190 protein-coding genes, 3 tRNA genes and 6 pseudogenes (2 of these 199 running past the window's edge) are annotated in these 230,686 nt (G+C 65.3%); 101 read left to right on the top strand and 98 right to left on the bottom strand.

Features of this window, described 5'->3' with window-relative positions:
- Positions 1-1,191, bottom strand: the 5' portion of a protein-coding gene (locus AC1RB9_RS12490; protein WP_003451552.1) for a methyl-accepting chemotaxis protein. It extends 417 nt beyond the left edge of the window; only the first 1,191 of its 1,608 coding nucleotides appear in the window; the start codon lies at positions 1,189-1,191; the stop codon falls past the left edge of the window.
- 112 nt (positions 1,192-1,303) lie between these two features.
- Positions 1,304-2,452 carry an alkane 1-monooxygenase AlkB1 gene (alkB1, locus tag AC1RB9_RS12485; protein ID WP_003102475.1) on the bottom strand — a complete coding sequence of 383 codons (1,149 nt, stop codon included), beginning with the start codon at positions 2,450-2,452 and terminating at the stop codon, positions 1,304-1,306.
- Positions 2,453-2,798: 346 nt separating this feature from the next.
- Here alkB1 and AC1RB9_RS12480 point away from each other — a divergent pair, with 346 nt between their 5' ends.
- Positions 2,799-3,401: a nitroreductase family protein gene (locus tag AC1RB9_RS12480; RefSeq protein WP_003113348.1), complete on the top strand. Its 603-nt coding sequence runs from the start codon at positions 2,799-2,801 to the stop codon at positions 3,399-3,401.
- Positions 3,402-3,463: 62 nt separating this feature from the next.
- Here AC1RB9_RS12480 and AC1RB9_RS12475 read toward each other — a convergent pair whose 3' ends face one another.
- Positions 3,464-4,363 (bottom strand): DMT family transporter, encoded by a 900-nt coding sequence (locus tag AC1RB9_RS12475; protein ID WP_003451553.1) that lies wholly within the window; start codon positions 4,361-4,363, stop codon positions 3,464-3,466.
- 132 nt (positions 4,364-4,495) lie between these two features.
- On the opposite strand from AC1RB9_RS12475, the gene AC1RB9_RS12470 reads away from it, so the two are divergent.
- Both AC1RB9_RS12470 and AC1RB9_RS12465 read left to right on the top strand, forming a co-directional pair.
- On the top strand, positions 4,496-4,933 hold the full coding sequence (locus AC1RB9_RS12470) for an Lrp/AsnC family transcriptional regulator (protein WP_003102469.1): 438 nt from the start codon (positions 4,496-4,498) through the stop codon (positions 4,931-4,933).
- A 14-nt stretch (positions 4,934-4,947) separates the two neighbouring features.
- Entirely contained in the window at positions 4,948-5,508 is a 561-nt protein-coding gene (locus AC1RB9_RS12465) for a GNAT family N-acetyltransferase (protein ID WP_003122624.1), read from the top strand.
- A gap of 31 nt (positions 5,509-5,539) precedes the next feature.
- On the opposite strand, the gene kynA is transcribed toward AC1RB9_RS12465, so the two are convergent.
- Together kynA and mdaB are read right to left on the bottom strand one after the other, a co-directional pair.
- Positions 5,540-6,406 (bottom strand): tryptophan 2,3-dioxygenase, encoded by an 867-nt coding sequence (kynA, locus tag AC1RB9_RS12460; RefSeq protein WP_003451554.1) that lies wholly within the window; start codon positions 6,404-6,406, stop codon positions 5,540-5,542.
- A gap of 324 nt (positions 6,407-6,730) precedes the next feature.
- Entirely contained in the window at positions 6,731-7,321 is a 591-nt protein-coding gene (gene mdaB / locus AC1RB9_RS12455; protein WP_003102463.1) for an NADPH:quinone oxidoreductase MdaB, read from the bottom strand.
- Between the two features lie 423 nt (positions 7,322-7,744).
- Between mdaB and AC1RB9_RS12450 the strand changes: the two genes are divergently transcribed.
- Entirely contained in the window at positions 7,745-8,785 is a 1,041-nt protein-coding gene (locus AC1RB9_RS12450) for a hypothetical protein (protein WP_003102461.1), read from the top strand.
- Positions 8,786-9,176: 391 nt separating this feature from the next.
- Here the strand turns inward: AC1RB9_RS12450 and AC1RB9_RS12445 are convergent.
- The 8 genes from AC1RB9_RS12445 to pqsH form a co-directional block, all read right to left on the bottom strand.
- A tRNA-Cys gene (locus AC1RB9_RS12445) sits at positions 9,177-9,250 on the bottom strand.
- A 289-nt stretch (positions 9,251-9,539) separates the two neighbouring features.
- The gene (locus AC1RB9_RS12440) at positions 9,540-10,073 is read right to left on the bottom strand and encodes a ProQ/FINO family protein (protein WP_003099002.1); all 534 of its coding nucleotides are present in this window, start codon (positions 10,071-10,073) and stop codon (positions 9,540-9,542) included.
- Positions 10,074-10,163: 90 nt separating this feature from the next.
- Positions 10,164-13,142 carry a response regulator gene (locus tag AC1RB9_RS12435; protein WP_033873518.1) on the bottom strand — a complete coding sequence of 993 codons (2,979 nt, stop codon included), beginning with the start codon at positions 13,140-13,142 and terminating at the stop codon, positions 10,164-10,166.
- A gap of 639 nt (positions 13,143-13,781) precedes the next feature.
- Positions 13,782-13,857: transfer RNA gene (locus AC1RB9_RS12430), tRNA-Gly, on the bottom strand.
- 68 nt (positions 13,858-13,925) lie between these two features.
- Positions 13,926-14,486, bottom strand: coding sequence for a CDP-diacylglycerol--glycerol-3-phosphate 3-phosphatidyltransferase (gene pgsA, locus AC1RB9_RS12425; protein ID WP_003090349.1), 561 nt, complete (start codon positions 14,484-14,486; stop codon positions 13,926-13,928).
- A 33-nt stretch (positions 14,487-14,519) separates the two neighbouring features.
- Positions 14,520-16,346 (bottom strand): excinuclease ABC subunit UvrC, encoded by a 1,827-nt coding sequence (gene uvrC, locus AC1RB9_RS12420; protein ID WP_003097551.1) that lies wholly within the window; start codon positions 16,344-16,346, stop codon positions 14,520-14,522.
- Positions 16,347-16,991 (bottom strand): response regulator transcription factor GacA, encoded by a 645-nt coding sequence (gene gacA / locus AC1RB9_RS12415; RefSeq protein WP_003090351.1) that lies wholly within the window; start codon positions 16,989-16,991, stop codon positions 16,347-16,349.
- 341 nt (positions 16,992-17,332) lie between these two features.
- Positions 17,333-18,481 carry a 2-heptyl-3-hydroxy-4(1H)-quinolone synthase gene (pqsH, locus tag AC1RB9_RS12410; protein WP_003090354.1) on the bottom strand — a complete coding sequence of 383 codons (1,149 nt, stop codon included), beginning with the start codon at positions 18,479-18,481 and terminating at the stop codon, positions 17,333-17,335.
- 617 nt (positions 18,482-19,098) lie between these two features.
- On the opposite strand from pqsH, the gene AC1RB9_RS12405 reads away from it, so the two are divergent.
- Positions 19,099-20,127, top strand: a complete 1,029-nt coding sequence (locus tag AC1RB9_RS12405) for an AraC family transcriptional regulator (RefSeq protein WP_003451560.1) — start codon at positions 19,099-19,101, stop codon at positions 20,125-20,127.
- Between the two features lie 15 nt (positions 20,128-20,142).
- Here the strand turns inward: AC1RB9_RS12405 and AC1RB9_RS12400 are convergent, their stop codons facing one another.
- The 3 genes from AC1RB9_RS12400 to vqsR form a co-directional block, all read right to left on the bottom strand.
- Entirely contained in the window at positions 20,143-21,357 is a 1,215-nt protein-coding gene (locus AC1RB9_RS12400) for an MFS transporter (protein ID WP_003113355.1), read from the bottom strand.
- A 10-nt stretch (positions 21,358-21,367) separates the two neighbouring features.
- On the bottom strand, positions 21,368-24,022 hold the full coding sequence (locus AC1RB9_RS12395) for a TonB-dependent receptor (RefSeq protein WP_003162157.1): 2,655 nt from the start codon (positions 24,020-24,022) through the stop codon (positions 21,368-21,370).
- Positions 24,023-24,141: 119 nt separating this feature from the next.
- Positions 24,142-24,948: a transcriptional regulator VqsR gene (gene vqsR / locus AC1RB9_RS12390; RefSeq protein WP_003097562.1), complete on the bottom strand. Its 807-nt coding sequence runs from the start codon at positions 24,946-24,948 to the stop codon at positions 24,142-24,144.
- 152 nt (positions 24,949-25,100) lie between these two features.
- Here vqsR and AC1RB9_RS12385 point away from each other — a divergent pair, with 152 nt between their 5' ends.
- Together AC1RB9_RS12385 and qteE are read left to right on the top strand one after the other, a co-directional pair.
- Positions 25,101-26,204 carry a polyamine ABC transporter substrate-binding protein gene (locus AC1RB9_RS12385; protein WP_003451562.1) on the top strand — a complete coding sequence of 368 codons (1,104 nt, stop codon included), beginning with the start codon at positions 25,101-25,103 and terminating at the stop codon, positions 26,202-26,204.
- A gap of 206 nt (positions 26,205-26,410) precedes the next feature.
- Positions 26,411-26,983, top strand: a complete 573-nt coding sequence (gene qteE, locus AC1RB9_RS12380; protein ID WP_003090369.1) for a quorum threshold expression protein QteE — start codon at positions 26,411-26,413, stop codon at positions 26,981-26,983.
- A 29-nt stretch (positions 26,984-27,012) separates the two neighbouring features.
- Here the strand turns inward: qteE and AC1RB9_RS12375 are convergent, their stop codons facing one another.
- The 6 genes from AC1RB9_RS12375 to AC1RB9_RS12350 form a co-directional block, all read right to left on the bottom strand.
- A complete protein-coding gene (locus AC1RB9_RS12375; RefSeq protein ID WP_003097564.1) occupies positions 27,013-27,618 on the bottom strand; it encodes a LysE family translocator in 606 nt (201 codons plus the stop codon).
- Between the two features lie 67 nt (positions 27,619-27,685).
- Positions 27,686-29,194 (bottom strand): efflux transporter outer membrane subunit, encoded by a 1,509-nt coding sequence (locus AC1RB9_RS12370; protein WP_023088271.1) that lies wholly within the window; start codon positions 29,192-29,194, stop codon positions 27,686-27,688.
- On the bottom strand, positions 29,194-30,312 hold the full coding sequence (locus tag AC1RB9_RS12365) for an ABC transporter permease (RefSeq protein ID WP_003122617.1): 1,119 nt from the start codon (positions 30,310-30,312) through the stop codon (positions 29,194-29,196). The genes AC1RB9_RS12370 and AC1RB9_RS12365 overlap by 1 nt, the downstream gene beginning before the upstream one ends.
- Positions 30,313-30,316: 4 nt before the next feature.
- Entirely contained in the window at positions 30,317-31,450 is a 1,134-nt protein-coding gene (locus AC1RB9_RS12360) for an ABC transporter permease (RefSeq protein WP_003097570.1), read from the bottom strand.
- 12 nt (positions 31,451-31,462) lie between these two features.
- Complete coding sequence (locus tag AC1RB9_RS12355) at positions 31,463-33,232, bottom strand: ATP-binding cassette domain-containing protein (RefSeq protein WP_003097571.1); 1,770 nt, start codon at positions 33,230-33,232, stop codon at positions 31,463-31,465.
- Positions 33,232-34,242 carry an HlyD family secretion protein gene (locus AC1RB9_RS12350; protein ID WP_003097573.1) on the bottom strand — a complete coding sequence of 337 codons (1,011 nt, stop codon included), beginning with the start codon at positions 34,240-34,242 and terminating at the stop codon, positions 33,232-33,234. The genes AC1RB9_RS12355 and AC1RB9_RS12350 overlap by 1 nt, the downstream gene beginning before the upstream one ends.
- A 110-nt stretch (positions 34,243-34,352) precedes the next feature.
- On the opposite strand from AC1RB9_RS12350, the gene AC1RB9_RS12345 reads away from it, so the two are divergent.
- Positions 34,353-35,003 (top strand): TetR/AcrR family transcriptional regulator, encoded by a 651-nt coding sequence (locus AC1RB9_RS12345; RefSeq protein WP_003097575.1) that lies wholly within the window; start codon positions 34,353-34,355, stop codon positions 35,001-35,003.
- Positions 35,004-35,009: 6 nt separating this feature from the next.
- On the opposite strand, the gene AC1RB9_RS12340 is transcribed toward AC1RB9_RS12345, so the two are convergent.
- The 8 genes from AC1RB9_RS12340 to AC1RB9_RS12305 all read right to left on the bottom strand — a co-directional run bounded on the left by AC1RB9_RS12340 (position 35,010) and on the right by AC1RB9_RS12305 (position 54,318).
- Positions 35,010-35,738 carry a thioesterase II family protein gene (locus AC1RB9_RS12340; protein WP_223818294.1) on the bottom strand — a complete coding sequence of 243 codons (729 nt, stop codon included), beginning with the start codon at positions 35,736-35,738 and terminating at the stop codon, positions 35,010-35,012.
- Positions 35,739-35,807: 69 nt separating this feature from the next.
- Positions 35,808-37,301 carry an amino acid adenylation domain-containing protein gene (locus tag AC1RB9_RS12335; RefSeq protein WP_003122615.1) on the bottom strand — a complete coding sequence of 498 codons (1,494 nt, stop codon included), beginning with the start codon at positions 37,299-37,301 and terminating at the stop codon, positions 35,808-35,810.
- On the bottom strand, positions 37,298-38,431 hold the full coding sequence (locus AC1RB9_RS12330) for an acyl-CoA dehydrogenase family protein (RefSeq protein WP_003097582.1): 1,134 nt from the start codon (positions 38,429-38,431) through the stop codon (positions 37,298-37,300). The genes AC1RB9_RS12335 and AC1RB9_RS12330 overlap by 4 nt, the downstream gene beginning before the upstream one ends.
- 1 nt (position 38,432) lies before the next feature.
- Positions 38,433-40,070, bottom strand: coding sequence for an NAD(P)/FAD-dependent oxidoreductase (locus AC1RB9_RS12325; protein WP_023103070.1), 1,638 nt, complete (start codon positions 40,068-40,070; stop codon positions 38,433-38,435).
- Positions 40,071-40,125: 55 nt separating this feature from the next.
- Positions 40,126-45,345 carry a type I polyketide synthase gene (locus AC1RB9_RS12320; protein ID WP_033873521.1) on the bottom strand — a complete coding sequence of 1,740 codons (5,220 nt, stop codon included), beginning with the start codon at positions 45,343-45,345 and terminating at the stop codon, positions 40,126-40,128.
- 43 nt (positions 45,346-45,388) lie between these two features.
- Positions 45,389-52,654 (bottom strand): type I polyketide synthase, encoded by a 7,266-nt coding sequence (locus AC1RB9_RS12315; RefSeq protein WP_003451581.1) that lies wholly within the window; start codon positions 52,652-52,654, stop codon positions 45,389-45,391.
- 31 nt (positions 52,655-52,685) lie between these two features.
- Entirely contained in the window at positions 52,686-54,035 is a 1,350-nt protein-coding gene (locus AC1RB9_RS12310; protein ID WP_003097588.1) for an NAD(P)/FAD-dependent oxidoreductase, read from the bottom strand.
- A 16-nt stretch (positions 54,036-54,051) separates the two neighbouring features.
- A complete protein-coding gene (locus tag AC1RB9_RS12305; protein ID WP_003097589.1) occupies positions 54,052-54,318 on the bottom strand; it encodes an acyl carrier protein in 267 nt (88 codons plus the stop codon).
- A 652-nt stretch (positions 54,319-54,970) separates the two neighbouring features.
- Here AC1RB9_RS12305 and AC1RB9_RS12300 point away from each other — a divergent pair.
- Positions 54,971-55,939, top strand: coding sequence for a LysR family transcriptional regulator (locus tag AC1RB9_RS12300; protein ID WP_003122611.1), 969 nt, complete (start codon positions 54,971-54,973; stop codon positions 55,937-55,939).
- Between the two features lie 58 nt (positions 55,940-55,997).
- Positions 55,998-57,512 (top strand): NAD(P)/FAD-dependent oxidoreductase, encoded by a 1,515-nt coding sequence (locus AC1RB9_RS12295; RefSeq protein WP_003097592.1) that lies wholly within the window; start codon positions 55,998-56,000, stop codon positions 57,510-57,512.
- Between the two features lie 63 nt (positions 57,513-57,575).
- Here AC1RB9_RS12295 and AC1RB9_RS12290 read toward each other — a convergent pair whose 3' ends face one another.
- From AC1RB9_RS12290 to AC1RB9_RS12250, 9 genes are all read right to left on the bottom strand, one after another.
- On the bottom strand, positions 57,576-58,625 hold the full coding sequence (locus tag AC1RB9_RS12290; RefSeq protein ID WP_003097595.1) for a type III polyketide synthase: 1,050 nt from the start codon (positions 58,623-58,625) through the stop codon (positions 57,576-57,578).
- 171 nt (positions 58,626-58,796) lie between these two features.
- Positions 58,797-59,756: an aliphatic sulfonate ABC transporter substrate-binding protein gene (locus AC1RB9_RS12285; protein ID WP_003097598.1), complete on the bottom strand. Its 960-nt coding sequence runs from the start codon at positions 59,754-59,756 to the stop codon at positions 58,797-58,799.
- Positions 59,757-59,891: 135 nt separating this feature from the next.
- Positions 59,892-60,848, bottom strand: a complete 957-nt coding sequence (locus AC1RB9_RS12280) for an ABC transporter substrate-binding protein (RefSeq protein ID WP_003097601.1) — start codon at positions 60,846-60,848, stop codon at positions 59,892-59,894.
- 11 nt (positions 60,849-60,859) lie between these two features.
- Positions 60,860-61,846, bottom strand: a complete 987-nt coding sequence (locus AC1RB9_RS12275) for an aliphatic sulfonate ABC transporter substrate-binding protein (RefSeq protein ID WP_003113358.1) — start codon at positions 61,844-61,846, stop codon at positions 60,860-60,862.
- 107 nt (positions 61,847-61,953) lie between these two features.
- Positions 61,954-63,105: an acyl-CoA dehydrogenase family protein gene (locus AC1RB9_RS12270; RefSeq protein WP_003451590.1), complete on the bottom strand. Its 1,152-nt coding sequence runs from the start codon at positions 63,103-63,105 to the stop codon at positions 61,954-61,956.
- A gap of 4 nt (positions 63,106-63,109) precedes the next feature.
- Complete coding sequence (locus AC1RB9_RS12265; protein WP_003097607.1) at positions 63,110-64,192, bottom strand: LLM class flavin-dependent oxidoreductase; 1,083 nt, start codon at positions 64,190-64,192, stop codon at positions 63,110-63,112.
- Between the two features lie 9 nt (positions 64,193-64,201).
- Positions 64,202-65,146 carry an ABC transporter substrate-binding protein gene (locus AC1RB9_RS12260; protein ID WP_003097609.1) on the bottom strand — a complete coding sequence of 315 codons (945 nt, stop codon included), beginning with the start codon at positions 65,144-65,146 and terminating at the stop codon, positions 64,202-64,204.
- Between the two features lie 9 nt (positions 65,147-65,155).
- Positions 65,156-66,223: an LLM class flavin-dependent oxidoreductase gene (locus tag AC1RB9_RS12255; protein ID WP_003451593.1), complete on the bottom strand. Its 1,068-nt coding sequence runs from the start codon at positions 66,221-66,223 to the stop codon at positions 65,156-65,158.
- Between the two features lie 339 nt (positions 66,224-66,562).
- Positions 66,563-67,459: a LysR family transcriptional regulator gene (locus tag AC1RB9_RS12250; protein WP_003451596.1), complete on the bottom strand. Its 897-nt coding sequence runs from the start codon at positions 67,457-67,459 to the stop codon at positions 66,563-66,565.
- Positions 67,460-67,571: 112 nt separating this feature from the next.
- Between AC1RB9_RS12250 and AC1RB9_RS12245 the strand changes: the two genes are divergently transcribed.
- Together AC1RB9_RS12245 and AC1RB9_RS12240 are read left to right on the top strand one after the other, a co-directional pair.
- The gene (locus tag AC1RB9_RS12245) at positions 67,572-68,177 is read left to right on the top strand and encodes a 3-mercaptopropionate dioxygenase (RefSeq protein WP_003097613.1); all 606 of its coding nucleotides are present in this window, start codon (positions 67,572-67,574) and stop codon (positions 68,175-68,177) included.
- Complete coding sequence (locus AC1RB9_RS12240; protein ID WP_003451599.1) at positions 68,174-69,757, top strand: rhodanese-related sulfurtransferase; 1,584 nt, start codon at positions 68,174-68,176, stop codon at positions 69,755-69,757. Before AC1RB9_RS12245 ends, AC1RB9_RS12240 begins: the two co-directional genes overlap by 4 nt.
- 134 nt (positions 69,758-69,891) lie before the next feature.
- Here the strand turns inward: AC1RB9_RS12240 and AC1RB9_RS12235 are convergent.
- Positions 69,892-69,981 (bottom strand) — tRNA-Ser (locus tag AC1RB9_RS12235).
- A 129-nt stretch (positions 69,982-70,110) separates the two neighbouring features.
- Between AC1RB9_RS12235 and AC1RB9_RS12230 the strand changes: the two genes are divergently transcribed.
- From AC1RB9_RS12230 to AC1RB9_RS12200, 7 genes are all read left to right on the top strand, one after another.
- Positions 70,111-70,779 carry a Bax inhibitor-1/YccA family protein gene (locus tag AC1RB9_RS12230; RefSeq protein WP_003090386.1) on the top strand — a complete coding sequence of 223 codons (669 nt, stop codon included), beginning with the start codon at positions 70,111-70,113 and terminating at the stop codon, positions 70,777-70,779.
- A 110-nt stretch (positions 70,780-70,889) separates the two neighbouring features.
- On the top strand, positions 70,890-71,285 hold the full coding sequence (tusD, locus tag AC1RB9_RS12225) for a sulfurtransferase complex subunit TusD (protein ID WP_003090387.1): 396 nt from the start codon (positions 70,890-70,892) through the stop codon (positions 71,283-71,285).
- Positions 71,282-71,641 carry a sulfurtransferase complex subunit TusC gene (gene tusC, locus AC1RB9_RS12220; RefSeq protein WP_003090389.1) on the top strand — a complete coding sequence of 120 codons (360 nt, stop codon included), beginning with the start codon at positions 71,282-71,284 and terminating at the stop codon, positions 71,639-71,641. Before tusD ends, tusC begins: the two co-directional genes overlap by 4 nt.
- Positions 71,641-71,946 (top strand): sulfurtransferase complex subunit TusB, encoded by a 306-nt coding sequence (tusB, locus tag AC1RB9_RS12215; protein ID WP_003090391.1) that lies wholly within the window; start codon positions 71,641-71,643, stop codon positions 71,944-71,946. Before tusC ends, tusB begins: the two co-directional genes overlap by 1 nt.
- Positions 71,943-72,278 (top strand): TusE/DsrC/DsvC family sulfur relay protein, encoded by a 336-nt coding sequence (locus AC1RB9_RS12210; RefSeq protein ID WP_003090393.1) that lies wholly within the window; start codon positions 71,943-71,945, stop codon positions 72,276-72,278. The genes tusB and AC1RB9_RS12210 overlap by 4 nt, the downstream gene beginning before the upstream one ends.
- Complete coding sequence (locus AC1RB9_RS12205) at positions 72,275-73,258, top strand: glycosyl transferase family protein (RefSeq protein WP_003108776.1); 984 nt, start codon at positions 72,275-72,277, stop codon at positions 73,256-73,258. Before AC1RB9_RS12210 ends, AC1RB9_RS12205 begins: the two co-directional genes overlap by 4 nt.
- Before the next feature lie 87 nt (positions 73,259-73,345).
- Positions 73,346-74,320: a glutathione S-transferase family protein gene (locus AC1RB9_RS12200; RefSeq protein WP_003097628.1), complete on the top strand. Its 975-nt coding sequence runs from the start codon at positions 73,346-73,348 to the stop codon at positions 74,318-74,320.
- Positions 74,321-74,324: 4 nt separating this feature from the next.
- Here the strand turns inward: AC1RB9_RS12200 and cysG are convergent, their stop codons facing one another.
- The 5 genes from cysG to ftsK form a co-directional block, all read right to left on the bottom strand.
- The gene (gene cysG, locus AC1RB9_RS12195; protein WP_003113366.1) at positions 74,325-75,722 is read right to left on the bottom strand and encodes a siroheme synthase CysG; all 1,398 of its coding nucleotides are present in this window, start codon (positions 75,720-75,722) and stop codon (positions 74,325-74,327) included.
- 1 nt (position 75,723) lies between these two features.
- Entirely contained in the window at positions 75,724-77,004 is a 1,281-nt protein-coding gene (gene serS, locus AC1RB9_RS12190) for a serine--tRNA ligase (protein ID WP_003097631.1), read from the bottom strand.
- 121 nt (positions 77,005-77,125) lie between these two features.
- Positions 77,126-78,451, bottom strand: a complete 1,326-nt coding sequence (locus AC1RB9_RS12185; protein WP_003097632.1) for a replication-associated recombination protein A — start codon at positions 78,449-78,451, stop codon at positions 77,126-77,128.
- A 9-nt stretch (positions 78,452-78,460) separates the two neighbouring features.
- Entirely contained in the window at positions 78,461-79,087 is a 627-nt protein-coding gene (lolA, locus tag AC1RB9_RS12180; protein WP_003090414.1) for an outer membrane lipoprotein periplasmic chaperone LolA, read from the bottom strand.
- A gap of 25 nt (positions 79,088-79,112) precedes the next feature.
- Positions 79,113-81,548 carry a DNA translocase FtsK gene (ftsK, locus tag AC1RB9_RS12175; protein ID WP_003119977.1) on the bottom strand — a complete coding sequence of 812 codons (2,436 nt, stop codon included), beginning with the start codon at positions 81,546-81,548 and terminating at the stop codon, positions 79,113-79,115.
- Positions 81,549-81,775: 227 nt separating this feature from the next.
- Between ftsK and trxB the strand changes: the two genes are divergently transcribed.
- The 4 genes from trxB to infA all read left to right on the top strand — a co-directional run bounded on the left by trxB (position 81,776) and on the right by infA (position 84,529).
- Positions 81,776-82,726: a thioredoxin-disulfide reductase gene (gene trxB / locus AC1RB9_RS12170; protein ID WP_003451777.1), complete on the top strand. Its 951-nt coding sequence runs from the start codon at positions 81,776-81,778 to the stop codon at positions 82,724-82,726.
- A gap of 37 nt (positions 82,727-82,763) precedes the next feature.
- Positions 82,764-83,444 carry a leucyl/phenylalanyl-tRNA--protein transferase gene (gene aat / locus AC1RB9_RS12165; protein ID WP_003108768.1) on the top strand — a complete coding sequence of 227 codons (681 nt, stop codon included), beginning with the start codon at positions 82,764-82,766 and terminating at the stop codon, positions 83,442-83,444.
- 54 nt (positions 83,445-83,498) lie between these two features.
- Positions 83,499-84,206, top strand: a complete 708-nt coding sequence (locus AC1RB9_RS12160; RefSeq protein WP_003119974.1) for an arginyltransferase — start codon at positions 83,499-83,501, stop codon at positions 84,204-84,206.
- 104 nt (positions 84,207-84,310) lie between these two features.
- On the top strand, positions 84,311-84,529 hold the full coding sequence (gene infA / locus AC1RB9_RS12155) for a translation initiation factor IF-1 (RefSeq protein ID WP_002553999.1): 219 nt from the start codon (positions 84,311-84,313) through the stop codon (positions 84,527-84,529).
- Positions 84,530-84,610: 81 nt separating this feature from the next.
- On the opposite strand, the gene clpA is transcribed toward infA, so the two are convergent.
- Both clpA and clpS read right to left on the bottom strand, forming a co-directional pair.
- On the bottom strand, positions 84,611-86,887 hold the full coding sequence (gene clpA / locus AC1RB9_RS12150; protein ID WP_003090432.1) for an ATP-dependent Clp protease ATP-binding subunit ClpA: 2,277 nt from the start codon (positions 86,885-86,887) through the stop codon (positions 84,611-84,613).
- A 27-nt stretch (positions 86,888-86,914) separates the two neighbouring features.
- Positions 86,915-87,283: an ATP-dependent Clp protease adapter ClpS gene (gene clpS / locus AC1RB9_RS12145; protein ID WP_003097649.1), complete on the bottom strand. Its 369-nt coding sequence runs from the start codon at positions 87,281-87,283 to the stop codon at positions 86,915-86,917.
- Between the two features lie 225 nt (positions 87,284-87,508).
- On the opposite strand from clpS, the gene cspD reads away from it, so the two are divergent.
- Complete coding sequence (gene cspD / locus AC1RB9_RS12140; RefSeq protein WP_003451780.1) at positions 87,509-87,781, top strand: cold shock domain-containing protein CspD; 273 nt, start codon at positions 87,509-87,511, stop codon at positions 87,779-87,781.
- 72 nt (positions 87,782-87,853) lie between these two features.
- Here cspD and icd read toward each other — a convergent pair whose 3' ends face one another.
- The gene (gene icd / locus AC1RB9_RS12135; protein ID WP_003090436.1) at positions 87,854-89,110 is read right to left on the bottom strand and encodes an NADP-dependent isocitrate dehydrogenase; all 1,257 of its coding nucleotides are present in this window, start codon (positions 89,108-89,110) and stop codon (positions 87,854-87,856) included.
- 358 nt (positions 89,111-89,468) lie between these two features.
- Here icd and AC1RB9_RS12130 point away from each other — a divergent pair, with 358 nt between their 5' ends.
- From AC1RB9_RS12130 to AC1RB9_RS12000, 27 genes are all read left to right on the top strand, one after another.
- Positions 89,469-91,694, top strand: coding sequence for an NADP-dependent isocitrate dehydrogenase (locus AC1RB9_RS12130; RefSeq protein WP_003122606.1), 2,226 nt, complete (start codon positions 89,469-89,471; stop codon positions 91,692-91,694).
- Positions 91,695-91,780: 86 nt separating this feature from the next.
- Positions 91,781-92,251 (top strand): NUDIX hydrolase, encoded by a 471-nt coding sequence (locus AC1RB9_RS12125; RefSeq protein WP_003097654.1) that lies wholly within the window; start codon positions 91,781-91,783, stop codon positions 92,249-92,251.
- Positions 92,252-92,294: 43 nt separating this feature from the next.
- Entirely contained in the window at positions 92,295-93,422 is a 1,128-nt protein-coding gene (gene mnmA, locus AC1RB9_RS12120; RefSeq protein ID WP_003143820.1) for a tRNA 2-thiouridine(34) synthase MnmA, read from the top strand.
- Positions 93,419-94,039: a high frequency lysogenization protein HflD gene (gene hflD / locus AC1RB9_RS12115; protein WP_003090440.1), complete on the top strand. Its 621-nt coding sequence runs from the start codon at positions 93,419-93,421 to the stop codon at positions 94,037-94,039. Before mnmA ends, hflD begins: the two co-directional genes overlap by 4 nt.
- 2 nt (positions 94,040-94,041) lie before the next feature.
- Positions 94,042-94,926 (top strand): DMT family transporter, encoded by an 885-nt coding sequence (locus AC1RB9_RS12110; protein ID WP_003090441.1) that lies wholly within the window; start codon positions 94,042-94,044, stop codon positions 94,924-94,926.
- Positions 94,927-95,001: 75 nt separating this feature from the next.
- Positions 95,002-96,372, top strand: a complete 1,371-nt coding sequence (gene purB / locus AC1RB9_RS12105) for an adenylosuccinate lyase (RefSeq protein WP_003451786.1) — start codon at positions 95,002-95,004, stop codon at positions 96,370-96,372.
- Positions 96,373-96,431: 59 nt separating this feature from the next.
- Positions 96,432-97,601: a ribosomal protein uL16 3-hydroxylase gene (locus AC1RB9_RS12100; protein WP_003097663.1), complete on the top strand. Its 1,170-nt coding sequence runs from the start codon at positions 96,432-96,434 to the stop codon at positions 97,599-97,601.
- Positions 97,594-98,019: a GNAT family N-acetyltransferase gene (locus AC1RB9_RS12095; RefSeq protein ID WP_003090444.1), complete on the top strand. Its 426-nt coding sequence runs from the start codon at positions 97,594-97,596 to the stop codon at positions 98,017-98,019. The genes AC1RB9_RS12100 and AC1RB9_RS12095 overlap by 8 nt, the downstream gene beginning before the upstream one ends.
- 6 nt (positions 98,020-98,025) lie before the next feature.
- A complete protein-coding gene (locus AC1RB9_RS12090) occupies positions 98,026-98,646 on the top strand; it encodes a DUF7931 domain-containing protein (RefSeq protein WP_003097664.1) in 621 nt (206 codons plus the stop codon).
- Positions 98,643-99,464: a secretin N-terminal domain-containing protein gene (locus tag AC1RB9_RS12085; protein WP_003097665.1), complete on the top strand. Its 822-nt coding sequence runs from the start codon at positions 98,643-98,645 to the stop codon at positions 99,462-99,464. Before AC1RB9_RS12090 ends, AC1RB9_RS12085 begins: the two co-directional genes overlap by 4 nt.
- A 594-nt stretch (positions 99,465-100,058) precedes the next feature.
- Positions 100,059-101,654 (top strand): isocitrate lyase, encoded by a 1,596-nt coding sequence (locus AC1RB9_RS12080; protein ID WP_003451788.1) that lies wholly within the window; start codon positions 100,059-100,061, stop codon positions 101,652-101,654.
- Positions 101,655-101,832: 178 nt separating this feature from the next.
- Positions 101,833-103,851 carry a PhoX family protein gene (locus AC1RB9_RS12075; protein WP_003097668.1) on the top strand — a complete coding sequence of 673 codons (2,019 nt, stop codon included), beginning with the start codon at positions 101,833-101,835 and terminating at the stop codon, positions 103,849-103,851.
- A gap of 78 nt (positions 103,852-103,929) precedes the next feature.
- Complete coding sequence (locus tag AC1RB9_RS12070; RefSeq protein WP_016852736.1) at positions 103,930-104,484, top strand: DUF4442 domain-containing protein; 555 nt, start codon at positions 103,930-103,932, stop codon at positions 104,482-104,484.
- Between the two features lie 599 nt (positions 104,485-105,083).
- Positions 105,084-105,497 (top strand): NADH-quinone oxidoreductase subunit A, encoded by a 414-nt coding sequence (locus AC1RB9_RS12065; protein ID WP_003090452.1) that lies wholly within the window; start codon positions 105,084-105,086, stop codon positions 105,495-105,497.
- A gap of 10 nt (positions 105,498-105,507) precedes the next feature.
- Positions 105,508-106,185 (top strand): NuoB/complex I 20 kDa subunit family protein, encoded by a 678-nt coding sequence (locus AC1RB9_RS12060; RefSeq protein WP_003090455.1) that lies wholly within the window; start codon positions 105,508-105,510, stop codon positions 106,183-106,185.
- A gap of 80 nt (positions 106,186-106,265) precedes the next feature.
- On the top strand, positions 106,266-108,047 hold the full coding sequence (gene nuoC / locus AC1RB9_RS12055; RefSeq protein ID WP_003090458.1) for an NADH-quinone oxidoreductase subunit C/D: 1,782 nt from the start codon (positions 106,266-106,268) through the stop codon (positions 108,045-108,047).
- Between the two features lies 1 nt (position 108,048).
- Positions 108,049-108,549, top strand: a complete 501-nt coding sequence (nuoE, locus tag AC1RB9_RS12050; protein ID WP_003090460.1) for an NADH-quinone oxidoreductase subunit NuoE — start codon at positions 108,049-108,051, stop codon at positions 108,547-108,549.
- The gene (gene nuoF / locus AC1RB9_RS12045) at positions 108,546-109,892 is read left to right on the top strand and encodes an NADH-quinone oxidoreductase subunit NuoF (RefSeq protein ID WP_003097674.1); all 1,347 of its coding nucleotides are present in this window, start codon (positions 108,546-108,548) and stop codon (positions 109,890-109,892) included. The genes nuoE and nuoF overlap by 4 nt, the downstream gene beginning before the upstream one ends.
- Positions 109,893-110,023: 131 nt before the next feature.
- Positions 110,024-112,741, top strand: coding sequence for an NADH-quinone oxidoreductase subunit NuoG (gene nuoG, locus AC1RB9_RS12040; RefSeq protein WP_003122603.1), 2,718 nt, complete (start codon positions 110,024-110,026; stop codon positions 112,739-112,741).
- Complete coding sequence (gene nuoH, locus AC1RB9_RS12035) at positions 112,738-113,733, top strand: NADH-quinone oxidoreductase subunit NuoH (RefSeq protein WP_003090465.1); 996 nt, start codon at positions 112,738-112,740, stop codon at positions 113,731-113,733. Before nuoG ends, nuoH begins: the two co-directional genes overlap by 4 nt.
- Positions 113,734-113,744: 11 nt before the next feature.
- Positions 113,745-114,293, top strand: coding sequence for an NADH-quinone oxidoreductase subunit NuoI (nuoI, locus tag AC1RB9_RS12030; RefSeq protein ID WP_003090467.1), 549 nt, complete (start codon positions 113,745-113,747; stop codon positions 114,291-114,293).
- A gap of 11 nt (positions 114,294-114,304) precedes the next feature.
- A complete protein-coding gene (gene nuoJ / locus AC1RB9_RS12025; protein ID WP_003090473.1) occupies positions 114,305-114,805 on the top strand; it encodes an NADH-quinone oxidoreductase subunit J in 501 nt (166 codons plus the stop codon).
- A gap of 45 nt (positions 114,806-114,850) precedes the next feature.
- Positions 114,851-115,159, top strand: a complete 309-nt coding sequence (gene nuoK, locus AC1RB9_RS12020) for an NADH-quinone oxidoreductase subunit NuoK (RefSeq protein ID WP_003090475.1) — start codon at positions 114,851-114,853, stop codon at positions 115,157-115,159.
- Positions 115,156-117,003 (top strand): NADH-quinone oxidoreductase subunit L, encoded by a 1,848-nt coding sequence (gene nuoL, locus AC1RB9_RS12015; protein ID WP_003097681.1) that lies wholly within the window; start codon positions 115,156-115,158, stop codon positions 117,001-117,003. The genes nuoK and nuoL overlap by 4 nt, the downstream gene beginning before the upstream one ends.
- A 27-nt stretch (positions 117,004-117,030) precedes the next feature.
- On the top strand, positions 117,031-118,560 hold the full coding sequence (gene nuoM / locus AC1RB9_RS12010) for an NADH-quinone oxidoreductase subunit M (RefSeq protein WP_003097684.1): 1,530 nt from the start codon (positions 117,031-117,033) through the stop codon (positions 118,558-118,560).
- Between the two features lie 7 nt (positions 118,561-118,567).
- Complete coding sequence (gene nuoN, locus AC1RB9_RS12005) at positions 118,568-120,028, top strand: NADH-quinone oxidoreductase subunit NuoN (protein ID WP_003090482.1); 1,461 nt, start codon at positions 118,568-118,570, stop codon at positions 120,026-120,028.
- Between the two features lie 114 nt (positions 120,029-120,142).
- Positions 120,143-120,952 carry a class I SAM-dependent methyltransferase gene (locus AC1RB9_RS12000; RefSeq protein WP_003122601.1) on the top strand — a complete coding sequence of 270 codons (810 nt, stop codon included), beginning with the start codon at positions 120,143-120,145 and terminating at the stop codon, positions 120,950-120,952.
- A 206-nt stretch (positions 120,953-121,158) separates the two neighbouring features.
- On the opposite strand, the gene AC1RB9_RS11995 is transcribed toward AC1RB9_RS12000, so the two are convergent.
- From AC1RB9_RS11995 to AC1RB9_RS11985, 3 genes are all read right to left on the bottom strand, one after another.
- Complete coding sequence (locus AC1RB9_RS11995) at positions 121,159-122,217, bottom strand: AI-2E family transporter (RefSeq protein ID WP_003113380.1); 1,059 nt, start codon at positions 122,215-122,217, stop codon at positions 121,159-121,161.
- Positions 122,218-122,376: 159 nt separating this feature from the next.
- A complete protein-coding gene (locus AC1RB9_RS11990; RefSeq protein WP_009876647.1) occupies positions 122,377-124,062 on the bottom strand; it encodes a methyl-accepting chemotaxis protein in 1,686 nt (561 codons plus the stop codon).
- Positions 124,063-124,175: 113 nt separating this feature from the next.
- Positions 124,176-125,501 (bottom strand): Na+/H+ antiporter family protein, encoded by a 1,326-nt coding sequence (locus AC1RB9_RS11985; protein WP_003113382.1) that lies wholly within the window; start codon positions 125,499-125,501, stop codon positions 124,176-124,178.
- Positions 125,502-125,759: 258 nt separating this feature from the next.
- Here AC1RB9_RS11985 and AC1RB9_RS11980 point away from each other — a divergent pair.
- Both AC1RB9_RS11980 and AC1RB9_RS11975 read left to right on the top strand, forming a co-directional pair.
- Positions 125,760-127,046: pseudogene (locus AC1RB9_RS11980) on the top strand (methyl-accepting chemotaxis protein); the annotation flags it as partial.
- 321 nt (positions 127,047-127,367) lie between these two features.
- Positions 127,368-127,904, top strand: a pseudogene (locus tag AC1RB9_RS11975) (methyl-accepting chemotaxis protein); the annotation flags it as partial.
- Between the two features lie 4 nt (positions 127,905-127,908).
- Here AC1RB9_RS11975 and AC1RB9_RS11970 read toward each other — a convergent pair.
- From AC1RB9_RS11970 to AC1RB9_RS11950, 5 genes are all read right to left on the bottom strand, one after another.
- On the bottom strand, positions 127,909-128,217 hold the full coding sequence (locus tag AC1RB9_RS11970; RefSeq protein WP_003097699.1) for a hypothetical protein: 309 nt from the start codon (positions 128,215-128,217) through the stop codon (positions 127,909-127,911).
- Positions 128,218-128,307: 90 nt separating this feature from the next.
- Positions 128,308-129,645, bottom strand: coding sequence for a two-component system sensor histidine kinase CarS (gene carS / locus AC1RB9_RS11965; protein ID WP_003090493.1), 1,338 nt, complete (start codon positions 129,643-129,645; stop codon positions 128,308-128,310).
- Positions 129,642-130,313 (bottom strand): two-component system response regulator CarR, encoded by a 672-nt coding sequence (gene carR, locus AC1RB9_RS11960; RefSeq protein ID WP_003090494.1) that lies wholly within the window; start codon positions 130,311-130,313, stop codon positions 129,642-129,644. The genes carS and carR overlap by 4 nt, the downstream gene beginning before the upstream one ends.
- Positions 130,313-130,627 carry a PepSY domain-containing protein gene (locus tag AC1RB9_RS11955; protein ID WP_003097704.1) on the bottom strand — a complete coding sequence of 105 codons (315 nt, stop codon included), beginning with the start codon at positions 130,625-130,627 and terminating at the stop codon, positions 130,313-130,315. Before AC1RB9_RS11955 ends, carR begins: the two co-directional genes overlap by 1 nt.
- Positions 130,627-130,935: a PepSY domain-containing protein gene (locus AC1RB9_RS11950; protein ID WP_003090497.1), complete on the bottom strand. Its 309-nt coding sequence runs from the start codon at positions 130,933-130,935 to the stop codon at positions 130,627-130,629. The genes AC1RB9_RS11955 and AC1RB9_RS11950 overlap by 1 nt, the downstream gene beginning before the upstream one ends.
- Before the next feature lie 214 nt (positions 130,936-131,149).
- Between AC1RB9_RS11950 and AC1RB9_RS11945 the strand changes: the two genes are divergently transcribed.
- Genes AC1RB9_RS11945 through AC1RB9_RS11935 form a run of 3 tightly spaced genes read left to right on the top strand, consistent with a single transcriptional unit; the run spans position 131,150 to position 133,402 of the window.
- Positions 131,150-132,232 (top strand): patatin-like phospholipase domain-containing protein, encoded by a 1,083-nt coding sequence (locus AC1RB9_RS11945; RefSeq protein WP_003143813.1) that lies wholly within the window; start codon positions 131,150-131,152, stop codon positions 132,230-132,232.
- A gap of 26 nt (positions 132,233-132,258) precedes the next feature.
- Entirely contained in the window at positions 132,259-133,152 is an 894-nt protein-coding gene (locus AC1RB9_RS11940; RefSeq protein ID WP_003143812.1) for a hypothetical protein, read from the top strand.
- Positions 133,136-133,402: a YfeK family protein gene (locus tag AC1RB9_RS11935; RefSeq protein WP_003090500.1), complete on the top strand. Its 267-nt coding sequence runs from the start codon at positions 133,136-133,138 to the stop codon at positions 133,400-133,402. Before AC1RB9_RS11940 ends, AC1RB9_RS11935 begins: the two co-directional genes overlap by 17 nt.
- Here AC1RB9_RS11935 and AC1RB9_RS11930 read toward each other — a convergent pair whose 3' ends face one another.
- From AC1RB9_RS11930 to hmpA, 3 genes are read right to left on the bottom strand one after another with little or no spacing between them, the layout of a single operon-like run.
- On the bottom strand, positions 133,403-134,596 hold the full coding sequence (locus tag AC1RB9_RS11930) for an NnrS family protein (protein WP_003122598.1): 1,194 nt from the start codon (positions 134,594-134,596) through the stop codon (positions 133,403-133,405).
- A complete protein-coding gene (gene ppyR / locus AC1RB9_RS11925) occupies positions 134,583-134,840 on the bottom strand; it encodes a psl/pyoverdine operon transcriptional regulator PpyR (RefSeq protein WP_003090502.1) in 258 nt (85 codons plus the stop codon). Before ppyR ends, AC1RB9_RS11930 begins: the two co-directional genes overlap by 14 nt.
- A gap of 54 nt (positions 134,841-134,894) precedes the next feature.
- Positions 134,895-136,076 (bottom strand): NO-inducible flavohemoprotein, encoded by a 1,182-nt coding sequence (gene hmpA, locus AC1RB9_RS11920; RefSeq protein WP_003097711.1) that lies wholly within the window; start codon positions 136,074-136,076, stop codon positions 134,895-134,897.
- Between the two features lie 154 nt (positions 136,077-136,230).
- Between hmpA and norR the strand changes: the two genes are divergently transcribed.
- From norR to mvaU, 3 genes are all read left to right on the top strand, one after another.
- Complete coding sequence (gene norR, locus AC1RB9_RS11915; RefSeq protein ID WP_003090504.1) at positions 136,231-137,784, top strand: nitric oxide reductase transcriptional regulator NorR; 1,554 nt, start codon at positions 136,231-136,233, stop codon at positions 137,782-137,784.
- 100 nt (positions 137,785-137,884) lie between these two features.
- The gene (queD, locus tag AC1RB9_RS11910; protein WP_003090505.1) at positions 137,885-138,241 is read left to right on the top strand and encodes a 6-carboxytetrahydropterin synthase QueD; all 357 of its coding nucleotides are present in this window, start codon (positions 137,885-137,887) and stop codon (positions 138,239-138,241) included.
- A gap of 307 nt (positions 138,242-138,548) precedes the next feature.
- Entirely contained in the window at positions 138,549-138,902 is a 354-nt protein-coding gene (gene mvaU, locus AC1RB9_RS11905) for a histone-like nucleoid-structuring protein MvaU (protein ID WP_003451798.1), read from the top strand.
- A 75-nt stretch (positions 138,903-138,977) separates the two neighbouring features.
- Here the strand turns inward: mvaU and AC1RB9_RS11900 are convergent, their stop codons facing one another.
- The 12 genes from AC1RB9_RS11900 to AC1RB9_RS11845 all read right to left on the bottom strand — a co-directional run bounded on the left by AC1RB9_RS11900 (position 138,978) and on the right by AC1RB9_RS11845 (position 149,154).
- Positions 138,978-139,274, bottom strand: a complete 297-nt coding sequence (locus AC1RB9_RS11900) for a VF_A0006 family four-cysteine protein (RefSeq protein WP_003097713.1) — start codon at positions 139,272-139,274, stop codon at positions 138,978-138,980.
- Between the two features lie 263 nt (positions 139,275-139,537).
- Positions 139,538-140,122, bottom strand: a complete 585-nt coding sequence (locus tag AC1RB9_RS11895; RefSeq protein WP_003097715.1) for a GspMb/PilO family protein — start codon at positions 140,120-140,122, stop codon at positions 139,538-139,540.
- The gene (locus tag AC1RB9_RS11890) at positions 140,122-140,505 is read right to left on the bottom strand and encodes a hypothetical protein (protein ID WP_003162130.1); all 384 of its coding nucleotides are present in this window, start codon (positions 140,503-140,505) and stop codon (positions 140,122-140,124) included. Before AC1RB9_RS11890 ends, AC1RB9_RS11895 begins: the two co-directional genes overlap by 1 nt.
- A gap of 646 nt (positions 140,506-141,151) precedes the next feature.
- Positions 141,152-142,231 carry a type II secretion system minor pseudopilin gene (locus AC1RB9_RS11885; RefSeq protein ID WP_003097718.1) on the bottom strand — a complete coding sequence of 360 codons (1,080 nt, stop codon included), beginning with the start codon at positions 142,229-142,231 and terminating at the stop codon, positions 141,152-141,154.
- Entirely contained in the window at positions 142,221-142,811 is a 591-nt protein-coding gene (locus tag AC1RB9_RS11880; protein WP_003119954.1) for a PulJ/GspJ family protein, read from the bottom strand. The genes AC1RB9_RS11885 and AC1RB9_RS11880 overlap by 11 nt, the downstream gene beginning before the upstream one ends.
- Entirely contained in the window at positions 142,808-143,233 is a 426-nt protein-coding gene (locus tag AC1RB9_RS11875) for a PulJ/GspJ family protein (protein WP_003116709.1), read from the bottom strand. Before AC1RB9_RS11875 ends, AC1RB9_RS11880 begins: the two co-directional genes overlap by 4 nt.
- Positions 143,233-143,643 (bottom strand): prepilin-type N-terminal cleavage/methylation domain-containing protein, encoded by a 411-nt coding sequence (locus AC1RB9_RS11870; protein ID WP_003097723.1) that lies wholly within the window; start codon positions 143,641-143,643, stop codon positions 143,233-143,235. Before AC1RB9_RS11870 ends, AC1RB9_RS11875 begins: the two co-directional genes overlap by 1 nt.
- Positions 143,612-144,046, bottom strand: coding sequence for a type II secretion system major pseudopilin GspG (gene gspG, locus AC1RB9_RS11865; protein WP_003110089.1), 435 nt, complete (start codon positions 144,044-144,046; stop codon positions 143,612-143,614). Before gspG ends, AC1RB9_RS11870 begins: the two co-directional genes overlap by 32 nt.
- 53 nt (positions 144,047-144,099) lie before the next feature.
- Complete coding sequence (locus tag AC1RB9_RS11860) at positions 144,100-145,287, bottom strand: type II secretion system F family protein (protein ID WP_003097729.1); 1,188 nt, start codon at positions 145,285-145,287, stop codon at positions 144,100-144,102.
- 4 nt (positions 145,288-145,291) lie between these two features.
- Positions 145,292-147,019 carry a GspE/PulE family protein gene (locus tag AC1RB9_RS11855; protein WP_003122595.1) on the bottom strand — a complete coding sequence of 576 codons (1,728 nt, stop codon included), beginning with the start codon at positions 147,017-147,019 and terminating at the stop codon, positions 145,292-145,294.
- The gene (locus AC1RB9_RS11850; protein WP_003097732.1) at positions 147,009-147,812 is read right to left on the bottom strand and encodes an ABC transporter permease; all 804 of its coding nucleotides are present in this window, start codon (positions 147,810-147,812) and stop codon (positions 147,009-147,011) included. Before AC1RB9_RS11850 ends, AC1RB9_RS11855 begins: the two co-directional genes overlap by 11 nt.
- A gap of 589 nt (positions 147,813-148,401) precedes the next feature.
- On the bottom strand, positions 148,402-149,154 hold the full coding sequence (locus tag AC1RB9_RS11845; protein ID WP_003451802.1) for a class I SAM-dependent methyltransferase: 753 nt from the start codon (positions 149,152-149,154) through the stop codon (positions 148,402-148,404).
- A gap of 225 nt (positions 149,155-149,379) precedes the next feature.
- Between AC1RB9_RS11845 and AC1RB9_RS11840 the strand changes: the two genes are divergently transcribed.
- From AC1RB9_RS11840 to AC1RB9_RS11830, 3 genes are all read left to right on the top strand, one after another.
- The gene (locus AC1RB9_RS11840; protein WP_003097735.1) at positions 149,380-150,354 is read left to right on the top strand and encodes a quinone oxidoreductase family protein; all 975 of its coding nucleotides are present in this window, start codon (positions 149,380-149,382) and stop codon (positions 150,352-150,354) included.
- Between the two features lie 22 nt (positions 150,355-150,376).
- On the top strand, positions 150,377-151,306 hold the full coding sequence (locus AC1RB9_RS11835) for a LysR family transcriptional regulator (protein ID WP_003116706.1): 930 nt from the start codon (positions 150,377-150,379) through the stop codon (positions 151,304-151,306).
- A gap of 181 nt (positions 151,307-151,487) precedes the next feature.
- A complete protein-coding gene (locus AC1RB9_RS11830; protein ID WP_003451803.1) occupies positions 151,488-152,729 on the top strand; it encodes a dienelactone hydrolase family protein in 1,242 nt (413 codons plus the stop codon).
- Between the two features lie 7 nt (positions 152,730-152,736).
- Here the strand turns inward: AC1RB9_RS11830 and AC1RB9_RS11825 are convergent, their stop codons facing one another.
- From AC1RB9_RS11825 to AC1RB9_RS11810, 4 genes are all read right to left on the bottom strand, one after another.
- Positions 152,737-153,699 carry a threo-3-hydroxy-L-aspartate ammonia-lyase gene (locus tag AC1RB9_RS11825; RefSeq protein WP_003451804.1) on the bottom strand — a complete coding sequence of 321 codons (963 nt, stop codon included), beginning with the start codon at positions 153,697-153,699 and terminating at the stop codon, positions 152,737-152,739.
- 162 nt (positions 153,700-153,861) lie between these two features.
- The gene (locus tag AC1RB9_RS11820; RefSeq protein ID WP_003090543.1) at positions 153,862-154,053 is read right to left on the bottom strand and encodes a hypothetical protein; all 192 of its coding nucleotides are present in this window, start codon (positions 154,051-154,053) and stop codon (positions 153,862-153,864) included.
- Entirely contained in the window at positions 154,050-158,003 is a 3,954-nt protein-coding gene (gene tse5, locus AC1RB9_RS11815) for a type VI secretion system effector Tse5 (protein ID WP_003451806.1), read from the bottom strand. The genes AC1RB9_RS11820 and tse5 overlap by 4 nt, the downstream gene beginning before the upstream one ends.
- 49 nt (positions 158,004-158,052) lie before the next feature.
- A complete protein-coding gene (locus tag AC1RB9_RS11810; RefSeq protein WP_034060837.1) occupies positions 158,053-160,122 on the bottom strand; it encodes a type VI secretion system tip protein TssI/VgrG in 2,070 nt (689 codons plus the stop codon).
- A 265-nt stretch (positions 160,123-160,387) separates the two neighbouring features.
- Here AC1RB9_RS11810 and AC1RB9_RS11805 point away from each other — a divergent pair, with 265 nt between their 5' ends.
- From AC1RB9_RS11805 to pfeE, 4 genes are all read left to right on the top strand, one after another.
- Entirely contained in the window at positions 160,388-161,104 is a 717-nt protein-coding gene (locus AC1RB9_RS11805; protein ID WP_003101494.1) for a response regulator transcription factor, read from the top strand.
- Entirely contained in the window at positions 161,104-162,444 is a 1,341-nt protein-coding gene (pfeS, locus tag AC1RB9_RS11800) for a two-component system sensor histidine kinase PfeS (RefSeq protein ID WP_003162120.1), read from the top strand. The genes AC1RB9_RS11805 and pfeS overlap by 1 nt, the downstream gene beginning before the upstream one ends.
- Positions 162,445-162,542: 98 nt before the next feature.
- Positions 162,543-164,783 (top strand): siderophore enterobactin receptor PfeA, encoded by a 2,241-nt coding sequence (gene pfeA / locus AC1RB9_RS11795; RefSeq protein WP_003451810.1) that lies wholly within the window; start codon positions 162,543-162,545, stop codon positions 164,781-164,783.
- Positions 164,784-164,802: 19 nt separating this feature from the next.
- Positions 164,803-165,717: a ferric enterobactin esterase PfeE gene (pfeE, locus tag AC1RB9_RS11790; RefSeq protein ID WP_003090549.1), complete on the top strand. Its 915-nt coding sequence runs from the start codon at positions 164,803-164,805 to the stop codon at positions 165,715-165,717.
- A gap of 158 nt (positions 165,718-165,875) precedes the next feature.
- Here pfeE and AC1RB9_RS11785 read toward each other — a convergent pair whose 3' ends face one another.
- Complete coding sequence (locus tag AC1RB9_RS11785; protein ID WP_003160471.1) at positions 165,876-167,081, bottom strand: NAD(P)/FAD-dependent oxidoreductase; 1,206 nt, start codon at positions 167,079-167,081, stop codon at positions 165,876-165,878.
- A gap of 268 nt (positions 167,082-167,349) precedes the next feature.
- Between AC1RB9_RS11785 and AC1RB9_RS11780 the strand changes: the two genes are divergently transcribed.
- Positions 167,350-167,874, top strand: coding sequence for an RrF2 family transcriptional regulator (locus AC1RB9_RS11780; protein WP_003090553.1), 525 nt, complete (start codon positions 167,350-167,352; stop codon positions 167,872-167,874).
- A gap of 170 nt (positions 167,875-168,044) precedes the next feature.
- Positions 168,045-168,545, top strand: a complete 501-nt coding sequence (locus tag AC1RB9_RS11775; RefSeq protein ID WP_003090555.1) for an acyl-CoA thioesterase — start codon at positions 168,045-168,047, stop codon at positions 168,543-168,545.
- A gap of 27 nt (positions 168,546-168,572) precedes the next feature.
- Here the strand turns inward: AC1RB9_RS11775 and AC1RB9_RS11770 are convergent, their stop codons facing one another.
- From AC1RB9_RS11770 to AC1RB9_RS11750, 5 genes are all read right to left on the bottom strand, one after another.
- Positions 168,573-168,899 (bottom strand): thioredoxin family protein, encoded by a 327-nt coding sequence (locus AC1RB9_RS11770; protein ID WP_003101499.1) that lies wholly within the window; start codon positions 168,897-168,899, stop codon positions 168,573-168,575.
- 80 nt (positions 168,900-168,979) lie between these two features.
- On the bottom strand, positions 168,980-170,083 hold the full coding sequence (locus tag AC1RB9_RS11765; protein WP_003122578.1) for a DUF1615 domain-containing protein: 1,104 nt from the start codon (positions 170,081-170,083) through the stop codon (positions 168,980-168,982).
- Between the two features lie 113 nt (positions 170,084-170,196).
- Positions 170,197-171,090: a helix-turn-helix domain-containing protein gene (locus AC1RB9_RS11760; RefSeq protein ID WP_003119473.1), complete on the bottom strand. Its 894-nt coding sequence runs from the start codon at positions 171,088-171,090 to the stop codon at positions 170,197-170,199.
- A 169-nt stretch (positions 171,091-171,259) separates the two neighbouring features.
- Positions 171,260-171,541 (bottom strand): XapX domain-containing protein, encoded by a 282-nt coding sequence (locus tag AC1RB9_RS11755; protein ID WP_003101509.1) that lies wholly within the window; start codon positions 171,539-171,541, stop codon positions 171,260-171,262.
- A gap of 56 nt (positions 171,542-171,597) precedes the next feature.
- A complete protein-coding gene (locus AC1RB9_RS11750; RefSeq protein ID WP_003090561.1) occupies positions 171,598-172,278 on the bottom strand; it encodes a hydrolase in 681 nt (226 codons plus the stop codon).
- Positions 172,279-172,885: 607 nt separating this feature from the next.
- On the opposite strand from AC1RB9_RS11750, the gene AC1RB9_RS11745 reads away from it, so the two are divergent.
- The 6 genes and pseudogenes from AC1RB9_RS11745 to AC1RB9_RS11720 form a co-directional block, all read left to right on the top strand.
- Positions 172,886-174,724 (top strand): amidohydrolase, encoded by a 1,839-nt coding sequence (locus tag AC1RB9_RS11745; protein ID WP_003101513.1) that lies wholly within the window; start codon positions 172,886-172,888, stop codon positions 174,722-174,724.
- A gap of 48 nt (positions 174,725-174,772) precedes the next feature.
- Positions 174,773-176,080: an OprD family porin gene (locus AC1RB9_RS11740; protein WP_003451812.1), complete on the top strand. Its 1,308-nt coding sequence runs from the start codon at positions 174,773-174,775 to the stop codon at positions 176,078-176,080.
- Positions 176,081-176,082: 2 nt separating this feature from the next.
- Entirely contained in the window at positions 176,083-177,672 is a 1,590-nt protein-coding gene (locus tag AC1RB9_RS11735; protein ID WP_003101515.1) for an MFS transporter, read from the top strand.
- Between the two features lie 146 nt (positions 177,673-177,818).
- The gene (gene tse2 / locus AC1RB9_RS11730; protein ID WP_003451813.1) at positions 177,819-178,295 is read left to right on the top strand and encodes a type VI secretion system effector Tse2; all 477 of its coding nucleotides are present in this window, start codon (positions 177,819-177,821) and stop codon (positions 178,293-178,295) included.
- 9 nt (positions 178,296-178,304) lie between these two features.
- Positions 178,305-178,538: a type IV secretion system immunity protein Tsi2 gene (tsi2, locus tag AC1RB9_RS11725; protein ID WP_003114383.1), complete on the top strand. Its 234-nt coding sequence runs from the start codon at positions 178,305-178,307 to the stop codon at positions 178,536-178,538.
- A 131-nt stretch (positions 178,539-178,669) separates the two neighbouring features.
- Positions 178,670-178,822, top strand: a pseudogene (locus AC1RB9_RS11720) (DUF6434 domain-containing protein); the annotation flags it as partial.
- Between the two features lie 8 nt (positions 178,823-178,830).
- Here AC1RB9_RS11720 and AC1RB9_RS11715 read toward each other — a convergent pair.
- From AC1RB9_RS11715 to AC1RB9_RS11695, 5 genes are all read right to left on the bottom strand, one after another.
- The gene (locus tag AC1RB9_RS11715; protein ID WP_003101519.1) at positions 178,831-179,850 is read right to left on the bottom strand and encodes an AraC family transcriptional regulator; all 1,020 of its coding nucleotides are present in this window, start codon (positions 179,848-179,850) and stop codon (positions 178,831-178,833) included.
- Positions 179,851-179,963: 113 nt separating this feature from the next.
- Positions 179,964-181,145, bottom strand: a complete 1,182-nt coding sequence (locus AC1RB9_RS11710) for a vWA domain-containing protein (RefSeq protein ID WP_003101527.1) — start codon at positions 181,143-181,145, stop codon at positions 179,964-179,966.
- Between the two features lie 48 nt (positions 181,146-181,193).
- Entirely contained in the window at positions 181,194-181,589 is a 396-nt protein-coding gene (locus AC1RB9_RS11705; RefSeq protein WP_003101529.1) for a GFA family protein, read from the bottom strand.
- 64 nt (positions 181,590-181,653) lie between these two features.
- Positions 181,654-182,499, bottom strand: a complete 846-nt coding sequence (locus AC1RB9_RS11700) for an AAA family ATPase (protein WP_003090571.1) — start codon at positions 182,497-182,499, stop codon at positions 181,654-181,656.
- A gap of 162 nt (positions 182,500-182,661) precedes the next feature.
- On the bottom strand, positions 182,662-183,747 hold the full coding sequence (locus AC1RB9_RS11695; RefSeq protein ID WP_003451818.1) for a DUF748 domain-containing protein: 1,086 nt from the start codon (positions 183,745-183,747) through the stop codon (positions 182,662-182,664).
- A 120-nt stretch (positions 183,748-183,867) separates the two neighbouring features.
- Between AC1RB9_RS11695 and cysK the strand changes: the two genes are divergently transcribed.
- The 4 genes from cysK (at position 183,868) to AC1RB9_RS11675 (ending at position 188,088) form a co-directional block, all read left to right on the top strand.
- Entirely contained in the window at positions 183,868-184,842 is a 975-nt protein-coding gene (cysK, locus tag AC1RB9_RS11690) for a cysteine synthase A (protein WP_003090573.1), read from the top strand.
- A 58-nt stretch (positions 184,843-184,900) separates the two neighbouring features.
- A complete protein-coding gene (locus tag AC1RB9_RS11685; RefSeq protein WP_003143795.1) occupies positions 184,901-185,515 on the top strand; it encodes a LysE family translocator in 615 nt (204 codons plus the stop codon).
- Positions 185,516-185,713: 198 nt separating this feature from the next.
- Positions 185,714-186,805, top strand: a complete 1,092-nt coding sequence (locus AC1RB9_RS11680; protein WP_003090575.1) for a polyamine ABC transporter substrate-binding protein — start codon at positions 185,714-185,716, stop codon at positions 186,803-186,805.
- A 419-nt stretch (positions 186,806-187,224) separates the two neighbouring features.
- Positions 187,225-188,088 (top strand): DMT family transporter, encoded by an 864-nt coding sequence (locus AC1RB9_RS11675; RefSeq protein WP_003090576.1) that lies wholly within the window; start codon positions 187,225-187,227, stop codon positions 188,086-188,088.
- Between the two features lie 47 nt (positions 188,089-188,135).
- Here the strand turns inward: AC1RB9_RS11675 and AC1RB9_RS11670 are convergent, their stop codons facing one another.
- A complete protein-coding gene (locus AC1RB9_RS11670) occupies positions 188,136-188,615 on the bottom strand; it encodes a winged helix-turn-helix transcriptional regulator (protein WP_003090577.1) in 480 nt (159 codons plus the stop codon).
- 353 nt (positions 188,616-188,968) lie between these two features.
- Here AC1RB9_RS11670 and AC1RB9_RS11665 point away from each other — a divergent pair, with 353 nt between their 5' ends.
- Positions 188,969-191,278, top strand: coding sequence for a molybdopterin oxidoreductase family protein (locus AC1RB9_RS11665; RefSeq protein ID WP_003116694.1), 2,310 nt, complete (start codon positions 188,969-188,971; stop codon positions 191,276-191,278).
- A 16-nt stretch (positions 191,279-191,294) separates the two neighbouring features.
- Complete coding sequence (gene fdxA / locus AC1RB9_RS11660; RefSeq protein ID WP_003090580.1) at positions 191,295-191,633, top strand: ferredoxin FdxA; 339 nt, start codon at positions 191,295-191,297, stop codon at positions 191,631-191,633.
- Positions 191,634-191,647: 14 nt separating this feature from the next.
- Here the strand turns inward: fdxA and AC1RB9_RS11655 are convergent, their stop codons facing one another.
- Both AC1RB9_RS11655 and AC1RB9_RS11650 read right to left on the bottom strand, forming a co-directional pair.
- Entirely contained in the window at positions 191,648-192,883 is a 1,236-nt protein-coding gene (locus AC1RB9_RS11655) for an NADH:flavin oxidoreductase/NADH oxidase family protein (protein ID WP_003122573.1), read from the bottom strand.
- 126 nt (positions 192,884-193,009) lie between these two features.
- Positions 193,010-193,840: an alpha/beta fold hydrolase gene (locus tag AC1RB9_RS11650; protein ID WP_003116692.1), complete on the bottom strand. Its 831-nt coding sequence runs from the start codon at positions 193,838-193,840 to the stop codon at positions 193,010-193,012.
- 232 nt (positions 193,841-194,072) lie between these two features.
- Between AC1RB9_RS11650 and AC1RB9_RS11645 the strand changes: the two genes are divergently transcribed.
- Entirely contained in the window at positions 194,073-194,561 is a 489-nt protein-coding gene (locus AC1RB9_RS11645) for a MerR family transcriptional regulator (protein ID WP_003090587.1), read from the top strand.
- A gap of 99 nt (positions 194,562-194,660) precedes the next feature.
- On the top strand, positions 194,661-195,347 hold the full coding sequence (locus tag AC1RB9_RS11640) for a type 1 glutamine amidotransferase domain-containing protein (RefSeq protein WP_003451826.1): 687 nt from the start codon (positions 194,661-194,663) through the stop codon (positions 195,345-195,347).
- 212 nt (positions 195,348-195,559) lie between these two features.
- Here the strand turns inward: AC1RB9_RS11640 and AC1RB9_RS11635 are convergent, their stop codons facing one another.
- The 3 genes from AC1RB9_RS11635 to AC1RB9_RS11625 all read right to left on the bottom strand — a co-directional run bounded on the left by AC1RB9_RS11635 (position 195,560) and on the right by AC1RB9_RS11625 (position 198,104).
- A complete protein-coding gene (locus AC1RB9_RS11635; RefSeq protein WP_003451829.1) occupies positions 195,560-196,198 on the bottom strand; it encodes a DUF6348 family protein in 639 nt (212 codons plus the stop codon).
- A gap of 428 nt (positions 196,199-196,626) precedes the next feature.
- Complete coding sequence (locus tag AC1RB9_RS11630) at positions 196,627-197,562, bottom strand: FecR domain-containing protein (RefSeq protein WP_003451832.1); 936 nt, start codon at positions 197,560-197,562, stop codon at positions 196,627-196,629.
- Between the two features lie 2 nt (positions 197,563-197,564).
- Positions 197,565-198,104 (bottom strand): sigma factor-like helix-turn-helix DNA-binding protein, encoded by a 540-nt coding sequence (locus AC1RB9_RS11625; RefSeq protein ID WP_003451835.1) that lies wholly within the window; start codon positions 198,102-198,104, stop codon positions 197,565-197,567.
- Positions 198,105-198,272: 168 nt separating this feature from the next.
- Here AC1RB9_RS11625 and AC1RB9_RS11620 point away from each other — a divergent pair, with 168 nt between their 5' ends.
- The 12 genes from AC1RB9_RS11620 (at position 198,273) to AC1RB9_RS11565 (ending at position 214,549) form a co-directional block, all read left to right on the top strand.
- The gene (locus AC1RB9_RS11620; RefSeq protein WP_003131038.1) at positions 198,273-198,752 is read left to right on the top strand and encodes a VOC family protein; all 480 of its coding nucleotides are present in this window, start codon (positions 198,273-198,275) and stop codon (positions 198,750-198,752) included.
- 31 nt (positions 198,753-198,783) lie between these two features.
- On the top strand, positions 198,784-199,176 hold the full coding sequence (locus AC1RB9_RS11615; protein ID WP_003090602.1) for a GFA family protein: 393 nt from the start codon (positions 198,784-198,786) through the stop codon (positions 199,174-199,176).
- A 29-nt stretch (positions 199,177-199,205) separates the two neighbouring features.
- Positions 199,206-199,484 (top strand): hypothetical protein, encoded by a 279-nt coding sequence (locus AC1RB9_RS11610; protein ID WP_003090604.1) that lies wholly within the window; start codon positions 199,206-199,208, stop codon positions 199,482-199,484.
- A gap of 74 nt (positions 199,485-199,558) precedes the next feature.
- A complete protein-coding gene (locus tag AC1RB9_RS11605; protein ID WP_003090607.1) occupies positions 199,559-200,101 on the top strand; it encodes a hypothetical protein in 543 nt (180 codons plus the stop codon).
- An 88-nt stretch (positions 200,102-200,189) separates the two neighbouring features.
- Positions 200,190-201,137, top strand: a complete 948-nt coding sequence (locus tag AC1RB9_RS11600; protein ID WP_003451839.1) for a Dyp-type peroxidase — start codon at positions 200,190-200,192, stop codon at positions 201,135-201,137.
- A 176-nt stretch (positions 201,138-201,313) separates the two neighbouring features.
- The gene (locus tag AC1RB9_RS11595; RefSeq protein WP_079275393.1) at positions 201,314-203,206 is read left to right on the top strand and encodes an AAA family ATPase; all 1,893 of its coding nucleotides are present in this window, start codon (positions 201,314-201,316) and stop codon (positions 203,204-203,206) included.
- A 1-nt stretch (position 203,207) separates the two neighbouring features.
- The gene (locus tag AC1RB9_RS11590; protein ID WP_003451845.1) at positions 203,208-203,846 is read left to right on the top strand and encodes a 4Fe-4S single cluster domain-containing protein; all 639 of its coding nucleotides are present in this window, start codon (positions 203,208-203,210) and stop codon (positions 203,844-203,846) included.
- Between the two features lie 14 nt (positions 203,847-203,860).
- Positions 203,861-210,157 (top strand): AAA domain-containing protein, encoded by a 6,297-nt coding sequence (locus AC1RB9_RS11585; RefSeq protein WP_003451847.1) that lies wholly within the window; start codon positions 203,861-203,863, stop codon positions 210,155-210,157.
- Positions 210,154-211,503 carry a coiled-coil domain-containing protein gene (locus tag AC1RB9_RS11580; protein WP_003451850.1) on the top strand — a complete coding sequence of 450 codons (1,350 nt, stop codon included), beginning with the start codon at positions 210,154-210,156 and terminating at the stop codon, positions 211,501-211,503. Before AC1RB9_RS11585 ends, AC1RB9_RS11580 begins: the two co-directional genes overlap by 4 nt.
- A gap of 164 nt (positions 211,504-211,667) precedes the next feature.
- A complete protein-coding gene (locus tag AC1RB9_RS11575; protein WP_003451853.1) occupies positions 211,668-211,889 on the top strand; it encodes a SymE family type I addiction module toxin in 222 nt (73 codons plus the stop codon).
- Positions 211,890-212,284: 395 nt separating this feature from the next.
- Entirely contained in the window at positions 212,285-212,665 is a 381-nt protein-coding gene (locus AC1RB9_RS11570; RefSeq protein WP_003155927.1) for a nucleotide pyrophosphohydrolase, read from the top strand.
- Between the two features lie 27 nt (positions 212,666-212,692).
- Complete coding sequence (locus AC1RB9_RS11565; RefSeq protein ID WP_003451856.1) at positions 212,693-214,549, top strand: DUF2075 domain-containing protein; 1,857 nt, start codon at positions 212,693-212,695, stop codon at positions 214,547-214,549.
- A 225-nt stretch (positions 214,550-214,774) separates the two neighbouring features.
- Here AC1RB9_RS11565 and AC1RB9_RS11560 read toward each other — a convergent pair.
- Together AC1RB9_RS11560 and AC1RB9_RS11555 are read right to left on the bottom strand one after the other, a co-directional pair.
- Positions 214,775-215,155 (bottom strand): annotated as a pseudogene (locus AC1RB9_RS11560) (integrase core domain-containing protein); the annotation flags it as partial.
- Positions 215,156-215,195: 40 nt separating this feature from the next.
- A pseudogene (locus AC1RB9_RS11555) lies at positions 215,196-215,243 on the bottom strand (hypothetical protein); the annotation flags it as partial.
- 357 nt (positions 215,244-215,600) lie between these two features.
- Here AC1RB9_RS11555 and AC1RB9_RS11550 point away from each other — a divergent pair.
- Positions 215,601-216,593, top strand: coding sequence for a hypothetical protein (locus AC1RB9_RS11550; protein ID WP_223818289.1), 993 nt, complete (start codon positions 215,601-215,603; stop codon positions 216,591-216,593).
- On the opposite strand, the gene AC1RB9_RS11545 is transcribed toward AC1RB9_RS11550, so the two are convergent.
- On the bottom strand, positions 216,578-217,027 hold the full coding sequence (locus AC1RB9_RS11545; protein WP_003451864.1) for a very short patch repair endonuclease: 450 nt from the start codon (positions 217,025-217,027) through the stop codon (positions 216,578-216,580). The two genes, AC1RB9_RS11550 and AC1RB9_RS11545, sit on opposite strands and share 16 nt — an antisense overlap.
- 29 nt (positions 217,028-217,056) lie before the next feature.
- On the opposite strand from AC1RB9_RS11545, the gene AC1RB9_RS11540 reads away from it, so the two are divergent.
- The 6 genes and pseudogenes from AC1RB9_RS11540 to AC1RB9_RS11515 all read left to right on the top strand — a co-directional run.
- Positions 217,057-218,655: a DNA cytosine methyltransferase gene (locus tag AC1RB9_RS11540; RefSeq protein ID WP_031628281.1), complete on the top strand. Its 1,599-nt coding sequence runs from the start codon at positions 217,057-217,059 to the stop codon at positions 218,653-218,655.
- Between the two features lie 76 nt (positions 218,656-218,731).
- Positions 218,732-220,174, top strand: coding sequence for an ATP-binding protein (locus AC1RB9_RS11535; protein WP_079275394.1), 1,443 nt, complete (start codon positions 218,732-218,734; stop codon positions 220,172-220,174).
- Between the two features lie 13 nt (positions 220,175-220,187).
- Positions 220,188-223,031, top strand: coding sequence for a Z1 domain-containing protein (locus AC1RB9_RS11530; RefSeq protein ID WP_003451872.1), 2,844 nt, complete (start codon positions 220,188-220,190; stop codon positions 223,029-223,031).
- Entirely contained in the window at positions 223,015-224,031 is a 1,017-nt protein-coding gene (locus AC1RB9_RS11525; RefSeq protein WP_010793101.1) for a PD-(D/E)XK motif protein, read from the top strand. Before AC1RB9_RS11530 ends, AC1RB9_RS11525 begins: the two co-directional genes overlap by 17 nt.
- Positions 224,031-225,839: an AIPR family protein gene (locus tag AC1RB9_RS11520; protein ID WP_003451876.1), complete on the top strand. Its 1,809-nt coding sequence runs from the start codon at positions 224,031-224,033 to the stop codon at positions 225,837-225,839. The genes AC1RB9_RS11525 and AC1RB9_RS11520 overlap by 1 nt, the downstream gene beginning before the upstream one ends.
- Positions 225,840-225,938: 99 nt before the next feature.
- Positions 225,939-227,088 (top strand): annotated as a pseudogene (locus AC1RB9_RS11515) (IS3-like element IS222 family transposase); the annotation flags it as partial.
- A gap of 43 nt (positions 227,089-227,131) precedes the next feature.
- Here AC1RB9_RS11515 and AC1RB9_RS11510 read toward each other — a convergent pair.
- The 3 genes in view from AC1RB9_RS11510 to AC1RB9_RS11500 are tightly spaced (each overlapping or abutting the next) and all read right to left on the bottom strand, a layout consistent with a single transcriptional unit that may run on beyond the window.
- A complete protein-coding gene (locus AC1RB9_RS11510; protein ID WP_003451881.1) occupies positions 227,132-228,820 on the bottom strand; it encodes a nuclease-related domain-containing DEAD/DEAH box helicase in 1,689 nt (562 codons plus the stop codon).
- On the bottom strand, positions 228,820-230,679 hold the full coding sequence (gene drmB / locus AC1RB9_RS11505; RefSeq protein ID WP_023124488.1) for a DUF1998 domain-containing protein: 1,860 nt from the start codon (positions 230,677-230,679) through the stop codon (positions 228,820-228,822). Before drmB ends, AC1RB9_RS11510 begins: the two co-directional genes overlap by 1 nt.
- Positions 230,669-230,686, bottom strand: the end of a protein-coding gene (locus tag AC1RB9_RS11500; protein WP_003451884.1) for a helicase-related protein. Its footprint extends 3,174 nt past the window's final position; only the last 18 of its 3,192 coding nucleotides appear in the window; its start codon lies beyond the right edge, outside the window — the gene reads right to left on this strand; its stop codon occupies positions 230,669-230,671. The genes drmB and AC1RB9_RS11500 overlap by 11 nt, the downstream gene beginning before the upstream one ends.

Raw genomic sequence — 230,686 nt, 5'->3', positions numbered from 1 at the left:
CCCGGCCTCTCCGGCCCGCGCCGCCTCGATGGCGGCGTTCAACGCCAGCAGGTTGGTCTGCTCGGCGATCCCCTTGATCACCTGGATGATCGAATGGATCTCGTCCGACGACTGGCCGAGAGCGGTGATGCTGGTGGAGGACTGGTTGACCACGTCGGCGATGCGGCTCATCCCTTCCACCACGTTGAGGATCACCTGCCCGCCACTGCTGGCCAGCTCCTCGGACTTAGCCGAGATCACCCTGGCGTTGTCGGCGTGATCGGAAATCTGCGAGATATTGGTGATCATCTCTTCCATGCTCGCGGCCATGCTGGTGGCGCTGTCGGCCTGTTGGCTGGCACCGTCGACGATCGACTGCGAGGTCTGGCCGATGGATTGGGAGGTGTCGTGGAGCTCTTCGCTTTCCTGGCGGATGATGGTGATCATCTGCCGCAGGTTCTCCTGCATCTCGCCCAACGCCCGCTGCAACTGGCCGGCCTCGTCATTGCTGTCGACGCCGATCGGCTCCTGCAGGTTGCCCTGGGCGATCACCCGGGCCGATGAGACCAGTTTGCGCAGCGGCTGCAGGACGGCGCGCAGCAACTGGCGACAGAGCTGTCCAAGGACCAGGCAGGCGATCAGGATGCCGCCCGCGAGCATCCAGGCGGAATAGCGCATGCTGTCTTCGCGCGCCCGGTTGGTCTGCTCGACGTGTTTCTCGATCAGGCTGCTGAGCGCTTCGTTGCGCCCTTCCAGCTCCTTGAAGGCCTGGACGAACTGCGGCAGCTCGGCCCGCGCCGCCACGGGATCGAGCAACGCCTTGCCGACGATGCTCTCGGCGGCGCCGATGTAGGCTTCCAGGTCGGGCCGCAACTCGACCAGCGCCTGGTGGATGGCGTCGTTGAGAGGCAGCCCCTGGTTCTGCTCGACCACCTTGCGAAACCACTGGCTGTGCTCCTGCAGGTCCTCGCGGACCTGCTCGGCCGCCGCGCCGTCGCCGGGCTGGACCACGAACGCCGCGAGGACGTCGGCGCGCAAGGCGTCGTGCATCATGTCGCCTTCCATGTGGTTGCGCAGCGCATTGACGCTCAGCTCGTTCTCCGACAGTGCCTTGCCCAACCGCAATTGCCCCCAGAAGCCGACCCCGCCGAGCAGCACCACAGCAACGATGCCGATGGCGCCCGAAGCGAGGATCCTCTGCCGAATGTTCATCCCTGGGCTCCTTTCCGTGCCGAGATATCGCTAAGGATAGTCAACCCCAGACAAGGCGGGACTGCCCGAACGAAGAGCTATTCGGGCACGGAGCGGGAGACGCCGGCCATTCTCAGGAAGCTGCCGGCCGCTCGCTCTGTTCGGCCGTCAACTGGAACTCTTCGCCCGCATAGTAGGCCCGCACCTTGGGGTCCATGACCGCCCGCCACAGCGGCGGGATCAGCGCCAGCACCACCATCCCGGCGTAACCGCTGGGCATCTGCGGGCTATCGTCATAATGACGGAGGACCTGATAGGGGCGTTTGGCGAAGGCATGATGGTCGGAATGCCGTTGCAGATGGAACAGGACCAGGTTGGTGAAGACGAAGTTGCTGTTCCAGGAGTGGGTATGGTTGGTCCGCTCGTAGCGCCCGTCCTCGCCCTTTCGCCGATGCAGGCCGTAGTGCTCGACGTAGTTGATGATCTCCAGCAGGGTCACCGCGACGAACGCTTGGCCAAGGAAGAAAACCATCCCCAGCCAGCCGAACGCCCAACCGAAACCGACCAGCAACGCCAGGCTCAGCAGGTACCACCAGATCAGTTCGTTCTGCCAGCCGAACACCGGCAGGCCCTTCTTGCGCAGCCGCACCGCTTCAAGGCGCCAGGCGTTGAGGAAGTTGTACTTGTAGGCATGCGGCAGGAACTGGTAGACCGACTGGCCGAAACGCGCCGACGAAGCGTCCTCCGGCGTAGACACATGCACATGGTGGCCGCGCACATGCTCGACCTTGAACCCCGCGTAGCACACGGCGGCCAGCAGAATGCCGCCGGCAGCCTGCTCCAGCGCCGAGTCCTTGTGGATCAGCTCATGGGCGACGACGATCCCCACCGCTCCCATCACCGTGCCCATCGAGAGGATCCAGCCCAACCGGCCGAGCCAGCCCCACTCCTGGAAAGCGACGAACACGCCAGCGGCCCACACCAGCGTACCGATGAGCACCGGCACCGTGGCCAGGGTCAGCAATACGTAATAGCCCTGGCCGAGCAACTGCGGCGTCTGCGTTTCCTCGTCGGGGTTGGCCGGGTCGCGGCCGAACAGCATGTCCAGCAGCGGCCCGATGCCGAATACCGCAATCACCAGGGAAAATGCCCAGAAGGCCGGATGTGCGCTGTCCTGGGCCATCCAGTAGTTGAACGGCATGGACAACGCCAGCAGCAGCCAGAGCCAATAGGCGTACTTCTTGATGGCCAGCATGGTGCTGGGAGAGAAATTTTCAAACATCGTGCGCTCCAGTTTTTGTCCGACAATCCTACAATCGAACCATCACCGAGCCGGGCTGCCAGGTCACCATCACTAAAGGTTGGCCGCCTCCCCGGCCTTCACCCTGCTTGACCTGAATCAAAGGCCAAGTCCTCGCGGTTTTATGCCCATCGACTTTCTCGATATTCCATTTTCATCCGTACTGGCCGTCTCTCGCTGCCGGCCGCGCTGGACCGTGGATACCCGGCTTTCCTGGGGAAGCCGGGTATCCATCGCATCAGCCGATAGGAATCACCGGTTATTTCCCATTGATCTCATCGAGGCCGTCGCTAATATCGAATCCAATTTCCAAACAAGGAGCCTCACGATGTCTGACGCATTCCTCTCCTCCATCAAGAACCGCCGCACCATCTACGCCCTGGACAAGCAACTGCCCGTCTCCCAGGAGAAAATCGTCGAACTGGTCAAGGAGGCCGTCTCGCACAGCCCTTCCGCGTTCAACTCGCAGAGCTCGCGGGTGGTCGTCCTGTTCGGCGCCGAGCACGAGCAGTTCTGGAACATCGCCAAGGACGAGTTGAAGAAGATCGTTCCCGCTGACGCTTTCGCCGCCACCGAAACCAAGCTCAATTCCTTCGCCGCCGGTGCCGGCACCGTACTGTTCTTCGAAGACCAGACGGTAGTGCGCCAGCTTCAGGAGCAGTTCGCCCTCTACGCCGACAACTTCCCGGTGTGGTCGGAGCAGGCCAGCGGCATGGCCCAGTTCGCGGTCTGGACCGCCCTCGCCGAGCACAAGGTCGGCGCCAGCCTGCAGCACTACAACCCGCTGGTAGATGCGCAGACCCACAAGACCTGGAACCTGCCGGAAAGCTGGAAGCTGCGCGCACAGATGCCTTTCGGCGCCATCGCCGCTCCGGCGGGCGAGAAAGCCTTCATCGCCGAAAGCGAACGCTTCAAGGTCTTCGGCAACTGATCGGCCGAGATCGCCGTAGAAAAGCCCCGCCTCGTCGCGGGGCTTTTTCTTTCCCCCGCGCCTCAGCCGCGACGCACCGCCGGCCTCGGCAGGCGCACGCTCCAACCCTGCTGCATGCCCGCCGCGGCGAGCAGGATGGCAGCCACGCCAAGCCACTGGGCCAGGCTCAGGCGATGTTCGAAGACCAGCCAGTCCACCAGGATCGCCGCGACCGGATAGATGAAGGACAAGGCACCGGTCAGCGCCGTCGGCAATTTCTGAATGGCGCCGTAGAGCAGTACGTACATCAGCCCGGTATGGACGATTCCCAGGGTCACCAGGCTGGCCCAGGGAGCAACGTCCCGGGGCAGTTCGGCAAGGTTCGCCAGCGGTGCGAGCATCAGCACGCCGGTGCCCACCTGGATCAAGGCGATAAGATGCGGCGGCGTGCCTTGCAGGCGCTTCACGATCAGCGCGGCAAAGGCATACAGCAGCGCGGCAGCGAGCGCCAGGAGGATACCGAACAGGTAGTCCCCGCGCGGGGCGTCGCTGTCGCCGTGGGCGCTGACGATCGCCAGCATGCCGGCGAACGAAAGCCCCAGCCAGCCCAGCTTGCGCGCCGTGACCTTCTCGCCGAGAAACGCCGCGCCTAGCCCCACCAGCATGAACGGCTGGACGTTGTAGACCGCGGTACCGATGGCGATCGAAGCCCGTGAGTAGGATGCGAACAGCAACACCCAGTTGCCGACGATGAACACCCCGCTGAGGAGCGCCAGCAGGAACGCCTTGCGCCCCAGGCTGCCGCGGCGCAGGAAGCCCAGCGCGGCACAGGCGACCAGCAGCGTGGCGAAACCGAATACGCAGCGCCAGAACACCACGTCCAGCACGGGCTGCCCGGAGAGCAGCACCAGCCAGCCAATGGTGCCGCAGATCAGCATGGCCGAAGTCATTTCCAGCGTACCGCGACGGATCGGATCGTTCATGGGCGCTCTCCCGCAAGACAGGCCTATGATTATCCAAAGTCGTCTTCCAGCCCTCCATCGCATTACTCAGGCAAAAACCCGTGACGACCTTTTTTATCAGGGCTATTTTGAAAAAAAACTTTCGAGGCCGACATGACCGACGACATCGACCAACGCCTGATCAACGCCCTCATGGCTGACTCGCGACTGTCCCTCAAGGCTCTCGCCCAGGTCAGCGGGCTATCGGCCCCGAGCGTCGCCGAACGCCTGCGCAAGCTGGAAGAACGCGGCGTGATCCGCGGCTACACCCTGGATGTCGACCCCCGCTGTTTCGGCTACCAGTTCCAGGCGATCGTGCGCATCCGCCCCCTGCCCGGCAGGCTGCACGAGGTCGAGCGACAGATCCAGGACATCGCCGAGTTCACCGAGTGCGACAAGGTCACCGGTGACGACTGCTTCATCGCCCGCCTCCAGGTTCGTTCGATGGAACAGCTCGACACGCTGCTGGACAGGATCAACGGCTACGCGGAAACCAACACCGCCATCGTCAAGAAGTCCCCGGTTAAACGCCGGCTCCCCCCGATGACCTGAGCGAGGCACTCCGCATGCCCACACCCGGCACGGGTTCCGTCCCGGAATTGCAACTCGTCCCGTTCCAGCTGGAACACTTCCCAATCCTGCAACGCTGGTTCGCCACGGAAAAGGAGCTGGTGCAATGGGCCGGCCCCGCCCTGCGGCATCCGCTGAGCCTCGAGCAGATGCATGAAGACCTCGCGGAAAGCCGCCGGCGACCGCCGCTGCGCCTGCTCTGGAGCGCTTGCCGGGATGACCAGGTCATCGGCCATTGCCAGTTGCTGTTCGACCGCCGCAACGGCGTCGTCCGCCTGGCTCGCATAGCCCTGGCGCCAAGCGCGCGCGGCCAGGGCCTGGGGCTGCCGATGCTGGAGGCGCTGCTCGCCGAGGCCTTCGCCGACGCCGACATCGAGCGCGTTGAATTGAACGTGTACGACTGGAACGCTGCCGCCAGTCATCTCTATCGACGCGCGGGGTTCCGCGAAGAAGGCTTGCGCCGCTCCGCCACCCGGGTCGGCCGGGAACGCTGGAATGTCGTTCTCATGGGGCTTTTGCGGCAAGAGTGGGCGGCGGGAGGCGCCGGCAACGACTGAGGCGCAGGCGGATGCTGCGCCTCATCCGGTACTACAGGTTGGAACGGAGCCGCCACAGTTCGGGGAAGAGGATGGTATCGAGCATGCTGCGCAGATACCCCACTCCCTCGGTTCCGCCCGTGCCGGGTTTGAAACCGATGATGCGCTCCACCGTGGTCACGTGACGGAAGCGCCACTGGCGGAACGAGTCCTCCAGGTCGATCAGTTTCTCCGCCAGCTGATACAGGTCCCAGTAGCGTTCCGGCGCCTGGTAGACCTGTCGCCACGCCGCCTCCACCGAGGCCTCGTAACAGGTGCCGGCCGCCGCGTCCCGGGCGAGCCGCTCCTGGCTTACCGGCAACCCCTGGGCGGCCATCAGGCGGATCGCTTCGTCGTATAGCGACGGCGTATGCAGGGCCTGCTCCAGGGCCGCCAGCAGCTCGGCACGGTGAGCATGGGGCTTGAGCAGGGTGGCGTTCTTGTTGCCGAGGATGAATTCGATCTCGCGGTACTGGTAGGACTGGAAACCGGAAGACTGGCCCAGGTACGGGCGGATGGTGTTGTACTCGGTCGGCGTCATGGTCGCCAGCACCGCCCAGGCGTGTACCAGCTGGTCGAAGATCCGCGAGACCCTGGCGAGCATTTTCAGCGCCGGACCGAGCTTGCCTGACTTGACGTGCTCCCGGGCGGCTCGCAGTTCGTGGAGCATCAGCTTCATCCATAGCTCCGAGGTCTGGTGCTGGATGATGAACAGCATTTCGTTGTGGTCGGGCGAAAGCGGGAACTGGGCGTCCAGGACCTTCTCCAGCTTCAGGTAATCGCCGTAGCTCATCGCATGGGTGAAGTCCAGGGCGGCGTTATGCCACTCAGCCTCTCCGTCCGTTTCTCCCGGGGTCTGGGAGTGAGGGCAAGGACACATGTGAATCTCCTGAATTCGGCGGCAGGCGTCGGAAGTCGATGAGCGACCTGCCGGCAACGTTGTCGGGGGTGGCTTCGACACGGTCGAAGCGCGCTCATTTTACGATGCGCCCATTCGAATATTCGTGCAAAGCATCCTTTCCTGCCCGTCCCCGATGAAATCTAATTCGACGGATCGATGGAAAAATCGAATTTCGGATCACTCGCGGGTCGTGGCCGAGAAAAGCCCGGATAGCGGATCCGTGACCATTAGGCCTCGTCCCGAGAGCCTGGATTTCGACCCGCCACTCCATCCAGCGAAGCGACACGAGGCCCGCCGTCGAACTCAGCCGGCGCGCCCGAACACCCTGTCCAGGTGCGCCTGGTAGGCAGCGACGGTAGCCGGGACGTCCGGGCGCTTCATCACATCCACCGCGAGGAACGTCGGCAGGCCGGACATGCCGAGGAACTGGTTGGCCTTGTGGAAGGGGAAATACACCACATCCACGCCTTTTCCTTCGAAGAAGTCGCTCGGATCGTCGAACGCCTGCCGTGGTGCATTCCAGGTCGCCGAGATCATGTAGCGCTTGCCCTGCACCAGACCGCCGCTGCCATATTTCTGCGTGCTGTCGGAGCGGGTACGACCGTCGTTGGCATAGAGGCTGCCGTGTCCGGCCGTGAAGACTTCGTCGATGTAGCGCTTCACTGTCCATGGCGCGCCCATCCACCAGCCGGGCATCTGGTAGATCACCACGTCGGCCCAGAGGAACTTGTCCACCTCCGTCGGGATGTCATAGCCACCGTCGATGAAGGTCTGGCGCAGGTCGAAGCCACGGCGGTCCAGATGGGCCAGGGCGGTTTCGTGCAGGGTCTGGTTGAGGCGACCGTCGGAATGGGCGAAACGCTTTCCGCCGTTGAGCAGGAGAATGTTTTTCATGGTGTTCCGTACATGCTGGAACCGCAGCGGAGATGCCTGCCGATCCCGGGTTGAAGAGAGCGGCAGGTTAGATAGGCGCAGGGAACGGAAAAAGTCGTTCGGCGGTAAAACAGATTTGATCCGCACTCACGAATCGCCAGAAGAGCTGGGATGCGCGTCTTCATTGCGCCCCCACGCAGCCAGCCCTCGATGACCGGCACGAACTCTACCCGCAGCGAGCCATCACCAACGCAGTACGCACTGGCTCGCCAGCATTCGAACGCATGTGAGTACCCAGGATTGCAGCAACAGGCTGTGACGCGCTCGACTCAAACGCTCCTTCCTACGCGCGGGACGAACGCTCCTTGGGAATCCGCAAGGAGTAGATTAGGATTCTTCCCGCACTCGCCTTAAGTCATTGGCCCGTATAGATAAGGATATCTCATGAAAACCATCGCTCGGCGTCTGAGCCCCTTCGCGATCCTGCTCCCGGCAAGCCTGTTGTCAGCCTGCGCCTCCCTAGGCAACGCCGGACTCGGCGGCTCCCAGCAGAACCCCACCAACCAGCTCCTGAACATGATCGATGAGGCTACCCGCGAAGGTATGTCCGTGGTGCTGGTACCGGCACTCATGCCCAACAAGAGCGTGACGGACCTCTCCAGCTACTCGCATCGGGTCATATTCAAGAACAAGGACGTGCCCGGGATCGCCTACATGCAGGCCTTTGCCAACAACGACCTGGAGAAGATCAAGGAAGCCGTCTATCTGTGGGACTTCCTCGAGGTCAACATCGTCCCGCCGGGAACCTACCTGCTGTCCGGAGGGATCGACTACAAGATCGACAGCACCCTTGCCCAGATCAAGGCGCCAAAGGGGCAGCCGGCTGCCAGCCCACTTGGTTCGGTGAACCTGTCCGCCGTGCTGTATCGCCGGTTCGTGAAGGAGAACTACTGGCGCGACGCCTCCTATGCAGACAAAACCTACACACAGAATGTCTGCAGCGCCGTGCACATGGCCTCCGGCCAATGCGTGGGCTGGACCGAGCAGCAATACAGCCAGCGGGAAATGGTCTCGGATGCCGGTTGGGCCGAAGGCACGAAGATCGAGGACGTTCCCTCCATCAAGCTGCAAGCGCAGATACCCGACGCCTATGCCCCGCTGTCCTTCACCATTCAGCCTGGGCAGATCCTGCTCAGCGATCGGTTCCACTTGAAGACCCCGGCCGTGAGCTATGACAGGAAGACCTGCAAGGCCGTGGACACGCAAAACATCAAGTGCGCCTTGCAGGATATCCAGGTCTTCATGAGGCCAGCGCCCATGGAGCTGACGAAAAGGTTCATCGATCGCGAGCAGCCAAGGCTGGATGAAACGGGCCGCCAGGTGCTCGCGCGGATCCAGCCGATGAAAACCGAGATACTCGGCGAAGCAGGCATGGAAGACCTGACCTGGGGCCTGCCGGTTTCCTTGAAACGCAAGGCAAGATGAAACGGGCCCTCCGCCGAGCGCCTTCCGCTCGCGGTCGCCACAACGGTTGATCGATAGAGGCCCGGAAGGCAGGCGGCAGGACAGACCGGCTCGGCTGGTCATGTTCGATGACGACCAGCCGATGACCGACCCAGACCGGATCTTGCGTCCAGATGAAAGCCGCGCACGGGGCTGGATTGCAGGCAACGGCCGAAAACGTGACAGGTGCTGGGGTACTCCTCGGACACTCCGGGAAAGTAGCAATTACGGAGCGGTTATCGGGAAAGGGAGGCGGTTGCGAGACCGTAAAAGTATGAAAGCGTTATGGGGGCACCCCAAGGAACTTGCTTCAGCAATACCGGACAGGAAAGAAAAAAGCCCCGTAACTCACTGAGCTACGGGGCTTTCCTGTTGGAGGCTGAGGTCGGAATCGAACCGGCGTTCACGGATTTGCAATCCGGTGCATAACCACTCTGCTACTCAGCCTTTGAGCGAAGCGACATGCGTTTGGCATATCGCTGAAATTTCTTTCCTGGCGCGATTTTGAACTTATAACCCTTTGATTTCAAAAGATTTTTAGCTCACCCATCGCTGGAATGGACGCAATTATGGACGGATTCGCCGAGCTTGGCAAGCGCTCTACGAAAAAAACTTTGCAGATCAGGCTATTGCGTAGCACAAGCCGGGAGAAACGGGCCCAGACGTCCGCGAAATGGGCCCGCAGCGACCGGCAACCGAGGAGCGCGCCAGGATCCGACGCGCCCTGCCCCGGCGATCAGTTCGCCTCGGGGCTCGCTTCGGTTGCGGGCGCTTCAGGCGTCGGCGCCTCCGTGGCGGCCGGCGCTTCGCCACCCGCCTGTGCACGCTTGGCGCGCTTCTCGCGCATCTGCTCGCGCTGCCGGCGAGACGCCTGCCGCCGCGCATACACCGCCTGCTCGGCGGTTACCTTGCCGGCAACCTGGCCTTGCAGATCCAGTCGCGGCGCATCTTCCACCATGCAACTCCAGTAGCGGCTGCCCTGGCACCAGGTGGCGATGGCCTGTTTCAGTTGTTCGGCGGTGATTCCCAGTAGCTCGAGATGCTGCTGCGCATCCTGGAGGATGCCCTGCTTGAGCGGAACCTTGGCCGCGGGGCTTTTCGGAAACGCCAGCGGAAAATGCCGTTGCAGCCTCCAGATAGCCTCGACTCCCGGCTCGACGGCTTCACGTTTCTTCGCGCGTCCCGCGGAGCTTTTGGTTTGAGCCGGTTTCGCCTGCGCCGCCTGTGCGCGCAGACGGTCTCTCAGCTCGGCAAGTTGTTCAAAACCCATCGTTCGCTTCACTAGTGCTGGTTCATTTCTGCGAGAGATTACCCGATACATCCGCTCGCGGCACGCAAAACGGCAACCAGTCGGGCACTTTCATTGCGAATCGACGCTCGTAGGCATGAGCGGCTCTCCCCCGTTCAGCGCCCGAGCGAGCTCATCGAGCGTAGTCGGCTTGAACAGGACCCGGTCCATGCCGGCAGCCAGGCAACGCTCCAGCGCATCCTTCTCGGCGCTGGCGGTAAGCGCTATCACCAAGCAGCGACGCCGACCGCCAAGGGCCTCTTGCGACCGGATACGTCGCGCCAGCTCGTAGCCATCCATCCGCGGCATCATGCCGTCGGTAATCACGACATCGAAGTCTTCGCCCTGCCAACGTTCGAATGCTTCCTCGCCATCTTCCGTGGAGGTCACCCGGTGCCCAAGGCTTTCCAATTGCATGGTCAGGGTCAGCCGATTGAACGGATGGTCTTCCGCAAGCAAGATCGAGAGCGCCCTTGCCTCTTTCTGCTCCTCGACCTCGGCAACTCCGGAACGCGCTTCGCTGGACTCGCTGGGCGGAGGCTCGGTCAGCGGAAGATCGAACTCGACCGAGAAGCAGGAGCCGTTGCCCAGTTCGCTGCGCAGGCTGATCTGGCCGCCCATCAGGTGCACCAGGCGTCGGCTGATGTACAACCCCAGGCCGCTGCCGGACGCCTGGCCAAGCGCAGGCGAGCCGACCTGCGAGAATGGCCGGAACAGCCTGGCCTGGTCCTCCTCCGAAATACCGAGGCCGGTGTCGCTTACCTCGAGCAGCAAATGAAGCCTCTCCGCCTCGCGCCGCCCCACTGCCCGCACCGTTACCCCTCCGCGCTCGGTGAACTTGATGGCATTGCCCAGCAGGTTGAACAACACCTGCTTGAAATGCAGGGGATCCACCAGCACCCAGTGCTCGAGATCCCCGTCGAGTTCCAGTGCCAGGGAAAGATTCTTCTGCCGCGTCAGCCCACCAACCAACGGCAGGATTCCTCTGATCAACTCGCCAGGAAGCACTGGTTCGGGAGCTGAATCGAACCGACCGGATTCGATCCGCGACAAATCGAGAATATTGCCCAGCAGAAGCAGCAACCCCTGGGCGGCCTCCTGGGCAATGCTCAGCGAGTCCAGGTCCAACACGCCCTTCTCGCCCTTTTTCAGCACCAGTTCCTGCAGGCCGATGACCGCATTCAATGGCGTGCGGATCTCGTGACTCATCGTCGAAAGAAACACGCTCTTGGCACGGTTGGCAGCGTCGGCTTGCTCTTCTGCCTGGCGGGTCTTGCGCACCTGGCGCATCAGGTAGAAACCCCAGATGAGGGAGATGGAAATCAGTACGCCGAACAATCCGCCGATCTGCAGAATCTTGCTCCGGTGATCGCGCCAGAAGTCCGCCCCTCCCTTGGCGAAGCGAGGCTCCCAGCGGTGGAGGATTTCCGCCACTTCTTCCGGAGCGATCGCCAGCTGCGCCTTCTCCAGGATGCCCTGCAGCTCCGGCTGGTTCCTCGCCACGCCGATGCTGATCGGGATGGAGAGGTCATCGAGGATACCGACGACCTGGATCCGGTTGTCGAAATGCTGGGCGGACAGATAGCGACCGGTATAGTCGCTGCTGATGGCGGCCTCGCTCTGGCCGGCGTCTACGCTGCGCATGGCGGCGAGGAAGGTCGGATAGACCTGGAGCTTGATCTCCGGGTGCTCGCGTCGAATGAAGTCGTTGAGAAAGTAGCCAATCGTCGTCGCCAATCGCTTGCCCGCCAGGTCCGCGAGGCCATGGACACGCCCCACCCTTTCATCCCGGCCACCCTGGCGGGCGCCCATCAGCACCGTGGTGCTGCGTAGATAGGGCGTCAGCACTTCGAGGCCGGAATCGAAGCGCTCCGACGAAGGCATGGTCGGCGTAACCAATGCCTCCCCCGCATCCAGTCGGCTTTTCGTCTCGACGAAGTTGCGTGCTCCAGTGAAGGAAAACTGCAGGCCACTGCGCTTGCCGATCAGGTCCAGATAGTCACGCCCGATACCACTCAGCCTCCCCTCGTTATCCAGTTGCCCGAGCGCGCCAAGGGAATGGTTGATCACCACCGGCACGACCGGGTGCGCGGAGAGCCAACGCTGCTCCGCCGGCGACAGCGTCACCCGGGGCTCGTCGAAGCGCAGGCGCCGCCCGGCGCTCCAGCTGCGCAACAGTTCGTCGCCGTAGCGCCCGCTAATATGCGGCAGGGCGCGATCGATGAGCGCGAGCAGAGGTTCGTCACCTGGCCGGAGCAGGAAACGGAAACCCTGGCTGTCGATGGGTGCGAAGTTCTCGATGCGCAAGTTCAGCAGGTAATGGGTCTGGATGAGGTAGTGCGTGGAAACTGCGTCCCCCAGCACGCCATCGACATCCCCCATGCTCAGCGCTTCCAGGGCAAGCTGCGGAGAGTCGAACCAGATGATCCTGCTGTGCGGATAGGCAGCCTTGATACGTTCGGCGGGAAGATAGCCCTTGACCGTGGCCAGCCAGGACTCCGCCTGCGAATCGAACGGGGCACCGCTGGAAGACACCAGTACCGGCCGGTCGGAAAGATACGCAGCGGATGCCAGCAAGCCGTGTTGTCGGGCCTCGACCTCGCTACCGACGCCAAGCAGGTCGATCTCCCCTTGCGACAACGCGTCGATTGCCGCCTGCCGCGACGGAAAGTCCCTGACGCGCAACGGCCGCTCGAACACCAGGGCCAGGTAATCGGCCGTGAAGCCCTTGTAGGAGCCTGCGTAGAAGATGGACAACGGCGGATAGTCGGGGGAAACCACGCCTACCGTCAGCGGCTCCCGTGCATCCAGCCACTGCCTGGCTCGTTTATCGAGCCAGGGACGCATCGTTGTCGTCGTACGCCCATCCGGCAGGATGGATTCGGCTTCGACGGGCAGCGGCTGCAGAGCGATCAGCAACAGGCAAAAGACCGCGGACAGCAACGACCTTGTCAGCATGTCGAGTCTACGATGGCAAAGTTCTCCGGCCGGACAGAAAGCAGCGCATCCGCGACCCGGAGCCTGCGGATACATCGGCAACGATGCCGCCATGTTAGCAGGTAGATGGATACTTTTCCCAGGAACCCACGCCTGTCGACACTCGCTCTGGCAGCCGCCTTATGCCCGGCTCGCGAAAACCCTCGACTCTTTCGCGTCGCCGGCTAGATCGATGAAGCCGCTTGCGATGACGTGCGCCCTGGCCGTGGCATGCCTGCACTCGAAAGCCCAGTTCGAGCCGCACATCGCCGAGGGCAACCTGGTAGCGTGCTGGAAGGCTGGTGCGATCCATTCCCGGGCTATTACCTCCATCACCCAAGTCAGAGGCAACCTTCGCCGACCTTCTCAGTGGTCGTCGAAGCGCTGGCCTTGGGACGGCTCGGTCGAACGTGGCAGCCAAAGCAACAGGCGCACGAAGGCGGTCCAAGGTGCAATGAATCGAGCCCCCCTGGAGTGCGACAGCCACACTTCTGATGTGCCGAGGCAGCATCTTGCGGCAAGCCGCCTCGCTGGCGAGACGAAGGGCTTCGCGAAACGTACGGCCCCGGTCGCCGGGAAAGCGGCAAGGAGAACCGCCCCTCGGCGCGGACGTTCCACGAACGGGTACGGGACTTGGAGGCGGAACGAAAAAAGGGCCCGAAGGCCCTTTCTCAATGATCTACAGACTTCATTGGAACTCTATAGATCTATATTTGGAGCGGGAAACGAGACTCGAACTCGCGACCCCGACCTTGGCAAGGTCGTGCTCTACCAACTGAGCTATTCCCGCATCGTCTTGGTGACGGGCGCCATTGTATAGCATCGCGGCGCCGTGTCAACTCCTTGATTCAAAAAAGTTTATTTCTCTTTCGGGGTGGTCGACAGATGCGGCCACGCGGCCAGCAGGTAGTGCACCATGGACCACAGGGTCAGCGCCGCGGAGATGATCAGCAGCACGTAGCCGAGAATCACCCAGAAGGTCATCAGCGGCGGATTCGCCAGGAGAATGACCAGCGCCAGCATCTGCGCCGCGGTCTTCCACTTGCCCAGGTTGGACACCGCGACCTGCGCCCTCGCCCCCAGTTCGGCCATCCACTCACGCAAGGCGGAAACCACGATCTCGCGGCCGATGATGATCACCGCCGGCAGGGTCAGCCACAGGTTGGCGTGCTCTTCCACCAGCAAGACCAGCGCAACCGCCACCATCAGCTTGTCCGCGACCGGGTCGAGGAAGGCGCCGAACGGCGTGCTCTGGCCGAGGCGCCGGGCGAGGTAGCCGTCCAGCCAGTCGGTGGCGGCGGCCAGGGCGAACACGGCACTGGCGGTCAGGTAGCTCCAGGACGTCGGCAGATAGAACAGCAGAATGAAGATCGGAATGAGCAGGACGCGCAGTAACGTGAGCAGATTGGGGATATTCATCGGACCATCTAGGCTGCGAGGTGAGCCGGCATTCTACTCGCTGTGCAGGACGGCATAAATCTGCTCGGCAAGCTTTTTACTGATACCGGGGGCTTTGGCCAGTTCATCGATACTCGCCCGCGACAATTCCTGCAACCCGCCGAAATGCTTGAGCAAGTCGCGCCGACGTTTCGGGCCGACGCCAGGGACGTCCTCCAGCGTCGACGTCCGCCGTGCCTTGCCGCGCCGCGCACGGTGGCCGGTGATGGCGAAACGGTGCGCTTCGTCACGTATCTGCTGGATCAGGTGCAGCGCCGGCGAATCGGCCGGCAGGGTGAACTCGTGGGAGGCATCGTTCAGGTAGAGGGTTTCCAGCCCCGGCTTGCGGGTCACGCCCTTGGCCACGCCGAGCAGGATCAGACCGGCGACCGCCAGTTCCTGGAGCACCTCCTGGGCCATGGCCAATTGCCCCTTGCCGCCATCCACCAGGAGAATGTCGGGCATCTTCCCCTCGCCGTCCTTCAGGCGACTGAAGCGGCGGGTCAGCGCCTGGTGCATCGCCGCGTAGTCGTCGCCGGCCGTGACGCCTTCGATGTTGTAGCGGCGATAGTCCGACTTCAGCGGCCCTTCCGGGCCGAACACCACGCAGGAAGCCACGGTGGCCTCGCCGCTGGAGTGACTGATATCGAAGCACTCCAGGCGTTGCGGCGGCTCCGCCAGGTCGAGCGCCTCGGCAAGGGCTTCGAAGCGTGCCGCCACATGCTGGCGGTTGGCCAGGCGTGCGCCCAGGGCCTGTTCGGCGTTGGTCACCGCCAGTTGCTGCCAGCGGGCGCGGGTACCACGCACCCGGTAGCTGATCTCCAGTTCGCGGCCTCGCGCTTCGGCGATCGCCGAAACCAGCACCGGGAAATCCTCGTGCGTCACGTTGACGATCAACTCCGCCGGCAGGTCGCGCTCCTGGTGGCTGAGATAGTACTGGCCAAGGAACGCCAGCAGCACTTCGCCCACCTCCTCCTCGATCGCGACCTGCGGGAAGAAGTTCTTGCTGCCCAGCACCCGCCCGCCGCGTACGCTGATCAGGTGTACGCAAGCGCCGCCAGGGGTGACGATGGCGGCGACGATGTCGACGTCGCCGTTGCCACCTTCCATGCTCTGCTGGTCCTGGACCCGCCGCAGGATCGCCACCTGGTCGCGCAACTCCGCCGCCTTCTCGAAGTCCAGGCGCATCGCCGCCTGCTCCATGCCGACGTTCAGCTCGTCGGCCAGCGCGTTGCTCCTTCCTTCGAGGAACATCACCGAGTGGCGCACGTCCTCGGCGTACTCCTCAGGACTGACCAGCCCCACGCAGGGCCCCTTGCAGCGCTTGATCTGGTATTGCAGGCAGGGCCGCGTACGGTTGCGGAAATAGCTGTCCTCGCACTGGCGGACGAGAAACGCCTTCTGCAGCAGGTTGAGGCTCTCGCGGATCGCTCCCGCGCTCGGATAGGGACCGAAGTAACGCCCCTTGCGCTTCTTCGCGCCACGGTGCAGGGACAGCCGCGGATACTCGTCCTCGCTGGAGAGGAACACGAAGGGATAGGACTTGTCGTCCCGCAGCAGGATGTTGTAGGGCGGCCGCCACTCCTTGATCAGCGTCTGCTCCAGCAGCAACGCCTCGGTTTCATTGGCGGTGATGGTGGTTTCCACCTGGGCGATCCGCGCCACCAGCGCAGCGGTCTTCGGCGCCAGGCCGGACTTGCGGAAATAGCTGGCCAGGCGCTTCTTCAGGCTCTTCGCCTTGCCCACGTAGAGAAGCTTGGCGTCCGCATCGAACATGCGGTAGACGCCCGGACGATTGCTGCAGGTAGCGAGGAAAGCGCTTGCGTCGAAAACGGCGCTCATCTAGCTGGCGGCATCGACCATGCCGTGGCGGACGGCGAGCAGCGCCAGCTCCACGTCGCTGGTGATCGAGAGCTTCTCGAAGATGCGGTAGCGATAGGTATTCACGGTCTTCGGCGACAGGCACAGCTTGTCGGAGATGCTCTGCACCTTGTGGCAGTTGGCGATCATCAGGGCGATCTGGATCTCGCGCTCGGACAGCGAATCGAAGGGGGAATCGTGCTGCTGCGGCTGGAAGGACTTCAGCGCCAGTTGCTGGGCGATCTGCGGGCTGATATAGCGCTGGCCGGCGAAGACCTGGCGAATCGCCTGGACCATTTCCTCCAGCCCCGCGCCCTTGGTCATGTAGCCGGCGGCGCCGGCCTGCATGAGGCGGGTGGGGAACGGATCCTCTTCGCAGACGGTGACTACCACGACCTTGATGTCGGGCTGGCTGCGCAGCAGCTTGCGGGTTGCCTCCAGGCCGCCGATACCGGGCATCTTCACGTCCATCAGGACGACATCCGGCTTCAGTTCGCGGGCCAGTTTCAGACAGTCTTCACCGCAGTCGGCCTGGCCGACCACTTGCAAGCCTTCGATGTCGGCCAGCATGCGGGTAATACCGGTGCGTACCAGATCGTGGTCGTCGACCACCAGCACCTTAATCACGCTGCACCTCGTCGCGCATTAGCAGACAACCGCCCACACGGGCCCCCAGGAGATTTCGGCAACCTTAACAGAAAGCCATCCCATGACCTAGCTTGGCGCAAAGGCGTCATAAATCAAGCGTCATGGAAACATCATTCGACGGCATCGAACGGGCGCTGCGAAGTATACCGCCAGCCCCCGGCGAGCGGCAGACCGGATCGCAGCAAAAACCGGCGAATCTGTGGAGAGCCCAGCGACGCCGGGCCTGGTAAAGCGCAAGCGCCCTGGTTGCCCGGGACTCCTCCATAGCGACCATCGCCGAAGTCGAAAACAGGCGACCAAGACGCCACTGGCACCGGCGGCTACTGCGCGGCCATCTCACCGACACCGGTGAAAAGACGCTGGTGGAGGCGCCTGCGACTGGCATTCGGCACCAGGCGAACGAGGGTATTCCTCAGCCAGACGCTCCAGGGCGATTCCCACTGACCAAGGCGGCCGACGATCCAGGATTGCTTCCTGATGAACTCGATCCGCGCCTCGCGTTGCTGCTGGAACAGGATCAGCGTCTCGGCGCGCGGCGCCAGGCACCACAGGCGCGCCAGCAGGAAGGCGTCCTCCAGGGCCATGGCCGCGCCCTGCCCCAGGTTCGGCGTCATGGCGTGTGCGGCGTCACCGATCAGCACTACCCGTCCGCGGCACCAGGAGGCGCCGGCCAACTCCTCGAGGTCGTTGTGCACCAGCGTGGTGGCGCTCGGTATGAGCCGGGCGATGCTCGCGCCGATGCCGTCGAAGTCCGCGTAGTGGGCGGCCAGCCGTTGCGGGGTGACGAAGCCCTCCTCGTCCTCGGGCTCCTCCCGGCGCACCTTCAGGGTCGCGTAGACATACATCTCGCGCGGGCTGATCTGGATGAAGCCGAGGCGCTTGCCGTGCCCCCAGACCTCTCCCGCCAGCTCGGCGTCCTCCAGCCGATGGGGAACGACCAGGCGCCAGCAGGTTTCGCCGGAATGACGCAAGGTCGCCTCCGGCCAGACATAACGTCGCACGCTCGAACGAATGCCATCCGCACCGACCACCAGCGAACAGTCGTGGACAGTGCCGTCGCTCAGGGTCACGCGTTCGTGGTCGAGTCCGTCGAGGATCTGCACGATGGAGACCCCGACCCGAATGCGCGACTCATCCAGCCCCTCCAGCAGCGCCGCATGCAGTTCGTGGCGCTGCAACGCCAGGCCGCCGCGGGAATTCCCACCCAGACTGGAAGGCATCGACATCAGCATCGAACCGTCGTGGGCGTATACGTTGATGCCGGCCAACGGCATGCCACGGCGGAACAGCCGGTCGAGATCCAGGGTGCTGGACAACGCCGTCAACGCATTGCTCGCCAGGGTGATGCCGGTACCGATGGGCCTGATCTCGCTGGCCCGCTCGACCAGCAGCCAGTCGATGCCTGCCTTGGTGAATTCGCGCGCCAGCGCCAGGCCGGCGATCCCGGCCCCCTGGATAAGAACGGTCATCCGTTGCTCCTTAGCAGCGGCATCCGTCGCGACTTCGTGCGGTCGCGACAGGCCTGCCCGAGACGATGAAAATGTCCATCCTAGCCGCCCCGGACAGCCCACCGACCCTATCAGAAGATCGAGTTGACCCTGCTCGCCGACACCTCGCCGCTCGCTTTTCCTGTCCTCCAGGCCACCGGGAGTCCGGCGCGCCGGGAAGGCAAGCGTGGCCCGGGCACGGCACGCGTGGCCGGAAATCCCCGCTAGCCGCCGCCCGCCGCGGCGCTACGGTTTTCCTTGGCCAGCGGCCTCCCGAGCGCCGGCAAGCGGCGATGGCGCCTGAAGCTCAGGGCGACCGGCCCGCGCCACCACCGCCCACGACGATCATCCAGGCGCAGCCACCCCGGCGAGAGTGGCCGGGACGGCAGTGCTCAGCCGGGCCACGGCAAGCATGCACGACCGATCGGCACGGCGTCGCGGAGGCGCGGCTATACGCAGACCCCGCTCCTGTCAACCCCTTACGCAAGGTAGTGATTGCCGGAAGCCCAGCGTACGAAAATCAACCGAAACGACATCCGCATGGAATAACGAAGCCCTGACGCCTTCAGGGCGATAGCATCGCGTGCAAGAGGTAACCGATGAGCCCGTCCGAAAACATCCAGTACGATTTCGAGTGGCGACCACTCAACAACTACCTCGCCGTGCAACGCATCACGCCTCCGGACATACGTCAGGGTTCGGCTGCCGAGCCGCGCCTGCCCAGCGAAGCGCTCTACGAGTGGATCGTGCTGAACGGACGCTCCCCCCTGGAAGGCCTGAGCCTGGGGGAGCACTACCGCCTTTCCGACTACGGCGTCGCCGGGCTGGCATTGCAGAGTGCCGGCACCGTGGGCGAAGCCTTGCAACTGATCAAGACCAACATGCTGCTGTTCCGCAAGGATATCCGCGGGATCGCGGTGCGACGTTCCAGTTGCGACACCGTGGATGTGGATATCGACCTGCAGGACAAGCCGGACTGGCCGCAGTCGGCCCGGCTGTATCACGCCAACGTCCTGGCGTCGGCCGCCTACGCGGTGTTCCGCGACCTGCTGCTGGGCGAGCTGGAACTGGTCCGCCTGCGCCTCCCGGAAAGGAACGGCGACGTGCGGGCATACGAGGAGTATTTCCGGGTGCCGGTGTATTTCGCCGGCGCAGGCATCACCTTCACCCTCCCCGAGGAATTGCTCGAGGCCGAGATCGCCACTGCCAACTCCGCCGTGTTCCAGGCCTCGCTGGCGCTCGGCAGCAAGGCCTTCAACACCCGCGTCACCCGCGAGATGGGCGGCTACCGCCAACGCATCGTGGCACTGCTGGAGGTGCTACAGGACCGCTACCCGAGCATCGCCTGGGTCGCCCGGCAGTTGAAGGTCACCGAGCGGACGCTGCGCCGACGGCTCGCCGACGAGGGCACCAACTACCGGGAAGTGCTCGATCTGGTCCGCCACGACAGGGCGCGCCAACTGCTGCGGGACGAGCGACTGCGCATCGAGGAAGTCGCCGAGAGGCTGGGCTACATGGATACCTCCAGTTTTCGCCACGCCTTCCGTCGCTGGACGGGACAGTGCGCCAACGACTATCGCCAGGCCCGCCTCGCCGGCAAGACCGCGCGGCGCCAGGGCGAACGCTAGCCGGCATGATTCCCTTCAGGGCAATTTCTGCGGATAGGGGCGAAAGGCGAACAGGCTGCACGCAGCCAGGGAAAAAGCCGCGAGCAGCACCCATTCGGCCGTCCCGTAGCCTTCGGCGCGGTCGTACAGCCAGCCCAGCAGGTAAGCGCCGAGACTGATCGACAGGGCGAAGGTGAACGGCTGGATCGAACCGTAGATCACACCGAAGCTGCGCAGGCCGAAGTAGCGCATCAACAGGTACTTGGTGGTGCCGCTTTCCCCTCCTCCACCCAGGCCGACCAGGAACACCGCCAGCCATAGACCGCTCGGTGTGTCGCCCACCAGGAACCAGGCCATGCCGAGCACCGCCGCCAGGGCGAAGGGCAACGCCACCCGAGGCGTCGCCACGCGGTCGAGAAGCCAGCCCATCAGCGGCTGCGACAGCATCATGCCGACCCACAACGCCGACAGCGCGGTGCCCGCCTCGCCCCGGGACAAACCGCGCTCCACCAGCATCGGCACGCCATGGGTCATGATCCCGGACATCACGAACACCGCCAGTACCTGGTTGCCCAGCACCAGCCAGAAACTGGCGCTGCGCCAGGCCTGGGGCGCCGTCGATCCGCTCAGCGCGGTTTCCGCTACGGCCGTGCCGGCGGCCACGCCAGCATCCGGCGCTGGCTCGCGGAACAGCCAGGCCAGCAGCGGCAGCGCCAGGCCCAGTTCGAGCACGCCGTAGACCAGGAAAGCGCCGCGCCAGCCCCACGCTTCGAGGCTCTGGTGGCCGACCAGCAGGCCCAGCGGCCCGCCCACCCCGAAGCCCAGGCCTAGCAGGCCGTAGGCCACGCCCAGGCGTTGGCGGAACCAGAGTCCGAGGATACGTCCGTAAGGCAGGTTGCCTGGCGCCAGCAGGCCGATCAGCAGGAACAGCGCGTAGAGTTGCCAGACGGCATTCACCGCCGCCAGGCCGAGCAGCGGCAGCGACAGGGCCGCGGTCAGCCCGAGCATTGTCCGCCGCGCGCCCCAACGGTCGATCAGCCAGCCCTTGAGCGGGCTGGTGATGGCGACCGCCAGTCCGAACAGCGTCACCAGCAACGACACCTCGGCGCGGTCCCAGGCGTACTCGGCGCTCATCGGTGCGATGAACAGACTGAAGGTGTTCAGCAGGATGCCGGTGGGCCCGAGCATGATCGCCACCACCGACGCCAGCAGCACACCGCCGCTGGTCGCGGAAAATTCTCGTTGCGCCACGTCTGGCCCTCTAGAAGCGGTATGCCGCGCGTAGGTAGTAGAAGGCGCCGTTGAAGCCGATCTGCGAGGCATAGGTGTCGTAGCGCAGCACGTCGCCATAGGTGGTGTTCTGCGCGGGCAGCTTGTCCGGACGGACGTCGAACAGGTTGTCGGCGCCGGCGGTCAGCGTCAGGTCGGCGCTGAGCCGGTAGCGCGCGGCGATGTCGGTGATGTACTTCGGGTCGTTGACGAAATGGTTGAATTTCTCCGTCGACCAGGCGTCCGGCCCTACCGTGTAGTCGAGTTCCGAGCTGGTCCGGCCGTAGCGCGTCAGGCGCAGGCTGACCTCCCAGTCCTGGCGGCTCCAGGTGCCGCCGAGGGAAACCTGGCTGCGCGGGGTGGAGCTGGTGATCCAGGCGACCTGCTGGGCATTGAGCAGCGGCTCGCCGTTGGCGCCTCGATGGTTCTTGCGCAAGGTGGTGCGGTTGAAGTTGGCCGACAGTTCCCAGTCGACCTGCCCGTACTCGCCAAGCGCGACGAGGTAGTGACCGGTGATGTCGACACCGCGGGTGCGGGTGTCGGCACCGTTGGCCAGGTAGTGGGTACTGACCGTACTGGCACTGGCCGGCAACGAGATCCCCGCCGCGGCCAGGGCATCGATGGCTTCCTGGCCGGAATAGGTGGCGCTGTCGACGATGCGGTCGCGGATGCTGATCTGGTAGGCGTCGATGTTCAGCCCGACGTTTTCCCACGGGCTGAGTACCAGGCCAAGGTTGAAGCTGGTCGACTTCTCCGGTTGCAGTTCGTCGGCGCCGAGCATCTTCGCCGCCGGCGAGTTGGCCGCCAGCAGGCCAAGGGCGATGGTCGGGCCGACGCTGAGGCCGGTGTAGTGCTCCTGGACCAGGGACGGCGCGCGGAACCCGCTGCTTACGCTGGCGCGCAGCGCCACCCGCGGATCGAACTGGTAACGGGTGGCGAACTTGCCGTTGGTGGTGCTGCCGAAGTCGCTGAATTTCTCGTGGCGCACCGCCACGTCGACCTCCCAGGCTGGGGTCAGGGAGGTACCCAGGTCCAGGTAGGACGCCCAGGCGTGCCGCGACCATTGCCCCTCGCTGAGCGGCGAGAGGCCAGCCAGGGATTCCGCCCCGCCGCTGTAGTAGGACGCCGGGTCGCCGGCGTCGATGCGGTAGCTTTCCCGCCGGTATTCCGCACCCAGCGACAACGCCAGCGGAGCAGCGAGGAAATCCAGTTCGAATTCCCGCCCCAGGTCCAGGTTGCTGGTCCATTGGCTGTTGCGGTAGCGCGCCAGGTCGAAGCTTCTCGGGCTGTTGCCGGTTTCACGGTAGATCGCCGCGTTCACCGACTGGGTCATGCCGATATCGGGACGGTCGGCGCCGTAGCCACTGCTCAGGTCCCAGTGCCAGGCATCCAGCAGACGCTCGCCGCGCACCCCGGCGAGGAACGCATAGTCGTCCTCGTCGCTGTTCGGGCGCGGCGTGAAGCCGTCCGGATACAGCGTCGGCGCCACCGAAGCCAGGCGATAGTTGGCCGCCGAGGAGGCCTTGCGCCGGGTATAGGTGCCGAAGCCGTACACCTCGATATCGTCGCCCAACCCGAAACCCGAGTTGAGCGCCAACGATTGCCGGTGGAACGCGGGATCGCCCATGGAAATGTTGTCGCGCCGACCGGTGCGCTCATCGATGCCGCTGCGCATCGTGCGCTCCTGCTCGCGATATTCGGCGGTGAGGTTGACGAAGCCGCTATCGCCGAAGGCCAGCCCGATGTTCCCCCCGCCGCCATGGGTGAAGCCGTCGCCGTCGCCGGTCTGCCCGACGTCAGCGGCCGCCGACCCGCCGCTGTCGGCGGACTTGAGGATGACGTTGATCACCCCGGCGATGGCGTCCGAACCGTACTGCGCCGAGGCGCCGTCGCGCAGCACCTCGACCCGCTCGATGGCGTTGATCGGGATGGTGTCCAGATCGACGCCGGTGGAGCCCTTCTCCAGCCCGCCGCTGATATTGAGATTGGCCGTTTCGTGGCGACGCTTGCCGTTCACCAGCACCAGCACATGGTTGGGGCTCAGCCCGCGCAGCGACTGCGTGTGGGTCAACGCCGAGGCGTTGAACGGCTGGGCCTGGCGGGTCAGCGAGGGCAACAGTTTGACCAGCGCATCGCGCAGGTCGACCGCACCGCTGCTGCGTAGCTGGGTAGCGCTGACCACATCGATCGGGCTCAGGCTGTCCTGCGCCTTCACATCGCTCTTGCGCGTGCCGGTGACCACCACGGTGGACAAGGTCGGTGCCACCGTCGCACCTCGCGTCTCCTGCACAGGCGCCTGTCCGCGGCGCAGGACGAAGGCACCGCTTTCGTCCTGCGCGTATGCCAGCCCGCTGCCGGCCAGGGCACGCCGCAAGGCCTCCTCGACACTGAGCCGGCCGCGGATATCCGGTCCGCGCAACCCCGCCACCAGGCGCTGGTCGAAGGCGATCGGCACGTGTCCCTGGCGCACGATGTTCAACAACACCTCGGCCAGTTCGCCGGGCGCTATGTCGAATACCCGGGGCGCCGTGGCCACGTCGCGCGGCCCACCGTCGGCGGCCTGCACCTCGCCCTGCAGCGCGCAGGCGAGCCCCACCGCACAGAGCACCGGGGTCAACGAACGAGAGGAAAGACGTACATCGGGCATGGTCGAATCGTCCTGGATGGAATTCGCCCATGAGTGCAATCCGACGCCGGCTTTTTCAGCGTCGGGCAATATGAATTTCGCATAACCTTATGCGCCCGGGTTCCTCCGCAGGCGGCGCACTAGCGTGCGTCGGCGAGCCGCGGCGCGGGCGGGTTGATCAACAGCGCGAATATCTCGGAGTGGGACTTCACGTTCAGCTTCGCGTAGATGTGCCGGCGATGCACCTTGATAGTGGCGATCGACAGCGTCAGCCGATCCGCTATTTCCTTGTTCGAGTATCCATCCAGCATCAGCCGGATGACATCCGACTCCCGCGCGGTCAGCGGCGATATCAACCCTCTCCAGGGCTGGACTTCCACCTCCGCCGCTGCGATCGGTTTCGCCTCCTCCCTGACCGCATCCTCGAAGTGGATGCGTTTTTTCATCAGCGCGATGACCCACGGGCGAAGCAGCTCGAACAGCGCGATCTGCTCGGCACCGAAGCGGCTCTCGCTGCCCAACGACAGGCATAGGGTTCTTTCACCATCCAGCGGGACGTTATATTGAACTTCGTCCGTCACCACATAATGCGCAAAGTACGTATTGTAATATTCGGTCGTTTCGAAATCTTCGGAGACGATATCCGCAAGATGAAAAAGCCCGCCGCGCCGACAGTTCCTGGATACCTGGTAGAAAGGATCTTGCAGATAAAGTCCGGTTATATATCGACTGATCAGCGGGTCCGGCTCGACTTCTTCTCTCTCCTCCTCCATGAAGGAAAGAATCAAGGGACTGGAATCGCTGAATATCAGGGCCGCCCAGTTGTCGACGGGGGCGAACTGGCCGAGGGTCTGCGCCAGGATCCGCCAGAAGAACGGCCGGTCCAGCGCTTCGAGCAACTTTCCCAGTGACTCGTGCCAGGCGCCGCCGTGCAATGCGATATCCACACAACTACTCCTCTGGGATTAGTCACTCGGCGTTATGTCATGAAGAGTTCCAATGTGCATAATATCGATGCCTTCGAAGATAGCCACAGGTCAGAACTACCAGTTCTGGTAGGTGCAAAATCCAACTTGTTTCGTTTCGGAAAGGAAATCCAATGAAAAAAGTTTGTGCACTGGCGTTATCGATCCTGACGACGATCGGTGCGACAGCGGCGGACAGTGCATGGGCTGCGCAAACCAGCGTCCATCTTTACAACTGGTATGACTTCATCGCCCCGGAAACGCCCAAGGCTTTCCAGAAGGAAACCGGCACCCGTGTCGTCCTCGACACCTTCGACAGCGCCGAGACCGCGCAGGGCAAGCTGATGGTCGGCCGCTCCGGCTACGACGTGGTGGTGATCACCTCCAACATCCTGCCCGGGCTGATCAAGGCGGGCGTCCTCCAGGAACTCGACCGCGACCGGCTCCCCCACTGGAAGAACCTCGACGCGGACATCCTCGGGAAGCTTCAGGCCAACGATCCCGGCAATCGCTATGCCGTACCTTATCTCTGGGGAACCACCGGGCTCGCCTACGACGTGGACAAGGTCCGCAAGCTGCTCGGCCCCGACGCGCCCGTCGACTCCTGGGACCTGGTCTTCAAGGAGGAGAACATCTCCCGCCTCAGCCAGTGCGGCGTGGCCACGCTGGACTCCTCCACCGAGCTGGTGTCCATCGCCCTCAACTACCTGGGCCTGCCGCACAACAGCCAGAATCCCGAGGACTACCAGAAAGCCCAGGAACTGTTGCTGAAGGTTCGCCCCTACATTCGCTATTTCGACTCCTCCAGAGTCGACACCGATCTCTCCAACGGCAACGTCTGCGTGGTGGTCGGCTGGCAGGGCACGGCCTACATGGCCCAGGTCAACAACGAACAGGCCGGGAACGGTCGCCATATCGCCTACAGCATTCCCCGGGAAGGCTCGCTGGTCTGGGCCGAGAACATGGTGCTGCTCAAGGATGCACCGCATCCGCAGCAGGGTTATGCGCTGATCGACTACCTGCTGCGTCCGGAGGTCATCGCCAGGACCTCCAACTACGTGGGCTATCCGAATGGCAACCAGGCGGCGCTGCCGCTGGTAGAGCGGAAGCTGCGGGAAAACCCGGCGGTTTACCTGAGCAAGGAAACCATGGCGACCCTCTTCCCGCTGGAAACCCTGCCACTGAAGGTCGAGAGAATCCGTACCCGTGTCTGGAGCCGGGTCAAGACCGGGAGCTGACACCCGCCCGAGACGCCCCCTGGAAGCGCGGGAGCGCCCGGAGCCAGAAAAATCCAGCGAGGTCCGCCAGGACCGGCGTTCGCGTCTTTCACCGGGCGAGGCTCTGCCTCGTCCGTCAGGATGCGGCTTGCCGGCTGACCTGCGACCGATAGAGATACCTCTCCCCCAGGGCGGGAAAGCCCCGGGCATGCCTGATGGAGAAAACCATGCTTATCCATTTCTGCCCCAGGCTGCTGACGCCTGCGGGGTTCGACCTGCCGTGCGAGTTGATCGACATCCGCATCAAGGAGTTCGACCTGCACCTGCTTGGCGGGCGCGACGTGGTGGCGCGTCACCCCCTCCCCGACAAGCGCTACCACGTGGCCTGCCGCAAGTCCGGCTGCAAGGCGGTGAATGGCCTGCTGGTGGACGTGGAAAAGCACGTTCCGCTGTTCACCGTGGACACCCGCTGGAGCATCGACGCCGAAGTGGTCCTGCGCCACCGCGTCGAGTACGTGGTGCTCGACGCCGAGCACGATGCGGTGAGCGACTACATGCTGCTGTGGTGCGACGAGGTGCCCAACTACTTCCTCGGCCAGAGCACCCCGGCCATGCAGGTTCCGTTGATGGAACTGATGCGCGGCAATGCGTTGCAGACCGAGCGGCAAGATGTGTTCCGCCTGCCGACGCTGAGGTCCGAACGCCTGCGCCAGGGCAACGCCGATGCCAACCAGCATCTTCCGAGCCGTGAGCAGGCGTTCCACGTCAAGGCCGAGCAGATCAGCTATGGGCTGGCCTGAGCGAGCATCGAGGACCACGGATGGCACGCTCAGGCCGCCCGCACCATGGTATAGGTCAGGGAAGCTGAAAACAGTGCCAGGATGACCGAGGTGACCTTGGAGAACAGCGGGCCGGATATCGACCCCAGGTAGCCTTTTCGAATACCGGCCCCCAGCCCGACCCAAAGCATCCCGATGGGCGCCAGCACAACCAGGAAGGCCAGCAGCGAGATCGTGTAGTTGTTCCAGAAGTCGAGGAACGCCTTGCCGGGAAAGATCACGCTGGCGAAGATCAGCGCCTTCGGGTTCGACAGGGTTGCCACGAACAGGTGCAAGGGCCATCGGCGGAAGTTACCGGTCCCGGCACTGCGGATCGAGGCATTCCAGGTCTTCACCGCCAGGAGCGCCACATACAGCGCGCAGAGTGCCTTGGTCAGACTGATGATCCATGGATTGCTCTCGGACAGGCGCGCCAATACCCAGCCCCATGCCGAAATGGATAGCGAGTAGCCCAACGCCTCGAGCAGGATGAAGGGCGCCGCCCGCAGCGAGCCGAAATGGAAACCGGCGCTGAGCAGCAAGGTGTTGGATGGCCCCGGGACGACCAGGATGAGCGATGAAAACAGCATGATCGCGTAGATATCTTCGGCAAGCATGGTTCCCTCCAGCGAGAAGCCGTTGTTGTTTTCCTGTTGACGAACGCGTGGAACCGGGCGGCGTCCTTCAGCCACCCAGGGTCTTGTAGAGTGCGATCAATTGGGTCCTCAGCAGCGCCTCGCTATCGATCAGCTCGCGCTGCGCCTGCATGGACGTACGCTGGGCGTCGATTTCCTCGAGGAAGTCCACCTGCCCCTGGGCGTACTTGACCTGTGTCCATTCATAGGCCTGGCGGCTGCTGGCGGCCTTGTCGCGCATGTGCAGGTTGCGCTGGTATTCGGCGTGGTAGCGGCTCAGGGCATCGTCGACCTCCTGCCAGGCGCCCAGCACCGTACGCTGGAAGGTCACCGCGGCCTCCTGCTGCTCCAGTTCACGCAGACGCACGACGGTTCGCCTGCGGCCGGCATCGAACAGCGGCAGGTCGAGAGTGGGCCCGATGCTCCAGGCGCGACTGCCCCATTCGCCGAACTTCCCGTCCCGGTAGGACTCGTAGCCGAAGCGCGCGCCCAGGGCGATGCTCGGATAGAGCGCCGCCTTGGCGATGCCGATGTCCGCGGTGGCACGGTGCAGGGATTGCTCCGCCGCACGAATGTCAGGTCTCTGCCGGACCAGCTCGGAGGGCACGCCGAGCCTGAAATCGGGCAACGCCCTTTCCAGCACGTTGCCCGGCTTCGCCTCGAGCGCCCGTGCCAGGGCGCCGGGACGTTCGCCCAGCAACACGGCGATGCGGTTGGTCGCTTCCGTCTCGCTCGCCTGCCAGGCCGGCAGCCGTCCGCGCAACGCCTCCAGCTCAGCTTTCTGCCGCTCGACATAGAGCTCATCGGTCAGGCCTTCGCCCGCCCTCACCCGCACCAGGCGCAGACGCTCCTCGAGCATGCGGATGTCCTCCTCGAGCAGACGGATCTGGCGTTGTGCGGTACGCACATCGATATAGCTCCTGGCAACCTCGCTCGAGATACTCAACAGCGTGTCGTCGAGCGCGGCCGCGGCCATGCCGATCTCCGCCCGGGCCGCCTCTACCGAACGTCCGACCCGCCCCCAGAGGTCCGGCTCCCACGAAGCGTCGAAGCCTGCCTGGTACAGCGTGAACGGGTCGCCGAGGGCTTTCTCCAAGGCCTCCCGGTTGCCCGGCTCGGTAGCCTCCAGCAAGCGGTTGTTCATACCGTAGAGGCTCTGTTTCTGGCGCGACACTCCCCCTTCCAGCGTCACTTCCGGCAGGTAGGCGCTGGAGACTATCCGGCGCTGCATACGAGCCTGGGCGAAGCGCAGGATAGCGCCATGCAGTTCCGGGTTGGCCTGTATCGCCCTGGCCTGGAGGTCGTCCAGCACCGGATCGCCGAACACCTTCCACCAGGCTTGGTCGCGCAGTCTTTCGCCCTCGTGTCGGGTACTGCGCAGGGCTTCCGGCCCGCTGTGCCAGTCGCCCCAGCGTTGTGGAGAAACGCTTTGCGGCGGCTGGTAGTCGGGGCCCACGGTGCAGGCGCTCGACGAGAGCGACAGCAGCAGCACCAACCCGCGCAGGACACCTGCGCCTGACCTGGTATGAAGATGAATAGCGTGCATGGCATGCCCCATCAGACGAGTCGATTGCGAAACAGCCAAGCCGCCAGCGGCAGGGTGACTGCGGCGACGCTCAGCATTGGAATGAAGTTCCCGGAAATGTCGGCCAGGCTCGCGCCTTCCAGGTACACCCTGCGCACCAGGTCGATGGCGAAGCGCAACGGGTCGGCGTAGGTCAGGATCTGCAGGGTTTCCGGCATGCTGTGGATAGGCGTGATGAGACCGGAGAGCAGGATCAGCGGCATCATGATGACGAAGGTGTAGACCATCGCCTGCTGCATGTTGGCCGACAGTGCCGAGACCGACAGGCCGATGCCGACGCACGCGGTAGTGAACACCAGCAGACCCAGATACAGGTCGAGCAGCGAACCGGCCATTGGGATGCGGAACCAGAAAAGACCGATGGCGAGGATCAGGGTCGACTGCAGGAGGCCGATGAGGACCGACGGCACCGCCTTGCCGATGAGGATTTCCAGCGGCGTCAGCGGAGTCACCAGCAGTTGGTCGAAGGTGCCCTGCTCACGCTCCCTTGCGACCGAGAGCGCGGCCAGCATCAGAGTCTGGATCATGCTAAGAGCCGCGATCAGGCCTGGCACGATATTCCAGCGGGTCTCCAGGTTCGGGTTGAACCAGGCGCGCATCTCCAACTGCACACGTGGCTGCCCCTGGCGCAGATAGCGCGCGTTGAACTCGCCGACCAGGCGGCTGATGTGGCCCGCAGCCATGCCGGCGGTGGTGGAGTTGCGACCGTCCAGGATCAATTGCAGGTCGCTGCCTCGCTCCCTGGCCAGGCGCTCCTCGAAATCGGGGCCCATGTGCAGCACGAGGAGGGCATCGCCGCCATCGATGACCCTGGCAATATCTTCCACCCGCCGCAGGGTCTCCACCCGCTGGAAGACCCCGGTGGAGTCGAAGCGGGCGAGCAGTTCGCGGGACGCTGTCCCGTTGCTCTGGTCAAGCACGGCGTAGGGCACGTAGTTGAGGTCGTAGGTCGCGCCGTAGCCGAACAACAGCGTCTGCACGATCGCCGGCGCGATGAGGATCACACGGTTGGCGGGATCCTTGACGATGGCCAGGAACTCCTTGCGACAGAGGTACAACAGGCCGCGGACGACCGAGATGAGATTGGCCATGGCGTCAGTCCAGCTTCTTGCGTGTGCATAGCCGCGCAGCGTTCAGCAGGAATACCGCGTAGCCGGCGAGGATGAGCAGGTTCTTCAGCGCCAGGTGCCAGTTGTCGCCGGCCAGGAACAGGGTCTTGACCAGTTCCATAAAATAGGTCGCTGGCAGGATCGAGCCGACCAGGCGGATGAAGGTCGGCACGTTGCGCAGGTCGAACAGGAAGCCCGACAGCATTAGTGCAGGAAGGAAGCTGGAGAGGATCGCTACCTGGCTGGCAAGGAACTGGTTGCGTGTCCTGGCGGAGATCAGCAGGCCGATGCCGAGGGTGACGAACAGATACAGCATGGAACTGAACAGCAGCAGCACCAGCGATCCCTGTATCGGTACGCGGAACAGCAGGCGGGCCGACACCAGGCACATCGATAATCCCAGGAGACCAACCAGGAAGTAGGGGATGATCTTGGCCAGCAGGATCTCCGCGGAGCGCACCGGGGTGACGAAAAGGGACTCCAGCGTCCCCCTCTCCCATTCGCGCGCCACCACGAGCGAGGTCAGGAAGGCGCCGACGAGGGTGATGATAAGGGCGATCAGCCCCGGTACCAGGTACCAGGTACTGCTGTTGGCGGCGTTGAACCACATCCGCTCGACGATCCGCACGCCCCCCTGCACCCGCTCGCCGCCCAGACGGTCCACGCGTTGCTCGTGCCAGACCCGCAGCGCCCCGTTCACGTAGCGCCCGAGGGTGGCCGCGCTGTTCGCGTCGGCACCATGCAGGAGTAGCTGGATGCGCCCGTCCCCCTGCTCCAGGCGTCGCGAGAAATCCACCGGGATGCGCAGGATGCCGTCTACCGTACGCTGCCGCATCAGGTCTTCCGCCTCGCGGATACTTGCCACCTGGACGGTCGAGAAGTAGCTCGAGCCCGCCAGCTTCGCAGCCACGTCCCTCGCAGCCGGCGAGCTGTCCTCGAGAACGATCGCCAGGGGCGTGTTGCGGATATCCAGAGAAAGCCCGTAGCCGAAGATCAGGATCAGCACGATGGGCAGGATCACGCCGATCGCCAGGTTGCTCCTGTCGCGCAGCAACTGGCGGAGTTCCTTGCGCGTCAGGGCGACGAGGCGCCGCCTGAAACCGCTATCCGGATGGTGCATGCGTCGTTCCTCCTAGCCCGCCGCCATGCCCAGTCGGGCGCGCGAGCGCTCGACCACGGCGATGAAGGCACTGTCCATGTCGGAAGCCTGCTCGCCTCCCTGTCGCCGGACCTCTTCCGGCGTTCCCAGCGCCAGCAGGCGCCCGGCATCCTGGATGACGATCCGGTCGCAGTACTCCGCTTCCTCCATGAAGTGCGTGGTGATGACGACGGTGGTCCCCGCCGCGGCCAGTTCGGTGATCTGCCGCCAGAAGGCGCGGCGCGCCAGCGGGTCGATGCCGCTGGTAGGCTCGTCGAGGAAGAGGATGTCCGGCTCGTGGAGCAAGGCCACCGCCATGGCCAGGCGCTGCTTGTAGCCGCCCGGCAGGTCCCCGCTGCGATCATTGCGCTGCCCCTGCAACTCGAACTGGCGCAGGACGGTATCGAGCCGTGCCTTGAGTCGCCCCCCGAACAGGCCGTAGGCCCCGCCGAAGAACTCCAGGTTCTCCTGGACAGACAGGTTGCCGTAGAGAGAGAACTTCTGCGAAACGTAGCCGATGCGCCGCCGAGCGGCGGCCCGGGCGCTCCTCAGGTTAACCCCGGCCACTTCCAGGTGGCCGCTGGAGGCTGGCAGCAAGCCGCAGAGCATGCGAAAGGTGGTGGTCTTGCCGGCTCCGTTGGGGCCGAGCAGACCAAAAATCTCGCCCTTGAACACTTTGAACGAGGTACTGGCGACCGCCGTGAAATCACCGAACTTGCGCACCAAGTCGCGGACCTCGATGATCGGGCGACGCTCGCTCTCCAGTTCCTCCTCGCCGCCCGGCTCGTCCGCAGGCGCCTGGGGAGAGGGCTGGCCCTGGTCGCTGGCGTGCTCGCGCAACAGCACCATGAAGCCATCCTCGAGACGAGCCGCCAGCGGCTGCGCAGCCTGCTCTCCGTGTAGCGAGGGAATCTCCTCGAGCGACGCATGGCCGGAGCGGATGAAACGCACCTGGCCACCATGAGGAACGGCATCGACGATATGCTCCCGGTCATCGATCAGCCTGGCCTGCAAGGTCCTGGCCGGCACCCCGGCTGCCGGCTCGATGCCATAGCACAGGTCCTTGGCACGCTCGCTCAGGTCTTCCGGGGTTCCCTCGGCGATCAGGTTGCCCTGGTACAACACGAAGACCTGGGCGCAACGCTGCGCCTCGTCCATGTAGGCGGTACTGATCAGCACGCTCAGCCGCTCCTGCTCGATCAGTTGCTCGATGATCTGCCAGAGCTCACGGCGTGACAGCGGATCCACGCCGACCGTGGGTTCGTCCAGCAGCAGCAGGTCCGGCGAACGCACCAGGGTGCAGGCCAGGCCGAGCTTCTGCTTCATGCCACCGGACAACTGGCCGGCCAGGCGCCCGGTGAAGCGTGAAAGATCGGTCATCTCCAGCAGACGCGCAAAACGCTCCTTGCGCTGGCCAGGTTCCACACCGTGCAGGTCGGCGTAAAGATCAAGATTTTCCTGGATCGTCAGGTCCTCGTAGAGTCCGAACTTCTGCGGCATGTAGCTGATCCGGTCCTGCACGGCTTGGGGTTCGGCGCCAACGTCCAGCCCGAGTACCCTCAGTTGCCCTCCATCGGCCTTCATCAGCCCGGCGATCAGTCGCAGCAGGGTGGTCTTGCCGGCACCGTCCGGCCCGACCAGGGCGCTGAGCCGCCCCGCCGGAATCCGCAGGCTGACCTCGTCGAGCGCGACTAGCGGGGTGCCGCCGCGGGTGGCGAAGCGCTTGACCAGTCCACACGCCTCTACCGGGACCACCGTCTCCATCACTGCCCACCCCCGGCGCCGGGTTCGTCGAGGTAGACGGTGGCGGGCATCCCCAGCCGCAGGCGATCCTCGGGATCGTCCAGCAACACCCGGATCTCATAGACCAGGCTGGTCCTCAGGTCCTCGGTCTCCACCGTCTTCGGGGTGAACTCAGCAACCGAGGAGATATAGCCGACCCGCCCATCGACGGGCCGCTCCGGCACGCTGTCGGTGACCACCCGCGCCTTCTGTCCGGGATGCACGCGTCCCAGTTGCCGCTCGTTGACATAGGCGCGCACCCATTTCGGATCGGTCAGCGCCAAAGCGAACACCGGCCTGCTCGGCGAAGCCATGTCGCCCGGTTCCAGCAAGCGCGTCCGGACGGTCGCGTCGCGAGGTGCCTTCAATTGCGCCTGCGAAAGATAATGCTCGAGAAGCCTCAGGTCGGCCCGGGCGACCTCCAGTTCGGCCTGCGCCTGGGCGATGTCCTCGTCCCGCGGGCCGATGTCGGCGAGCTGCCAGGCCTTGCGCTGGTTCTCCACTTCGGCCCTGGCGACCTTCAGTCGCGCGGCGGCCGCATCCAGGCTCTGCCGACTGACGCCCTTGCCGTCGGTGCCACCGGCGATCCGCTGCAGGCGCACCAACTCCAGGCGGGCCAGTTCGGCTTCCGCCTGTGCCGCCTGCAGGCGCGCCCTGGACTGGTCGACCTCCTGCGGCCGGGTGCCGTTGCGCAGGCGCAGCAACACTTGCTCCTGCACACCGATCCTCGCCCTGGCGGTCTCGATACGCAGGCGAAGGGTACGCGTATCGAGCTCGGCCAGAACCTGCCCGGCGCGCACCTTGTCGCCTTCCTCCGCATGCAGCGCAACGATTCGTTCGCTGTTCTCGAACGCCAGGGAAACCTGACGGATGTCGACGTTGCCGTACAGTTTCAGGGCATCCTCGCTGTCGTCCGCGCCAAGGAAATACCAGCTCGCCCCCGCTCCTATGGCAAGCAGTACGGCGGCTCCGGCAATCAGCTGCTTCTTCATGTCTGGGTCCCTTGGTCAGCGCAGGAGATGTCGAAATCAAATTCCAATTGAATTTGATCTAGTAAATAACAGACAATCGCCCTTATCAACCCCCTGACAGCAGGACTCCCATGAGCACACGACGCCGCACCCCACGAAGCGACGGCGAAAGTACCCGCGCACGGATTCTCGAAGTCGCCGGCCGGCTGTTCGCCCAGCACGGTTATGCCAATACCGCCAGCAAGGCCATCTGCGAGGAAGCTGGGGCCGACCTTGCCGCGATCAACTACCATTTCGGTAGCCGCGACGCCTTGTACAAGGCGGTGCTGGTCGAAGGACACAAGCAGTTCGTCAGCCTGCACGACCTCCGCGAACTGGCGGATAGCGCTCTTCCGCCGGAAACCAAGCTGGAGCGTTTCATCAATGCCATTGTTTCCCGCCTGCTCGACGACCGCAGTTGGCAGAGCAAGGTCTGCGCTCGCGAAATCCTCGCGCCGACGGCGCACTTCGCCAGCCTGATCCGCGAGGAGGTGATGCCCAAGTTCGAAGCCTTGGAGCGGATCATCGGCGAGATCACCGGCCTGCCCCGCCACGACCCCGCCCTGTCGCGCTGCGTCATAAGCATCATCGCGCCCTGCCTGATGCTGATGGTCATCGATCGCGACCAGTCGAGCCCGATGCAAGCGATCCTGCTGCACGACGCCGACGCCCTGAAGAACCACCTGAACCTCTTCGCCCGCAGCGGACTGGAAGCCATACGCCGGCACCACGACCCCTCCTGACGCGGCTCAGAGTGTGACGAACGCGCACGAGACCGCGCTGCTCGCAGTCAGTGCCGAGCGAATCCGGGCCATGGCCTGGACCCCGCTTTCGTTGAGGAAAAAATGCCCGCCCGGTAGGCAGGCATGCTCGAACGGCCCGCTGCTGTAGCGCCGCCATTCCGCCATCCGATCGGCGGGGGCGATTCGATCTCGATCTCCCGCCAGGCAGGTCAGCGCGCAGTCCAGCGGCTGCGGCTCCCGGCAGCCATGGGAGTAGACCAGCTCGATATCCGCCTGGATGATCGGCAGGAACATCTCCATGAGGTCGGGCTCGCCAAGGACGATGTCAGGCACCCCGCCCATTCTCCCGAGCAGCGTGATCGCCTGGTTGGCCGGCAGGCGATGCAAGGGCTGCACCGCCTGCCCTAGGTGCGGCGGAGCCATGCCGGAAAGCACTAGCCGACAGGGCTCCGTCCGCCCACGCGCGCGCAGGACGCAGGCGACCCGGTAAGCCAGCAGCGCGCCCATGCTATGGCCGAAGAAAACATACGGGACATCGTCGTCGAACAGGTTCGCCAGGCAATCGGCGATCGCCCCGCCGGCCTCCTCCATGTCGCGGTAGGGAGCCTCGGCCGCACGGCTTTCCCGGCCGGGCAACTGCAGTGCGTAAAGATCGACGCTGTCGTACAGCGGCAGGAACCAGTTATGGAATACCGACGCACCGCTGCCGGCATAGGGAAAGGTGAATAGTCGCATCTTTCCCCGTGGCCGGTTGGCATAGGGAAACCAGAGGGCCATTTCCGACATCGCAGAGAGCCTCATCTGTCAGTCCTCCACCAGGGCTTTCAACTTGAAGCGATCGACCTTGCCGTTAGCGTTGCGCGGCAGTTCCGCTAGCGTCTTCGCCCGGTCGACGATCATGTAGCGCGGCAGTCGCTCAGCGCAGTGACGCTTGAGTTCGATGAGCGAGACTGCCTCGCCATCGCTTGACACCAGGAACGCCCAGAGCGCGGCGTCCATGCCGCCACCGGCGACGATCACCGCAGCCTCGCGTACCCGCGGATGGGCCAGCAGAGCGGCCTCCACCTCGCCCCGTTCGATGCGATAGCCACGAACCTTGAGCATGTCGTCACGACGACCGAGATACTCGTAGTTGCCATCGTCCAGTTGCCTGACGAGGTCGCCGGTGCGATAGCTCCCGGTAACCGCCGGCTGGCCGAAATAGCCGAGCATCACGGTGGGGCCGCGAACGATCAGCTCGCCCTCCTCCCCGACCTCGCAGCGCCGGCCATCGTCCTTTTCCGCCCAGACTTCGTCGCCGGAAGCAGCCGTCCCGATGGGCACCGGCTGGAGACGAGCAGGATCGACCGCGACAACCTCGTAACAGGTGCAGACATTGGTCTCGGTGGGACCGAACAGGTTGGCCATGCGCAGCCCTGGGAACGCTTCCCGGAGCACACGCAGGTGTTTGATCGGAAAAGGCTCACCGGCGAACAGCACGACTCTGAGGGAGTCCGGGCAAGACTGCAGCAGGTTGCCGTCGCGCATCATCATGAGCAGGACCGAAGGTACCGAATACCAGACGCTGATCCGCTGTTCCTGGAGGAACGCCGTCAACAGCGCCGGGGAAAAGGCGATGCCTTCCGGAACCAGGCAAACCGCCGCGCCACGGCTGAAGGCGCAATAGAGATCGAGCACCGACAGGTCGAAATGGAACGGAGCATGGTTGGAAAACCGATCGCGTGCCTCGAAGGCAAAACGCTCATTGGCCCACTCCACGAAGGCCAGGGCATTGCGGTGGCTCAGCGCAACGCCTTTCGGCGTGCCGGTAGAGCCCGAGGTGTAGAGGATGTAGGCCAGATCGTGTTCGCCTATTTCCTCCGGGGCGGATGCGCTGGCGGGTAGCTCGACATGAGACCAGTGCAGGGGGCATGCGGGATCGTCCAGGACCACGATACGCGGGCGCCGTTCCAGAGCGTCCAGATCCGCCAGACGACTCGCGGTGGAAAAAACCAGGCTCGCCCCGCTGTCGGCGAGAATCTTTTCCAGCCGTGACACCGGTCCCAGCGGATCCACCGGGACATAGACAACGCCCTGGCGCAAGGCCCCCTGCATCAGCGCCGGCAACTCCACCGACTTTTCCGCCCAGAGCAGGATCCGCTCTCCGCGCCCCACCCCCAGCGCAACCAGCAAGCCGGCATAGGCCTCGGCCCGCGCGTCCAGTTCGGCATAGCTACAGGAGCCGGCCTGGTCAACGACGGCGATATTGCCCGGATACTCGCGCGCACTGCGCACGAGGCACTCATGCAGGAGCTTCATAGGCCGAGCTCCCGGGCAACGATCTCGCGCTGCATGTCCGAGGTTCCGGAAAAGATCACCGTGCCGACCGAGTCGCGGAACATTTCCTCGATGCCGAACCCCTCCAGGCAACCACGACCGCCGAAGATGCGCACAGCGTCCAGGCTCGAGGCCAGCGCGCCCTCGCTGATGGCCAGTTTCGACAAGGCGATGTGGAGTTGCTGGGGATCGCCCTGGTCCATGCCCCAGCAGGCCCGGTACAGCAGCAGGCGGGAGGATTCCAGGCGAAACTTCATTTCGGCGATACGGTGCGATACCGCCTGGTAGGCGCCGATTGCCTTGCCGAACTGGCGACGCGAACGGGCGTAGGCAAGCGTCTCTTCGAGTTGGCGCTCCATCATGCCCAGGAATGCCGCGAACAGGCAGGCGCGCTCCCAGCCCATCGAACTCTGGAACACGAAGCGGCCCTGCCCTTCTTCACCCAGGCGGTTGGCAACAGGGACCCGGCAGCCGGCGAAAGTCACTTCGCCGGCAGGACAGCTGCGCAGGCAGACCTTGCGCAACGGCTCGCTGACCATAACGCCCGGGCGCTCGCTCTCCACCACGAACCCGGTGATGCCCAGCGCACCGTATTCCGGCTGGGTGGTGGCGTAGGCGACGAATACATCAGCTACCGGTGCGTTGCCGGCGAAGCTCTTGAAACCGTCAAGGATATAACCACCGTCGTCCTGCGGCAGTGCGCGGGTCTTCAGTGCGGTCGAGTCGGAACCCGCGCCTGGCTCGGTGATGGCGTTGGAGCCGATCAGTTCGCCACTGGCCATCTTCGGCAGCAGGTCGCGCCGCAGCGATTCGCTGGCGAATTCGACGATGGGCATCGCGCAGGCGAACTGGTGGGCTGCCGCTGCAAACACCAGGCCCATGTCCGCACAGGAGTGTCCGAAGGCGTGCATCGCGACCGCCGTCGACAGCGCGCCAAGCCCCTGCCCGCCATAGTCGCGGGGAATGGAGAGGCCGAGCAGGCCGGCCTCCCCGCAGACAGCCCATTGCTCGGGCGAGAAATGCGCGGTCGGGCGCTCCGGCAGGCGTTCGCGGCAGGTCTCAGCGATTTGTCGTGCCAGCTTTTTCTGGGAATCGTCAAGGTTGAAGTCCATGTCAACTCTCCTTGCGCATGGATGGGTTTCTGAAGGAGCGGTAGAAGATCAGGCGCCCCACTTCCGAGGGCACTTTCACCAGCCCCCACCACAACGCCTTGAGCTTTCGCCAGGTAGTCAGCTGATAGACACGAGCGTCAGGATCAGCAAAATCAAAAATAGGCGGAACAAAATCGGCAGCGGCAAGCTGCGCGAAGATCTGCCGCGCGGCGTCGGACGACGACAGGTTCCCGATCTCGACTTCATGGCAACGTTCCAGTGCGAAGTTCAGGATGTCCTTGTAGCCCTGGTAGAGCGGCATCCAGAAACCGTCGTCGGTGACCCGGTCGATCTCGTCGAAGACGTGCGGATCCCGGGTCCGGGCGAAGGCATCGTTGATCTTGCGGGCGGTGATGGTGGCAGCGATCGATTGCAGCAGCCAGACACGAGCGTAGGCGTTCCAGAGATCCGGATCGCGGAAAGCAATATAGGCTCCCCGGGTGATCCGGTCGTTCAGGTGGACGATGCTGTTCTGGATGCCGACGAACGCCTGCAAGGCGGTGCTCTGGTAATCGCCCTGGCGTGCCGCATCGATCAAACGGTGCGCCAGCGCCAGGACCAACTCGCCGGCGTTGGACAGCTTTCGGGAAAACAGCAGGTCATTGGACGCCGCCCCCTCGTCGAACAGCAGGTGGCGTCGGCCCAGGGGCTCATGGTGGAAGTGCTGGGCTGGTGCCCGGACCTGCCACTCCCCTACCCGCCGTGCACTCGCCAGGTGCTGGCGCAGCGAAGGATAGCGGTCGATCAGTTCGGCCAGCAGGCGATCCCCATCGGCCGGATCGAGCATTCTCCGATTGATCGACAGCAGCACCGAGACCCGCGGATTCCGCGAGTGTTGGTGGTTGTTGAAGGGGATCACGCCGATCCAGCCCTCGGCGAACACATGGTGCAGCGTCCCGGCATGCCATTGGCCTGGAAAGTCGGACGACACGCAGGCGTCGAACGGCTCGACATCCAGCATGTGCGCCGCCAGGCAGGTCGAGGCTGTCCTCAGCGGCGCCTCGTCCGGCATCCGCGGCAACGCTTTCGCCAGCGCGCCCCCGCGATAGCTGCCATCGACCAGGAAGTCGGCAGCGACCCACTGGCCTTGCCGGGTGAGGACCCGCACTCCCTTGTCGTCATGCAATTCGATCCGCGCATCCGTGCCGACCGAGAAGACTGTCGCACCGTAGCGCACCGCGGCGTTCAGCAGATGAGCATCGACATCCGGTCGGTAGAGATGGTTCTCGCCATGCTCCGAGGGCACGTTGAACTGCAGGGCCTTGCCCATGTCCACGGCGCGACCGGGCTCGTGATAGATGAAACCGAGGTTCTTCTTGACCCCGGAAGACGGCATTACCTGCCTATGGATATCGCGGGTCCGGGCGATATCCTTGATCTCCGCGACCTGGTAACGGTCAGCGACCAGTTCGAAGATCATCGAGGTATAGGGAATCGTCGCCTCCCCCGTGGTATCGGGCTCTGTCGAACGGTCCTGGAACAGGGCCACGCCAATGCCATTACGCGCCAAGCACGCGGCGAGCATGTACACGCTCGCCGTGGAGCCGAACAGCGCGATATCGAAATGCCTCGTTCCAGGCATGCTGGACATACCAACCATGGTGACCTCACCGTTGCATGAAGGATGGAAAGGGCGACGCGCGCCGCCCCGCTGTCTATACGGCGTCGAGCACTCCTTGTTGTTCGATGGACCTGGCGAGGAAATCCGGCCACATCAGGCCGGGGCACTCGAGGAATTCCCGGGCCTTTATCTGCACCTTCAGGTCGCGCCGGCAACGCGCCACCATCTCCATCACCAACAGAGAATCGAGTCCGTAGTCCATGAGACTGCCTCCGTCCTCGAGCTTGGCCCGGACCTGCTCGACCTTCACACCCAGCAGGTTGGCGTACTGCCCCCAGACATAGTCATCGACCAACTGGAAGCGCTCGCGCCCCTCCACCGCGGAAAGCTTCCGCAGCAAGCCCTGGTCCGCCGCGACATCGCCGGGCCTGGTCGGTGTGTCCTCGACCTCGATGTGCTCCAGCAGGGGCTGCGCCCCGCGCGACTCGAGCAAGGCCTTGAAGCGCGCCCAGTCGACCCCGGCGATCACCTGGTGGCCAACGTCGCTGCCCAGCAAGCGGGCCAGCAAGCCGATGCCCTGGGCCGGCGCCAGCGGTTTCAGGCCAACGCTCTTGAGGAAACCGAGCACTTCCTCGTCGAACAGATGACTACCGCCAGCCCACAGCCCCCAGTCGACCACCAGCGCGGGCAGCCCCAGGGCATGGCGATAGGCCGCGAGGCCATCGAGGAACTGATTGGCTGCGGCGTAGCTGGCGATGTGCTGGGAGCCCCAGACGCAAGCGATGGTCGAGCACATGGCGAAGAACTCCAGTTCCAGCCCCAGGGACAATTCATGGAGCAGCCAGGCGCCGTCCACCTTCGGCCTCAGCACCCGGTCGAAGCTGTCGCGGTCGGCGTCTCGAAGATCCTGTGGAATCGAAATGCCAGCGGCATGGAAAATTCCGCGGAGCCCACCCGGCATCGCCGACAGCTCCTCGAACAATGCGCTCATCTCCGCCTTCGAGGCGATGTCCGCCTGTACGTAGCGAACCCGGGAGACCGCCGCACCGAAGCGCGCCAGTTTCTCGCCCTGGGCCCGCGCCGGACTGCGTCCGGTGATGACCACCTGACCAGCGCCGTGCGCCAGTAGCCAATCGGCCATGCCCAGGCCTATCCCACCCATTCCCCCGCTGATCAGATAGCAGCCATCCTTGCTCGGGGCGAAGACGGAGTTCGGCCAACCAGTGCCGGTGTCGCGCTCCAGGCGATGCACCCGGCGGCCATCGCGACGCAGGCAGACCTGATTCTCACCATCGTTCAGCAGCAGTTCGTCCAGCAGGTTGGCGCACCAGTCGGGGTCGTCCGGCGCCAGGTCGACCAACCCTCCCCAGTGCTCCGGATGCTCGAGCGCCATGCTCTTGCCAAGCCCCCATAGCGGGGCTCCCGCCACGTTCACCGGCACGCCGCTGGCGAGCCCGGCGGCCTGGGCGCCAAAGGTGACCAGCCAGAGCCGGCCAACGGCCTCGTCGCCAAGTGGCAGAATCGCCTGGATCAGCGCCAGCAACGGATGCAGTACCCGTGACCGCAGCGTGTCCAGGCTATCCAGGGTTGGCCCGGCCCCCCTTGCGCGTTCGTCGAGAAAAACGATATCGCAGGGGGCGACGCTATCCAGCGCCTCCTGCAGTTGGCCAGGCTGGAAGGGTTGCGCGCGCAGCCCGCGTGCCTGCATGAGCGCCGCCAACTGGCGAGCGGCCTCGATATCCGACGACAGCACCGCGAAACCTCGTTCGCCGAGACACGGGTTGCCTGGCTGGCGTGGCCGCGATGGCCAGTCGAGCCGATACAGCACATCGGGTTGCGCGATGCGTTCCACCAACCTGGCATCTTCCAGCGCCATCCCGAGCGACATCCCCTCGAGCGTACCGAGGAGCTCCTGACCGGCGTCGTAAAGGTTGCAGTCGAAGCCCACGCCATCCTCGGCCGGCATGAGGAGCGATCGCCAGGTCTGGTTCAACAGCGCACGGCGTCCGCGCATCCTGCGGATCGACTCGAGGGCGGAAGCCGGCTTGCCGTCGAGCAGGCGGGCGAACAGGCACCCGCTAGCAGCGCCGCCGAGTTCCACCGACCGCCCCTCCCCGTCCAGCGGCGACAGAGCGCTCGATGCCGGCAGCGCATGGACCATCGCCAAGACCGCCTCGCGCCAACCCAGGCCCGCCTGGCATTCGGCCTCGCTACGCAACGAGCAGGTGACGGACCAGCATTTTTCCGGCAAGGCTTCCAGCTCGGTATAGAGATAGAGCCGATCGCCAGGATGGATCGCCAGGCCCTCACCGAGTCGCTCCAGGCTCAGCTCGAAGTCATCCAGACCGAGGTGGTCAAGGACATCCTCGAGCAGGAGCGAAAGCAGCCTGCCTGGCTCCAGCCGCACCAGCTCCTCGCTAGCCGTGGCGCCCAGCGCCAGCATGGCATCGGCGTCGAGGGTCGCCTCGAAGACCGGGAATGGCGCATTGATCGGTTGCCCGAGCAAGCGTCCCACGCCGCCAATCTGGCTGCGCCCGCCAGCCTGGGCACGGGCCGGGGTAAACCAGTAGCGCTCGCGCTGGAAAGCATAGCCAGGCAACGCCTGGCGCAAGGCGCCGTCGTGCGCATGCAGGCGCTGCCAATCCAGGTCGACGCCACCGGTGTACAACTGCGCAGCCGCCAGGCGTATTTCCCGCGCTGCATCACCGCCACGGCGCATGCTGGGCACGACGAGCAATGACCGGTCCACCTGGTGACGAAGCACCAGCGGTGTCAGCACCGCTTCCGGCGCGACTTCCAGGAACAGCTCGGTACCCTGCTCCAGCAAGGTACGTACGCCGTCGCTGAAACGTACGCTGTCACGGCTATGGGCACACCAGTAGTCGGCGGACGACAGGCTTTCCAGCGTATGCAGGCGTCCGCTGACGCCGGACACCAGCGGTATCCGCGGCTCGCTGAAACGGATCTCGCGGACTACCTCGCGGAAACGCTCGAGCATGGGCTCGGCCGCGGCACTGTGGAAGGCGTGGGAAACCGCGAGCTTGCGGGTCCTCACCTGCATCGCCGCGAGTTTTTCCAGCAGCACTTCGACGTCCGCTTCAGGACCGGCGACGACCAGGTCCTCGGGACTGTTCACCGCCGCCAGCTCGATACCCGCCAATCCTTGCTCGCGCAGCAGCCCGAGCAATTCCGCTTCACCGAGGTTCACGGCATGCATCACCCCTCCGGCGGTCATCAGTTCCTGGGCCAGGCGTCCGCGCGCCTCGACCATCCTCAGGGCGTCCTCCAGCGTGAGGGCCCCGGCGATACAGGCGGCGCCAATTTCACCGAAACTGTGACCGAACAGCGCGCCGGGGAGCACGCCCCAGGCCATCCACAAGCGGGCCAGCGCGTATTCCACGGCGAAAATCGCCGGCTGCGCATAGCGTGTCTGCGCCAGCAACGCCTCTGCCTCCGGCGTCGACTCGAACAAGGCGCAGGACAGCTCGACACCCATCCCGCGCAACGCCACGAGACACTCGTCCAATGCCTCACGGAACGGCAGCTCGCTGTCGTACAGCGTCCTGGCCATTCCCGGATACTGGCAGCCCTGGCCGGGAAACAGCCAGGCGGATGCCGGCGGCACACCAGGCCGACAGACACCCTCGAAGGTATCGCCGACCAGCTTCCGAGAAGCGTAGGCCGCCAATTGCTCGCGTAGGCGCTCACGGTCGTCGGCGACGCAAGCGAAACGATGCTCGAAGTGCGCGCGACCGGCGTTCACCGTATAGCAGAGGTCTTCCAGCGGCACCTGCGGATGTTCGGCGACATAGCGCTCGTAACGTCCGCACATCTGCCGCCTCGGTGTCTCGCCACGGCCGGACGCGGTGAACAGCTGCCAGGGATTGCCCCGGCCCGTTCCGCGCGCCCGCGGTGTAGCGTCGCCGACCAGCACATGGGCGTTGGTTCCGGTCACGCCGAACGAACTCACGCCGGCCAGCCGCTGGCCCTCGTGACGCGGCCAGGGAGTCGCCTCGCGCACCACCCGCAACGCCATGCGTCGCCATTCGACGCGTGGGTTGGGAGTGTGGAAGTTGACCTGTCCGGGCAACTCGTCGTGTTGCAACGCGAGCAGGATCTTCGCCAGTCCCGCAGCGCCGGCCACTGGCTCGAGGTGGCCGATGTTGGCCTTTATCGATCCCACCAGCAGCGGCCTGTCAGCCGGGCGCTGCGCGCCGAGCACGGCATCCAGCGCGCGCAGTTCGATCGGGTCGCCCAGCGGAGTGCCGGTACCATGTGCCTCGATGTAGTCGACCTGGCTCGCCTGGGCTCCGGCATTGCGCAAGGCAGCGGCGATCACCGCTTGCTGGGCGTGGATGTTCGGAACCGTGATTCCGCTGCTGGAGCCGTCGTTGTTGAGCGCGCTACCCTGGATCACCCCGAGCACCGGATCCCGGTCACGCTCGGCGTCGGCCAGGCGCTTGAGAACCAGCACCACGCAGCCCTCTCCCCGGCCATAGCCGTCGGCGGCGGCGTCGAAGGTCTTGCAACGCCCATCGCTGGCGACCGCCCGCAACTTGCTGACCAGGACGAAACCATAGGGCGAAAGGATCAGGTTCACCCCGCCGGCCAGCGCCAGGTCGCTTTCGCCGCTGCGCAGGCTCTGGCAGGCCTGGTGCAGCGCCACCAGCGAAGACGAGCAGGAGGTGTCGATCATCATCGCCGGGCCTTGCCCGCCCAGGGTGTAGGCGATACGTCCGGCGATAAAGCTGGTCTCGCCGTAGAACTGGTGCGCATTGACGTCAGCCACCTCGCCGAGTTGCTGGCGCAGCCGTACATAGTCGTTGGTACTGGCCCCCATGAACACGCCCAGCTTGCTGCCATCGAGGGAAAACGGGTCGATAGCCGCATGCTCCAGCGCTTCCCAGACAACTTCGAGCGCGATTCGCTGTTGCGGGTCCATGCCCTCGGCCTCGCTCGGCGAGATACCGAAGAAGGCCGCGTCGAAGCGCTCCACGCCTTCGACGAAGCCGCCGCGCATCACGTAGGCCTTTCCCGGGACATCCGGGTCGGGATCGTAGTAATCGGTGGCGTAGCGTCGCTCGGCGGGCATGTCGCCGGTCGCGTCGGTAGCGTTCTTCAACAGGCTCCACAGCCGCCTGGGGCTATCCGCGCCACCCGGCAGGCGGCAACCCAGGCCGACCACCGCGATCGGTCCGGCCCCGCTGTGCGTCCTTCCCGCCAGCTTCTCCTTCAGGCTGCGGATAGTGCCGATGGCCTGGGCGAGACTGGCCTCCAACTGCTGCTTGCTCACATCTGACGTTTCGTTTTCCATGAAAGGCCTCGATCGGGTCTCAGTCGTCCTGCGGTGCGGTGAACTAGTAGTTCTCGATATCTCTCAGTTCCTCTTCCAGCGCGTCGATCAGCTCGCTGCGCGACAGCGCGGATATCTCGCGCCGCTCGCCGGGCTCCTGCGCGGGGCGCGCCGGGGGCTCGGTGGACACGGGTGCGGGCCCGGCCTGCAGGTGCAGGGCGAGATAGTCGGTGACGGCATCTATCGAGCAGTATTCGAAGGCGAAGGTGGCGGGCAGCTGGAGACCCAGCGCGCGGCCGAGGCGCGAACGGAAATCCAGCGACATCACCGAGGACATGCCCATCTCGGTGAAGCCCTTGCTGCGCTCTATGGCATCCGCATCCGGATAGCCGAAGACTGCGGCGACCTGTTCCGCTACCAATGCCGCCAGGGCCCTGCGCCTCAGGTGCTCGGGCATCCGCGCGAACCCCGCAGCCCGTTCCGGAACCGTCGCGGACGGCTGTCCGAGCCGGTCCAGCAGCGGCCACGGCAGCTCGTTCTGGTAGAGCGGCTTCAACTGCGCCCAATCGACACCATCGGCCAATCCGACACAGCCGTCGGGCTCCTCCAGCAGAGTCTCGAGCGCCCGAACGAGCCGCTCCTCCTTCAGCGGCTGCAGGCCGCTGCCCAGCAGGCGTTGACGAACCTCGTGCAGACCATCCAGCTCGGCCTCGGTCTGCAGGCCCAGCAGCAACTGGCAGGGAAGTCCCGCGCGGCGGCGTTCGCCGTGAAGCCACAGGGCGAAGCCATCGACCATCGCCTGGTGGGCGAAACCCGCCCCCCCCAGCAGCGAGGACAGGCTGCCCAGAATCAGGAAGAACGCCAGCGGCTGTCCCGCCAGCAACCCATGGAAGTTCTCCAGCGCGTGCATTTCGCGCCGAGCGGCGGCAACCCGGGTGGCGGATGTCGGCTCTTCCAACCGACCAGCGGTCCATTCCGGCCGTGCCTGGATGAAACCAGTGATCGACTGCTCCGCCTGCAGGCGCCCAAGGACCTCGGCCAGGGCGCGACGGTCCGCGCAATCGACAATCAATGTCTCCGGCAGTGGCGCGCCGGCCCACTCCACGGGCAGTCTCGGTGGCTGTTCGCACAGCACCACCAGGCGCCGCGCCCGGCGTACCGGCGAGAGCAGCAGGTAGGGCGTCAGGTCGGTACCGGCGCGGACATGCAACAAAACCGTGCCGCCCCCCGCCGAGGCGCTACCGATTCGGCGCGACGCGGCCGGTCGGACCTCCAGATACCGGGCGAAGACCCGCGTTCCGCGGATCTTCAGGTGATCGTGCCGGGGCACGCCGACAAGCAGGCGAGCGAAGCGATGCAGGCCGCGACCGTCGGCCGGGTCGAGCTCGACCACCCCACCCCACCAGGCGGGTTGTTCCAGCGCCAACGCCCGCGTCGCCCCATACAGTATCCCGAGCCTCCTGGCTGCGGCGGCATCGGCACGCTCGGCTGGCGGATGCAGGAACCAGATCGGCTTACCCGTCGGGCACGTCGCCACCGCCCGCCCCAGGGCGAGCAGAAAGTCAGCGAAACGCTGCTCGTCGCAGTCACCGCAGCAGGGCACGAGCAGGCCCTCACAGGTCGTATCGAGCGCAGCCTCGGCCAGCCACTCCGAGCGGTCCGGGACGTCCTCCCAGGGCATCTCGCGGACGCCCAGCCCGCGCGCCGAGAATGCCGAAACCAGGCGCGACATGCCGGCTCCACCAGGAAGCAGAAGCCGCCACTCGCCGCTTTTCCGTACCACCGGCTCATCCGGAAAGTCCTCCCAGCGAGCGACCAGGAAGGAGGCTGCCGGTTCATCCGCCAAGGCCAGTTGCTCTGGTTCGTCCGCCAGCAACAGCGGCCCTTCGAACAGGGCCACCACGCAGCCATCCTCGTCGACCGCGTACAGCGATTGCAGGCGCCCCAGTTCGGCGCCGGAAACCCGCACCGCAATGTGCTCGGGCAGGTCGTCCAGGACCTGCACCCGGGCGAATCCGACCACGGGAGCGGCATGGGCGCCTTCGAAGAGCGCGAGGGTTTCCGCCAGCAGCAGCCGTCGACGAGCCGCATCGCTGCGCAGAGGAAAGCGATAGTTGCCGTACCGGCCGTCGCGCTGCCCCTCGAGCGCGGCCGCAACCAGGCCGGCTTCGGCCTGGCCGAGGTCCGCCGGGGACAGTTCGAGCTGATCGACATCCGGGGAGGCGCACTCCAACGGCACGGCGCTGAGCACGTCACGCCATTCATGGTCATGCTCGCCACGCAACGCCAGGGTGATCGAGGCCTTGTCCGAGAGGCTCAAGGTCAGCCGCGAAGCGAGCGGCCCGCAACGCGAAAATCGTGGCACCGACAGGCGCAGCTCGACCAGGGCGAAGGCGCGCTCCGGCTCGGCCACTGCCAGCGCCTGCAGCAAGGCATCCAGCAGAAGCGCACCGGACGGATGCCAGTGAGTCTCGTCGCCGCTCTTTTCCTCGGGCAGGCGACCCAGCCATTGCCACTCGCCACCCATCCCACGGCTGTGCAACAGCAGGCACGGATGATCATCCTCCAGCGCCGGCTCCCGGACGCCATACTCGAGCCAGTAATCACGCAGTTGCCAGGGATAGGTCGGCAGGTCGACCCATGCCCGGACATCGCCGAACACCGCGAGCCAGTCCGCCGGCTGTCCATTCAGGAAGGCCGTGCACGCGCTGCGAGTCCCTTCGTCCAGCTCAGCAGGCATGCTTGCATCGATCCCCCGGCGCCAGTCCGCGAGCGCCACCGCGAGCTCGGCTGAACCGCGTCCGAACACCAGCAGGCGTGCCTTGAGCGGACTGCGGCCGAGCGCGGCACTACGGCAGACCGCCGCTGCGGACGCTTCGCCAGCGGCCAGGAAGCGCTCGTAGCTGGCGGCCATGTCCCGCAACGCCTCGTCGGTATGCGCCGAGAGGCACAACGGCCAGGGTCGCGAACCGTCGCCGTCGCTCCTTTCGCTGGGGTCCCGCACCTCACCGCGCAACAGCACATGGACATTGGTACCGGTGAAACCGAAAGCGCTGATGCCCGCGATCCGTTCTGCCGCTGGCACCTCCCAGGGCTGATTGGCCTGCGGCACCTGGAGACTCGTTGCCTGCCAGTCGAAGCGGCTGTTAGGACGCTGGAAGCCAGCCTGTCCGGGAATCACCCCACGCTCGACCACCAGGCAGGCCTTGATCAACGAAGCGATACCGGCGGCGGCCTCCAGATGTCCGACGTTACCTTTCACCGATGCCACCGCCAAGGGCACGCGCTCAGTACCTCGATAGGCGTTGGCCAGGGCCTGCAACTCGATCGGATCGCCGAGCACTGTGCCGGTCCCATGGGCCTCGACATAGCCCACCGCCGCGGCCGACAGGCTGGCGTTGGCCAGCGCTTCGCGAATCAACGCCTCCTGGGCCGGTCCGTTGGGTACCGTGAGCCCCGCGCAGGCGCCGTCATGGTTGACCGCCGAGCCCAGCAGAACGGCGATGACCCGGTCGCCGTCCGCCCGCGCCCGTTCCGCCCGCTTGAGGATCACCACGCCGCAACCCTCGCCGCGGCCGTAGCCATCGGCACGATCGTCGAAGGTCTTGCAGGTGCCGTCCGCCGATAGCGCACCGGCATCGCCCATGGATTGGAAGATTGCCGAGGATGCGATGACGTTCACCCCGCCGACGATAGCAATCTCGCACTCCCCGGCTAGCAGGCTGTTGCAGGCCAGGTGCACAGCCGTCAGCGATGACGAGCACGCCGTGTCCACGGTCAGGGAGGGACCGCGCAGGCCAAGGAAATGCGACAGTCGGCCGGAAATCGCCGAGAACGCGCTGCCGGTACCGTAGTTCGCGTCGATGCCGGCGGCGCAGGCCAGCAAACGTGCCTCGTAGTCGTGGGCATTGGCGCCGACGAAAACACCGACCTGGCGTTCGCGCAAGTCATGCGGCGGAATACCTGCCCGCTCCAGGGCCTCCCAGGCAACCATCAGGAACAGGCGTTGCTGCGGATCCATGCTGCCCGCTTCCCGTGGCGAGATCCGGAAAAAGTCCTCGTCGAACCCTTCCACGCGCTCGACCAGGCTGGCATGGCGCCGGGTGTTGACCGGCTCGGTCAGGCGCGACGACGGCACCGGCACGACGCATGTCGCCTGCTCGAGCAATACTTCCCAGAGCGCCTCGGGACTGTCCGCACGCGGCAGCCGGCAAGCCATCCCCAGCACTGCCACCTCGTGTCCGGTATCCGCCCCGCGCGCGGCTGGCGCACAGGTCGTCGGCTGGATTTCCTTCGCCGCACCCAACTGCTCGAGGCGCCGCGCCAGCGCCTCCAGATTCGGATAGTCGAAGCCGACCGTGGCAGGCAGTTCCAATCCCACCCGTGCCTCCAGCTTGCGCTTGAACTCGATCAGCGAGATCGAGGTCAGGCCGAGTTCGAAAAAACCCCTTTCGGCATCCAGCTCGTCGCATGGCACCCCGAGTATCTCCGACAACGCCGCGCTGACCACTTCCCGCGCCTGCGCCAGGGTGACCGCCGGGCGCGCCCCAGCCTTCTTCGCCGGAACATTGGCAAGCGCTGCCGCAGGCTCGTCGACCGTGCACAGGGCGACATCCTCGGCCGTGGCACAGAGTCGTCCCTCAGCGTCGAACACCTGCACCCTGGCATGCAAGGCTTGCGCGCGCGCCGGCACGCCCTGCGTCGCCTGGAACCAGTAGGCCTCGCGTTGCCAGGGGTAGGTAGGCAGTTCGACGAAGCCAGCGTCCCCCTGGTATGCCTTCCAGTCCGGCGCCACACCGTTTTCGTAAAGGCCGGCGAGGATAGCCGCCAGCTCCGTGGATCCATCGCCCTCGCGCTGCAGGGCGCTGAACACCCGCGCCGCTTTCCCGGCGCGCACCGCCAGTTGCTGGATCGACTGCGCCAGAACCGCGTGCGGCCCCAATTCGACGAACAGGCGTGCGCCGTCCTCGAGCAGTCGCTCGATAGCACGATCGAAGCGCACCACTCCGCGGGCATTGCGCACCCAGTAGGCGGCGTCGGCGCATTCGCCCTGCAGGTTAGCGGCGCTGCTGGAAATCCATGGAATTTTCGCGGCATCCGGCTCGATGTCGGCGAGACTGGCCTGGATGTCGGCAAGGCACGGCTCCATCTGCCACGAATGGAACGCATAGGGTGCCGGCATCAGGAAGGTGAACCTGCCGGCTTCTCCCAGGCGCTGTTCCAGGGCGGCCACGGCGCCCGCCTCACCGGATACCACGCAGGAGACGTGGCTGTTGACCACCGAGATTTCCAGCGACGGGCCAAGCATGGGTTGCAGCTCTTCGGCGGAAGCCCCGACCACCATCATGCGGCCGCCGCCGAGGGTACCCTTCATGGCGTTGGCGCGGTGATAGATGACCTGTACCGCCGAGCGCAGGTCCAGGGCGCCGGCGCACCAGGCCGCCGCCACCTCGCCCATCGAATGCCCAACCACCGCGCCTGGCGTGACACCCCAGCGGCGCAGGCATTCGGTGAGGGCGACCTGGATGGCGAAAATCGCCGGCTGGGCGATTTCGGTCAGGTGCAGGCGGGACTCCCCCGCCGGCCTGAGCAACTCGGTTTCGATCGACCAACCGGACCACTCGCGCATGTGCCGATCGCACAGGCGGATCGTCTCGAGGAAGGCCGGCTCGCGTTGCAGCAGGCCGGTGGCCATGCCGAGCCACTGCGCGCCCTGGCCGGTATAGACGAAAACCGGCCCGTCGGCCGGCTTGCCGTCGCGTATCTCGCTGACAGCAAGCGTTCCACCGCCAAGATACGCAAGCTGTTGCCGGAGGCTCGCGGCGTCGCCACCGACCAGCGCCGCGCGCCGGACATGGTGGTCGCGGTAGCTGGCCACCCGGGCGACGAAGGTGCGCAGGGCCGCGTCTTCCTCCGGCAGCGCCTGGGCATAGCGCCGCGCCAGCTCGCGTACGGCCGCTTCCGTCTTCGCCGACACCGGCAGCACCCAGGTCCGCTGAATGTCGACAGCATCCGGCGGCGCTTCAGCGCTATCCGCCCCTTCGAGGATGAGGTGGACATTCGTGCCGCTGAGGCCGAATGCACTGACGCCTGCCAGGCGCGGTCCTTCCGGCAGTGTCTCAAGGGAAGTTGCCACCCGCAGGCTGGAGCTCTGCCAGTCGACCAGCGCATTCGGCTTGACCAGGTGCAACTGCGGCGGTACTTCGCCATGGCGCAGCAACTGCATCGTCTTGATCACGCTAGCCATGCCGGCGGCGGCATCGAGGTGCCCCATGTTGGCCTTGACCGATCCCACCAGCAGAGGTTTCTTCCGCTGGCGGAAGACTTCGGCCAGCGACGACAGCTCGATCGGATCGCCCAGGGGCGTTCCGGTCCCGTGGGCCTCGACATAGGCGATGTCGTCGATCTCCAGCCCCGCAGCGTCGAGTGCCGCGCGTACCACAGCGGCCTGGGCATTGGCGTTGGGCACGGTCTGGCCGGCGCTCTCGCCGTCCTGGTTGATCGCCGAGCCACGAATCACCGCCAGGATCGGGTCGCCGTCGGCTCGAGCGTCCTCCAGACGCTTGAGCAGCAACGCGCCACCCCCTTCGCCGCGGACGATGCCATCGGCGGCGGCGTCGAAGACCCGGCAGCGTCCGCTCGGCGAAATCGCCTTGATCTGGCTCATGTAGATAGTCAGCTCGGGCGACAGCATCAGATTGACGCCAGCGGCTATCGCCAGGTCCGCCTCGCGATTCTGCAAGGCGCGACAACCCAGGTGAATCGCCACCAGCGAAGAGGAGCAGGCGGTGCTCACCGCCATCGCCGGACCGTGCACGCCAAGGTGATAGGCGATGCGCCCGGCGGCGAAGCTGAACTCCTTGCCAGCCGCATAGAATGGATTGATCGCCGGGATACCGGCCTCGCGCGCATGCAGGGTAAGGTAATCCATGCCCAGCATGCCGACGTAGACCGCAGTGCGGGAACCTTTCAGGCGTTCAGAGCAGAGCCCCGCCCGTTCCATGCATTCCCAGGCGACCTCCAGCAGCAGCCGCTGCTGGGGGTCCATTTCGCGAGCCTCGGAAGCGGATATCCCGAAGAAACGCGCGTCGAAGCGGTCCACCTCATCAAGGAAGGCCCCCTCCCGGCAATAGGTGGTACCGGGACGGCTCGCACCAGCGTCGTGAATCGCCTCGCCATCCCAGCGGCCCGCGGGGACCGGCCCGACGAAATCGGTCCCACGACGAAGGAGGTTCCAGAATGCCTCCGGCGACGACGCTTCGCCGGGAAAACGGCAAGCGCTGCCGATGATTGCGACGGGTTCGAAACCCGCAGATGCCTTCGGAACCATCCGAATCACTCCTCCATGTGGGTATTGCCCATCAGAACGCCGGTTCTGCGGTCGGCACCTGCATGTCACCGAGATACTTGTGCCAGAGGTGATCGGGATCGCTTTCCACGGTGGCGACGATTTCGTGCATCTTGTCCAGGACCTTCAACCGCTCGCCGCTGTACACGTCGCCCTGGAGAAGCTGGAGCACATCCAGGCGATAGCGAGGGTCCTGCACGAAGGCGGTGAAAAGGATGTTCAGGCGGTAGTAGAGGGTGATGAACTCGTACCAGTTCTTGATGCCGTTGCGGATCATTCCCTCGTACTCGGCGAAGCTGGCCTTGCCGAAGTCGTTGTTCCTGACCGCAGCGATGATGTCCTTGCTGGCAATGCGTGCGCTGTTCAGGGCCACGCTCACACCGCTTGAGAAGATCGGGTCGACGAAGCGCGCAGCGTCGCCGACCAGGACGAAGCTGTCGCCGCAGACCTCTTTCATGCCGTAGCTGTAGTCCGCCTCCTTCTTGAACGGACGCACCTGTTCCGAGGCTTTCAGGGCGTCGTAGAGGTTCTCGCGGGTCTTCACCGCCTCCCAGAAGAAGTCGTCGTATGAAAGGCCGGATTTCGTGTAGTTCTGCTTCTGCGTGACTACGCCGATGCTGGTGATGGTCTCGGTGATCGGGATCTGCCAAACCCAGGTGTTGGTCAGAGGCAGGAAGTGGATGAAGATGTAGTCGACCTTGTCCGGATTGCGCGTTGCCGAGCGACGATCGAAATTGTCGAACCAGGCGTGGATGGCGAACTGGTTGAACACCGGGTCCTTTTCCCGCAACCCCAGGCGCCGCCCGAGCAGGACATGGCGTCCGCTGGCGTCAACCACCATCCTGGTCCTGATGCCGACCTTCTGGTTGCCGAGCTTCACATTAAGGCGGACATCACCGGGCTTCACGAAATCGACGTCCGCCACCTCGACGCCCTGGAAGACCTTCGCGCCCAGCGAACCGGCGTGCTCCAGGAGTATGCGGTCGAACTTGCCGCGATCGACGTGGAACGTGAAGTCACGATCGACCCCTTCCTGCTGGCGCTCGTTGAAGAGGATCTCCGCCGCGCGGAAGTCGTGGTCCAGCCCCTGGAAACCCATCTTGTCTTCCGGTCCGGAATCCGCCGAGGTCCAGGCGGCACCGAACTTGCGCGGGAAGTTGGCCTTCTCGATCTTGTCCATCACGCCGATGTCCAGCAGGACCGGCGTGGTGGCCGGCACCAGGGACTCTCCCACATGTTCGCGCTCGAACAGCTCCTTCTCGAATACGGCGCACGAGATACCAGCTTTGGCCAGATAAGACGCCATCGTGGAACCGGCTGGGCCTCCGCCGATGATGCCTACGTCGAAATCATAATCACCCATGAGAAACTCCCTCGATTCAAGCCGGTTCGGCATTGAGCTGCATGACGGTCGTGGAAACCGCATTGATATCCCGGAAATACTTTCCAGTTATGTGCGTCGAGGGAATATGCACTCCCATTTCATCCCTGACGAAAACTATAAGCTTCACGATATTCATGGAATTCAATATCCCCCACTCGAGCAGCGGAGTATCGTCCTGCAACTCGTTTTCCTTAACACCATCACCGACAAGGTCGTCGATAATATAACGACGTATTTTTCCCTTAATCTCTTCCATATCCATGAGCACGTCCCCTAGAAGTTCATTAAGCGGCACGAATTAAATTGCCAGCCAACCTTCCACGAGAACATTTGGAATTTGAATAGCGCAATCCGCAAAAGGCCTTTGCGGCTGCGCAAAGGCGCTCTAGGACGGTACGGGGACTATCGCGCAACGTTCCCGGAAGGAATCGCCATGGCAACCGTCCAAGCCGCTGCAAGCAATGGCATGCGGGAGCTCGCGGTTCCCTGAAGAGGCTGCGCCGAGGCCGGACGACCTGCTAATTGTCACAGCTTGACAATGACTACCAATTACAATATTCGCGCGCAGCGCAACTACAGGATCCACTCCCCGTCACCTTGATGCAGATCAAGGGACGAAGAGCATCTCGACCATTGTATGAACATGCCTAAAGTATCTGCCTGAAGTGAAACGATACACGCGCTCGAATCGACTCTCCTGGTTACGTCCGGCTATATCTTCCGGTTTCGGTTTCATGACTTTCCAAGGTCAACAGGATGTCGCCGCAATCGAATGACGGGGTAACTTTCCGATGTCGCAACTGCTTACACCTCGCTCTTGACATCCTTCCATGATGGTCATACAAGGGGATAGCGAATCGCCAGTGCATATTAACTGGCAATATATAACTATAACGCTTCAAGGTATTCATAGGATGAAAACACTTGGATTTAGCGATGATTTCGACCTCTATATATCCGTAGCACTTACCGGTAGTTTTTCGGAAACCGGCAGAGTCTTCGAGATGCCCGCTTCATCGGTCATGCGCCGAATAAACAACCTCGAGGAAAAACTCGAGACCAGACTCATCAATCGCTCGACCAAGAAACTGGTCTTGACGGAAACCGGTGCTCTGTTTCTAAAACACGCCAGGAAAATATCCGAGAACATCAACCAGGCCAGAAACGAAATAAAGGAACACACCTCTTCGGCCGTAGGTACGTTGAGAGTCTCGGCACCGGTCGCGTTCGGCCGGCGACATATCGCACCACTGGTCAGCACACTGCTGAAAAAGAATCCCGGCCTCAAACTGGATTTCTCCCTGAACGACAGGATTGCCGATCCCGTCGGGGAAAAACTCGATCTCTGCATCCGTCTCGGCATCCTGCCGGACAGCAGCCTGATCTGCTCGAAGCTGGCGGGGCTACGCCGGGTGCTCTGCGCCAGCCCGGAATACCTGCTGAAGCACGGTCTGCCACGCACCCCGGAAGAACTCGAACGGCACACCTGCCTGCAACACAACGGCTGCAGCAACGCCTCATTGAGCTGGCAGTTCAGCAGCGCCGACATTACCAGGCGAATCAGGATCTCGCCGGTCAGCCGCCTGTCCGTGAACAGTGCCGAGCTCCTGGTGGAAGGAGCCTTGCAAGGTTTGGGGATCATTCATGCGCCGACCTGGCTGGTCCACGAAGAAGTGGCCAGCGGCAGGCTGGTGACCTTTCTCGACCGACACGCTCTGCCGGAGCAGGCACAGGGTGGCATCTACGCACTGCGACCGCAGGGTTCGGTGGTACCGGCGAAGATCTCGCTGTTTCTCAGCGAGCTGAAGAGCGCAATCGGCGAGACGCCCTACTGGGACCTGCCGTTCCAGCAGACGCCAGCTCAATTGGCCGGCTCCTTCTAACATCCGCGTCACGCACCACGACACTTTCCAGATCCACCACGACAAACCGGGTTAGTTCATGAGTCGTACGTACGACATAGTCATCATTGGCAGCGGTATCGCAGGCTCGATTTCGGCAGCGATTCTGGCGAAGCACGGTCTGAAAACTCTCATCCTGGATGCCGGTCAACATCCGCGATTCTCCATCGGCGAGGCCATGACCCCCGAGAGCGGCCTGCTCCTGCGCCTCCTCGCGCAACGCTTCGGGATCCCCGAACTGGCCTTCATCGCCAGTCCCGAACAGATCGTCCGACACATCGGATCGTCCGCCTGCGGGATCAAGCTGGCATTCAGCTTCGCCTGGCACGCTGCCGGCGTGGACAGCGCTGCCGAGCATGTCGTCGCCCCGCCGCTGGACGCTCCGGAGGCCCACCTGTATCGCCAGGACATCGACTTCTACGCCTTGCTGCTCGCGCTCCAGCACGGCGCGAACGCCCGCCACCACACGCGCATCGAAGGATTCGAGTTCCTTCCCGAGGGTGTGGCCATCCGTCTCGCCGACGGCGAAAGCCTGCAAGCTCGCTATGTCATCGATGCCGCCGCGCAGGGATCGCCGCTCGCACGTCAACTGGGCGTGCGCACCACCGATGGCCTGGCAACCCACACCTGCTCCTTCTTCACCCATATGCTCAACGTGAAGGCTTACGAGGAAGTCGCCAGCAACACCGACCAATCTCCCATCCCCCTGTTCCAGAGCACGCTCCACCACATCTTCGAGGAGGGCTGGCTCTGGATCATCCCGTTCGACAACCACTCCGAGAGTACCAACAGGCTATGTAGCGTGGGCTTCCAGTACAACTGTCTGAAATACCAGCCCAGCGGCACGCCGGAACAGGAGTTCTCCAGGTTGCTGGACCGATATCCGTCGATCGCCCGGCACTTCACCGAGGCCCGCGTAGCGCGTGACTGGGTGCATGCGCCACGGCTCAACTACCGTAGCCGGACCATCCTTGGCGAACGCTTCTGCCTGCTGGCACAAGCCGCAGGTTTCATCGACCCGCTGTTCTCCCGCGGCCTGATAACCACCTTCGAATCCATCCTGCGCCTGATGCCCCGATTGATCGACGCCGTGCGCCAGGATCACTGGCAACTGGACAGATTCGCCAGCGTCGAGCGTCACCTGCGCAACGCGGTGGCGGTCAACGACCGCCTGGTGTCCTGCTCGTACGAAGCTTTCCGCGACTTCCCGCTGTGGAACGCCTGGCATCGCGTCTGGCTCAGCGGTTCGAACCTCGGAGGCGCCTATCTGGGTGGCTTGCTGCAGGCACTCCGCGACGGCCAGTCCGGCTCGGCGTTCGATGCCCACCTCGAGTCGGCGCGCTGCCCCGGCCACCTGTCGTTCGACGCCCCCGGATACGAGGACTTCTTCGAAAGCGCCTGTCGGGTGATGGACGGGGTGCGACAGAAGCGCCTGTCATCGGCGGATGCCATCTCGACCCTGCACCGCCTGCTCGGGCAGCACGCCGCAGACCTGCTGCCGTATGACTATGCCAACCTGGACAATCGCTTCCTGCGCAAGTGCAGGGTTCAATAGCCAGGCCCGAGGTCCGGCGCGAGCGAATGCCAGACTCACCCGCGCCACTTCGGTCCGGGCGTTTCAGTCCGTCCACTGTCCCAGCGCCATCTCCGCACTGAAGCCTGGGCCGAAGGCGGCCAACAAGCCCCTGGCGCCAGCTTCCGGCGGATTTTCGAAAAGCCTGCGAAGCACATCGAAAACCACCACGCTGGCCACGTTGCCGACCTCGGCGAGGCTGGCTCTCGACGGCGCGACCTGCTCCTCGGCGAGCGTCAGATGGGCCACCAGTTCGTCGAGTATCCTGCGGCCGCCCGTGTGGAATATGAAAAAGTCGCAACGGGCGCATACCTGGTCGAAATGCTCGCGGCTGAGCCGCTCCATCTCCGGCGCCACCGCCGAGATCGCCTTCATTACCGCCTTGTCCAGGCGAAAATGAAAACCGGTATCGAGTACCTCGTAGCGAATGTAGTGCTCGCTGTCAGGCAAAAAGAAGGAGCCGGTGGCTTCGACCCTGAATCCCTTCGCCCCATCGTCGGCACGCAGCACGCAGGCGGAGACGGCATCGCCGAACAGCGCGCCGGCAACGAAGGATTGCAATTGGGCATCCTGCGGCTGGTAGCACAACGAGGAAAACTCCAGGGACACCAGCAGCACATGACGGTCCGGTCCCTGCCTGGAGAAATCGTAAGCGCGGGCAATGGCGGCTGCTCCGGCCACACACCCCAACTGAGCGATGGGCAACTGGACGGTGGAGCCCGGCAAGCCCAGGTCATTGATCAGGTGAGCGGTCAGCGACGGCATCATGAAACCGGTACAGGAGGTCACGACGACCATGCGGATATCCTGCGGGCGCAGGCCGGCGTTACGTAAAGCCTGACGGGCTGCACGGGAAGACATCCGCCGGGCCTCCTGTTCGTATAACTCGCTGCGCCGTGCGATGCCCCGGTGTGCCGTCAACGCCTCGATCGGCAGCAACAGGTGGCGTTGCCTGACCTCGGTGTTGCGGATCATCCGCGCGGCCAGGGCCAGCTGCGGGTGGTCCCGGTGCAACTGTTGCAGGTGCTCGATCATTTGCTGCTGGGTAATGATGTGTTGCGGAAACAGTACGTGGGGAAGACAGAGCGTCGACATGGCATTGCCTCAAGCTGATCCAATGGGAATGGCGCGGGCACACGCGACGCGCGTGCCCGCGGAGCGTTGGTCGCGGCCAACGCTCTCTTCCGGGTATCACACTGGAAAGCAAAAGGGGCGCCGCACCACGCTGCCACGTCGGCATCGAAGGGTTCGGGGCAGCCGCGCCGCTCAGTGCCGCGGCTGCCATACCTCCACGGCGCGCGCATCCACCGGTTTGGGTAGCAGTCCCTGGGCGTGGAAGGCGTCGGCGATGCGCTGTTGCTCGTCGAGACCATCTGCGCTCACCGGTTGTACGTCGTAGCTGCGCCGCGCATTCGCCTGCTCGACGGTAGCGGCATCGAGATTGCCCCACAGCGGCCCCAGCACCTTGGCCGCGTCGGCCGGGTGGCTCTTGAGCCAGCGCCCGGTGCGCTGCAGTTCGGCGAAGACCTGCTGGAGCACTTCAGGATGTTTCCTGGCGTAGTCGCTGGAGGCGAGGTAGTAGCGCTGGTAGCTGGCCAGGCCCTGGCCGTCGGCCAGTACCCGCGCGCGTTGCTGGCGCTGGGCGCTTGCCACGTAGGGGTCCCAGGTCACCCAGGCGTCGACCTTGCCGTTCTCGAAGGCGGCGCGGCCGTCGGCTGGCGTCAGGTAGGCTGGCTGGATGTCGGAGAACTCAAGCCCGGCGCTGGCCAGCGCGGCGATCAGCAGGTAGTGGCTGCCGGCGGCCTTGGTCACGGCGATGCGCTTGCCCTTCAGCTCGGCCAGGGACTTCAGCGGCGAATGTTCGCCGACCAGTATCGCCTGCGCCGCGGGCGAAGGTGTTTCGCGGGCGAAGTAGGTCAGGCGAGCACCCGCCGCCTGGGCGAACACCGGCACGGTGTCGGCGACGTCGGCGGAGAGATCGACGTTGCCGACATTGAGCGATTCGAGCAACGGCAGGCCGCTGGGGAACTCATGCCAGGACACCCGGATGCCCTGCCTGGCCAACTCGCGCTCGAAGGTGCCCTGGCTGCGGATCAGGGTCAGCAGAGTCGAGGATTTCTGGAAGCCGATGCGCAGGACCTCCTCGGCCTGTGCGCCACCAATGCCCGACAGGACGACGGAAGCGGCAAACACGATGGCCAAGCGACGCAGGAACGGACGAGACATGCGATGACTCCTGGGATAGGTGCGAGCGCCCGCAGGGACGGGAGTTCCAGCTGCCGGCGACGGAACGGATAGATTATTGGAATAAAAAACAATCGATAAATAACTTATAGTTATCAATTAATGCCCGGACAGCGCCTACCGGATATCCGCATCCGACGCCTGCCTGACCGCAAAGCCGCTGGCGAAGGTCGGCCGCACATCGAGGCGCTGCGGAATCAATCCATGGGCCTGGTAGAAATCGGCGGTCTCCTGCTGCTGGCCGAGCGTTCGCTCATCCAGCGCCTGCCAACGCAAGCGCCGGCGTTCGAACTGCAAGCGCGCGGCGTCCTCGGGGAAGCCGATGATCTGCGCCAGGCTTCGCGAATACTCGTCCAGGTGCAGGTACGCCCAGCGCTGGGCGCTGGCCAGGCGTTGCAGGTAGTCCTGCAGCACGGCGCGTTTCGCCGGGTCGGCCAGTGCGCTATCGGTAGCAGCGAGGAAGCTGTTGCCAGCCCACAGGCCGCGCCCGTCGACCAGTACCCGAGCCTTGTCGGCGGTCTCCGCGAACGCGGTGTAGGGCTCCCAGGTCGCCCAGGCATCCACGGAACCATTGGCGAGGGCCATTTTCGCGTCCACCGGGCCGAGGAAGCGGAATTCGACGTCCTTCTCGCCCAGCCCGACCGAGGCCAAGGCCTTGAGCGCGACGAAGTGGCCGATGGAACCGCGGCCGGTGGCAATGCGCTGACCTTTCAGGTCGTTGGCCGAGCGCAGCGGCGAATCCCCTCTCACCAGCACGGCGGTACCGTAGGGATCGGATTTGTCGACGGCGATGGCCTTCAGCCGGGCACCGGCGGCCAGGGCGAAGAGCAATGGCGCGTCGCCGATGATGCCGGCATCCACCGCACCGGCATTGAGTGCTTCGGCGAGGGGGGCGGCGGCGGGGAATTCGAACCAGCGGATGTCGTAGGTCAGGTCGTCCAGCGCGCCGGCAGCCTCCAACTGGGCGCGCATGTTGCCCTTCTGGTCGGCCAGGCGCAGGGTCACGCGCTCGTCGGCACAGGCCTGGCCGACGAGCAGGCAGAGAAGCAGGAACAGGCTCAGGGTCTGACGCATTCCGTAACTCCTCAACGCTGGCCGACGCGGAGGTCGGCGGGCAACTGGCGGGCCACTTCGGCGGCACCGGCGGACAGGCTGAAGTCGAACGCCGGGGCGACCTCCAGCGACTTCGGCAGCACGCCTTCGGCATGGAAGAAATCGGCGGCGGTCTGCAAGGTGGCGGCAACCTCCGGACCGAAGACCACAGGACTGATGCGCGCCTCGCCAACCCAGCGCCGAGTGACTTCGCGCGGCATGTTCAGATCCTTGGCCAGGGCCTCGGCGAACGCCTCCGGATGCCTCAGGGCCCAGGCCTGGGCACGCGCCAGGCGGGTCAGCAGGTCGCTGATCGCGGCCTTCTTGCGGGCGATCGCAGCGTCGCTGGCCAGGGCATAGGAGTAGCCGGTCATGATCCCGGCACCGTTGTCGATGACCCGCGCCTGATCGAGCAGCACGGCGCTGGAGGTATAGGGCTCCCAGGGCACCCAGGCGTCTACCGAGCCGCGCACCAGGGCGGCGCGGCCGTCCACCGGACCAAGGAAGGAAAAGCTTACGTCCTGCGGTCCGAGGCCGGCGCGACGCAACGCGCCAAGGGCGAGGAAATGCCCCCAGCCGCCGCGATTGACGGCAATGCGCTTGCCCTTGAGGCCGGCCACCGAACGGATCGGCGAGTCCTTGCCGACCACCAGCGCCACGGTCGCCGGGTTGAAGTGCCAGGCGCCCACCGCCTTGAGCGGCGCGCCGGCAGCGTAGACGAAGAGGAACGGGATGTCGCCGGTAAAGCCTATGTCCAGGGCCCCGGCGTTGAGCGCCTCGAGCACCGGTGCACCGGAGGGGAACGCCGACATTTCCAGCTTGTACGGCAGGTCGTCGAGCTCGCCGGACGCGCGCAGGGCGGCGTAGCGGTCGCCCTTCACATCGCCCAGGCGCAGGCTGATGAGGTCGGCGGCGCTGGCGGCTCCAGCCAGCAGGGTCGCGGCCAGCAGGCCGGCAAGCACACACAGGGGTCGTTTCATGGGCAATCTCCAGGCAGCTCCGCACGGAGCCGGGGCTATCCTGGGCTATCCGTTCCGCCGGTGCGGTCGCCGACAAGGCCAGGGTCGAGAATCGTGGGAGGTACGTTTCAAAGACTCAGCGCCGCCCTCCCCGCCGCGCTCCAGACGCTATCTTTCTGTGGCGTGTGGACACGTCCGCAAAGCACGTCGCGGTAGTGCCGCTGTAGCGGATTGTGCCGGCTGAGGCCGTGGTTGCCGCTCAGTTCCAGGGCCTTCTCGACCACCGCCAACGCGTTGTCGATGACCGCGACCTTGAGCAGCCCGGAGTCGCTGGCGGGCAACTGTCCGCAGCACGCGGCATCGAGCAGCAGGCGGTTCTGCAGGAGCAGGCCGTCGATCTCGCCGAGCGCCTCCTGCATCCTCGGCAGGCTCGCCAACGGCGCGCCGAGACTGGCCGGCACGCGCTCGCGCAGCCAGCCGACGAGCCACTCGCGGGCGCTCCCGGCGATACCGTCGTAGAGAGCGCCGAGCAACACCGCGCTAGCCTGGGCGAAGTCGCGCAGCACGGCCTGGTCCGGCGCCGGAGGCTGGTCGTGGGGATGCAGGCCGATGGCGTTTTCCAGAGGCACCGCCACCTCTTCGAAGAGCACCTCGTGGCTGCCGCTGGCGCGCATGCCCAGATGGTCCCAGCTCTCCACGATACGGATGCCTGGGCTGTCGCGGCGCACCAGCCAGGTACCCACGCGGGGGATCGGCTCGTCGCTGCGCGCCCATACCGCCAGCCAGGTCAGGCCGGGAATGCCGGTGGTGTAGAGCTTGTGCCCGGACAGCTGCCAGCCGTCGCCGACACGCCGCGCCAGCGTACCCGGCAGACCGCCGCGTGACGGCGAACCCAGCTCGGGCTCCACGCGCAGGCTATTGATCAACGCCCCCTGCTCCAGCACCTCGCGCGCCACGCGCCGCTTGAGCGCGCCGGGCCAATCGGGGTTATCGGCCAGGCGCCGCAAATGCAGGTACTGCATGCACAGCACCAGGGCCGTGGAGGGTTCGCCGCGAGCCACCGCGCCGATTACCCGGCGCAGCTCGCCGAGGCTGGCGCCGGGACCGCCGAGCGCAGGCGGCAAGGCCAGGGCGAGCAGCCCGTAGTGTCGCAGCAGGGCCAGGTTGGCATGGGGAAAATCTCCGCTGCGGTCATGGGCATCGGCGCTTTCCGCCAGTTGCCGGGTCAGTTCTGGCAGCCGTTCATCGAACGCCGCCGAGGGAGTCTGCAGGACGGCCATGGGATCAGGCCGTGGCGCGCCGGCGCTCGCGCTCGGCGACTTTGGCGCGGGTCAGCGGGATCAGCTCGCGGCCATATTCCACGGCATCGGCGAGGGGATCGAAACCGCGAATGAGGATATTGCGCACGCCCAGGTCGTAGTAGGCGAGCAGGGCGTCGGCCACCTGTTCCGCGGTACCGACCAGGGCGGTGGAGTTGTGCCCGCCACCGACCAGCCTGGCGATTCCGGTCCAAAGGCGCTCGTCGAGGCGCTCGCCCTGCTCCACCGCCTTGAGCAGACGCTGGGCGCCGACGCTCTGCGGCTTGCCCTTGGGGAAGCCGGCCTCGCCCAGGCGCGCGCCGGCGCTTGCGCGTATCGCCTCGGCCTTGGCCCAGGCCTCGTCCTCCGTGCGCCCGAGGATGGGCCGGAACGACAGGCTGAATTCCACTTCGCGACCATTCGAGCGCGCCTGTTCGCGCACAGCGGAGATGGTTTCGGCGGCCTGTGCCAGGGGTTCGCCCCAGAGCATGAACACATCGGCCTGCTTGCCGGCGACCTTCAGCGCGGCTTCCGAGGAGCCGCCGAAATACACCGGAATGTGCGGTTTCTGCTGCGGACGGATGGCCGAGAAGGCGTGCTCCACGCGGTAGTGCGCGCCGTGGAAATCGAAGGGTTCGGTGCTGGTCCAGGTGCGCTTGAGCAGTTCGATGAATTCGTCGCTGCGGGCATAGCGCTGGTCGTGGTCGAGATAATCGCCGTCCTTGCGCTGGTCGGCGTCGCTGCCGCCGCTGATGATATGCACCGCCAGGCGCCCGTCGAGGAGGTGTTCGAGGGTCGCCAGCTTGCGCGCGGCCAGGGTCGGGGCGACGAAACCGGGGCGGTGCGCCAGCAGCAGACCGATCCGGGAAGTGGCCAGGCCAGCGGCGGCGGCCACCAGGAATCCATCCGGCTGGTCCGACCAGTAGCCGACCAGGATTCGATCGAAGCCGGCCTCTTCGTGGGCGCGTGCGAAAGCGGCGATGTAAGGCTTGTCGAGGATAGGTCCGACCGGCGCGAGGGTCTCCGAGGCCAGGCGATGGCCGATCATGCCGAGAAACTGGATGCTCATGGTCCGTACTCAGTGGAAGGCTTCGTTGAAGGACGTGTCGATCACCGTGGAAGTGTCGAACGGCTTGGGCAAGGCACCGGTCTGCAGCAGGAAATCCGCGGTCTCCTGGTAGTCGGTGGCGGCCTGGGCGTCTACCGGGCCGACGCTCATGCCGGCCTGGCCGATCCAATGGCGGGAGACTGCCCGGTCGAGATTGGCCTTCTGCGCCCAGAGGTCAGCGTACTGCTCCTTGTGTGCCTCGACCCAGGCCCGTGCCTTGCGCAGGCGGCCGAGGAAGTCGGCGATCTGCGCGCGCCTGGGCTCGATGGAAGCAGCGTTGGCGGCGATGCTGGACAGCCCCGGCATCAGGTCGCGGGCGGTGAGAATCGGCCGTGCGCCGGAAACCACGATCTGCTGCGAGATATACGGCTCCCACACCGGAAAGGCATCGATGCTGCCGCGCGGCAAGGCGGCGGCGGCGTCGATCGGCATCAGCTTGACGAACTCCACGTAGTCCTTCGGCAGGCCGGCTTTCTCCAGCGCGCGCAAGGTCAGTTGCTGGCTCCAGGCACCGGGCCAGTAGGCGACTTTCCTGCCCTTGAGATCGGCAATGCTGCGCACCGGAGAATCCTTCGGCACCAGCAGGGCTATGGTATCGGGGTTCTGCCGCGAGACGCCGACCAGCTTCACCGGCGCACCCTTGGCGGCGAGGAAGATGAAGCCCGAGTCGCCGAGGAAACCCAGGTCCAGCGCTCCGGCCTGCAACCCTTCGGCCACCGGCGCGGCGGACTGGAAATGCTTCCATTCGACCTGGTAAGGCGCGCCTTCGAGAACTCCCGAGGCCTCCATGGAAGCCCGAACGTTGTAGTAGTTCTGGTCGCCCACACGCAACGTCGGCAGCTCTGCGGCCTGGGCCAGGGAGGCACCGAGCAGAAGCGTGGCGAAGCTGGTTAGCAGGTATTGCTTGAGTTTCATCGGAGCTCCTCAACCGGCGTGCCGCAACAGCGGCAGGCGGGCGATATGGTCATGTATGGCGGGAATCAGGCCCTGGCCGTAGCGCACGGCGTCGCCGAGCGGATCGAAGCCTCGAATCAGGAAGGTCGAGACGCCCAGCCGGTAGTACTCGCCAAGCGCAGCGGCAACCTGCTCGGGGGTGCCTACCAGGGCGGTGGAGTTCCAGCGCGCCCCGGTCAGCCGGGCCACGCCGGTCCACAAACGGCTGTCGAGCACCTCGCCCTGCTCGGCGGCGGCCAGCAGGCGCTGCGAACCGACATTCTGCGGCTGGTGGTCGCGCAGCGGCAGACCGAGGCGCGCACGGTTCTCGCGGACCTGTTCGAGCACCTCGGCGGCACGCTTCCAGGCGGCCTCCTCGGTATCCGCGACGATCGGCCGGAATGACACCGAGAAGCGCGGATCGCGTCCCTGGGCCTTGGCGGCGGCGCGCACTCTGCGGATATGCCCGTCGACCGCGGCCAGCGGCTCGCCCCAGAGCATGTAGGTGTCGGCGTGCCTGGCGGCGACCTCGATGGCTGCGTCGGAGGAGCCACTGAAATAGATCGGTATGTGCGGCGACTGGCGCGGGCGCACCGCTGGCGAGGCGCGCTGGAAGCGGTAGAACTCGCCGTCGAAATCCACCGGTCCCGTGGCGGTCCAGATAGCACGCAGGGCTTGCAGGTATTCGTCGGTACGGGCGTAGCGGCGGTCATGGTCGAGGTAGTCGCCATCGCGCGCGAGGTCCTCGTCGTTACCACCACTGACTACGTTCAGGGCCAGGCGGCCCTCGCTGAACTGATCCAGGGTAGCCAGTTGGCGTGCCGCCAGCGGCGCTGCAATCACCCCCGGGCGATAGGCCAGGAGAACGCCAAGGCGCCGGGTGGCAGCGGCGACGAAGGAACTGACCACCGCGCCCTCGGCGGCATTGCTGAAATACCCCACCAGCACCCGGTCGAAGCCGGCGTCCTCATGGGCCTGGGCGAAACGCCGGACGAAACCGGCGTCCACAGCCTCCCCCAACGCCTGGTCCACCTCGGAACTCGGTGTGGCGGTGATCATGCCGAGAATTTCCACGCTCACGCTGTTGCCCTCGCCTGGGCCGCTCGACTGATAAGGTTGGCGGCTGTCGTTATAAGAAAAACATCTGCATGGGAGCTTTTCTTAGAAGCTACAGGCTGAAACTACATGATGGAAATTCATTTTTGTCATATCTTAATATGCTAAACGCGCATATTTAGCTTTTCCGTCTTTGCGTTTCCCAAGGCGGACACTATGCGTAGCCGCCCTCGCTCCCTCTTCCCTCTGAAGCGAAAAGGGGCTCGCAGGGGAATGTTGATCCCGACTGCAGCCCCTTCTCATTCACGCTCCCGTCTCCCGGGGATCTCCCGGCGCCGCTACTCAACCGGCTTGCATATCCAACCCCTCGGCCACCGCCCTGCCGAACAGCCGTGCCGGCGTCTCCAGATTGCCCAGCAGGCGCGGACGCACCAGCCAGAGCTGGATCAGCGGCTGGAAATCCTCCAGTTGCAGCACCTGCAACTGATCGCGGTAGCGGCTACGCGCCAGGGCCGGCGCCGGCACCAGGCCGAGACCCCGGCCCGCGGCGACCAGGCCCAGTTGCAGCTCGCTGCCGAAAGTCTCGAGGTTCAGTTGCAGGCCCAGGCCCTGATCGGCCAGGGCCCGTTGCAGGCCGGCACGGAAGCCGCAGCCATCGGGGTTGAGCACCCAGCCATGGTGGTAGCAATCGAGCAGGCGTCGCGCCTGGATGGCACTGTCGCGGGCGACCACCACGCAGAGTTCCATGCGCCCTAGGGGCGTGGCGCCGAGTTCTTCGGGGAATACCTTGCTTGGCGGAAACAACACCACTGCCGCGTCCAGTTCGGCATTCTCCAGGCGCGCCAGCAAATGGCTGCCCCAGCCAGTGCCGACCTGCGCGCGCAGCTCCGGGTACTCGTCGGCCAGCCGCCGAAGGGCATCCAGCAACACCACCTCGCCGATACTCTGCGGCACGCCCAGGCGCAGCACGCCACTTGGTGTGGAGTCACCGGCCACCAGTTCGCGCAGGCCATCCACCTCGCGCAGCACCCGCCGGCACTGTTCGTAGACCTGCAGTCCGCTGGCGGTGGGTTTGAGCGGCTTGGTATTGCGGTCCAGCAATGCCACTCCGAGGGACTCCTCCAGGCTCTGTACCCGCCGGGTGATCGCAGACTGGGTCAGGCCCAGGCTCTCGGCGGCCTGGCTCAGGGAAGCGTTGCGGATCACCGCGACGAAGGCGTCGATGTCATCGATTTTCATGGGGCCGGCACCAATTGCATTTCTCGCATATTAGCTTAGATTCAAAATGCATTTCAGGAATAAAAAAGCGTTTGCTACCGTACCGCCAGAACTTCCCGGAGTGAATCCCCGCATGTCATCCATCCTGCGCCTCGACCGCCTGCGCCAGTTCATCGGCGAGCTGGCGACACTGCTCGACAGCCGTCCCGACGAATCCACCCTGCTCGCCCAAGCCCACCCCCTGCTGGCCGAGCTGGTGCGCCAGGACGACTGGCTGCCGGAAGACTGCGCCCGCCCCGATCCACAGCGCTACCAACAGTACCTGCTGCATGTCGACTCACGGCAGCGCTTCTCGGTGGTCAGCTTCGTCTGGGGGCCGGGCCAGATCACACCGGTACACGATCATCGGGTCTGGGGCCTGATCGGCATGCTCCGCGGGGCCGAATACTCGCAGCCGTACGCCTTCGATGCGGGGGGGCGTCCGCATCCCAGCGGAGCCCGTCGACGCCTGGAGCCCGGCGAGGTCGAAGCGCTGTCGCCACGCATTGGCGACGTGCACCAGGTGAGCAACGCCTTCAGCGACCGCACATCCATCAGTATCCACGTCTACGGCGCCAATATCGGTGCGGTACGGCGTGCCGTGTTCAGCGCCGAAGGTGAGGAAAAACCCTTCATTTCCGGCTATTCCAACAGCCGCTTGCCCAATATCTGGGACCTGTCGAAAGAGAACCCCGCATGAGCCAGATCGCCGTACGCACCTTCCACGATATCCGCGCCGCTCTCCTCGCCCGCCGGGAGCTGGCGCTGCTCGACGTGCGCGAGGAGGACCCGTTCGCCCAGGCCCATCCCCTGTTCGCCGCCAACCTGCCGCTGTCCAGGCTGGAACTGGAGATCCATGCCCGGGTGCCGCGCCGCGACACGCCGATTACCGTCTACGACGACGGCGAAGGCCTGGCGCCGGTCGCCGCGCAACGCCTCCTCGACCTCGGCTACAGCGACGTGGCCTTGCTCGATGGCGGCCTGTCCGGTTGGCGCAACGCCGGCGGCGAGCTGTTCAGGGATGTGAACGTGCCAAGCAAGGCCTTCGGCGAACTGGTGGAGGCCGAGCGCCACACGCCATCGCTGGCCGCGGAGGAAGTACAGGCTTTGCTCGACGCCAGGGCCGACGCGGTGATCCTGGATGCCCGTCGTTTCGACGAATACCAGACCATGAGTATCCCCGGCGGCATCAGCGTGCCCGGCGCCGAACTGGTGCTGCGCGTCGCCGAACTGGCGCCGGACCCGCGCACCCGGGTGATAGTCAACTGTGCCGGGCGCACTCGTAGCATCATCGGTACCCAGTCGCTGCTCAACGCCGGCATCCCCAACCCGGTGGCGGCATTACGCAACGGCACCATCGGCTGGACGCTGGCCGGTCAGCAACTGGAACACGGCCAGACGCGACGCTTCGGTGCGATCTCCCAGGACACTCGCAAGGCCGCCGCCCAGCGCGCCCGTGCCGTCGCCGACCGCGCCGGCGTCGAACGCCTCGACCTGGCCGGTCTGGCCCAATGGCAGGACGAGCACGACCGCACCACCTACCTGCTCGACGTACGCACGCCCGAGGAATACGAAGCCGGTCACCTGCCTGGCTCCCGCTCCACGCCCGGTGGCCAGCTGGTTCAGGAAACCGACCATGTCGCCAGCGTGCGCGGCGCGCGCCTGGTACTGGTGGACGACGATGGCGTACGCGCCAACATGAGCGCCTCCTGGCTAGCCCAGATGGGCTGGCAGGTCGCGGTACTGGACGGACTCTCCGACGCCGACTTAAGCGAGAGAGGCGCCTGGAGCGCGCCGCTGCCGAGGCAACCCCGGGCCGACACCATCGACCCGACCACCCTCGCCGACTGGCTGGGCGAACCGGGCACCCGGGTGCTCGACTTCACCGCCAGCGCCAACTATGCGAAACGCCACATCCCCGGCGCCGCCTGGGTATTGCGCAGCCAGTTGAAGCAGGCACTGGAACGGCTGGGCACGGCCGAGCGCTACGTACTCACCTGCGGCAGCAGCCTGCTGGCGCGCTTCGCCGTGGCGGAAGTCCAGGCACTCAGCGGCAAGCCAGTGTTCCTTCTCGACGGCGGCACCAGCGCCTGGGTCGCCGCGGGCCTGCCGACGGAAGACGGCGAAAGCCTGTTGGCGTCGCCGCGCATCGACCGCTACCGCCGCCCCTACGAAGGTACCGACAATCCGCGCGAAGCGATGCAGGGCTACCTGGACTGGGAGTTCGGCCTGGTGGAGCAACTCGGTCGCGACGGAACCCACGGCTTCTTCGTGATCTGAAGCCATTACCCGACGAAATCGGAGAGTCATCGAATCGACGCCGGGCAGGCTGCGGAAACGACCCGGAAGTGCGGAAGAGCGGCGCCCCGAAAATGCAAAAGCCCCGCTCAGCGGGGCTTTTCAGTACGCGGATATGGCGGAGGCGGTGAGATTCGAACTCACGGAAGAGTCTCCCCTTCGACGGTTTTCAAGACCGTTGCCTTAAACCACTCGGCCACACCTCCGCATCGCGGGGCGCCATAGTACCGGATAGCAACACACTGTCAAACTCTATCGATTGGCCCTGGCAGAGGCTTTGCTATCATGCCCATCAGTACGTCATGGACCCGTTCCCGTTAAGGAGTACCCACACCATGCAAGAACAGCAATATCAGCTGAACTCCGCCGTCGCGGAACAGCGTGAAGTCAGCGGCGTTCTGCGCAATACCTACGGCCTGCTGGCACTCACCCTGGCCTTCAGCGGCCTGGTGGCCTACGTTTCGCAGCAGATGCGCCTGCCCTATCCGAACGTGTTCGTGGTGCTGATCGGCTTCTACGGCCTGTTCTTCCTCACCGTGAAGCTGCGCAACAGCGCCTGGGGTCTGGTCAGCACTTTCGCCCTGACCGGCTTCATGGGCTACACGCTCGGCCCGATCCTCAACATGTACCTCGGCCTGCCCAACGGCGGCAGCGTCATCACTTCGGCGTTCGCCATGACCGCCCTGGTGTTCTTCGGCCTGTCCGCCTATGTGCTGACCACCCGCAAGGACATGAGCTTCCTGTCCGGCTTCATCACCGCCGGCTTCTTCGTCCTGCTGGGCGCCGTGCTGGTATCGCTGTTCTTCCAGATCAGTGGCCTGCAACTGGCGATCAGCGCCGGCTTCGTCCTGTTCTCCTCGGCGATGATCCTCTACCAGACCAGCGCGATCATCCACGGCGGCGAACGCAACTACATCATGGCCACCATCAGCCTGTACGTGTCGATCTACAACCTGTTCATCAGCCTGTTGCAGATCTTCGGCATCGCCGGCGGCGACGACTGATAGAAAACGCCTCCGGAAAAGCCCGTCCCCGCGACGGGCTTTTTCATTTGCGGACCGGCAAAACACAGGCATTGGTTTATCATTCGAAGAAATCCTTCGCGTATCGCAGCATGAAATTCGCCATCGCCCTATTCGACCCTCCCCACTCCCCCGCCGCCCGCCGCGCGCTGCGCTTCAGCGAAGCCGCGCTGGCCGGCGGGCACGAAATCGTCCGCCTGTTCTTCTACCAGGACGGCGTGCACAGCGCCTCGGCCAACGTCGTGAGCGGCCAGGACGAGTTCGACCTGCCCGCCGCCTGGCGCGAGTTGGTCGAGCGCAACGGCCTGGACGCCGTGGTCTGCATCGCCGCCGCCCTGCGCCGCGGCGTGCTGAACGCCGAGGAAGCCGAACGCTACGGCCGTCCCGGCGCCAACCTTGGCGCACCATGGGAACTGTCCGGACTCGGCCAGTTGCACGAGGCGGCGCAAAGCGCGGACCGCCTGGTCTGCTTCGGAGGCGACCGATGAGCCAGTCGCTGCTGATCATCAGCCGCCAGTCGCCCTGGTCCGGCCCGAGCGCCCGCGAGGCGCTGGACATAGCCCTGGCCGGCGGCGCCTTCGATCTACCGGTCGGCATGCTGTTCCTCGACGACGGCGCGTTCCAGCTGGCTCCCGGCCAGCATCCTGCGCACCTGCAGCAGAAGGACCTGCAGGCCAACCTGCAGGCCCTGCCGATGTTCGGCGTGGACGACCTCTACGTCTCGGCCCGCAGCCTGCGCGAGCGTGGCCTGGCTGAAGAGCGCCTGGCCCTCGCGGTCGAGGTGCTCGACGACCAGGCCCTGCGCGACCTGCTGCAACGCTACGACCAGGTGATTACCCTCTGATGGCCACGACCCTCCACGTACTGTCCCGCTCGCCGTTCAATGACGGCCGCCTGGGCAGTTGCCTGTACCTGCTCAACCCCGGCGACGGCCTGCTGCTCTGCGGCGACGCCGTGCACGCCCTGCTGGCCGGCAGCCACGCCTGCCAGGCCCTGGAACTGATGCCGGCGGAAATCGAACTGTTCGCCCTGCTGGAAGACCTCCAGGCGCGCGGTATCGAGGACGTCCCCGCTCGCCTGGTGGCGGTGGACTACCCCGGCTTCGTCGAACTCGCCACCCGCTTCGACAAGGTCAACAGTTGGCTATGACGCTCCTTACGCTGGAAGGCCGGGAAATCCGGCTGGACAAGGACGGCTACCTCGCCGCCCTCGACGATTGGTCGGAGCCGGTGGCGGAAGCCCTGGCCGCCCGCGAGGAGCTGGCCCTGACCGCCGAGCACTGGGAGATTCTCCAACTGCTCCGCGAGTTCTATGCGGAGTTCCAGCTGTCTCCGGCCAACCGCCCGCTGATCAAGTACGTCGCCCAGCGACTGGGTCCGGACAAGGGCAACAGCCTGCACCTCAACCACCTGTTCAAGGGCGCCCCGGCCAAGCTTGGCGCGAAGCTGGCCGGCCTGCCGAAACCGAGCAACTGTCTATGACTCTCTCGACTCCCGCCGAACATCCGTTCGCCCAGTTCGTCCGCATCCTCGGCAAAGGCAAGCGCGGAGCGCGCAGCCTGACCCGGGAGGAAGCCCGCGAGGCCCTCGGCATGATCCTCGACGGCAGGGTCGAGGACACCCAGCTGGGCGCCTTCCTCATGCTCCTGCGGCACAAGGAGGAAAGCAGCGAGGAACTGGCCGGTTTCACCGAGGCGGTGCGCGAGCGCCTGCAAGTCCCGTCCTTGCGCGTCGACCTCGACTGGCCCAGTTACGCCGGCAAGAAGCGCCACCTGCCCTGGTACCTGCTAGCCGCCAAGTGCCTGGCCGGCCATGGCGTGCGCATCCTCATGCACGGCGGCGGCGCGCATACCGCCGGACGCCTGTACAGCGAACAGTTGCTGGCGGCGCTGGAGATCCCGCTCTGCCACGACTGGCTGCAGGTAGAACAGGCCCTGGAGCGCGGCCACCTGGCGTTCATTCCGCTCGGCGCCTGGATGCCGGTGCTGCAACGCATGATCGATCTGCGCAATACCCTCGGCCTGCGCTCGCCGATCCATTCGCTGGTTCGCCTGCTCAACCCCCTGAATGCGGATTGCATCCTGCAGAGCATCTTCCACCCCGGTTACCAGGAAACCCACCGCGAGGCCAGCCGCCTGCTCGGCGACCGGGCCATCGTCATCAAGGGCGAAGGCGGCGAGATCGAAGTCAACCCGGACGTCGTCGCCCACCTGTATGGTTGCGACCAGGGCGAAGCCTGGGACGAGGAATGGCCAGCATTGTCGACGCACCGGCACATGAAGCCGGAACAGCTCGACCCGGGTTTCCTTCGGGCCGTCTGGGACGGCCGCGAAGGCGACGCCTATGGCCACCTGGCGGTGCTCTCCAGCATGGCCCTGGCGCTACGGGCCCTTGGCAAGAATCGCGAAGAAGCCTTCAAGGAAGCCGCACACTACTGGGCGACCCGAAACGAATCGATCTGATCGATACGAATAGCCCTTTATTTATATAAATTTATCGATCACCCGACACTAGACTGTTCCTCCAACGACGTATGGAGGAACCCGCTCATGGGACAGTTGATCGATGGCCGCTGGCACGACCAGTGGTATGACACACAGAAAGACGGCCGCTTCCAGCGCGAAAACGCCCAGCGCCGCCATTGGCTGGGCGAGCCGGCGTTCCCCGCCGAGGGCGGGCGCTACCATCTCTATGTCTCGCTGGCCTGCCCCTGGGCCCATCGGACCCTGATCGTGCGCAAGCTGAAGGGGCTGGAGTCGCTGGTCGATGTTTCGGTGGTCAGTTGGCTGATGCGCGAGAACGGCTGGACCTTCGACCCCGCCCACGGCTCCACCGGCGATCGCCTCGACGGCCTGGCCTTTCTGCACCAGCGCTACACCCGCGACGACCCGCACTACAGCGGCCGGGTCACGGTGCCGCTGCTGTGGGACAAGCAGGCGCAGAAGATCGTCAACAACGAATCAGCCGATATCGTCCGCATCTTCAACAGCGCCTTCGACGCCATCGGCGCCAACGCGCTGGACTTCTACCCGGAGCCGCTGCGCGAGGAGATCGAACGCCTCAACGGACGCATCTATCCTGCGGTCAACAACGGCGTGTACCGTGCTGGCTTCGCCACTCGCCAGGACGCCTACGAGGAGGCCTTCGTCCAGTTGTTCGAGGAGCTGGACTACCTGGAAGGCTTGCTCGGCGAACGCCGCTACCTGGCCGGCGAATACCTGACCGAGGCCGATATCCGCCTGTTCACCACCCTGGTGCGCTTCGATGCGGTGTACCACGGACACTTCAAGTGCAACCTGCGGCGCATCGAAGACTACCCGAATCTCTCCGGCTGGTTGCGCGAGCTGTACCAACGCCCGGGCATCGGCGAGACAGTGGACTTCGAACATATCAAGGGGCACTACTACGCCAGCCACCGCACCATCAACCCGACCGGGATAGTACCGCTGGGCCCGCGTCTCGACCTGGCGCGCGCGCCAGGCCGGGAACGACTTCCCGGCAAGGGCATCTGGGGAGAAGGCTGAAGGCTCAGGCGTCCTCGCGGGCGCCTTCGAACCAGGCCAGCTTGTCGCGCAGTTGCACGACTTCGCCGACGATCACCAGGGTCGGCGCATGCACTTCGTGCTCAGCCACCAGTTGCGGCAGGTTTTCCAGGGTTCCGGTGAATACCCGCTGCTGGGCGGTGGTCCCCTGCTGGATCAGCGCCGCCGGGGTCTGTGCGGAGCGACCGTGGGCGACCAGTTGCTCGCAGATCACCGGCAATCCCACCAGGCCCATGTAGAACACCAGGGTCTGGCCAGGCGCTACCAGGTCCTGCCACGGCAGGTCGGTGGTGCCGTCCTTCAGATGACCGGTGACGAAACGAACCGATTGCGCATGATCGCGATGAGTCAGTGGAATCCCGGCGTAGGCCGCGCAGCCGCTGGCCGCGGTGATTCCCGGCACGACCTGGAAAGGTATGCCGTGGGCAGCCAGTTCGTCGATTTCCTCACCGCCGCGGCCGAAGATGAACGGGTCGCCACCCTTCAGGCGCAGCACGCGCTTGCCCTGGCTGGCCAGCTCCACCAGCAGGCGGTTGATCCGATCCTGCGGCACCGCATGTTCGGCGCGGCGCTTGCCGACGTACAGGCGTTCGGCATCGCGGCGGCATAATTCGAGGATCGACGGCGCCACCAGGCGATCGTAGAGCACCACGTCGGCCTGCTGCATCAGGCGCAGGGCACGGAACGTCAGCAGGTCCGGATCCCCCGGCCCGGCCCCGACCAGATATACCTCGCCCGTGGCTATGTGCGCGAGGCCGCCGGCCAGGTGCTCCTCCAGGAGACGCTCGGCTTCCGCCGGACGGCCGGCCAGGACACGCTCGGCGATCTCGCCCTGGAACAGGTTTTCCCAGAACACCCGGCGCTGCTGCAGGTCGGGTAGCAATTCCTTGACCCGGTGGCGGAAGCGGCTGGCGAGTCCGGCCAGTTGCCCGTAGGTCGAGGGAATCCAGGTTTCCAGCTTGGCCCGGATCAGCCGCGCCAGCACGGGCGCATCGCCGCCGCTGGAGACCGCCACCACCAGCGGCGAACGGTCGACGATGGCCGGGAAGATCACGCTGCACAGGGCCGGCGCGTCCACCACGTTGACCGGTATCCCGCGCGCATTGGCCGCTCGCGACACCTCGGCGTTCAGCGGTTCGTCGTCGGTGGCGGCGATGATCAGGGCGCAGCCGGGCTGGTCGCCGTCCTGGTAGTCGCGTTCGAGCAGCTCGCCGCCGCCCTGCTCCACCAGATGCCGCAGTTCGATGTGGATCTGCGGCGCGACCACGCGCAGGCGCGCGCCGGCGTCGGCCAGCAGGCGCGCCTTGCGCAGGGCGACTTCGCCGCCACCGACCACCAGCGCGAGGCGCCCTTGCAAGGAGTGGAACAGCGGCAGGAAATCCATGTCAGCCGATCACCTCGATGCCAGCCATGTAGGGCTTGAGGACTTCCGGGACACGGATCGAGCCGTCCGCCTGCTGGTAGTTCTCCAGTACCGCCACCAAGGTGCGGCCGACGGCCAGGCCGGAGCCGTTGAGGGTGTGCACCAGCTCGGGCTTGCCGGTTTCCGGATTGCGGTAGCGGGCCTGCATGCGCCGGGCCTGGAAGTCGCCGCAGTTGGAGCAGGAGGAAATCTCGCGGTACTTGTCCTGGCTGGGAACCCAGACTTCCAGGTCGTAGGTCTTGGTCGCACCGAAGCCCATGTCGCCGGTGCACAGCGCCAGCACCCGATACGGCAACTCGAGCAGTTGCAGGACGCGCTCGGCGTTGGCGGTCAGGCCTTCCAGCGCCTCGTAGGAAGTGGCCGGATCGACGATCTGCACCATCTCCACCTTGTCGAACTGATGCTGACGGATCATGCCGCGGGTATCGCGCCCGGAGGCACCGGCCTCGCTGCGGAAGCACGGGGTATGGGCGACGAACTTCAGCGGCAATTGCTTGGCGTCGAGGATCTGCCCGGAGACGATGTTGGTCAGCGAAACCTCGGCGGTCGGGATCAGGTAGAGGTCAGCTTCGCCGTCGCGGCCGATCTTGAACAGGTCCTCCTCGAACTTCGGCAACTGGCCGGTGCCTTGCAGCGCCGGAGCCTGGACGAGATAAGGGGTGTAGGCCTCCTCGTAGCCATGCTCGGCGGTATGCAGGTTGATCATGAACTGCGCCAGGGCGCGATGCAGGCGGGCGATCGGGCCGCGCATGAGGGCGAAGCGCGCGCCGGAAAGCTTGGCAGCGGTCTCGAAATCCAGCCAGCCGTGCCGTTCACCGAGGGCGACATGGTCCTTGACCTCGAAATCGAAGGTCTTCGGCGTGCCCCAGCGACGCACTTCGACGTTGGCGTCCTCGTCGGCACCGACCGGCACCGACTCGTGTGGCAGGTTGGGAATGCCCAGCAGCATGGCATCCAGTTCGCCCTGGATGGCGTCCAGCTGTCGCTTGCCTTCCTCCAGCTCGGAGCCCATGCGGTCGACATCGGCCAGCAGCGGCGCGATGTCCTCGCCACGCTGCTTGGCCTGGCCGATCGCCTTGGAACGCGCGTTGCGCTCGGCTTGCAGCTGCTCGGTACGGGTCTGTACCGACTTGCGCTGCTCTTCCAGCGCTTCGATGCGTGCGACATCCAGTTGGAAGCCACGGGTGGCCAGGCGGGCAGCCACTTCTTGCGGCTGGGTGCGTACCAGTTTGGGATCGAGCATGCTCTTTTCTCGTCTCGTGTCGGTTATCGGCGGTTCGTGGCCCGGTTGGCGCTTCGCCGGCCCCGGCGACGTCATCGACGCCGTCGCGGAAGCCTGGCTAGCTCCGCCGAGCCCATACCGCTCAGGATTTTCTGCGTTGGCGGGGACTGGTGCGATCCAGCTCGGCCAGGTGTTCCAGCTTGTCGCGGATCTTCAGTTCCAGGCCCCTCGGCACCGGTTGATAGTAACGCCGCGGCTCCAGATCCTCGGGGAAATAATCCTCTCCGGCGGCATAGGCATCCGGCTCGTCGTGGGCGTAGCGGTATTCCTCGCCATAGCCGAGGCTCTTCATCAATTTGGTCGGCGCGTTGCGCAAGTGCAATGGCACTTCCCGCGAGCCGCTTTCGGCGACGTCGCGCATCGCCGCGTTGAACGCGCTGTACACCGCATTGCTCTTCGGCGCACAGGCCAGGTAGACGATGGCCTGGGCCACCGCCAGCTCGCCTTCGGGGCTGCCCAGGCGCTCCTGCACGTCCCAGGCCGACAGGCATAGGCCGAGGGCGCGAGGATCGGCGTTGCCAACCTCCTCGCTGGCCATGCGCACCACCCGCCGGGCGATGTACAGGGGATCGCAGCCGCCGTCGAGCATACGCGCGAACCAATAAAGTGCCGCGTCGGGATTGGAGCCGCGCACCGACTTGTGCAGCGCGCTGATCTGGTCGTAGAACGCCTCGCCGCCCTTGTCGAAACGTCGGCGGGTATCGCCGAGCAGATTCTGCAGCAGCTCGGGGCTGATCTCGCTGCCGTCCTCGGCGAGGTCGGCAGCGTTCTCCAGCAGGTTCAGCAGGCGCCGCCCATCGCCGTCGGCGGCGGCCAGGAGAACCTGGAAGCTCTCCTCCGGCAGCCTCAGCTTGCGCTTGCCGAGGCCCTTGTCCTCGTTCAGCGCGCGGCCCACCAGCTTGCGCAGGGCGGCTTCGTCGAGGCTCTTGAGGACATACACGCGAGCCCGCGAGAGCAGCGCATTGTTCAACTCGAAGGACGGGTTCTCGGTGGTCGCGCCAATGAAGATCAGCGTGCCGTCTTCCACATAGGGCAGGAAGGCATCCTGCTGGCTCTTGTTGAAGCGGTGCACCTCATCGACGAACAGGATGGTCCGGCGCCCGTATTGCGCCGCGTGCTGCTTGGCCACCTCGACCGCCTGGCGGATCTCCTTGACCCCGGACAGCACCGCGGAAATGGTCTCGAAATGGGCGTCCGACACCTGCGCCAGCAGCCGCGCCAGGGTAGTCTTGCCGACTCCCGGCGGGCCCCAGAAGATCATCGAGTGCAGCGCGCCCTGCTCCAGCGCCTCGCGCAAGGGCTTGCCGCGGGCCAGCAGGTGTTCCTGCCCCACGTACTCGTCCAGGTTTGCGGGCCTCAGCCGTGCCGCCAGGGGCTGCGCGACGGGCTCGCTGCGGAACAGATCCACGGCTTGCGCTTACTCCTGGATCACGTCGACGCCCGGCGGAACGTCGAAGGTGAATTGCTTGGCATCCAGCGCCTCGTTCATCTTCACGTCGAAGAACAGGATGTTGGTGCGCTGGCCGACGCCATCGATCATCTGCATGTCGTTCACCTTGCCGCTGCGGAACGACAGACGCAAGGTGTCGAAGAGGGTGTCCTTGGTCTTCGGCTTGAGCACGAAATCGACTACGTTGCCGCCTTCCTTGTAGGTGATGGCGAAGCTTTCGCTGATCTTCGAGATGTCGCCGGAGAGCAGCAGCGCCGGCGTCTGGGTCAGGCGCTGATCGAGCTTCTGGATGGTCACCTGCTCCAGGTCCGGGTCGTACAGCCAGACCTTCTCGCCGTTGGAAATGAGCAATTGCTCGTTCGGCGCATCGGTATGCCAGCGGAACAGTCCCGGCCGCTTCAGGCTCAGTTGGCCGGCGGTTTCCTGCAAGCGCGTGCCGCTACCGTCCAGGGTCAGTTGGGAAAAACGCGCGGTCAGGGTCTGGGCCTTGTTCAGCAGGCCGGTCAGGCGCTGGACAGCGGCGCTGTCATCGGCATGGGCCAGCGAAGCGCCCATGGCCAGGGCGGCAACGAACAACGTGCGGATCAGTCGCATCGGAATCCTCTAAAACCTGTCGGGTTCAATCACGAACCGGCGCCGGCGCGATGACTTCGCGGGAGCCGTTGGTATTCATCGGGGTGACCACGCCGGCCATCTCCATCGCCTCGATCATCCGCGCGGCGCGGTTGTAGCCGATCTTCAGCTTGCGTTGCACGGCGGAGATCGATGCCCGGCGACTCTCGGTGACGAAACGTACCGCCTCGTCGTAGAGCGGGTCGTCCTCGCTGCCCTCGCCGGAGCCGTCGCCGCCATCGAAGGAACCGCCACCGCTGCCGCCTTCGTCGACGCCAGCGAGGATGTCCTCGATGTAGTCGGGCGCGCCGCGCAGCTTCCAGGCCTCGACCACCCGGTGCACCTCGTCGTCGGAAACGAAGGCGCCGTGCACGCGAATCGGCAGGCCTGTGCCCGGCGGCAGGTAGAGCATGTCGCCGTGGCCGAGAAGTTGTTCGGCGCCACCCTGGTCGAGGATGGTGCGCGAGTCGATCTTGCTGGAGACCTGGAAGGCGATCCGGGTCGGGATGTTGGCCTTGATCAGGCCGGTGATCACGTCCACCGACGGCCGCTGGGTCGCCAGGATCAGGTGGATACCGGCCGCCCGCGCCTTCTGCGCGATACGGGCGATAAGCTCCTCGACCTTCTTGCCGACGATCATCATCATGTCGGCGAATTCGTCGACCACCACCACGATGGTCGGCAGGGTGCTCAGCTGCGGCGGCTCGTCGTCCGGGCTTTCGCGACGGAACAGCGGGTCGGTCAGCGGCGTGCCAGCCTCCTCGGCGTCCTTCACCTTGCGGTTGAAGCCAGCCAGGTTGCGCACACCCATGGCCGCCATCAGGCGGTAGCGCCGCTCCATCTCCGCCACGCTCCAGCGCAGGGCGTTGGCGGCTTCCTTCATGTCGGTGACCACCGGGCAGAGCAGGTGCGGGATCCCTTCGTAGATCGACAGTTCGAGCATCTTCGGGTCGATCATGATCAGTCGCGCCTCGCTCGGCGTGGACTTGAACAGGATCGACAGGAGCATGGCGTTGACCCCCACCGACTTACCGGAGCCGGTGGTACCGGCCACCAGCAGGTGCGGCATCTTCGCCAGGTCGGTGATGATCGGCCGACCGCCGATGTCGTGGCCCAGGGCCAGCGGCACGGTGGACTTGTGCTCGTCGTACTCCGGCGACGACAGCACTTCGGAGAAGCGCACCATCTGCCGGTCTTCGTTGGGAATCTCGATGCCGACGGTGGTCTTGCCGGGAATCACTTCCACCACCCGCACGCTGATCACCGCCAGCGAGCGCGCCAGGTCCTTGGCCAGGTTGGAAATGCGGCTGACCTTGACCCCCGCCGCGGGCTGGATCTCGAAACGGGTGATCACGGGGCCCGGATGCACCGAATCCACGCTGACCTCGACGCCGAACTCCTTCAGCTTGATCTCCAGCAGGCGCGACATCGCCTCCAGCGACTCGGGCGAGTAGCTCTTCTGCTTCACTTCCGCCGGATCGAGCAGCGACAGCGGCGGCAGGGTGCCCTCCACCGCCGTATCGACGAACAGCGGCGCCTGCTTCTCTTTCAGCACGCGCTTGCTCGGCTCCGGGGCCTTCGGCGGCGGTGGCGGATCGATCTTCGGCGGCGGGCGCTTCTCCCGCTCGCTCATGTGCTTGGCCAGGGCCTCTTCGCGTTCCAGCAGGCGCTCCTTGGCCTTGGACTGTTCGCGGCGGTCCGGCACGCTCGGCGCCACCACCTCAGCGACGCGCTCGTCGACCTCGCGCAGTTGCGCGACCAGTTGCTTGCGCTCGGCGCGCGCGCCCATCCAGCGATTGAAGGCGTTCTGGATCAGTTCGAAGAAGTCCAGGGTGATCTTGCCGGTGACATCCATCACCTTGAACCAGGAGAGGTCGGCGAACACCGTCAGGCCGAAGAGGAACAGGGCGAAGAACACCAGCGTGCTGCCCTGCACGTTCAGCGCATCCACCGCGACGCGGCCCAGGCTCTGGCCGATGGCGCCGCCGGCCGAGGCGCTGGCCGGCATGTGGCCGCTGGCGTGGAAATGGATGTAGGCCAGTGCCGAGCCGGCCAGGATCAGGAAGATCAGCCCGACCAGGCGCCAGGAAAACAGCCAGGTGTTCCATTCCCACGGCAGGTTGCGGCGGCGGAATACCTGCCAGGTCTTGATGCCCAGCAACAGCGGAAAGAGGTAGGCGAAGTAGCCGAGCGTCATGAACAGGATATCGGCGGATACCGCACCGAGCCGACCGGCGGCATTCTGCACCTGGTCAACCTGGCTCGAGTGACTCCAGCTCGGATCGGCCGGGTCATAGGTGAGCAGAGCCATCCACAAGTAGAGGCAGAGCGCGCCCAGCGCGATCAGGACCCCTTCCTTCAGGCGGGAATGCAGTTGCTGACGCCATGCGGCGGCATGGCTCGCGGTGGTCGAATCCTTCAAATCGCTATTTTTCCTGCGCACGGCTGGTGCTTTAGAAGCTGTCTTGGTCAAAACGCGCCTATTGTACGGCTTTAGGGAAACTCTGAAAAATCACACCCGAAATCAGCGGCAATCCGTGCGTGGCTGATCCCGGCCCCGGGGTTTTGCCGGCCTTTTGCGGATAGGTGTAGCATAGCCGGCAGAACTCTTCAGGCGGCTCCATTGGAGCACGCATTTTCTTATGTGACAAAGGCTTATGGAGTCTTTTTATGAGTGAAGTCAAGCATTCGCGCCTCATCATCCTGGGCTCCGGTCCGGCCGGCTATACCGCCGCCGTGTACGCCGCACGCGCCAATCTCAAGCCAGTGGTGATCACCGGCATCCAGCCAGGCGGCCAGCTGACCACCACCACCGAAGTCGACAACTGGCCGGGCGACGTCGAAGGCCTTACCGGCCCGGCGCTGATGACCCGCATGCAGCAGCACGCCGAGCGTTTCGACACCGAGATCGTCTACGACCACATCCACACCGCCGAGTTGCAACAGCGCCCCTTCACACTGAAGGGCGATAGTGGCACTTATACCTGCGATGCATTGATCATTGCCACCGGTGCCTCCGCGCAATACCTGGGCATGTCGTCGGAAGAAGCCTTCATGGGCAAGGGCGTTTCCGCCTGCGCCACCTGCGACGGCTTCTTCTACCGCAACCAGGTGGTCTGCGTGGTCGGCGGCGGCAATACCGCCGTCGAGGAAGCGCTGTATCTGGCCAACATCGCCAAGGAAGTCCACCTGATCCACCGTCGCGACAAGCTGCGCTCGGAGAAGATCCTCCAGGACAAGCTGTTCGACAAGGCCGAGAACGGCAACGTGCACCTGCACTGGAACACCACCCTGGACGAGGTGCTGGGCGACGCCAGCGGCGTCACCGGCGTACGCCTGAAGAGCACCATCGACGGCAGCACCAGCGAGCTATCGCTGGCCGGCGTGTTCATCGCCATCGGCCACAAGCCGAACACCGACCTGTTCCAGGGCCAACTGGAAATGCACGACGGCTACCTGCGGATCCACGGCGGCAGCGAAGGCAATGCCACCCAGACCAGCATCGAAGGCGTGTTCGCCGCCGGCGACGTGGCCGACCACGTCTACCGCCAGGCCATCACTTCCGCCGGCGCCGGCTGCATGGCCGCGCTGGATGCCGAAAAATACCTCGACGACCATTGATCGGACCCGGGGGAGGCCCGCCCTCCCCTACCCCGCCATGCTGACCTGGCTTTCCCGCACCGACTTCGACTTTCCGCCCCTCGACAAGGCCCTGCAGGAGCCCAACGGGCTGCTCGCGGCCGGCGGCGACCTCAATCCGCAACGCCTGGTCGCAGCCTATCGCCACGGCTGCTTCCCCTGGTACCAGGATGGCCAGCCGATCCTCTGGTGGTCGCCCGACCCGCGCACCGTCCTGTTCCCCGACGAACTGCACGTTTCCCGCAGCCTGGCCAAGTGCCTGCGCCAGCAACGCTTCGAAGTCACTTTCAACCGTGACTTCCGGGCGGTGATCCAGGCTTGTGCCGCGCCGCGTGACTACGCCGACGGCACCTGGATCACCACGCCGATGCAACTGGCCTACCAGGAGCTGCACCTGCGCGGAATTGCCCACTCCGTGGAAGTCTGGCAGGAGCGACAACTGGTCGGCGGCCTCTACGGCCTGGCCATGGGCAGGCTGTTCTTCGGCGAATCGATGTTCAGCCGCGCCGACAACGCTTCCAAGGTCGGCTTCGTCACGCTGGTCCGCCATCTGCGCGACGCCGGCTTCGTCCTCATCGACTGCCAGATGCCGACCCGCCACCTGCACAGCCTGGGCGCCCGCGCCATCAGCCGGGGGGAATTCGCCGACTACCTGCAACGCTATCGCGACCAGCCTCCTACCGGCGACCTGGATTTTTAGGCGAGTTTCCGTGCCTGGCATAAACTTGCTTATGGGTCCCTGCTGGAGTTCACCATGACCGAACTCGCCCGACTGAAGTTCTACGCGACGCAACCGCACCCGTGCAGCTACCTGCCCGATGAGCAGGCAACCACCCTGTTCCTCGATCCCAGCCAGCCCATGGACACGCAGCTGTACGCCTCGCTGTCGGAGGTCGGCTTCCGCCGCAGCGGCGACCATCTCTATCGTCCGCACTGCCAGCATTGCACCGCCTGCATCGCCGCGCGCATACCGGTCGCCGGCTTCAGCCCGAACCGCCAGCAGCGGCGCATCCTCAAGCGCAATGCGGAACTGCAGGTGATCCGCAAGCGACCGAGCTTCAACGAGGAGTACTACGACCTCTATCGGCGCTACATCGAGCAACGCCACGCCGACGGCGACATGTATCCGCCCAGCCGCGACCAGTTCGCCACCTTCCTGGTCCGCGACCTGCCCTTCTGCTGCTTCTTCGAGTTCCGCCTGCATGGCCGCCTGCTGGCCATAGCCGTGACGGACGTGCTGCCGAACGGACTCTCGGCCGTCTATACCTTCTACGATCCCGACGAAGAGCAGCGCAGCCTGGGACGCTACGCGATCCTCTGGCAGATCGCCGAGACCGAACGCCTGGGCCTGCAGGCCGTCTACCTGGGCTACTGGATCAAGAATTGCCGCAAGATGAACTACAAGACCCAGTACCGCCCCATCGAACTGTTCGTCAACCAGCGTTGGGTCGCCCTCACCTGATAGCCGTGTGGCGCTATTGTCGATTTTCTGGCACAATGCACGCCGCTTTTCACGGCCCACCTCTCATTGAAAGGGCCACCCATAGATACCGAGGGCTCTACTGCATGTCGAAAGAAGACAGCTTCGAAATGGAAGGTACTGTCGTCGACACCCTGCCCAACACCATGTTCCGTGTGGAGTTGGAAAATGGGCACGTCGTCACCGCGCACATCTCCGGCAAAATGCGCAAGAACTACATCCGCATCCTCACCGGCGACAAGGTCCGCGTGGAACTGACGCCCTACGACCTGAGCAAGGGCCGCATCACCTACCGCGCCCGCTGAGTCGACACGAGCCGCTGCGGCTCGCCGATTGCAAAAGAAAACGCCCGGCATCTGCCGGGCGTTTTCGTTGCCTCGCTCGGATCAGGCGGGCTCCGCCGCCGTGATCTCGAACTCGAAGGCCAGCTCGTCGCCCTTCAGGTCGACATGCACCAGGCCGCCATGCTCGGCCAGCTCGCCGAACAGGATCTCCTCGGCCAACGGCCGCTTGATCTTGTCCTGGATAAGCCGCGCCATCGGTCGCGCACCCATCTGCACGTCGTAGCCCTTCTCCGCCAGCCAGCCGCGCGCCGCATCGCTGACCTCGAGCTGGACGCGCTTGTCCTCCAGCTGCGCCTGCAGCTCGGTGAGGAACTTGTCGACCACGCTCTTGATCGTCTCGGTGCTCAGGCGGCCGAACTGGATGATGGTATCCAGGCGGTTGCGGAACTCCGGGGTGAAGCTCTTCTTGATCACTTCCATCGCATCGGTGGTGTGATCCTGCTGGTTGAAGCCGATCGACGCGCGCGCCGCCACTTCCGCGCCGGCGTTGGTGGTCATGATCAGGATGATGTTGCGGAAGTCCGCCTTGCGCCCGTTGTTGTCGGTCAGGGTGCCGTGGTCCATCACCTGCAGCAGCAGGTTGAAGACCTCCGGGTGAGCCTTCTCGATCTCGTCGAGCAGCAACACGCAGTGCGGGGTCTTGGTGATCGCCTCGGTGAGCAGGCCGCCCTGGTCGAAGCCGACGTAGCCCGGAGGCGCACCGATCAGCCGCGACACGGTATGCCGCTCCATGTACTCGGACATGTCGAAGCGCACCAGCTCCACGCCCAAGGCCTTCGCCAACTGCCGCGCCACCTCGGTCTTGCCCACGCCGGTGGGACCGGCGAAGAGGAACGAGCCGACCGGCTTGTCCGGCGCCTTGAGCCCGGCCCGGGACAGCTTGATCGCCGTGGACAGCGACTCGATGGCGTCGTCCTGGCCGAACACGGTCAGCTTGAGGTCGCGCTCGAGGTTGCGCAGCAACTCCTTGTCGGAGGTGGTGACGTGTTTCGGCGGGATCCGCGCGATCTTCGCCACGATATCCTCGACCTGCGCCACCTCGATGCGCTTCACGCGCTTCTCTTCCGGCTGCAGGCGCTGGTAGGCGCCCGCCTCGTCGATGACGTCGATGGCCTTGTCCGGCATGTGCCGGTCGTTGATGTAGCGCGCCGCCAGCTCGGCCGCGGCGCGCAGCGCCTCGTCGCTGTACTCGATGTGGTGATGCTGCTCGAAGCGCCCCTTGAGGCCCTTGAGGATGCCATAGGTGTCTTCCACCGACGGCTCGGTCACGTCGACCTTCTGGAAGCGCCGCGCCAAGGCCCGGTCCTTCTCGAAGATGCCGCGGAACTCCTGGAAGGTGGTCGAGCCGATGCAGCGGATCTCGCCCGAGGACAGAACCGGCTTGAGCAGGTTGGAGGCGTCCATTACCCCGCCGGATGCCGCACCGGCGCCAATGATGGTATGGATCTCGTCGATGAACAGCACCGCGTGCGGGCGCTTGCGCAACTCGTTGAGCAAGGCCTTGAAGCGCTTCTCGAAGTCGCCGCGGTACTTGGTACCCGCGAGCAAGGCACCCAGGTCGAGGGAGTAGACCACGCTGTCGGCCAGCAGGTCCGGCACCTGGCCATCGACGATGCGTTTGGCCAGGCCCTCGGCGATGGCCGTCTTGCCGACCCCCGCCTCGCCTACCAGCAGCGGGTTGTTCTTGCGCCGGCGGGCAAGGATCTGCGCCACCCGCTCGACTTCATGCTCACGCCCCACCAGCGGGTCGATCCGCCCCTGGCGAGCCAGTTCGTTGAGGTTGCTGGCATAGGCGTCCAGCGGATGGTTGGACGTGGCCGACTCGCCACCTTCCTCATCCTGCATATCCTGCTCCCCATCCTGCGGATGTTCGGCATGCCCGGGCACCTTGGAGATACCATGGGCGATGTAGTTCACCACATCGATACGCGCGATGCTCTGCTGCTTGAGCAGGAACACCGCCTGGCTTTCCTGTTCGCTGAAGATCGCCACCAGGACATTGGCCCCGGTCACTTCGCGCTTGCCGGAACTCTGCACGTGGAACACCGCACGCTGCAGGACGCGCTGGAAGCCCAGCGTCGGCTGGGTTTCGCGCTCGTCGTCGTGCTGCGGGATCAGCGGCGTGGTGGAATCGATGAATTCCTGCAGGTCGCGCCGCAGCTTGTCCAGGTTGGCACCGCACGCACGCAATACCGTTGCCGCCGCCTCATTGTCCAGCAAGGCCAGCAGCAGGTGCTCAACCGTCATGAATTCATGGCGTTTGGCCCTCGCCTCCTTGAAGGCGAGATTGAGGGTGACTTCGAGCTCTCGATTCAACATGGCTTCACCTCGCTCCCAAACATCCGATCAACTGTCTTTCTCTATCTCGCAGAGCAATGGATGCTGGCTCTCCCGTGCATACTGATTGACCTGCATCGCCTTGGTTTCGGCCACGTCCCGGGTAAACAAGCCGCAGACCGCCTTACCCTGAGTATGTACCGTCAACATGATCTTGGTGGCTTTTTCCCGGTCCATGTTGAAGAACACTTCCAGCACTTCAACAACAAAGTCCATCGGCGTGTAATCGTCGTTGAACAGTACCACCTTATACAACGGTGGCGGCTGTAATACAGGCTTCGACTCCTGTACCGCGAGCCCCGCCCCTTCGTCCTCGTGCTCATGAGGCTCGGGATGGTCCTGATTGAATGTTAGTCGAATCTGGCTAGGTGCATGCATGAGGAAAAAAAGCTTTGCCTTTCTGGAAAGTTATGGACCGACATGATGTTGATCCGTTTCTCAGGCGTATGGTTCAGCGCCTTGACTAACTGCAAAAGGGTGTTACAAACAATGGAATACCCCTACAGGGTATCAGGGGTTCCGCACCCGTCTCGACCCAGGTCGGACGCGGGATCGTAGTGGATGATACTCCAGCGTTGGAGTCCTTTGCAGAGGGATATGAGCATGCTCAGCGGTAAGGTCAAGTGGTTCAACAACGCCAAGGGCTACGGGTTCATCCTGGCCGAGGGCCGAGATGAGGACCTGTTCGCCCATTACTCGGCCATTCAGATGGACGGTTACAAGACACTCAAGGCGGGCCAGCCGGTCAATTTCGAGATCATCCAGGGACCGAAGGGACTGCATGCCATCAACATCAGCCCCGCCACCGCGACAACCGCCGCACCCTCCACCTCCGCCCCGCAGGAAGAGCCGCAGGCGACGCCCATCGAAGCCTGACCCCAGCGCGGATGCGGAAATGAAAAAGGCCGGTGCGAACCGGCCTTTTTCTCGTTCGGGCGCTAGCCCTTCCTACATCTTGGCAATCATCGCGTCGCCGAACTCCGAGCAGGACAGCAGGGTCGCGCCGTCCATCAGGCGTTCGAAGTCATAGGTCACGGTCTTGGCGGCGATCGCCCCGTTGGTGCCCTTGATGATCAGGTCGGCCGCCTCGGTCCAACCCATGTGGCGCAGCATCATCTCCGCGGAGAGGATCAGCGAACCCGGGTTGACCTTGTCCTGGCCGGCGTACTTCGGCGCGGTGCCGTGGGTCGCCTCGAACATGGCCACCGAATCGGACAGGTTGGCGCCGGGCGCGATGCCGATGCCGCCGACCTCGGCCGCCAGGGCGTCGGAGAGATAGTCGCCGTTCAGGTTCAGGGTGGCGATCACGTCGTACTCGGCGGGGCGCAGCAGGATCTGCTGCAACATGGCGTCGGCGATCACGTCCTTGACCACGACGTTCTTGCCGGTCTTCGGATTCTTGAACTGCATCCACGGACCGCCGTCCAGCAGCTCGGCGCCGAATTCATCGCGCGCGACTTCGTAGCCCCAATCCTTGAAGGCACCCTCGGTGAACTTCATGATGTTGCCCTTGTGCACCAGGGTCACCGAACTGCGGTCGTTGTCGACGGCGTATTGCAGGGCCTTGCGCACCAGGCGCTTGGTGCCTTCCTGGGAAACCGGCTTGATGCCGATGCCGCAGTTCTCGGTGAAGCGGATCTTCTTGACGCCCATTTCCTCGGTGAGGAACTTGATGACCTTCTCCGCTTCCGGCGAACCGGCCTTCCACTCGACGCCGGCATAGATGTCCTCGGAGTTCTCGCGGAAGATCACCATGTCCACGTCGCCGGGCTTCTTCACCGGGCTGGGCACGCCTTCGAACCAGCGTACCGGGCGCTGGCAGACGTAGAGATCGAGTTGCTGGCGCAGGGCCACGTTCAGGGAGCGGATGCCGCCACCGACCGGGGTGGTCAGCGGGCCCTTGATGGAAACCACGTAGTCGCGTACGGCGTCCAGGGTTTCCTGGGGCAGCCAGGTGTCCTGGTCATACACCTGGGTGGCCTTCTCGCCGGCGTAGACTTCCATCCAGGCGATCTTGCGCTCGCCCTTGTATGCTTTTTCCACTGCAGCGTCGACAACCTTGATCATGACCGGGCTGATATCGACGCCGATGCCATCACCCTCGATGAACGGGATGATCGGGTTCTTCGGTACGCTCAAGGACATGTCGGCATTCACAGTGATTTTGTCACCGGTCGCCGGCACCTGGATCTTTTGGTATCCCATGCTGAACTCCGTGTTGTGGTTAAAACCCTGTTGCAGCCTTCTAGGGTAGCCCAGTTGTCCGCCCGGAAACCACATCTTCCTTAGTCTAAACAGGCGAGCGCATCAGCCCGGCGAGAGGGTGGTATACTGCGCGCCATGACTTCGCAGTCATCGAGGTCCGAGCAGTCTGGGACCAGACCCTCTCCCCTCGCAGCGTCGGGTTCGCCACCATGAACCCGCCGTACAACGCTCTACTGGCGCCCCTATATCCCGCGGCATATCTCGATTTCGATTCAACCCGATGTTGAGCGAAGGCATCGCGTCCACCAACGCGTATCGAGACTCTGTGCGCGCCCAGCAAAAAAGAGAGTTACCGTAGATGTCCATCCGCTCGAAGATCACCTACACCTTCACCGACGAAGCACCCGCGCTCGCCACCTACTCGCTCCTCCCCATCGTCAAGGCCTTTGCCGCTTCCGCCGGCATCGACGTCGAGACCAGCGACATCTCTCTTGCAGGACGCATCCTGGCCAACTTCGCCGACCGCCTCGAAGCCGACCAGCGTATCGAAGACGACCTCGCCCGCCTGGCGGTCCTGGCCACCTCGCCCGACGCCAATATCATCAAGCTGCCCAACATCAGCGCCTCGGTGCCCCAGCTGAAAGGCGCGATCGCCGAGCTGCAGGGCCTGGGCTACAAGGTTCCCGACTTCCCGGAAGACCCGCAGACCGACGAAGAGAAAGAGGTTCGCGCACGCTACGCGAAGATCCTCGGCAGCGCCGTGAACCCGGTCCTGCGCGAAGGCAATTCCGACCGTCGCGCGCCTGCCGCTGTGAAGGCCTACGCCCGCAAGCACCCGCACTCCATGGGCAAGTGGAGCATGGCCTCGCGCTCCCACGCCGACTACATGCGCGGCGGCGACTTCTTCTCCAGCGAACAGTCCATCACCATGGCCAAGGCCGGTGACGTGCGCATCGAATTCGTCGGCAAGGACGGCAAGGTCGAGGTCAAGAAGCAACTGAGCCTGCAGGAAGGCGAAGTGCTCGACAGCATGTTCATGAGCTGCGGCAAGCTGCGCGACTTCTTCGAGAAGACCCTGCAGGACTGCAAGGAAACCGGCGTCATGTGGTCCCTGCACGTCAAGGCGACCATGATGAAGATTTCCCACCCGATCGTCTTCGGACATGCGGTGAGCGTCTACTACAAGGACGTCTTCGACAAGTGGGGCCAACTCTTCGAAGAGCTCGGCGTGAACCCGAACAACGGTATCTCCAGCGTCTACGACAAGATCAAGTCGCTGCCCGCCTCCCAGCAGGAAGAGATCCTCCACGACATCCACGAGGTGTACAGCCACCGCCCGGAAATGGCGATGGTCGACTCCGTGAAAGGCATCACCAACCTGCACATTCCGAGCGACGTCATCGTCGACGCCTCGATGCCGGCGATGATCCGCAACTCCGGCCAGATGTGGGGCAAGGACGGCAAGCAGAAAGACACCAAGGCGGTAATGCCGGAAAGCACCTACGCCCGCATCTACCAGGAGATGATCAACTTCTGCAAGACCAACGGCGCCTTCGACCCGACCACCATGGGCAGCGTGCCGAACGTCGGCCTGATGGCGCAGAAGGCCGAGGAATACGGCTCCCACGACAAGACCTTCGAAATGACCGCCGACGGCACCATGCGCGTGGTCCTGGCCGACGGCAGCGTGCTGATGCAGCACGAGGTGGAGACCGGCGACATCTGGCGCGCCTGCCAGACCAAGGACGCACCGATCCGCGACTGGGTCAAGCTGGCCGTCACCCGCGCACGCCAGTCCGATACCCCGGCGATCTTCTGGCTGGACCCGGAGCGCGCCCACGACCGCGAACTGCGCAAGAAGGTCGAGCTGTACCTCAAGGACCACGACCTGACCGGTCTCGACATCAGCATCATGGGCTACAACGAGGCCATTCGCGTCAGCATGGAACGCCTGATCCGCGGCAAGGACACCATCTCGGTGACCGGCAACGTCCTGCGCGACTACCTGACCGACCTGTTCCCGATCATGGAACTGGGCACCTCGGCCAAGATGCTCTCCATCGTTCCGCTGATGGCGGGCGGCGGCATGTACGAAACCGGCGCCGGCGGCTCGGCACCCAAGCACGTCCAGCAACTGGTGGAAGAGAACTACCTGCGCTGGGACTCCCTGGGCGAGTTCCTGGCCCTGGCCGTGTCCCTGGAGGAAACCGGGATCAAGACCGGCAACGCCAAGGCCAAGCTGCTCGGCAAGGCGCTGGACGAAGCCACCGGCAAGCTGCTGGACAACAACAAGTCGCCGTCGCGCAAGGTCGGCGACATCGACAACCGCGGCAGCCACTTCTACCTGGCGATGTACTGGGCCCAGGCCCTGGCCGCCCAGGACGAAGACGCTGAGCTGAAAGCGCACTTCGCACCGCTGGCCAAGGCCCTGACCGAGCAGGAAGCGACCATCGTCGCCGAACTCAATGCGGTCCAGGGCAAGCCGGCCGAGATCGGCGGCTACTATCGCTCCAACCCGGAGCTGACCAGCAAGGTGATGCGCCCCAGCGCCACCTTCAACGCGGCGATCGACAGCCTGGCCTGATGGCGTCACGCTGACGAAGCAGAAACCCCGAGCCTACGCTCGGGGTTTCTTTTTATCGAGGCCTTTTCCGTACCAAGGAGACATCCATGAGCTGGCATCCCCATGTCACCGTAGCGACCATCGTCGAGGACCAGGGCCGCTTCCTGCTGGTCGAGGAACAGGCCGACGGCCGCGAGGTGCTGAACCAGCCCGCCGGGCACCTGGAGCCCGCCGAAAGCCTGCTCGAGGCCGCCCTGCGCGAAACCCTCGAGGAAACCGGCTGGGAGGTCGAGCTGAGCGCCGTCACCGGCATCTACCTGTACACCGCGCCGTCCAACGGTGTCACCTATCAGCGCGTATGCTTCGCCGCCCGCCCCGTGCGCCACCACCCCGAACGCGCCCTCGACGACGGCATCATCGGCCCGCGCTGGCTGACCCGCGACGAACTGGCCGCCCAGCCGCAGCGCTGGCGCAGCCACCTGGTGCTGCGCTGCATCGACGACTACCTGGCCGGCGGCCGCTATCCCCTGGCGCTGATCCGCGACACCCACGTGTCGCCCTCCCTGCCCCAGGCCTGATAGAATCCGCGTTTTACGAATTCGCCCGTGACGCCTGATCGCTATGTCTGAATCCGCCCCCACCCCACGCCGCGAGCGCGTGATCGTCGGCATGTCCGGCGGCGTCGACTCGTCCGTCTCCGCCCTGCTCCTGTTGCAGCAGGGCTATCAGGTCGAAGGCCTGTTCATGAAGAACTGGGACGAGGACGACGGCACCGAATACTGTACCGCCCGCGAGGACCTGGCCGACGCCCAGGCCGTCTGCGACCGGATCGGCATCAAGCTGCACACGGCGAACTTCGCCGCGGAATACTGGGATAACGTGTTCGAGCACTTCCTTGCCGAGTACAAGGCCGGCCGTACGCCGAACCCGGACATCCTCTGCAACCGCGAAATCAAGTTCAAGGCGTTCCTCGACTACGCGCTGATGCTCGGCGCGGACCTGATCGCCACCGGCCACTATGTGCGGCGCCGCGACCGCGACGGGCGCACCGAGCTGCTCAAGGGCCTGGACCCGAACAAGGACCAGAGCTACTTCCTGCACGCGGTGGGCGGCGAGCAGATCGCCCGCAGCCTGTTCCCCGTCGGCGAACTGGAGAAGCCGGAAGTCCGCGCCATCGCCGAGAAGCATGGCCTCGCCACGGCGAAGAAGAAGGACTCCACGGGCATCTGCTTCATTGGCGAGCGACGCTTCACCGATTTCCTCAAGCAGTACCTGCCGGCCCAGCCGGGCGACATCGAGACCACCGAAGGCAAGGTCATCGGTCGCCACAGCGGCCTGATGTACCACACCATCGGTCAGCGCCAGGGCCTCGGCATCGGCGGTCTCAAGGAAGCCGGCGACGATCCCTGGTACGTGCTCGGCAAGGACCTGCAACGCAACGTGCTGCTGGTCGGCCAGGGCAACGACCACCCGCTGCTGTTCTCCCGCGCCCTGCTGGCCTCGCGAATCTACTGGGTCAACCCGGTCGAACTGGAGCGGCCGCGCCGCCTGCGGGCCAAGGTGCGCTACCGGCAGAGCGACCAGGACTGCGTCCTGGAGAAAATCGCCGAAGGCTACCGCGCGGTGTTCGACGAACCGCAGCGCGCAGTGACCCCGGGGCAATCGGTGGTGTTCTACGACGGCGACGTCTGCCTCGGCGGCGGCGTGATCGAAACGGCGGAAGCCTGGGATTTCGGAGGACGCCCGTGAGCGATCCGCGACAGCAACTGATTGCCCTCGGCGCCGTCTTCGAATCCGCAGCCCTGGTCGACAAGCTGGCACGCACCGGACAGATCAGCGAAGCCCCGCTGGGCTGCATGCTCGGCAGCCTGCTGGCGCGCAACCCGGCCAGCACCCTGGACGTCTACGGTGGCGACAGCCTCAACCTGCGCGACGGCTTCAAAGCCCTGGCCAGCGCCCTGGAGCGCAAGCCCGGCAGCCTGCAGCGCGAACCGCTGCGCTACGCCCTGGCGATGCTGACCCTGGAACGGCAACTGGACAAGCGCGGCGATATGCTCGACCTGATCGGCCAGCGCCTCGACCAGGTCGAACAGCAGGTCCAGCACTTCGGCCTGGTCCACGAGAACGTCATCGCCTCGTTCGCCAGCATCTACCAGGACACCCTCAGCACCTTCCGCCAGCGCATCCAGGTACACGGCGACATGCGCCACCTGCAGGTCAGCAGCAACGCCGCGCGGATCCGCGCCCTGCTGCTCGCCGGCATCCGCTCGGCGCGGCTCTGGCGGCAACTGGGCGGCAGCCGCTGGCAGATGGTGTTCAGCCGGCGCCGGCTACTCAACGAACTCTATCCCCTGCTGCGCGGCTAGCCATGGCCGGGAGCCAGCCGCAACGGCGCAACAGCCCGACCCAGGGCGCCGCCATGCTGGCTCTTTCGGCGCTGTTCTTCGCCCTGATGGGCGGCCTGATCCGCGAGGCCTCCAGCACCGTCAACAACGAAACCGTGGTGTTCTTCCGCAACCTCGTCGGCGTGCTGTTCTTCCTGCCCCTGGCGCTGACTCGCGGCATCGGCCCGCTGCGCACCCGCCGCCCGCTATCGCACCTGCTGCGCACCACCTACGGCCTGGGCGGCATGTACTGCTACTTCTACGCCCTCGCCCACCTGCCGCTGACCGACGCCATGCTGTTCAGCTATGCCGCGCCGGTGTTCACGCCGCTGATCGCACACCTGTGGATCAAGGAGCCGCTGACCCGCCGCATGATGGTCGCCACCCTGGTCGGCTTCCTCGGCGTGCTGCTGGTGGCCAGGCCCAGCGGCGCGGTAGTGGCGCCGATCGCCCTGGTCGGCATCGCTTCCAGCCTGATGGCCGCCTGTGCCTTCGTCTCGATCCGCGAAATGAGCGACAGCGAGCCAGCCTATCGCATCGTGTTCTACTTCGCCCTGTTCGGCACCCTGTTCTCCGCCGTGCCGCTGGCCTGGGCCTGGCAGCCGCTGAACGGCCAGGAACTGCTCCTGCTGCTCGGCGCCGGACTGTTCGCCAGCCTCGGCCAACTGACCATGTCGCAGGCCTATGCCCTGGCCTCCCCGGGAGTGATCGGACCGATCGCCTACATGGCCATCGTTTTCGCCGGGGTGATCGCCTGGCTGCGCTGGGACGAACTGCCCAGCCACACGTCGCTGCTCGGCGCCGCCCTGATCTTCGCCGCCAGCCTGATCCCCCTGCTGGGCAACCGCCCCGCCGAAAGGCCCCGCTGAATGCCCCACCGGGGCGCACCTTTCATGTATGATATGCGCCCCTTTTTCGTTGACTTCCAGCCACGAGAACGTCTCATGCAGCTTTCCTCGCTCACCGCGGTATCCCCCGTCGATGGCCGCTATGCCGGCAAAACCAGCAGCCTGCGTCCGATCTTCAGCGAATACGGCCTGATCCGTTTCCGCGTCATGGTGGAAGTCCGCTGGCTGCAGCGCCTCGCCGCCCACGTCGGGATTCCCGAGGTCGCGCCGTTCTCCGCCGAAGCCAACGCCCTGCTCGACAGCCTGGCCAGCGACTTCCAGCTGGAACACGCCGAACGCATCAAGGAAATCGAGCGCACCACCAACCACGACGTGAAAGCCGTGGAGTACCTGCTCAAGGAACAGGCCGCCAAGCTTCCGGAGCTGGCCGCGGTCAGCGAGTTCATCCACTTCGCCTGCACCTCCGAGGACATCAACAACCTGTCCCACGCCCTGATGCTCCGCGAGGGTCGCGACAGCGTGCTGCTGCCGCTGATGCGCCAGATCGCCGAGGCCATCCGCGAACTGGCGGTGAAACTCGCCGACGTGCCGATGCTCTCCCGCACCCACGGCCAGCCTGCCTCGCCGACCACCCTGGGCAAGGAACTGGCCAACGTCGTCTACCGCCTGGAGCGGCAGATCAAGCAGGTCGCCGGCATCGAGTTGCTGGGCAAGATCAACGGTGCCGTGGGCAACTACAACGCCCACCTGTCCGCCTATCCCGAAGTCGACTGGGAAGCCAACGCGCGCCAGTTCATCGAAGGCGACCTCGGCCTGACCTTCAACCCCTACACCACCCAGATCGAGCCGCACGACTACATCGCCGAGCTGTTCGATGCGATCGCCCGCTTCAACACCATCCTCATCGACTTCGACCGCGACGTCTGGGGCTACATCTCCCTCGGCTATTTCAAGCAGAAGACCGTGGCCGGCGAGATCGGCTCCTCGACCATGCCGCACAAGGTCAACCCGATCGACTTCGAGAACTCCGAGGGCAACCTCGGCATCGCCAACGCGCTGTTCCAGCACCTGGCCAGCAAGCTGCCGATCTCGCGCTGGCAGCGCGACCTGACCGACTCCACCGTGCTGCGCAACCTCGGCGTCGGCATCGCCCACAGCGTCATCGCCTACGAGGCCAGCCTGAAGGGCATCGGCAAGCTGGAGCTGAACGCCCAGCGCATCGCCGAGGACCTGGACGCCTGCTGGGAAGTCCTCGCCGAGCCGGTGCAGACCGTGATGCGTCGCTATGGCGTGGAAAACCCCTACGAGAAGCTGAAGGAACTGACCCGCGGCAAAGGCATCAGCGCCGAAGCCTTGCAGACTTTCATCGAAGAGCTGGCGATTCCCGCCGAGGCCAAGGTCGAGCTGAAGAAGCTGACCCCGGCCGGCTACGTCGGCAATGCCGCCGCCCAGGCCAAGCGCATCTGAGCACGCAACCCTTTTGCACGCCCGGCTGCGCCGGGCGTTTTTGTTTCAAGGACTTAACCATGAATGCTGATACTCCCCTGCAACTTCTGGGCGGACTGACCGCTGCCGAATTCCTCCGCGACTACTGGCAGCGCAAACCGCTGCTGGTCCGCCAGGCGATCCCGGACTTCGAAAGCCCGCTGTCCGCCGACGAGCTGGCCGGGTTGTCGCTGGAGGAGTCGGTGGAATCGCGCATCGTCCTCGAACACGGGAAAACCCCGTGGGAAATGCGCCGTGGCCCGTTCCAGGAGGAGGACTACCAGCACCTGCCGGAACAGGACTGGACCCTGCTGGTGCAGGCGGTCGACCAGTTCGTCCCGGAAGTCGCCCAACTGCTGGAGCAATTCCGCTTCCTGCCCAGCTGGCGGATCGACGACGTAATGATCAGCTACGCCGCTCCCGGCGGCGGCGTCGGTCCGCACTTCGACAACTACGACGTATTCCTGCTTCAGGGCCACGGACGCCGGCGCTGGAAAGTCGGACAGATGTGCAGCAGCGACAGCCCGCTGCGCGAGCACGCCGACCTGCGCATCCTCGCCGACTTCGAACAGAGCGACGAGTGGGTCCTGGAGCCCGGCGACATGCTCTACCTGCCCCCGCGCCTCGCCCACTACGGCATCGCCGAAGACGAGTGCATGACCTACTCGATCGGCTTCCGCGCGCCCAGCGCCGCCGAAGTGCTGACCCATTTCACCGACTTCCTCGGCCAGTTCCTCTCCGACGAGGAGCGCTACACCGATGCCGGCCTGCAACCGGTAGGCGACGATCCGCACCAGATCCAGCGCGACGCTCTGGAGCGCCTGCAGGGCCTGATCCAGGAGCACATGAGCGACGAGCGCCTGCTGCTGACTTGGTTCGGCCAGTTCATGACCGAGCCGCGCTATCCCGAACTGGTTGCCGGCGAGGAGATCCCCGAGGAGGAGCTGTTCGGCGCCCTCGAGGATGGCGCGCTGCTGGTGCGCAACCCCAGCGCCCGCCTGGCCTGGAGCGAGATCGACATCGGCCTGGTGCTGTTCGCCAGCGGCCAGAGCGTACTCCTGCCCGGGCAGCTCAAGGAACTGCTGAAGCTGGTCTGCTCGGCCGATGCGTTGCATCTGGAAAACCTCGGCCAATGGCTGGCCGATGACGATGCGCGTAAGCTGTTGGCGGAGTTGGTCAAACAGGGCAGTTTGGAGTTTGCAGATGAATAAGATCCGCGTACGCGTAGCCGACTGGCAGAAGGACAATGCCGAGCTGCGCCGCATCCGCGAAGCGGTCTTCATTGCCGAACAGTCGGTTCCGCCGGAACTGGAGTGGGACGCCGAAGACGACGAAGCCGTGCATTTTCTCGCCTATGAAGGCGAATACGCGATCGGCACCGCGCGCCTGCTGGGCGACGGGCACATCGGCAGGGTCTCGGTACTCAAGGACTGGCGCGGCCTGAAGGTCGGCGACGCGCTGATGCGCGCGGCCATCGAGGAAGCCGAGCGACGCGGCCTGAAGCGCCAACTGCTGACCGCGCAGGTCTATGCCATACCCTTCTACGAGCGACTGGGCTTCAAGGTCGACAGCGGCGAGTTCCTCGACGCCGGCCTGCCCCATGTCGACATGGTTCGCGACAGCGACTGAGGCCCGATGAGCGACGCCCCGGAGACCTCGCCGGCCGACCTGCCGGCCATCGAATTCAGCTCTCCGGGGTGCTTTGCGGTACGCAACCCGGCCAGCGCCGCGCTGCCTGCGGAACGCTGGGAACCAGCGCCGTTCCGCCTCGGCGAACATGAGCCGCTGGAGCGCTTCGAGCATCCGCAGGAAGCCCGCGCCCATGCCCTGGCCCTCCTGCAGCAGGCCCGCCGCTCACTCTGCCTGCACAGTCCCGACCTGGAAAGCTGGCTCTATCACCACAGCAGCATCCAGGAAGCCTGCACCCGTTTTCTCCTGGCCAATCCACGCAATCGCCTGCGTATCCTCGTTGGCGACAGCGCCCAGGCCGTGCGCAACGGCCACCGCCTGATCAACCTTTCGCGCCGCCTGTCGAGCAACTGCCTGATCCGCCGCCTCAACCCGGACTACCCTAAAGAGGACGACGCCTTCCTCCTGGCCGACGACCAGGGCCTGCTGCTGCGCCCGAAACCGGCGCAACCGGCGGGCTACGCCTGCTACCGTGCCGCCGGGCGGGTGCGTCAACTCCAGGCCCGCTTCGAGCAGGCCTGGGACACCAGTCTTTCCGACCCGGACCTGCGGAGCTTCCTCCTGTGACCCTGTTGCGCACCACCCTGCTCTCCTCGCTGTTGGCGACAGTCGTTCTCGGCGCCTCGGCCGCCCCGCGCACCGAAGTGATCCCGCTCAACTACCGCACCGCCGACGACGTGATGGCGGTGGCCCAGTCGGTCATCGGCAGCGAAGGCAAGGTCACCGCCTATGGCAACCAGTTGATCGTCAATGCCGAGCCGGCGAAGATCCGCGAGTTGCAATCGGTCCTGCAGCAGATCGACTCGCGCCCGCATCGCCTGCTGATCACCGTGGATACCAGCGAGAACCTGCAACAGGACAGCCGCGGCTATTCGGTGGATGGTTCGACCAGCGCCGGCAACATCGAGATCCAGAGCGGCCGCGGCGAGGTCAACGGCAAGGATCGAGTCCGCATCATCCGTCGCTCCACCGACAGCCGTTCCGGCGGCAGCCAGCAGGTCCAGGCCACCGAGGGCTACCCGGCGCTGATCCAGGTCGGCCAGAGCGTCCCCATCACCAGCACCGCCACCGGTCCCTACGGGCAGATCTACAGCCAGACCGAATACCGCAACGTCAACCGCGGCTTCTACGTCACCGCGACGCTGACCGGCAACCTGGTGCACGTCACCATCAGTTCCAGCAATGACCGCCTCAGCCAGAGCCATCCCGGCGTCATCGATACCCAGAGCACCGACACCCGGGTCAGCGGCAAGCTCGGCGAGTGGATCACCCTGGGCGGCGTCAGCGAACAGAACCAGGCCGACCAGCACGGCTTCGTGCGTCGCTACTCGACCCAGGGACGCGACGACACCAGCCTGCGCCTGAAAGTCGAAACCCTCGACTGACCGACGGCGCTCTTTCCAGCGCGAATTGCCTCCCGCTCCGGCAAAGCCGCGGGGCGCGGGCTTTTGCGGGCATTTTCGATGCAAACGGAAACATCTCGACCAGACAAGACCATCCGGTCACTCTTAGACCTTCGTGTAGTAGTCTTGAAAAAACACTACAAAACGTTTGACGACGGATTTTTTCCAGAGCATGATGGCCCCGCTCCCGCTAATCAGGGGCTCTGAAACGACGAGCTCCCGGTGCCTGCGCCGATACGCCCTCGGCCTCCACCGTGTTGATCTGCCCACAAGGCGGCTTGACGAGATTGCGACTGGAACGAAGTTGTCCTGAGGGACGGGGAAGCGTTTACGTATCAGCCAGATCGAAAGACTCGACAGCGAGTCGCCCACCGGCAACCACGAGCCGAACGGCACTTGATCCAGTCGAGAAGCACGGTCCGCGAACTGTTCGTCTCCACCCCCTCCTCGGCGTCATTCTTCGCCACGGTCATTCTCTCGCCATGCAGCGGTGAGCCACCCGCAAGACAACCTTCACCAGCAGGTTTTGAGTGGGTCAGTCGGTGCTCAACCAATACATTTCTTGAAGGATTGACCATGTCCGCATATCAGAACGAGATCAAGGCAATTGCCGCGCTGAAAGAGAAGAACGGCAGCAGCTGGAGCGCGATCAACCCCGAGTACGCAGCTCGCATGCGTATCCAGAACCGCTTCAAGACCGGCCTGGATATCGCCAAGTACACCGCGGCCATCATGCGCAAGGACATGGCCGAATACGATGCGGACTCCTCCGTCTACACCCAGTCGCTGGGTTGCTGGCACGGCTTCATCGGGCAGCAGAAGCTGATCTCGATCAAGAAGCACCTGAAGACCACCAACAAGCGCTACCTCTACCTGTCCGGTTGGATGGTCGCCGCGCTGCGCTCCGACTTCGGCCCGCTGCCGGACCAGTCCATGCACGAGAAAACCGCGGTTTCCGGCCTGATCGAAGAGCTGTACACCTTCCTGCGCCAGGCTGACGCCCGCGAGCTGGACCTGCTGTTCACCGGCCTGGACGCTGCCCGCGCCGCTGGCGACAAGGCCAAGGAAGCCGAGCTGCTGGCCCAGATCGACAACTTCGAAACCCACGTGGTGCCGATCATCGCCGACATCGACGCCGGCTTCGGCAACGCCGAGGCGACCTACCTGCTGGCCAAGAAGATGATCGAAGCCGGCGCCTGCTGCATCCAGATCGAGAACCAGGTGTCCGACGAGAAGCAGTGCGGCCACCAGGACGGCAAGGTCACCGTTCCGCACATCGACTTCCTCGCCAAGATCAATGCCGTACGCTACGCCTTCCTCGAGCTGGGCGTGGACGATGGCGTGATCGTCGCCCGTACCGACTCCCTGGGCGCTGGCCTGACCAAGCAGATCGCCGTGACCAACGAGCCGGGCGACCTGGGCGACCTGTACAACTCCTTCCTGGATTGCGAAGAAATCTCCGAGGCCGAGCTGGGCAACGGCGACGTCGTGATCAAGCGCGAAGGCAAGCTGCTGCGTCCGAAGCGCCTGGCTTCCAACCTGTTCCAGTTCCGCAAGGGCACCGGCGAAGATCGCTGCGTCCTGGACTGCATCACCTCGCTGCAGAACGGCGCCGACCTGCTCTGGATCGAAACCGAGAAGCCGCACGTCGGCCAGATCAAGGCAATGGTCGATCGCATCCGCGAAGTGATTCCGAACGCCAAGCTGGTCTACAACAACAGCCCGTCCTTCAACTGGACCCTGAACTTCCGCCAGCAGGTGTTCGATGCGTTCGTCGCCGAAGGCAAGGACGTTTCCGCCTACGACCGCAACAAGCTGATGAGCGTCGAGTACGACGACACCGAGCTGGCCAAGGTCGCCGACGAGAAGATCCGCACCTTCCAGCGCGATGGCTCGGCCCACGCCGGCATCTTCCACCACCTGATCACCCTGCCGACCTACCACACCGCCGCGCTGTCCACCGACAACCTGGCCAAGGGCTACTTCGCCGACGAAGGCATGCTGGCCTACGTGAAGGGCGTGCAGCGCCAGGAACTGCGCCAGGGCATCGCCTGCGTCAAGCACCAGAACATGGCGGGCTCCGACATCGGCGACAACCATAAAGAGTACTTCGCAGGCGAAGCCGCTCTGAAGGCCAGCGGCAAAGACAACACCATGAACCAGTTCCACTAAGGAACAGGGGCCAGCCGGGCAGCCACGATCTGCCCGGCCCGCCTCGCGAAAACCCCGGCTCCGGCCGGGGTTTTTCATTTCCGGATCATGGCAAAAGGCCTCGAGTGCCTGTCATCGTCCCGTCGCTTTCAGCGGTTAGCGTCAATGCTCCGTCGATCAGCCCACAAGGAGCACGTCCGTGAGCCTGGAGAAAAAAGATGCCATCCTGTTCGGTGATGGCGACGAGTTGCCCAGCAACCATTCGAACAACCCGCACATGAACGACCTGATCGCCGGCCTCGGCCGCCGCCAGGTCCTGGCCGGCGGCGCGGCGCTCGGCGCCCTCGCCTTCCTCGGCGTCGCGCTCCCCGCCAGCGCCGCTCCCGCCGAAGCGCAGGTGCCCGCCGCGGAAGGCCTGCGCGGCTTGCCTTTCAAACGCCGCAACCGCTTGCCCTTCGAAGCCATCGCCAGCGGCCGTGCTGATACCATCCGGGTGCCCGCCGGCTACAAGGCGACGCCCTTCATACCCTGGGGCACCCCGATCAGCGGCAGTTATCCGGGCTTCCTCGACGACGCCAGCAACAGCGCCCAGGACCAGGCCGAACAGATCGGCATGCACCACGACGGCATGCACTTCTTCCCGATCGACGCGCAGTTCGGCTTCGGCGGCGGACACATCAGCAACCATGGCCTGCTGGTGCTCAACCATGAATACATCGACGCGCCGCTGCTGCACACCAATGGCCCGACCGTGGTCGATGGCAAGCGCACCGTCGCCGATGAAGTGCGCAAGGAAATCAACGCCCATGGCGTTTCCGTCGTGGAGATCCGTCGCAACGTGCGTGGCGAGTGGAATGTCGTGCCGTCGCAACGAAATCGCCGGATCACCGCCGCCACGCCGATGCGTATCGCCGGCCCGGCGCGCGGCCACGAACTGCTGCGCACCCGCCACAGTCCGGACGGCACCCGCACCCGCGGCACCCATAACAACTGTTCCAACGGTTTCACCCCCTGGGGCACCTACCTCACCTGCGAGGAGAACTGGGTCGGCTATTTCTCCACCCAGGACAGCGAACTGCCGCGCGAACTGACCCGCTACGGCATTCGCAACACCAGCCGTTTCGGCTGGGAAACCCTGGCGGGCGACGAGTTCGAACGCTTCGACGCCACCCGCAAGGGCAAACAGGCCCAGGACGACTACCGCAACGAACCGAACAACTTCGGCTGGATCGTCGAGATCGACCCGTTCGACCCGCAATCGGTGCCGGTCAAGCGCACCGCTCTCGGCCGCTTCGCCCACGAAGGCCTGGTCTTCGCCCCGGTCAAGCCGGGCCGCCAGGTAGTCTGCTACTCCGGCGACGACTCGCAGAACGAGTACATCTACAAGTACGTCAGCCGCGACAAGTTCCGTCCGGGTCGCAGCAACGCTCGCCTGCTCGACGAAGGCACCCTCTACGTCGCCCGCTTCAACGCCGATGGCAGCGGCCAGTGGCTGCCGCTGGACATCGCCGACGGCAACTTCCGCGCGGCCTGTCGCAAGGCCGGGGTGAGCTTCGCCGACCAGGGCGAAGTGCTGATCAACACCCGCCTGGCTGCCGATGTCCTCGGCGCGACCAAGATGGATCGCCCGGAGTGGGGCGCGGTCAACCCGGACAACGGCGACGTCTACTTCACCCTCACCAACAACACGTCGCGCACCGTCGCCGACGCGGCCAACCCACGGGTGAAGAACGCCTACGGCCATATCATCCGCTGGCGCGAACGCAGCCGCGACTATGCCGGGCAACGCTTCACCTGGGACCTGTTCATGCTCGCCGGTCCCGGCGAAGACAGCCGCGGCCCGGACGGCAAGCCGCTGAACCAGGACAATATCCTGGCCAGCCCCGACGGCCTCTGGTTCGACCCGGAAGGCCGCCTGTGGATCCAGACCGACATGAGCGGCAGCCAGTTGAGCAGCGGCCCGTTCGGCAACAACCAGATGCTGGTGGCCGACCCGCGCACCGGCGAACTGAAGCGCTTCCTCACCGGTCCGCTGGGTTGCGAGGTGACCGGCATTGCCGCGACGCCGGACTTCCGTACGCTGTTCATCAACATCCAGCACCCGGGGGAAGGCTCGACCGCCGATAACCTCCTCAGCACCTGGCCGGACGGGCCGGGCCGCCGGCCACGCTCGGCCACCGTGGTGATCACCCGCGAAGACGGCCGACGCCTGCTCTGACGCGCCACGACGACCTGCGTTGGCCGGAATGCCGGCGCAGGTCGCCGCTACAGCCGTGGGCAAGCCCGGGCAAAGCGGGTGGAATGCAGGCTCCCCTCTCTATGGAAGGACGCCAGCATGCCCAAGCGCAATCGTCTCAGCCGCGCCGTCGGCGCCATCAACCTCCTCCCCCGCCGCCTGCGCAGCCGCAGCCTGTCGCTGCTGCTGGGCTCCCAGGTGCGCTTCGCCGGCACTGCCAGGGTGCGCATCCATGAACTGGGACAGGAGCGCGCCATCCTCAGCCTGAAGAACCGTCGACCGGTGCAGAACCACATAAAAGGTATCCATGCCGCGGCGATGGCCTTGCTCGCCGAGTCGGCCAGCGGCTTCCTGGTCGGAATGAACGTACCGGACGACAAGCTGCCGCTGATCAAGACCATGAAGATCGACTATCTCAAGCGCGCCCAGGGCGACCTGACCGCCATCGCGACGCTGGAGGCCGGACAGATCGAGCAGATCCGGCAACAGGACAAGGGCGAGGTCCGCGTGGCGGTGTTGGTCAGCGACGAGAACGGCAACCAGCCGATCGCCTGCGAAATGGTCTGGGCCTGGGTCGGCAAGAAACCCCGGGTCGCTACCGCAGCCCCCAGGTAGCGCACCTCCGGAGCGACTACATCTACGCTGCGACGCGAACCGCCGCAAACCTTGCCCAGCGCCTTCGCATCCGTCACGAAGAACCGCGGGCGCAGCCCCAGGCGGCGCCGCAGCCGGGTTGCCATGGTGCGGAAAGAAGAAAAACCGCCATGCGCCCGGCCCGGAGAATATTCCCGGTTTAATGCAATAACGGATTGGGCGAGAGTAATTACCAATAAAAGGGTAAACAATAGTAACGCGGCGAAGAATATATGTAGCGAAGTTATACGGATGCGACATTGCAAACGATATTCATTATCGTTTGAAGCCTTGCAAAGAGCCCTCCACCACGCTTCGCGGCAATACGACCAAAAGCCAGCCAGGCCGCGCCATTTCTCGCAAAGACAGCATTCACGAGGGTTTCGGGGATTAACCAAAGCGCTGGAAAAAGCAGAGAAGCGTCTGTTTGTGTTAGAAAAATTTACTTGTCCGGCGCTTTGGGCATAAAATCGGAAAGATACATACAACCCTTAGCTCACTACGCAGCGGGTTGCACAAGAAGTCGGGCATTGCGCCCAGAACCCACGATCTTATATATCCGGTACAGAAGGAGTATCAGCATGCCAAACCCAGCTGAACTTGCAGCTCATCACTGGGGATTCGCTGCCTTCCTTCTAGGGGTCGTTGGCCTTCTCGCCTTCATGCTAGGGGTTTCGTCCCTGCTTGGCAGCAAGGCATTTGGTCGCAGCAAGAACGAACCCTTCGAATCCGGGATCGTCCCCACCGGAGGCGCACGCCTGCGTCTCTCGGCAAAATTCTATCTGGTCGCGATGCTCTTCGTGATCTTCGACGTCGAAGCCCTCTTCCTCTTCGCCTGGTCGGTGTCGGTTCGCGAAAGCGGCTGGGCCGGCCTGATCGAGGCAACCATTTTCATAGCAATTCTGTTGGCGGGTCTTGTCTATCTTTGGCGGATCGGTGCGCTCGATTGGGCTCCCGAAAGCCGTCGCAAGCGGCAGGCGAAGCTAAAACAATGAGGCTTTGGCGATGCAATACAAACTTACCCGGATCGATCCCGATGCGGCCAACGACCAATACCCGATAGGCGAACGGGAAACCGTAGCCGACCCGCTGGTCGAGGGCCAGGTTCACAAGAACATCTTCATGGGCAAGCTCGAGGATGTGCTGAACTCCACCGTCAACTGGGGTCGCAAGAACTCGCTCTGGCCCTATAACTTCGGGCTGTCGTGCTGCTACGTGGAGATGACCACCGCCTTCACCGCGCCGCACGATATCGCCCGCTTCGGCGCCGAAGTGATCCGGGCGTCGCCGCGCCAGGCCGACTTCATGGTCATCGCCGGCACCTGCTTCATCAAGATGGCCCCGGTCATCCAGCGCCTCTACGAGCAGATGCTCGAACCCAAGTGGGTTATCTCCATGGGCTCGTGCGCCAATTCCGGCGGCATGTACGACATCTATTCGGTGGTCCAGGGGGTCGACAAGTTCCTCCCCGTGGACGTCTACATCCCCGGCTGCCCGCCCCGTCCGGAGGCGTTCCTGCAAGGCCTGATGCTGTTGCAGGAATCCATCGGCCAGGAGCGCCGCCCGCTGTCCTGGGTCGTTGGCGACCAGGGGGTCTACCGCGCCGAAATGCCGGCCCAGAAAGACCTGAAACGCGAGCAGCGCATCCAGGTGACCAACCTGCGCAGCCCCGACGAAGTGTGATCCGGAACTCCCGGCCAGCCCCGCTGGCCGGCCGAGACCAGCCGCGTTCACCCCACCGTTGACCGAAAGCGACCGAGACCATGACTGCAGACTCCGCTCTGTACATCCCGCCTTACAAGGCAGACGACCAGGATATCGTCGTCGAACTGAACTCCCGCTTTGGCGCCGAGACCTTCACCGTCCAGCCCACCCGTACCGGCATGCCGGTGCTCTGGGTCCCGCGCGAAAGACTGATCGAAGTCCTGACCTTCCTCCGTCAGGTACCCAAGCCCTACGTGATGCTCTACGACCTGCACGGCGTCGACGAGCGGCTGCGCACCCATCGCCGCGGCCTGCCGAGCGCCGACTTCAGCGTGTTCTACCACCTGATGTCGCTGGAGCGTAATAGTGACGTGATGATCAAGGTCGCCTTGTCCGAGCGCGACCTCAACCTGCCCACCGCCACCCGTATCTGGCCCAACGCCAACTGGTACGAGCGCGAAGTGTGGGACATGTACGGCATCACCTTCACCGGCCACCCGCACCTGACCCGCATGCTGATGCCGCCGACCTGGCAGGGCCATCCGCTGCGCAAGGACTACCCGGCGCGCGCCACCGAGTTCGATCCCTACTCCCTGTCCGCCGCCAAGCAGGACCTGGAGCAGGAGGCCCTGCGCTTCAAGCCGGAAGACTGGGGCATGAAGCGCCACGGCGAGAACGAGGACTACATGTTCCTCAACCTCGGCCCGAACCATCCGTCCGCCCACGGCGCGTTCCGCATCATCCTGCAACTGGACGGCGAGGAGATCATCGACTGCGTCCCGGAGATCGGCTACCACCACCGCGGCGCCGAGAAGATGGCCGAGCGCCAGTCCTGGCACAGTTTCATTCCCTACACCGACCGCATCGACTACCTCGGCGGGGTGATGAACAACCTGCCCTACGTACTCTCGGTGGAGAAGCTCGCCGGGATCAAGGTGCCGCAGCGGGTCGACGTGATCCGAATCATGATGGCGGAGTTCTTCCGTATCCTGAACCACCTGCTGTACCTGGGCACCTATATCCAGGACGTCGGCGCCATGACCCCGGTGTTCTTCACCTTCACCGACCGCCAGCGCGCCTACAAGGTGGTCGAGGCCATCACCGGCTTCCGCCTGCACCCGGCCTGGTACCGCATCGGCGGCGTCGCCCACGACCTGCCGCGCGGCTGGGACAAGCTGGTCCGCGAGTTCCTCGACTGGATGCCCAAGCGCCTCGACGAGTACGAGACCGCGGCCCTGAAGAACAGCATCCTGCGCGGCCGGACCATCGGCGTCGCCCAGTACAACACCAAGGAAGCCCTCGAGTGGGGCACCACCGGCGCCGGCCTGCGCGCCACCGGTTGCGACTTCGACCTGCGCAAGGCCCGCCCCTACTCCGGCTACGAGAACTTCGAGTTCGAGGTACCGCTGGCCCACAACGGCGACGCCTACGACCGCTGCATGGTCAAGATGGGCGAGATGCGCCAGAGCCTGCGGATCATCGAACAGTGCCTGAAGAACATGCCGGAAGGCCCTTACAAGGCCGACCATCCGCTGACCACGCCGCCGCCGAAAGAACGCACGCTGCAACACATCGAAACCCTGATCACCCACTTCCTGCAGGTTTCCTGGGGCCCGGTCATGCCGGCCAACGAAGCCTTCCAGATGATCGAGGCGACCAAGGGTATCAACAGCTACTACCTGACCAGCGACGGCAGCACCATGAGCTACCGCACGCGTATCCGGACGCCCAGCTTCGCGCACCTGCAACAGATCCCCTCGGTGATCAACGGCAGCATGATCGCGGACCTGATCGCCTACCTGGGTAGCATCGATTTCGTTATGGCTGACGTGGACCGCTGACATGAGCCAGAGCAACCTGATTCAGACCGACCGTTTCGTCCTCAGCGAAACCGAGCGCTCGTCCATCGAGCATGAAATGCATCACTACGAGGACCCGCGCGCGGCGTCCATCGAAGCCCTGAAGATCGTCCAGAAACAGCGCGGCTGGGTGCCGGACGGCGCCATCCCGGCGATCGGCGAGGTGCTGGGGATCCCGGCCAGCGACGTCGAAGGCGTCGCCACCTTCTATAGTCAGATATTCCGCCAGCCGGTGGGCCGCCACATCATCCGCGTCTGCGACAGCATGGTCTGCTACATCGGCGGCCACGAGTCGGTGGTCGGCGAGATCCAGAAGCAACTCGGCATCGGTCTCGGCCAGACTACCGCCGACGGACGCTTCACCCTGCTCCCGGTCTGCTGCCTGGGCAACTGCGACAAGGCCCCGGCGCTGATGATCGACGACGACACCCATGGCGACGTGCGTCCCGACGGTGTCGCCAAACTGCTGGAGGCCTACGTATGACCCTTACCTCCATTGGTCCGGCCAACCGCATGGCGCGTTCGGCGGAAACCCATCCGCTGACCTGGCGCCTGCGCGAAGACGCCCAGCCCGTCTGGCTCGAGGAATACCAGAGCAAGGACGGCTATGCCGCGGCGCGCAAGGCGCTGACCCAGATGGCCCAGGACGACATCGTCCAGACCGTCAAGGACTCCGGCCTCAAGGGCCGCGGCGGCGCGGGCTTCCCCACCGGCGTGAAGTGGGGCCTGATGCCGAAGGACGAGTCGCTGAACATCCGCTACCTGCTGTGCAACGCGGACGAGATGGAGCCGAACACCTGGAAGGACCGCATGCTCATGGAGCAGCTGCCGCACCTGCTGGTGGAAGGCATGCTGATTTCCGCGCGCGCGCTGAAGGCCTACCGCGGCTACATCTTCCTGCGCGGCGAATACGTCGACGCGGCGCGCAACCTCAACCGCGCCATCGACGAAGCCAAGGCCGCCGGCCTGCTCGGCAAGAACATCCTCGGCAGCGGCTTCGATTTCGAGCTGTTCGTCCACACCGGTGCCGGCCGCTACATCTGCGGCGAAGAGACCGCGCTGATCAACTCGCTGGAAGGCCGCCGCGCCAACCCGCGCTCCAAACCGCCCTTCCCTGCCGCCGTCGGCGTCTGGGGCAAGCCGACCTGCGTGAACAACGTGGAGACGCTGTGCAACGTGCCGGCCATCGTCGGCAACGGCGTGGACTGGTACAAGACCCTGGCCCGCCCCGGCAGCGAAGACATGGGCACCAAGCTGATGGGCTTCTCCGGCAAGGTGAAGAACCCCGGCCTGTGGGAACTGCCGTTCGGCGTCAGCGCCCGCGAGCTGTTCGAGGACTACGCCGGCGGCATGCGCGACGGCTTCCAGCTCAAGGCCTGGCAGCCCGGCGGCGCCGGTACCGGCTTCCTGCTCCCGGAGCACCTGGATGCGCAGATGTTCGCCGGCGGCATCGCCAAGGTCGGCACCCGGATGGGCACCGGCCTGGCCATGGCGGTGGACGACAGCATCAACATGGTTTCCCTGCTGCGCAACATGGAAGAGTTCTTCGCCCGCGAGTCCTGCGGCTGGTGCACCCCCTGCCGCGATGGCCTGCCGTGGAGCGTGAAGCTGCTGCGTGCCCTGGAGCGGGGCGAAGGCCAGCCCGGCGACCTCGAGACCCTCGAGCAGCTGGTCAACTTCCTCGGCCCAGGCAAGACCTTCTGCGCCCACGCGCCGGGAGCCGTCGAGCCGCTGGGCAGCGCCCTCAAGTATTTCCGTGCCGAATTCGAGGCGGGCATCTCCCGCCAGCCTTCGGCCGCGCCGCGCCCGGCAACGGTCGGCGCCTGATGCTTTGCAGCCGGACGGCCAGCCGTCCGGCGATGTTTCGTCGTCGTGCCGCGGCCCGGCCGCAGGCCCGACGGAACCGTGAGTTTCTATTAGCCACGCCCGCTGACAACGGGCCAACGAAGACTTGAACCATGGCCACTATCCACGTAGACGGCAAGACGCTCGAAGTCGATGGTGCAGACAACCTCCTGCAGGCCTGTCTGTCCCTCGGTCTCGACATTCCCTACTTCTGCTGGCACCCGGCGCTCGGTAGCGTCGGCGCCTGCCGCCAGTGCGCGGTGAAGCAGTACACCGACGAGAACGACAAGCGTGGTCGCCTCGTCATGTCCTGCATGACCCCCGCCACCGACAACACCTGGATCTCCATCGAAGACGAAGAGGCCAAGCAGTTCCGCGCCAGCGTCGTCGAATGGCTGATGACCAACCACCCGCACGACTGCCCGGTGTGCGAGGAAGGCGGTCACTGCCACCTGCAGGACATGACGGTGATGACCGGCCACAACGAGCGCCGGTACCGCTTCACCAAACGCACCCACCAGAACCAGGAACTCGGCCCGTTCATCGCCCATGAGATGAACCGCTGCATCGCCTGCTACCGCTGCGTGCGCTACTACAAGGACTACGCCGGCGGCACCGACCTCGGCGTCTACGGCGCCCACGACAACGTCTACTTCGGACGGGTCGAGGACGGCGTGCTGGAAAGCGAGTTCTCCGGCAACCTCACCGAGGTCTGCCCCACCGGCGTGTTCACCGACAAGACCCACTCCGAGCGCTACAACCGCAAGTGGGACATGCAGTTCGCCCCGAGCATCTGCCACGGCTGCTCCAGCGGCTGCAACATCAGCCCCGGCGAGCGCTACGGCGAGATCCGCCGCATCGAGAACCGCTACAACGGCTCGGTCAACCACTACTTCCTCTGCGACCGCGGTCGCTTCGGCTACGGCTACGTCAACCGCGAAGACCGTCCGCGCCAGCCGCTGCTGGTGCTGAGCAAGCAGAAGCTGAGCCTGGACGGCGCCCTCGACCAGGCCGCCGCCCTGCTGAAGGAGCGCAAGGTGGTCGGCATCGGTTCGCCGCGCGCCAGCCTGGAAAGCAACTTCGCCCTGCGCGAGCTGGTTGGCGAAGGCAACTTCTACAGCGGCATCAACGAAGGCGAGCTCGACCGCCTGCGCCTGATCCTGCAGGTCATGCAGGAAGGCCCGCTGCCGGTGCCGAGCATCCGCGACATCGAGGACCACGACGCGGTCTTCGTCCTCGGCGAGGACCTGACCCAGACCGCCGCCCGCATCGCCCTGGCCCTGCGCCAGTCGGTGAAGGGCAAGGCCGTCGAGATGGCTGCCGACATGAAGGTCCAGCCGTGGCTCGACGCCGCGGTGAAGAACATCGCCCAGCATGCGCAGAACCCGCTGTTCATCGCCAGCGTCAGCGCGACCCGCCTCGACGACGTGGCCGAGGAAACCGTTCACGCCGCGCCGGACGATCTCGCTCGCCTCGGCTTCGCCGTGGCCCACGCGATCGACCCAAGCGCCCCGTCCGTGGCCGACCTCGACCCGCAGGCCCAGGCCTTCGCCCAGCGCATCGCCGATGCCCTGCTGGCGGCCAAGCGTCCGCTGGTAGTGTCCGGCAACTCGCTGGGCAACAAGGCATTGATCGAAGCCGCGGCGAACATCGCCAAGGCCCTCAAGCAGCGCGAGAAGAACGGTTCCATCAGCCTGGTGGTCGGCGAAGCCAACAGCCTCGGCCTGGCGCTCTTCGGCGGCGACTCCGTGGAAGCCGCGCTCGAGCGACTGACCTCCGGACAGGCCGACGCCGTGGTGGTGCTGGAGAACGATCTCTATCGCCGCACCGACGCCGCCCGTGTCGACGCGGCCCTGGCGGCGGCCAAGGTGGTGATCGTCGCCGATCACCAGCAGACCGCCACCACCGCCAAGGCGCACCTGGTGCTGCCGGCGGCCAGCTTCGCCGAAGGCGACGGCACCCTGGTCAGCCAGGAAGGCCGCGCCCAGCGCTTCTTCCAGGTGTTCGACCCGACCTACTACGACGCCAGGAACATGGTCCGCGAGGGCTGGCGCTGGCTGCATGCGATCCACAGCACCCTGCAAGGCAAGCGCGTCGACTGGACCCAGTTGGACCACGTCACCGAAGCCGTGGCCGAGGCCAAGCCGATCCTGGCCGGCATCCGCGACGCCGCACCGGCCGCCTCGTTCCGCATCAAGGGCCTCAAGCTGGCCCGCGAACCGCACCGCTACAGCGGGCGCACCGCCATGCGCGCCAATATCAGCGTGCACGAGCCGCGCACCCCGCAGGACATCGACTCGGCGTTCGCCTTCTCCATGGAAGGCTACTCCGGCAGCCAGGAAGACCGTCAGCAGATCCCGTTCGCCTGGTCGCCGGGCTGGAACTCGCCGCAGGCCTGGAACAAGTTCCAGGACGAGGTCGGCGGCCACCTGCGCGCCGGCGACCCCGGCGTGCGCCTGATCGAACCGAAGGGCGAAGGCCTCGACTGGTTCCAGGCCGTGCCGGTGCCGTTCAGCGCCAAGGCCGACAGCTGGAAGGTAGTGCCGCTGTACCACCTGTTCGGCAGCGAGGAAAACAGCTCGCGGGCCGCGCCGATCCAGCAGCGCATCCCGGAGACCTACGTCGCCCTGTCCAAGGAAGACGCGGATCGCCTCGGCGTCAACGACGGCGCGACCCTCGGCTTCCAGCTCAAGGGCCAGGCCCTGCGCCTGCCGCTGCGTATCGATGAACAACTCGGCGCCGGCCTGATCGGCCTGCCGGTCGGCTTCGCCGGTATCCCGGCGGCGATCGCCGGCTGCTCCGTGGAAGGTCTGCAGGAGGCTGCACAATGAGTTGGCTGACTCCCGCTCTGGTCACCATCATCCTCACCGTGGTCAAGGCCATCGTGGTGCTGCTCGCCGTGGTCATCTGCGGCGCCCTGCTAAGCTGGGTCGAGCGCCGCCTGCTCGGCCTCTGGCAGGACCGCTACGGCCCCAACCGGGTCGGTCCGTTCGGTGCGTTCCAGCTCGGCGCGGACATGGTCAAGATGTTCTTCAAGGAGGACTGGACCCCGCCGTTCGCCGACAAGATGATCTTCACCCTGGCCCCGGTAATCGCGATGGGCGCCCTGCTCGTCGCCTTCGCCATCGTGCCGATCACCCCCACCTGGGGCGTGGCGGACCTGAACATCGGCATCCTGTTCTTCTTCGCCATGGCCGGCCTGACGGTGTACGCCGTGCTGTTCGCCGGCTGGTCGAGCAACAACAAGTTCGCCCTGCTCGGCAGCCTGCGCGCCTCGGCCCAGACCATCTCCTACGAGGTGTTCCTGGCCCTGTCGCTGATGGGCATCGTCGCCCAGGTCGGCTCGTTCAACATGCGCGACATCGTCCAGTACCAGATCGACAACGTCTGGTTCATCATTCCGCAGTTCTTCGGCTTCTGCACCTTCATCATCGCCGGCGTCGCCGTGACCCACCGTCACCCGTTCGACCAGCCGGAAGCGGAGCAGGAACTGGCGGACGGCTACCACATCGAGTACGCCGGGATGAAATGGGGCATGTTCTTCGTCGGCGAGTACATCGGCATCGTACTGGTCTCGGCGCTGCTGGCGACCCTGTTCTTCGGCGGCTGGCACGGTCCGTTCCTGGACACCCTGCCCTGGCTGTCGTTCTTCTACTTCGCCGCCAAGACCGGCTTCTTCATCATGCTCTTCATCCTGATCCGCGCCTCGCTGCCGCGTCCGCGCTATGACCAGGTGATGGCGTTCAGCTGGAAGGTGTGCCTGCCGCTGACCCTGATCAACCTGCTGGTGACCGGCGCGCTCGTGCTGGCCGCGGCCCAGTAAGGAGAACCACCGTGATCAAAGAAATCATCAACGTCGTGCATGGCACCTTCACCCAGCTTCGCAGCCTGGTGATGATCTTCGGCCATGCCTTCCGCAAGCGCGACACCCTGCAATACCCCGAAGAGCCGGTCTACCTGCCGCCGCGCTATCGTGGCCGGATCGTCCTGACCCGCGACCCCGACGGCGAGGAACGCTGCGTAGCCTGCAACCTGTGCGCCGTGGCCTGTCCGGTTGGCTGCATCTCCCTGCAGAAGGCCGAGACCGAGGACGGTCGCTGGTATCCGGAGTTCTTCCGCATCAACTTCTCGCGCTGCATCTTCTGCGGCCTGTGCGAGGAAGCCTGCCCGACCACCGCGATCCAGCTCACCCCGGACTTCGAGATGGGCGAGTTCAAGCGCCAGGACCTGGTCTACGAGAAGCACGACCTGCTGATCTCCGGGCCGGGCAAGAACCCGGACTACAACTACTACCGCGTTGCGGGGATGGCGATCGCCGGCAAGCCGAAAGGCGCCGCGCAGAACGAAGCCGAACCGATCAACGTGAAAAGCCTGCTGCCATAAGGAGACGTCGCGTGGAATTCGCTTTCTATTTCGCTGCCGGCGTCGCCGTACTGGCCACGCTGCGGGTCATCACCAACAGCAACCCGGTGCATGCCCTGCTCTACCTGATCATTTCCCTGCTGGCCATCTCGATGACCTTCTTCAGCCTCGGCGCACCCTTCGCCGGCGCCCTGGAGATCATCGTCTACGCTGGCGCCATCATGGTTCTGTTCGTCTTCGTGGTGATGATGCTCAACCTCGGCCCGGCCGTGGTCGAGCAGGAGCGCAAGTGGCTCACGCCCGGCATCTGGGTCGGGCCTTCGGCCCTGGCCCTGGTCCTGCTGGTGGAACTGCTGGTGGTCCTCGCCCGCACCCCGAGCGGTGCGGGCATCGGCCATACCACGGTAGACGCCAAGGCGGTCGGCATCAGCCTCTACGGCCCGTACCTGCTGGTGGTCGAACTGGCCTCCATGCTGTTGCTCGCGGCCCTGGTCGCTGCCTATCACCTGGGTCGTCAAGACGCCAAACAATAAAGGTTCGGCGGGCGCCCTGCGCCCGCCCCAAGGGAACGTAACGCTATGAACGCAATACCACTGGAACACGGCCTGGCCCTCGCCAGCGTCCTGTTCGCCCTCGGACTGGTCGGCTTGATGGTGCGACGCAACATCCTGTTCGTACTGATGAGCCTGGAAGTGATGATGAACGCCGCCGCCCTCGCCTTCGTGGTCGCCGGCAGCCGCTGGGGCCAACCCGACGGCCAGGTGATGTTCATCCTGGTGCTGAGCCTCGCGGCCGCCGAAGCGAGCATCGGCCTGGCGATCCTGCTGCAACTGTATCGCCGCTTCCACACCCTCGATATCGACGCTGCCAGCGAGATGCGCGGATGAACCTTCTACCTCTTACCTTCCTGTTCCCCCTGGTCGGCTTCCTGCTGCTGTCGTTCTCCCGCGGCAGGTGGTCGGAAAACCTTTCGGCGCTGGTCGGCGTCGGCTCGGTCGGCCTCTCCGCCCTGAGCGCGGCCTGGGCCATCTTCAGCTTCCACAGCAGTCCGCCGGAAGGCGGTGCCTACAGCCTGGTGCTGTGGCAGTGGATGGCGGCCGGCGACTTCAGCACCAACTTCACCCTGTACCTGGACGGCCTCTCGGTAACCATGCTCGGCGTGGTTACCGGCGTCGGCTTCCTGATCCACCTGTTTGCCTCCTGGTACATGCGTGGCGAAACCGGCTATTCGCGCTTCTTCGCCTACACCAATCTGTTCATCGCCAGCATGCTGTTCCTGGTGCTGGGCGACAACCTGCTGTTCCTCTACTTCGGCTGGGAAGGCGTGGGCCTGTGCAGCTACCTGCTGATCGGCTTCTACTACAGCAATCGCAACAACGGTAACGCGGCGCTCAAGGCATTCATCGTCACCCGCGTCGGCGACGTGTTCATGGCTTTCGGCCTGTTCATCCTGTTCCAGCAGTTCGGCACCCTGAACATCCAGGAGCTGCTGGTGCTGGCGCCGCAGAAGTTCCCGGAAGGCAACCTCTGGCTGACCCTGGCGACCCTGGCCCTGCTCGGCGGCGCGGTCGGCAAGTCCGCCCAGCTGCCGCTGCAGACCTGGCTGGCCGACGCCATGGCCGGCCCGACCCCGGTCTCCGCGCTGATCCACGCCGCCACCATGGTGACCGCCGGCGTCTACCTGATCGCCCGTTGCCACGGCCTGTTCACCCTGGCCCCGGACATCCTCGAACTGGTCGGCATCGTCGGCGCGGTGACCTTGGTCCTGGCCGGCTTCGCCGCCCTGGTACAGACCGATATCAAGCGCATCCTCGCCTACTCGACCATGAGCCAGATCGGCTACATGTTCCTCGCCCTCGGCGTCGGCGCCTGGGACGCGGCGATCTTCCACCTGATGACCCACGCCTTCTTCAAGGCCCTGCTGTTCCTTGCCTCGGGCGCGGTGATCGTCGCCTGCCACCACGAGCAGAACATCTTCAAGATGGGCGGCTTGTGGAAGAAGCTGCCGCTGGCCTACGCCAGCTTCGTGGTCGGCGGTGCGGCGCTGGCCGCCCTGCCCTTCCTCACCGCGGGCTTCTACTCCAAGGACGAGATCCTCTGGGAGGCCTTCGCCAGCGGCCATCGCGAACTGCTGATCGCCGGCCTGGTGGGTGCGTTCCTGACCTCGATCTACACCTTCCGCCTGATCTTCGTCGCCTTCCACGGCGAGCCGAAGACCGAAGCCCACGCCGGCCACGGGATTTCCCACTGGTTGCCGCTCAGCGTGCTGATCGTCCTGTCGACCTTCGTCGGCGCCCTGATCACCCCGCCGCTGGCTGGCGTCCTGCCGGAAAGCGTCGGCCACGCCGGTGGCGAAGCCAAGCACAGCCTGGAACTGGCCTCGGGTGCCATCGCCATCGCCGGTATCCTGCTGGCCGCCCTGCTCTTCCTCGGCCAGCGCCGCTTCGTCAGCGCCCTGGCGAAGAGCGCCCCGGGTCGCTTCTTCGGTACCTGGTGGTACCACGCCTGGGGCTTCGACTGGCTGTACGACAAGCTGTTCGTGAAACCCTACCTGCTGCTCTGCCAATTGCTGGGGCGCGACCCCATCGACCGTACCCTGGGCGTCGTTCCGTTCAGCGTGCGCGGCGGACACAACCTCCTCAGCCTCACCGAGAACGGCCGCCTGCGCTGGTACGCCGCTTCCCTGGTGGGTGGCGCCGCCATCCTGCTCGGCGCGCTGCTGCTGGCCTAACGAATTCACGGAGAGACTGAGCCTGTCATGATTCTGCCCTGGCTAATCCTGATCCCCTTCATCGGCGGTTTCCTCTGCTGGATCGCCGAACACAGCAGCAAGACCCTGCCCCGCTGGATCGCGCTGCTTTCGATGACCCTGGTCCTGATCCTGAGCCTGTGGATCTGGGCCACCGGCGACTTCCAGCTGGCGCCCGCGCCCGGCGGCGAGCCGGAATGGACCCTGCAATTCAAGGTGCTGTGGATCGAGCGTCTCGGCATCAGCATCCACCTGGCGATGGATGGCCTGTCGCTGCTGATGGTCGCCCTCACCGGCCTGCTCGGTGTGCTCTCGGTCCTCTGCTCCTGGAACGAGATCCAGCGCCGCATCGGCTTCTTCCATCTGAACCTGCTGTGGATCCTGGGCGGTGTGATCGGCGTGTTCCTCGCCATCGACCTGTTCCTGTTCTTCTTCTTCTGGGAAATGATGCTGGTGCCGATGTACTTCCTCATCGCGCTGTGGGGACACAGTTCCGATGACGGCAAGAAGACCCGCATCTACGCCGCCACCAAGTTCTTCATCTTCACCCAGGCCAGCGGCCTGGTGATGCTGGTGGCGATCCTCGGCCTGGTGTTCGTCAACTTCAATGCCACCGGCGTGATCACCTTCGACTACGCCACCCTGCTGAAGACCCAGCTGAGCCCCCACGTGGAATGGCTGCTGATGCTCGGCTTCTTCGTCGCCTTCGCGGTGAAGATGCCGGTGGTGCCGGTGCATTCCTGGCTGCCGGACGCCCACGCCCAGGCGCCCACCGCCGGCTCCGTGGACCTCGCCGGCATCCTCCTGAAGACCGCCGCCTACGGCCTGATCCGCTTCGCCCTGCCGCTGTTCCCCAACGCCTCGGCGGAATTCGCGCCGATCGCCATGTGGCTCGGCATCATCGGCATCTTCTACGGTGCCCTGCTGTCCTTCGCGCAGACCGACATCAAGCGCCTGGTCGCCTACTCCAGCGTTTCGCACATGGGCTTCGTGATGATCGGCATCTACTCCGGCAGCCAGGTCGCGCTGCAGGGCGTGGTGGTGCAGATGATCGCCCACGGCCTCTCCGCCGCGGCGCTGTTCATCCTCTGCGGCCAGCTCTACGAGCGCCTGCATACCCGTGACATGCGCAAGATGGGCGGCCTGTGGTCGCGCATGCCCTACCTGCCGGCGATCAGCCTGTTCTTCGCCTCGGCGTCGCTGGGCCTGCCCGGCACCGGCAACTTCGTCGGGGAGTTCCTGATCCTGATCGGCGCCTTCAAGGTGGTCCCGGTGATCATCGTGATCGCCACCTTCGGCCTGGTCTTCGCCTCGGTCTACTCGCTGATCATGATCCACCGCGCCTACTTCGGCCCCAGCCAGTCCGACGAGCCGATCCTCGGCCTCGATGCCCGCGAACTGAGCATGGTGCTCGGCCTGGCGGTCCTGCTGGTCCTGCTCGGGGTCTACCCGCAGCCAGTGCTGGACATCTCCGCGGCCAGCATGCACGGCGTGCAGCAATGGCTGGGCGCAGCCCTTTCCACCCTTGCAGGACGGTAGTCGCGAAATGACCTTTACGATCCAACACTTCATCGCGCTCCTGCCACTGCTGATCACCAGCGCCACCCTGGTGGTGGTGATGCTGGCGGTAGCCTGGAAACGCAATCACTCGTTCACCGCCACCCTCTCGGTGATCGGCCTCAACCTGGCCCTGCTGTCGCTGCTGCCGGTCCTCGGCGTCACCCCGATCGAGGTGACACCGCTGGTGCTGGTGGACAACTACGCCTGCTTCTACATGGCCCTGGTGCTGGTCTCCGCCCTGGCCTGCGTGACCCTCGCCCACGCCTACATGGAAAGCTATCCGGGTAACCGCGAAGAGCTGTACCTGCTCCTGCTGCTGGCCACCGCCGGCGGCCTGGTGCTGGTCAGCGCGCAGCACCTGGCCAGCCTGTTCATCGGCCTGGAGCTGCTCTCGGTCCCGGTCTACGGGATGGTCGCCTACGCCTTCTTCAACAAGCGCTCGCTGGAAGCCGGCATCAAGTACACCGTGCTCTCGGCCGCCGGCTCCGCCTTCCTGCTGTTCGGCATGGCCCTGCTCTACGCCGAGTCCGGTACCCTGGGCTTCGCCGGCCTTGGCGCCAAGGTCGCCGAGCACGTGCTGAGCGGTCCGCTGGTCAGCGTTGGCGTAGGCATGATGCTGGTCGGCCTGGGCTTCAAGCTGTCGCTGGTGCCCTTCCACCTGTGGACCCCGGATGTCTACGAAGGCGCCCCGGCGCCGGTCTCGGCGTTCCTCGCCACCGCCAGCAAGGTCGCGGTGTTCGCCGTGCTGCTGCGGCTGTTCCAGATCGCCCCTGCGGCCCTGGACAACCAACTGCTGAACATCTCCCTGAGCGTCATCGCGGTCGCCTCGATCCTCTTCGGCAACCTGCTGGCACTGACCCAGAGCAACATCAAGCGCCTGCTCGGCTACTCGTCCATCGCCCACCTGGGCTACCTGCTGGTCGCCCTGATCGCCAGCAAGGGCATGGCCGTGGAAGCGGTCGGCGTCTACCTGGCCACCTACGTACTGACCTCCCTCGGCGCGTTCGGCGTGATCACCCTGATGTCCACCCCGTACAGCGGCCGCGACGCCGATGCGCTGTTCGAGTACCGCGGCCTGTTCTGGCGCCGGCCGGTACTGACCGCGGTGATGACCGTGATGATGCTGTCGCTGGCAGGCATCCCGCTGACCGCCGGCTTCATCGGCAAGTTCTACGTGATCGCGGTCGGCGTCGAGTCGCACCTGTGGTGGCTGATCGGCGCCCTGGTGCTGGGCAGCGCCATCGGCCTGTACTACTACCTGCGGGTCATGGTCACCCTGTTCCTGGTCGAGCCCGGCATCCGCCAGCACGACGCACCGTTCAACTGGGGCCAGCGCGCCGGCGGCATCATGCTGGTGGCCATCGCCCTGCTGGCGTTCTTCCTCGGCGTCTACCCGCAGCCGCTGCTGGAAATCCTCCAGCATTCCGGCCTGGCCCTCGCCGGCTGAGTCGCCCGCTCCACGAAAACCCCGCCTCGGCGGGGTTTTTCTTTGGCCCGCCCCACGCACCCTGCCCCGCTGCCGTGGCATGCTCCGCGCTCCATGGATGAACCCGGAGGCCTCATGCCCACCTTCCACGATATCGACGTCCTGCGACACAACAGCGCCAGTTGGGACGCCCAGGCCGCCCGGGACTGCGAATGGTCGCGACCGGTCAGCGCCGAAGAGGTCGCCGCCGCACGCCGCGGCGACTGGGCGGTGAAGCTGACCCCGGGCGCGTTACCCGCTCACTGGCTGGGCGACGTACGCGGCCGCGAGATCCTCTGCCTGGCCTCGGCCGGCGGCCAGCAGGCGCCGATCCTTGCCGCCGCCGGCGCACGGGTCACGCTGTTCGACGCCTCGGCGGGACAGCTGGACAAGGACCGCCAGGTCGCCGCCCGCGACCGCCTCGAACTGGCCTGCGTGCAGGGCGACATGCGCGACCTCTCGACCTTCGCCGATGCCTCCTTCGACCTGGTCTTCAATCCCATCTCCAATCTCTACGTCGACGATGTCCTGCCGGTCTGGCGCGAATGCGCGCGGGTGCTGCGGCCGGGCGGCAAGCTGCTGGCGAGCTTCTACAACCCGGCGCTGTTCATCGAGGACCGCTCGCCGGAACTGGCAGAGCAGGGCCTGATCCGGCCGCGACATCGCCTGCCCTACTCCGACCTGGAAAGCCTCTCCGCCGAAGCCCTCGCGGCAAAGCGCGAGAAAGGCGAAGCCCTGGTGTTCGGCCATAGCCTGACCCAGCAGATCGCCGGCCAGCTCGCCGCCGGCCTGCTGCTGCAGGATTTCTACGAAGACTGGCAACCGCACCCGCGCTTCGTCATCGACCGCTTCGTGCCGACCTTCCTCGCCACCTGCGCGCTCAAGCCGAGGTCCGCCGCCGGTTGACAGCGACGAGCCCTGAGGAGTGCCGGCAAGCGCTGCTCCATGTCCAGTTGCGCAACGGTCGCGATGTACCGGGTTCGACGCACTGTTAGCCGAAGGCCCCAGGCACTGCCTGGAGCGGCTCAGCCACGACAGCGCCGTCCATGATGCTTCAAGGCCTGAAACGAACAAGCCCCGCATTCGCGGGGCTTGTCTGCCACGGGCGCGACTCAGGCCTGCGGTTCTTCCTCGCGGCCAGTGAACAGGTCCCAGCTGGCCATGAACAGCGCAGCGATCAGCGGGCCGATGACGAAGCCGTTGAGGCCGAACAAGGCCATGCCACCGAGGGTGGAGATCAGCACCACGTAGTCCGGCATCTTGGTGTCCTTGCCGACCAGGATCGGGCGCAGGATGTTGTCCACCAGGCCGATCACCACCACGCAGAACAGGATCAGCACTACACCCTGCCAGATCGCCCCGGTGAGCAGGAAGTAGGCCGCCACCGGCGCCCAGATCAGCGCCGCACCGATGGCCGGCAGCAGCGACAGGAAGGCCATCAGGGTGCCCCAGAGCAAGGCGCCCTCGATGCCCAGCAGCCAGAAGATCAGGCCGCCGAGAGCGCCCTGGGTGGCAGCCACGGCGATGTTGCCCTTCACCGTGGCGCGGATCACCGTGGTGAACTTGGCGAACAGGTGGTGCTTGTGTTCCTGGCTCAGCGGCACCGCCTGCTTGATCCGCCGGCCGAGCACGCGACCGTCGCGGAGGAGGAAGAACAGCAGGTAGAGCATGATGCCGAAGCTGATGACGAAGTCGAGGGTGTTCTGGCCGATGCTGAACGCCTTGGTCGCCACCACCTGGCTGGCCTGCATCGCCACCGAGGAGAGCTTCTCCTGCAGGCTCGAGAGATTGGCCAGGTCGAAGCGCTCCAGCCACTGGTGCACCGATGGCGGCAAGGCAGCCACCGCCTGCTGCAGGTAGGCGGCGAAGTTCAGTTCGCCGGACTTGACCCGCTGGTAGACGCTCGCGCCTTCCTGCACCAGCGAACCGGCGATGAAGATCACCGGGATGATCACGATCAGCACGCAGATCAGCAGGGTGATCAGCGCGGCGAGGTTCTTCCGATCCCTCAGGCGCACCTGCAGGCGGCGTTGCACCGGGGCGAAGATGATCGCCAGGATGGTGCCCCAGAACACCGCGCCGTAGAACGGCAGCAAGAGCCAGCCGAAGGCGAGCGTGACCACCGCCAGCAACAGGAGAAAAGTCCGGGATTCCAGTTTCGTGTCGAGCATGTCCAATCCATCTGGCAGTGGGAAGCAAAGCATTAGTCAGCCGGCGGACGTGGATCGTTCACGACTGCCGGCCGACTCCGCCGAATAATGACAGGAAGGCTCTGTGGCGCACCACTGCCGGCTGGCTCTTTTGCCGGCAGCGGTCGCGCGGGGGAAGGGTCAGATGCGGAACTGACCGACCAGCCGGCCCAGGCCCTGGCCCAGTTGCGCCAGGCTGCGGGCGGTCTGCGCGCCCTGCTGGGCCTCGTCGGCGACGCTGTCCACCGCGCCGGCGATCTGGTGCACGCTGCGGTTGATCTCCTCGGCCACCGCGGTCTGCTCCTCGGCGGCGCTGGCGATCTGCGCGTTCATCGCGTTGATGGTGGCGATCAGCTGGGCGATGGCATCCAGCGAATCGCCGGCCTGGTTGGCCTGGTTGCTGGTGCCCTCGCCGGCCTCGCCGGAACGGCGCATGGCGTCGACCGCGGCGTTGGTGCCCTGCTGCAGGCGATCGATCATGCCCTGGATTTCCTGGGTACTCTGCTGGGTGCGGCTGGCCAGCGCCCGCACTTCGTCGGCGACCACCGCAAAGCCACGTCCGGCCTCGCCGGCACGGGCCGCCTCGATGGCCGCGTTGAGCGCCAGCAGGTTGGTCTGTTCGGCAATGGAGCGGATCACCCCGAGCACACTGACGATGGATTGCACGTCCTGCTGCAGGCTATCCAGAGAAGTCCCGCTGTCGCGGATCTCGTCCACCAGCGCGTGGATGCGCTCGATGCTGCCGTCCACCACGCGCTTGGCCGCCTGGCCTTCGTGGTCGGTCTGCTGCGCGGCCTCGGCGGCGCGCTGGGCGCTCTGCGCCACTTCATGGGCGGCGGCGGACATCTCGTTGATCGCGGTGGCGACCTGGTCGGTCTCGTGGCGCTGGCGCTCCATGGCCTGCTCGGAACGCTCGGCCTGGGCCGACATCTGCTCCACCAGTTGCTTGAGGTCGCCGGTCATCCCGGCGATCTGCCGCACCAGACCGTGGATCTTCTCGACGAAGCGGTTGAAGGAACCGGCCAGCTCGCCCAGCTCGTCGTGGCTGGTCACCGGTAGGCGACGGGTCAGGTCGCCTTCGCCGGCGGCGATGTCATCGAGGTTCTGGCGGATCTGGTGCAACGGCCGCAGCATCGCGTTGGCCACCGCCAGGCCGATCACCAGCAGGACCACCAGAAGGACGCCGGCGATCCCCACGATACTGGCGATCAGGGTGCCGATACGCTCGTCGATGTCCTGCTTGATTTCCACCAACTGGGCCTCGACGCCGTCGAGGTTGATCGCCGAGCCGATAACCATGTCCCACTTCGGCAGGTACAGGGTATAGGACAGCTTGGGCACCATGACGCCCTCGTTGCCCGGCAGCGGCGAGGTATAGGTCACGTAGTGGCTGCCGTTGCGGCCGGCCTCCACCAGTTCGCGGTTGAGGTAGACGCCGCTGGGATCGCGGCGGTCGCGGAAGCTCTTGCCGACGTCCACCGGGCTGTCGCCGCGAAACAGGCGCACCACCTGGGAGTCGTAGCCGAAGATATAGCCGTCCTTGCCGTACTTGATCTTCGACAGGCGCGCGATGGCCTCGGCGCGGGCATTCAGGTCGCCGTTGGCCGAGCGGTCGTACTCGGCCTGGATACTGCCCATGGCGATCTGCACGTAGTGCTCGAGTTCGGCACGACGGTCGCCGAGCAGGCGCTCGCGGGTATCCTTGACTTCGGCATCAGCCTGTTTTTTCAGGATCAGCACCGCTCCGCCGCTGAGCACCAGGGCGAAGAGCAGCACCGGCACCATGGCCAGCAGGAGGACTTTGGATTTCAGGGTCAGACGCATCATCAACTCCTAGCATGACGCCCAATAAAAAACGGGATTCCCGTTTCATCGGCAATCCCGTCGGAAGCTTAAGCGGCCGGCCCGACATTCCGTCAGGCGACCGCCCGAGATGGAACTCAGAGCAACATCGCGGCGGCCCAGCCGAACACCAGCAACGGCAGGTTGTAGTGCAGGAAGGTCGGCACCACGGTGTCCCAGATGTGATTGTGCTGGCCGTCGACGTTGAGCCCGGAGGTCGGCCCAAGGGTCGAGTCCGACGCCGGAGAACCTGCATCCCCCAGCGCGCCGGCGGTGCCGACGATGCTGACGATGGCCAGCGGGCTGAAGCCCAGTTGCACCGCCAGCGGGACGAAGATCGCGGCGATGATCGGCACGGTGGAGAACGACGAGCCGATGCCCATGGTGACCAGCAGGCCGACCAGCAGCATCAGCATGGCGCCGACCGCCTTGCTGTTGCCGATCCAGGCCACCGAGGCGTCGACCAGGCTCTGCACCTCGCCGGTGGCCTTCATCACCTCGGCGAAACCGGCCGCGGCGATCATGATGAAACCGATGGTGGCCATCATCTTCATGCCTTCGGTGAACAGGTCGTCGGTCTCCTTCCAGCGCACCACGCCGGACAGCGAGAAGACCACGAAACCGACCAGCGCGCCGATGATCATCGAGTCCAGCCACAGCTGTGCGACGAACGCGGCGACGATGGATACCCCGGCCACCGCCAGGCTCTTCGGGTTGTAGCTGACATCGACGCGTTCGGCCTGCTCGATCCGCTGCAAGTCGTAGACGCGCTTGCGGCGGTAGCTGAACAGCACCGCGATGAGCAACCCGGCGAGCATGCCCAGGGCTGGGATGAACATGGCGTGGGTGACGTTGATCCCGCTGACGTCGACGCCGTTGCGCGCCACGTTGGCCAGCAGGATTTCATTGAGGAAGATGTTGCCGAAGCCCACCGGCAGGAACATGTACGGGGTGATCAGGCCGAAGGTGATGACGCAGGCGATCAATCGCCGGTCGATCTGCAGCTTGCTCAGCACATAGAGCAGCGGCGGCACCAGCAGCGGGATGAAGGCGATATGGATCGGCAGGATATTCTGCGAGGATACCGCCACGCAGAGCAGCAGGCCGACCAGGATCCACTTGAACGCACCGGCGCCCTTGCCCTGCTCGTCGTGCCGGCCGAGCAGCGCCAGGACCTTGTCGGCCAGCGCATGGGCCACGCCGGAGCGGGCGATGGCCACGGCGAAGGCGCCGAGCATGGCGTACGACAGGGCCACCGTGGCACCCCCGCCGAGGCCGCCGTTGAAGGCCTTGAGAGTCCCCTCCAGGCCTAGGCCACCGAACAGTCCGCCGACCACCGCGCCGATGATCAGCGCCAGCACGACATGCACACGGCAAAGGCTGAGGACGAGCATCAGCCCCACCGCCAGCACCACTGCGTTCATCGTTGAACTCCTTGCAAATGAAACGAACTCGACCGTCTGCGGCCGAAAAAAGGGGCGTACTCTGCTACAGCCATCCCCGCCTGTCAAAGCCGCGCATGCGCGAATGTCGCCTGGCTATAAACCGTTGTGCACGGTTCTTGCGTGCGATTCGCCGAACGACGGCAATCCGGCGCCAGCGAACGGACCGTCGTCAAGAATGGGCGAGCCCTGCCGATAAGCCTTGGGCCCCCGCAGTTTCTTCGTACAAGGACCCCTCCCATGTTCCTTCGCCGCCTGTCCATCCAATGGAAGATCACCCTGCTGGCAGGGCTCTGCCTGCTCGGCGTGGTCGCCTTGCTGGTCGGCCTTTCGGTCTACCGCATGCAGCACAGCAGCGTGCTGGTGAAAAGCGCCAGTACACAGATGCTCGACGAATCGGCGCGCCTGCGCCTGGAAGCCCGCGGGGAATTGCAGGCGTTACGCATCCAGCGCTATTTCATGGATGCCTTCCAGTACGGCAAGGGCTTCTCCCGGCAGATCCTGTTCCTCCGCGACCAGGCGCAGAAGCGCTTCCTCGATGCCTACGACCTGCGCGAAGACCTGACCCGCCAGGTGCGCACCGCGCTCGCCGCCAATCCCGAGGTGCTCGGCCTGTACGTGGTCTTCGAACCCAATGCGCTGGACGGCAAGGACGAACTGTTCGTCGACCAGCCCGCCCTGGGCAGCAACGACAAGGGACGCTTCTCCCTGTACTGGGCGCAGGCCACGCCGGGACAGCTGGAATCCGAGTCGATGATCGAGTCCGAACTCGCCGACACCAGCAGCGGGCCCAGCGGCGCGGCCTACAACGCCTGGTACACCTGCCCGAAGGAAAGCGGGCAACCCTGCGTGCTCGATCCTTACTTCGACAAGGTCGGCGAACGCCAACTGCTGATGACCAGCATCGCCTTTCCCCTCGAACTGGATGGCAAGGTGATCGGCGTGATGGGCCTGGACATCAACCTGAGCAACCTGCAGGCGCTCAGCGAACAGGGCAACCGCGAACTCTACGACGGCGTCGGCCAGGTCGGCATCCTCAGCCCGGCCGGGCTGTTCGCCGGCAACAGCCGCGACGCCGGCCTGCTCGGCAAGAACCTGGCCAAGGCGGATCCGCAGCACGCCGGCGAACTCCTGCAACTGCTGGCCGCCGGCAAGAGCCGGTTGTTCAACGAGAACGACGACCTCAAGGTGCTGCAACCGTTGCAGCCGATTCCCGGCGCCAAGCCCTGGGGCGTGCTCCTCGAAGTGCCGAAGAGCGCCCTGCTCGGCCCGGCCCTGGCGCTGGAGCGGCAACTGGACGACATGCGTCGCGAAGGCACCTGGGTCGAACTGGGCCTCGGCCTCGGCGCCGCGGTGCTCGGCCTGCTGGTGCTGTGGCTGAGCGCCCGCGGCGTGACCCGGCCGATCCTCGGCGTCGCCCACATGCTGCGCGACATCGCCAGCGGCGAAGGCGACCTGACCCAGCGTCTGCCGCACACCGGGCGCGACGAGCTGGGCGAACTGGCCGGTTGGTTCAACCGTTTTCTCGACAAGCTGCAGCCGATCATCCGCGACGTGAAGGTCTCGGTGCGCGATGCGCGCAGTACCGCCGACCAGTCGGCGGCGATTTCCAGCCAGACCAGCGCCGGCATGCAGCAGCAGTTCCGCGAGATCGACCAGGTCGCCACCGCATCCCACGAGATGACCGCCACTGCCCAGGACGTCGCCCGTAGCGCCGCCCAGGCCGCCGACGCCGCGCGCGGTGCCGACCAGGCGACCCGCGACGGCCTGGCGCTGATCGACCGCACCACCCAGAGCATCGACAGCCTGGCCGCCAACCTGACCAGCGCCATGGGCCAGGTCGAGCAACTGGCCAGCAGCAGCGAGGAAATCGGTTCGGTGCTGGAAGTGATCCGCGCCATCGCCGAGCAGACCAACCTGCTGGCGCTCAACGCGGCCATCGAGGCGGCCCGCGCCGGCGACGCCGGCCGCGGCTTCGCGGTGGTCGCCGACGAAGTGCGCAACCTCGCCCGGCGCACCCAGGACTCGGTGGAACAGATCCGCGGGGTGATCGAAGGCCTGCAACAGGGCACCCGCGACGTGGTCGACGCCATGCATGGCAGCCATCGCCAGGCCCAGGGCAGCGTCGAGCAGGTGGATGAAGCGGTGGCCGCGCTGCAACGGATCGGCGAGGCGGTGACGGTGATCAACGACATGAACCTGCAGATTGCCAGCGCCGCCGAGGAACAGAGCTCGGTAGCCGAGGAGATCAACCGCAATGTCGCGGCGATCCGTGACGTCACCGAGTCGCTGTCAAGCCAGGCCGAGGAATCGGCCCAGGTCAGTCAGTCGCTGAACCGCCTGGCCAACCACCAGCAGGGCCTGATGGAACAGTTCAAGGCCTGACCGTTCACGGCCTGAATAGCGCCGGGGGGCCGTAGGTCCCCCAGATCGCCAGGCGGGCCAGCGAGCGCAGCCAGCCACGCAGACGCGCCGGGGCTCCCGCCTCGGCCACCTTCGCTGCCGCTGTCCCGGCCTGTCGCGGCTCGCCGCGCTCGCTGCGCAACGCGTTTTCCACGGCCTGCTCGTAGCGAGCCTGCGCGGGTAACCGCGGCGACCGCCCCTCCTCTCGCTGTCCACTGGACTCGCCCAACAGGAACACCAGCACCGGCAGCATCAGCGCCCAGCGCCAGCGGCCCGTACCCGTCCGCCGTTTCATCGTCCAAGACCTCCTTGCAAGAAGCCCGGGATGCTAGGGAAAGCGCAGGAGGAAATCTTGCCGGGACTGTCGGCAAATGGTGAAGAACTGTTAAGCCCTGGCGGCGCGGCCGCTCTTCTGCAACGGCAACTCGACGCTCACCCGCAGGCCGCCCAGCGGGCTGTCCTCGAGACTCAGGCGGCCACCGCAGGCCTCGGCGATGTCGCGCGCGATGCCCAGGCCCAGGCCATGGCCGCTGACCTGCTCGTCGAGCCGGGTACCCCGCTCGAGCACCGCCTGGCGCTGGTCGGGGAGGATGCCGGGGCCGTCATCGTCGACCTTCAGGCGGACCATGCCCTCGCCCTGCGCGACAGTCAGGCGGACTTCGCTATCGGCCCACTTGCAGGCGTTGTCCAGCAGATTGCCGAGCATCTCCAGCAGGTCCTCGCGGTCCCATGGCAGGCGCAGCCCCGGTGGCGCGCTCCAGCTCACCTGCAGGTGCGGGCCGTGGATCAGGCGCAGGGTGTCGCACAGCGACGGCAACTCCTCGGCGCAATCGAAATGTGCGCCAGGCAGCGCTTCGCCGACCAGGCGGGCCTTGCCCAACTCGCGACCGAGGCGCTGCTGGATCTGTTCCAGCTGTTCGCGCAGGACCTGTTGCAACTCCGGCTGGCGCGCCATCTCCTCGCGCTCGGCGAGGCTGACCAGCACCGCCAGCGGCGTCTTCAGGGCGTGACCGAGGTTGCCCAGGGCGTTGCGCGAACGCTTCAGGGTCTCCTCGGTGTGCGCCAGCAGGTGGTTGATCTGCTCCACCAGCGGCTCCAGTTCCTCGGGAGCCTGGTTGTCCAGTTGGCTACGCTGGCCCTGCTGCAGCTGGGCGATCTGCAGGCGCACCTCCTCCAGCGGACGCAGCGAACGACGCACGGTCAGGCGCTGCAACAGCAATACCAGGAGCAGCGCCAGGGCGCCGGCGCCCAGACCCATCCACTGCACACGGGCGAAGCTTTCCAGGATCGGCGTATAGTCCTGCGCCACCACGATCCGCAGCTTCTGGCCCATGCGCTTGTAGTGGCCGCGGAACACCAGCAGTCGCTGCTCCTCGGGCCCATCGACCAGGCCCTGCACCAGCCCTTTCTTGTGCGGCACTTCCAGCTCGCTGTCCCACAGGGAGCGTGAGCGCCAGGTGTCCTTTTCCAGCTCGATGACGAAATAGCGCCCGGAATACGGGCGCTGGAACGCCGGGTTGAGGCGTTGCTCGTCCAGTTGCATGCCGTTCGGCCCGCGCACCATGGCCACCAGCAGGTTCTCCGCCTCCTCGCGCAGATTGCCGGCGAAATAGCGCCGCAGGCCCTGGTCGAACAGCCACAGGCCGGTCTGCGCGAGGACCAGCCCGACCACCAGCAGCACCGCGAACAGGCCGACGCTCAGGCGCCGCTGGATCGACCTCATCCGGCGGCCACCCCGGCGTAGCGGTAGCCCTGGCCACGGCGGGTCTCGATCACCTCGCGGCCGAGCTTGCGCCGCAGGTGGTTGACGTGGACCTCGATGACGTTGGAATCGCGTTCGGTCTCGCCGTCGTACAGATGCTCGGCCAGGTGCCCCTTGGACAGGACCTGGCCGGGGTGCAGCATGAAATAGCGCAGCAGGCGGAATTCGGCGGCGGTCAGGTCGACGTCGGCGCCGTTCAGGCACACGCACTGGCGCTGCTCGTCCAGGCGCAGCCCGGCGGCCTCCAGCTGGCTCTGGTTGGCCAGCCCATGGGCGCGGCGCAACAGGGCCTGGATGCGCAAGGCCAGCTCTTCCGGATGGAACGGCTTGGTCAGGTAGTCGTCGGCACCGGCCTTGAGCCCATCGATGCGTTCGGCCCAGGAACCGCGCGCGGTGAGGATCAGCACCGGAGTCGCGAGTCCCAGCCCACGCCACTCCTGGAGTATCTCCAGGCCGGGACGCCCGGGCAGGCCGAGGTCGAGGATGATCAGGTCGTAGGGTTCGCTGGCGCCCTGCACCGCCGCGTCGCGGCCGTCGGCCAGCCAGTCCACCGCGTAGCCCTGGCGGGTCAGGCTGGCCATCAGTTCGTCGGCCAGGGGAACGTGATCCTCAACCAGCAGCAACCGCATCAGTCGTCTTCCTCGTCCTTCAGGATGCGGCCGTTGCGGGCATCCAGTTCCAGTTCACGCACGACGCCGTCGCGGGTGAGCAGCTCCACCTCGTAGACATACACGTCGTCTTCCTCTTCCAGCTCGACCTCCAGCAGGCGCGCCCCGGGGTAACGCCCCAGGGCTTCCTGCATGAGGGATTCGAGCGGCTGTATCACACCGTCCTGGCGCAGGCGCAGGACCTCGTCCTGGTCCAGGTCGCGCGCCATCGCTTCGAGGCTGATGACCGCCAGGACCAGTGCGACGATCCCGGCGTAGCGCATGAGCCACTTCATCAGTCGTCCTGGTGGTCCTTGAGCACGGCGCCGGTAGCGGCATCCAGCTCCAGGTCCCATTTCACGCCCTGCGGGTCGCGCAACTCGACCTGGTAGATGTAGCGGCCGTATTCCTCTTCCAGCTCGGTATCGTGGACGCTCGAGCCGGGATGCTTGGCGATGGCGTTCTTGTTCAGCTCTTCGAAGGACTTGATGGTCCCGGCGTCACGCAGCTTCAGCGCCTCGTCCGGGCCGAGGTCGCGGGCCTGGGCCAGGCCGGCAGTCAGGGCGATGGCGGTGGCGGCGAACAGGGCAGTCAGTTTCTTCATGGGAATCTCTCCGTGGGAATCAATCGTGTTGCTTTCGACGGTTTGCAGATTAACCGGGCGCTCTTAATTGAAGCTGAATTTGCCGCAAGGACATGGCCGGGGCGCGCCATAGGGTAACGGAAAGCCTCTGCGATGGGGCTCGCCGGCGTTCGAAAGCGCTTGGTCCTGCGACAACTCGTCCTATAATCGCCGGTCCGCAAGGGAGAAGACCAGCATGCCAGCCATCCAGATCAAGTCCCCCGCACTGACCCTCAAGGCCGGTCGCCGCGCCCTCGCCCGCATCCGCGAGCGCGGCCTGCAGCCGACCGACGTCGGCATCGTCCCCGGTGCCGCCGGCGGGCCAAAGGCGCTGGGCATCCAGGGACTGGACCTGGCGATCTTCGGCGAGTGGCTGCCGCGCGCCCCGCGCGAACGCTCGCTGATCGGCGCCTCCATCGGTTCCTGGCGCTTCGCCAGCGCCTGCCTGCCCGACGCCGTGGCCGGCCTCACCCGCCTCGGCGAGCTGTACACCCGGCAGCGTTTTCCCAAAGGCGTGAGCATCGCCGAAGTCTCGCGCAAGTGCGCGGCGATGCTCGACGACCTGCTCGCCGGCCAGGACGCGCGGATCCTCGACAACCCGCTGTACCGCCTCAACGTGGTGGTGGTGAAGAGCCACGGGCGCCTCGCCCACGACCACAAGGCCAGCCTCGGCCTGGGGCTGTCCTCGGTGATCCGCGACAACCTGATCGGCCGCCGCCACCTGCACCGCCACTTCGAACGGGTGATCCTGCATGACGCCCGCCAGGCGCCGCCGCTGGCCGCGCTGACCGACTTCCCGTCGCGCTACCTGCACCTGGACGGCGGCAACCTGCGCCAGGCGCTGCTCGCCTCCGGCTCGATCCCGATGGTCATGGAAGGCGTCCGCGACCTGCCTGGCGCCGGCCCCGGCACCTACCGCGACGGCGGCCTGCTCGACTACCATCTCGACCTGCCCTACGAGGACCGCGGCGTGGTGCTCTACCCGCACTTCACCGACAAGGTGATCCCCGGCTGGTTCGACAAGGGCTTGCCCTGGCGCCGTGGCGACGCCGGGCGCCTGCAGGACGTGCTGCTGCTGGCGCCGTCGCGCGAGTACCTGGCGCGCCTGCCGCACGCCAAGCTGCCGGACCGCAAGGACTTCACCCGCTACCTCGGCGACGACGACGGCCGCGAGCGCTACTGGCGCCAGGCGATGGCGGAAAGCCGCAGGCTCGGCGACGAATTCCTCGAACTGGTCGACGGCGGCCGGCTCGGCGAACGCCTGCAAGCGCTGGACTGAGCCGCCACCGACGAGAAGGATCCTGCATGAAACTGGCCGTAGCGCTGATCCACGGCATCGGCGACCAGCCCGATAGCCGCGACGAGGACGGTCTGCACAGCTACGCCCGCGAACTGGTGGCGGCGCTGCGCCGACGTCTCGGCGCGGAAGCCGGCGAGGTGGCCTTCCAGAGCCTGTACTGGGCCAGCGTACTGGACGCCCGCGAGCTGGCCTACCTCAAGCGCATTGAGCGCGAGCCGCTGGGCTGGCGCTGGCTGCGCCGGGCGGTGACGCTATTCCTCGGCGACGCCAGCGGCTACCGCAAGGTCAGCGCCGCCTACGACACCACCTACCAGCAGGTCCACCAGCACGTGCGCAGCGGGATCATGGCCCTGCGCGCGAAAGTCGGGCCGCAGACGCCGCTGGTGATCCTCGCCCACTCCCTGGGCGGGCACATCGTATCCAACTTCATCTGGGACCAGCAGAAACTCAACCGCACGCCGAGTTGCTCGATCGACCCCTTCCTCGGCCTGGAAACCCTGGCCGGGCTGGTCACCTTCGGTTGTAACATCCCGCTGTTCACCTTCGCCTACGAGAAGGTCTGTCCGATCCGCTTTCCCGGCCACTGCCTGACCCCGGCGATCCGCCAGCAGGCACGCTGGCTGAACGTCTACGCGCCGGCCGATCCGCTCGGCTATCCGCTGCGGCCGTTGCAGAACTACGCCGCGGTCGTCCACGAGGACCTCGCCCTGCCGGTCGGTCCCTGGTACAAGCGGCACACCCCGTTGAGCCACATGGAGTACTGGAACGATGCGCGCTTTCACGATTACCTGGCGGACTACCTGCGCCGCCTGTTGGCTGCTGGCCTCGAGCCTGCCGGCGCTGGCCACGCCCTCCCCGCAGGCGAGCCAGGAGATCGGCCGCTTGCTGAGCTTTGTTGAAGACAGCGGCTGCACCTTCATCCGCAACGGCAGCGAATACCCGGCCGCGGAGGCCCGCGCCCACCTGCAGAAGAAGCTCGACTACCTGGAGCGCAAGGATCTGGTCGCCAGCAGCGAGGACTTCATCGAGCGCGCCGCGACCCAGAGCAGCCTCAGCGGCAAGCCCTACCAGGTGCGCTGCGCCGGGCAGACGCGCAACTCCGCCGACTGGCTGAACCAGGAGCTGCGGCGTCTGCGGCAAGCCCCCTAATCAACCGGGATGGCCGTCGACCCGCGGACGACACAGCATCGGCGCATAGAACCAGGCGAACAGCAGGAACGCCAAAGCCCACAGTCCGCCTGCCAGGGGCAGCGCCCAGTTCGCCGGCAACAGGCTGGGCAGGAACACCCGCGCCGCGCAGCCGAGATTGAGCAGAGCGAAAGCCCAGGGCATCGCTGCCGGCGGTTGCAGCGCGCGACCGGTATGGCCGAGAGTGACCCGTGCCAGCATCGCCAGGATCAACCCGCCCATGCCGCCCACCGCCAGCGCGTGCAGCGCCTGGCTCGGCGCCAGCGCCAGGCCCAGGCTCCAGAGCGCCATGCCAAGCGGCGCCACGGCGATCCAGAAATATGCCAGGTGCAGAGACCAGAGCAGCGGCACCTGCCAGATGCCGCGATCGCGCCAACGCCACAGGCGCCACAGTTGCGCACCACCGAGGGCGGCGAACAGTCCTGCAAGCCAGGGCGTCGGCTGCGTCGTGACGCCCGCGGCGGTGAGCAGCGCCACCAGCACGCAGCCCAGCAGGATGCCATTGTCCAGCCAGGCGATCGCCGGCACCTGCTGCTGACGGCCGAGACCGCGCTGGGTGAAGAACGGGATCACCCGCCCGCCGATCAGGTTCATCATCCCGGCGATCAGCCATAGCGCGGCGATGGAGGCACGCCGTTGCCAGTCGTCGTTGCCCTCGAACAGGCCGAGCAGGACCAGGGCGTCGGCCAGGGTCAACAGCAGCAACAGGCCCACCACCGGGTAATTGCGCTTCTGCCGCACCCGCCACAGGCTGCGACCGATAGCCCAGGCCAATAGCGGCAGGAAGCTCAGTTGCAGCACCAGCAGCAGCGCCAGCGGCGCATCGAATAGCCAGGCCAGGCGCGCCGCCAGCCAGAGCCCGGCGAGCAGGGCCAAGGGTTTGCCCTGCAGGCCGGGTACGCCGGTCCAGGTCTGCACGGCGGTCAACAGGAAGCCGGCGATGATCGCCACGCCGAAACCGAAGAGCATTTCGTGACGATGCCAGGCCAGCCAGCCACCGACCGGTTGCCAGCCGCTCCAGAGCCCGGCCAGCGCCGCTAGCCAAAGCGCGATGGCGAGGACCGCGAACAGCGCGCCGCCGAGGAAGAACGGGCGGAAGCCCAGGCGCCAGATCGGCGGTATGGCCATCAGCCTGGAACGATCAAGCACTTGCACAGCAGACCTCCCAACCGGGTCGACGCATGCGGAACAGCGCGCTCAGGCGCATCACGTAGCCGATCTTCAACAGGGTCGGGCCGAGGATCACCAGCGCATGGGAAAACACCAGCGCCGGCATGTTCAGGTAGCGGTCGAGGAAATAGGCGGCGATCACGCCGGCGACGAGCAGCGCCAGGCCGGCCGCCAGCAGCCCGTGACCGATCCGCAGCACCCGCCGTGGACAATCGAACAGAGCGTTCATCTCGATCTCCTTTTTCCGAAAAAGGGCCGACGCACCTCGCGCCGGCCCGTCGCTTCAGGCGTCCAGCGCGGCGGCCGGACCGAAGAACTCGTAGTGGCATTGCTGCGAGGGTACGCCGAGGTCGGCCAGGTGGCGCTTGACCTGCGCCATGAAAGGCCGGGGTCCGAGGAAGTAGGCGTCCAGGTCGCGCTCCTGCGGCAACCAGTCGGCCAGTTTCTCGCGGCTCAGCAATCCCTCGGCGTCGGCACTGTCGCCGGCGCGCGGTTCGCTGTAGCAGAAGAAGTGCTCGACCTGCTCGTGCTGCGCCGACACGTCTTCGATCCAGTCGCGGAAGGCATGCACGCCGCCATGCCGGGCGCAATGGATGAAGCGGATCGGCCGCGCCTGCGGCAGCGCTTCCTGCAACATGGCCAGGGCCGGGGTGATGCCGACGCCGGCGGTGATCAGCACCAGCGGCTTGTCGCTGTCACGCAGGACGAAATCGCCAGCCGGCGGAAACAGATCCAGCTCGTCGCCCTCGGCGACCCGGTCATGCAGGTAATTGGAGACCCGTCCACCCGCCTCGCGCTTGACGCTGATGCGGTATTCGCGGCCGTTGCTGGCAGCGGAAAGCGAATAGTTGCGGCGCACTTCCTCGCCGTCGATGTCCAGCCGCAGGCCGATGTACTGTCCCGGCTGGAACGCCAGCAGCGGCTGGCCGTCCACCGGCTCCAGGTAGAACGAGGTGATTTCCTCGCTCTCCGCCTGCTTGCGTGCCACGCGGAAGCGCCGCACGCCGCGCCAGCCGCCCTCGGCCTGGGCGCTGGCGGCATACACCGACTCCTCGGCCTCAATCAGCAGGTCGGCCAGTTGCTGGTAGGCCGCGCCCCAGGCTTCGAGGACTTCGTCGGTGGCGATCTGTTCGCCGAGGACCTCGCGGATCGCCCTCAACAGGCAAGTGCCGACGATCGGATAGTGTTCGGGCAGCACCTGCAGGGAGACATGCTTGTTCACCACCTTGGCCACCAGCGGGCCGAGTTCCTGCAACTGGTCGATGTGCCTGGCGTACATCAGCACGCCATTGGCCAGCGCCCGCGGCTGGTCGCCGCTGGCCTGGTGGGCCTGGTTGAACAGCGGGCGAACCTCGGGGTACTCGCCGAGCATGGTGCGGTAGAAATGGGTGATCAGCGCTTCACCGCCGGTCTCCAGCAGCGGTACGGTGGCTTTGATGAGGGCACGTTGGGCATTGGACAACATAGATGACTCCTGACGCATGCAAGGTTTTGTTTCACCTCGAAGCATTTCAGGAAGCGTGCCAAGGCAAACTACCAGAATTCACGGGCCTTGCAGGCCGGCATAGGTCATAATGACTGCAACCATTCAGAGTCATTAGGACTGCAAAGAGGTCGAAATGACCACCAACCCCTTGCTTGCCACCCTGATCCCGCTGGTTGCCGACCTGTCCCGCGACCTGCCGGAAGACGAACGCTACCGCCGCCTGCTCCAGGCCCTGCGCGACCTGCTGCCCTGCGACGCCACCGCGCTGCTGCGCCTGGACGGCGAATACCTGATCCCGCTGGCGGTGGACGGCCTCAGCCCGGACACCCTCGGCCGGCGCTTCCGGGTCGGCGAACATCCGCGCCTCGAGGCCCTCCTGGAGCGCCGCGGGCCGACCCGCTTCCCCGCCGACTGCGGCCTGCCCGATCCCTACGACGGTCTGGTGGAAGGCCTCCACGGCCACCTGGAAATCCATGATTGCCTGGGCTGTCCGCTGTACCTCGACGACCAGCCCTGGGGCTTGCTGACCCTGGATACCCTCGATCCGTCGCGCTTCGCCAGCGCCGACCTGGATACCCTGGAGGCCTTCGCCAGCCTCGCCGCCGCCACGGTCAAGGCCAGCGAGCGGATGCGCGACCTGACCCGCCGCGCCGAGGACGAGCACCAGCGCGCCGAGGCCTATCTCGAAGCCGCTGGCGAGCGGCCACGGGAAATGATCGGCCAGAGCGCCGCGCACAAGGCGCTGCTGGAAGAAATCCGCCTGGTCGCCAACAGCGACCTGAGCGTACTGATCACCGGCGAGACCGGGGTCGGCAAGGAACTGGTGGCGCAATCCATCCACCGGCATTCCATGCGCAGCGGCAAGCCGATGATCAGTCTCAACTGCGCCGCGCTGCCCGAGACCCTGGTGGAAAGCGAATTGTTCGGCCATGTGCGCGGCGCCTTCTCCGGCGCGGTCAACGAACGGCGCGGCAAGTTCGAACTGGCCGACGGCGGCAGCCTGTTCCTCGACGAGGTCGGCGAGTTGCCGCTGGCGGTGCAGGCCAAGCTGCTCCGCGTGCTGCAGAGCGGGCAGTTGCAGCGGGTCGGCTCCGATCGCGAGCACCGCGTCGACGTACGCCTGATCGCAGCCACCAACCGCGACCTGGCCGAGGAAGTGCGGGCCGGGCGCTTCCGCGCCGATCTCTACCATCGCCTCAGCGTCTATCCCTTGCGCGTGCCGCCGCTGCGCGAGCGCGGCCGCGATATCCTCCTGCTGGCCGGCTACTTCCTCGAGGAAAACCGACCGCGCCTGGGACTGCGCAGCCTGCGCCTGGACCACGAGGCCCAGGCCGCGCTCCTCGACTATCGCTGGCCGGGCAACGTGCGCGAACTCGAGCACCTGGTCGGCCGCGCCTCGCTCAAGGCCCTCGGCCACAATCCGGAGCGGTCGCGGATCGTCACCCTGCATCGGCAGGATCTCGACCTGCCCGCGGAAACCCCCGCGCCACCTCGCAGCGTGGTCGAGCCCGCGCCCGCCGCGCCAACGACCGGTCACTCGTTGCGCGCGGCCACCGACGCCTACCAACGCCACCTTATCCAGGACTGCCTGGCCCGTCACCAGGGAAGCTGGGCCTCGGCTGCACGCGAGCTGGGCCTGGATCGCGCCAACCTGGCGCGCCTGGCGCGCCGCCTGCAACTCAGGTAAACGACCGCCCGGTCGGAGCAGACCGGGTCCGGCGCGCAAACCTGCTACCATGGCGCCCCCATTCCGGTTGTCCGATAACCCCGATCCAGAGCGCACTACAGTGGAACTCTTCAAAGAATTCACCTTCGAATCCGCCCATCGCCTGCCCCACGTCCCCGAAGGCCACAAATGCGGGCGCCTGCACGGCCACTCGTTCCGTGTCGCCATCCACATCGAAGGCGAGGTCGATCCGCATACCGGCTGGATCCGCGACTTCGCGGAAATCAAGGCGATCTTCAAGCCGATCTACGAGCAACTCGACCACAATTATCTGAACGATATTCCAGGCCTGGAAAACCCCACCAGCGAAAACCTCTGCCGCTGGATCTGGCAACAACTCAAGCCGCTGTTGCCGGAACTCTCCAAGGTCCGCGTCCACGAAACTTGCACCAGCGGTTGCGAATATCGGGGCGATTGATTCGCCCGACTCTCCCCTGGCGCTTCGCCATCTGCTCTAAAACGGGCTTCCACACAACGGGCCCGTTCTGCCGTCTCTCTCCCATGGGTTGTACGAAGCATTATCCCCACGGACATAAAGGTTTCATATTCTTCCGGGAAACATCCGGCAAGCTGTCCCTACAGTCCGTTAGTCAATAAAACCGTGCAACTATATTGTTCTTCCAGTAGATAAAGACTTATCCTTTGCCGCGGACACGGAAAGTCCGTAAATCCACTATAAATGCACCAAAACCCAGCACCATATTTTTAGAACGGGAGTGAAACGAATGTCCAAACTTGCCGAGTTCCGCGAGGCAGAGCGCAAACTTCAGGAGCAACTGGCCCTGCTGGAAAAGCTGAAAAGCGACAGCAGCCTGAAGCAGGAACTGGAATTCAAGGACAAGTTGCAGGCGTTGATGGACAAGTACGGCATGACCCTGCACAACATCATCGCCATCCTCGACCCCAAGGCTCCGGTCACCATCAGCGCCGCTCCGCAGCGCCGTGCCCGCGCCCTGAAGGTCTACAAGAACCCGAACAACGGTGAAGTCGTCGAAACCAAGGGCGGCAACCACAAGGTTCTGAAAGCCTGGAAAGAACAGTACGGTTCCGAAACCGTCGAATCCTGGCTGCAACGCTAAGCCGGTTTTCCCGACGGCATCCTGCCGATGCCGTCGGAAACCCCACTGGCTACTTTCGCTCCCCTCCTCGCCAGATCAATTCTGCGACTTCGATTCGCAAGCGCTCCTGATCTTCTGCGCCGCCAGGTTGTTCTCCACCCCCGGCAGGTTCTCCAGCAGACACTCGTAATAAGCCTTTTCCCGCGACAGCAGGAAGGAGCCGTCGTTATACAACTTGTCGCAGGCCTGGGTGATGAAGTGAACCGCCACCCCGCTCTTCGCCGTGCGTTGGTAGTCGAGTATGCATTGGTCGTAGTCCTTGTCGTCGGCGAGAGCGGAAAGCGGGAATAACAGCAGCAGGGGCAGCAGGAACTTCATGGCAATGGTATCCATGGGAAAGTTGTGCTCCAGCATGGACGAGCCGGCTCGGAGTGCCAAGCCGACCATGAAGTAAAATTTTGCACTTGTTTACAGGCCGGACCAGACTGGCCGTTCTTCGCTGCGCGAATGCGACAATGGCGGGCCGGGGAGCCGAATCGCAGGCGTCCCGAGCGGATTCGGTTTCCCGGCCGCCTGGCGGCAACTCGCTCCATCGAAGGGCACCGCCCTCCGCCGAACTCTTCCGGCAAACGGGTGCTGCCCGATCCGCATCCGCTTCAATAGGCCGCTACGAACAGGAACGACAATTGTAGATTGAGCATGGGCGACAACATATTGTTCAGTTCCAGAAACTCCACCGATACTTGTCGCTGCTCCGCTTCTATATCCTGCAACAACCGACTGAACGAGGCTGGCTGCAACTGCCCGCGAACCTGGGCCTCGATACGCGCGATCGTCCCTTGCTTCTCGAAGCCGCGAGGAAGCAGTACGCTCACTTCCGCGTCAGGGACGCCCGCCAGGCGAACCCGCTCGGTCAGCCAGGCCTGCACATCGGCCCTCGCCTGCGACGCATTCGGCGCCTGCCAGAAGCGCTCTCGCTGAAGGTTCAGGACCTGCTCCGCCTGCATCGCCCGCTCCGGCCAGGCGGTCTGCCGGGAAACGTCCTGGAGCTTGAGCCATTCCCCGGCCAGACGACGATATTCCTCCCCTCGTTCCTCCCTCCAATCCATGCTGAGCATGACCAGATGCACAACCAGCAGCAGGCACAGGCTCCAGATGGCCATGCGCAAGAGTGGTTTTTCCTGCCATTGTCGTTGCAGGTTCCGCCCCTGGAACTGCAGTGATCGCTGGAAGTCCGACATCAGGCACCCTCCCCCGGCGTACGCAGGACCAGGCTCAGCGATAGCCCCTCGCTCTGCGAAGGTTCCACCCTGACATCTTCGAAACTCCCAGACTCCATGAAACGCCGCACATAGAGACGCGGGTCGACACTGTCGGTGCCAATCCGCAACTCCAGCTCGGAGCCTCGATAGCGCCAGGCGAGCAACCGACTGTCCTTCGGCAACAGTTCCGCTACCTGTCCCAGCAGCGCCACCTGCGAGCGATGCTGCAAAGCGCGCCCCAGCTCCGTGGCCATCCGATTGGTCTGCAAGGCCTGGTTGCGTGCGCTGAGGATCGGCGAGACCTGGCCGCTCAGCTGGTCGTACTGCGTTCGCAGCGCACGCTCGGCCCACCACCAGGACAAACCTTCCCCCAGATTGAATCCGCATCCCAGCAACAGGGTGGCTATGAGCCCATGCGGCAACCAACGCTCCCATCGCAGCAGCGTTGCTTCCGCCGCCGGAACGGCCCAGGGACGGCCCAGTGACTCTCCAGGCTCGGCAACCAGGCTCTCCGGGATGCGTATTCCCGCCAGCCCCCGGAGCAACCGAACCCATTGTTCTGGCTGGGGTGGGCTGGGAAAGAAATGGCTCAGGACAAGGCAGTCATCTCTCCAGACCTGGAGATCCAGCCCGGAGCGAACCCGAAGCAGCCGAACCGTCTCGCCTTCCGCGATCGACCGAGGGGGAGCCTGCAGCAGGGATTCGGGGATACAGCGATAACGCCGAGGTTGGTCGACGCAGTCTTCGGCAACGGCCTCCCGGACCTCCTCATCCCAGAACCAGACCAGAGCATGGCCACCCCGCCAGGCTACGTAATGGCCCGCGCGGCGAAAAGGCGCCAGGGCGGCAAGCTTCAACGCCAGTGCCTGATACCGGTCAGAGCGCGGCACATGATTGAGATCGAGACAGCGATAGACACACCACGCCCGATCCACGATCCACTGCGCTGGGGCGCGCCGCGCCAACCCTGTACCTCTACGTACCCACTCAAGCTGCGCCCGGCCATCCTTACCACGGCCTTGCCACAAGCGGGGCGGCAAGAACCCCGGGGGCGATATCGGGATGCAGCGGAGGATTCGAGTAGCGATCATTTATCTTCACGGACCTCTTCGAGAGAAGCTGCCAGGGTGGCAGCAGGCGGTGCTCTGAGTTGAAGCGGACCTCGTATTCCGTCCCCTGCTCGGCTCCTGGCGGGTAGAGCCGAATCGACAGGACCGGACTGGCCAGGCGCGCCCATCCATCCTCGGGAACCAGCCTCGCATGACCCCCGAGGATGTCATGCAGGTCCGACATCCGGGTGAACGGACGCTGCCAGCGGGCTTGCAGCAGTCGGCCGACAGCGTCCTCCGGTAGTCCCCAGGCAAGAGACAGGATTCGGGCATCCGCAGTGTTGATGTTCAGCGCCGCCTCGTCCGCCGCAACCAGATCGCGCCAACCGGCGTCGAGCAAATGCGCTTCCCAGGGGCGCCAGGCCTCCAGCCGGAAGACTTCCATCACCGAGCGCAACGGACGGCGCCGGGCCTGGCCCGGAGAGGACCTGTCGCTGGCTTGCGCGGCACTACCCAGTCGTGGAGCGGCGCCGGGATAGAGATAGCTGAACCATTGGGCGACCATGACCTGCACCTGCTCGGCGGGAACCCCCAACCCCGCCAGCAGCCTGGACAGTACCCGCGGATCGATGCCGGAAAGACTGAGGCGCGCAGAGCGATCGAGCAGCGCAACGCACCAGCCATTGGCCATGCAGAACTCCCGGCCATCCAGAGGCAGCTCCCCGCCAATGGGCAGGATCGAAGTGTCCATGTCCACCTTGCTCGGCGCGGCGCCAGCATTTCCCGGTACGCTCAGGCCCGCGACGGTATAGCGCTGGGTAGCCACCAGCCATTGGACCCGCGCCAGCAAGGCATGCTCCTCCAGCTCACGAAGCAGCACCTTGCGCCGGTTTTCCGTGGCATCCAGCGAGCGCCCGACCCAGAGTACAGCGGCACTGGCCAGCAGGGTCATGATGGCCAGGAACCAGACCACTCCGACCAGAACGAAGCCAGACGAGCGGGCAGACGCCGCATGTCGGCGTGCGCCATCAGAAATCATGTTCGGCGGGCCTCGCTCTGGGCAGTACGACCGCGACAAGGACAAACAGGCGCTCCTCGGGAGCCGCCAGTGCCATCGCCTCGGGAAGGGTATCGGCCAGTTGCGCGCTCGGCGGCCAGTCCCGGTGCCACTGGCCGTGACCGTCCAGATAGCGGAAGCGAGCTTCGCCGCGCAGATGCAGGAGGGGCCAGCGACTGTCCTCCAGCCTTCGCACATAGATCAACTCGGTCCGGTCCTCTCCTGCCCGCCGCTCAAGCCGGAAGGCCAAGGGCGTCGGGATGCCCGCACGGCGATCCAGGGCCGCGGCAGACATGGCCTCGAAACTGAGTTCGTCCCCTCGCAGACGCCAGCGGACCTCGCCAGCCTCGGGAGCGACTAGGTTCTCCACCGCATCACGGAACCAATCGAAGGTCAGCGCCCGGACCTGTCCGCGCCCCAGGCTCTGGTGCAAGGACTGGTTGGCCTTGCTGGCATAGCTCAACCCTTGCATGAGCAACGTGCCGATGAAGGAAACGACCAGCAGCACCACGATCATCTCGAGCAGGGTGAATGCACCCTGTTTTCGTCGCGAGCGGATCATGGTCCATCACCCAGTCGCGCTGGGATGACCACGTACCCGGGAAGCTCCAGTTGCAGCGTCTGCGGCGTTCCATCGCCGGCCCGGATGCTGGCGACGACCCTGAACAAGGTCACGTCGTAGATGCCCGGACTGCCGCTATGGCGGCCCACCGCCGCTTTCGACGCGGACAGCGGCGAACTTCGCCACTCCAGCCGGTAATGCCCCAGCCGGGCCCTGCCTGCGGGTTCGAGCGCAGGGTTCATGCGCTCCAGATAGGCCATCGCCACCCGGGCCGTCTCGATGCGCAGCTCGGCCGCCTCGACCCGCTGCATGCTCCGAAAGGCACTGTTGAGCCAGGCGAATAGCGCACCGCCGACCACTGCCAGGAGCGTCAGCGCAACCACCGCCTCCAGGAGCGTGAAGCCTTCCTGCCGCGCCGGCATCAGCGGATCGTCCCGGGCGCGCAGAGGGGTGGCTGAAGCAGCAGCGTATGTGTCGCGCGCCCATGATGGACCTGCAACTTTCCGCCCAGGCAAACTCCGTTTGCCATGTAACGTATCGGCGGCCGAGCAGTAACCGTCCAGCCATCGGGCAGTCGCAGCAACTGCTCGGGAACCGCCCCGCTCTCACCAATGAGCAGCTCCCGCCCATCGCTGCGCACGCGATAGCCCAAGGTCTGCAATTGATTGAACAGATCGTCCAGCGCGGTCCTGCGCGCCCAGGTCTCCTGCATCCTCACCAGGCCGGGCAACGCCACCGCAGCAATGGCCCCGACGATCACCAGCACCACCAGCAGTTCGAGCAAGGTGAACGCGGCCTGGTCAACGTTTGGGCGCGTAACCGACATCGGCATCCAGGCCTTTCCCACCGGGCTGCCCATCCGCGCCCTGGCTGTAGAGAGTGAAGGGTTGTTCGGCACTCGGCCTGTCGCTGTACAGGTAAGGCCGGTTCCAGGGGTCCAGCGGTACGCCGCCCTCGAGGTAGGGCCCGTGCCAGAAGGCCCCGAGACGTTCATCGGAAGGCGGCGTGTTGAGTAGCGCCAGGCCTTCTTCTTCGGTCGGCAGCCGGCCGATGTCCAGGCGCATGGTGAGCAACGCGCCCTTGAGCATCTTCACCTGGGTATCCGCCGTCTGCGCCTTCGCCTTGTCGGCCTGATTGAACAGTCGCGGCCCGACGAGCCCCATCAGCATGCCGATAATCACCAACACCACAATCATCTCGAGCAGGGTGAAGCCCTGTTGTGCAGCTCTGTTCATACGGTTTCCACTTCACGTCTCATCCAACCAGCCGCGGCATCGATACCCGGCATTCAAAGCACCATGTCGTTGGCGCTGGTAATCGCCAGTACCACGCCGGTAATGATCAGGCCGAACACAGAGCCGATCAGCAGGATCGCCAAAGGCTCGATCAGTACCAGGGCCTTTTTCATTCGCGCCTGCCCGGCCTCTCCATAGAGCGTCGCCAGGCTCTGCAGCATCTCCGCGAGCTGCCCGGAGGCCTCTCCAACCCGCACCAGGCTCGAACCGATGGACGTGACCGCCTGGCGCTCCTCCAACGCTGCCGACAAGGCGATGCCGGCCCGCACATCCTGGGTGACTCGCTCCAGGGTCCGGCGCTGCCGGGCAATGCGGACGCCAGCGGCGGAAAGCAGCAGGGCCTCCACCAGCGGCACACGATTTCCCAGCAGGGTTCCAAGCACCTTCGACCATTGCGCTATTTCCGCCTGCATCAACCATTCCCCGACTACGGGCAGGCGCACCAACTGGTCGAGCGCATGGGCGCGGAGCGCCGGATTGCGCAGCGCCACGGCGATGCCGCCAGCAAGCAGCAGGACGGCGAACGCCAGCAAGCCGGAACTCTCGTTGCTCCATACCCCGATGCTCAGCACTGCCCAGGCAAGCCACGGGAGCTGGGCAGTCTCGTTCAGGAGATTGGCGAATTTCGGAACGACGAAGACGAACAGGGTCGCCACGGCGAGCACCCCGCTGAGCACCAGAATCGCAGGGTAGATCAGCGCCCCTTGCAACTCGGCGCGGGTTCGCCGTTCGTATTCCATCTGCGTGGCACAGTCCCTCAGGGCTCCTGCGAGGTTTCCGGTCATCTCGCCGGCCGCCACCAGTTGATATACATAGCGCGGCAAGTCGAGGCCGGCGCTCTCCAGCACCACGGGAAAGGATTGCCCCTGGCGCAGACCATTGGCCATCGCCTGCAGGGCGGTAATCAACTTCGGGTGGCGCGCGCCTCGCTCCTGAGCCTCCACCGCGTCGGCCATGCTCACTCCCGCCGCGAGCATGGTGGCCAGTTCGTGGATGGCCATGTTCAATTCCTCGGCCTTGAGCCGACGTCGCGAGCCCAGGTTGCGGCGTTTCACCTCCAGGCTGAGCGGGGTGAGCCCCTGGCGCTGCAACTGCCGCAGCGCATCCTGGCGCGTGGGGAGGCAGAGTTCACCACGAACGCGCCTGCCCTTGCGATCGACGGCCTGGTAGATGAAATTCATGGGCTTAGCCGCTGGTCACGCGATGCACCTCGTCAAGACTGGTCATACCCAACCAGGCCTTGATCAAGCCATCTTCACGCAGATTGCGCTGTCCCTGGCTGGCGGCAAGCCGATGCATCTGTTCGAGGGAAGCTCTCTGCACGATCAGGTCGCGCATCTCGGAAGACAGATCGACGAGTTCGTAGATGCCCACACGGCCGCTGTAGCCGGTACCTTCGCAGCGGCCGCAGCCTCGCGCCACGCGCCATTGCGCTGCCTGCCCCGGGAACAGCCGCGCGGTGGCCGCCTGGGTCGCTGCCAGATCGGCCGCAGCAAGGGTTGGCTCGCAAGGTTCCGCGCAGTGGGCGCACAACCTGCGCACCAGTCGCTGGGCCTGGACACCGCGCACCGGCGAAGCCACCAGGAAGGGTTCCACGCCCATGTCGATCAAACGCGTGAAGGCGCTCACCGCATCGTTGGTATGCAGGGTCGAAAGCACCAGGTGACCGGTGAGCGAGGACTGTACGGCGATCTCCGCCGTCTCCAGGTCGCGTATCTCCCCGATCATGATCACATCGGGATCCTGCCGCAGGATCGAGCGCAAGGCGGCAGCGAAGGTCAGGCCGATGTCGGCATGGACCTGGACCTGGGTGATATTGGGCACCTGGTATTCCACGGGATCTTCCACGCTGATGAGCTTGCGCACGCCATCATTGATTTCCTCCAGCGCGCCATAGAGCGTGGTGGACTTGCCCGATCCGGTGGGGCCGGTCACCAGGATGATGCCGTGGGGTTCCGCTACCCATGCACGCATCCTCCGCAAGTGGTCCGGGAGCATCCCGAGCCGGTCCAGGCGCAACCCCTCGCGCTCCTTCGGCAACAGGCGCATGACCACCGATTCGCCATGCACCCCTGGCAAGGTGGAGACCCGCACGTCGAGCTCCGTACCGCTGACCCGGATGCTCATGCGTCCATCCTGCGGCAACCGTCGCTCCGCGATGTCGATGGCGGAGATCAGCTTGATCCGCGAGACGACCGCCGCGAATCGCTCGCGGGGAAGGCTCAGTTGGTCGTGCAGGACGCCGTCGACGCGGAAGCGGATACGGAAGTCGAACTCCCGGGGTTCGATGTGAATATCCGAAGAACGCTTTTCCATGGCCTGGCTCATCACGTTGTTGACGAGTTCGACTACCGGCGCCTCCTCCGCCAACTCCCGCAGGTAGCGGATGTCTTCGCTGCCGTAGGCGTGCCGATCCGCACCTTGCCGGGCCAGGTCCAGGGAGTGCTCCAACCAGCCGTCCAGATCCTGGGAGCGGCACAGCACTGCTTGAATCGAGCGCTCCGGATAGAAATAGCCCAGGGTTTCGCGTATCGAAGGAGATAACGGATCACGCGCCGCGAACAGCAGTTGCTCGCCCTCCTCCCAGACCACCAGTTGCTCTTCGACGAACCAGTCGGTATTGATCGGGGTACTGAGCAGGAATGCGGCGATGGACTCTTCGCTCGGCTTCCGCAGGTCGTCCCCCACCAGCGGCAACCGCAGTTGCTCCGCCAGCACCTGCATGAGGGTATTTTCCGAGATGGCTCCGGAACGCACGAGAATACCTCCCAGGCGGCCGCCAAGCCGGCGTTGCAGGTCGAGCGCCCGCTCGAGTTCCTGGCCGCTCACCAACCCGCGTTCGAGCAAACGCTGCCCCAGCGGTATCCACTCGGCCGTCATCTGCGGGCCCGGGGAAACGGCCTCAGAGGACATCTGCAAAACCTTCCTGAACCCGACGGAACCAGAGGAAGCCCGATGAACAGACCAGCAGAGACGCAACGCAATAAACGCTGAAGACCCCAAGGGTCGGATAGGGAGCATCGAAAAGGATCGCCCTGACCATTTCCACCGGGATCGTCAGCGGATTGAGGTACAGGTAGGGCTGCATTACCGGTGGCAAGGAAGACAGCGGATAGAACACCGGGCTGATGAATAGCAGAAGCACCAGGAGAAACTGGACGAACTGCCCTATGTCGCGAACATAGACCCCGAGCCCCGCGAGGAACCACGCCAGCCCCGTCACGCAGAGCAGGAAGGGGAGCAGGGCAAGCGGTAGCAGAACCAGTTGCCAGCCTGGCTCGACGCCGCTGAAGAGAAGAAAGATACAGAGCACCAGGTAGCCGAGCATGGCGTTGAAGAAAGCGGCCAGCAGCGGTGTGAGGGGGAGTATCTCCAGGGGAAAAACCAGCTTCTTCACGTAGTTGGCGTTGGCCTGGATGATAGTCGGGGCCCTGGACAGGCTTTCAGCGAGGATCCCGTTCAGCAGGAGTCCGGAAAACAGGGTCAAGGCGAAGGAGAGCGTGCTCTGGCTTCCACCCCAGCGCGACTTCAGCACGAAGCCGAAGACAAACGTATAGATCAGCAAGAGCAGGAACGGCGAGACGATGATCCAGATGCGGCCCAACATGGCGTCGCGATAACGCAGTTCGACCTCGCGCCGGGTCATGACCAGCAGGAGCCTGATGCGACTGGCGAGACTGGCCGGTACCAAGAGGGAACCACTCACAGAAAAACTCTCCACGGCGAAGAAGAACAGAACCCGCTAACCATGAAGGATCGAAACGAGCGGGGCCATCAGCCCCCACTACTTCTGGCGTAAGGTTTTTCTGATTCAAGAAGAGTCTTCAGAAGGCCGGAGCAAGCCGGCACTCTCGCCAACTCGATCTCCCATCGGCTCCGTACCTGCTGGAAAGCACGTGGGTAACCCCGACAATGGCAACGGCTCTCAAGGTGAGGGGCCGGACTGCGCGGAGTGCACCCTCGATTCAGCAGCCAGCGGCAGTGAAACCGGGACGAAAGCAAGACTCATCCTGCAATCGGGGCGATTTCTTCATAGCGCTGGAAAACCTCGCTCAGTGAAACGAAAGCACGCACTGAGCGCCCCGTACGCCAGGGACTGGCAACCTGCACGCCGACCCGGCCTGGGGCGGCATGGCGAGTTCGACGAATACGACTCGGCGCACCACCTGCCCCCTACCCGCGCTCAAGCGACGCCGCGGCTGCCAGGGGGTTGCAGCGACCTGCGTAGACGGCAGGCGGACGCGATCGGCGCTCTCCCCGCCGTCATGGTTGAGTTTCGGATTGCGTCCGATGGCTCAGCGGATCACCCCGGCGCGCACCGTCAGCGGCCAACTGACCCGATAGCGCGTCTGCGGGTCGCCCCAGGCTTCGCGCAGCTCATCGACGAACGCGGCGCCCGGATCCTGGCCAAGGGCCTTGCCGGCCTCCTTCACCGCCGACCAGGTACCGACATAGCCCAGCAGTTCGTCCAGGGTCCAGGCCACCTCGATGGCCAGGTCCGGCAGGCGACGCTCCTCGAAGGGGAACGGCAGACTGCGGTAGCCCTCCTCCACGTGGCGCCGCTCGGCAGGCCAGTAGGGGCCGACGACCTGGTGGTAGAAGTGCTGGACCAGCGGTTCCATGGGTCCGTCGACATGCAATACGCCATAGGTAACCAGGGCCAGGATGGCGTCCGCGCGGGCCACACGCCGGACTTCCTCGTAGAAGCGCGGCAGGTCCAGCCAGTGGGCGGCCTGGGCGACCGTCACCAGGTCGGCGCTGGCCGCCGCCAGTCCGCTGTCCTCGGCCAGGGCCACGCGATACTCGACCCACTCGCGAGCCTGCGCCTTGTCGATCTGCGCGGCGCTGGCGTCGGTACCGACCACCCGTTCGAAACGCTCGGCCAACAGCACCGTGAGCTGTCCGGTGCCGCAGCCGCAGTCCAGGGCCAGGCGGGTGCCGGGGCAGAGCGCGGCCAGCTCGTCGACCAACCGCGCCGGGTAGGTCGGACGATGTGCGGCGTAGTTCGCCGAACCCGTGGAGAAATGATCCTTGAAAGGTGCCGTCATGGGACTCTCCCGAAATGATCCCGGCGACCACAGGGACCATGGCCGTCCAGGCTGCCGCCTTACACTAGGCGAATCCTGTCGATACGGAAACACGACTTTCGGTCACCTTGGAGCACCGTCTCACTACTGCATGCGGTGCAGCAATCAACTGCAAAGAACCTACCTGGTCATCCCCGGATGCTTCATTAGACTGCCGGAACGACGAACGCAGCCAAGGAGACCGCCATGCCCAGTCGCATCACCCTCAACGCAAACGGAGGCCCCGAGGTCCTGCGCCTGGAGCAAGTCCAGGCGCAGCAACCGGGCCCCGGCGAGGTCTGGCTGGAGCAGGCCGCCATCGGCGTCAATCCGCTGGACCTCGGCCAGCGCTCGGGAGCGGTACCGATTCCGCTGCCGTCCGGCCTCGGCCTGGAAGGCGCCGGAGTGGTCGCCGCGCTGGGTCCGGGAGTCTCCGGACTGGCGCCGGGCGACCGCGTCGCCTATGCCACCGGCCCGCTGGGCGCCTATGCCAGCGCCCGGCTCTACCCCGCCGAGCGCTTGCTGAAGCTGCCCGACACACTCGCTTTCGAGGACGCGGCGGCGCTGCTGTTCAAGGGCATCACCGCGCACTACCTGCTGCACGCCACCTACCCCGTCGGGCCCGGCACACGCATCCTGCTGTACGGCGCGGCGGGCGCCGTCGGCCAGTTGATGGCGGCCTGGGCCCGGCACCTGGGCGCCTGGGTGATCGGCGTGGTGTCGAAGGCGGAAAGCGTCGAGCGGGCCAGGGCTGCCGGCTGCGACGAGGTGCTGGTGTTCGACGCGGCCAGTCTCGCCGCCCAGGTCGCCGAGCTGACCGCCGGGCGCAAGGTCGATGTGGTCTACGACCCCATCGGTCGCGCTACCTTCGAGGCATCCCTGAACAGCTTGCGTCCGCGCGGCCTGCTGGTGTCCTTCGGCGCTACCTCCGGCGTGCCGCCAGCCGTCGAAGTCGCCACCCTCAACGCCAAGGGTTCGCTGTTCCTCACCCGTCCCTCGCTCGCCGCCCACACCGCCAACCCGGAGGAATACCGGCTACGCGCGCAGGCTGTGCTGCGCGCCCATGCAGACGGTGTCATCCAGCCCCGGGTCTGGCGGCGCTACCCGCTGGCCGAGGCGGCCGTGGCGCATACCGATCTGCTGGAGGGACGCTCGCAAGGCGCGCTGGTACTCTTGCCCTGACCCACCCGCAAGAGGCGCATGCATGCAACCGTTCGACAGCCGGCAGGCCGATGAAGTCGCCACGCTCCTGGCCCTGGCCGAGCACGGTTCGTTCGCCGCCGCCGGCCGCGCCCTGCAACGCCATCCCTCGGTGCTCTCGAAGCGGCTCGGCGCACTGGAGCGTCGCCTCGGCATCCGCCTGGTCGAACGCACCACCCGGCAACTGCGCTTCACCGATGAAGGCGAGCGCCTGGCGAGCCGCTTCCGCCAGGCCGTCGACCTGCTCGACGAGGCCGAGCACGAAGCCAGCCTGGGCGCCGCGCAACTGCGCGGACGCCTGCGCATCGCCCTGCCGTCGGCGATGGGCCGGCTCTGGCTCGGTCCGCTGCTGGCGGAGTTCGCCCTGGCGCATCCGCAGGTGGTGCTGGAAACCGACTATTCGGAGCGCTTCGTCGACATCATCGCGGAAGGCTTCGACCTCGCGATCCGGGTCGGCGAACTGGCCGACAGCCGCCTGGTGGCCAGGCGGCTGTGCGCCCATCGGCGCATCCTCGGCGCCGCTCCCGACTACCTGAAGCGGCATGGGGTACCGCGTATCCCGGCCGACCTGGCGGCACATAATTGCCTCGGCTTCAGCGGACTGCACTCGTACCCGGAATGGAAGCTGACCCGCCAGGACGAACAGCAGCCCGTGCGGGTACGCGGCTCGATGGTCAGCAACGACAACGAGGCCCTGCTCTGCGCCGCACGCCAGGGCCTGGGTATCTTCGCCGCCGGCGAGTGGCTGATGAGCCGCGACCTCGAAGCCGGCAGGCTGGTACGGGTGCTGCCGGAGTGGCAACTGGACGCCGACGCCGGCGTCTACCTGGTGCGCCCCTCGGCGCGCTACGCCACGGCAGCGGCCAGCGCGTTCCGCCAATGGGTGGAAGCGCGGTTCGCCGCTGGCCCGCCCTGGCAGCGCCAGCGGGCCTGAGCGGTATCCGCGAGCGGCTCGCCGAGGAGCGCGCTGCCTCCCGCCCCTCGCTCCCGGACAATCCGGATACCCTCCGCCAGCATGCGGATAGCCAATGACCCGCCGGCCGGTTCCTACTAGGCTGGTTCGCTTCGCTTTCCCGTTTTCCCACTCCAACAACAACCCGATGAGGAATCCAGGCATGGGACAGTACGTCAGCATCGCCGCGTCCGACGGCAGCGGCCGGTTCGACGCGTATCTCGCGCTCCCCGCCAGCGGCAAGGGGCCGGGCGTGGTGATCGGTCAGGAAATCTTCGGCGTCAACGCGAACATGCGCGCGGTGGCCGACCTGTACGCCGAAGAGGGCTACGTGGCCCTGGTCCCCGACCTGTTCTGGCGGCTGCAGCCGGGGGTCGACCTGGGCTACGACGAAGCGGCCTTCGCCAAGGCCATCGAGCTGTTCCAGCGCATCGACCTGGACGCCGCGGTGGACGACATCACCGCCTGTATCGAGCACCTGCGCCAACGCGAGGAGGTGGTCCACGCCGGGATCGGCTTCGTCGGCTTCTGCATGGGCGGCAAGCTGGCCTACCTCGCCGCGACGCGCACCGACGTCTCCTGCTCGGTGGGCTACTACGGCATGGGCATCGAGGCGCTGCTCGACGAGGCGAAACAGATCAAGGGCCGGCTGGTGCTGCATTTCGCCGAACAGGACGCCTACTGCCCGCAGCAGGCCCGCGACGCGATCCTGCCCTGCCTGTGCAACCTGCCCAAGACCGAGTTGTACCTCTACCCCGGCGTCGATCACGCCTTCGCCCGCGTCGGCGGCATGCACTTCGACAAACCGGCCTACCTGATGGCTCACGAACGCAGCATCGCCGCCCTGAAGCGGGAGATCGGGCCGAACTTCGACCTCTCCGCGCTGTGGGACGAGCATGTGCGCCACGAGTTCGACACCCGCGACGTCGCCGCGACCATGGCGACCATGGTCGCCGAGCCCTACGTCAACCATGTCCCGACCCTCACCGGCGGCGTCGGCCAGCGCGAACTGAGCCGCTTCTACCGCCATCACTTCATCCACGGCAACCCGCCGGACATGACCCTCACGCCGATTTCGCGGACGGTGGGGGCGCTGCAGGTGGTCGACGAGTTCGTCATGCGCTTCACCCACAGCTGCGAGATCGACTGGCTGCTGCCCGGCGTCCCACCCACCGGGCGCTTCGTGGAAATCCCCATGCTCGGCGTGGTGCGCTTTCGCGGCGACCGCCTTTACCACGAGCACATCTATTGGGACCAGGCCGGCGTGCTGGTGCAGATCGGCCTGCTCGACCCGCAGGGCCTGCCGGTCGCGGGGGTGGAAAGCGCGCGCAAGCTGCTCGACGAAAGCCTGCCGTCGAACCGCCTGATGGCGCGCTGGGCAGCCAGCGAAGGACTCGGCCTCTAGCGGCCGGCTAGCCGCCGAGCAAGGCGCAGAAACGCGCCAGGTCGACGTTACCGCCGCTGAGCAGGATCCCGACCCGCTTGCCGCGCAATTCGTCCTTGCGCTGGCGGGCGGCGGCCAGGCCGAGGCAACCGGTGGGCTCGACCAGCAGCTTCATCCGCGCGGCGAGGAAGCGCATGCCATCCACCAGTTCGGCGTCGCTGGCGGTGAGGATGTCATCGACGTTGCGCTGGATCAGCGGGAAGGTGAGATTGCCCAAATGCTGGGTCTGGGCGCCATCGGCGAGGGTCTGCGGCGTATCGATATGCACGATGGCGCCGCTGCGCAGCGAACGCTGGCCATCGTTGCCGGCCTCCGGCTCCACCCCGTAGATCCGGCAGGCCGGCGCCAGCGCGCGGATCGCCAGGGCGCAGCCGGAGAGCAAGCCGCCGCCGCCGAGGGGCGCGAAGAAAGCGTCCAGCGGACCGACTTCTTCGAACAGTTCCTTGGCCGCGGTGCCCTGCCCGGCCAGCACGTCGGGGTGATCGTAGGGCGGGATCAGGGTCAGGCCATGGCGCTGCGCCAGGTCGCGGCCGATCTGCTCGCGATCTTCCGTATAGCGGTCATAGAGCACTACCTGCCCGCCGTAGCCACGGGTCGCCTCGATCTTCACCGCCGGCGCGTCGGCCGGCATCACGATGGTCGCCGGGATCCCCAGCAAGCGCGCCGAGAGGGCGATGGCCTGGGCGTGGTTGCCGGAGGAGAACGCCACCACCCCGGCGGCACGCTGCTCGGCGGAAAACCGCGACAGCGCGTTGAAGGCGCCGCGGAATTTGAACGCTTCCATGCGCTGCAGGTTTTCGCATTTGAAGAAGACTTCCGCGCCGAGTTCTTCGTCGAGGGTACGCGAGGACATCACCGGCGTGCGGTTGGCATGCCCGGCGATCCGCGCGGCGGCGGCGATCACATCGTCGTAGGTAGGCAGGTCGTGCATGGTCGGCTCCTCGGACCTTGGCAAAGAAGACAGGCAGGTCGCCAGGTTACCAGGCGAACGCCGCCAGCAGCGCCTGCGCGACAGCATCGGCGGCGTAAGACTGGCGGAGCCATTGACGAAGAGGCCCTGCATGGGTCGATGCTCCGCGATGCCGGGTCGGCCTCACTCGTCCAGGTAGCCGTCCCTGATGCCCTTCGAGCGGCGGTAGAGGTAGAGCCCGAGGCGCAGCACGACGAGCACGCCGAAGAACACCCCGACGGTCACCCAGGTGTTGCCGAAGAACCATTCCAGGCAGACATAGAGCAACGCCAGCGGTATGCAGACGAGGGTCATCAGCAGGTAATGCTTGATCATTGCGGCGGGCACTCCTCTTCTTCGTCCTTCAGCGGGCATTTGACGATCTGCTTGCCCGTCTGCCAGGCGGCCTGGGTGGCCACGGCCTTCTTGATGGTATCGGCATGGGCGGCCTTGCGCGCGGCCAGCTTGGCCGCGCGGTTGGCGGTGTTGGCCGCCTGTCCGGAAAGGGTCCTGATCGCCTTGGCGGACTGCACCACGGTCTTGCCGGTGCTGAGCATGCCCGGCGCCACGGTGCCGATGGCCGCCGAGGCGCCGACGTGTTTCCAGTTGATGTCGATGCACTTCCACTTGATATCGGTGAGGTCGCGATCGCTGTCCCAGTTGTCCTTCATCTGCCCCAGCACCTGCTTGCCGGTTTGCATCCCCAGCTCGATGCCGGCGCCCAGCGCCGCTCCGATCGCGGCGCGGGCGGCGAAGGCGCCGATCACCACCAGCGGGATGATCAGGCCGGTGGGATCGTAGGCCAGCGTGGGCGCGTTCAGCGCGTAGGCATAGGGGTTGGGGCCACCGCCCAGGCCGAGCGGGTCCTGGCTGGCATAGCGCCCGGCTTCCGGCAGGTAGTAACGGTAGCGGTTGTAGTAGAGGCCGCTTTCCTCATCGTGGTACTGCCCCTGGAAGCGGATCGGCTGCGCACCCGGCTGTCGTTCCGGCGCTACCGCCCGCCAGTCGTCCGGAACGCCCTGCCAACGCAGTTGGCCACGTTCGTCGCTCAGCTGCAGGGGGGTACCGAGGTGATCGGTGTGGAAGAAAGCGATCCGCGCCTCGCCCAGCGCCGGCACGCATTGCGCCGGCAGCGGCTGGCCTTCGGCGGCGAACGCCTGGCGCAGTTGCAGCAGCTCCGGGGGATCGGGCTCGCAGGCCTGCTCCAGGCGCAGCAACGGGACGAAACCGCCCGGTTCGTGAACGGTGGTGCGCAGTTCCCGCGCAAAGGCTTCGGCGCATTGGCGATCGCCGTCCCAGCCGAAGCGCACCTGCTGCTCGACACCGTCGCGCAGCACCACCTTGGCGATCCGTCGCGACAGCGCGTCGTAGCGGTAGCGCGCCTCCAGCCGCGTGCCGTCGGCGTAATCGCGCGTCAGATGGACCAGGCGCTGCGCGCCGTCGTAGGCCAGGCGCAGGCGCTCGCCGTCGGCGCCGATACGCTCGACCAGGTTGCCCAGCGCATCGAAGCGATAGCGGTTGCCGGCGATCCTCTCCACGCGGTTGCCGGCCCAGCGCGCCGGGCCTTCGCCGGCCTGGCTCGCGCGCGTCTCGGAGCGACTGAAACCGGAGCGGTACAGTTCGTTCTCGGCGAATGCCTGGCGAGCGTCCTCGCGCGCGTACTCGCCGACGCCCTCCAGGCGGTTGCCGGCGGCGTCGTAGCGGTAGGTGCTGGCCGCCGCGCCAGCGCGCCGGCTGGCCAGCAGGCGACCGCCGAGGTCGTATTCGTAGCGCACCGACGGATACTGGTTGTCGTCGATGCCGACCAGTTGTCCAAGTCCGTCGTAGCGATAGCCGCGCTGCCAGTCGAAACCGCCGGCCAGACGCAGGCGGCTGCGCTGCAGGCGTCCCAGCGGCGCGTGCTGGCGCTCCTGGGTGAACAACGCGTCATCCTGCCCGTCGCGGCGGGCGTCGCGACGCACCTCGCGGTGCAGGGCATCGCGCTCGAAGGCCAGCTCGACCGCACCGACCAGCGCGCCGTGCAGATGACCCGGGCCATAGGTCAGCCAGGCGACCGGCGGCGCGTCGCCGTAGCGGCTGGTCTGGCGCACGCCTAGCGCGTCGTGGCTGTGCTCGACGCTGTAGACCCAACCGTCGGCATGTACCTGGCTTTCCAGGCGCAGGTTACCGACCTCGTCGTACGTGTAGCGCACCTCGCAATCCGCCCCGCCGGCGCTGGCCAGGCGGCCGTCGGCCAACCAGCGGTAACGCTCGACCAGGGCCGGTGCGTGCTCGGTGGCGGGAACCCGGATGCTCGCCAGGCGGCCGTCGCGGTCGTAGGCATAGGTGGTCTCGCGACCGTCGGCATCCTCGCGGGCGATCAGTTCGTCAGCGGCGTTGTAGCGATAGCGTTGGCGACGACCGTCGAAGCCGGTCTCTTCCACCAGACGGTCCAGCAGGTCGTAGCGGAACTGCGCCTGGACGCCGTTCTCGTTGGTCAGGGCGACCAGCCTGCCGGCTTCGTCGTGCAGGTAGGACAATTCGCCGCCGCCGGCGTCGGAAACCCGCGCCAGCAGATCGCCGTGCCCCCAGGAAAACAGCGTGGCGTGCCCCTCGGCATCGGCGATACGGATCTGCCGCCCAAGGGCGTCGTATTCATAGCTCAGGGCGCTGCCGTCGGCCAATTCCAGGCCGATCAGTTGCCCCAGCGGGTCGTAGCGGCGCCGGGTCAGTTGTCCCAGCGGGTCGCTGCTGGCGACCAAACGTCCTTCGTTGTCGTAGTCGTAACGCCAGACCTGGCCGGAACAATCGGTCAACGCGGCCAACAGGCCGAAGCGGTTCCACTCCAGGCGCCGCTCGCCGCCGCGCGGGTCGACGATTCGCGTCGGCCGGTCGGGCAGGCGCGGGTCTTCGTAGGCGTAGCGGGTGCTGCCGGCCGGGCCGCGCACCGTCGTCGCATTGCCCCGTTCGTCGCGCTCGAAGGTCCAGCGGCGCTGCATCGCGTCCTCCAGCTCGACCAGCAGCCCGGTCTCTTCGTCGACGCGCTTGCGATAGCGCGCCTTGCCCGGCGACTCCTCCTCGAGCATCCGCCCCTGGCCATCGCGCCGGCGCCGCGTCTCCCGTCCCAGCGGATCGCGCATGGCGACCAGGCGGCCGAACAGGTCGTAGTCGAACTCGCTACGGCTGCCGTCGGCCCTGACCAGCGCGGTCCAGCGCCGCTGCCCGCCCTCGCCGGCGAACTCGTAGCGTTCGACGCGGCCGAGGCTGTCGCTGACCTCGGTGGCATCGCGCAGGTAGCGGAAGGTACGGGTCAGGCCGCCCGCCTCGATCTGCTTCACGACCCGCCCGTGCGGAGCATGGACATCCCACTCGTAGCGAACCTCCAGCCCGCCCGGTTCGCCGTGGGCGACCAGCATGTGCTCGCGCCAGGCGAATACCCGGACCACCTGGCCAAGACGGTCGCGCACGGCGATCAGATCGCCGCTGTCGCTGAACTGGTAGCGCACCAGCCAGTCGAGCCCCGGGCTCTGCGGATCGATGTAGTCCGGAGGCGGTCCGTCGTGGCTGGCCAGGATCACGCCGAACAGACGCAGGCCGTCGTCGCCCTCGCTCGGCTCGCAGGCTTGCTGGTAGACCAGCGCATAGCTGCGCCCGGCGCTGTCGCGCACGCCGGTGAGCAGGCCACGTCCGCTCCAGCGGAACTCGGTGCGGTAGCCGGCGCGGCCGAAGCTGGCCTGCAGGCGCCAGATACCGTCGGGGCAACGCTGGAAATGCAGGTAGCTGTGGCCGGACAGCACCAGCACGGAGCCCTCCTGCGTCTGCAGTTCGGCCGGCACCGCCGCCCAGCGCCCGCGCCAGGCCTGCGCTTCGCCGCCGCTCGAACCGCCGCGGCGCAGCCACAGCTCCTCGCTGCCGGAATAATGCTGGGCGCCGGGAGCCAGCGCAGGAAAGCCGATCCGGCGGCCCTGGGCGTCGACCAGCACGCAGGCGTCTTCGCTCAGTTCCAGGTGCATGCTCTCGCCCGGCAGCCACCAGCCCCGGCCGAGCCGGCCGATACGGGGGTTGCTCGACAGGTAGCCACGGGCGAAGGTGAAGGTGTCCGGCGCCGCCAGGGCGAAATCGACCTCTTCCGGCAGCAGCTTGCTGCCGAGCATCGGGTTGACCGGCTTGCCCACCAACGGCACGCAGGCGGACACCCGGTCGGCCAGGCCGACCGCGCTGCTGCCGACGTGCACGGTGGGCGAGCCGGTGGAGATAACCCCTCCCGAGACTTTCTCGCCGACATGGGAAACCGGTAGGCCGCTCATCTATCCATCCTTCCTTGGGAAAAGCCGCGACAGGACATCCGCCCGCCGCTCAACAGTTGATATCGACATTGGGCGAGAGGATCTCGATCTCCCCCGGCGTCAGGCGGATCGTGCTCTGGCCGCAGCGCAAGAGGATCTCGCGGTCGGCGGTCAGCTCGATGCGCTGGCTGCCGAGGGTGATGCTCCGGCCGTCCAGGGTGATCTTCGAGCCATCGTCGCTGCCGCCCACGCTCACTTCGTAGCTATCGCCCACCGACAAGGTCTTCTTCTTCATCACCTGGGTGCTCTGGTTCAGCCCGACCACGGTGTTCATCATCATGCCGACGTTCAGGCTGTAGCCGAGCCCGACGTTTTCCATGCGCCCCATGCCGACGTTCTGCAACGAGGCCATGAGGATGGTTTCCGTCTTGTTCATGCCGATCCTGACCGTCTCGTTGCGGTCGACCGTCTTGCTGCGGTTGGCATGCACGGTGATGGTCTCGTTGTTGTCCACGGTCTCGGTGCGATCGTGCTTCACATGCACCGTCTCGTCGTGGTCGATGGTCTTGGTCCGGTCGTGGCCGACCCAGTGGCTCTCGTCGTTCTCGACCTCGATGTCCTGGTTCCTCTCGGCATGGATGAACAACTGCTCGGCGCCCTTCTTGTCCTCCATGCGGATCTCGTTGAAGTTGGCCGGCGTGCCGCCCTTGCTCGAACGGCTCTTGGTGCCGCTCTGGGTGGCGTTCGCCGGCAGCTCGTAGGGCACCGTCTGCTCGGCGTTGTAGACCCGCCCGGTGATGATCGGCCGGTCCGGGTCGCCTTCGAGGAAGCTGACGATCACTTCCTGGCCGATCCGCGGGATCTGGATCGAGCCCCAGTTCTTCCCGGCCCAGGCCTGCGAGACGCGCATCCAGCAGGAGCTGTTCTCGTTGGACTGGTCGTGGCGGTCCCAGTGGAAATGCACCTTGACCCGGCCATACTGGTCGGTCCAGATCTCCTCGCCCTTGGGCCCGACCACCACCGCGGTCTGCGGGCCACGCACCACCGGCACCGGGGTCGACGGCAAGGGGCGGAAAGCCTGGCCGGCGTCGATACAGTCCAGCTCGCTCTCGAACTGCGCGCCGCCCCCGCCATTACCGGTCTCGTAGAGTTCCTGGACTACCCGGTACTCGGCGCCAACCACCAGGTATTCGCGGTTCTGGTCCAGGCGCGGGTAGTTGCTCAGGTGGAACAGATGGCCCGCCCCAATACCCCTGGCGCATCCCCGCAGGCGAACTCGCTCGTACTGGGTCTGGATCGCCTCGATGCGGGTCCGTGCATAGTGTTCGCCGTCCTGACTCTGCACATACTCGCCAGGGTAGTCGTAGAGCGGGTAGTCGGCCGCGGCATGGGCGCGCCCGACATTGGAGCGCACTTCCAGGCGGGTGCCGGGACGCTGGAAGTCGTAGTCGTTGAGGCTCAGCGAGCCGGGCTGGACCTCGCGCGCCATGTGCCAGTCGAAGAAGTGGTCGCGCTCGCGGTGGCCGAGGCTCGGCGGGTAATAGGGCACGCTGGTGTAGCCGGCCGGGCTGTGGTGCGCGCCGTAGGCATCGGAGAGCACCAGGATGTGGCGCTTCTTTTCGTGGCGGAACCAGTAGTAAATGCCTTCCTGCTCCATCAGCCGGCTGACGAAATCGAAGCTGGTCTCGCGGTATTGCACACAGTATTCCCACTCGCGGTAGGAGCGGCTCAGGGCGTCCTCGAAGTCGGAGAAGCCAAGGTCGCGGAACACCTGCTTGATGATGTCCGGGACCTTCTGGTTCTGGAAGATGCGGCAGTCGGAGGTGCGCGTCAGCAGCCACAGCCAGGGCCGCAGGGTGACCTGGTAGCTGGCGAACTGGCCGGCGCCGGCGCCCTGGCTACAGCGCGCGACGATGCCGTGGAAATACCGCCGGCTGCCGCCGGGGAGTTCCAGCGCGAGGCTCATCGGCTTGCCCAACAGGGCATCCAGAGGCAAGGCGGGATTGCTCGAGACCAGTTCGAGCTCGTGGCTGAACAGCCGGCCCAGCTCTTCGCGACCCTCCAGCCGTTGCAGTTGCAGGACCTCGGGTCCCAGCGGGGAGTCCACGTGTACCAGGCGGGTGTGTTGGGAGAACAGCATGGGGAATCTTCCTTGATAGTCACCTGCGGCGGGCGGCCCGAACAACGCGCCAGCAGCGCGCCAGATGATCGTACAACCCAGTGCCGTCGCGAAAGGCTGGCCAATAGCCACGACACTCCTGCCCGCCTCCTGCGGACCCGCCGACCCTAAGCCAGAACCAAAGCCGAAGCAACGACGGCTTTGTCGAAAAGTATTTCCGCTCCGAGCACGCTGCGGCGCATTGGCCCATTGCCCGATACCCGGCAAAAATGAGATATTCACGAACGTGAATCATTCTCATATCTCAATCCCATCTCCCCGCCTGCTGCTGGTCGAAGACGACCCGCGCCTACGCGAGGATCTCGACGCGCATTTCCGCCGGCGCGGCTTCCGCGTAACCGTCTGCGGCGATGGCTCGCACGGACTGGAAGCCGCCGGGCGCGAAGCGTTCGACCTGGTGTTGCTGGACATCATGCTACCCGGCCTCGACGGCCTGGCCCTGCTGGAGTCGCTGCGCCGCGAGCAGGCCACGCCGGTGATGCTGATGTCGGCCCTGGGCGCCGAACAGGATCGCATCAGCGGCTTCACCCGCGGCGCCGACGACTACCTGCCGAAGCCGTTCAGCCTGGCCGAGCTGGATGCCCGCACCGACGCCCTGCTGCGCCGCGTACGACTGGACCGCCTGCCGTCGGCGCAGCGGCGGGATACCCGGCTGGTGTTCGACGACCAGGCCCAGGATGTGCTCCACCAGGGCCTTCCGGCGGGGCTGACGCCATCCGAGTACCGCCTCCTGGCGACGCTCCGCGAACACGCTGGCGAGGCGCTGAGCAAGCCGTTCCTCTACCGGAGCGTGCTGCACCGCAGCTACACGCGCCTCGACCGCGGTCTCGACGTGCACGTCTGCAACCTGCGGCGCAAACTCGCCGCGGTCGCCGTCCGTCACCTGCAGATCCAGGCGGTACGCGGCCAGGGCTACCTACTGGTGGAGACGGAACACCCCTGATGCGCAGGCACCCGCTGTTATGGAAACTGGCGCTGCTGCAGGTCGGCTTCTGCCTGCTGCTGACCTGGCTGATCTACACTTGGGGCCTGTCGGTGGAGCGCAGCACCTACTTCCTCGCCCCGGCCGACCGCAGCTACCTGGCGGACTACGCGCGGCAGGCGGAGGATGCCTGGCGCAGCGAGGGTGCCGCGGGCGCCGAACGCTTCCGCAAGGAACTGTCGGCGAAGGAAGATACCTGGGTGGCGCTGGTCGGACCGCACCTGGAAAGCCTCGGCAGCACGCCGCTAAGCGCCGAGGAGTCGAGCCACCTGACCTTCATGCGCAAGCTCGACTGGCCGATGAGCCGGCGCCTGCAGGACGAACTGCCGTACGTCAGCATCGAGTTCCCCGGACATCCCGAGCAGGGCCGGCTGGTAATCCAGTTACCGGAGCGCCTGCTGCCCGGCGGACTGACCCCCTGGACCCACCTGGTCACCCACGGCATAGTCCCGACCCTGCTGGCCGCCCTGCTCGGCCTGCTGCTCTATCGCCACCTGGTGGTGCCGCTGAACCGCTTGCGCGATCGCGCCGACGCCCTGCGCGCCGACGAACTGGAAAGCACTCCCCTCGCCGCACCGCTGGCGGCCCGCCGCGACGAACTGGGCGAGCTGGCCCAGGCCCTGGAGCACATGGCCGAGCGCCTGCGCCTGAGTCTCGCCCAGCAGCGCCTGCTGCTGCGCACCCTGTCCCACGAACTGCGCACGCCGCTGGCTCGCCTGCGCATCGCCCACGACAGCGAGCTACCGCCGGAACAGTTGCGCCAGCGCCTGGATCGCGAAATCGGCGACATGCAACGACTGCTGGAAGACACCCTCGACCTCGCCTGGATGGACACCGAGCGCCCGCAACTGCCCACCGAGCCGGTGCTGGCGCTGTCGGTGTGGGAAGCGCTGCGCGATGACGCCTGTTTCGAAAGCGGCTGGGACCCGGCGCGGCTACCCTGCCGCTTGGGCGTCGACTGTCGCGTCGAGGTACACCTGGACAGCCTGGCCCAGGCCATGGAAAACCTCCTGCGCAACGCCATCCGTCACTCGCCCGAGGACGGCACGGTCAGCCTCGACGGCGAGCGCGAGGGCGACTTCTGGCACCTGCGCCTGCAGGACCAGGGCCCTGGCGTGGCGGAAGACCAGTTGGAACGCATCTTCCTCCCCTACCAGCGCCTGGACGATAGCGCCGGCGAAGGTTTCGGCCTCGGCCTGGCGATCGCCCGGCGCGCCATCGAGCTACAGGGCGGCCGGCTCTGGGCCAGCAACGGCAAGCCCGGATTGTGCCTGCACCTGTGGCTGCCGGCGGCCGCCTGAGGGCGAAGTGTTTAGAAAGTTAATGCGCTTTACTCTCAAATAACAATCAATATCATTTGTGATCTCTTGCATTTCGCTGCATTGCCCGGAGATCACCGATGTCCTCACGCGCCCTTCCCGCCGTTCCCTTCCTGCTGCTGTCCAGTTGCCTGCTCGCCAACGCCGTACACGCCGCCGGCCAGGGCGACGGCTCCGTCATCGAGCTGGGCGAGCAGACCGTGGTCGCCACCGCCCAGGAGGAAACCAAGCAGGCGCCGGGGGTTTCCATCATCACCGCCGAGGACATCGCCAAGCGACCGCCGAGCAACGACCTGTCGCAGATCATCCGGACCATGCCGGGGGTCAACCTGACCGGCAACAGCTCCAGCGGCCAGCGTGGCAACAACCGGCAGATCGACATCCGCGGCATGGGCCCGGAGAACACCCTGATCCTGGTCGACGGCAAGCCGGTCAGCTCGCGCAACTCGGTGCGCTACGGCTGGCGCGGCGAGCGCGACAGCCGCGGCGACACCAACTGGGTGCCGGCCGACCAGGTCGAGCGCATCGAAGTGATCCGCGGCCCGGCGGCGGCGCGCTACGGCAACGGCGCGGCGGGCGGCGTGGTGAACATCATCACCAAGCAGGCCGGCGCGGAAACCCACGGTAATCTCAGCGTCTACAGCAATTTCCCGCAACACAAGGCCGAAGGCGCCAGCGAACGGATGAGCTTCGGTCTCAACGGGCCGCTCACGGAAAACCTCAGCTACCGCGTCTACGGCAACATCGCCAAGACCGACTCGGACGACTGGGACATCAACGCCGGCCACGAATCCAACCGCACCGGCAAGCAGGCCGGCACCCTCCCCGCCGGTCGCGAAGGCGTGCGCAACAAGGACATCGACGGGCTGCTCAGCTGGCGCCTGACGCCCGAGCAGACCCTCGAGTTCGAGGCCGGCTTCAGCCGCCAGAGCAACATCTACACCGGCGACACGCAGAACACCAACAGCAACAACTACGTGAAGCAGATGCTCGGCCACGAGACCAACCGCATGTACCGCGAGACCTACTCGGTCACCCATCGCGGCGAATGGGACTTCGGCAGCTCGCTGGCCTACCTGCAGTACGAGAAGACCCGCAACAGCCGGATCAACGAAGGCCTGGCCGGCGGCACCGAAGGTATCTTCGACCCCAACAACGCCGGCTTCTACACCGCCACCCTGCGCGACCTGACCGCCCACGGCGAGGTCAACCTGCCGCTGCACCTGAGCTACGAGCAGACCCTGACCCTCGGCAGCGAGTGGACCGAGCAGAAGCTCGACGACCCCAGCTCCAACACCCAGAACACCGAGGAAGGCGGCTCGATCCCCGGTCTCGCCGGAAAGAACCGCAGCAGCAGTTCCTCGGCGCGGATCTTCTCGCTGTTCGCCGAGGACAACATCGAGCTGATGCCCGGCACCATGCTCACCCCAGGCCTGCGCTGGGACCACCACGACATCGTCGGCGACAACTGGAGCCCATCGCTGAACCTGTCCCACGCGCTCACCGAGCGGGTCACCCTGAAGGCCGGTATCGCCCGCGCCTACAAGGCCCCCAACCTGTACCAGCTGAACCCCGACTACCTGCTCTACAGCCGTGGCCAGGGTTGCTACGGGCAAAGCACCAGTTGCTACCTGCGCGGCAACGACGGCCTCAAGGCCGAGACCAGCGTGAACAAGGAACTGGGCATCGAGTACAGCCACGACGGCCTGGTAGCGGGGCTGACCTACTTCCGCAACGACTACAAGAACAAGATCGAATCCGGCCTGTCACCGGTCGACCACGCCAGCGGCGGCAAGGGCGACTACGCCAACGCGGCGATCTACCAGTGGGAGAACGTGCCCAAGGCGGTGGTCGAGGGCCTCGAAGGCACCCTGACCCTGCCCCTGGCCGACGGCCTGAAGTGGAGCAACAACTTCACCTACATGCTGCAATCGAAGAACAAGGAAACCGGCGACGTGCTCTCGGTGACGCCGCGCTACACCCTCAACTCGATGCTCGACTGGCAGGCCACCGACGACCTCTCGCTGCAAGCCACGGTCACCTGGTACGGCAAGCAGAAGCCGAAGAAATACGACTATCACGGCGACCGTGTCGCCGGCAGCGCCAACGACCAGCTCTCGCCCTACGCCATCGCCGGCCTCGGCGGCACCTATCGGTTGAGCAAGAACCTGAGCCTCGGCGCCGGCGTCGACAACCTGTTCGACAAGCGCCTGTTCCGCGCCGGCAATGCCCAGGGCGTGGTCGGCATCGACGGGGCCGGCGCGGCGACCTACAACGAGCCCGGACGGACCTTCTATACCAGCCTGACCGCGTCGTTCTGAGCCATAACGAGAAAGCCTGATGAGAACCTCCCTGCTCGTCGCCGCCCTGGGCCTCGCCCTGGCGGCGGCCCTGCCCGGCGGCGCGCCGCTGGCGCAACCGGACCCCGAGGCGACCATGGACCGCAGCCTGCTGCAACGCCAGGACCTGCCCTATCGCTTCAGCGCCGTGGACCTGGACTCCGTCGATGGCCAGCGGCATTACCGGCTGTGGCTCGGCCGACCGCTGCAGGCACCGCCCGCCGCCGGCTACCCGGTGGTCTGGATGCTCGACGGCAACGCCGCCGTCGGCGCCCTCGACGAGTCAACCCTGAGACGCCTGGCCGACGGCGACGCACCGCTGCTGGTCGCCATCGGCTACCGCACGCCGCTGCGCATCGACCGCGCCGGGCGTACCTTCGACTACACCCCCGCGAGTCCCGGCCAGGCCGATCAGCGCGACCCGCTCAACGGCCTGCCCAGCGGTGGCGCCGACGCCTTCCTCGACCTGCTGCGCGACGGCATGCGCCCGGCCGTGGCGGCGCAGGCGCCCCTGGACACCGCGCGACAAACCCTCTGGGGACACTCCTACGGCGGCTTGCTGGTGCTCCACGCACTGTTCACCCGTCCCGGCGAGTTCGCCCGCTACGCCGCGGCCAGCCCGTCGCTGTGGTGGCGCGACGGGGCGATCCTCGGCGAACGAGCGGGGCTCGAACAGCGCCTGCGCGGAAAGCGCGCGGAACTCCTGCTCTGGCGCGGCAGCGCCGAACCGGCCAGCCCGCGCGGCTCGCTGAAAGCCGAGCCGGGCCAGGCGATGGCGCGGCTGGTAGATGACCTGCGCCGGGTTGCCGGGCTCACGCTGGACTTCCAGCCGCTCGACGGCCTGGGTCATGGCGAAACGCTGGGGGCCTCGTTGCGCCTTCTGCTCGCCCGTCCGGCGGTGGAACGCCAGCGCTGAAGGCGCACGCTCCCAAGAGAACCGAGGCAACGGCGGATAACCGCTTCGCGGTTATTCGCCCTACCGGAAGCCAGGCATCCGCGCGCCGCTGCATCCCTCTACGCTGCACGGCATCCTCTCCCGCCTGCGGGAGAGGGTTGGGGTGAGGGAAAATCGCCCTACGCCACCACCGGAATCAGCGGGTCGGCCGCCGCCAGCGCCACGGCGCGGTCCGCCGCCGGCGGGTAGATCCACACGCCATTGATCTCGGTCTTGATCTTCTTGCCCTCCTCGCGCACGAACCGTACCTGGCGGTCCCAGCCCTCGGTGAACACCGCGCCCCAGCCACCGAGATCGAGACAGGTCACGTATTTCACCTGGCTGTAGGGAATCGGCTCGACGCCGAGCAGGTCGGCGGCCACGTTATTGCCGGCCGAGCGACCCAGGGCGATGGCGTGCTGGCAGGTCATCAGGGCATGGTTGCCGAGGTCGTCGGTAGCCGCGCGGGCCACGTCGCCGGTGGCGTAGACATCGTCGAGACCGAGCACCTTGAGGTTGCGGTCGACATGCAGGCGACCCTGGGCATCGCGCTCGCCCGGAATCTGCCCGGTCAGCGTGCTGGCCCGCACGCCCACGGTCCAGACCACGGTCTTCGCCTCGATCCGCTGGCCGTCGTCGAGCGTCACGCCCTCGGCATCCACCGCCGCCACCGAACGCCCCAGGCACCACTCCACGCCCAGTTCCGCCGAGGCCTCGGCGATCAAGCCGCTCAGGTCCGCGCCCATCGATGCGCCGATGGCGGCGCCGCGGTCGACCACGATCACTCGCAGCGCCGCTTTCTCGCCGAGGATCGCCCGCAGGCGCGCCGGCATCTCGGTGGCGGTCTCGATGCCGGTGAAGCCGCCGCCGGCGACCACCACGGTGTTGCGTGCCGGTGAATCCGGCAAGTCGCGCAGGGCATGCAGGTGTGCCTCCAGGCGCAGGGCGTCTTCCAACTGGTCGACATCGAAGGCAGCGTCGATGCCGACGACACTCGCCGGACGCCACACGCCGCTGCCGGCCGCCAGCACCAGGCGGTCGTAGTCCAGTTGCCCCAGCGTGCCCTCGGCATCGCGGTACTCCACCCACTTGCCGGCCACGTCGATGCGCTGCGCGCTGCCCTGCACGAAACGCACGCCGACCGCGGCGAACAATTCGCCCAGCGGCGCCGCCATGCGCTGCACGTCAGGCTCGTAGAAACGCGGGCGGATGCGCAGCTCGGGCTGCGGCGCGAGCACCGCGACCTCGACGTCGTCGCGGCCCTGGCGGTCGAGCTGGCGCACTGCGCTCAGCGCGCTCCACATGCCGGCGAATCCGGCACCGACGATCAGGATACGTTGTTTCATTGGGGGCTCCTGGAGGGAAAGGACGGGATATCCGGAGAAAAGCCCCTCCGTAACTACGACTATATTTGTCGTAGTTAAGAAGATCAATCCCCGAAAAGCGTTCCGACAGGCAATCGCCCCTCGCCGTGAAAGAGAGGAAAAGACGTCGAAAACATACGAAAAGGATCGGAGATAGAGCGCTTCGAGGCGGAAGACAGCGAACGACCTGTCCTTGTGAGCGGCCTGAAAACCGCGCAGAATATTGCGAATATTTCTGTCGGAGTTAGTGATGGCTCTCTATAGCGCCGGCGTCGAATACGGCATCCACTGCCTGTTGTTCCTCGCCGACGAGAAAGGCGACAGCCGCGAGTCCAGCGTACGCACCCTCGCCGAGTTGCAGGGCGTGCCGCCGGAACTGCTGGCCAAGGTCTTCACCCGCCTGGCCAAGGCCGGCCTGGTGGCTGCCACCGAAGGCGTGCGCGGTGGCTTCCGCCTGGCACGGCCGGCCAACGAAATCAGCGTGCTCGACGTGGTCCGCGCCATCGACGGCGACAAATCGATCTTCGAATGCCGCGAGGTCCGCGAGCGCTGCGCGATCTTCGAAGGCAACCCGCCTTCCTGGGCGACCCGCAACACCTGCTCGATCCACGCGGTGATGCTCACCGCGCAGAAGCGCATGGAAGAAGCGCTGGCCCAGCAGACCATCCTCGACCTGGTACGCCGGGTGGGGCGTATCGCGCCACCGGAGTTCGGCGAAGAAGTGCTGCGCTGGATGGATGCCAGCCGGGAAGGACGCGGCGGCTCCCGCGACTAGCCCTTGGCGCATACGGAGCGGCGCCGCAAGCCCGTTTCGCGGAAAACACCATTGTCGACTGCGGTGCTAATCGCGCCGGCGTTTCTCCCTACCCTATCGCCAGAGGCCGCCGCAGAGCGGCCGCCGGCCCACTGCAATGGCCCGTGACCAACTTGCGTGATAGGTGAACGATGGAACCTGGCAGCTACCAACTGACCATGAGCGTGCTCATGACCCCCGACAAGGCGAACTTCTCCGGCAACGTCCACGGCGGCGCGCTGCTCAAGCTCCTCGACGAAGTGGCCTTTGCCTGCGCCAAGCGCTACGCCGGACGCTACGTGGTGACCCTGTCGGTGGATCAGGTGATCTTCCGCGAGCCGATCCATGTCGGCGAACTGGTGACCTTCCTCGCCTCGGTGAACTACACCGGGCGCACTTCGATGGAGGTCGGGGTGAAGGTGATGACCGAGAACATCCACGAGCGCACCGTGCGCCATACCAACAGTTGCTTCTTCACCATGGTGGCGATGGACGACCAGCGCCGGCCGGTGGCGGTGCGTCCGCTGGAACCGGAGACCGCGATCGAGAAACGCCGCTACGCCCAGGCCCTGGCCCGGCGCGAGCAGCGCAAGCTGATGGAACTGCGCTACCAGGAGATCCGCGAACAGGTGGATCACGCGATGCCGGCCTGAACGCCGCCCGGCCCGAGGGCCGGGTCCTCAGCCCTCGCCGACCAGGCTCTCGAACGCTTCTTCCAGCACGCTGGCGCTGCCGGGGCGGACCACCCGCGCCACCTCCCGGCCGTCGCGAAGAAAGACGAAGGTCGGCCACAGCTTGACCTGGAACGAGCGCCCCAGGCGGCGCCCGGGACCGTCCTCGACCTTCAGGTGGCCGACCTCCGGATAGTCGCTGAATACTTCCGCCAGCAGCGGCTGGGCGGCCTGGCAATGGCCGCACCAGTCGGTACCGAACTCCACCAGCGTCGGACCGGCGAGCCGGTCCAGTTCGTCGCGCGCCGGTGCCTCGGCGCTGTATCGGGTCTTCATACGCTGCTTCTCCATGAGCTTGGCTGACAGGACGGCAGACTCCCGCGGCGGCGCCAGGTTCGACCCGCGCGACGATGGACTCAGCGTTTCCGCACGCGCGCCATGCAGCGCTGGTAGCGTTCGTCGACGCGCTTGGCGAACCAGGCGGTGGTCAGCTTGCGGGTGATCTTCGGGCTCTCCAGGGTGATCCCCGGCAGCACGGCGCGGGGCAATGTCTTGCCGGTGGCGCTTTCGGCCAGGGCGAAGACCTTGCGGTACAGCGCGCTGTCGGCGAACTCCGGGCTGTCGCCCTGCTCCAGCGCCCGGCGGATCGCCGCGTCGCTCATGTCCAGGCGCTTGCCGAGGCTGCGCACGGCCAGTTCGGTGGAGCCCGGCGTGCGCGTGCCGTAGCGGATCAGATCGCCATCCAGCGCCAGCGGAATCCCCGAGACGCGACTCACCGCGCTCTGGAACGCGGCGTTGCGACTGGCATACCAGCCGGCGTTGAAGTCGGCGAAGCGGTACAGCGGCGCCGGGTAGTCCGCCGGATAGCCAAGCAGGTGGGCGATGCCGAAATACATGCCGCCGCGCCGGCTGAACACCTCGCGGCGGATGCTGCCGTCCAGCGGATAGGGATAGCCGTCCGCGTGCTGCTCGGCGAAAGCGATGCTGACCTGCATCGGCCCGCCGGTGTGTACCGGGTTGAAGCCGCCGAACAGCTTGCCGCCCATGGGCACGATGGCGATGAAATCGTCGAATGTCTCGCTCAGTTCCTTCTCCGTGCGCGCCGCGGCCAGGCGCTGGCTGTAGGTGCGGCCATCGGGCGACTTGATATTCAGCGCTGAGCTGACCAGGAACGCCGGCACGTGCAGCTTGCCGGCACGACGCTCGACCTCGCGGGTGGCGATCCTGCCCAGGCCGGCCACCGGCGGGTCGACCTGGTAGGTGGACTCCTGCTCGGTCACCGCCAGCACCGCACAGAGATTCTCGTCGCTGGGGTAGATCTGCTGGGCGGAAAAGGCCGCGTAGATATCGCTGGCCCACCCTTGGCGATCGCGCACCGTGGCCGGCATCAGGCGGACGATCTTCGCCCGTACTTCGTCGGGGTTGGGCGGCGGCGGCTCCGCCGACCGCGAACTGCACCCGGCCAGCGCCAGGAGCATGAGCAACCCCGTTACGCCGCGACCCTGGCGTACTGCTTTCATCTGCGATTCCCTGTTCCGTTGCGAAGTGGGCGGCCGATGGCGACCGCCGAAGCCAGGGCATTCTAGCCGAGCATCCGGCGGCTTCCGTACCGTCCGTCACGCACGGTCGCGGTTCACAGCGCTGCGTCGGTGCGCTGCCGCTTGACCCGACGCCAGGTCGAGGGCGAGGCGCCGGCCAGCCGGAGAAAGATCCGCGAGAAATGCGGCTGGTCGGAAAAGCCGCAGGCGACGCCGATCTGCGAAAGCGGTTCGTCGCTGCCCAGCATCAGCTCCTTGGCCCGGTCGACGCGCATGCGCATCAGCCATTCGTGGGGCGAAACACCGGTGCTGCACTTGAAGGCCTTGGTGAAATAGCTGCGCGAGAGCCCGCACTCCTCGGCCAGGCGCGCCACCGACACGCCCTCGGCCAGATGCCCGGCGATCAGCTCCTTGGCCCTGCGCAATTGCCAGGGCGCCAGGCCCTTGCCGGTGCAGACCGGGACCTGGGTCGAAGCGAAGCGATCCTGAACGTGGGTCAACAGCGCCAGCATGACCTGCTCGATGAACAGTTCGTTGCGCTCGCCCGCCCTGGCGAAGCTGGGCAGCAGCGCCAGCGCCAGGTGATAGACCACCGGATCGTCGACACCGATGATCCGCTCCGGCTCGGCGGACGCGCGTTGCCCTTCTTCGTAGAGAAACTCCTTTATCGAAGCGCGCGGCAACATGAAGCGGACATTGTCGTAAGTTGTCCGGTGCTGGCACTTTATTTCATCGCCAAGATAGGCGATGGAGATACTTTTCCGTGGATGTCCGCCATCGAAAACCAGTTTGTTTCCATTCCAGAGACGATGGGAATTGAAATCGCGCAACTGCACGATGACGGAAAACGAATCGGCACAAGGAATATGGATCACCTTGTCCGGATCGGGAGTCGCCTCACTATTGCGAATCAAGGCGTACCCTTCTCCCCTTATGATGTTCCCTGGCGTGGATTGGTCGCCCTTTGTTCTGTCTATGGCAACAGTCATGACTCCCCCTGATTCCATGCGCCTGATGATCTCGTGACACTTTTCTCTCGACGCGAAAAACGACGCACGAAAGCTCCCCCAGAGATTAATCCGAGGGAGCCGTTCCGGGGAAATCTAACCGACGAAGATAACTACCAGATTACTGCGCTGTTACTCGATGATATAGCGCTCAACCCTTTTCCTTTTCCGACGGGCCAGCGGCCTGGTCGAGGCGATGCCGACCCGGTAGTTGCCCCAGCACATGGCCGACCGAACCCGCCTTGTCGCAGGCCGAGGCGAACGCGCAACCGCCGAGCAATTGCTTGCCGACCGGGATGACCTGCTCGCCGAGCAGGATGCCGAGCAACCCCACCAGCGCCACCAGCGGCGGAGCCGGCGAACGCACCTGCAGCAGGCTGTAGACGATCCCCACCAACAGTCCGGCGCCCAGCGACAATACGTAGAGCTTCATCTTCGTTCTCCTTCGCGGCCGTGCCGCCCGGCGGGCCGGAGCGGCACGGCCGGCATTCACTTGGCCGGATTCGGGCCGATGCGTTCGCCGTGGGTCACCCGCTCGGGCGCCTTGTGCACCATGGTGTAGGCGTAGTCCACGCCCATGCCGTAGGCCCCGGAATGCTCCTTGGCGATGGCCATCACGGCGTCGTAGGTATCCCGGCGGGCCCAGTCGCGCTGCCACTCCAGCAGGACCTGCTGCCAGGTCACCGGTACCACGCCGGCCTGGACCATGCGGTCCATGGCGTACTTGTGGGCGTCGCTGGAGGTGCCGCCCGAGGCATCGGCCACCATGTAGATCTCGTAGCCGCCCTCGAGCATGGCGCAGAGGGCGAAGGTGGTGTTGCAGACCTCGGTCCACAGCCCGGCGACCACGACCTTCTTGCGGCCCGCGGCGGCCAGCGAGTCGCGCACGTTCTGGTCGTCCCAGGAGTTCATCGAGGTGCGTTCGAGGATCTTCTGCTCGGGGAACACCGCCAGCAGCTCCGGATAGGTCGGGCCGGAGAAGCTGTCGGTTTCCACCGTGGTGATGGTGACCGGGATGTCGAATACCTTCGCCGCCTTGGCCAGGCCCACTACGTTGTTCTTCAGCGTCTGGCGATCGATGGACTGTACGCCGAATGCCATCTGTGGCTGCTGGTCGATGAAGATGATCTGGCTGTTCTGCGGAGTTAGAACTTCGAGATAGTGGCTCATGATTGTTTCCTGACAACGAACGATGAATTCCAGCTGTTGCGCACAACAGCACGCGGGCCAACAGATAATTTCCCGTGGCCGGCCAGACTATGAAGCATGGATATTGGAAAAAACAAACTTTTCGAGAAAATAAATCACTGAACTGCGGCCCCGGATAAAGTTGAACGGCGATATTCAAAATATTCGACACATCCATACAAAAAGCGCACACAGAGACAATAAAAGAAGGATTACCAGCTAGCAGAATCGACAGTCCGCCCTATAAGAAAAAGCCCCCATGAAGTTCAGGACATGTCTCGCGCCTTACTTGCTATCGACCACCAGCAAGTTGCGCTTGCAGGAGGATGCGTCATTCGGGAAAACCGCTCTTTCGTCCCGTACGTTTCCCGCCGCACCTATCCTGTCCGGTGGCCTCTCTCGCCGCCGCCCTCGCTGACCGATTCCGCCCCGCTGCCAGGAGCACGCCATGAGCCACGATCCGCCGAGCAAGGACCGCCGCCATTTCCTCACTACCAGTTCGGTGCTGGGCGCCGCCGGAGTCCTGTGGTCCGCCCTGCCCTTCGCCAACGCCGCCAGCCTTTCTCCCGCAAGCAACCCAGGAGGTTCCATGACCGCCGACCTGATCCTGCACAACGGCCGCTTCCACACCGTGGACCGCGACAACCCCACCGCCACCGCCGTGGCGATCAAGGACGGCAAGTTCCTTGCCGTCGGCAACGACGCCGAGGCGATGCTCCATCGCGGCAGCGCCACCCAGGTGATCGACCTGCAGAAGCGCACCGTGATCCCCGGTCTCAACGACTCGCACCTGCACCTGATCCGCGGTGGCCTCAACTACAACCTGGAGCTGCGCTGGGAAGGCGTGCCCTCCCTGGCCGACGCCTTGCGCATGCTCAAGAACCAGGCCGAACGCACGCCCAGCCCCCAGTGGGTGCGGGTGGTCGGCGGCTGGAACGAGTTCCAGTTCGCCGAGAAGCGCATGCCGACCCTGGAGGAATTGAACAAGGCCGCGCCGGACACCCCGGTGTTCGTCCTCCACCTGTACGATCGCGCCCTGCTCAACCGCGCCGCCCTGCGCGTGGTCGGCTACACCAAGGACACGCCCAACCCGCCCGGCGGCGAGATCGTCCGCGACAGCAGCGGCGAACCCACCGGCATGCTGATCGCCCGGCCCAACGCGATGATTCTCTACGCCACCCTGGCCAAGGGACCGAAGCTGCCGCTGGAATACCAGGTCAACTCCACCCGCCAGTTCATGCGCGAACTCAACCGCCTCGGCCTGACCAGCGCGATCGACGCCGGCGGCGGCTTCCAGAACTACCCGGACGACTACCAGGTGATTCGCGAACTGGCCGACCAGGGCCAGCTCACCGTACGCATCGCCTACAACCTGTTCACCCAGAAACCGAAGGAAGAACTCGCCGACTTCAAGAACTGGACCGGCAGCGTCAAGTACGGCCAGGGCAGCGATTTCTTCCGCCATAACGGCGCCGGCGAGATGCTGGTGTTCTCCGCCGCCGACTTCGAGGACTTCCTCGAACCGCGCCCGGACCTGCCGCAGACCATGGAGCAGGAGCTGGAGCCTGTAGTCCGCCACCTGGTGGAGCAGCGCTGGCCGTTCCGCCTGCACGCCACCTACGACGAATCGATCTCGCGGATGCTCGACGTGTTCGAGAAGGTCGACCGCGACATTCCGTTCAACGGCCTGCCCTGGTTCTTCGACCACGCCGAGACCATCACCCCGCGCAACATCGAGCGGGTGCGGGCACTCGGCGGCGGCATCGCGATCCAGGACCGCATGGCCTTCCAGGGCGAGTACTTCGTCGACCGCTACGGTGCCAAGGCCGCCGAGGCCACGCCGCCGATCCAGCGCATGCTCGCCGAGGGCGTGCCGGTGGGTGCCGGCACCGACGCCACCCGGGTCTCCAGCTACAACCCCTGGACCTCGCTGTACTGGCTGGTCAGCGGCCGCACCGTCGGCGGCATGGCCCTGTATCCGCAGGGCCTGCCGCGGGAAACCGCGTTGCAGCTGTTCACCCACGGCAGCGCCTGGTTCTCCAGCGAGCAGGGCAAGAAAGGACAGATCAAGGTTGGCCAGCTCGCCGACCTGGCGGCGCTGTCGGCGGACTTCTTCGGCGTCGAGGAAGAGGCCATCAAGTGGATCGAGTCGGTGCTCACGGTGGTCGACGGCAAGGTCGTCTATGCCGCCGCCGAGTTCGACAAGCTCGGTCCGCCGGCGCCGCCGGTGCTGCCGGACTGGTCGCCGGTGGCCAAGGTACCCGGCCACTGGCGGCAAGGCGCGCCGCTGACCGCCCAGGTCCACCAGTGCGTCGGTGCCTGCGCGGTACACGCCCACGAGCACAACCGCGCGCGCCACTCCAACGTACCGGTGAGCGACTTCCAGGGTTTCTGGGGCGCATTCGGCTGTTCCTGCTTCGCTTTCTGACGTACCCGGGCGGGCCCTTCGCGGCCCGCCTCGCCCGGAGTTTTCCCGATGATCCGCGTTCGACCGGTCGGCCGCCTGGCCCTTTTCCTGGCGCTGGGCGGCACCTCGCCGTGCCACGCCGCGACAGAGGAAGCCAAGGCACCCGACTACCTGGAGTGGCGCCTGCTCAACCGCAACTACTTCCTCTACAACGACTATCGCCGCGCGGACGCCGGGCGCGGCTACCGCAAGGAATGGGCACACGGCCTGATCGTCGACCTGGAGTCGGCCTATACTCCCGGCCGCGTCGGTTTCGGCCTCGATCTCCACGGCTTCGCCGGCTTCAAGCTCGACGGCGGACGTGGCCATGCCGGCACCGGCCTGTTGCCGCTGGACTCATCCGGCGATAACGCCAGCGAGTATTCCGACGCCGGCGCCGCACTCAAGCTGCGGCTCGGCGAGAGCCTGCTCAAGGTCGGCGAAATGACCGTCGAGACCCCGGTCTTCGATACCAGCGACAAGCGCCTGCAACCCCAGTACGCCAGGGGCTTCTTCCTGCAGAGCGACGACCTCGACCGCGTGCGGATCCAGGCCGGGCGCTTCACCGCCTTCAAGGAACAGGCCTCCAGCTCCGGCCATGGCGACTTCGACGGCTACGGCGCGAGCACCGCCGGCAGCGCCATCGGCTTCGCCGGCGCCAGCCTGGCGGCCAGCGACAACCTGAGCGGTTCGCTGTTCGCCGCGCAACTGGACAACGTCTGGCGCCAGGTCTATCTCAACATGAACCTGCAACGTGCCGCGTTCAGCCTGGATGGCAACCTCTATCGCACGCGCGACCAGGGCCGCAGCCGGGCCGGCGCGATCGACACCCTGGCCTACAGCCTGCAACTGAAGTACCGCGCCGGCGCGCAGGGTTTCTCCCTGGCCTACCAGCGTGTCCATGGGGATACGCCGTTCGACTTCGTCGGAGGTGACTCCATCTACCTCGCCAACTCGATCAAGTACGCCGATTTCAACGGTCCGGGCGAACGCTCCTGGCAGGCCCGCTACGACCTCGACCTGGCCCCGTTCGGCCTGCCGGGGCTGAGCTTCATGGCGCGTTACGTCAGCGGCCGCGCCATCGACGGCAGCCATGCGCCGGCCGGCGGCGCCTACAACCCGCTGGGCGCCGATGGCCGCTACCGGCCCTTGCAGGGCAGCGGCGGCAAGCACTGGGAGCGCGACCTCGACCTGCGCTACGTGTTCGCCTCGGGCCCGCTCAAGGACCTCTCGCTGAACGTCTCGCACCTCAGCCACCGGGCCAACGCGGCCCAGGCCGGCGACGACATCGACCGCCTCTACCTGATCGTCGAATACCCACTCAAAGGCTCGCTCTGACCATGACCGCACCCGCCGCCTCACCCTGGAGTCCCCTGCGCCAAGCCACCTTCCGCTGGCTATGGCTGGCCAGCATCGCCTCGAACATCGGCACCTGGATGCACGAGGTGGGCGCCGGCTGGCTGATGACCTCGCTCTCCGCCAGCCCGCTGAACGTGGCCCTGGTGCAGGTCGCCGGATCGCTGCCGATGTTCTTCCTGGCCCTGCCGGCCGGCGCCCTCGCCGATATCGTCGACAAGCGCCGCTACCTGCTCGGCGTGCAATTGTGGATGGCCTTGGTGGCCACCCTGCTGGCCAGCCTCACCCTGCTCCAGTTGACCAGCGTCTGGCTGCTGCTCGGCCTGACCCTGTGCATGGGCATCGGCACCGCGCTGATGATGCCGGCCTGGAGCGCCACCACTCCGGAACTGGTGGGCAAGGACGAACTGCCGGCGGCGGTGGCGCTGTCCAGTGTCGGGGTCAACCTGGCGCGGGCGGTCGGACCGGCCATCGCCGGGGTGCTGGTGAGCCTGGTCGGCCCCTGGCTGACCTTCGCCCTCAACGCCCTCTCCTTCTTCGCGGTGATCGCCGTGCTGCTGGCCTGGAAACGCGAGGCCGTGCCCTCGGTGCTGCCGGCGGAACGCCTGTTCGGCGCCCTGCGCGCCGGCTGGCGCTACAGCCGCAGCTCGAGGCCGCTGCAATCGGTGCTGGTGCGCGCGGTGGCGTTCTTCCTCGGCGCCAGCGCCGGCATGTCGCTGCTGCCGCTGATCGTGCGCGGCGAACTGCATGGCAACGCCATGGACTTCGGCCTGCTGCTGGGCAGCGTCGGCGTCGGCGCGGTGCTCGGCGCCGCGTTCCTGCCGCGCCTGCGCGAACGCCTCGGCAGCGACCGCCTGGTGCTGCTCTCCAGCGTGCTCTACGCACTGGTGCTGGTGGCCCTGGCGCTGCTGCGCAACCTCTATTTGCTGGTGCCGGTGATGCTGCTCAGCGGCGCGGCATGGATCGCCGTGCTCTCCAGCCTGCAGGTCGCCGCGCAGACCTCCGTACCGGCCTGGGTCCGCGCCCGCGCGCTGGCGGTCTATATCCTGGTGTTCTTCGGCAGCATGGCCGCCGGCGGCGCCCTGTGGGGTCTGGTCGCCAGCCACCTGTCGATCACCTTCGCCCTGCTCTGCGCCAGCGCCGCGCTGCTGCTCGGCCTGTTCGCGTCGCTGCGCTGTCGGCTGCCGGTCACCGAGGCCGAGGACCTCGCGCCGTCGCTGCACTGGCCGGCACCACTGGTCGACGAAGAGGTGGACCAGGAACGCGGCCCGGTGATGGTCACCCTCGAGTACGACATCGACCCGCAGGACGCCGCGGCATTCCAGGCGGCGATGGTCGAGGTGCGCGCCATGCGTCGGCGCAACGGCGCGGTGTCCTGGGGGCTGGTCCAGGACAGCGGCAACCGTCGCCTGTGGCTGGAGTTCTTCATCGACGAATCCTGGCTGGAACACCTGCGCCACCACCAGCGGGTGACCCGCGGCGAGTTGCGGGTCGAGGCCGCCGCCCGGCGCTTCCAGAGCGCCGGCGTGGAGGTGCGCATCCGCCATTACCTGCACGGCGCGGCCAGGCCTTGAGCCTCCCGGGCGACGGTCGTCGCCTGCCCCTGGCGGATCCGCCCACGGCTGTTATCCTGCTCGCCGATGGCGCCACAAGGACGGTGGCCGGTAGCGATGCCGCGCACCCGCGGCGCCGCGAACGCAACCCACAGGGAAGTCCACCCATGTCCTACGACTACGAGAAAACCAGCCTCACCCTCTACCGTGCGGTATTCAAGGCCAACTACGACGGCGACATCGGTCGCTACCTGCGTCCCGACAAGGAACTCGCCGAGGCTGCGGAAGTCGCCCCGCTGCTGCATCCGACCTTCGACAGCCCCAACACCCCTGGCGTCCCCGCCCGCGCGCCGGACATCGTCGCCGGCCGCGACGGCCTCTACGCCCCGGACACCGGCGGCACCTCGGTGTTCGACCGCGCCGGCGTGCTGCGCCGCGCCGACGGCGACTTCGTGATACCCGACGGCACCGACATCCCGCCGGACCTTAAGGTGAAGCAGGACAGCTACAACAAGCGCCTGCAAGCCACCCACTACACCATCATGCCGGCCAAGCCGATGTACCGGGAGGTCCTCATGGGCCAACTGGACAACTTCGTGCGCAACGCCATCCGCCGCCAATGGGAAAAAGCCCGCGGGCTCTAGGAGTGAACCATGAACCTGAAACCCCAAACCCTGATGGTGGCGATCCAGTGTGTCGCCGCGCGCACCCGCGAACTCGACGCGCAGTTGCAGAACGACGACCCGCAGAACGCCGCTGAACTCGAACAGTTGCTGGTCGGCTACGACCTCGCCGCCGACGACCTGAAGAACGCCTACGAGCAAGCCCTGGGCCAATACAGCGGCCTGCCGCCCTATGACCGGCTGATCGAAGAGCCGGCATCCTGACGGCCCGTGGGCAGGCCATCGTTGGCCTGCCCGCTCCAGCGCGCGCAGAGAAACGACAGATGGTCTTCGGCTGGCACGGCGACACCATCACCCGCGACACCGCAGTGTGCCGCGACTAGCGCAACGCCCAGGACGTACGGCGCTTCCTCGTCGGGCTGTGCGGCGCCGACTTCCGCTTCGATCGTGCCTTCATGGCCTGGATTGGCGACGGCGCGGCAAAATCCCTGAGTGAGGTGGCGGACGAACGGCGACGGCGCCACGCCGACACCAGCCCCTCCGCCTGAGCGAGCGCTCAGGCGCGGAAATGGCTCGGCGGCTGGCCACTCCAGCGCTGGAAGGCATGGCGCAGGCTGGCGGTCTCGCTGAAGCCGAGTTCCTCGGCGATCCGGTAGATCGGCATGTCGCCGCTCTGCAACAACTCCTTGGCGCGGGCGAAGCGCAACTCGTCGAGCAATTGCTGGTAGCTGGTGCGCTGCTGCTGAAGGTGCCGGCGCAGGCTGCGCGACGAACAGTTCAGGCGCCTGGCCAGTTCCTCCAGGCCGGGCGGGTCCTGCAAGCGCTCGGCGAGGATCGCCCGGACCTTGTCCAGCCAGGCACGACGCGCGGCCAGGTCGATGTTCTGCCGCCGGCACTGTTCCAGCATCTCCCGGTGGGTCACCGGGTCGGCCAGCGGCAACGGGCGCTCCAGCCATTCGGCGGCGAAGCCGATGGCGCTGCGCTCGCGTTCGAAGTGCAACTCGCAGGCGAAACCCTCGGCGTAGGCCCGCGCCATCGCCTCGTCGCCGGCATAGTCGAAGGCCGCTTCCAGCAAGGGCAGCGGCTGGCCGAGCAGGTCGGCGCAGGTGACCTTCAGCGAGCCCAGGCAAAGCTCGGTGTTGAATGGCCGCAGCGCCTCGTCCTCGCCGTAGCCGGTGGCCACCAGCCAGGCGCGGCCGTCGGCGACTTCCAGCGACAGGTGGAAGTAGGTGCCGAGCAAGACCGGATAGCTGAGGCCGATGCGCAGCGCCTCGCCGAGGGTCGGCGCGGAGAGCAGCGCGTAGCCGAGCAGGCCGTAGGCGGAAATCCGCGTGCGCAGTCCCAGGCGCAGGCCGAGGGCCGGCTCGTCGCTGAGCCGGCAGGCGTTGGCGAACACCTGCTGCTCCTGCCAGGGGCTGATCAGGCGCCGCAGGTCGAGCAGGTCGGCGGGGGTGATGCCACTGCCTTCGAGCAGTTGCTCGCGGGCGAACCCTTCCTTCTCCAGCAGCGAGAGAGTGAGGGTCGACATGTGCAGCGAGTTGAGCCAGGTGGCGCGGGAGAAGGTCGAGTCGATCATGGCGTGCCCATCGTTACCGGTGGCCGCGCCGCGCTGTTACCGCGCGGACGGGATACACAGGGTAGGCAAGTTGCGTGCCGCCGCGCCTGTCGCCGGTCCCGCAGGCAGTTGGCTCAACCGCGCGAGAGGAAGCGCATGCCCTCCTCCAGGCCGCTCAGGGTCAACGGATACATCTGTTCCTTGACCAGTTCGCGGACCAGGCCGGTGGACGCCGTGTAGTTCCAGGTGTCCTTCGGATAGGGGTTGATCCAGATGAGCTTCTTGTACTTCTCCATGAAGCGCTGCATCCAGACGTAACCGGCTTCCTCGTTCCAGTGCTCGACGCTGCCGCCGGCCTGGGTGATTTCGTAGGGCGCCATCGCCGCGTCGCCGACGAACACCACCTTGTAGTCCGGACCGTACTTGTGCAGCAGGTCGAAGGTGGCGGTGCGTTCGCTGCTGCGGCGCAGGTTGTTCTTCCACACCGACTCGTAGATGAAGTTGTGGAAGTAGAAATACTCCAGGTGCTTGAACTCGGTCTTGCAGGCCGAGAACAGCTCCTCGCAGACCTTGACGTGGGCGTCCATCGAGCCGCCGATGTCCAGCAGCAGCAACAGCTTCACCGTGTTGCGCCGCTCCGGGCGCATCTGGATGTTGAGCAGCCCGGCGTCCTTCGCGGTGTGGTCGATGGTGCCGTCGATGTCCAGCTCCTCCGCCGCGCCCTCACGGGCGAACTTGCGCAGGCGCCGCAGGGCGATCTTGATGTTGCGCGTACCCAGTTCGACCTGGTCGTCGAGGTTCTTGTATTCGCGCTGGTCCCAGACCTTGGCCGCCTTGCCCTGGCGCTTGCCGGCGTCGCCGACGCGGATGCCCTCCGGGTTGAAACCGCCGGAGCCGAACGGACTGGTACCGCCGGTACCGATCCACTTGTTACCGCCGGCATGGCGCTCCTTCTGTTCCTCGAGGCGTTTCTTGAACTCCTCGATCAGCTTGTCCAGGCCGCCGAGGGACTGGATCTGCGCCTTTTCCTCGTCGGTCAGCAGGCGCTCGAACTCCTTGCGCAGCCATTCCTCGGGGATCAGCGCCTTGAGGTGGTCGTCGAGCTTCTCCAGGCCCTTGAAGTAGGCGCCGAAGGCCCGGTCGAACTTGTCGAAGTGGCGCTCGTCCTTGACCATGATGGTGCGCGCCAGGTAGTAGAACTCGTCCATGTCGGCGAACACCACGCGGTGCTTCAGGGCATCGATCAGGTCGAGCAGCTCGCGCACCGACACCGGCACCTTGGCTGCGCGCATTTCGTTGAACAGGTTGAGCAGCATGGCTGCGACCTCGTCTGTTGTCCGTTGATCCCGGCGCGCGAGCGCCGGTCAGTATTGGTGTTCTTGCGGCAGGTCGTCGGCGATGACGTACCAGTCGGCTTTCGAACCCACGTAGATGTGCCGCTGCGCTACCGATGGCAGCGGCGAGTCGAGGGTGCCGAGGGCAATAGAGGTGTACGTCGGGTCCTCGTTGCCGCCAAGCCACTGCAGGTTCGATCCGCAGTGGCGGCAGAAGGTACGGGTGACGCCTGGCGACGAGTGGTATTCGGCCACCGCGTCCGCTCCGGCGACATAGCGGAACGCCTCGCGGCGCACCTTGCCGTAGGTGGCGAACGCCGCGCCGTGGGCCTTGCGGCACTGGCTGCAATGACAATGACTGGCCGACTCGATGGGCGCGTCGATTTCATAGCTTACCGCGCCGCACAGGCAACTTCCGCTGAGCATGGGATGTTCCTCCGCTGTCTGGCGTGCCGCCCCGCAGCCCTTTCCCCGGAAAGGGCCGACGCACTCAGCGGCTGGCGCGGCGGCTCATGAACGCCAGGCGCTCGAGAAGCTGCACGTCCTGCTCGTTCTTCACCAGGGCGCCGGCCAGCGGCGGGATCGCCTTGGTCGGGTCGCGTTCGCGCAGCACCGCTTCGCCGATCTCGTCGGCCATCAGCAGCTTCAGCCAGTCGACCAGCTCGGAAGTCGAAGGTTTCTTTTTCAGGCCGGGCACCTTGCGCACGTCGAAGAAGATGTCCAGCGCCTCGCTGACCAGCGACTGCTTGATGTTCGGGTAGTGCACGTCGACGATCTTCTGCAACGTCTCGCGGTCGGGGAAGGCGATGTAATGGAAGAAGCAGCGGCGCAGGAAGGCGTCGGGCAGTTCCTTCTCGTTGTTCGAGGTGATGATGATGATCGGGCGCTGCTTCGCCTTGATGGTTTCGTTGGTCTCGTAGACGTAGAACTCCATCTTGTCGAGTTCCTGCAGCAGGTCGTTGGGGAACTCGATGTCGGCCTTGTCGATCTCGTCGATCAGCAGGATCACCCTCTCCTCGGCCTCGAAGGCCTCCCAGAGCTTGCCCTTCTTGATGTAGTTGCGCACGTCGTGAACCTTGTCCACGCCCAGCTGCGAATCGCGCAGGCGGCTTACCGCATCGTACTCGTAGAGGCCCTGGTGGGCCTTGGTGGTGGACTTGATGTGCCAGGTGATCAGCTTGGCGCCGAAGGACTCGGCCAACTGCTCGGCGAGCATGGTCTTGCCGGTGCCCGGTTCGCCCTTCACCAGCAGCGGCCGCTGCAGGGTGATGGCGGCGTTGACCGCGAGCTTGAGGTCGTCGGTGGCGACGTAGGACTGGGTGCCTTCGAACTTCATCAGGAAATCCTCGAACGGTAACGCCCTGGCTGGAAAACCGGGCAGTTCAGTATTGTTTGAAAACCCGACTATAACGCGGGGACAAGCGCACTGTGAACGCAGACGGGTCATTCAGTCACTGAATGCCCGGCCACCTCGCGACCCGCCGTTCCGCCCGCGTCTTCAGCCGTCGTCGTCGCGCGTCGCCGGGGAACGCTCGAAACGAGCGTTGAACGCCTCGACGAACGCGTTGCGGAGAATCCCGAGGAACGCCTGGAACGCGCTGACGTCCCGCTGGTGGATATTACCGCTCAGGTTCACACGGGTTGCGAACTGGTCTTTGCGCTGGTTCTTCAGCACCGTCTCGCCACCGCCGACCAGCGCCTCCCACACCGAGCGGAACAGGTTCTTGTCGCCATCCTCCACGTCCTGCCGCCAGTTGAACACGTCCACGTCGCGCAGCAGCGGCTTGATGTAGCCATCCAACTGGCTGCGCTTAGCCTGGGCCTCCAGCACCAGGTCGCCGGTGCCGGCATTGAAGTCGAACTTGCCATAGGCGCTGGCGAAGTCGTTGAGCCGCTTCAGCTCGACGCGGGTGACCCGCAGGCGCAGGTCGAAGTCCTCGAAGTCGCTCAGCGGGTCGAAATGCGCCGCCACTTCCAGCGGCGCCTGGCCGAGTATCCGCGCCGTGCCTTCGAGATGCGCCGGCCGCTCGCCCCGGGCGTCGGCCACGTTGGTCAGGTTATAGATGCTGGCGTTGAGCGCCGAGGCGTGCAGGTTCACCGGCGGCTTCGAAGTGAAGTTGCGGAAACGCAGGGTGCCGTCCACCACCCGCACCTCGTTGAGGGTGATCGGCAGCAGCTTGTCCAGTTGCTCGCGCCAGTCGGTGCCGGCACCGGTCTGCGAGGCGTCGCGGTCGCCGCCGGCATCGACGAAGTTGAGCTGCGGACGCTCGAAGACCACCCGCGCCACTACTGCGTGATCATCCCAGAGCGCCTGCCAGCTCACCGACAGGTCGATGCTCGGCGCGTCGAGGAACGGCACCGGCACCTTGCCGTTGTCCTTGACGATGCTCAGCCCGTCGATCCGATACGCGCCGCGCCAGAGCGCCAGGTCGACGTCGGCGATGTGCCCACGGTAGTCGCCCATGTCGGCCAGCTTGCCGTTCAGGTAGTCGCGCACCAGGTACGGCAGCGCCAGGTGCAGCGCCAGCAACAACAGAAGCAGCGCCGCCAGGCTGCCCAGGGGAATGGCATAGCGTTTCTTCATCGGTACGGCCCTCCTGGACAGTGGACACGCGCGGCGCGCCGCTGGTTCGAACGCGTCTGGACGCGCGGGCGGGGGCGGAATAGGCTGATTGATCTTTCTCCATGCGACAAGGACACCATCATGAGCCGCATCTTCGCAGACAACGCGCAGTCCATCGGCAACACGCCGCTGGTCCAGATCAACCGCATCGCCCCGCGCGGCGTCACCATCCTGGCCAAGATCGAAGGGCGCAACCCCGGCTATTCGGTGAAGTGCCGGATCGGCGCGAACATGATCTGGGATGCCGAAGCCAGCGGCAGACTGAAGTCCGGCATGACCCTGGTCGAGCCGACCTCCGGCAACACCGGCATCGGCCTCGCCTTCGTCGCCGCCGCACGCGGCTACAAACTGATCCTGACCATGCCGGCGTCGATGAGCCTGGAGCGACGCAAGGTGCTCAAGGCGCTGGGCGCGGAGCTAGTCCTGACCGAACCGGCGAAGGGCATGAAGGGTGCGATCCAGAAGGCCGAGGAACTGGTCGCGGGGGATCCCGGGAAGTACTTCATGCCGCAGCAGTTCGACAACCCGGCCAACCCGGCGATCCATGAGAAGACCACCGGCCCGGAGATCTGGAACGATACCGAGGGCGCGGTGGACGTGCTGGTCTCCGGGGTCGGCACCGGCGGCACCCTCACCGGCGTCTCGCGCTACATCAAGAACACCCGGGGCAAGCCGATCCTCGCCGTGGCGGTGGAGCCGGTGACCTCGCCGGTGATCAGCCAGACCCTCGCCGGCGAGGAGGTCAAGCCCGCCCCGCACAAGATCCAGGGCATCGGCGCCGGCTTCGTGCCGAAGAACCTCGACCTGTCGCTGGTCGACCGGGTCGAGAAGATCGGCGACGACGAAGCGAAGAACATGGCGCTGCGCCTGATGCAGGAAGAAGGCATCCTCTGCGGCATCTCCTCCGGCGCGGCGATGGCCGCCGCGGTGCGCCTGGCCGAGGAGCCGAACATGCAGGGCAAGACCATCGTGGTGATCCTCCCCGATTCCGGCGAGCGCTATCTTTCGAGCATGCTCTTCGACGGCCTGTTCAGCGAACAGGAACTGACCCAGTAACCACCGACCCGCGGCGCCGCAGCGAACCGGCGCCGCCTTGCGCCAGGCGTATCGAATCATGCTGGAAACCTCGCTCTTCGTAGCCACCCTCGCCACCCTGGGCATGCTCTCGCCCGGCCCGGACTTCTTCCTCATCATCCGCAACGCGGCGCGCTACCAGCGCTCGGCGGCGATGATGACCTCGCTGGGGGTGATCCTCGGCGTGGCCACCCACATGACCTACTGCGTCGCCGGCCTGGCGGTGCTGATCACCACCACGCCGTGGCTGTTCAACGCGCTGAAGTACACCGGCGCGGTCTACCTGATCTGGATCGGCATCCAGGCCCTGCGCTCGCGCGGCGGCGGCACGCTCGACCTGGCGGTCGGCGGCGTGCAGCGCGTCGGCCACTGGAGCGCGTTCCTCCAGGGCTACCTGTGCAACCTGCTCAACCCCAAGGCCACGCTGTTCTTCCTCGCCGTGTTCACCCAGGTGCTGAGCCTGGACTCCAGCTTCGCCGAGAAGCTCTGGTACGCCGGCATCATCGTCGGCCTCGCCGCACTCTGGTGGCCGCTGCTGGTGGTGCTGATCCAGAGCGCGGTGGTGCGCCGCGGCCTGGCCAGGGCCCAGGGGGTGGTGGACAAGCTGCTCGGCGGCCTGCTGATCGCCCTCGGGGTCAAGGTCGCCCTGAGTTGAGGCAGGCAGGCGGAGCGACGCCCCGTTGCGGTGCCGCCTACTGTCTGCGGGCCCGCAGATAAAAGCCGCCCCTTTCCTCGCTTCCGGCAACGCGGGATAAAACCCGGGTGCCGGCCAGCGTTGCCGGCGCCCCCTGAGCGCCGGCGGCGAACCAGTCCGTCGCCGACGCTGTCGTCAGCCGACAGGACACCTACAACAATGAAGACCCGAATCGCTTCCCTCACCCTCCTCGCCCTCGCTTGCGGCAGCGGCGCAACCCTCGCCGCGGACAACCTGAAGATCTACAACTGGTCCGAATACATCGCTCCCGAAACCGTGGCGAACTTCGCCAAGGAAACCGGCATCCAGGCCACCTACGACGTCTACGACAGCAACGAGACCCTCGACGGCAAGCTGATGACCGGCCAATCCGGCTACGACGTGGTATTCCCGTCGAACCACTTCATGGCCAAGCAGATCCAGGCCGGCGCCCTGAAGAAGCTGGACAAGTCCCAGCTGCCCAACTGGAAGAACCTCAACCCGGTGCTGCTCAAGGCCCTGGAGGTCAACGATCCGGGCAACCAGTACGGCTTCCCCTACCTCTGGGGCACCACCGGCATCGGCTACAACCCGGCGAAGATCAAGGCGGTGCTCGGCGACGACGCGCCGCTGGACTCCTGGGATATATTCTTCAAGCCCGAATACATGCAGAAACTGAGCAAGTGCGGGGTGGCGGTGCTGGACAACGGCCCCGAGCTGCTGCCCATCACCCTCAACTACCTCGGCCTGCCACACCACAGCCAGAAGGCCGACGACTACAAGCAGGCCCAGGCGGCGCTGCTGAAGGTGCGCCCGTACATCCGCTACTTCCACTCCTCGAAGTACGTCAGCGACCTGGCCAACGGCGAGATCTGCATGGTGGTCGGTTTCTCCGGCGACATCCTGCAGGCCGCGACCCGCGCCAAGGAGGCCAACAACGGCGTGGAAGTGCGCTACTCGACGCCGAAGGAAGGCTCGCCGCTGTGGTTCGACATGGTCTCGATGCCGGTCGACGCGCCCGACGAGAAGGCCGGCTACGCCTTCATGAACTACCTGCTGCGTCCCGAGGTGATGGCCGCGATCAGCAACCATGTGCACTACGCCAACGGCAACCTGGCCGCCGACCCGCTGGTGGACGCAGAGATCAAGGCCGACCCGGCGATCTACCCGCCGCAGGAGAAGATGGCCAAGCTGTTCGCCCTCGAGTCCATGCCGCAGAAGATCGACCGCGTGCGCACGCGCACCTGGAACACGGTGAAGACCGGCAAGTGAAGCCCGGCGCCGGCCCGGTTTGTCGCCGGGCTGGCGTTTTAGCGCAAGGCTCGCCCACAGGCTCGTCAAATCCCGGACGGCCCGCTATAGTCCCTCTCGTTGTCTTCATCCACCGGATAGCCTCCATGAACCAGCGCTCGCACAGCTCGCTCCCCGCCCTTCCGGTAGCCACCGGCGAGGTCGGCGCGCTCCAGCCGTGCGCCAGCCTGGGCTGCGTTTCCCCTCCTGTAGTCGCCTCGCCGCCGCCTCCCCCTCCCGGTTCGGCCGCCTGCCCGCCGCCGGGCGTCAGTCCCTGACGAGCGCGGTAGCGCCCCAACGCCCTTCCACAGCCCGCCGCAAGCAGCGCCATCCGCTGCCGAAGCGTGCCGTCCGCCGCCGGCCCGAGCCCGCGGCATGCCCGACTACAAGGTGGCAGATCCATGTTTGCACTGAACAAATCCGCACTGGCCGGCCTGGCCAGCACCAGCCTCTTCGTCCTGCTCTGGAGCAGCGGGGCCATCGCCTCGAAATGGGGCCTGGCGCATTCCTCGCCGTTCGCCTTCCTGGTGTTCCGCTTCGGCATCGCCCTCGCCTGCCTGCTGCCGCTCGCCCCGCTGCTCAGGCTGCGCACGCCGCGCAGCGCGCGTGAGCGCGGCAAGGCCCTGCTCACCGGCCTGGTGATGCTGGGGATCTATCCGATCTTCTATATCTTCTCGCTGAAGCTGCAGGTCACTCCCGGCATGATGGCGACCATCCTCGGCGTGCAACCGATCCTCACCGCCGTCATCCTCGAACGCCGGCAGTCGCCGGCGCGCCTGTTCGGCCTGCTGCTGGGCCTGGCCGGCCTGGTGCTGGTGGTCTACCAGGGCATCGGCCTGGCCGGGATGTCCACGGCCGGCATCCTCTGCGCACTGCTGGCGCTGGCCGGCGTCACCGGCGGCTCGATCATGCAGAAGGGCATCCGCGAGAACCCGCTGGGCACCCTGCCCCTGCAGTACCTCGCCGGCCTCGGCCTGTGCCTGGCGTTCGTGCCCTTCCAGCCGTTCGAGTTCGAATGGAACGCCGGCTTCCTGGTCCCCGCGCTATGGATGGGCGTCGTGGTCTCGGTGGGCGCGACCCTGCTGCTCTACCGGCTGATCGCCCAGGGCAACCTGGTCAACGTCACCAGCCTGTTCTACCTGGTGCCGGCGGTGACCGCGATCATGGACTTCATGGTCTTCGGCAACCGCCTCGGCTGGCTCAGCCTGCTGGGCATGGGGCTGATCGTGGTGGGGCTGATGTTCGTCTTCCGCAAGGCCGGCTGAGCGAACCGAGCGGGTCGCGGCCCGCCCTTGGCAGAGCGCGCGCGGATTCAGTTCTGCGCGAGCTTGCCAGCCATCGCCGCGAACCCCGGCCCCGGCACCGCCGTCACATCGCGCGACCCCACCGGCTCGCCGCACTCCGGGCAGACCATGGTCGGCCGGAACTTGTGGCCACAGGCCTTGTGCACATACTCCACCGGAGCGCCGCGGCCCTCGTCGAGCCAGCGGTCGCCCCAATTGGCCAGGGCCAGCAGCACCGGATGCAGGTCGTGGCCCATCTCGGTGAGGCGGTATTCGTAGCGCGGCGGTCGCTCCTGGTAAGGCACCTTCTTCAGCGCGCCCGCCTCCACCAGCCGGCTCAGGCGGTCGGCCAGTACCTGGCGGGTGACCCCGAGGCTGGCCTGGAACTCATCGAAGCGGCGCATGCCGAGAAAGCAGTTGCGCAGGATCAGCAGCGTCCAGCGATCGCCGAGGATCGCCAGGCTGCGCGCCATCGAACAGGGCGTTTCGCCGACTTCTTGCCATTTCATGGGGTTCTCCCGGAAAAACCTCCGTCCATTCTAGGGGGCCGCTTCGGAGCTTGACCAGTTCCAAATTGGAACTTAGTATCCGGCCGAAAAGGTCATGGACCCGGCGCGCTCCTGCCAGGATCGGACAAACCAGCACTACGGACGGGTCCCATGTCAGCGCCCGCGTAATAAGTTCCGATTCGGAACTGTAGAAGCGTCGAGCATGAGAGGGAAAGGCCGATACGACGGGGTTCCGTGTGCCGCCCGCGCGTCGTCCTTGCAGCACAGCGTCAGGCAGTCCCGAAAGAACGAAGCCCGCACGGCTGGGGTGCGCCCCAGGTTGCGCCGGCAACGACAACAACGAGGAACACACCGTGACTACGCCGTCCCCGCAATGGAAGAAGACCGCCTGTATCCTCTGCAGCCTCAACTGCGGGCTGGAAGTGCAGACCGAGAATGGCCGCATCAGCAAGATCCGCGGCGATGACGACCACCCCGCCTCGCAGGGCTACGTCTGCGAGAAATCGCAGCGCATGGACTACTACCAGAACGGCGCCGACCGCCTGGACACGCCGATGCGCCGGCGCCCCGATGGCAGCTACGAAGCCATCGACTGGGACACGGCGATCCGCGAGGTGGCGGAGAAATTCCTCGCCATCAAGCGCAGGCATGGCGGCGAAAGCATCCTCTACTACGGCGGCGGCGCGCAGGGCAACCACCTCGGTGGCGCCTACGGCGACAGCACGCTGAAGGCCCTCGGGGTGAAGTACCGCTCCAACGCCCTGGCCCAGGAAAAGACCGGCGAGTTCTGGGTCCAGGGCAAGATGTTCGGTACCGGCGTGCACGGCGACTTCGAGCATTGCGAGGTGGCCATCCTGATCGGCAAGAATCCCTGGCAATCCCATGGTTTCGCCCGCGCCCGCGTGCTGCTCAACGCCATGGCCAAGGACCCCGCACGCTCGATCATCGTGATCGATCCGCGCCTGAGCGAAACCGCCGCCCTGGCCGACTTCCACCTGCAGATCCGTCCGGGCACCGACGCCTGGTGCCTGGCGGCGCTGGTCGGGATCATCGTCCAGGACGGGCTGCTGGCGCGCGACTGGCTGGCCGAACACACCAGCGGCTACGAGCACATCGTCGACGAACTGAACGCCATCCCGGTGGCCTACTGCGCCGAGACCTGCGGGGTGGCGGAAGACAAGCTGCGCGCCGCCGCCCGGCGGATCGCCAGCGCCAGCAGCGTATCGGCGCTGGAAGACCTGGGCATGCAGATGAACCTGCACTCGACCCTCGGCAGCTACCTGCAACGCCTGGTCTGGTTGCTCACCGGCCATTACGGGCGCCCCGGCACCAGCAACGCCTTCGTGCCCTTCCTCTCGCTGTCCAAGGCGAGCAAGGGCGATACCTCGATGGGCAAGAGGGGCGCGCCACGCGTCGAGAAGCGCAGCCCGGTGGCTAATGCCAAGATCATCATCGGCCTGATTCCCTGCAACGTGATTCCAGAGGAAATCCTCACCGACCATCCCAAGCGCTATCGCGCCATGCTGGTGGAGACCGGCAACCCGCTGCATTCGCTGGCCGATAGCCAGCGCATGCGCGAAGCCATGCGCGCCCTGGAGTTGTCGGTGGTGATCGACGTGGCCATGACCGAGACCGCGCGCCACGCCGACTACGTGCTGCCGGCGGCGAGCCAGTTCGAAAAGGCCGAGGCGACCTTCTTCAACCTGGAATTCCCGCGCAACGCCTTCCACCTGCGCGCGCCGCTGTTCCCGGCGCGCCCCGGCACCCTGCCGGAAGCGGAGATCCACGCCCGCCTGCTGGAAGCCATGGGCGTGCTCGGCGAGAAAGACTACCGGCCGTTGCGCCTGGCCCTGAAGCTCGGGCGCAAGGCATTCTCGGCGGCTTTCCTCGCCGCCGCGGCGACCCGCCCCAAGGTCATGAAATACGCGCCGGTCCTGCTCTACCGTACCCTCGGCCCGACCCTGCCCGCCGGCATGGAAGCGGCCGCGGCGATCTGGGGCATCTGCCAACTGCACGTGCTGAACAACCGCAAGACCGCTGCCCGCGCCGGCTTCGACGGGTTGCCGCCGCTGGCCGCCGACCGCCTGTTCCAGGCCATGCTCGACAACCCGTCCGGGGTGGTCTTCGCCGAAACCACCTACGCCGAAAGCTGGCAGGCCGTCGCCCGTCCCGAACAGCGGATCAACCTGCACATCCCCGAACTGTTGCCGGAACTGGCCAAGCTCGCCCACAGCGCGCCACCCCACGATCCGGCCTACCCGTTCATCCTCGCCGCCGGCGAGCGGCGCAGCGACACCAGCAATACCGCCGTGCGCGACACCGGCTGGCACCGCCGCGGGCGCTACGGCACCCTGCGCATCAGCCCGCAGGACGCCGAGGCGCTGGGCTGCGCCGACGGCGAGGTGCTGCGCGTGGTGACCCGCCGCGGCGAGGTCGAGGCGGAAGTGGAGATCAGCGACATGATGCAGCCGGGCAATATCTCCCTGCCCAACGGCCAGGGCCTGGACTACCGCAACGCCGAGGGCGAGGTGGTGCGCCGGGGCGTGGCGCCCAACGAGGTGACCGACTGCACCCAGCGCGACTTCCTCGCCGGCACGCCCTGGCACAAGTACGTGCCGGCGCGCCTGGAACGGCTGGCGACGCCCGCCGCTACGAACGCCTGAGCCAGGGAGGACGATCATGACCTTCGTCGTGCTGGAAGAATGCATCCGCTGCAAACACACCGACTGCGTGGAAGTCTGTCCCGTGGACTGCTTCTACGAAGGCCCCAACTTCCTCGTCATCCACCCCGATGAATGCATCGACTGCGCGCTCTGCGAGCCGGAATGCCCGGTCGCCGCGATTCGCGCCGAGGACGAGGTGCCGCTCGGGCAACGGCAGTTCATCGCCCTCAATGGCGAACTCGCCGCGCATCCCAACTGGACGCAGATCACCCGCAAGAAGCCGGCGCCCGACGACCACGACGCCTGGTTCGGCCTGCCGGGCAAGCTGGCCGAACTCGACCGCAACGGCGCCTGAGGCGCTGACGGTGCTCAGGCTTCGGCGCGCGAACGCATGAGCCGCCGGTAACGGCGGGTCTGCAGGAGCGCGCCGGCCTGCTGCGCGAGCAACGCGCACAGCGGCGACACCCGTGGGTTGGTCGCCCTGCCCCGGCTCAGCTTGCGCAGCTGGAACTTCACCGCGGCCATGTTCGCCAGCGAGGCCAGGGGTTTGTTCTTCCAGGTTATCGGCCGCAACTGCGGCGCCGAGTCCTTGCCGGCGCGCCAGTCGCGCGGCAGGTTCGGCTCGATGGCCAGCGCCGTGCCGATGCCGACCATGTCCACCCCGCTGGCCAGCACCTGCTCGGCCACCGGCCGCCGGCGGATGCCGCCCGTGACCATTACCGGCATCCGCGCCGCCGCGCGGATGTCGCGGGCGAACTCGACGAAGTAGGCCTCGCGGGCCAGGGTCCGCCCGTCGCGCGCTTCGCCCTGCATGGCCGGCGCCTCGTAGCTGCCGCCCGACAGCTCGACCAGGTCGATGCCCAGGCCATCGAGCATCCGTACCACCTCGCGGGCATCGTCGGCGCTGAAGCCGCCGCGCTGGAAATCGGCGGAATTCAGCTTCACCGCCACCGCGAAGCCAGGGGCAACCTCGGCGCGCACCGCCCGGACGATCTCCAGCAGCAGGCGCGCGCGATTCTCCAGGGAGCCGCCCCAGGCGTCGCTGCGGCGGTTGCTCAGCGGCGAGAGGAACTGGCTGAGCAGGTAACCGTGGGCGGCATGGATCTCCACCCCGCTGAAGCCGGCCCGCTCGGCCAGGCCGGCGCTGCGGGCGAACCGCTGGATCACCTCGGCGATCATCGCCTCGTCCATCGCCTTCGGCGTAGCGAAGTGCCTGGACATCCCGCCCAGTTCCAGCGGCACCGCCGAGGGTGCCCAGGCCTGCTGGCCGAGATTGGCCTGCATCTGCCGGCCGGGATGGTTGATCTGCAACCAGAACTGCGCGCCGGCGGAACGCCCGATGCGCGCCCAGCGGCGGAATTTCTCCAGTTGCGCGTCGTTTTCCAGGACCACCCCGCCGGGGCCGGTCATGGCACGGCTGTCGACCATCACGTTACCGCTGATCAGCAGCCCGGCGCCGCCGTCGGCCCAGGCCTGGTAGAGGCGCATCAGGCGTTCGGAGGGGGCCTGCGCGGCATCGGCCATGTTCTCCTCCATGGCGGCCTTGGCGAGGCGATTGGGAATGGTCGAGCCGTTGGGAAGCGTCAGCGTGTCGAACAGGTTCATGGGCCTACCTCATGAGGACAGTGGCCCGACGATAAGATTGAAGTCGACTTCAAGGTCAACGCTTTTTTTGCCGCGCCGCCCGGGTCCCGACCGGGTGCCGGGAGCGCGCCCCGGCACCCGGCGCGCTCAGCCGCGGATGAAGGCCAGCAGGTCGGCGTTGATCACCTCGGCCTGGGTGGTCGGCATGCCGTGCGGGAACCCCGGATAGATCTTCAGCGTGCCGTTGCGCAGTAGCTTCGCCGAGAGTACGCCGGAATTCTCGTAGGGCACGATCTGGTCGTCGTCGCCATGCATCACCAGCACCGGGATGTCGATGCGCTTCAGGTCATCGCTGAAGTCGGTCTGGGAAAAGGCCACGATCCCATCGTAGTGGGCCTTGGCGCCGCCCATCATGCCCTGCCGCCACCAGTTGCGGACGATCCCTTCCGAGGGCTGCGCCCCGGGACGGTTGTAGCCATAGAACGGGCCGGCGGGAATGTCCTGGTAGAACTGCGCGCGATTGGCCGCGAGCTGCGCCTGGAGATCGTCGAAGACGCTCTTCGGCAGGCCGCCCGGATTGCCCTCGGTCTTCACCATCAGCGGCGGTACCGCGCTGATGATCGCCGCCTTCGGCACCGGGTCGTCGGGATAGCGGGCGATGTAGTGGACGACCTCGCCGCCGCCGGTGGAATGGCCGACATGGATCGCCCCGCGCACCCCGAGGCGCTCGACCACCGCCGCCACGTCGTCGGCGTAGTGGTCCATGTCATGGCCGTCCCAGACCTGGCTGGAGCGACCGTGGCCACGGCGATCGTGGGCCACTACGCGAAAGCCCTCGGCGAGGAAGAACAGCATCTGCGCATCCCAGTCGTCGGAACTCAGTGGCCAGCCATGATGGAAGTAGATCACCTGGGCGTCGCGCGGCCCCCAGTCCTTGTAGAAGAGTTCGACGCCATCCTTCGTTGTCACGTAACCCATATCGCTTCTCCCGATCGGTGTGGATGCAGGCAACGGCGCCACCCTGCGGCCGCCGTCCCCTGTGTAGAGTAGAAAGCCGCCTGCGTTGCGCCGCCTGGACGAGGAAAACGCGACCGGCGGTAGCGCCCATGCGGCCTGGCGAACCCGTCGATGGAGGCGAGTTCGTCGCCCGGCCGTGAAACCACCCTAGGCTTGAAGTAGGCTTGAAGGTCAACGCGTTTCGAGGTGCGACATGAAAATCGGCGAACTGGCCAAGCTCACCGGCCTGGCGACATCGCGCATCCGCTTCTACGAGGCCAGCGGCCTGATCCGCTCGCAGCGCAAGGCCAACGGCTACCGCGACTATGCGGCAGACACCGTGTGGATCCTGGAGCTGGTCACCGGCGCCCAGGGCGCCGGCTTCTCCCTGGAGGAGATCGCTCGCCTGCTGCCGAGCGGCGACGGCGCCTGGCAGCACGGCGAGCTGCTCGAAGGCTTGCGCCGCAAGGTGGCCGAGATCGAGGCCCTGCAACGACGCCTGGAACAGAACAAGGCGCAATTGCTGGTGGCCATCGAAAGCATCGAGAACAAGCCGGACGGCCTGCAGTGCACGGAAAACACCCAGCGCGTGCTGGAACGCCTGCGCGAGGAAGGCCCTCCACAGACGGTCGGGCGTCCACGGCAAACCCGCTCGCGGGGGTCCTCTCCCACGCCGGCGGAGCAGCGGCTTTCCGACGCTTGACCTTGAAGTCGACTTGAATCTTAGAGTGACGCCAACCCACCCGGACAGCCTGCCGAAACCGGCTGCCGACGGGATCACTCACCGAGGAAGGTCAACGCAATGACCAAGCGCATCCTGCACGTCGTCACCAACGTCGCCCACTATGCCGATCCGACCCAGCCCACCGGGCTGTGGCTGTCGGAGTTGACCCATGCCTACGAGATCTTCGCCGCTCGGGGCTACCAGCAACGCCTGGTCAGCCCACGCGGCGGCGAGTCGCCGCTGGAGCCGCGCGCCCTCGGCTGGCCCCACGCCGACGCCAGCGCCAAGGCCTGGCTGGCCGACGAGACGCGCCTGGCGCTGCTGGCCGACACTGCCGCTCCCGAGCAGGTCGACGCGGAGGCGTTCGACGCCATCTATTTCACCGGCGGCCACGGCGTGATGTGGGACTTCCCCGACGACGCCGGGCTGCAGCACCTGACCCGCGAGATCTACCAGCGCGGCGGCATCATCTCGTCGGTCTGCCACGGCTATTGCGGCCTGCTCAACACACGCCTGGACGATGGCCGCCTGCTGGTCGCCGGGCGCCGCCTGACCGGCTACTCCTGGATCGAGGAAGTGCTCGCCGGGGTCGCCCGCAAGGTGCCGTACAACGTCGAGGAAGAAATGAAACGACGCGGCGCGCTCTACGAAAGAAGCCTGCTGCCGTTCACCAGCAAGGTGGTGGTCGACGGCCGCCTGGTCACCGGGCAGAACCCGCAGTCGGCCAAGGCCACGGCCGAGCAGGTGGCCGCCCTGCTCGGCTGAACGCGCGGCGCGTCAGTCCTGCGCGCGCCTCATCTGGAAGTCATGGCGCCGCTTGCCGATGAAGAACGATTCTGCATCGTCCCGTCGGCCAGGGGCCGCAGGATCGTCGCAGTGCTGGTCGTGTGGTAGGGGTCGAACTCGTCGAAGGGCGACCTGATATGGATGGAGCCGCCATCGACCGGTCCGCCTTGCGGGCTTCGCGACGCGGCGGCCTACGCCAGCGGCTTGAGCATGAGGAAGTTGCGCACGCTGTAGTAACCCTGCGAATCCTGCCAGTCGAGAGCGGCCAGGTTCTGCATGCCGGCCTCCCACGGCTGGTTGTCGAACAGCGCCTCCACCGTGCGCTGGTTGCCGAAGGCACAGAAGAAATGCCGGAACCAGTGCAGGCGCGCGTCCAGCGGCTCGGCGCGGATCGCCCGCTCGATGCTCGGGAACAGCCCGGCCGGCAGCGGTGGCGCCTTGCCCTCGGCGCCGCGCAGGCCGAGGTTGCCGATATGCACCTCGAAACGCCGCTCGCCGATCTCCCAGCTCTCCACCATCACCTGGTCCTCCTCGGCCTGGCCCCAGAGCGCGGAAAGCAGCACGTGGAAAGAGTTGGAGGCGAAGTTACGCAACGCGTCCTGCAAGCCGTCCTCGCCGCTGCCGATGCCGGCGAAGGCTTCCTGCAACTGGCGCTCGTCCTCCAGCAGCACGTCGACATCCAGCCGTCCGGTCTTCTCCCCCGCATACCAGGTGGCGCGGATCGCCGGTAGCCGCCTGGCTGGCGCCACCCATTCGCCGTGCACGACGCAGTCGATCCGGTGGGATTCGAACAGAGCAGCCAGATGCTGCGAGACGGAGACCGCTTCCATGGGTTGTCCTTGCATGGTCGAGGGCGCGCCGCCGAGGCGCTGCCCGGAAATCCCGGCGAGGCCGGGCGAAACGCGGCATAGGGTAGCGCAGATCAGAATCCTCGGCGCCGCCAGCTTCGCCACGCTGGCGCAGCGACAGCCAAGAGCCCTCCTGCCGTCGCTGCTGCGAGCGGGGCCTCGTCCACCTGGCTGGTCTGGCGCAGGCGTGGGACAGGTCGGGCCGAAGCCCCCTCCCAGGCCCTGGCCGAGAACTCGGGTGCATAGGCAGGGAAACGCATCGGTAACGATGAGCCGGACGTAGTGCGCAGGAACCCGGAAGGGAATGCGACATCAGATTTTCCTGTTTGGCAACGTCCGCGGCTGCTTCATGTGTTGGCCGAACAAGAATGACCATCGGCAAGCCCGCGACGTTGTTCTGCGTCTGTCCTTCAGACCGACTCGACGGTGACCCAGTAACGCGTCAGGTAGCGCACGCGCACAGGCAGCGACTTGCCCAGGTTCTGCAGGACCGCGTCGATCCGGTCCAGGCGGTAGGCGCCGGAAAGGCGCAGCTCCGCCACCTCGGCGGCGCAGCGCAACACCCCGGCGCGATAGCGGGACAGCTCGGCGATGAACTCGCCCAGCGGCCAGTCCACCACCGTCAGCACGCCCTGCGTCCAACTGCCTTCGCCTTCGCGCAAGGGCGTCGACGAGTAGCCGCGTCGCTCGTCGAAGAGAGCCTGCTGGCCGGCTGGCAGGCGCATCGGCCGGGTCGGCGTTTGCAACGGGCGTAGCTCCACTGCATGGCTGAGGACACAAACGCGCGTGCGCGGCCCCTCGCAACGCACGCTGAAACGGGTTCCCAGCGCGCGCACGCTGCCTTGTGCGGTGTGCACGAGGAACGGGCGAGCGCTCTGCGCGCTTTCCACGAGGATCTCGCCCCGCCACAGGTACGCCTGGCGCAGGCTTTCGTCGTAGGCCAGGTCCAGCGCGGTGGCGCTGCTCAGGTCGACCCGGGTACCGTCCGCCAGGCGCAGTTGGCGGCGTTCGCCGACGCCCGTGCGCTCCCCGGCGAGGAGCGCACGGTAAGGCAGGCCGCCGCTCGCCAGCCAGCCGCTACCCGCGGCGCAGGCCAGCAGGGCGAGCGTCTTGAGCAGCGCTCGGCGCCGCGCATGCACGCCTGCCAGCGTGTGCAGGGAGGTCTCCGCCGGCAGCGCCGCCCATTGGCCCTGCAAGCGCTCGATACGCTCCCAGGCCCGACGGTGTCGCGGGTCGGCCTCCAGCCATTCGCGCCAGGCCTGGCGCTCGCCATCGTTCGGCGGTTCCGCGCCGAAGCGCACGTACCAGGTGGCGGCGGCCTCCAGCACCTCGATCTCCAGTTCCATGGTCAGTCCTTGCAGAGCAACAGGCAGCGGGTCATGGCGCGAACCATGTGGTTCTCCACGGTGGTCATCGAGACGCCCAGGCGCTCGCCGGCCGACCTGTAGGTAAGCCCTTCGAGCTGTACCGCGAGGAACACCTGGCGGGTACGCTCGCCCATGCCGTCGAGGGCGAGGTCGATGGCAGTCAGGGTCTCCAGGATCGACAGTCGCGTTTGCGCTGGAATGTCCAGCGGCTCCGGCCGCGCGGCCAGGCTGTCCAGATAGGCCTGCTCGGTGGCGCAGCGGCGGAAGCTGTCGCTCATCAGCGCCCGGACGCTCGCGCTCAGGTAGCAGCACTGTTCGCGGAGGGCCTCGGCGCTACGCCAGGCGAACACGCGCACGAAGGTGCCGTGGGCGAAATCGGCGGCATCCTGGGCATTGCCCAGGCACAGGCGAAGCCATTGCCAGAGCCGGCTTCCATGCTCGACGCGGGGTTTGCCTATCGAGGCCGTCGGGCACGCTGGCCGTTCTTCTTGCGGTGGATGGGGGCTGGCGGGAGGGAGCATGGCAGTCCACGACACTTATGATAATGAGTCTCATTCTATTTACGCCCGAAGCGGAACTGCAACTGCGCATGCGATCGCCCGGCAGCGCCACCGTTCGGCGCCCAGCACGGCTCGAAACGCCCGCAGGTCTAGACTTCCACGGTCGCCCCCGCCCATGGAGACCCAGCCATGATCAGCAAGAACACCATCTGCCTCTGGTACGACAGTGCCGCCCTGGAGGCCGCGACCTTCTACGCCGAGACATTTCCTGACAGCGCCGTGCTGGCTGTCCATCGTGCGCCCGGCGACTACCCTTCCGGCAAGGAGGGTGACGTGCTGACGGTGGAGTTCCGGGTGATGGGCATTCCCTGCCTCGGCCTCAACGGCGGCCCGGCCTTCCGCCACAGCGAAGCGTTCTCCTTCCAGGTCGCCACCGACGACCAGGCCGAGACCGACCGCCTGTGGAACGCCATCGTCGACAATGGCGGCGAGGAAAGCGCCTGCGGCTGGTGCCGCGACAAATGGGGCATCTCCTGGCAGATCACCCCGCGCGTTCTCAGCGAAGCCATCGCCAGCCCCGACCGCGCGGCGGCCAGGCGCGCCTTCGAGGCGATGATGACGATGGGCAGGATCGATATCGCCGCCATAGAGAAGGCTTTCAAGGGCTGAGCGCCCCAACGCCTTGCAGAGGAGTACTGAAATGGATCGATTCACCGGCGGCTGCCTCTGCGGCAAGGTCCGCCTGGTGGCGAGCGGCCAGCCCTACCGGGTCGGCCTCTGCCACTGCCTCGACTGCCGCAAGCACCACGGCGCGTTGTTCCACGCTTCGGCGATCTTCCCCGAGGAGGCGGTGAGCATCGAGGGCGAGACCCGCGACTACGCCGGGCGTTTCTTCTGTCCGCAGTGCGGCTCGTCGGTGTTCTCGCGCAGCGCCGACGAGATCGAGGTCAGCCTCGGCGCCCTCGACGCTCCCGACCAGTTCCAGCCCACCTACGAACTCTGGACCATCCGCCGCGAGGGCTGGTTGCCGGCGTTTCCGCTGGCACGGCACTATGAAAGGGATCGCGAAGGCGACGGCCGTAGCGAAGAGTGACGTTATTCCGCCAGGAGAAGGGAGGCAGCATGGACGAACTGTTCGAAGAGCACCTGGAGATCGCCAAGGCGCTGTTCGCCCAGCGCTTGCCGTACTGGTGCGATGTCTTTCTGCGCCCGGCCGACCGGGCTTTCAACGCCTACCTGAATGCCCGCGGCCAGGCCTCCACCTACCTGGTGCTCGAAGGCTTCGATCCGGTCTATATTCCTCGCGGCTGCGACCTCGACGCCGTGCGCGCGACCGCCAGGGCCAGGGCGCGACTGAGAGAAGCGGGGCTGGGCGAAGACGCGCTGCCCGTACTGCTCTGAGCGCAGGCCGCCAGTATCGCGGAAGCATCTGCTGGCAATTCCTCCCACCGCACTGTCCGCCAACGGAAGGCTACATGAACGCCCACCCCTACCTGCTCCGTCTCGCCGCCGGCCTGGCGCTGCTCCTGCCGGCCGCCTGCACGTCCCCTGCCCCGCCAGCACCGAACCTGACCGCGCTGTTCGCCGACGCCCTGCACTGCCGCGGCGACTTCCCCGACGCCCGCGACCGCGCAACCGCCGAGCGCCTGCGCGCCGAGGGCGTCGAAGTGCTGGATCGCGCGCCCGGCGAGACCCTCGACCTGCTCTACCGCTTCGCCACCCCGCTGCGCATCGACGGCAGCCTGGTGAACGCGGTGCGGGTACGCGGCGACAGCGGCGTGCTGGTGATGGCCTACGCCGAGGGTGACCTCGAAGACTTCGCCCGGCGCCAGGGCGCGACGCCGCACCCGGCGGAACGCGCCGCGCTGGATGGTTTCGGCGAGCTGGAGGTGCTCTACAGCCGGCCGCTGTCGCCGCGTCCCGGCCTCGACGAAAGCCCGCCGCGCCTGGTGATCGGGCGCGGGATCGAGGCGGCGGCGCAGGCGTTCCGCTGGGGCTGCCGGAGCTACGACGGCTGAACCCCGGGCAGGCCTTGATCGAGGACAGCCAGAGCGTGCTCCGACTCTGCTAGGCTCGCCTTTCCAGCTTCGATGAGGTCACACCCGGATGGTCAACGAATCCCCCGTACCCCAAGCGGTCGACAGCCCGATCACCCGCAGCGCGATCTTCCTCGTCGCGACCCTGGCGCCAGGCGAGGAACCCGCCGCCACCGTGCGCACCCTGTGCGGCGACATCGCGGCGCTGGTGCGCTCGGTCGGCAAGCGCGTGCCGGGAGGCGACCTGTCCTGCGTGACCGGCTTCGGCGCCGCCGCCTGGGAACGCCTGTTCGGCTCGCCGCGCCCGGCGTCGCTGCACGCTTTTCGCGAGATCGGCAGCGGCGAGCGGGTCGCCGTGTCCACCCCGGGCGACCTGCTGCTGCACATCCGCGCCGAACAGATGGACCTCTGCTTCGAACTGGCGACCCAGTTGCTCGGCCGGCTCGGCACAGCGGTCAAGGTGGTCGACGAGGTCCACGGCTTCCGCTACTTCGACATGCGCAGCATGGTCGGCTTCGTCGACGGCACCGAGAACCCGACCGGTCGCGACGTCGCCCGCCATACCCTGGTCGGTGACGAGGACCCGGACTTCGCCGGCGGCAGCTACGTACTGGTACAGAAGTACCTGCACGACATGGCCGGCTGGAACGGCCTGACCACCGAGGCGCAGGAGCGCATCATCGGCCGCACCAAGCTGTCCGACATCGAGCTGGACGAAGCGCTCAAGCCGAGTTGCTCGCATAGCTCCCTGACCACCCTGGTCAAGGACGGCGAGGAAGTGAAGATCCTCCGCGACAACATGCCCTTCGGCCGTCCCGGCTCCGGCGAGTTCGGCACCTACTTCATCGGCTACGCGCGCTCGCCGCAGCCACTGGAGGAAATGCTCGAGAACATGTTCGTCGGCCGTCCAGCGGGCAACTACGACCGCCTGCTGGACTACAGCAGGGCGGTGACCGGCAGCCTGTTCTTCGTACCTTCCGCCGACCTGCTGGAGGCGCTGGCCGACAAGGCACCGTAGGCGGCGGGTGCCGCTCTCTCCGCCGGCATGCGGCGGCGTTTGCGCCAAGTGCCAGCGGGCGGCGCGGATCCCCTGCGGAGCATGGGTGGAACGAGCCGGGCAGAGGAAAGGCCACCCGCGCAGCGCACGCCTGACTGGCAGGTTTCGTCGCCTCCGGCGAGGTCAGGGTTGGAGACATGGCCCTCGGGGCAATATGCTGTGGCCACGACACACGCTGTGAGCGACTATCGATGCCAGGGACTGCACTGTTCGAAAAGCCACGCTGGTTGCGCGACCTCCTGCGCTTCCTGCCCCTCAAGAGTCAATTCGTCCTCTCCGGGAACATCCGCGACCTGCAAGCCTGCGAAGTGGTGCCGGGCACGGTCACCGCGCAGAGCTTCAACCAGACCCTCTGCGACGCCCTGCTGGACGCCGGCTACGCCCAGGTGCTGGCCTGGGATCCGCTGGCCGGGTTCCGCGTGCTCGGCCGGCCGGGCAGCGAGGCGGGCGCCACTCCGCAGGTGCTTCTCGACCTCGGCCTGACCCCGGTGGACGGCGCCGCGCCGGCCGGCACCGACCTGCTCGGCGCAACCCTGCAACGCCTGGTCAACCGTAGCGGCGAGCCGATCGCCCTGATCGTCGACTTCGCCTCGCGCCTGGCGGTGCGCAACGACGCCCTGAGCGCCGCCGAGCATCAGTTGTTCACCCAGGCCCTGGTGCTCTCCCACCAGGCCCGCAGCCGTCCCGCCGGGGAACAGCGCAAACCGTTCTTCAACAGCGTGCTGTGGGTGGTGGAAAAGGAAGGCGACCTGCCCGACTGGCTGCTGGTGGACAACCCGCGCCTGCGCCATATCCCGGTGTCGAAGCCCGACCAGGCGGCGCGCCGGGCCCTGGCCCCGGCGCTGCTCCGCGGGCTCGGCGGGCTCGGCGGCGCGGGCGTCGCCGAGGAGGCCCTGCAACAGGCCGCCGCGACCTTCGTCGAGAACACCGAAGGCCTGCTGCTCCTCGATCTCAACGCCATCGTCCAGCTGGCGCGCGTGGAAGGCCTGGCCATGGAACGCATCGCCGACGCCGTGCGCCGCTACAAGGTCGGCGTCACCGAAGACCCCTGGTTGAAGATCGACCGCCGGCGCATCCGCCAGGCCGACGAGATCGTCCGCCGCCGGGTCAAGGGCCAGCAGCACGCGGTGACCCACATGCTGGACATCGTCAAGCGCGCGATGACCGGGGTCGGCGCCAGCCGCAAGGGCAACCGCCCGCGCGGCGTGGCCTTCCTCGCCGGGCCCACCGGGGTCGGCAAGACCGAGCTGGCGAAGACCGTCACCAGCCTGCTGTTCGGCGACGAGAGCGCCTACATCCGCTTCGACATGTCCGAGTTCAGCGCCGAGCATGCCGACCAGCGCCTGATCGGCGCGCCGCCCGGCTACGTCGGCTACGACGTCGGCGGCGAACTGACCAACGCGATCCGCGAAAAACCCTTCAGCGTGGTGCTCTTCGACGAGATCGAGAAAGCCCACCCCCGGATCCTCGACAAGTTCCTGCAGATCCTCGACGACGGCGTGCTCACCTCCGGGCGCGGCGATCGCGTGTACTTCTCCGAGGCGCTGATCGTGTTCACCTCGAACCTGGGCATCTACCGCCAGGGGGAAAACGGCGAACGGGTCGCCAACGTGCTCCCCGGCGAGCCCTTCGAGGCGGTGCAGGGCAAGGTCCACGGCGAGATCGAGCGCTACTTCAAGCTGGTTCTCAACCGCCCGGAAATCCTCAACCGGATCGGCGAGAACATCATCGTCTTCGACTTCATCCGCGCCGACGTCGCCGAGCAGATCTTCACCCAGATGGTCGACGGCACCTTCGCCGACCTCCGCGAGCAGCGCCTCGTCATCGAGCTGGCCGAGGCGCCGCGCCAGGCGCTGCACGACCTCTGCCTGGGCGACCTGTCCAACGGCGGCCGCGGCATCCGCAACCAGCTCGAAGCGCGCCTGCTCAACCCGCTGTCGCGGGCGCTGTTCGACCAGGACGCGCAGCCGGGCGAGCGCTTCCTGATCAGCGCCCTGGACGCCGACGGCCTGACCCTGGAACGCCGCTGAGATGGAACTGAGCCTGTCGCGGGTGCACTTCCCGGTGACCACCCTGGGCCCGGGGCGGCGCCTAGGCATCTGGTTCCAGGGCTGTAGCATCCGCTGCCCCGGCTGCATCTCCGCCGATACCTGGGGGCCAGGCCGGCGGCGCATCGCCCTGGCACGCCTGCTCGCCGACATCCAGCCATGGCTGGAGCAGGCCGAGGGCATCACCGTCTCCGGCGGTGAACCCTTCGAGCAGTTCGCTGCCCTCCTCGCCCTGCTCGGCGAACTGCGCCAGCGCAGCCGCGCCGACATCCTGGTCTACAGCGGCTACCCGCTGGAGCATCTGCACGCGCAACTGGAACAGGCCGCCGGGCTGATCGACGCGCTGATCAGCGACCCCTACCAACAGCACGCCGAACAGAGCCTGGCCCTGCGCGGCAGCGACAACCAGCGCCTGAGCCTGCTCACCGACCTCGGCCGCGCGCGCCTCGGCGGCTACCAGCGGCCACTGCGCGAAGACGACAAGGCCCTCGACCTGATGTTCGACCATGACGGCAGCGTGTGGATGGCCGGCATCCCGCGCCGCGACGACCTGCTGCGGCTACAGGACCTGCTGCGCGAACAGGGCCACCAACTTAGCGTCAGCGCCCATCGGCCGCGCTGAATGGATCGATACCGATGATACGTTTCTGCCCCAACTGCCAGAGCGAACGCTCGCTTTCGGAAATCTTCTGCGAAGGCTCGATCCAGGGCCAGCCCTGCGGCTGGGACCTTTCCGCCGAAGCCATCCATCCCGCCGGCTGGCGACCGCAACCGGTGCTGACCCAGGAAGCCATCGCGCCGCCCGCCAGCGAGCCGCCAACGGCGTCCGCCCCGCTCTGCGCCAACGGCCACCCGCTGCAACCCGGCGACCTGATGTGCCTGGAGTGCGGCGCCGCGCCGGCCGAAGAGCCGCTGCCGATGCAGGCCGAGGCCACGCCGCAGCCCGCCGTCACGGAAACCCTGATCGACGGCTGGCGCCTGCTGCGGCAGGTCGCCAGCAGCGACGGCGTGCGCGAGCGCTACCTGGCCGAACACGCGGAAAGCGCCCGCCAGGCGGTGCTCACCCTGTATCGCCCGGGCGCCGAGCCGGACCCGGCGATCTACGACGTGATCCGCCGCCTGCCGCGCGAACACGTGCCGGAAATCCTCGCCAGCGGCCGCTGGGACGAGCGCGCCTACGAAGTGGTCGAGGAACTCACCGGCGGCAGCCTCGCCGACCTCGGCACCGTGCTGGAGGACCGCGAGGCGGTGCGCCACGTGGTCCGCGAGCTGGGCCACGCCCTGCACGTGTTCAACGAGGCCGGCCTGCGCCACCGCGACCTGCGCCCGGCCAGCCTGCTGGTGCGCAGCCACGAGCCGCTGGACCTGGTGATCAGCGGCTTCGGCTCGGCGCGCCTGTCGGAATTCGACCTGGATATCGTCTCGCCGCTGGAGACCAGCCGCTACATGGCCCCCGAGGCGATCGCCGGCGGCGTGGCGGCGGCTTCCGACTGGTGGAGCCTGGGCATGATCCTGCTGGAGCAGTTGACCCGCGGCGCCTGCTTCGAAGGGGTCAACGCCAACGCCTTCCTGATCCACGTGCTGGCCAACGGCGTGGCGCTGCCCGACGACCTCGACCCGCAGTTGCACCTGCTGCTGCGCGGCCTGCTTGCACGCGACCGCCACCAGCGCTGGCAGTGGCCGCAGGTACAGGCCTGGCTGAACGGCGAGGCGGTGGACGCGCCGGCCTCGGCGGACAGCGAAAAGGACGACGCCGAAGGCGCCAGCATCGCCCTCGGCGCACGGCGCTTCCGCAAGCCGACGGTCTTCGCCCTGGCCGCGGCCCAGGCCGAGCACTGGGCGGAGGCCCTCGACCACCTGCTGCGCGGGGCGATCGTCACCTGGGCCGAGCACATCGGCCTGTCGCCCTGGCTGCTCGCCGGCCTGCGCCAGGTGGCCCAGCACGAGGGGCTGGAGGACGACTTCCGGCTGATGCTGGCGCTCAAGCTGCTGAACCCGGAAATCCCGCTGATCCAGCGCGGCGAGATCGTCACCCCCGGCTGGCTGCTGGAGCATCCGCTGGAGGGCTACCGGCTGATCAGCGGCTCGGTGCCCGACCTGCTCGAACAGTTGCACACCGAAAGCTGGCTGTCGCGGCTCAAGACCCGCGCCGAGAACGTCCGCCAGCGCGCCCTGCACCAGCACATCGAACTTGCCGAAGAACAGTTGCGCATCTACCTGCTGTCAACCTCGCGGGCGCGCCTCGCCGCGCAGTGGCAGGAGCGCCAGCGCCTCCTGCCGGACACCGAGCACCCCGGCCTGCTGGCCCTGGCCGAGCGCCGGGTGATCGCCGAGGAAGACCTGATCGTCCTGCTCAGCGCCAACATCGGCCAGTTCCGTGCCGCCGAGGCGATCGTCGAGGAAGCCGCCGGCCTGGCCCGCGACGCCGATGTGCACCTGTTCGACGCGGAGACCGCGCGCGGCCTGTTGCAGCACTCGCGGCAGGAGCTGTACCGCCGCGTCGACGAACGCATCAGCGGCTTCGCCCGCAGCGGCGTGCCCAGGGTCGACGAATGGGCCGAGCAGTTCCGCCTGGAGCGGCGCATGCCGTTGGCGAGGGTCCTGGTGCTGCTGGCGATCCCGCCGGAACAGTGGCTGGAACCGCAGAAGCAGCAGTACGTGTCGCAGATCCTCGATTTCTTCGAGAAGAAAGTGGTCGCCGCGGTGATGCGCGGGCCGCTGGTGCGCATGAGCATCGGCAAGAGCACCCCACGCATCGACCTCAACGAACTGCACAGCGCGCGACGCCCCGCCGCCGCCCTGCTCGACCACCTGCTGCAACGCAACGCCCGCGCGGTGAGCCTCGACCCGGACAGCTTCCTCGCCAACCCGCAACTGGAAGTGCGGCTCAACGCGCTGTCCCGGCAAAGCTCGCTGTACAAGCGCGACACCGGCATCAACGGCCTCTACCTGGGCTTCCCCTTCCTGCTCAACCGCGACCCGCGCGGCACCACCCGCACGCGCATCGTGCCGCTGCTACTGTGGCCGCTGAAGCTGCAACTGGAAGTCGGCAGCCGCGGCCAGGTGGCGCTGGCCTTCGACGGCGAGCGCGAGGAAGTGCGCCTCAACCCGGCCCTGGAAAGCCTGCTCGGCCCCGAGCCGTGCAAGCGCTGGCGCAAGGTCGCCGACGAATTGCTCGGCCGCTCCGCGCTGCGCGCCGCCGACGTGATGGATGCCTTCGGCCTGCTCGCCACCCCGCGCGGGCGGGTGCTGGAAGGATTGCCGCCGAGTTCCACCGAGGTCACGCCCTACCAGGACCAACTGGCCTGCGCCGCGGTGCTGTTCCACGTCACCTTCATGGGCCAGGCGATCGGCGAGGACCTGCGCCAGTTGAAGAGCCTGCCGCCCTCCGGCACCGGCCTGGAGACCGCGCTGCGCCTGCGCGAGAACGGCGAGCCGGAAGCCCGCGAGAGCCCGCCGGAGTTGCAGCGCTACTTCACCGTGGCCAGCGACCCGTCCCAGGAGGCCGCCGTGTTGCAGGCCCGGCAGAGCCCGGGGCTGCTGGTGGAGGGCCCGCCCGGCACCGGCAAGAGCCAGACCATCGTCAACATGGTCGCCGACGCCATCGGCCGCCAGCGCAGCCTGCTGATCGTCTGCCAGAAGCACGCCGCCCTGGAAGTGGTGCACAAGCGCCTGGTGGCCGAGGGTCTGGGCCAGCGCATCGTCATGCTCAACGACGTCAACCGCGACCGCGAGCCGGTGATCCGCAACATCCGCGAGCAGCTCGAAGCGCTGTTCGCCGACGCCGGCGGCGCCCAGGGCTGGGAGCGCCAGCGCGAGCGCCTGGCGGCGCGTATCGAGACGCTGGAAGGCGAACTGGACCGCTACCACCAGAGCCTGCACCGCGTGGACGAGGCCACCGGGCTGAGCTACCGGCGCCTGCTCGGCGAACTGATCGAGCTGGAGAAAGGCTCGCCGCCGCTGGACTTCCCGGCCCTGCGCCAGCGCCTGGCGGCGCTGGACATCGGCAGCCTGGCGCGCCTGGAGGAAAACTGCGCGCCGCTGGTCCGCCTCTGGCTACCGGCCCACTATGAGGGCAGCCCGCTGGCGCAACTGCGCGCCTTCGCCACCGACCAGGCCACCCTGCAAGCCTTCGCCGACAGCCTGCGCGCCTTCGGCGAAGCGGAGAAGGCCCGGCAGAAAGCCCTCGACGAACACCCGGCGAGCTTCGAGGTCGACGACCCGACGCCCTACCGCGCCTGGCTGGCAAGCCAGGTCGGTACCCTGCTGAATTTGCGCGAGGAGCAGCGCCAGCGCCTGGCCCACTGGCTGCCGCTGTTCCGCGACGCCGCACCAGGACAGCCGAGCCGTGGCGACGGCCTGGTGGCGGAGGCCGAGCAGATCGAACGGCAACTGCGCCAGCTCGACCTCGAACGGCATGCGCCGCTGCTGTCGCCGGCCCTCGCCATGCTCGAAGAGAACAACCTCGAACGCTTCCAGGCCCACGCCCGCCAGGTGCTCGAGGCACGCACCTGGCTGGCTCGGCTCAACCCGCTGCGCCTGCTGCGGCGCGGCCGCCTGCGGCGCTTCCTGCGCGAGCACGGCGAGGCCGACGACGACAGCCGCCTGGCCGCCCTCCTCGGCGCCTGCGACCTGGAGCGCCAGTGGCGGCCGCTGCGCCGGCAACTGGCGACGCTGCAACAGAGCCTGGGGCTGGCGACAGTCGCCACCGATGCCGGTCCGGAACTGACCGGCCTGGCCGGCCACGCCAGCCAGCAGCTGCGCGAGATCCAGACCCTGGCTCGTGGCCTGGCCCAAGCGCCGCGCGCCGAGCAGCTCGACGCGGTGATCCTCACCGGCGAGAAACAGCGCTTCGAAGCGCTGCTCGGCGACCTCGACGCCGCGCTGATCCGCCAGGCCGCACGCCAGCTCAGCCTGGACAAACTGAAGGTGCTCGCCGACTGGCTCGGCGACGAACTGCTGGAACAGCTGCACCGCGCCATCGCCGGCAACCAGAGCAACCTGCCGGCCCTCGGCCGCCTGCGCGAGGCGCTACCGCAACTGGTCGCCTACCAGCGCTTCCGTGGCCGCGCCGGCCAGCTCGAAGCCACCGACCTGGAATTCCTGGCCCTGCTGCGCCAGCGCCAGGAACGACTCGACGCGATTCCCGCCGAAGCACTCGAAGCCACGGTGCGCCGCATGCTCAACCGCGAAGCGCGGCTGGGCTGGAAGCAGCGCCTGGAACAAGACAATCCGGAACTGCTGTTCAGCCAGGACGAAGCCAGGGCCAGGGTCGCCAGCCTCGCCGAAGCCGATGTGCAGATGCGCGCGCTGAACCGCGAACTGCTCGGCAAGGGCATCGACGCCGCGCGCCTGGGCAGCCGCAAGCAGTGGGAAGACGTCACCCGCCTGACCGGCAAGCGCTCGCGGCGCCTGCGCGAGTTCATCGAGCTGGGCGCCGAACTCGGCCTGATGAGCCTGCGCCCGGTCTGGCTGATGAACCCCGACCTGGCCAGCCGCGTGCTGCCGCTCAAGGCCGGGCTGTTCGACATAGTGATCTACGACGAAGCCTCGCAGATGCCGGTGGAGTTCGCCCTGCCGACCCTCTATCGCGGGCGGGTCACGGTGGTCAGCGGCGACGAGAAGCAGATGCCGCCGACCGCGTTCTTCTCCAGCCGCGTGGAAAGCGACGAGGCCGAACTGTTCGACGGCGAAGCGCCCGACGAGAACGCCGACGAGGAGCAGCGCGAAGCCTACGAGGACACCTGGAACCGCCGCGAGATCAAGGACTGCCCGGACCTCCTGCAACTGGCGCGCAACGCCCTGCCCAGCACCACCCTGCAGATCCACTACCGCTCGGCCTACCGCGAGCTGATCGGCTTCTCCAACTCCTCGTTCTACGGCAACCGCCTGAGCGTGCCGGTACGCCATCCGCAGGCCAACATCCTGCGCATCAAGCCGCTGGAACTGATCCAGGTGAACGGCCTGTACCAGAACCAGAGCAACGAGCGCGAGGCCGAGCGAGTCGTCGACTACCTCGCCGAACTCTGGCGCCAACCCTACGCGGCGCGGCCGTCGGTGGGCGTGGTCACCTTCAACCGCAAGCAGGCCGACCTCATCGAGGAGCGCCTGGAACTGCGCGCCGAGCAGGACGAGACGTTCCGCGCCGCCTACAGCGAGGAGCGCGAGCGCAGCGAAGACGGCGAGGACATGGGCGTGTTCGTGAAGAACGTGGAGAACGTGCAGGGCGACGAGCGCGACGTGATCGTCTTCTCCTCCACCTTCGGCCGCAACGGCCAGGGCAGCTTCCGGCGCAACTTCGGCGTGCTCGGGCAGACCGGCGGCGAGCGCCGCCTCAACGTGGCGGTGACCCGCGCGCGGCGCAAGGTGGTGATGATCACCTCGATGCCGATCGGCGACATCTCCGACATGCTCGGCACCCAGCGCTCGCCGAGCAGCCCGCGCGACTACCTGCAAGGCTACCTGGAATACGCCCGCGCACTGTCCGCCGGCGAGTTCGCCGGCACCGGCCAGTTGCTCGAGCGCCTGCACACCGACCGCAGCGACCAGCGCCGCCAGCACTACCAGCGGCACGACGGCTTCAGCGAGATCGTCGGCGAGTACATCCGCTCGCTGGGCTGGTCCGCCGCGCCCGCCAGCGAAGGCGACGCCTTCGGCCTCGACTTCGCCATCGAGAACCCGGCCACCGGCCTCTACGCCATCGGCATCGAATGCGACGCCCCCTGCCACCCGCTGCTGGAACGCGCCCGCGCCCGGGAAATCTGGCGACCCTCGGTGCTGCGACGGGCGATCCCGCACCTCCACCGGGTTTCCTCCCAGGGCTGGTACCACGACGGCGACAACGAACGCGCACGGCTGCGCGCCGCCATCGAGAAGGCCCTGGCGCCCAGCGCGGAAACCCATCCCACGGCAGCAGCGGAGGCCTCCCAATGAGCGGACCGAAAGTCGTACGAATCGTCACCCGGGAAGAAGCCATCGCCACCTGCGAGCGCGACCTGCAACGCCTGGACAAGGCCCTCGCGCGCTGGGAAAACCAGGCCAGCCGGCTCGCCCAGCTCAGCGACGCCGAGCGCGCCGCCGCCCACGCCCGCCGCGCCAGCCTGCACGCCCTGCTCGAACAGGAACGCTGGCTGGACGTGCAACTACAGGTGAAGATCGAAAGCGAATTCCTCAAGCGCGACCTCGCCGAACGCGAAGAGCGCGCCATCCGCCAGGCCGCGGAAACGCGCCAGCAACACCGCCGCCTCCAGGAAAACGCCAGCGCCCTGCTCCAGGCCCTCGACGCCAGGCCCGATGCCGCCAGCGCGGCACTCCGGCAAACCCTGCAAGCGCTGGCCAACGGCGCCCTCCGCGACGACGCGGAAGCCCTGCTCGCCCAGGGCTTCGCCGCCCTCACCAGCGCCCCCGTCGAAGAACGCCTCAGCGCAGCCCAGCACGAACTCGCCCAGCGCCTGAAGACCGACGAAGCGCCTATCACCCTGGAACAGTGGCGCGCCCGCCAGCAACAGGACGCCCCGCGCGAACAGCGCCTGGCGCGCATCGACCGGCACATCGCCGAACTGCAACTGCTGCAAGGCGAGGCCAGCGCCCAAGCGTTCCTCGAGCGACTGGCACGCGCCGAAGCCGAACAGCGCCCGGAGCGCCGCAACCTGCTGCTCGACAGCCTGGTCCTCGACCTCGCCCAGGCCGCCCGCGAACACCAGCAGCAACGCCAGCGCCTGGAACACCTGCAAGACCTCGCCAGCGAAGTCGCCGCCCTGGGCGCCGCCGAACACGCCGAACTGCTCCAGCGCGCCGCCGCCTGCCAGCCCGACAGCGATCCGCAGCAACTCGCCGAACTCACCGAGCGATGCAACGCCATCCTCACCGCCCACCTCCAGCAACAGGCCGCCCTCGCCCGCCGCCAGGCCGTGCTCCAGGGCCTCGCCAGCCTCGGCTACGAAGTCCGCGAAGGCATGGCCACCGCCTGGGCGCAGACCGGCAGGGTCGTCCTGCGCAAACCCGCTACCCCCGGCTACGGCCTGGAAGTCGGCGGCAAGGCCGACAACGACCGCCTGCAACTGCGCGCCGTCGCCCTCAACGCCAACCGCGACAGCCAGCGCGACCGCGACATCGAAACCCTCTGGTGCGGCGAACTCCAACGCCTCCAGGCCCTGCTCGCCGCCCAGGGCGGCGAACTCAGCGTGGAACGCGCGCTGGGGGTGGGGGAAGTGGCGTTGAAGGAGATTGGCGAGGAGGAGCAGCGGGAGATGGGGGTGGTGCGGCAGAGGGGGTTGTGAAGGGGCCGGCTGGCGCCGCGGCAAGGCATTCGATCCGGGCAGTCCATCGCTTGACCCCTGGATGCCCCCTCGCTACCCTGCCGGCCAGGTGCTGAACACACCTTCTCTAGGCGGTTAGCCGCTCCCGAAAGCCAAGCGGTTTTTTACCTACACAGGAAAAAATCATGGCTACCCAGAAATCCCCTCTTTCGAATTCTCGACTTCTAACGATCGGCTACCAGCTCTATGAAAGCCGTCATAGCGATTGGGAACGTCGTGGCAAACCACGGCAAATTCCCTACCTGCGCTTGAGTGGCGACTGGCTGGAGGCTGCGGGCTTTGAGGTTGGCTGCAAGGTGAGCATTCAGGTCACCAGGCGGCGCCTTGTCATGCAAGTTGAGGATTGAGGCCATGCGCCCCTCGGGCAGAGAGTATCTGCTCAGGGGGCGCTGGTTTCTCTGTGAACCTTCATCCCATTCCTGCCGCATCTCGCCCTGCGCTCGCGCACCAGGCATCGTAGGAAAACGTCGCTCAGACACCCTTGTCTCCTCGAGCTGAAGCCAGCATGGGAGAGCAAGCTCAGCGTGAAGCGAACTCCTGGACTACAGGAAGCAGCAAAAAACCTATGGGTGGCTGACGATTCGCCAGGAGCATGTCCTACAGCTTGTAGCCCCCCTATCCCATGAAGAATCCCTACGATCTTTCTCCCTTCGTCTGAAGGAAGTATGGTGGCGGGCAATGGCGTCGCAGACGCCCGAGGCCCCGCCTCGCCGCCAGCCCGAAAAGATTCCTGGATATCGCCGTGACAAACGCATCGCCCCCCTCCTCTCTGGTAGACGTCGGCCAGCTCGCCGCCGCTCTCGAACGTTTCGCCGCCGAGCGCAACTGGGCCCAGTTCCACTCGCCGAAGAACCTGGTCATGGCCCTGACCGGCGAGGTTGGCGAACTCAGCGAGATCTTCCAATGGATGGACGAGGAGCAGTCGAAAGACGCCGCGCGCCATCCCGACACCGCCCAGGCGGTGCAGGACGAACTGGCCGACGTACTCATGTACCTGGTGCGCCTGGCCTCGGTCCTCGGCGTCGACCTGGATGCCGCCGCCCGGCAGAAGCTGGAGCAGAACAACCGGAAATACCCGGTAGAGAAAGCCCGGAATAGCAGCAAGAAATACGACCAGTTCTGAAGAAAGGCCATATCAGGGAAGATCGACGTGATCGTTTACGAAGCGACCAAGAAGCAGTTCCTGCAAGACAGCGACAACGACGATATCGAAGAGGTGATCCTCCAGCATTTCAAGGCGGTCACCGGCAAAAGCGTCGGCAACTCGGAAATCAACTCGTGGAAAGGCTCCCTCGGCTACATGGCCAAGGTGCTGCGCGACGAGGAAGTGCCCGACGACACTGGCCTGGCCATCGAGCTGCATATCCCCCAGACCTCCAAGCGCATCGACATCACCCTCACCGGGCGCGACGAGTCGGGAGGCAAAAACGCGGTGCTGGTCGAACTGAAGCAGTGGAGCAAGGCCAGCGCCACCGGCAAGGACGCCATCGTCCGCACCGCCCTGGGCAATGGCCTGCGCGAGGTCGTCCATCCCTCCTACCAGGCCTGGTCCTACGCTACCCTGCTGGAGGGCTTCAACGAGGCGGTCTACGAGGCAAGCATTTCCGTCCGCCCCTGCGCCTACCTGCACAACTACCCGCGCGACGGTGTGATCGACTCCCCGCACTACCGCGACTACATGGAAAAGGCCCCGCTGTTCCTCAAGGGCAAGGACGAACTGGCGCGCCTGCGCAGCTTCATCAAGCAGCACATCAGGACCGGCGACGCCAAGGAAGTGCTCTACGAGCTGGCCAACGGCCGGATCCGCCCGTCCAAGGCCCTGGCCGACTCGCTCAAGGGCCTGCTCGCCGCCCAACCGGAGTTCGTACTGATCGACGACCAGAAGGAAATCTACGAGTCCGCCATCGCCGCGGCCAGGTCAGCCTCCGAGACGCATCCCCGTGTACTGATCATCGAGGGCGGCCCGGGCACCGGCAAGACGGTGGTGGCGATCAACCTGCTGGTCCACCTCACCGGGCTCGGCCTGGTCGGCAAGTACGTGTCCAAGAACGCCGCGCCACGCAAGGTCTACGAATCCAGGCTGGTGGGTTCCATCACCCGCAGCCGCTTCTCCCACATGTTCACCGGCTCCGGCGGTTTCATCGAGACCGAGCCCAACACCTTCGACATGCTGATCGTCGACGAGGCCCACCGCCTGAACGAGAAGAGCGGGCTCTACGGCAACCTCGGCGAAAACCAGATCAAGGAACTGATCGAAGCCTCCAAGTGCGCCATCTTCTTCATCGACGAAGACCAACGCGTCACCCTCAGCGACATCGGCAGCAAGCAGGCCATCCGCGAGTTCGCCAAGGCGAAAGGCGCCACGATCGAGGAATACAGCCTCGCCTCGCAGTTCCGCTGCAATGGCTCGGACGGCTACCTCGCCTGGCTCGACGACGTGCTCGACATCCGCCCGACCGCCAATCAGCAACTCGACGCCAGCCAGTACGACTTCAAGGTCTTCGACACCCCCGAGGCCCTGCACGCCGCCATCGCCGCCCGGAACCAGAACAACAAGGCCCGCGTCGTGGCCGGCTACTGCTGGCCGTGGCGCAGCAAGAAGGATCCCCGGCAACAGGACATCGTCATCGGCGACTACCAGCGCCAATGGAACCTCGACCAGGACGGCAGCCTCTGGATCATCGCCGAGAACTCCATCGAACAGGTCGGCTGCATCCACACCTGCCAGGGCCTGGAGGTCGACTACATCGGCGTCATCATCGGCCCGGACCTGATCGTCCGCGACGGCAAGATCATCACCGCCCCCGAACAACGCGACCGCCACGACAAGTCCATCCGCGGCTACAAGAAACTGATGAAGGAAAACCCGGAACTGGCGCGCAAGGAGACCGACCTGATCATCAAGAACACCTACCGGACGCTGATGACCCGGGGGATGAAGGGGTGCTACGTGTTTTGTACGGATGAGGAGACGGCGAGGTATTTTCGGGGGCGTGGCGGAATTTAGGACAGCTTTCAGGGCATCGTGGACGTGTCATGCAAAGAGATGAGGGTGAGGGATTTTAATATTCTACCTCTTGTACCCCATGCGCTTATTTCATGGATCTACATGGAAGCTAGTGGATCGCCTACACCCTACTAAATACGGGGCATACAAGCTAAATTAGCGTCCATCACGATCCATGAGCATCCACCGACAGCCATGACCTGCCCCCAGTTTTAGTACCGCTACCTAGTTAGTAGGCCCTGGGGTTGATATTAATTTTTCCTGCTTCAGCTGCTGCTGGCCAGTTCGCCAACTTGCAGCAAATTCTGCCGGGGTGAGATTGCCAATCGCGCTGTGCGGTCGGTGTTCGTTGTAATCCCGCCGCCAGGCCGCGATGCGGATTCTCGCTTCGGCCAGCGAACAGAACCAGTGCTCATTGAGGCATTCGTCCCGGAACTTACCGTTGAACGACTCGATGAAGGCATTCTGCGTGGGCTTACCAGGCTGAATCAGCTTCAGCTTGATGACGCGCTGATAGGCCCATTGATCGAGTGCCTTGCCGGTGAACTCGGGCCCCTGGTCGGTGCGGATCGCTTTCGGGTAGCCGCGAAACCGCGCCATCTCGTCGTCGGCGACACAGTTCCTTCACCGGCACACCGGCCTCCGCCTGCTTGAGGAAGTCTAGAATCTGTTCTTCGGTAAAACGCTTTTTCACTGCCGTCTCCTGCTCGGAAAACGGACTCTACTAAGTTTGACGTGGTACTGAAATCGGGGGGCAGGTCACTCCTGTGTTCAGAGCCATTCCCGTGCTAGCCGGCATGCCCCCTGTCCCCGATGACATAAAAACGCCTTTCGCCGATGAGATTGAAGAGATGTTCTATGGAAAGAATGACCAAGATCAGTAACGCAGCACTCCGGCTGGGGTAGAATCTCAAAGGGTCAAATCATCCCGGATGGCCCCCAGCCTGATTTTCAGGCGCAAAGGCTCAGCCCCTCGTGACCCACTTCACACTTGGATACCGACCATCTTAAGGGCATCATATGGCACAAGGCCTCTATGGCGGCCCAAGATATGGAGCTGAGCAGCACGGATCAGGCGATGGAAGAAATCATTCGAGTAATGTCCGACGGTCGAGAGATTGACCGGATCGTCTGCTCAACCAAGCTCGACGAAGGCACGCCTGCGGTCAAATATCGGGAGCAATATTGGCCTGTTGTCGATGGTTGCATCCAGCTAGATAGGCCTGCCAACCAGGAATGTAGCTCCGCAGAGTGGGCCGTTCTCATCCAGAATCTTTTACCGCCAGTGCTTCCTGATCAAACAGATTCCTGCGAGAAACTGCTGCAGGACTGCTTTAGGGGAAGCCTACCGCTTGGTATAACCAAGGCTGTAGCCTCTCTGGTGGCGCTGAGATTCGAACAGCAAGCCCGCGAGCTGCTGGTGGACTTTCTCAGAGAGCATCGCAACGCTCACCGGCTGTTTCGACTTGTGCAGATGCAGCTGCTGTTCCGAGAACGGGCGGGAAGGACTCAAGACAGCGCTGGTATCACCCCCTCCTCCGTGGCCGAGCTGCCCCCGGAATCAGCGCACCTATCCGGAGTAGATATGGATTGGGAGTGGTCCGCGTCTTTAGATGATCCAGAAATGCCTGATGTGGACGACAGTTCACTCAGGGCTACCGCTACCAATCTGCAGGAAAGCATCGGTTCCTACCGCGCAAGAGAGTCAGGCGCGCCCATCCCAGGACTTGAAGATCTGACCAGTGAACTAGAGACCTTCATAAGTCCGATACCCCCCCCGCTCCTGAACGAGAGTGCGCTGGTCGAGCGAACCTCGCAGCTGGGCATGATTGCCCTCGATCTTCTGAGATATTTTTCTGACAACCCGGGCGACAGGGCCGTACATGCGGAGGCAGTGCTCGGATACCCCATGACGGAAATTCGTCGCCTTTTGCTGGGTTCTCTCGGACATTACCTTAAGAAAACTGACTCTGGTGGATGGGAATGCCATCCATGGGTCGAGCCAGTACTGTCTGCTCTCAAAGAGAATCATAAGGTGGGGTGATCTAGGCGACCTTGGGAACGCGAGGCAAGCTTTTGCAGCTCCCCAAGCAGCTCATGCAGAACAGTCGATGACCCGCGAAGCTGGCATTCCCATACGACAATGGTCCTCCAACCAGACTCATTCAGAGACTTAATCGCTTGTTCGTCCCTTGCCACATTCCCCAAGAGTTTGGCTTCCCAGAACTCTGCTCGAGTTTTGGGAAGCACAGCAAATCGGCACCCAGGATGGCGATGCCAGAAGCACCCATGTACGAAGATACAGACCTTCAGCCGAGACAGTACAATGTCTGGTTTTCCCGGCAAATCCTTGCGATGCAGCCGGTAACGATAGCCGTGGGCATGCAAAAACCTGCGCACCAGCATTTCAGGTTTCGTGTCCTTCCCCCTGATACCCGACATCATTCGGGATCTTCGGGCAGGCTCAACGATGTCCATCTTGAACCGTTTCGATACAGCGTGGATTCATGAGTCGTACCCCCCCCATTCAGGTAGTAGATCTCTTTGCAGGTCCAGGTGGCCTTGGAGAAGGCTTTTCATCCTATAGGGACAGCCAGGGCGAGGCCTTTGAAATCAAAGTCTCAGCCGAAATGGAAAAGTCTGCACATTCCACTCTTCAACTGAGGGCCTTTTACAGGCTTCTCAAGCGCAACCAGCCTGAAGATCTAGAGGAATACTACAGTTTCTGCGAAACCGCTGATGCCGCCCCCCCATACACCAGCAGAACTCGAGATGCTTGGAGGCACGCCGAACAAGAGGCGCAACAGCTCGAACTGGGTACCGCAGAGGGCAACGAACGTCTCGATCGCATTCTCAAGTCCCGCTTGGACGAGACCAAACCATGGGTTCTGATCGGTGGCCCACCCTGCCAGGCTTACTCTATCGTTGGCCGGGCGCGAAATCGCGGCAAGCAAAACTACAGGGCAGAGGACGACCATCGCCATTTCCTGTACCGGGAGTACCTGCGCATCATCCAGAAGAAGCGCCCCGCGGTCTTCGTAATGGAAAACGTCAAAGGCATCCTCTCGTCACGTGTCGCTGGCGAGCAGATGTTCCCGAAGATCCTGCAGGATCTTTCAGATCCGGATGCGGCATTCGGAGAAAACGGCAACGGCCCCAAGTACAGAATCTGCTCGCTCGTGGCAGACGACATTTTCGAGGATGGTGCGTCTCCGGATAGCATCGACCCGGCAAACTACATCATCCGAGCAGAGAACTACGGGATCCCGCAGGCAAGACACCGGGTCATTCTCCTCGGGGTTTCGGAGGAATATTTCGGCGCCTTGGGCGACCACAAACTTGTCCCCTCGACTGGACCCTCAATCGACCAGGTAATTGGCCGCCTCCCACCTCTGCGAAGCACACTCACACGAATGAAGGACTCTCCAGAGGCATGGGCAGAGTTAATTCGCCAGAACCTGGAGATGCTGAGTCACGAGTGCAGCAAGCTGACTGATGTCCCCCGCAGGCTCACACTCGCAAAGCGCCTAGAAATACTTGCAAGCACATTCTCGGGCGAGGGGATGAGCAATGGTGCACTCCGTATTCACCGCAAGAGCGAATGGGATGGGCTGACAGGCACACATCTGGATGACTGGCTCCTTGATGATCGGCTCAGATACTGGCTAAACCACGAGGCTCGCGGACACATGGAGTCCGACCTGCGCAGATACGTCTACGCGGCTGAGTATGCCGAGCTTTATGAAGACTCTCCCAAAGGCCACCACGACTTCAATCTCCCGGGGCTGGAACCGGACCACAAGAACTGGAAAACCGGCAAGTTCAGCGATCGTTTCCGTGTTCAGCGCAGAGGGATTCCGTCCACGACAATCACCAGCCACATTGCAAAGGACGGTCACTATTTCATTCACTACGACCCAAGGCAGTGCCGCAGCCTGACCGTTCGCGAAGCAGCCCGGCTACAAACCTTCCCGGACAACTATTTCTTTCTGGGGAACCGAACCCAACAGTTCCACCAGGTTGGCAACGCGGTTCCCCCGCTTCTGGCGAATCAAATCGCCGGCGTGGTCGCCCGTATCATCAACATGGGAAAGGCAGCTCGATAGAAGAGCTTTGCAGACAGGAAGTCCAGCCATGCAATCCTCCTTCAAAAGCCGCAGTGCTCCTCCCAAGGCAAGCGCCATGGTCGAAGCACTACGTGGGTTGGGATACAACACCCAGACAGCTCTGGCAGACATCATCGACAACAGCATTGCTGCCGGCGCGAACGAAGTACATATCGAATTCATCTGGGCTGAGCAGGAAAGCCGTGTGCTTTGCTTGGACAACGGTTCGGGGATGACTGCAGACGAACTCGATCGGGCCATGCGTCTGGGCGATCGGAATCCTCTCGAGGAGAGATCGGCAGGCGATCTGGGTCGTTTCGGCCTCGGCCTAAAGACTGCGTCCTTTTCTCAGTGCCGAAGGATGACCGTTGCCACACGTGGCCCCGATGGCCTACAGACCCTCCGCTGGGATCTCGACTTCCTGGCCAGCAGTGCCGACGACGGCTGGCATTTGCTGGAGGGCCCCCATCCCGGTTCGGAAGGATTTCTGGAACGCCTCACCAGCGCAACGGGCACCCTGGTTCTCTGGGAAGAGCTGGATCGCATCGTCACGCCAGGGACTACAGTGCAGGACTTTCTCAATCTGGTCGACAAAGTCGAACAGCACTTGGGAATGGTGTTTCACAGATACCTGGAAGGCACCAGGCCTCGACTGCGAATTCTGTTGAATGGCCAGCCGGTCAAACCCTGGGATCCCTTCATGACGGATCATCCCGGAAAGCCATATAACCCTCCGGTATTCAAACACCCCAGCCGCAAAGATATCGAGGCCGAGTGCCACGTTCTGCCGCACAAGGACATGCTCTCTCCCGGAGACTTTGAGCGCCTGGCAGGCCCGGAAGGCTGGACTGCACAGCAGGGTTTCTACATCTATCGAAACGAAAGACTGCTGGTGGCAGGCAGCTGGCTAGGACTTGGTACAGGACGTTCATGGACTAAGGATGAAGCTCATCGCCTTGCGCGAATTCGCCTCGACATACCCAACTCCGTAGATGCGGACTGGAAGATCGACATCAGGAAATCAACTGCACGGCCGCCAGTGTATCTGCGGGACTGGCTGACAAGACTTGCCGAGGTTACGCGCGGCCGCGCAAGAAGAGCCTTTGCCCATCGAGGCAAGCCGACCATGCTGGGCAACAGACAGATTGCAGAGGCCTGGAAGGTCGAAAGACTTGCGGACGGTATGCGATATCGGATCGACACGGAACATCCGGCAATAAGAGCGGTTCTGGATGATGCCGGCAGCCTTCTACCCCAGCTAAAGGCAATGCTCCGCGTGATCGAGGAGACGGTTCCGGTTCAGCGAATCTGGATAGATACCGCCGAAAACAAGGACACCCCCTGCACAGGATTCGACAAGACGCCGCCTCAAGAAGTCAGCGACATCATGATGGTGATGTACCGCAACATGATCGAAAGAAAGGGTTATTCCCCCAGCGCAGCAAAGGAGCAGCTGAAGCAAATGGAGCCGTTCCACGCATACCCTGTCCTAATCAGCGTTTTGCCAGACAGTCTTTAAGGAGTGACGCCTCATGTCTGAGGAAAACAAATGGAGTGTGGTCAAGTTCGTTCAGGAAATGCTGGCTGATGAAAAGGACAAGTCGGCGATCACCCCTCAGCTCATTTCCCAGAAGATCGACATGGTGCTGAAGATAATGCCGGGAAAGGCCAAGGGTCTGGATCGCGACTCGGTCACGGAGGAGCTGATCAGACGCTTCAGTGTCTGGGTTGGGGATGACTCATCCCTGATTGACACCACTGGGCATGAGCCTTGGCAACCAAGCGATCGGAAAAAGGACTGGCGATACTGGCGGCGCTACCGTGAGTGGCAGGAGCTGAAACTGCCCCTCAGCGCCATGGAAGCACTGGACAAGACCACTGACAACGTTCTGTCGATGCTTGAAGACCCAAAGCGAGATGGTGCTTGGGATCGACGAGGGATGGTGGTTGGCCATGTACAGTCGGGCAAGACCGGCAACTACACTGGCCTCATCTGCAAGGCAGCAGATGCCGGTTACAAGATCATCATTGTGCTTGCGGGGCTGCACAACAACCTGCGAGCACAGACCCAGATGCGTCTGGACGAAGGCTTTCTGGGCTACGAAACAAGTGCCATCGAAGGTGAAGGAAACAAACTCATCGGGGTCGGCAAAATCGACCCATCTCCGGCACTGCGCCCCCAGTATGTGACCAACAGAACGGAAACCGGCGACTTCAACACCAAGTTTGCAAAGAATCTGGGCGTATCTCCGGAGCAGCGCCCGTGGCTGTTTGTCGTCAAGAAGAACAAGACGGTTCTGACGCGGCTGCTCAACTGGATCCAGTCCCATGTAGCCGAAACCAAGGATCCGGAAAGCGGTCGCCCGCTCGTTACACATCTGCCGTTGCTGATAATTGATGACGAGGCCGACCACGCATCTGTCGACACTGGCGAGAAGGTTGTCGACGAAGACGGCAACCCCGATCTGGATCATGAGCCGACAGCCATCAACAGCCTGATCCGCCAGATTCTCCATGCGTTCTCAAGAAAGGCTTATGTCGGCTATACCGCTACCCCATTCGCCAACATCTACATTCACGAGCATGGTGAAACCGCCAAGGAAGGCCCGGACCTGTTCCCCTCCGCCTTCATCACCAATCTCTCGGCGCCGTCCAGCTATGTAGGGCCTTCGAGGGTATTCGGACTCGCCGGTGAGAGCGGACGCACAGGTGCACTGAACCTGGTCCGAATAGTTAAGGATCAGTGCTCCCAAGACGGCAAGAGTGGCTGGATGCCGGTCAGCCACAAAAGCAGCCATATCCCACTGCTTGAAGGTCAGGACGCAATGCCTGCCTCCCTAATCGAGGCCGTACACGCATTCGTTCTTTCATGCGCGATCAGAGGCCTTCGTGGACAGGGCCCCCAGCACAGCTCGATGCTGATTCACGTAACCAGATTCAATCAGGTGCAGCAGCATGTCCACCGCCAGGTTCTGGGCTACGTTCACGGCCTGAAGCAGCGATTCCGGAGACGCACGGACCATCTGAGCGCATTGGCCGAATTGAGGAGCCTCTGGGAAAGAGACTTTCTCAGCACCAGCCTCGAGATCGAAGCCCAGATAGAAGAAGAGTCCCGCCACCCTTCCTCATCCTGGCAGGACATCGAGGCTGTACTGCTGGATGTGCTTGATGAAATCGATGTGCGCATGATCAACGGCAAGGCCACGGATGCTCTTGACTATGCCGACAGTGCAACCGGGCTGAAAGTCATCGCCATCGGCGGCGACAAGCTTGCCCGGGGGCTAACCCTCGAAGGACTTTGCACCAGCTACTTCCTGCGCGCATCCAAGATGTACGACACCCTGATGCAGATGGGGCGCTGGTTTGGTTATCGGCCGGGCTACCTCGATTTGTGCCGCCTGTACACGACCAATGACTTGGTCGAGTGGTTCGAACATATTGCCGACGCCGCTGAGGAGTTGCGGGCCGAGTTCGACTTCATGATGGAAAGCAGGCTGACGCCCAGAGAATATGGCCTCAAGGTGCGCTCTCACCCAGTTCTTATGGTCACATCGCCGCTGAAGATGCGCACGGCCAAAACCTTGTATCTCTCTTTCAGTGGCGATGTAGTCGAGACTGTAAGCTTTTACACCGACAAGGATATTCTGGAAAAGAATCTGTCAGCTCTCATGGCCCTTGCCGATGAGCTTGGAAGTCCCTCCTCAATCCCCCCGCAGCAGCGAAATGGCAAGAAGGATAGCTGGAGCGGGATTCAGTGGCCCGACGCAACAGCGCAATCGGTTACGCGCTTCCTGCGTGGTTATCAGACCCATCCCGACTCCAGAAAGGTAAAGAGTGATCTTCTGGCAGACTTCATTGAAGAAATGAGTTTTTCCGGGGAACTGACATCTTGGACGGTGGCAGTCATAGGCGGTGGGACAGAGAAGACACTCGATATCGTCGGCAGTCCAGTCAGAATGATGCAGCGACAGAACAAGGCAACCGAAGGAGAAGGCAAATACTCCATCGGCAGACTGCTATCCCCCCAAGACGAGGCCATGGATCTTGATGAGGCCGGATGGAACGCAGCGCTTGAGTTAACCAAACGGGCCTGGGTGAAGGACCCGGGACGATCCAGACGCAAAGAGCCCCCCGAGACCCCCAATGGCCCTGCAATCAGGCATGTAAAAGGCCTAGGCGCAGATGGGATAAAACCTCGACCGGATAAAGGGCTCCTGATCATTTCATTACTGGAACCCGAGGACTCAAACGTCACCGGTGTAACTACACCTGTCGTGGCATTTGCCATCAGCTTCCCTTCCAGCAATGCCGGCAAATCCGTGCCCTATCTAGTCACCAATGTGCTTTGGGAGCAGCAGTATGGCTCAAGTGAGTGACCTCGAAATTCTGGGAGTCTGGAGAGCACTGCCCGGCAACGCCGCCACTCCCGGCTGGCGCTCAATAGATCTGGTTCAGCAGACGGGCTCCTGCCGAATCAAGGCGGCCCGACACTCACCAGGTAACGAGGAAGCGGTTCTGGTTGGATTTGCTACTACAAAAATCGCACCGGCGACTCAGCTTCCCCAAGGGCAGGGCTTCCGTATGGAGCGAGCCACGCTCGGCGAAACTGGCGGCAACCACAGTTGGCTCGCCATTGTTCGTCAGCCCGCGGGCAGTCTTGAACTGTTTGCCAAGGTAGTCTCCGATATCGTGCACCTGCTCCAGTCATTCAGCGATTCTCCCGAGGAAACGCTTTATCAGCGCTTTCTCGGGCGGGTGCGGGGCTGGCAGGAGTTCATGCGTCAGGGACGAGAAGGCTTGGGCCCAGAGAAGGAGCTGGGGCTGGTCGGAGAGCTGCGATTTCTGAATCTTCTGCTGGATGCGGGGATCCTTCAGTTTACGGCAGTGGATGCATGGAAAGGTCCGCATGACGGATTGCACGACTTCCAGATCGGACTTGGCAGCGTGGAAATCAAGTCGACAATGATTCCGGACGGCTTCCCTGTTCGGATTGGCTCACTTGAGCAGTTGGATGACACTAACTCCCCGCCTCTCTTTCTGGCCGGGCTTCGATTCAGCGCTCAGGAGGCGGGTAAAACGCTCACTGAGCTCGTTGATGCAACTCGGCAGCGCCTTGACGCTGACCCCGCCGCAATGCGCCTTTTTGAGCTGGCTCTCCATAAGGCCGGATATCTGGACATGCACGCGGCAGTCTATACACGTCGATTCCTGCTGGCCGACACAAGGTTGCATCTGGTGGACGGGGAGTTTCCCAGGCTAACCCCCTTCAACGTTTCGTCGGCAATTCGCCATGCCGCATATGAGCTGGATCTTTCTCTCGTTACGGCAAACAACCACACACTGGATGATGTACTCGAACAATTAGGAGTCGTTTGATGGAGCTCGTCGACTTTCTGCGTGAGACGCAGGCCGCGATCCGCGATGAAGTTGAAAAAGATATAGGCCCAGGGGAAGCCCCCATTCCTCCTGAGGCCGTATTCACCGAGCATGTGATGACGCACATGGCTGACGAGGGAATCACCTTTGAACCAACTGTCTGCCATTACGAAGCGAAGGTAGGTACGTACAAGGTAAAAATCAGCGGCTACTCCGTCTCCGACACTACTGATGATTCTGGCAACCCAGACCGTCTCGATCTTTTTGTCAGTCTGTACAAGGGAGTAGATGAGCTAGAGCCGCTTCCAGATTCCGAAGCAGGAAAGGCTGCCAAAGAAGGGCTGCAGTTTCTGAGGTTCTGCGCAACAGGCCAGCTATCCGGCAAGCTCGATGAAACCAACGATGCCTATGCCCTTGTTACCGAAGTCGAGCGCATCTTCAAGACGCTGGATAGCATCCGTATTTTCGTCATCACGGATGCCGTAGCCAAAACGAGAAACTATGCACCGCAGGAGGTCGAGGGCAAGCAGGTCCGCCTAGAGATCATGGACATTCAACGCCTCTTCAACCACTGGCAGCAGGGGCGTCCTCGGGATGAACTGGTAGTAAACTTCAGGGACATCTGCGGGACTGCCCTTCCTAGCGTGTGGGTTCCTGGATCCGGTGACGATGAGTATGACTACGCCCTGACAGCCGTGCCCGGCGAGGCCCTGCGGTTCCTTTACGAAAAGTATGGCCCGCGGATCCTCGAAGCAAACGTGCGCTCCTTTCTGGGAGTTAGCAGCAAGGGAGTCAATAAGGGAATCCGTGACAGCCTGCGCGACCACCCTGACCGTTTCATGGCCTATAACAACGGCATCGTCGTTGTTGCCGACCAAGCCAAGCTCGACACCGCGGCAGATGGCTCGACAGGCATTCTCTGGCTCCAGGGCATGCAGATAGTCAATGGCGGCCAGACTACTGCATCCATCTACTTCGCCAAGAAAAAGCATCCGGACATCGATCTTACGAGTGTGCGGGTTCCAGCCAAGATCATCGTGCTACGCTCCGGACAGGCTGACGATGAGGAACTGATTGCCAATATTTCGCGGTATGCGAACAGTCAGAACGTTGTCAAACAGTCCGATCTTTCCGCCAACAAGCCCTTCCATCGCGAGCTGGAAAAACTGTCCATGCGTACTTACTGCCCCGATGGCGTTGGGCGCTGGTTCTACGAGCGCTCAGCTGGCAGCTACAAGGTGATGCTGGAGAAGGAAGCAACTACCCCAACGCAGAAGAAAAAGCTCCAGGCGACAATTCCCCCTTACCGCAAACTCACCAAGCCCGACCTAGCCAAGTTTCTTTTTGCTTGGGATCAGAAGCCACATATCGTCAGTCTCGGCAGTCAGAAAAACTTCCAGGCATTCATGGATGAGTTGATGGAAAGGGAAAGTGCTGGTGAGAACGTCATACCGGATCAAGAGCAGTACAAACAGATGATCGCGAAGGCAATCCTGTTCAAGTCAGCTCACAAGATCATCCGCCCCATGTTCCCGGCATTCCAAGCCAACATCACGTCCTACACAGTTTCGATTCTAGCGCTCAAGCTGGGAGCGACCCTCAATCTGAACCGCATCTGGCAAGAACAATCGATATCACCGCAACTTCATCGCCAGATCGCGATATGGGCGGAAGAGGTCAATGACGCACTTCATCGAGGAGCCGGCGGGAAAATGATCTCCGAGTGGGCCAAGAAAATCGAATGCTGGTGGAGAGTAAGGGACACCTCCTACTCTTCTGAGCTAGGTGATATCACCGAATTATCCTAACAGTTGTTTAGCACACGGCTAGATATGTAGTGGTTGTAGTGGTCTACTGATCCCGGACACCGATTTAGGCGAAAATCCTCGCCGTGAGAGAGGTGTCTGATGAGCAAGCAACGACGTATGTTTTCCGCCGAGTTCAAACGAGAGGCTGCCGCCTTGGTGCTGGACCAAGGCTACAGCCATATCGACGCCTGCCGTTCGCTGGGGGTAGTGGATTCGGCCTTGCGCCGTTGGGTGAAGCAGCTCGAGGCGGAGCGCCAGGGTGTGACCCCGAAGAGCAAGGCGTTGACGCCTGAGCAGCAAAAGATCCAGGAGCTGGAAGCCCGGATCAACCGGTTGGAGCGGGAGAAAGCGATATTAAAAAAGGCTACCGCTCTCTTGATGTCGGACGAACTCAATCGTACGCGCTGATAGACCAGTTGAGTGAGCAGGAGTCGGTGGAAGTGGTCTGTTCAGCTTTCGATGTGGCGCGGTCTTGCTACTACGTCCACCGTCTTCGACGGCGGCGTGTCGATGCTCGCCGCGTGGCGCTACGCAGCCAGGTCAACCAGTTGTTCAGCCAGAGTCGGGGCTCGGCCGGCAGCCGCAGCATTCTGGGCATGCTGCGCGAAGAGGGCGTGACCATCGGCCGTTTCCGAGTGCGTCGGTTGATGCGTGAGCTGGGCCTGGTTAGCAAGCAACCGGGCTCGCACGCCTACAAACAGGCCACGGTTGAGCGGCCGGATATCCCGAATCGGCTGAACCGCGAATTCGCGACCGAGCATCCCAATCAGGTGTGGTGTGGCGACATCACCTACGTCTGGGCGCAAGGCCGTTGGCACTACCTGGCCGCGGTGCTGGATCTGCATACCCGGCGGGTGATCGGCTGGGCGTTCTCGGCCAAGCCGGATGCCGAACTGGTGATCAAGGCCCTGGACATGGCCTACGAACAGCGCGGCAAGCCACAGCAGGTGCTGTTCCATTCAGACCAGGGCAGCCAGTACGCCAGCCGCCTGTTTCGGCAACGGCTCTGGCGCTATCGGATGCAGCAGAGCATGAGTCGCCGAGGGAATTGCTGGGATAACTCGCCGATGGAGCGCCTGTTCCGCAGTCTGAAGTCGGAGTGGGTCCCGTCAACGGGTTACCTGACGGCGCAGGAGGCCCAACGGGACATCAGTCATTACTTGATGCACCGCTACAACTGGATCAGGCCGCATCAATTCAACCACCTGCGGTGGCCGAAGAAAAACTCAACCCACTGTCCGGGATGGGTTGACCACTACAACTATCACCCACGATAGTGGATTGGGAGTGCGTCAAGTGTCGCGATTTTCCTTGCCTGAAAGCCATCGCTCATCATCTTCGGAACACACAATACACAAGTAGGCCCGAGCTCTTGAAAGCGCGACATAGGCAAGCTCACGCTGCTCCATTTCCTCGCCGCTGACGATGAGAATTACTGCCGACCGCTCCAGCCCCTTGAACCGCCGTACTGTATCTACGACCACGTCTTCGAGTACCATGGATTCGGCGTCTGTAAACGGAATATTTGTTCCACTACTTTTTTCGAGAAAGCTTGTCCGGGCCAGAGGCCCATTGACAAGGACTGCAATGTCACCAGGAGCTACTTCCTCGTTATGTACGAGTCGTCGAAGCTCTCTGTAGGCAGCAGCGATTTTCGAATCAGGACTATCAGCGCTGAGCCAAGAGACCTCGAGACCATCGGGCCCATCGGCGATTATCTCGGGGCCCGAATAATGTGTCGAAGCGGCCTGGTGGATGTTCTTCGTGTTGCGAAGATTTCGAGAAAGCCTAACCGGGACCACGCTCAGATCATGAACACCATTCCCGGCGCTGTCGTAAACTTTCTGATTGCTATCCAAGAAAACGCGAAGACTTCCACTGCTAGTGAGACAGGCGTCGATCGCGACCCACCATTCAGCACGGAAATCTTGGCCTTCATCGACAATAATGGTGTCCCACTTTAGCGCAGGCTGGATCTCCATCGCACAATAGAGCGCGTTTGGTAGGGCACTGTCGTAGAGATCCTGCTCACAGGTATCGGACGGTATCGGGATCCCCGCCTGACGCGAGATGCGCCCGCACAACGCATGAAATCCAGCAACTGTTAGATTTTCAACGTCTTTCAGTTTTCGCTCAAGGTTTGTTGCCAACGGGCGACTATGACAAGTCAGTAGAGTCCTGCGACCTGCTGCGGCGGACCTGAGCGCTTCCTCGATCGCCACCACAGTCTTGCCAGTCCCCGCCCCACCCCGGATTAGAGCTCTCGGTATATCACGGATGATATCCAATACATGGTACTGGGACGGTTCAAGGACGCGAAACTCCGTATCAGCTTCCGCTAGAGCAGCCCCAATCCGGAAACTAAGGGTGAAGGGGTGCGCCAGTATTCTTTCCAGCGCCGCAATGCCGTCACGACCAAGCGGTTGGCAGTTGTTAGGCCGATGTCCCGCCTTCAAACGGTCGGCGATCCATTCGCCCAGCCTCTGCTCAAACTGAAGTGAGCAGCAGAACACCCAGGCCGGGCGATCAGCTCCGAGGTCGCCTCGGGGAGAACCGGCACTCGGGAAGATCACACCATGAGCGGCATGTATGAAACGCTTTGGCCATCTGGCTGACCTATTAAGACGGCTGAGAATCTCATGCTTAGCGCCTCGCGCCTGCGCTACTGGATCCTTGATCTTGTGGACAAAATTGCCGTGGTCAGTGCTGCGCCACTGAGAGTCCTTTGGATCGAAGGAAATCTCCTTCCCCCCTTTGACCTCAATCGCAAGGATACCGTGATCAGGATGTGCAACGAGAAAGTCGCATTCGCCATCTTTCTCGTTCCCCAGCCTGTCGGTACCCAGCCAAGGACTCGAGTAGAAGACATGAAAGGTATCGTTGAGAACCTCTGCCAGGCGGTTGTATACGCGAACCTCAGCGCGGCGCCTCGGGTCATCCAGTACCGATCGTGGCAGTTTCCTTGGCCAGAGTACTGCCATCAGTCTCTCCTAAGCATGTCTTCGAAATATCCGAGTCCAGAGCCTGTACCGTCACCGATCAAAAGGGCACGGTCTAAGAAGCTGTTGAAAGCTTCGCATGATGTCTCTGGAGCAAGACAGCAAGCATGGCACACTGAGTGCGAGTAACTGTTGATCGCTGCCATCATGTCCGTGATGCAAAGCGGGTCGGATGAACACCACTCGATCGCGTCAATCGCGCGCTGAAGAATGCCCTCTATGCGCCCTGTCTTTCCCTGCCGCTGAAGTCCGCCAAGCGTTCCGTCCGAATCCGGTGTCGCCGTATAAATCAGAAGCCCGGCCATCTGCTCATCGCCACTCCCGGCATAGATCCTCTCTTGAAGGGACGCTGAGGAGTATCCACATTCCAGCGTAAGTTGGCGCATGAGTGCATGCGCAAGCGTGTGGCAGAGCATGTATCGAGGGGTGATCGCTTGCAACGGCTTGGTGTCGTCGCCGTACCGTTCCTTCCAGTCCGCCTGATGCCGAATCTCACACTCGGAGGCACGTGCAATAACATCAGGACGGTTTTCCCAAATTGATAGCCGCTCTTCGTTTAAAGCGAGAAAGATGCCCTCGCCGCGGACGTCGATGGCAGGGAGCCATTCAAGTGGCTCCTTTGAAAGCCGCGCTACCTCGGGCGAGTCGGGATCGCCAGGCGGATTGATCCGGGTGAATCCTTTGATGGCGCGAACTTCCCGAAGACGGACCGCTCGTACAACTCGAAAGATCCATGGAGCGATTTCCGGAGATACGATTTCTCTTCGGGTTTCGAAGTCGATGTCTGGAGTCCGACTACGACCTGGCTCGGTGACGAACTGTCGATATTCTGCCGGGCGCAAATCGTCGGTTCGGAGCTGCCCATACGATGCAAGGCGGTTTCTGATCGCCTCTGCCAGGTCCGCTGGCGACATTTCCAGATCCTTCAAAATGTTTTCCAGATCACCTTTCGCAAGAAAGCCGATGTAGTCCTCCAACCTTGATAAATCATCGAGATTCGTGAGAGAGCTCCACCAATCGCCCAAGACTTCCTGAAGACGGTCGGACCACGGCGGGATGCTGAGTGCTGACTCCGTCACCGCAAAGTACAGGTTGGACGCGCCGCGCTGGACCGCGTTCTGTTCCTTACCACAGACTTCATCGCCGTCGGCCAGCCATGGTCGATACCCCCGACATTTCGGCCCATGCTCCCAGGTCTTCTTTGAGAAAACCCCGTCCATTGACCGGCGTGCACCGCATTTCGGGCAACTGAGGATAAGCCCAGCGAGACCGGGACTCTCGGATTGCAGCATCAGCCCAGGGTGACGGTCTACGTTGTCACGCTGCGCCACCCGGCACTCAGGTTTGTGCCCCACCCACCAGTCCCAGGGAAACTCATCTACATGGCCATGCTTACAGGCCATGACGAAACGGACGGGGATGACGAAAACCTTGCTGTCGCCATGGGCTTTTTCCGTGCATGTCGGACAGTAACGATAAGCATGGCCCGGATCGTTCTTCCAACGCCGTTCCGGCTTGATGACGTCGCAGCTAGGGCATTGCAGCCATTTAGGGAAGCGCACAGCAACGAGACGTCGATTATCCGGATCATCATCCTTCCTACGCTCCAGCGTCACAGGGGGCGTTCTGAAGCCCTTCACACCAAGCTTCTTCTGCAAGCGCGTCTCGCGTATGACCTGTGGGTGGGCCAAACCAGCAGGAGGAAAGGAGCGATCCCATTCCTCAAGTCCCGCAGCGATTCCAGAGACGGCTCCGCCCCCCGCCCGAAAGTCCACTACCGAGCCAGGACCAAATGTCGAGACAACTGCACTACGCCGCAGATCCTGAAGGTCATTCTTCATGTGTATC

It is taken from the genome of Pseudomonas sp. 20-5 (assembly GCF_056782835.1).
Note: the sequence above shows the minus strand (reverse complement) of the source record. Positions and strands in the feature narration are given on the sequence as shown.

Coding starts and splice junctions, on each gene's coding strand:
- alkB1 (WP_003102475.1), bottom strand. CDS start 2,452: ATGTTTGAAAATTTCTCTCCCAGCACCATGCTGGCCATCAAGAAGTAC.
- AC1RB9_RS12480 (WP_003113348.1), top strand. CDS start 2,799: ATGTCTGACGCATTCCTCTCCTCCATCAAGAACCGCCGCACCATCTAC.
- AC1RB9_RS12475 (WP_003451553.1), bottom strand. CDS start 4,363: ATGAACGATCCGATCCGTCGCGGTACGCTGGAAATGACTTCGGCCATG.
- AC1RB9_RS12470 (WP_003102469.1), top strand. CDS start 4,496: ATGACCGACGACATCGACCAACGCCTGATCAACGCCCTCATGGCTGAC.
- AC1RB9_RS12465 (WP_003122624.1), top strand. CDS start 4,948: ATGCCCACACCCGGCACGGGTTCCGTCCCGGAATTGCAACTCGTCCCG.
- kynA (WP_003451554.1), bottom strand. CDS start 6,406: ATGTGTCCTTGCCCTCACTCCCAGACCCCGGGAGAAACGGACGGAGAG.
- mdaB (WP_003102463.1), bottom strand. CDS start 7,321: ATGAAAAACATTCTCCTGCTCAACGGCGGAAAGCGTTTCGCCCATTCC.
- AC1RB9_RS12450 (WP_003102461.1), top strand. CDS start 7,745: ATGAAAACCATCGCTCGGCGTCTGAGCCCCTTCGCGATCCTGCTCCCG.
- AC1RB9_RS12440 (WP_003099002.1), bottom strand. CDS start 10,073: ATGGGTTTTGAACAACTTGCCGAGCTGAGAGACCGTCTGCGCGCACAG.
- AC1RB9_RS12435 (WP_033873518.1), bottom strand. CDS start 13,142: ATGGCGGCATCGTTGCCGATGTATCCGCAGGCTCCGGGTCGCGGATGC.
- pgsA (WP_003090349.1), bottom strand. CDS start 14,486: ATGAATATCCCCAATCTGCTCACGTTACTGCGCGTCCTGCTCATTCCG.
- uvrC (WP_003097551.1), bottom strand. CDS start 16,346: ATGAGCGCCGTTTTCGACGCAAGCGCTTTCCTCGCTACCTGCAGCAAT.
- pqsH (WP_003090354.1), bottom strand. CDS start 18,481: ATGACCGTTCTTATCCAGGGGGCCGGGATCGCCGGCCTGGCGCTGGCG.
- AC1RB9_RS12405 (WP_003451560.1), top strand. CDS start 19,099: ATGAGCCCGTCCGAAAACATCCAGTACGATTTCGAGTGGCGACCACTC.
- AC1RB9_RS12395 (WP_003162157.1), bottom strand. CDS start 24,022: ATGCCCGATGTACGTCTTTCCTCTCGTTCGTTGACCCCGGTGCTCTGT.
- AC1RB9_RS12385 (WP_003451562.1), top strand. CDS start 25,101: ATGAAAAAAGTTTGTGCACTGGCGTTATCGATCCTGACGACGATCGGT.
- qteE (WP_003090369.1), top strand. CDS start 26,411: ATGCTTATCCATTTCTGCCCCAGGCTGCTGACGCCTGCGGGGTTCGAC.
- AC1RB9_RS12375 (WP_003097564.1), bottom strand. CDS start 27,618: ATGCTTGCCGAAGATATCTACGCGATCATGCTGTTTTCATCGCTCATC.
- AC1RB9_RS12370 (WP_023088271.1), bottom strand. CDS start 29,194: ATGGGGCATGCCATGCACGCTATTCATCTTCATACCAGGTCAGGCGCA.
- AC1RB9_RS12365 (WP_003122617.1), bottom strand. CDS start 30,312: ATGGCCAATCTCATCTCGGTCGTCCGCGGCCTGTTGTACCTCTGTCGC.
- AC1RB9_RS12360 (WP_003097570.1), bottom strand. CDS start 31,450: ATGCACCATCCGGATAGCGGTTTCAGGCGGCGCCTCGTCGCCCTGACG.
- AC1RB9_RS12355 (WP_003097571.1), bottom strand. CDS start 33,232: ATGGAGACGGTGGTCCCGGTAGAGGCGTGTGGACTGGTCAAGCGCTTC.
- AC1RB9_RS12350 (WP_003097573.1), bottom strand. CDS start 34,242: ATGAAGAAGCAGCTGATTGCCGGAGCCGCCGTACTGCTTGCCATAGGA.
- AC1RB9_RS12345 (WP_003097575.1), top strand. CDS start 34,353: ATGAGCACACGACGCCGCACCCCACGAAGCGACGGCGAAAGTACCCGC.
- AC1RB9_RS12340 (WP_223818294.1), bottom strand. CDS start 35,738: ATGCGACTATTCACCTTTCCCTATGCCGGCAGCGGTGCGTCGGTATTC.
- AC1RB9_RS12335 (WP_003122615.1), bottom strand. CDS start 37,301: ATGAAGCTCCTGCATGAGTGCCTCGTGCGCAGTGCGCGCGAGTATCCG.
- AC1RB9_RS12330 (WP_003097582.1), bottom strand. CDS start 38,431: ATGGACTTCAACCTTGACGATTCCCAGAAAAAGCTGGCACGACAAATC.
- AC1RB9_RS12325 (WP_023103070.1), bottom strand. CDS start 40,070: ATGGTTGGTATGTCCAGCATGCCTGGAACGAGGCATTTCGATATCGCG.
- AC1RB9_RS12320 (WP_033873521.1), bottom strand. CDS start 45,345: ATGGAAAACGAAACGTCAGATGTGAGCAAGCAGCAGTTGGAGGCCAGT.
- AC1RB9_RS12315 (WP_003451581.1), bottom strand. CDS start 52,654: ATGGTTCCGAAGGCATCTGCGGGTTTCGAACCCGTCGCAATCATCGGC.
- AC1RB9_RS12310 (WP_003097588.1), bottom strand. CDS start 54,035: ATGGGTGATTATGATTTCGACGTAGGCATCATCGGCGGAGGCCCAGCC.
- AC1RB9_RS12305 (WP_003097589.1), bottom strand. CDS start 54,318: ATGGATATGGAAGAGATTAAGGGAAAAATACGTCGTTATATTATCGAC.
- AC1RB9_RS12300 (WP_003122611.1), top strand. CDS start 54,971: ATGAAAACACTTGGATTTAGCGATGATTTCGACCTCTATATATCCGTA.
- AC1RB9_RS12295 (WP_003097592.1), top strand. CDS start 55,998: ATGAGTCGTACGTACGACATAGTCATCATTGGCAGCGGTATCGCAGGC.
- AC1RB9_RS12290 (WP_003097595.1), bottom strand. CDS start 58,625: ATGTCGACGCTCTGTCTTCCCCACGTACTGTTTCCGCAACACATCATT.
- AC1RB9_RS12285 (WP_003097598.1), bottom strand. CDS start 59,756: ATGTCTCGTCCGTTCCTGCGTCGCTTGGCCATCGTGTTTGCCGCTTCC.
- AC1RB9_RS12280 (WP_003097601.1), bottom strand. CDS start 60,848: ATGCGTCAGACCCTGAGCCTGTTCCTGCTTCTCTGCCTGCTCGTCGGC.
- AC1RB9_RS12275 (WP_003113358.1), bottom strand. CDS start 61,846: ATGAAACGACCCCTGTGTGTGCTTGCCGGCCTGCTGGCCGCGACCCTG.
- AC1RB9_RS12270 (WP_003451590.1), bottom strand. CDS start 63,105: ATGGCCGTCCTGCAGACTCCCTCGGCGGCGTTCGATGAACGGCTGCCA.
- AC1RB9_RS12265 (WP_003097607.1), bottom strand. CDS start 64,192: ATGAGCATCCAGTTTCTCGGCATGATCGGCCATCGCCTGGCCTCGGAG.
- AC1RB9_RS12260 (WP_003097609.1), bottom strand. CDS start 65,146: ATGAAACTCAAGCAATACCTGCTAACCAGCTTCGCCACGCTTCTGCTC.
- AC1RB9_RS12255 (WP_003451593.1), bottom strand. CDS start 66,223: ATGATCACCGCCACACCGAGTTCCGAGGTGGACCAGGCGTTGGGGGAG.
- AC1RB9_RS12250 (WP_003451596.1), bottom strand. CDS start 67,459: ATGAAAATCGATGACATCGACGCCTTCGTCGCGGTGATCCGCAACGCT.
- AC1RB9_RS12245 (WP_003097613.1), top strand. CDS start 67,572: ATGTCATCCATCCTGCGCCTCGACCGCCTGCGCCAGTTCATCGGCGAG.
- AC1RB9_RS12240 (WP_003451599.1), top strand. CDS start 68,174: ATGAGCCAGATCGCCGTACGCACCTTCCACGATATCCGCGCCGCTCTC.
- AC1RB9_RS12230 (WP_003090386.1), top strand. CDS start 70,111: ATGCAAGAACAGCAATATCAGCTGAACTCCGCCGTCGCGGAACAGCGT.
- tusD (WP_003090387.1), top strand. CDS start 70,890: ATGAAATTCGCCATCGCCCTATTCGACCCTCCCCACTCCCCCGCCGCC.
- tusC (WP_003090389.1), top strand. CDS start 71,282: ATGAGCCAGTCGCTGCTGATCATCAGCCGCCAGTCGCCCTGGTCCGGC.
- tusB (WP_003090391.1), top strand. CDS start 71,641: ATGGCCACGACCCTCCACGTACTGTCCCGCTCGCCGTTCAATGACGGC.
- AC1RB9_RS12210 (WP_003090393.1), top strand. CDS start 71,943: ATGACGCTCCTTACGCTGGAAGGCCGGGAAATCCGGCTGGACAAGGAC.
- AC1RB9_RS12205 (WP_003108776.1), top strand. CDS start 72,275: ATGACTCTCTCGACTCCCGCCGAACATCCGTTCGCCCAGTTCGTCCGC.
- AC1RB9_RS12200 (WP_003097628.1), top strand. CDS start 73,346: ATGGGACAGTTGATCGATGGCCGCTGGCACGACCAGTGGTATGACACA.
- cysG (WP_003113366.1), bottom strand. CDS start 75,722: ATGGATTTCCTGCCGCTGTTCCACTCCTTGCAAGGGCGCCTCGCGCTG.
- serS (WP_003097631.1), bottom strand. CDS start 77,004: ATGCTCGATCCCAAACTGGTACGCACCCAGCCGCAAGAAGTGGCTGCC.
- lolA (WP_003090414.1), bottom strand. CDS start 79,087: ATGCGACTGATCCGCACGTTGTTCGTTGCCGCCCTGGCCATGGGCGCT.
- trxB (WP_003451777.1), top strand. CDS start 81,776: ATGAGTGAAGTCAAGCATTCGCGCCTCATCATCCTGGGCTCCGGTCCG.
- aat (WP_003108768.1), top strand. CDS start 82,764: ATGCTGACCTGGCTTTCCCGCACCGACTTCGACTTTCCGCCCCTCGAC.
- AC1RB9_RS12160 (WP_003119974.1), top strand. CDS start 83,499: ATGACCGAACTCGCCCGACTGAAGTTCTACGCGACGCAACCGCACCCG.
- infA (WP_002553999.1), top strand. CDS start 84,311: ATGTCGAAAGAAGACAGCTTCGAAATGGAAGGTACTGTCGTCGACACC.
- clpA (WP_003090432.1), bottom strand. CDS start 86,887: ATGTTGAATCGAGAGCTCGAAGTCACCCTCAATCTCGCCTTCAAGGAG.
- clpS (WP_003097649.1), bottom strand. CDS start 87,283: ATGCATGCACCTAGCCAGATTCGACTAACATTCAATCAGGACCATCCC.
- cspD (WP_003451780.1), top strand. CDS start 87,509: ATGCTCAGCGGTAAGGTCAAGTGGTTCAACAACGCCAAGGGCTACGGG.
- icd (WP_003090436.1), bottom strand. CDS start 89,110: ATGGGATACCAAAAGATCCAGGTGCCGGCGACCGGTGACAAAATCACT.
- AC1RB9_RS12130 (WP_003122606.1), top strand. CDS start 89,469: ATGTCCATCCGCTCGAAGATCACCTACACCTTCACCGACGAAGCACCC.
- AC1RB9_RS12125 (WP_003097654.1), top strand. CDS start 91,781: ATGAGCTGGCATCCCCATGTCACCGTAGCGACCATCGTCGAGGACCAG.
- mnmA (WP_003143820.1), top strand. CDS start 92,295: ATGTCTGAATCCGCCCCCACCCCACGCCGCGAGCGCGTGATCGTCGGC.
- AC1RB9_RS12110 (WP_003090441.1), top strand. CDS start 94,042: ATGGCCGGGAGCCAGCCGCAACGGCGCAACAGCCCGACCCAGGGCGCC.
- purB (WP_003451786.1), top strand. CDS start 95,002: ATGCAGCTTTCCTCGCTCACCGCGGTATCCCCCGTCGATGGCCGCTAT.
- AC1RB9_RS12100 (WP_003097663.1), top strand. CDS start 96,432: ATGAATGCTGATACTCCCCTGCAACTTCTGGGCGGACTGACCGCTGCC.
- AC1RB9_RS12095 (WP_003090444.1), top strand. CDS start 97,594: ATGAATAAGATCCGCGTACGCGTAGCCGACTGGCAGAAGGACAATGCC.
- AC1RB9_RS12090 (WP_003097664.1), top strand. CDS start 98,026: ATGAGCGACGCCCCGGAGACCTCGCCGGCCGACCTGCCGGCCATCGAA.
- AC1RB9_RS12080 (WP_003451788.1), top strand. CDS start 100,059: ATGTCCGCATATCAGAACGAGATCAAGGCAATTGCCGCGCTGAAAGAG.
- AC1RB9_RS12065 (WP_003090452.1), top strand. CDS start 105,084: ATGCCAAACCCAGCTGAACTTGCAGCTCATCACTGGGGATTCGCTGCC.
- AC1RB9_RS12060 (WP_003090455.1), top strand. CDS start 105,508: ATGCAATACAAACTTACCCGGATCGATCCCGATGCGGCCAACGACCAA.
- nuoC (WP_003090458.1), top strand. CDS start 106,266: ATGACTGCAGACTCCGCTCTGTACATCCCGCCTTACAAGGCAGACGAC.
- nuoE (WP_003090460.1), top strand. CDS start 108,049: ATGAGCCAGAGCAACCTGATTCAGACCGACCGTTTCGTCCTCAGCGAA.
- nuoF (WP_003097674.1), top strand. CDS start 108,546: ATGACCCTTACCTCCATTGGTCCGGCCAACCGCATGGCGCGTTCGGCG.
- nuoG (WP_003122603.1), top strand. CDS start 110,024: ATGGCCACTATCCACGTAGACGGCAAGACGCTCGAAGTCGATGGTGCA.
- nuoH (WP_003090465.1), top strand. CDS start 112,738: ATGAGTTGGCTGACTCCCGCTCTGGTCACCATCATCCTCACCGTGGTC.
- nuoK (WP_003090475.1), top strand. CDS start 114,851: ATGAACGCAATACCACTGGAACACGGCCTGGCCCTCGCCAGCGTCCTG.
- nuoL (WP_003097681.1), top strand. CDS start 115,156: ATGAACCTTCTACCTCTTACCTTCCTGTTCCCCCTGGTCGGCTTCCTG.
- nuoM (WP_003097684.1), top strand. CDS start 117,031: ATGATTCTGCCCTGGCTAATCCTGATCCCCTTCATCGGCGGTTTCCTC.
- nuoN (WP_003090482.1), top strand. CDS start 118,568: ATGACCTTTACGATCCAACACTTCATCGCGCTCCTGCCACTGCTGATC.
- AC1RB9_RS12000 (WP_003122601.1), top strand. CDS start 120,143: ATGCCCACCTTCCACGATATCGACGTCCTGCGACACAACAGCGCCAGT.
- AC1RB9_RS11995 (WP_003113380.1), bottom strand. CDS start 122,217: ATGCTCGACACGAAACTGGAATCCCGGACTTTTCTCCTGTTGCTGGCG.
- AC1RB9_RS11990 (WP_009876647.1), bottom strand. CDS start 124,062: ATGATGCGTCTGACCCTGAAATCCAAAGTCCTCCTGCTGGCCATGGTG.
- AC1RB9_RS11985 (WP_003113382.1), bottom strand. CDS start 125,501: ATGAACGCAGTGGTGCTGGCGGTGGGGCTGATGCTCGTCCTCAGCCTT.
- AC1RB9_RS11970 (WP_003097699.1), bottom strand. CDS start 128,217: ATGAAACGGCGGACGGGTACGGGCCGCTGGCGCTGGGCGCTGATGCTG.
- carS (WP_003090493.1), bottom strand. CDS start 129,645: ATGAGGTCGATCCAGCGGCGCCTGAGCGTCGGCCTGTTCGCGGTGCTG.
- carR (WP_003090494.1), bottom strand. CDS start 130,313: ATGCGGTTGCTGCTGGTTGAGGATCACGTTCCCCTGGCCGACGAACTG.
- AC1RB9_RS11955 (WP_003097704.1), bottom strand. CDS start 130,627: ATGAAGTGGCTCATGCGCTACGCCGGGATCGTCGCACTGGTCCTGGCG.
- AC1RB9_RS11950 (WP_003090497.1), bottom strand. CDS start 130,935: ATGAAGAAACTGACTGCCCTGTTCGCCGCCACCGCCATCGCCCTGACT.
- AC1RB9_RS11945 (WP_003143813.1), top strand. CDS start 131,150: ATGCCAGCCATCCAGATCAAGTCCCCCGCACTGACCCTCAAGGCCGGT.
- AC1RB9_RS11940 (WP_003143812.1), top strand. CDS start 132,259: ATGAAACTGGCCGTAGCGCTGATCCACGGCATCGGCGACCAGCCCGAT.
- ppyR (WP_003090502.1), bottom strand. CDS start 134,840: ATGAACGCTCTGTTCGATTGTCCACGGCGGGTGCTGCGGATCGGTCAC.
- hmpA (WP_003097711.1), bottom strand. CDS start 136,076: ATGTTGTCCAATGCCCAACGTGCCCTCATCAAAGCCACCGTACCGCTG.
- norR (WP_003090504.1), top strand. CDS start 136,231: ATGACCACCAACCCCTTGCTTGCCACCCTGATCCCGCTGGTTGCCGAC.
- mvaU (WP_003451798.1), top strand. CDS start 138,549: ATGTCCAAACTTGCCGAGTTCCGCGAGGCAGAGCGCAAACTTCAGGAG.
- AC1RB9_RS11900 (WP_003097713.1), bottom strand. CDS start 139,274: ATGGATACCATTGCCATGAAGTTCCTGCTGCCCCTGCTGCTGTTATTC.
- AC1RB9_RS11895 (WP_003097715.1), bottom strand. CDS start 140,122: ATGTCGGACTTCCAGCGATCACTGCAGTTCCAGGGGCGGAACCTGCAA.
- AC1RB9_RS11885 (WP_003097718.1), bottom strand. CDS start 142,231: ATGATTTCTGATGGCGCACGCCGACATGCGGCGTCTGCCCGCTCGTCT.
- AC1RB9_RS11880 (WP_003119954.1), bottom strand. CDS start 142,811: ATGATCCGCTCGCGACGAAAACAGGGTGCATTCACCCTGCTCGAGATG.
- AC1RB9_RS11875 (WP_003116709.1), bottom strand. CDS start 143,233: ATGCCGGCGCGGCAGGAAGGCTTCACGCTCCTGGAGGCGGTGGTTGCG.
- AC1RB9_RS11870 (WP_003097723.1), bottom strand. CDS start 143,643: ATGCCGATGTCGGTTACGCGCCCAAACGTTGACCAGGCCGCGTTCACC.
- gspG (WP_003110089.1), bottom strand. CDS start 144,046: ATGAACAGAGCTGCACAACAGGGCTTCACCCTGCTCGAGATGATTGTG.
- AC1RB9_RS11860 (WP_003097729.1), bottom strand. CDS start 145,287: ATGAATTTCATCTACCAGGCCGTCGATCGCAAGGGCAGGCGCGTTCGT.
- AC1RB9_RS11855 (WP_003122595.1), bottom strand. CDS start 147,019: ATGTCCTCTGAGGCCGTTTCCCCGGGCCCGCAGATGACGGCCGAGTGG.
- AC1RB9_RS11845 (WP_003451802.1), bottom strand. CDS start 149,154: ATGACGGCACCTTTCAAGGATCATTTCTCCACGGGTTCGGCGAACTAC.
- AC1RB9_RS11840 (WP_003097735.1), top strand. CDS start 149,380: ATGCCCAGTCGCATCACCCTCAACGCAAACGGAGGCCCCGAGGTCCTG.
- AC1RB9_RS11835 (WP_003116706.1), top strand. CDS start 150,377: ATGCAACCGTTCGACAGCCGGCAGGCCGATGAAGTCGCCACGCTCCTG.
- AC1RB9_RS11830 (WP_003451803.1), top strand. CDS start 151,488: ATGGGACAGTACGTCAGCATCGCCGCGTCCGACGGCAGCGGCCGGTTC.
- AC1RB9_RS11825 (WP_003451804.1), bottom strand. CDS start 153,699: ATGCACGACCTGCCTACCTACGACGATGTGATCGCCGCCGCCGCGCGG.
- AC1RB9_RS11820 (WP_003090543.1), bottom strand. CDS start 154,053: ATGATCAAGCATTACCTGCTGATGACCCTCGTCTGCATACCGCTGGCG.
- tse5 (WP_003451806.1), bottom strand. CDS start 158,003: ATGAGCGGCCTACCGGTTTCCCATGTCGGCGAGAAAGTCTCGGGAGGG.
- AC1RB9_RS11810 (WP_034060837.1), bottom strand. CDS start 160,122: ATGCTGTTCTCCCAACACACCCGCCTGGTACACGTGGACTCCCCGCTG.
- pfeS (WP_003162120.1), top strand. CDS start 161,104: ATGCGCAGGCACCCGCTGTTATGGAAACTGGCGCTGCTGCAGGTCGGC.
- pfeA (WP_003451810.1), top strand. CDS start 162,543: ATGTCCTCACGCGCCCTTCCCGCCGTTCCCTTCCTGCTGCTGTCCAGT.
- pfeE (WP_003090549.1), top strand. CDS start 164,803: ATGAGAACCTCCCTGCTCGTCGCCGCCCTGGGCCTCGCCCTGGCGGCG.
- AC1RB9_RS11785 (WP_003160471.1), bottom strand. CDS start 167,081: ATGAAACAACGTATCCTGATCGTCGGTGCCGGATTCGCCGGCATGTGG.
- AC1RB9_RS11780 (WP_003090553.1), top strand. CDS start 167,350: ATGGCTCTCTATAGCGCCGGCGTCGAATACGGCATCCACTGCCTGTTG.
- AC1RB9_RS11775 (WP_003090555.1), top strand. CDS start 168,045: ATGGAACCTGGCAGCTACCAACTGACCATGAGCGTGCTCATGACCCCC.
- AC1RB9_RS11770 (WP_003101499.1), bottom strand. CDS start 168,899: ATGAAGACCCGATACAGCGCCGAGGCACCGGCGCGCGACGAACTGGAC.
- AC1RB9_RS11765 (WP_003122578.1), bottom strand. CDS start 170,083: ATGAAAGCAGTACGCCAGGGTCGCGGCGTAACGGGGTTGCTCATGCTC.
- AC1RB9_RS11760 (WP_003119473.1), bottom strand. CDS start 171,090: ATGACTGTTGCCATAGACAGAACAAAGGGCGACCAATCCACGCCAGGG.
- AC1RB9_RS11755 (WP_003101509.1), bottom strand. CDS start 171,541: ATGAAGCTCTACGTATTGTCGCTGGGCGCCGGACTGTTGGTGGGGATC.
- AC1RB9_RS11750 (WP_003090561.1), bottom strand. CDS start 172,278: ATGAGCCACTATCTCGAAGTTCTAACTCCGCAGAACAGCCAGATCATC.
- AC1RB9_RS11745 (WP_003101513.1), top strand. CDS start 172,886: ATGACCGCCGACCTGATCCTGCACAACGGCCGCTTCCACACCGTGGAC.
- AC1RB9_RS11740 (WP_003451812.1), top strand. CDS start 174,773: ATGATCCGCGTTCGACCGGTCGGCCGCCTGGCCCTTTTCCTGGCGCTG.
- AC1RB9_RS11735 (WP_003101515.1), top strand. CDS start 176,083: ATGACCGCACCCGCCGCCTCACCCTGGAGTCCCCTGCGCCAAGCCACC.
- tse2 (WP_003451813.1), top strand. CDS start 177,819: ATGTCCTACGACTACGAGAAAACCAGCCTCACCCTCTACCGTGCGGTA.
- tsi2 (WP_003114383.1), top strand. CDS start 178,305: ATGAACCTGAAACCCCAAACCCTGATGGTGGCGATCCAGTGTGTCGCC.
- AC1RB9_RS11715 (WP_003101519.1), bottom strand. CDS start 179,850: ATGATCGACTCGACCTTCTCCCGCGCCACCTGGCTCAACTCGCTGCAC.
- AC1RB9_RS11710 (WP_003101527.1), bottom strand. CDS start 181,145: ATGCTGCTCAACCTGTTCAACGAAATGCGCGCAGCCAAGGTGCCGGTG.
- AC1RB9_RS11705 (WP_003101529.1), bottom strand. CDS start 181,589: ATGCTCAGCGGAAGTTGCCTGTGCGGCGCGGTAAGCTATGAAATCGAC.
- AC1RB9_RS11700 (WP_003090571.1), bottom strand. CDS start 182,499: ATGAAGTTCGAAGGCACCCAGTCCTACGTCGCCACCGACGACCTCAAG.
- AC1RB9_RS11695 (WP_003451818.1), bottom strand. CDS start 183,747: ATGAAGAAACGCTATGCCATTCCCCTGGGCAGCCTGGCGGCGCTGCTT.
- cysK (WP_003090573.1), top strand. CDS start 183,868: ATGAGCCGCATCTTCGCAGACAACGCGCAGTCCATCGGCAACACGCCG.
- AC1RB9_RS11685 (WP_003143795.1), top strand. CDS start 184,901: ATGCTGGAAACCTCGCTCTTCGTAGCCACCCTCGCCACCCTGGGCATG.
- AC1RB9_RS11680 (WP_003090575.1), top strand. CDS start 185,714: ATGAAGACCCGAATCGCTTCCCTCACCCTCCTCGCCCTCGCTTGCGGC.
- AC1RB9_RS11675 (WP_003090576.1), top strand. CDS start 187,225: ATGTTTGCACTGAACAAATCCGCACTGGCCGGCCTGGCCAGCACCAGC.
- AC1RB9_RS11670 (WP_003090577.1), bottom strand. CDS start 188,615: ATGAAATGGCAAGAAGTCGGCGAAACGCCCTGTTCGATGGCGCGCAGC.
- fdxA (WP_003090580.1), top strand. CDS start 191,295: ATGACCTTCGTCGTGCTGGAAGAATGCATCCGCTGCAAACACACCGAC.
- AC1RB9_RS11655 (WP_003122573.1), bottom strand. CDS start 192,883: ATGAACCTGTTCGACACGCTGACGCTTCCCAACGGCTCGACCATTCCC.
- AC1RB9_RS11650 (WP_003116692.1), bottom strand. CDS start 193,840: ATGGGTTACGTGACAACGAAGGATGGCGTCGAACTCTTCTACAAGGAC.
- AC1RB9_RS11645 (WP_003090587.1), top strand. CDS start 194,073: ATGAAAATCGGCGAACTGGCCAAGCTCACCGGCCTGGCGACATCGCGC.
- AC1RB9_RS11640 (WP_003451826.1), top strand. CDS start 194,661: ATGACCAAGCGCATCCTGCACGTCGTCACCAACGTCGCCCACTATGCC.
- AC1RB9_RS11635 (WP_003451829.1), bottom strand. CDS start 196,198: ATGGAAGCGGTCTCCGTCTCGCAGCATCTGGCTGCTCTGTTCGAATCC.
- AC1RB9_RS11630 (WP_003451832.1), bottom strand. CDS start 197,562: ATGGAACTGGAGATCGAGGTGCTGGAGGCCGCCGCCACCTGGTACGTG.
- AC1RB9_RS11625 (WP_003451835.1), bottom strand. CDS start 198,104: ATGCTCCCTCCCGCCAGCCCCCATCCACCGCAAGAAGAACGGCCAGCG.
- AC1RB9_RS11620 (WP_003131038.1), top strand. CDS start 198,273: ATGATCAGCAAGAACACCATCTGCCTCTGGTACGACAGTGCCGCCCTG.
- AC1RB9_RS11615 (WP_003090602.1), top strand. CDS start 198,784: ATGGATCGATTCACCGGCGGCTGCCTCTGCGGCAAGGTCCGCCTGGTG.
- AC1RB9_RS11610 (WP_003090604.1), top strand. CDS start 199,206: ATGGACGAACTGTTCGAAGAGCACCTGGAGATCGCCAAGGCGCTGTTC.
- AC1RB9_RS11605 (WP_003090607.1), top strand. CDS start 199,559: ATGAACGCCCACCCCTACCTGCTCCGTCTCGCCGCCGGCCTGGCGCTG.
- AC1RB9_RS11600 (WP_003451839.1), top strand. CDS start 200,190: ATGGTCAACGAATCCCCCGTACCCCAAGCGGTCGACAGCCCGATCACC.
- AC1RB9_RS11595 (WP_079275393.1), top strand. CDS start 201,314: ATGGCCCTCGGGGCAATATGCTGTGGCCACGACACACGCTGTGAGCGA.
- AC1RB9_RS11590 (WP_003451845.1), top strand. CDS start 203,208: ATGGAACTGAGCCTGTCGCGGGTGCACTTCCCGGTGACCACCCTGGGC.
- AC1RB9_RS11585 (WP_003451847.1), top strand. CDS start 203,861: ATGATACGTTTCTGCCCCAACTGCCAGAGCGAACGCTCGCTTTCGGAA.
- AC1RB9_RS11580 (WP_003451850.1), top strand. CDS start 210,154: ATGAGCGGACCGAAAGTCGTACGAATCGTCACCCGGGAAGAAGCCATC.
- AC1RB9_RS11575 (WP_003451853.1), top strand. CDS start 211,668: ATGGCTACCCAGAAATCCCCTCTTTCGAATTCTCGACTTCTAACGATC.
- AC1RB9_RS11550 (WP_223818289.1), top strand. CDS start 215,601: ATGGAGCTGAGCAGCACGGATCAGGCGATGGAAGAAATCATTCGAGTA.
- AC1RB9_RS11545 (WP_003451864.1), bottom strand. CDS start 217,027: ATGGACATCGTTGAGCCTGCCCGAAGATCCCGAATGATGTCGGGTATC.
- AC1RB9_RS11540 (WP_031628281.1), top strand. CDS start 217,057: ATGAGTCGTACCCCCCCCATTCAGGTAGTAGATCTCTTTGCAGGTCCA.
- AC1RB9_RS11535 (WP_079275394.1), top strand. CDS start 218,732: ATGGTCGAAGCACTACGTGGGTTGGGATACAACACCCAGACAGCTCTG.
- AC1RB9_RS11530 (WP_003451872.1), top strand. CDS start 220,188: ATGTCTGAGGAAAACAAATGGAGTGTGGTCAAGTTCGTTCAGGAAATG.
- AC1RB9_RS11525 (WP_010793101.1), top strand. CDS start 223,015: ATGGCTCAAGTGAGTGACCTCGAAATTCTGGGAGTCTGGAGAGCACTG.
- AC1RB9_RS11520 (WP_003451876.1), top strand. CDS start 224,031: ATGGAGCTCGTCGACTTTCTGCGTGAGACGCAGGCCGCGATCCGCGAT.
- AC1RB9_RS11510 (WP_003451881.1), bottom strand. CDS start 228,820: ATGGCAGTACTCTGGCCAAGGAAACTGCCACGATCGGTACTGGATGAC.
- drmB (WP_023124488.1), bottom strand. CDS start 230,679: ATGAAGAATGACCTTCAGGATCTGCGGCGTAGTGCAGTTGTCTCGACA.